Origin of the sequence: Acinetobacter sp. LUNF3 (assembly GCF_022699605.1) — a bacterium.
GTDB lineage: Bacteria > Pseudomonadota > Gammaproteobacteria > Pseudomonadales > Moraxellaceae > Acinetobacter > Acinetobacter johnsonii.
Genome location: NZ_CP093968.1, coordinates 922213 through 1152898 on the forward strand (window position 1 = coordinate 922213; position 230686 = coordinate 1152898).

At 41.4% G+C, this 230686-nt stretch carries 202 protein-coding genes, 13 tRNA genes, 1 other RNA gene and 8 pseudogenes (2 of these 224 running past the window's edge); 124 read left to right on the plus strand and 100 right to left on the minus strand.

The features are described from left to right. A protein-coding gene (locus MN200_RS04480; RefSeq protein WP_242760146.1) for a wax ester/triacylglycerol synthase family O-acyltransferase crosses the window boundary here: on the minus strand, positions 1-1288 show its 5' portion. The gene continues 92 nt to the left of window position 1, outside the view; 1288 of the gene's 1380 nt are visible here — the first part of the coding sequence; the start codon lies at positions 1286-1288; its stop codon lies off the left edge, out of view. Between the two features lie 163 nt (positions 1289-1451). Beyond that, entirely contained in the window at positions 1452-2186 is a 735-nt protein-coding gene (locus MN200_RS04485) for a phosphoadenylyl-sulfate reductase (protein WP_242760147.1), read from the minus strand. 202 nt (positions 2187-2388) lie between these two features. Between MN200_RS04485 and thrH the strand changes: the two genes are divergently transcribed. Further along, a complete protein-coding gene (thrH, locus tag MN200_RS04490; protein ID WP_062034400.1) occupies positions 2389-3006 on the plus strand; it encodes a bifunctional phosphoserine phosphatase/homoserine phosphotransferase ThrH in 618 nt (205 codons plus the stop codon). 78 nt (positions 3007-3084) lie between these two features. Here thrH and MN200_RS04495 read toward each other — a convergent pair whose 3' ends face one another. Both MN200_RS04495 and MN200_RS04500 read right to left on the minus strand, forming a co-directional pair. Beyond that, entirely contained in the window at positions 3085-4266 is a 1182-nt protein-coding gene (locus MN200_RS04495) for an outer membrane protein transport protein (protein ID WP_242760148.1), read from the minus strand. A 288-nt stretch (positions 4267-4554) separates the two neighbouring features. After that, positions 4555-5850 carry an outer membrane protein transport protein gene (locus tag MN200_RS04500; RefSeq protein WP_205666997.1) on the minus strand — a complete coding sequence of 432 codons (1296 nt, stop codon included), beginning with the start codon at positions 5848-5850 and terminating at the stop codon, positions 4555-4557. Between the two features lie 750 nt (positions 5851-6600). On the opposite strand from MN200_RS04500, the pseudogene MN200_RS04505 reads away from it, so the two are divergent. Continuing rightward, positions 6601-6717, plus strand: a pseudogene (locus MN200_RS04505) (IS5/IS1182 family transposase); the annotation flags it as partial. A 30-nt stretch (positions 6718-6747) separates the two neighbouring features. On the opposite strand, the gene MN200_RS04510 reads toward MN200_RS04505, so the two are convergent. Then, positions 6748-7767, minus strand: coding sequence for an AraC family transcriptional regulator (locus MN200_RS04510; protein WP_242760149.1), 1020 nt, complete (start codon positions 7765-7767; stop codon positions 6748-6750). Between the two features lie 153 nt (positions 7768-7920). On the opposite strand from MN200_RS04510, the gene MN200_RS04515 reads away from it, so the two are divergent. The 8 genes and pseudogenes from MN200_RS04515 to MN200_RS04550 all read left to right on the plus strand — a co-directional run bounded on the left by MN200_RS04515 (position 7921) and on the right by MN200_RS04550 (position 15955). Beyond that, entirely contained in the window at positions 7921-9366 is a 1446-nt protein-coding gene (locus tag MN200_RS04515; RefSeq protein WP_242760150.1) for a coniferyl aldehyde dehydrogenase, read from the plus strand. A 114-nt stretch (positions 9367-9480) separates the two neighbouring features. Next, positions 9481-11199: a GMC family oxidoreductase gene (locus MN200_RS04520; protein ID WP_242760152.1), complete on the plus strand. Its 1719-nt coding sequence runs from the start codon at positions 9481-9483 to the stop codon at positions 11197-11199. A gap of 480 nt (positions 11200-11679) precedes the next feature. After that, positions 11680-12114, plus strand: coding sequence for an arsenate reductase (glutaredoxin) (arsC, locus tag MN200_RS04525; RefSeq protein ID WP_242760154.1), 435 nt, complete (start codon positions 11680-11682; stop codon positions 12112-12114). Positions 12115-12171: 57 nt separating this feature from the next. Continuing rightward, entirely contained in the window at positions 12172-12492 is a 321-nt protein-coding gene (locus MN200_RS04530; protein WP_004981310.1) for a metalloregulator ArsR/SmtB family transcription factor, read from the plus strand. A gap of 6 nt (positions 12493-12498) precedes the next feature. Beyond that, positions 12499-12972: an arsenate reductase ArsC gene (locus MN200_RS04535; RefSeq protein ID WP_242760156.1), complete on the plus strand. Its 474-nt coding sequence runs from the start codon at positions 12499-12501 to the stop codon at positions 12970-12972. Positions 12973-12979: 7 nt separating this feature from the next. Continuing rightward, positions 12980-14023, plus strand: coding sequence for an ACR3 family arsenite efflux transporter (gene arsB / locus MN200_RS04540; protein WP_242760158.1), 1044 nt, complete (start codon positions 12980-12982; stop codon positions 14021-14023). A 5-nt stretch (positions 14024-14028) separates the two neighbouring features. Next, positions 14029-14733, plus strand: a complete 705-nt coding sequence (arsH, locus tag MN200_RS04545) for an arsenical resistance protein ArsH (RefSeq protein ID WP_242760159.1) — start codon at positions 14029-14031, stop codon at positions 14731-14733. Between the two features lie 154 nt (positions 14734-14887). Next, positions 14888-15955 (plus strand): annotated as a pseudogene (locus MN200_RS04550) (ArsO family NAD(P)H-dependent flavin-containing monooxygenase). A 273-nt stretch (positions 15956-16228) separates the two neighbouring features. Here MN200_RS04550 and MN200_RS04555 read toward each other — a convergent pair. The 3 genes from MN200_RS04555 to fahA are packed head-to-tail and all read right to left on the minus strand — an operon-like array spanning position 16229 to position 18769. Continuing rightward, entirely contained in the window at positions 16229-16804 is a 576-nt protein-coding gene (locus MN200_RS04555) for a VOC family protein (protein ID WP_005005954.1), read from the minus strand. A 21-nt stretch (positions 16805-16825) separates the two neighbouring features. Beyond that, entirely contained in the window at positions 16826-17464 is a 639-nt protein-coding gene (gene maiA / locus MN200_RS04560) for a maleylacetoacetate isomerase (RefSeq protein WP_242760160.1), read from the minus strand. Positions 17465-17485: 21 nt separating this feature from the next. Beyond that, complete coding sequence (fahA, locus tag MN200_RS04565) at positions 17486-18769, minus strand: fumarylacetoacetase (protein ID WP_242760161.1); 1284 nt, start codon at positions 18767-18769, stop codon at positions 17486-17488. 217 nt (positions 18770-18986) lie between these two features. Here fahA and MN200_RS04570 point away from each other — a divergent pair, with 217 nt between their 5' ends. Further along, positions 18987-19775 carry an IclR family transcriptional regulator gene (locus MN200_RS04570; protein ID WP_168158404.1) on the plus strand — a complete coding sequence of 263 codons (789 nt, stop codon included), beginning with the start codon at positions 18987-18989 and terminating at the stop codon, positions 19773-19775. Positions 19776-20027: 252 nt separating this feature from the next. Here MN200_RS04570 and MN200_RS04575 read toward each other — a convergent pair whose 3' ends face one another. The 5 genes from MN200_RS04575 to MN200_RS04595 form a co-directional block, all read right to left on the minus strand. Continuing rightward, the gene (locus MN200_RS04575; RefSeq protein WP_168158403.1) at positions 20028-21254 is read right to left on the minus strand and encodes an amino acid aminotransferase; all 1227 of its coding nucleotides are present in this window, start codon (positions 21252-21254) and stop codon (positions 20028-20030) included. A 29-nt stretch (positions 21255-21283) separates the two neighbouring features. Further along, the gene (locus tag MN200_RS04580) at positions 21284-22684 is read right to left on the minus strand and encodes an amino acid permease (RefSeq protein ID WP_004981288.1); all 1401 of its coding nucleotides are present in this window, start codon (positions 22682-22684) and stop codon (positions 21284-21286) included. 164 nt (positions 22685-22848) lie between these two features. Then, positions 22849-23910 (minus strand): 4-hydroxyphenylpyruvate dioxygenase, encoded by a 1062-nt coding sequence (gene hppD, locus MN200_RS04585; protein WP_058952181.1) that lies wholly within the window; start codon positions 23908-23910, stop codon positions 22849-22851. A gap of 681 nt (positions 23911-24591) precedes the next feature. Continuing rightward, positions 24592-24667, minus strand: a tRNA-Arg gene (locus MN200_RS04590). A 79-nt stretch (positions 24668-24746) separates the two neighbouring features. Next, positions 24747-26099, minus strand: a complete 1353-nt coding sequence (locus MN200_RS04595) for an amino acid permease (protein ID WP_004694612.1) — start codon at positions 26097-26099, stop codon at positions 24747-24749. A 342-nt stretch (positions 26100-26441) separates the two neighbouring features. Here MN200_RS04595 and prpF point away from each other — a divergent pair, with 342 nt between their 5' ends. Together prpF and MN200_RS04605 are read left to right on the plus strand one after the other, a co-directional pair. Beyond that, positions 26442-27632 carry a 2-methylaconitate cis-trans isomerase PrpF gene (prpF, locus tag MN200_RS04600; RefSeq protein ID WP_195729017.1) on the plus strand — a complete coding sequence of 397 codons (1191 nt, stop codon included), beginning with the start codon at positions 26442-26444 and terminating at the stop codon, positions 27630-27632. Positions 27633-27948: 316 nt separating this feature from the next. Then, the gene (locus MN200_RS04605) at positions 27949-28860 is read left to right on the plus strand and encodes a farnesyl diphosphate synthase (RefSeq protein WP_242760162.1); all 912 of its coding nucleotides are present in this window, start codon (positions 27949-27951) and stop codon (positions 28858-28860) included. A 140-nt stretch (positions 28861-29000) separates the two neighbouring features. Here MN200_RS04605 and MN200_RS04610 read toward each other — a convergent pair whose 3' ends face one another. The 4 genes and pseudogenes from MN200_RS04610 to MN200_RS04625 form a co-directional block, all read right to left on the minus strand. Then, the gene (locus tag MN200_RS04610) at positions 29001-29858 is read right to left on the minus strand and encodes an SPFH domain-containing protein (protein ID WP_058869115.1); all 858 of its coding nucleotides are present in this window, start codon (positions 29856-29858) and stop codon (positions 29001-29003) included. Between the two features lie 14 nt (positions 29859-29872). Beyond that, positions 29873-30346: an NfeD family protein gene (locus tag MN200_RS04615; RefSeq protein WP_004694603.1), complete on the minus strand. Its 474-nt coding sequence runs from the start codon at positions 30344-30346 to the stop codon at positions 29873-29875. Positions 30347-30443: 97 nt separating this feature from the next. Then, a complete protein-coding gene (locus tag MN200_RS04620; RefSeq protein WP_242760163.1) occupies positions 30444-31361 on the minus strand; it encodes a patatin-like phospholipase family protein in 918 nt (305 codons plus the stop codon). A gap of 65 nt (positions 31362-31426) precedes the next feature. Beyond that, a pseudogene (locus MN200_RS04625) lies at positions 31427-32057 on the minus strand (1-acyl-sn-glycerol-3-phosphate acyltransferase). A 136-nt stretch (positions 32058-32193) separates the two neighbouring features. Here MN200_RS04625 and MN200_RS04630 point away from each other — a divergent pair. From MN200_RS04630 to MN200_RS04650, 5 genes are all read left to right on the plus strand, one after another. Continuing rightward, a complete protein-coding gene (locus MN200_RS04630; RefSeq protein WP_242760164.1) occupies positions 32194-33450 on the plus strand; it encodes an MFS transporter in 1257 nt (418 codons plus the stop codon). 141 nt (positions 33451-33591) lie between these two features. Continuing rightward, positions 33592-34716: a porin gene (locus tag MN200_RS04635; RefSeq protein WP_242760165.1), complete on the plus strand. Its 1125-nt coding sequence runs from the start codon at positions 33592-33594 to the stop codon at positions 34714-34716. 420 nt (positions 34717-35136) lie between these two features. After that, positions 35137-36795, plus strand: a complete 1659-nt coding sequence (locus tag MN200_RS04640; protein WP_178905305.1) for a phosphoethanolamine--lipid A transferase — start codon at positions 35137-35139, stop codon at positions 36793-36795. Between the two features lie 3 nt (positions 36796-36798). Then, on the plus strand, positions 36799-37479 hold the full coding sequence (locus MN200_RS04645; protein WP_004694591.1) for a response regulator transcription factor: 681 nt from the start codon (positions 36799-36801) through the stop codon (positions 37477-37479). 1 nt (position 37480) lies between these two features. Then, positions 37481-38797 carry an ATP-binding protein gene (locus tag MN200_RS04650; RefSeq protein WP_151836509.1) on the plus strand — a complete coding sequence of 439 codons (1317 nt, stop codon included), beginning with the start codon at positions 37481-37483 and terminating at the stop codon, positions 38795-38797. On the opposite strand, the gene MN200_RS04655 is transcribed toward MN200_RS04650, so the two are convergent. After that, positions 38787-39497, minus strand: a complete 711-nt coding sequence (locus MN200_RS04655) for a phosphatase PAP2 family protein (protein ID WP_151836508.1) — start codon at positions 39495-39497, stop codon at positions 38787-38789. The two genes, MN200_RS04650 and MN200_RS04655, sit on opposite strands and share 11 nt — an antisense overlap. A gap of 164 nt (positions 39498-39661) precedes the next feature. On the opposite strand from MN200_RS04655, the gene MN200_RS04660 reads away from it, so the two are divergent. After that, positions 39662-40354, plus strand: a complete 693-nt coding sequence (locus MN200_RS04660; protein WP_242760166.1) for an HAD family hydrolase — start codon at positions 39662-39664, stop codon at positions 40352-40354. A 71-nt stretch (positions 40355-40425) separates the two neighbouring features. Here MN200_RS04660 and MN200_RS04665 read toward each other — a convergent pair whose 3' ends face one another. Further along, positions 40426-41613 (minus strand): ammonium transporter, encoded by a 1188-nt coding sequence (locus tag MN200_RS04665; protein ID WP_242760167.1) that lies wholly within the window; start codon positions 41611-41613, stop codon positions 40426-40428. Positions 41614-42338: 725 nt separating this feature from the next. Here MN200_RS04665 and MN200_RS04670 point away from each other — a divergent pair. Further along, positions 42339-43061 carry a carbonic anhydrase family protein gene (locus tag MN200_RS04670; protein ID WP_242760509.1) on the plus strand — a complete coding sequence of 241 codons (723 nt, stop codon included), beginning with the start codon at positions 42339-42341 and terminating at the stop codon, positions 43059-43061. A 62-nt stretch (positions 43062-43123) separates the two neighbouring features. On the opposite strand, the gene MN200_RS04675 is transcribed toward MN200_RS04670, so the two are convergent. From MN200_RS04675 to MN200_RS04695, 5 genes are all read right to left on the minus strand, one after another. Then, a complete protein-coding gene (locus MN200_RS04675) occupies positions 43124-43849 on the minus strand; it encodes an amino acid ABC transporter ATP-binding protein (protein WP_010326224.1) in 726 nt (241 codons plus the stop codon). A 14-nt stretch (positions 43850-43863) separates the two neighbouring features. Then, positions 43864-44547 carry an ABC transporter permease subunit gene (locus MN200_RS04680; RefSeq protein ID WP_176537323.1) on the minus strand — a complete coding sequence of 228 codons (684 nt, stop codon included), beginning with the start codon at positions 44545-44547 and terminating at the stop codon, positions 43864-43866. Continuing rightward, entirely contained in the window at positions 44547-45290 is a 744-nt protein-coding gene (locus MN200_RS04685) for an amino acid ABC transporter permease (RefSeq protein ID WP_005399958.1), read from the minus strand. Before MN200_RS04685 ends, MN200_RS04680 begins: the two co-directional genes overlap by 1 nt. A gap of 68 nt (positions 45291-45358) precedes the next feature. Next, positions 45359-46303 carry a transporter substrate-binding domain-containing protein gene (locus MN200_RS04690; RefSeq protein ID WP_242760169.1) on the minus strand — a complete coding sequence of 315 codons (945 nt, stop codon included), beginning with the start codon at positions 46301-46303 and terminating at the stop codon, positions 45359-45361. Between the two features lie 568 nt (positions 46304-46871). After that, entirely contained in the window at positions 46872-47294 is a 423-nt protein-coding gene (locus MN200_RS04695) for a hypothetical protein (protein ID WP_004694572.1), read from the minus strand. A gap of 287 nt (positions 47295-47581) precedes the next feature. Between MN200_RS04695 and MN200_RS04700 the strand changes: the two genes are divergently transcribed. The 4 genes from MN200_RS04700 (at position 47582) to MN200_RS04715 (ending at position 50301) form a co-directional block, all read left to right on the plus strand. Next, complete coding sequence (locus MN200_RS04700; RefSeq protein WP_005399956.1) at positions 47582-47860, plus strand: hypothetical protein; 279 nt, start codon at positions 47582-47584, stop codon at positions 47858-47860. Between the two features lie 163 nt (positions 47861-48023). Further along, a complete protein-coding gene (locus tag MN200_RS04705) occupies positions 48024-49730 on the plus strand; it encodes a mechanosensitive ion channel (protein WP_242760171.1) in 1707 nt (568 codons plus the stop codon). A gap of 60 nt (positions 49731-49790) precedes the next feature. Beyond that, positions 49791-49982 carry a hypothetical protein gene (locus MN200_RS04710; RefSeq protein ID WP_148826515.1) on the plus strand — a complete coding sequence of 64 codons (192 nt, stop codon included), beginning with the start codon at positions 49791-49793 and terminating at the stop codon, positions 49980-49982. 166 nt (positions 49983-50148) lie between these two features. Beyond that, positions 50149-50301, plus strand: a complete 153-nt coding sequence (locus MN200_RS04715; RefSeq protein WP_004981224.1) for a hypothetical protein — start codon at positions 50149-50151, stop codon at positions 50299-50301. Between the two features lie 22 nt (positions 50302-50323). On the opposite strand, the gene MN200_RS04720 is transcribed toward MN200_RS04715, so the two are convergent. From MN200_RS04720 to MN200_RS04740, 5 genes are all read right to left on the minus strand, one after another. Beyond that, entirely contained in the window at positions 50324-51523 is a 1200-nt protein-coding gene (locus MN200_RS04720; protein WP_125273989.1) for an NAD(P)/FAD-dependent oxidoreductase, read from the minus strand. A 64-nt stretch (positions 51524-51587) separates the two neighbouring features. Continuing rightward, positions 51588-52457 (minus strand): pyridoxal-phosphate dependent enzyme, encoded by an 870-nt coding sequence (locus MN200_RS04725; protein ID WP_242760173.1) that lies wholly within the window; start codon positions 52455-52457, stop codon positions 51588-51590. Positions 52458-52521: 64 nt separating this feature from the next. Further along, positions 52522-53679: an HlyD family secretion protein gene (locus tag MN200_RS04730; RefSeq protein WP_058952161.1), complete on the minus strand. Its 1158-nt coding sequence runs from the start codon at positions 53677-53679 to the stop codon at positions 52522-52524. Positions 53680-53711: 32 nt separating this feature from the next. Next, positions 53712-55361, minus strand: coding sequence for an MFS transporter (locus MN200_RS04735; RefSeq protein ID WP_242760175.1), 1650 nt, complete (start codon positions 55359-55361; stop codon positions 53712-53714). A gap of 12 nt (positions 55362-55373) precedes the next feature. Further along, a complete protein-coding gene (locus tag MN200_RS04740) occupies positions 55374-55922 on the minus strand; it encodes a TetR/AcrR family transcriptional regulator (protein WP_160362361.1) in 549 nt (182 codons plus the stop codon). A 277-nt stretch (positions 55923-56199) separates the two neighbouring features. Here MN200_RS04740 and MN200_RS04745 point away from each other — a divergent pair, with 277 nt between their 5' ends. After that, positions 56200-56403, plus strand: coding sequence for an NF038215 family lipoprotein (locus tag MN200_RS04745; RefSeq protein WP_160362364.1), 204 nt, complete (start codon positions 56200-56202; stop codon positions 56401-56403). Between the two features lie 207 nt (positions 56404-56610). On the opposite strand, the gene MN200_RS04750 is transcribed toward MN200_RS04745, so the two are convergent. Both MN200_RS04750 and MN200_RS04755 read right to left on the minus strand, forming a co-directional pair. Then, the gene (locus tag MN200_RS04750) at positions 56611-57066 is read right to left on the minus strand and encodes a DIP1984 family protein (RefSeq protein WP_242760177.1); all 456 of its coding nucleotides are present in this window, start codon (positions 57064-57066) and stop codon (positions 56611-56613) included. Positions 57067-57537: 471 nt separating this feature from the next. Next, a complete protein-coding gene (locus MN200_RS04755; RefSeq protein ID WP_178928816.1) occupies positions 57538-59157 on the minus strand; it encodes an oleate hydratase in 1620 nt (539 codons plus the stop codon). 439 nt (positions 59158-59596) lie between these two features. Between MN200_RS04755 and MN200_RS04760 the strand changes: the two genes are divergently transcribed. From MN200_RS04760 to MN200_RS04775, 4 genes are all read left to right on the plus strand, one after another. Further along, on the plus strand, positions 59597-60220 hold the full coding sequence (locus MN200_RS04760; RefSeq protein ID WP_125273983.1) for a LysE family translocator: 624 nt from the start codon (positions 59597-59599) through the stop codon (positions 60218-60220). Between the two features lie 110 nt (positions 60221-60330). Further along, positions 60331-61002, plus strand: coding sequence for a CsgG/HfaB family protein (locus tag MN200_RS04765; RefSeq protein ID WP_242760179.1), 672 nt, complete (start codon positions 60331-60333; stop codon positions 61000-61002). A 13-nt stretch (positions 61003-61015) separates the two neighbouring features. After that, entirely contained in the window at positions 61016-61393 is a 378-nt protein-coding gene (locus tag MN200_RS04770) for a DUF4810 domain-containing protein (protein ID WP_078388388.1), read from the plus strand. Then, the gene (locus MN200_RS04775; protein WP_125273981.1) at positions 61390-62070 is read left to right on the plus strand and encodes a GNA1162 family protein; all 681 of its coding nucleotides are present in this window, start codon (positions 61390-61392) and stop codon (positions 62068-62070) included. Before MN200_RS04770 ends, MN200_RS04775 begins: the two co-directional genes overlap by 4 nt. Before the next feature lie 104 nt (positions 62071-62174). Here MN200_RS04775 and MN200_RS04780 read toward each other — a convergent pair whose 3' ends face one another. Beyond that, entirely contained in the window at positions 62175-63143 is a 969-nt protein-coding gene (locus MN200_RS04780; protein ID WP_242760180.1) for an MBL fold metallo-hydrolase, read from the minus strand. Between the two features lie 477 nt (positions 63144-63620). On the opposite strand from MN200_RS04780, the gene MN200_RS04785 reads away from it, so the two are divergent. Next, on the plus strand, positions 63621-64142 hold the full coding sequence (locus tag MN200_RS04785; protein WP_242760182.1) for a hypothetical protein: 522 nt from the start codon (positions 63621-63623) through the stop codon (positions 64140-64142). Between the two features lie 128 nt (positions 64143-64270). On the opposite strand, the gene metG is transcribed toward MN200_RS04785, so the two are convergent. After that, the gene (gene metG / locus MN200_RS04790) at positions 64271-66331 is read right to left on the minus strand and encodes a methionine--tRNA ligase (protein WP_242760184.1); all 2061 of its coding nucleotides are present in this window, start codon (positions 66329-66331) and stop codon (positions 64271-64273) included. A 220-nt stretch (positions 66332-66551) separates the two neighbouring features. Between metG and MN200_RS04795 the strand changes: the two genes are divergently transcribed. The 3 genes from MN200_RS04795 (at position 66552) to MN200_RS04805 (ending at position 68357) form a co-directional block, all read left to right on the plus strand. After that, positions 66552-66857, plus strand: a complete 306-nt coding sequence (locus MN200_RS04795) for an HNH endonuclease (protein WP_205666967.1) — start codon at positions 66552-66554, stop codon at positions 66855-66857. A gap of 85 nt (positions 66858-66942) precedes the next feature. Beyond that, the gene (locus MN200_RS04800) at positions 66943-67743 is read left to right on the plus strand and encodes a hypothetical protein (protein ID WP_178928994.1); all 801 of its coding nucleotides are present in this window, start codon (positions 66943-66945) and stop codon (positions 67741-67743) included. Between the two features lie 149 nt (positions 67744-67892). Further along, on the plus strand, positions 67893-68357 hold the full coding sequence (locus tag MN200_RS04805) for a hypothetical protein (RefSeq protein ID WP_004981189.1): 465 nt from the start codon (positions 67893-67895) through the stop codon (positions 68355-68357). Positions 68358-68401: 44 nt separating this feature from the next. On the opposite strand, the gene MN200_RS04810 is transcribed toward MN200_RS04805, so the two are convergent. After that, positions 68402-68731 carry a hypothetical protein gene (locus tag MN200_RS04810; protein ID WP_004694526.1) on the minus strand — a complete coding sequence of 110 codons (330 nt, stop codon included), beginning with the start codon at positions 68729-68731 and terminating at the stop codon, positions 68402-68404. A 97-nt stretch (positions 68732-68828) separates the two neighbouring features. Between MN200_RS04810 and MN200_RS04815 the strand changes: the two genes are divergently transcribed. From MN200_RS04815 to apbC, 3 genes and pseudogenes are all read left to right on the plus strand, one after another. Beyond that, the gene (locus tag MN200_RS04815) at positions 68829-69176 is read left to right on the plus strand and encodes an IS630 transposase-related protein (RefSeq protein ID WP_039890557.1); all 348 of its coding nucleotides are present in this window, start codon (positions 68829-68831) and stop codon (positions 69174-69176) included. Between the two features lie 17 nt (positions 69177-69193). After that, a pseudogene (locus MN200_RS04820) lies at positions 69194-69667 on the plus strand (IS630 family transposase); the annotation flags it as partial. A 268-nt stretch (positions 69668-69935) separates the two neighbouring features. After that, positions 69936-71213: an iron-sulfur cluster carrier protein ApbC gene (apbC, locus tag MN200_RS04825; protein ID WP_234303915.1), complete on the plus strand. Its 1278-nt coding sequence runs from the start codon at positions 69936-69938 to the stop codon at positions 71211-71213. A 55-nt stretch (positions 71214-71268) separates the two neighbouring features. On the opposite strand, the gene MN200_RS04830 is transcribed toward apbC, so the two are convergent. The 3 genes from MN200_RS04830 to MN200_RS04840 are packed head-to-tail and all read right to left on the minus strand — an operon-like array spanning position 71269 to position 74758. Next, positions 71269-73281: a TRAP transporter permease gene (locus MN200_RS04830; protein ID WP_242760186.1), complete on the minus strand. Its 2013-nt coding sequence runs from the start codon at positions 73279-73281 to the stop codon at positions 71269-71271. Beyond that, positions 73278-73751 carry a DUF1850 domain-containing protein gene (locus MN200_RS04835; protein ID WP_242760188.1) on the minus strand — a complete coding sequence of 158 codons (474 nt, stop codon included), beginning with the start codon at positions 73749-73751 and terminating at the stop codon, positions 73278-73280. Before MN200_RS04835 ends, MN200_RS04830 begins: the two co-directional genes overlap by 4 nt. Next, positions 73748-74758, minus strand: coding sequence for a TAXI family TRAP transporter solute-binding subunit (locus MN200_RS04840; protein ID WP_058869152.1), 1011 nt, complete (start codon positions 74756-74758; stop codon positions 73748-73750). The genes MN200_RS04835 and MN200_RS04840 overlap by 4 nt, the downstream gene beginning before the upstream one ends. Positions 74759-75119: 361 nt before the next feature. Here MN200_RS04840 and MN200_RS04845 point away from each other — a divergent pair, with 361 nt between their 5' ends. The 6 genes and pseudogenes from MN200_RS04845 (at position 75120) to MN200_RS04870 (ending at position 82440) form a co-directional block, all read left to right on the plus strand. Then, the gene (locus MN200_RS04845; RefSeq protein ID WP_004694517.1) at positions 75120-75713 is read left to right on the plus strand and encodes a LysE family translocator; all 594 of its coding nucleotides are present in this window, start codon (positions 75120-75122) and stop codon (positions 75711-75713) included. A gap of 114 nt (positions 75714-75827) precedes the next feature. Beyond that, a complete protein-coding gene (gene dcd / locus MN200_RS04850) occupies positions 75828-76397 on the plus strand; it encodes a dCTP deaminase (RefSeq protein WP_004694514.1) in 570 nt (189 codons plus the stop codon). Between the two features lie 237 nt (positions 76398-76634). Next, positions 76635-78077, plus strand: a complete 1443-nt coding sequence (locus tag MN200_RS04855) for a hypothetical protein (protein ID WP_205666961.1) — start codon at positions 76635-76637, stop codon at positions 78075-78077. Between the two features lie 9 nt (positions 78078-78086). Beyond that, entirely contained in the window at positions 78087-78770 is a 684-nt protein-coding gene (locus tag MN200_RS04860; RefSeq protein WP_058869154.1) for a hypothetical protein, read from the plus strand. Between the two features lie 26 nt (positions 78771-78796). Beyond that, positions 78797-81081, plus strand: a pseudogene (locus tag MN200_RS04865) (DUF6160 family protein). Between the two features lie 24 nt (positions 81082-81105). Next, positions 81106-82440 (plus strand): hypothetical protein, encoded by a 1335-nt coding sequence (locus MN200_RS04870; RefSeq protein ID WP_242760190.1) that lies wholly within the window; start codon positions 81106-81108, stop codon positions 82438-82440. A gap of 57 nt (positions 82441-82497) precedes the next feature. On the opposite strand, the gene MN200_RS04875 is transcribed toward MN200_RS04870, so the two are convergent. The 4 genes from MN200_RS04875 to MN200_RS04890 form a co-directional block, all read right to left on the minus strand. Continuing rightward, on the minus strand, positions 82498-84216 hold the full coding sequence (locus tag MN200_RS04875; RefSeq protein ID WP_242760192.1) for a proline--tRNA ligase: 1719 nt from the start codon (positions 84214-84216) through the stop codon (positions 82498-82500). 95 nt (positions 84217-84311) lie between these two features. Then, on the minus strand, positions 84312-87416 hold the full coding sequence (locus MN200_RS04880) for an efflux RND transporter permease subunit (protein WP_242760194.1): 3105 nt from the start codon (positions 87414-87416) through the stop codon (positions 84312-84314). Between the two features lie 20 nt (positions 87417-87436). Next, positions 87437-88564: an efflux RND transporter periplasmic adaptor subunit gene (locus MN200_RS04885; RefSeq protein WP_242760196.1), complete on the minus strand. Its 1128-nt coding sequence runs from the start codon at positions 88562-88564 to the stop codon at positions 87437-87439. A gap of 57 nt (positions 88565-88621) precedes the next feature. After that, complete coding sequence (locus MN200_RS04890; protein ID WP_087010454.1) at positions 88622-89260, minus strand: hypothetical protein; 639 nt, start codon at positions 89258-89260, stop codon at positions 88622-88624. Between the two features lie 280 nt (positions 89261-89540). Here MN200_RS04890 and pilG point away from each other — a divergent pair, with 280 nt between their 5' ends. The 6 genes from pilG (at position 89541) to MN200_RS04920 (ending at position 98116) form a co-directional block, all read left to right on the plus strand. Further along, positions 89541-89924, plus strand: coding sequence for a twitching motility response regulator PilG (gene pilG, locus MN200_RS04895; RefSeq protein WP_004694493.1), 384 nt, complete (start codon positions 89541-89543; stop codon positions 89922-89924). Between the two features lie 28 nt (positions 89925-89952). Further along, on the plus strand, positions 89953-90321 hold the full coding sequence (locus MN200_RS04900) for a response regulator (RefSeq protein WP_004694491.1): 369 nt from the start codon (positions 89953-89955) through the stop codon (positions 90319-90321). Between the two features lie 5 nt (positions 90322-90326). Continuing rightward, positions 90327-90863 carry a chemotaxis protein CheW gene (locus MN200_RS04905; protein WP_004694490.1) on the plus strand — a complete coding sequence of 179 codons (537 nt, stop codon included), beginning with the start codon at positions 90327-90329 and terminating at the stop codon, positions 90861-90863. A gap of 50 nt (positions 90864-90913) precedes the next feature. Continuing rightward, positions 90914-92986, plus strand: a complete 2073-nt coding sequence (locus MN200_RS04910) for a methyl-accepting chemotaxis protein (protein WP_005399922.1) — start codon at positions 90914-90916, stop codon at positions 92984-92986. Positions 92987-93150: 164 nt separating this feature from the next. Beyond that, positions 93151-97650: an Hpt domain-containing protein gene (locus MN200_RS04915; protein ID WP_242760198.1), complete on the plus strand. Its 4500-nt coding sequence runs from the start codon at positions 93151-93153 to the stop codon at positions 97648-97650. 4 nt (positions 97651-97654) lie between these two features. Continuing rightward, a complete protein-coding gene (locus tag MN200_RS04920) occupies positions 97655-98116 on the plus strand; it encodes a hypothetical protein (RefSeq protein ID WP_236769778.1) in 462 nt (153 codons plus the stop codon). Positions 98117-98176: 60 nt separating this feature from the next. Here the strand turns inward: MN200_RS04920 and dapE are convergent, their stop codons facing one another. The 3 genes from dapE to MN200_RS04935 all read right to left on the minus strand — a co-directional run bounded on the left by dapE (position 98177) and on the right by MN200_RS04935 (position 100609). Then, positions 98177-99310, minus strand: coding sequence for a succinyl-diaminopimelate desuccinylase (gene dapE, locus MN200_RS04925; RefSeq protein ID WP_242760200.1), 1134 nt, complete (start codon positions 99308-99310; stop codon positions 98177-98179). Between the two features lie 116 nt (positions 99311-99426). Then, on the minus strand, positions 99427-99573 hold the full coding sequence (locus MN200_RS04930) for an entericidin A/B family lipoprotein (RefSeq protein WP_242760202.1): 147 nt from the start codon (positions 99571-99573) through the stop codon (positions 99427-99429). Positions 99574-99730: 157 nt separating this feature from the next. Next, on the minus strand, positions 99731-100609 hold the full coding sequence (locus MN200_RS04935) for a DUF1853 family protein (RefSeq protein ID WP_242760204.1): 879 nt from the start codon (positions 100607-100609) through the stop codon (positions 99731-99733). 97 nt (positions 100610-100706) lie between these two features. On the opposite strand from MN200_RS04935, the gene MN200_RS04940 reads away from it, so the two are divergent. The 13 genes from MN200_RS04940 to MN200_RS05000 all read left to right on the plus strand — a co-directional run bounded on the left by MN200_RS04940 (position 100707) and on the right by MN200_RS05000 (position 103609). Beyond that, positions 100707-101099, plus strand: a complete 393-nt coding sequence (locus tag MN200_RS04940) for a YbaN family protein (RefSeq protein ID WP_004981141.1) — start codon at positions 100707-100709, stop codon at positions 101097-101099. After that, positions 101099-101602 (plus strand): cell wall-recycling L,D-carboxypeptidase ElsL, encoded by a 504-nt coding sequence (gene elsL / locus MN200_RS04945; RefSeq protein ID WP_242760205.1) that lies wholly within the window; start codon positions 101099-101101, stop codon positions 101600-101602. Before MN200_RS04940 ends, elsL begins: the two co-directional genes overlap by 1 nt. A gap of 306 nt (positions 101603-101908) precedes the next feature. Beyond that, a tRNA-Val gene (locus MN200_RS04950) sits at positions 101909-101984 on the plus strand. Positions 101985-102009: 25 nt separating this feature from the next. Next, positions 102010-102086: transfer RNA gene (locus MN200_RS04955), tRNA-Asp, on the plus strand. A gap of 49 nt (positions 102087-102135) precedes the next feature. Then, positions 102136-102212: transfer RNA gene (locus MN200_RS04960), tRNA-Asp, on the plus strand. Between the two features lie 21 nt (positions 102213-102233). Further along, positions 102234-102309: transfer RNA gene (locus MN200_RS04965), tRNA-Val, on the plus strand. 13 nt (positions 102310-102322) lie between these two features. Next, a tRNA-Asp gene (locus tag MN200_RS04970) sits at positions 102323-102399 on the plus strand. A gap of 68 nt (positions 102400-102467) precedes the next feature. Beyond that, positions 102468-102543, plus strand: a tRNA-Val gene (locus MN200_RS04975). Between the two features lie 11 nt (positions 102544-102554). Beyond that, positions 102555-102631, plus strand: a tRNA-Asp gene (locus MN200_RS04980). 64 nt (positions 102632-102695) lie between these two features. Continuing rightward, positions 102696-102771, plus strand: a tRNA-Val gene (locus MN200_RS04985). Between the two features lie 50 nt (positions 102772-102821). Beyond that, a tRNA-Asp gene (locus MN200_RS04990) sits at positions 102822-102898 on the plus strand. A gap of 88 nt (positions 102899-102986) precedes the next feature. Beyond that, positions 102987-103062 (plus strand) — tRNA-Val (locus MN200_RS04995). An 85-nt stretch (positions 103063-103147) separates the two neighbouring features. Then, positions 103148-103609 (plus strand): DUF2750 domain-containing protein, encoded by a 462-nt coding sequence (locus tag MN200_RS05000; protein WP_004694470.1) that lies wholly within the window; start codon positions 103148-103150, stop codon positions 103607-103609. Positions 103610-103626: 17 nt separating this feature from the next. Here MN200_RS05000 and MN200_RS05005 read toward each other — a convergent pair whose 3' ends face one another. The 4 genes from MN200_RS05005 to yccS form a co-directional block, all read right to left on the minus strand. Beyond that, positions 103627-104406: a YdcF family protein gene (locus MN200_RS05005; RefSeq protein ID WP_242760510.1), complete on the minus strand. Its 780-nt coding sequence runs from the start codon at positions 104404-104406 to the stop codon at positions 103627-103629. A gap of 95 nt (positions 104407-104501) precedes the next feature. Continuing rightward, entirely contained in the window at positions 104502-107165 is a 2664-nt protein-coding gene (locus tag MN200_RS05010; protein ID WP_242760206.1) for a sulfite reductase flavoprotein subunit alpha, read from the minus strand. 172 nt (positions 107166-107337) lie between these two features. Continuing rightward, on the minus strand, positions 107338-107898 hold the full coding sequence (locus MN200_RS05015) for a hypothetical protein (RefSeq protein ID WP_242760207.1): 561 nt from the start codon (positions 107896-107898) through the stop codon (positions 107338-107340). Between the two features lie 85 nt (positions 107899-107983). Beyond that, entirely contained in the window at positions 107984-110158 is a 2175-nt protein-coding gene (gene yccS, locus MN200_RS05020) for a YccS family putative transporter (protein WP_242760208.1), read from the minus strand. 141 nt (positions 110159-110299) lie between these two features. On the opposite strand from yccS, the gene MN200_RS05025 reads away from it, so the two are divergent. Then, positions 110300-111499 (plus strand): multidrug effflux MFS transporter, encoded by a 1200-nt coding sequence (locus MN200_RS05025; protein ID WP_242760209.1) that lies wholly within the window; start codon positions 110300-110302, stop codon positions 111497-111499. A gap of 145 nt (positions 111500-111644) precedes the next feature. Here MN200_RS05025 and MN200_RS05030 read toward each other — a convergent pair whose 3' ends face one another. Next, complete coding sequence (locus tag MN200_RS05030; protein ID WP_242760210.1) at positions 111645-111809, minus strand: nitroreductase family protein; 165 nt, start codon at positions 111807-111809, stop codon at positions 111645-111647. Positions 111810-112612: 803 nt separating this feature from the next. Between MN200_RS05030 and MN200_RS05035 the strand changes: the two genes are divergently transcribed. The 3 genes from MN200_RS05035 (at position 112613) to MN200_RS05045 (ending at position 117218) form a co-directional block, all read left to right on the plus strand. Beyond that, positions 112613-113920, plus strand: coding sequence for a DcaP family trimeric outer membrane transporter (locus MN200_RS05035; protein ID WP_242760212.1), 1308 nt, complete (start codon positions 112613-112615; stop codon positions 113918-113920). 506 nt (positions 113921-114426) lie between these two features. Next, positions 114427-115668: a sodium/glutamate symporter gene (gene gltS, locus MN200_RS05040; RefSeq protein WP_004981109.1), complete on the plus strand. Its 1242-nt coding sequence runs from the start codon at positions 114427-114429 to the stop codon at positions 115666-115668. 74 nt (positions 115669-115742) lie between these two features. Further along, positions 115743-117218 (plus strand): alanine/glycine:cation symporter family protein, encoded by a 1476-nt coding sequence (locus MN200_RS05045; RefSeq protein ID WP_151835857.1) that lies wholly within the window; start codon positions 115743-115745, stop codon positions 117216-117218. Positions 117219-117272: 54 nt separating this feature from the next. On the opposite strand, the gene chrA is transcribed toward MN200_RS05045, so the two are convergent. Beyond that, positions 117273-118460 (minus strand): chromate efflux transporter, encoded by a 1188-nt coding sequence (gene chrA, locus MN200_RS05050; protein WP_242760213.1) that lies wholly within the window; start codon positions 118458-118460, stop codon positions 117273-117275. A 138-nt stretch (positions 118461-118598) separates the two neighbouring features. Between chrA and MN200_RS05055 the strand changes: the two genes are divergently transcribed. Then, complete coding sequence (locus MN200_RS05055; RefSeq protein ID WP_242760214.1) at positions 118599-119597, plus strand: patatin-like phospholipase family protein; 999 nt, start codon at positions 118599-118601, stop codon at positions 119595-119597. Positions 119598-119901: 304 nt separating this feature from the next. Beyond that, on the plus strand, positions 119902-120423 hold the full coding sequence (locus MN200_RS05060) for an acyl-CoA thioesterase (protein WP_078425410.1): 522 nt from the start codon (positions 119902-119904) through the stop codon (positions 120421-120423). A gap of 245 nt (positions 120424-120668) precedes the next feature. Here MN200_RS05060 and MN200_RS05065 read toward each other — a convergent pair whose 3' ends face one another. Further along, positions 120669-120872: a hypothetical protein gene (locus tag MN200_RS05065; protein WP_242760215.1), complete on the minus strand. Its 204-nt coding sequence runs from the start codon at positions 120870-120872 to the stop codon at positions 120669-120671. Between the two features lie 475 nt (positions 120873-121347). Between MN200_RS05065 and MN200_RS05070 the strand changes: the two genes are divergently transcribed. The 4 genes from MN200_RS05070 (at position 121348) to MN200_RS05085 (ending at position 125344) form a co-directional block, all read left to right on the plus strand. Next, complete coding sequence (locus MN200_RS05070) at positions 121348-122352, plus strand: GTP-binding protein (RefSeq protein ID WP_216076704.1); 1005 nt, start codon at positions 121348-121350, stop codon at positions 122350-122352. 68 nt (positions 122353-122420) lie between these two features. After that, positions 122421-122951, plus strand: a complete 531-nt coding sequence (locus MN200_RS05075; RefSeq protein WP_242760216.1) for a YaeQ family protein — start codon at positions 122421-122423, stop codon at positions 122949-122951. Positions 122952-122999: 48 nt separating this feature from the next. Continuing rightward, positions 123000-123338, plus strand: a complete 339-nt coding sequence (locus MN200_RS05080) for an FKBP-type peptidyl-prolyl cis-trans isomerase (protein WP_004981094.1) — start codon at positions 123000-123002, stop codon at positions 123336-123338. A 131-nt stretch (positions 123339-123469) separates the two neighbouring features. Then, the gene (locus MN200_RS05085; protein WP_242760217.1) at positions 123470-125344 is read left to right on the plus strand and encodes a diguanylate cyclase; all 1875 of its coding nucleotides are present in this window, start codon (positions 123470-123472) and stop codon (positions 125342-125344) included. 32 nt (positions 125345-125376) lie between these two features. Here the strand turns inward: MN200_RS05085 and MN200_RS05090 are convergent, their stop codons facing one another. Next, the gene (locus MN200_RS05090) at positions 125377-125823 is read right to left on the minus strand and encodes a GNAT family N-acetyltransferase (RefSeq protein WP_125274064.1); all 447 of its coding nucleotides are present in this window, start codon (positions 125821-125823) and stop codon (positions 125377-125379) included. Between the two features lie 295 nt (positions 125824-126118). On the opposite strand from MN200_RS05090, the pseudogene MN200_RS05095 reads away from it, so the two are divergent. Continuing rightward, positions 126119-126636 (plus strand): annotated as a pseudogene (locus tag MN200_RS05095) (hypothetical protein). Positions 126637-126645: 9 nt separating this feature from the next. On the opposite strand, the gene MN200_RS05100 reads toward MN200_RS05095, so the two are convergent. From MN200_RS05100 to MN200_RS05110, 3 genes are read right to left on the minus strand one after another with little or no spacing between them, the layout of a single operon-like run. Further along, on the minus strand, positions 126646-127230 hold the full coding sequence (locus MN200_RS05100) for a TetR/AcrR family transcriptional regulator (RefSeq protein ID WP_125274062.1): 585 nt from the start codon (positions 127228-127230) through the stop codon (positions 126646-126648). A 6-nt stretch (positions 127231-127236) separates the two neighbouring features. Beyond that, positions 127237-128145, minus strand: coding sequence for an alpha/beta fold hydrolase (locus MN200_RS05105; RefSeq protein ID WP_058869226.1), 909 nt, complete (start codon positions 128143-128145; stop codon positions 127237-127239). A 52-nt stretch (positions 128146-128197) separates the two neighbouring features. Beyond that, positions 128198-128995 carry a crotonase/enoyl-CoA hydratase family protein gene (locus MN200_RS05110; RefSeq protein WP_242760221.1) on the minus strand — a complete coding sequence of 266 codons (798 nt, stop codon included), beginning with the start codon at positions 128993-128995 and terminating at the stop codon, positions 128198-128200. A 199-nt stretch (positions 128996-129194) separates the two neighbouring features. On the opposite strand from MN200_RS05110, the gene pnuC reads away from it, so the two are divergent. The 3 genes from pnuC (at position 129195) to MN200_RS05125 (ending at position 130692) form a co-directional block, all read left to right on the plus strand. Beyond that, complete coding sequence (pnuC, locus tag MN200_RS05115; protein ID WP_125274060.1) at positions 129195-129770, plus strand: nicotinamide riboside transporter PnuC; 576 nt, start codon at positions 129195-129197, stop codon at positions 129768-129770. Between the two features lie 8 nt (positions 129771-129778). After that, complete coding sequence (locus MN200_RS05120; RefSeq protein ID WP_125274059.1) at positions 129779-130048, plus strand: hypothetical protein; 270 nt, start codon at positions 129779-129781, stop codon at positions 130046-130048. Between the two features lie 134 nt (positions 130049-130182). Further along, on the plus strand, positions 130183-130692 hold the full coding sequence (locus tag MN200_RS05125) for a DUF2505 family protein (RefSeq protein ID WP_062034314.1): 510 nt from the start codon (positions 130183-130185) through the stop codon (positions 130690-130692). A 70-nt stretch (positions 130693-130762) separates the two neighbouring features. On the opposite strand, the gene MN200_RS05130 is transcribed toward MN200_RS05125, so the two are convergent. Then, positions 130763-132040 carry an MFS transporter gene (locus MN200_RS05130; protein WP_242760223.1) on the minus strand — a complete coding sequence of 426 codons (1278 nt, stop codon included), beginning with the start codon at positions 132038-132040 and terminating at the stop codon, positions 130763-130765. Positions 132041-132254: 214 nt separating this feature from the next. Here MN200_RS05130 and def point away from each other — a divergent pair, with 214 nt between their 5' ends. Then, on the plus strand, positions 132255-132740 hold the full coding sequence (gene def, locus MN200_RS05135) for a peptide deformylase (RefSeq protein ID WP_125274057.1): 486 nt from the start codon (positions 132255-132257) through the stop codon (positions 132738-132740). A 14-nt stretch (positions 132741-132754) separates the two neighbouring features. Here the strand turns inward: def and MN200_RS05140 are convergent, their stop codons facing one another. Beyond that, on the minus strand, positions 132755-133537 hold the full coding sequence (locus tag MN200_RS05140) for a helix-turn-helix transcriptional regulator (protein WP_125274056.1): 783 nt from the start codon (positions 133535-133537) through the stop codon (positions 132755-132757). A gap of 106 nt (positions 133538-133643) precedes the next feature. On the opposite strand from MN200_RS05140, the gene MN200_RS05145 reads away from it, so the two are divergent. Then, positions 133644-134864: an MFS transporter gene (locus tag MN200_RS05145; protein ID WP_242760225.1), complete on the plus strand. Its 1221-nt coding sequence runs from the start codon at positions 133644-133646 to the stop codon at positions 134862-134864. 136 nt (positions 134865-135000) lie between these two features. Next, on the plus strand, positions 135001-135450 hold the full coding sequence (locus tag MN200_RS05150; RefSeq protein WP_125274054.1) for a hypothetical protein: 450 nt from the start codon (positions 135001-135003) through the stop codon (positions 135448-135450). 12 nt (positions 135451-135462) lie between these two features. On the opposite strand, the gene MN200_RS05155 is transcribed toward MN200_RS05150, so the two are convergent. Then, positions 135463-135666 carry an amino acid transport protein gene (locus MN200_RS05155; protein ID WP_125274053.1) on the minus strand — a complete coding sequence of 68 codons (204 nt, stop codon included), beginning with the start codon at positions 135664-135666 and terminating at the stop codon, positions 135463-135465. Positions 135667-135748: 82 nt separating this feature from the next. Between MN200_RS05155 and MN200_RS05160 the strand changes: the two genes are divergently transcribed. Then, positions 135749-136129, plus strand: coding sequence for an endonuclease domain-containing protein (locus MN200_RS05160; protein ID WP_125274076.1), 381 nt, complete (start codon positions 135749-135751; stop codon positions 136127-136129). Between the two features lie 93 nt (positions 136130-136222). Here the strand turns inward: MN200_RS05160 and MN200_RS05165 are convergent, their stop codons facing one another. After that, positions 136223-137053 carry a TIGR02391 family protein gene (locus MN200_RS05165; protein ID WP_125274052.1) on the minus strand — a complete coding sequence of 277 codons (831 nt, stop codon included), beginning with the start codon at positions 137051-137053 and terminating at the stop codon, positions 136223-136225. Positions 137054-137310: 257 nt separating this feature from the next. Then, the gene (metH, locus tag MN200_RS05170; protein ID WP_125274051.1) at positions 137311-140997 is read right to left on the minus strand and encodes a methionine synthase; all 3687 of its coding nucleotides are present in this window, start codon (positions 140995-140997) and stop codon (positions 137311-137313) included. A gap of 427 nt (positions 140998-141424) precedes the next feature. Here metH and MN200_RS05175 point away from each other — a divergent pair, with 427 nt between their 5' ends. Then, a complete protein-coding gene (locus tag MN200_RS05175) occupies positions 141425-143044 on the plus strand; it encodes an inorganic phosphate transporter (RefSeq protein ID WP_242760226.1) in 1620 nt (539 codons plus the stop codon). A gap of 87 nt (positions 143045-143131) precedes the next feature. Here the strand turns inward: MN200_RS05175 and MN200_RS05180 are convergent, their stop codons facing one another. From MN200_RS05180 to MN200_RS05190, 3 genes are all read right to left on the minus strand, one after another. Beyond that, positions 143132-144679, minus strand: a complete 1548-nt coding sequence (locus MN200_RS05180) for a hypothetical protein (protein WP_242760227.1) — start codon at positions 144677-144679, stop codon at positions 143132-143134. Positions 144680-144823: 144 nt separating this feature from the next. Further along, positions 144824-144991 carry a hypothetical protein gene (locus MN200_RS05185; protein WP_004694400.1) on the minus strand — a complete coding sequence of 56 codons (168 nt, stop codon included), beginning with the start codon at positions 144989-144991 and terminating at the stop codon, positions 144824-144826. A gap of 129 nt (positions 144992-145120) precedes the next feature. After that, positions 145121-145738 carry a rhomboid family intramembrane serine protease gene (locus MN200_RS05190; RefSeq protein WP_062034421.1) on the minus strand — a complete coding sequence of 206 codons (618 nt, stop codon included), beginning with the start codon at positions 145736-145738 and terminating at the stop codon, positions 145121-145123. Between the two features lie 160 nt (positions 145739-145898). Here MN200_RS05190 and nfuA point away from each other — a divergent pair, with 160 nt between their 5' ends. Next, positions 145899-146537, plus strand: a complete 639-nt coding sequence (gene nfuA / locus MN200_RS05195; protein WP_004981041.1) for a Fe-S biogenesis protein NfuA — start codon at positions 145899-145901, stop codon at positions 146535-146537. Between the two features lie 174 nt (positions 146538-146711). After that, complete coding sequence (locus MN200_RS05200; RefSeq protein WP_242760228.1) at positions 146712-148772, plus strand: TonB-dependent receptor; 2061 nt, start codon at positions 146712-146714, stop codon at positions 148770-148772. 49 nt (positions 148773-148821) lie between these two features. On the opposite strand, the gene MN200_RS05205 is transcribed toward MN200_RS05200, so the two are convergent. Together MN200_RS05205 and MN200_RS05210 are read right to left on the minus strand one after the other, a co-directional pair. After that, positions 148822-149823, minus strand: coding sequence for a hypothetical protein (locus MN200_RS05205; RefSeq protein WP_242760229.1), 1002 nt, complete (start codon positions 149821-149823; stop codon positions 148822-148824). Positions 149824-149838: 15 nt separating this feature from the next. Then, positions 149839-150870, minus strand: coding sequence for an alpha/beta hydrolase (locus MN200_RS05210; protein WP_242760230.1), 1032 nt, complete (start codon positions 150868-150870; stop codon positions 149839-149841). Positions 150871-151180: 310 nt separating this feature from the next. On the opposite strand from MN200_RS05210, the gene MN200_RS05215 reads away from it, so the two are divergent. Continuing rightward, entirely contained in the window at positions 151181-151795 is a 615-nt protein-coding gene (locus MN200_RS05215) for a carbonic anhydrase (protein WP_004981036.1), read from the plus strand. A gap of 30 nt (positions 151796-151825) precedes the next feature. Here MN200_RS05215 and MN200_RS05220 read toward each other — a convergent pair whose 3' ends face one another. Beyond that, positions 151826-152467, minus strand: a complete 642-nt coding sequence (locus MN200_RS05220; protein WP_058952098.1) for an arylesterase — start codon at positions 152465-152467, stop codon at positions 151826-151828. A gap of 11 nt (positions 152468-152478) precedes the next feature. On the opposite strand from MN200_RS05220, the gene MN200_RS05225 reads away from it, so the two are divergent. Both MN200_RS05225 and MN200_RS05230 read left to right on the plus strand, forming a co-directional pair. Beyond that, complete coding sequence (locus tag MN200_RS05225) at positions 152479-153207, plus strand: ABC transporter ATP-binding protein (RefSeq protein WP_125274045.1); 729 nt, start codon at positions 152479-152481, stop codon at positions 153205-153207. A 1-nt stretch (position 153208) separates the two neighbouring features. Next, on the plus strand, positions 153209-155698 hold the full coding sequence (locus MN200_RS05230) for an FtsX-like permease family protein (protein ID WP_242760231.1): 2490 nt from the start codon (positions 153209-153211) through the stop codon (positions 155696-155698). 30 nt (positions 155699-155728) lie between these two features. Here MN200_RS05230 and MN200_RS05235 read toward each other — a convergent pair whose 3' ends face one another. Beyond that, on the minus strand, positions 155729-156544 hold the full coding sequence (locus MN200_RS05235) for a rhomboid family intramembrane serine protease (protein ID WP_242760232.1): 816 nt from the start codon (positions 156542-156544) through the stop codon (positions 155729-155731). A 77-nt stretch (positions 156545-156621) separates the two neighbouring features. Between MN200_RS05235 and mtgA the strand changes: the two genes are divergently transcribed. After that, entirely contained in the window at positions 156622-157296 is a 675-nt protein-coding gene (gene mtgA / locus MN200_RS05240; RefSeq protein ID WP_058869205.1) for a monofunctional biosynthetic peptidoglycan transglycosylase, read from the plus strand. A gap of 110 nt (positions 157297-157406) precedes the next feature. Then, complete coding sequence (gene ppk1 / locus MN200_RS05245) at positions 157407-159491, plus strand: polyphosphate kinase 1 (protein ID WP_242760233.1); 2085 nt, start codon at positions 157407-157409, stop codon at positions 159489-159491. An 84-nt stretch (positions 159492-159575) separates the two neighbouring features. Here the strand turns inward: ppk1 and oxyR are convergent, their stop codons facing one another. From oxyR to rubA, 4 genes are all read right to left on the minus strand, one after another. Beyond that, positions 159576-160478, minus strand: coding sequence for a LysR family transcriptional regulator OxyR (gene oxyR / locus MN200_RS05250; protein WP_058869206.1), 903 nt, complete (start codon positions 160476-160478; stop codon positions 159576-159578). A gap of 13 nt (positions 160479-160491) precedes the next feature. Beyond that, positions 160492-161430: an alpha/beta hydrolase gene (locus MN200_RS05255; protein ID WP_004694383.1), complete on the minus strand. Its 939-nt coding sequence runs from the start codon at positions 161428-161430 to the stop codon at positions 160492-160494. Between the two features lie 57 nt (positions 161431-161487). Beyond that, positions 161488-162666, minus strand: a complete 1179-nt coding sequence (locus MN200_RS05260) for an FAD-dependent oxidoreductase (RefSeq protein ID WP_242760234.1) — start codon at positions 162664-162666, stop codon at positions 161488-161490. Positions 162667-162734: 68 nt separating this feature from the next. After that, a complete protein-coding gene (rubA, locus tag MN200_RS05265; RefSeq protein ID WP_004694381.1) occupies positions 162735-162899 on the minus strand; it encodes a rubredoxin RubA in 165 nt (54 codons plus the stop codon). 514 nt (positions 162900-163413) lie between these two features. Between rubA and MN200_RS05270 the strand changes: the two genes are divergently transcribed. Further along, positions 163414-163956, plus strand: coding sequence for an adenine phosphoribosyltransferase (locus MN200_RS05270; RefSeq protein WP_184118625.1), 543 nt, complete (start codon positions 163414-163416; stop codon positions 163954-163956). A 37-nt stretch (positions 163957-163993) separates the two neighbouring features. Here MN200_RS05270 and MN200_RS05275 read toward each other — a convergent pair whose 3' ends face one another. Beyond that, on the minus strand, positions 163994-164500 hold the full coding sequence (locus MN200_RS05275; RefSeq protein ID WP_183173999.1) for a YqiA/YcfP family alpha/beta fold hydrolase: 507 nt from the start codon (positions 164498-164500) through the stop codon (positions 163994-163996). Positions 164501-164778: 278 nt separating this feature from the next. On the opposite strand from MN200_RS05275, the gene lysS reads away from it, so the two are divergent. The 4 genes from lysS to MN200_RS05295 all read left to right on the plus strand — a co-directional run bounded on the left by lysS (position 164779) and on the right by MN200_RS05295 (position 169904). Further along, positions 164779-166305, plus strand: coding sequence for a lysine--tRNA ligase (gene lysS / locus MN200_RS05280; RefSeq protein ID WP_062034107.1), 1527 nt, complete (start codon positions 164779-164781; stop codon positions 166303-166305). A gap of 487 nt (positions 166306-166792) precedes the next feature. Continuing rightward, positions 166793-167707: a sulfate adenylyltransferase subunit CysD gene (gene cysD / locus MN200_RS05285; RefSeq protein ID WP_125274039.1), complete on the plus strand. Its 915-nt coding sequence runs from the start codon at positions 166793-166795 to the stop codon at positions 167705-167707. A gap of 165 nt (positions 167708-167872) precedes the next feature. Then, on the plus strand, positions 167873-169489 hold the full coding sequence (cysN, locus tag MN200_RS05290) for a sulfate adenylyltransferase subunit CysN (protein ID WP_125274038.1): 1617 nt from the start codon (positions 167873-167875) through the stop codon (positions 169487-169489). A 142-nt stretch (positions 169490-169631) separates the two neighbouring features. Beyond that, a complete protein-coding gene (locus tag MN200_RS05295; protein WP_125274037.1) occupies positions 169632-169904 on the plus strand; it encodes a hypothetical protein in 273 nt (90 codons plus the stop codon). Positions 169905-170023: 119 nt separating this feature from the next. Here MN200_RS05295 and MN200_RS05300 read toward each other — a convergent pair whose 3' ends face one another. Continuing rightward, positions 170024-171187 carry a sterol desaturase family protein gene (locus tag MN200_RS05300; protein ID WP_125274036.1) on the minus strand — a complete coding sequence of 388 codons (1164 nt, stop codon included), beginning with the start codon at positions 171185-171187 and terminating at the stop codon, positions 170024-170026. 243 nt (positions 171188-171430) lie between these two features. Between MN200_RS05300 and MN200_RS05305 the strand changes: the two genes are divergently transcribed. From MN200_RS05305 to MN200_RS05330, 6 genes are all read left to right on the plus strand, one after another. After that, a complete protein-coding gene (locus MN200_RS05305) occupies positions 171431-171952 on the plus strand; it encodes a PadR family transcriptional regulator (protein ID WP_125274035.1) in 522 nt (173 codons plus the stop codon). 9 nt (positions 171953-171961) lie between these two features. After that, positions 171962-172270 (plus strand): DUF3861 domain-containing protein, encoded by a 309-nt coding sequence (locus MN200_RS05310; RefSeq protein ID WP_178928869.1) that lies wholly within the window; start codon positions 171962-171964, stop codon positions 172268-172270. 22 nt (positions 172271-172292) lie between these two features. Further along, positions 172293-172553 (plus strand): DUF2798 domain-containing protein, encoded by a 261-nt coding sequence (locus tag MN200_RS05315; RefSeq protein ID WP_004694355.1) that lies wholly within the window; start codon positions 172293-172295, stop codon positions 172551-172553. 220 nt (positions 172554-172773) lie between these two features. Continuing rightward, a complete protein-coding gene (locus MN200_RS05320; RefSeq protein ID WP_148826441.1) occupies positions 172774-173766 on the plus strand; it encodes an NAD(P)H-quinone oxidoreductase in 993 nt (330 codons plus the stop codon). A gap of 232 nt (positions 173767-173998) precedes the next feature. After that, positions 173999-174199, plus strand: coding sequence for a hypothetical protein (locus MN200_RS05325; RefSeq protein WP_004980994.1), 201 nt, complete (start codon positions 173999-174001; stop codon positions 174197-174199). Between the two features lie 146 nt (positions 174200-174345). After that, positions 174346-175251, plus strand: coding sequence for a WYL domain-containing protein (locus MN200_RS05330; protein ID WP_242760235.1), 906 nt, complete (start codon positions 174346-174348; stop codon positions 175249-175251). Between the two features lie 141 nt (positions 175252-175392). Here MN200_RS05330 and MN200_RS05335 read toward each other — a convergent pair. Further along, positions 175393-175478, minus strand: a tRNA-Leu gene (locus MN200_RS05335). 10 nt (positions 175479-175488) lie between these two features. After that, positions 175489-175562 (minus strand) — tRNA-Cys (locus MN200_RS05340). A gap of 152 nt (positions 175563-175714) precedes the next feature. Between MN200_RS05340 and folD the strand changes: the two genes are divergently transcribed. Then, complete coding sequence (folD, locus tag MN200_RS05345) at positions 175715-176563, plus strand: bifunctional methylenetetrahydrofolate dehydrogenase/methenyltetrahydrofolate cyclohydrolase FolD (protein WP_234303866.1); 849 nt, start codon at positions 175715-175717, stop codon at positions 176561-176563. 250 nt (positions 176564-176813) lie between these two features. Beyond that, positions 176814-177500 (plus strand): 50S ribosomal protein L11 methyltransferase, encoded by a 687-nt coding sequence (locus tag MN200_RS05350; protein ID WP_242760236.1) that lies wholly within the window; start codon positions 176814-176816, stop codon positions 177498-177500. Between the two features lie 25 nt (positions 177501-177525). Here MN200_RS05350 and MN200_RS05355 read toward each other — a convergent pair whose 3' ends face one another. Next, the gene (locus MN200_RS05355; protein ID WP_242760237.1) at positions 177526-177954 is read right to left on the minus strand and encodes a hypothetical protein; all 429 of its coding nucleotides are present in this window, start codon (positions 177952-177954) and stop codon (positions 177526-177528) included. Positions 177955-178126: 172 nt separating this feature from the next. Next, complete coding sequence (locus MN200_RS05360; protein ID WP_242760238.1) at positions 178127-179446, minus strand: MFS transporter; 1320 nt, start codon at positions 179444-179446, stop codon at positions 178127-178129. Between the two features lie 537 nt (positions 179447-179983). Between MN200_RS05360 and glpD the strand changes: the two genes are divergently transcribed. Then, positions 179984-181501, plus strand: a complete 1518-nt coding sequence (gene glpD / locus MN200_RS05365) for a glycerol-3-phosphate dehydrogenase (protein WP_242760240.1) — start codon at positions 179984-179986, stop codon at positions 181499-181501. A 70-nt stretch (positions 181502-181571) separates the two neighbouring features. On the opposite strand, the gene MN200_RS05370 is transcribed toward glpD, so the two are convergent. Next, entirely contained in the window at positions 181572-181940 is a 369-nt protein-coding gene (locus MN200_RS05370) for a hypothetical protein (RefSeq protein ID WP_183173992.1), read from the minus strand. Positions 181941-182043: 103 nt separating this feature from the next. Beyond that, positions 182044-183876, minus strand: coding sequence for a phosphoenolpyruvate carboxykinase (GTP) (locus MN200_RS05375; RefSeq protein WP_242760242.1), 1833 nt, complete (start codon positions 183874-183876; stop codon positions 182044-182046). Between the two features lie 415 nt (positions 183877-184291). Between MN200_RS05375 and MN200_RS05380 the strand changes: the two genes are divergently transcribed. The 6 genes from MN200_RS05380 to MN200_RS05405 all read left to right on the plus strand — a co-directional run bounded on the left by MN200_RS05380 (position 184292) and on the right by MN200_RS05405 (position 191911). Continuing rightward, entirely contained in the window at positions 184292-185215 is a 924-nt protein-coding gene (locus tag MN200_RS05380) for a diacylglycerol kinase family protein (RefSeq protein ID WP_242760243.1), read from the plus strand. Then, positions 185212-185988, plus strand: a complete 777-nt coding sequence (locus tag MN200_RS05385; protein WP_078425453.1) for a metallophosphoesterase — start codon at positions 185212-185214, stop codon at positions 185986-185988. The genes MN200_RS05380 and MN200_RS05385 overlap by 4 nt, the downstream gene beginning before the upstream one ends. A 194-nt stretch (positions 185989-186182) precedes the next feature. Beyond that, positions 186183-186473 (plus strand): co-chaperone GroES, encoded by a 291-nt coding sequence (locus MN200_RS05390; protein ID WP_010326285.1) that lies wholly within the window; start codon positions 186183-186185, stop codon positions 186471-186473. 67 nt (positions 186474-186540) lie between these two features. Continuing rightward, positions 186541-188175, plus strand: coding sequence for a chaperonin GroEL (gene groL / locus MN200_RS05395; RefSeq protein WP_004694331.1), 1635 nt, complete (start codon positions 186541-186543; stop codon positions 188173-188175). Between the two features lie 778 nt (positions 188176-188953). Further along, a complete protein-coding gene (locus tag MN200_RS05400) occupies positions 188954-190210 on the plus strand; it encodes an anaerobic sulfatase maturase (RefSeq protein WP_242760245.1) in 1257 nt (418 codons plus the stop codon). A gap of 150 nt (positions 190211-190360) precedes the next feature. Next, positions 190361-191911, plus strand: coding sequence for an arylsulfatase (locus MN200_RS05405; RefSeq protein WP_242760247.1), 1551 nt, complete (start codon positions 190361-190363; stop codon positions 191909-191911). A 110-nt stretch (positions 191912-192021) separates the two neighbouring features. On the opposite strand, the gene MN200_RS05410 is transcribed toward MN200_RS05405, so the two are convergent. Further along, positions 192022-192498, minus strand: a complete 477-nt coding sequence (locus MN200_RS05410) for a copper resistance protein NlpE (RefSeq protein ID WP_234303858.1) — start codon at positions 192496-192498, stop codon at positions 192022-192024. A 277-nt stretch (positions 192499-192775) separates the two neighbouring features. Between MN200_RS05410 and MN200_RS05415 the strand changes: the two genes are divergently transcribed. Next, positions 192776-193372: a 1-acyl-sn-glycerol-3-phosphate acyltransferase gene (locus MN200_RS05415; RefSeq protein ID WP_242760249.1), complete on the plus strand. Its 597-nt coding sequence runs from the start codon at positions 192776-192778 to the stop codon at positions 193370-193372. Positions 193373-193441: 69 nt separating this feature from the next. On the opposite strand, the gene MN200_RS05420 is transcribed toward MN200_RS05415, so the two are convergent. The 4 genes from MN200_RS05420 to mrdA all read right to left on the minus strand — a co-directional run bounded on the left by MN200_RS05420 (position 193442) and on the right by mrdA (position 197500). After that, a complete protein-coding gene (locus MN200_RS05420; protein WP_234303856.1) occupies positions 193442-193777 on the minus strand; it encodes a hypothetical protein in 336 nt (111 codons plus the stop codon). A 164-nt stretch (positions 193778-193941) separates the two neighbouring features. After that, entirely contained in the window at positions 193942-194676 is a 735-nt protein-coding gene (locus MN200_RS05425) for a sulfite exporter TauE/SafE family protein (protein ID WP_234303855.1), read from the minus strand. A 206-nt stretch (positions 194677-194882) separates the two neighbouring features. After that, positions 194883-195449 carry a 16S rRNA (guanine(966)-N(2))-methyltransferase RsmD gene (gene rsmD, locus MN200_RS05430; RefSeq protein ID WP_242760251.1) on the minus strand — a complete coding sequence of 189 codons (567 nt, stop codon included), beginning with the start codon at positions 195447-195449 and terminating at the stop codon, positions 194883-194885. Positions 195450-195451: 2 nt separating this feature from the next. Then, on the minus strand, positions 195452-197500 hold the full coding sequence (mrdA, locus tag MN200_RS05435) for a penicillin-binding protein 2 (RefSeq protein WP_234303853.1): 2049 nt from the start codon (positions 197498-197500) through the stop codon (positions 195452-195454). Positions 197501-197741: 241 nt separating this feature from the next. Between mrdA and MN200_RS05440 the strand changes: the two genes are divergently transcribed. The 4 genes from MN200_RS05440 (at position 197742) to MN200_RS05455 (ending at position 200657) form a co-directional block, all read left to right on the plus strand. Then, entirely contained in the window at positions 197742-198260 is a 519-nt protein-coding gene (locus MN200_RS05440) for a hypothetical protein (protein WP_004980918.1), read from the plus strand. Positions 198261-198323: 63 nt separating this feature from the next. Continuing rightward, complete coding sequence (locus MN200_RS05445) at positions 198324-199640, plus strand: hypothetical protein (RefSeq protein ID WP_004694304.1); 1317 nt, start codon at positions 198324-198326, stop codon at positions 199638-199640. Between the two features lie 77 nt (positions 199641-199717). Continuing rightward, positions 199718-200377, plus strand: coding sequence for an adenylate kinase (gene adk, locus MN200_RS05450; RefSeq protein WP_004980915.1), 660 nt, complete (start codon positions 199718-199720; stop codon positions 200375-200377). 82 nt (positions 200378-200459) lie between these two features. Beyond that, positions 200460-200657 carry a hypothetical protein gene (locus tag MN200_RS05455; protein ID WP_078389901.1) on the plus strand — a complete coding sequence of 66 codons (198 nt, stop codon included), beginning with the start codon at positions 200460-200462 and terminating at the stop codon, positions 200655-200657. 12 nt (positions 200658-200669) lie between these two features. Here MN200_RS05455 and nth read toward each other — a convergent pair whose 3' ends face one another. Then, positions 200670-201380: an endonuclease III gene (nth, locus tag MN200_RS05460; protein ID WP_234303852.1), complete on the minus strand. Its 711-nt coding sequence runs from the start codon at positions 201378-201380 to the stop codon at positions 200670-200672. Between the two features lie 2 nt (positions 201381-201382). Beyond that, the gene (locus MN200_RS05465; RefSeq protein WP_242760253.1) at positions 201383-202177 is read right to left on the minus strand and encodes an RnfABCDGE type electron transport complex subunit B; all 795 of its coding nucleotides are present in this window, start codon (positions 202175-202177) and stop codon (positions 201383-201385) included. A 346-nt stretch (positions 202178-202523) separates the two neighbouring features. Here MN200_RS05465 and gdhA point away from each other — a divergent pair, with 346 nt between their 5' ends. Continuing rightward, on the plus strand, positions 202524-203867 hold the full coding sequence (gene gdhA, locus MN200_RS05470) for an NADP-specific glutamate dehydrogenase (protein WP_004980905.1): 1344 nt from the start codon (positions 202524-202526) through the stop codon (positions 203865-203867). Positions 203868-203943: 76 nt separating this feature from the next. Here gdhA and MN200_RS05475 read toward each other — a convergent pair whose 3' ends face one another. The 3 genes from MN200_RS05475 to rlmH form a co-directional block, all read right to left on the minus strand. Next, the gene (locus MN200_RS05475; protein ID WP_234303851.1) at positions 203944-204726 is read right to left on the minus strand and encodes an META and DUF4377 domain-containing protein; all 783 of its coding nucleotides are present in this window, start codon (positions 204724-204726) and stop codon (positions 203944-203946) included. A gap of 141 nt (positions 204727-204867) precedes the next feature. Beyond that, on the minus strand, positions 204868-205644 hold the full coding sequence (locus MN200_RS05480; protein ID WP_234303850.1) for a class III extradiol ring-cleavage dioxygenase: 777 nt from the start codon (positions 205642-205644) through the stop codon (positions 204868-204870). A 108-nt stretch (positions 205645-205752) separates the two neighbouring features. Further along, complete coding sequence (gene rlmH / locus MN200_RS05485) at positions 205753-206235, minus strand: 23S rRNA (pseudouridine(1915)-N(3))-methyltransferase RlmH (protein ID WP_004980899.1); 483 nt, start codon at positions 206233-206235, stop codon at positions 205753-205755. Between the two features lie 146 nt (positions 206236-206381). Between rlmH and MN200_RS05490 the strand changes: the two genes are divergently transcribed. Then, positions 206382-207323 carry a M20/M25/M40 family metallo-hydrolase gene (locus tag MN200_RS05490; RefSeq protein WP_242760255.1) on the plus strand — a complete coding sequence of 314 codons (942 nt, stop codon included), beginning with the start codon at positions 206382-206384 and terminating at the stop codon, positions 207321-207323. A 237-nt stretch (positions 207324-207560) separates the two neighbouring features. Here MN200_RS05490 and MN200_RS05495 read toward each other — a convergent pair whose 3' ends face one another. The 4 genes from MN200_RS05495 to MN200_RS05510 form a co-directional block, all read right to left on the minus strand. After that, complete coding sequence (locus MN200_RS05495) at positions 207561-207941, minus strand: VOC family protein (protein WP_242760256.1); 381 nt, start codon at positions 207939-207941, stop codon at positions 207561-207563. Between the two features lie 130 nt (positions 207942-208071). Next, complete coding sequence (lon, locus tag MN200_RS05500; RefSeq protein WP_242760258.1) at positions 208072-210501, minus strand: endopeptidase La; 2430 nt, start codon at positions 210499-210501, stop codon at positions 208072-208074. Between the two features lie 148 nt (positions 210502-210649). Next, positions 210650-211240: a 5-formyltetrahydrofolate cyclo-ligase gene (locus tag MN200_RS05505; protein ID WP_086208418.1), complete on the minus strand. Its 591-nt coding sequence runs from the start codon at positions 211238-211240 to the stop codon at positions 210650-210652. A 72-nt stretch (positions 211241-211312) separates the two neighbouring features. Continuing rightward, positions 211313-211708: a MerR family transcriptional regulator gene (locus MN200_RS05510; protein WP_242760260.1), complete on the minus strand. Its 396-nt coding sequence runs from the start codon at positions 211706-211708 to the stop codon at positions 211313-211315. A gap of 82 nt (positions 211709-211790) precedes the next feature. Here MN200_RS05510 and MN200_RS05515 point away from each other — a divergent pair, with 82 nt between their 5' ends. The 7 genes and pseudogenes from MN200_RS05515 to MN200_RS05545 all read left to right on the plus strand — a co-directional run bounded on the left by MN200_RS05515 (position 211791) and on the right by MN200_RS05545 (position 222558). Then, positions 211791-214748, plus strand: coding sequence for a heavy metal translocating P-type ATPase (locus MN200_RS05515; protein ID WP_242760262.1), 2958 nt, complete (start codon positions 211791-211793; stop codon positions 214746-214748). A gap of 342 nt (positions 214749-215090) precedes the next feature. Beyond that, the gene (gene mumR / locus MN200_RS05520) at positions 215091-216002 is read left to right on the plus strand and encodes a LysR family transcriptional regulator MumR (protein WP_004694273.1); all 912 of its coding nucleotides are present in this window, start codon (positions 215091-215093) and stop codon (positions 216000-216002) included. Between the two features lie 345 nt (positions 216003-216347). Then, a pseudogene (locus MN200_RS05525) lies at positions 216348-217602 on the plus strand (NRAMP family divalent metal transporter). 35 nt (positions 217603-217637) lie between these two features. Beyond that, positions 217638-218420 (plus strand): 5-oxoprolinase subunit PxpA, encoded by a 783-nt coding sequence (locus MN200_RS05530; RefSeq protein WP_125274562.1) that lies wholly within the window; start codon positions 217638-217640, stop codon positions 218418-218420. Further along, complete coding sequence (locus tag MN200_RS05535; RefSeq protein WP_125274561.1) at positions 218413-219219, plus strand: putative hydro-lyase; 807 nt, start codon at positions 218413-218415, stop codon at positions 219217-219219. Before MN200_RS05530 ends, MN200_RS05535 begins: the two co-directional genes overlap by 8 nt. Before the next feature lie 34 nt (positions 219220-219253). Then, entirely contained in the window at positions 219254-220837 is a 1584-nt protein-coding gene (locus MN200_RS05540) for an urea amidolyase family protein (RefSeq protein WP_125274560.1), read from the plus strand. Further along, a complete protein-coding gene (locus tag MN200_RS05545; RefSeq protein WP_178928727.1) occupies positions 220837-222558 on the plus strand; it encodes a biotin carboxylase N-terminal domain-containing protein in 1722 nt (573 codons plus the stop codon). Before MN200_RS05540 ends, MN200_RS05545 begins: the two co-directional genes overlap by 1 nt. A gap of 324 nt (positions 222559-222882) precedes the next feature. Here the strand turns inward: MN200_RS05545 and MN200_RS05550 are convergent. The 7 genes and pseudogenes from MN200_RS05550 to MN200_RS05580 all read right to left on the minus strand — a co-directional run bounded on the left by MN200_RS05550 (position 222883) and on the right by MN200_RS05580 (position 228132). Next, a pseudogene (locus MN200_RS05550) lies at positions 222883-223815 on the minus strand (IS5 family transposase). Positions 223816-224171: 356 nt separating this feature from the next. Next, positions 224172-224903, minus strand: a complete 732-nt coding sequence (locus tag MN200_RS05555) for a Fic family protein (protein ID WP_125274661.1) — start codon at positions 224901-224903, stop codon at positions 224172-224174. A 599-nt stretch (positions 224904-225502) separates the two neighbouring features. Continuing rightward, positions 225503-226051: a tyrosine-type recombinase/integrase gene (locus tag MN200_RS05560; RefSeq protein WP_242760264.1), complete on the minus strand. Its 549-nt coding sequence runs from the start codon at positions 226049-226051 to the stop codon at positions 225503-225505. Between the two features lie 104 nt (positions 226052-226155). Then, entirely contained in the window at positions 226156-226872 is a 717-nt protein-coding gene (locus tag MN200_RS05565) for an integrase arm-type DNA-binding domain-containing protein (protein ID WP_242760266.1), read from the minus strand. Between the two features lie 140 nt (positions 226873-227012). After that, positions 227013-227194, minus strand: a non-coding RNA gene (gene ssrS, locus MN200_RS05570) — 6S RNA. 99 nt (positions 227195-227293) lie between these two features. After that, a complete protein-coding gene (locus tag MN200_RS05575) occupies positions 227294-227578 on the minus strand; it encodes a cell division protein ZapA (RefSeq protein WP_004694243.1) in 285 nt (94 codons plus the stop codon). Positions 227579-227580: 2 nt separating this feature from the next. After that, positions 227581-228132 (minus strand): hypothetical protein, encoded by a 552-nt coding sequence (locus tag MN200_RS05580; protein ID WP_125274663.1) that lies wholly within the window; start codon positions 228130-228132, stop codon positions 227581-227583. Between the two features lie 64 nt (positions 228133-228196). Between MN200_RS05580 and MN200_RS05585 the strand changes: the two genes are divergently transcribed. From MN200_RS05585 to MN200_RS05595, 3 genes are all read left to right on the plus strand, one after another. Then, a complete protein-coding gene (locus MN200_RS05585) occupies positions 228197-228829 on the plus strand; it encodes a UPF0149 family protein (RefSeq protein WP_004980864.1) in 633 nt (210 codons plus the stop codon). 80 nt (positions 228830-228909) lie between these two features. Continuing rightward, on the plus strand, positions 228910-230232 hold the full coding sequence (pepP, locus tag MN200_RS05590; RefSeq protein ID WP_242760267.1) for a Xaa-Pro aminopeptidase: 1323 nt from the start codon (positions 228910-228912) through the stop codon (positions 230230-230232). Positions 230233-230379: 147 nt separating this feature from the next. Then, positions 230380-230686 carry the 5' portion of an aminoglycoside phosphotransferase family protein gene (locus tag MN200_RS05595; protein ID WP_242760268.1) on the plus strand. 620 nt of this gene lie beyond the right edge of the window, so 307 of the gene's 927 nt are visible here — the first part of the coding sequence; it begins with the start codon at positions 230380-230382; its stop codon lies beyond the right edge, outside the window.

The following is a 230686-nucleotide window of genomic DNA, read 5'->3' on the forward strand; positions in this document are numbered from 1 at the left end:
TTTTGGGTAAGGCTTGACGACAAGCGGTTAAACCAACTTCAAGTTTATCTAAATAACTGGTCATGGTGATGTTGAGTGCCTGACCATCTAAAATGATTGAGGCAGGGTATAGCGCATCGAGTCGTGCCCCGTTCCAATACAATGGTTCACGTGGGCCAGGAACATTTGAAATTACCAGATTAAATGCTTGGCGCTTAGGCAGTAAGCCTGAGGCAATGTTGAGACCAGCCGCGCTATAAACAAACGCACTATAGTTTAGAATTTGGTTTGAGTTCATGCGTTTGAACTTTTCTTTGGCATTTTGCACACTACGACGAACAATTGCGAGGCGCTCTAGTGGATCTTCTTTATGCGTGCCTAAATTTGCCAGAATCATGGTGATACGATTCGACATAGATGAATCATCATCGCGAACAGATGCAGGTACCATGGCAATTAAAGGCTTTTTAGGAAGTGCGTCTTGGGATAAAAGATATTCACGCAAGGCACCTGAACAAATCGCCAGTACGATGTCATTAATCGTGACTCCCAAACTTTTAGAAATATGACGTAAACGGTCAAACTCAAAAGACTGTGCTGCAAAACGGCGGGAGGAGCTAACCCGCTGGTTCAGAATAGAGCTGGGTGCTTGGAAGCTTGAAACATAATCAGGATTACGTCCCATATCTTTCATGATTGTTTGTGACAACTCATACATGACACGTGGTGTTGACTCAAGCTGGCCCATTACGCCATTCATTATTTTCTTAAAGCGACTAACATTCGGTTCTTTTAAACGCTTCGCACGAGGGCCTTCAACACACCATGGTGGCACAATACTCTTTGCGTTTGGATCTTGTGATAATGATTTTTCCACCAAACGCATACCCGCGATACCATCCACCATCGCATGGTGAATTTTGAAGTACATCGCAAAACGATTCCCTTCAATCCCTTCAATGATATGACACGTCCATAACGGTTTAGCACGGTCAATTAAACTACTGTGTTCTTGTGAAATATAGGTGAGCAGTTCAAGAATACGCCCCGGTTGTGGGAGTGCGATATGACGAAAATGGTGATCAAGATCAAACTCTTCATCTTTATCCCAAAATAAACCGTTGAGTTTGTTGTTAAATGGAGGAATAGGAATGGATTTGGAGTTACGAATATCTGCAACTAAATTTTGAATGAAGCTGGCAGGTGCATTTTCAGGAATTTGGAATAAGAATAATCCACCGACATGCATGGGTTGCTGGCGTTTTTCAAGTGATAAAAAAATAAAGTCAATCGGATGTAATGGACGCATAGTCTGGATTGCCTCCCTGCAATATCTGACCGCTCCTATATGAGCAATCTTGTTAGAATTATAGAACTTAAAGCTAGTATATCGATTTTTTTTTAACAATGGGAGCGCTTTGTGTGTATCCATTGGTTGCGAAAAAACCACTGCTTTGCAGTGGTTTTGATCTTTACTTTTTCAAATTACCTGCATGTAGGCCACATTCTTTGTGTGTCGCTTCCTCCCACCACCAACGTCCTTCACGTTCATGTTGGTTTGGTAACACTGGACGCGTACATGGTTCACAGCCAATAGAAATAAAACCGCGCTCATGCAATGGATTATAAGGCACTTCCATCATGCGAATGTAGCTCCACACATCGGCACTGGACCAGTTGGCAAGAGGATTGTATTTAATCAATTGTTTGCCTTCGCCTGAAAAGCCTGCATCTGCTTGAATAACTGAAATCTCAGTTCGTGTGCCTGGGCTTTGGTCTTTACGTTGACCCGTAATCCAACCATCTAAAGTCGCTAATTTTTTACGTAAAGGCTGAACTTTACGGATACCACAACACTCTTTATGATCATCTTGATAAAAGCTGAATAAACCTTTTTCATTGATCAGTTGTTGAACGGCATCTGCTTCTGGGAAGCAAATTTCGATATTAATGTTGTAGTGTTTACGCACAGTTTCGATAAATTGATAGGTTTCTGCATGTAAACGTCCTGTGTCTAAGCTAAAGACACGAAAAGGTTTACCTAAGTTAGCAGCCATATCAATAAGTACGACATCTTCTGCACCTGAAAACGAGATGGCAATTTCACCCGTTTGATTCAGTGCAAGTGCTAAAATTTCACTTGGTGATTTGTCTGCATATTCAGCTGCGAGAGCATCAACAAGATCAATAGTTGGAATGGTTGTCATGAGTATCCTGGCAATAGGCTTGGAATCTAACAAGACCTATATTACGTTATTTGCTGTGTATTTTAATAGAGTTGAAATAAGCCACTTATCACTAAAAAATAAATGCTTATGAAAAAAATAGATTTAAAAAACAGCAATGCATTAGACAAATATTAAGCTATGATAGTTCAAAATTTTTCCACGTAAATAAAAGGGAGTATTCATGGAAGTTGTTTGCCTTGATCTAGAAGGGGTGTTAGTTCCAGAGATTTGGATTAACTTTGCTAAAAAAACAGGCATTAAAGCGCTTGAAGCAACCACACGTGATATTCCTGATTATGATGTGCTCATGACGCAGCGTTTGAATATATTAAAAGAACATGGTTTAGGTTTAAATGATATTCAAGAAGTCATTGCTGAGATGGGCCCATTTCCAGGCGCAAAAGAATTTGTTGAATGGTTACGTACACATTTTCAGCTGATTATTTTGTCAGACACTTTCTATGAGTTTGCGCACCCATTAATGAAACAGCTGGGCTGGCCAACGATTTTTTGTCATAAGTTAGAGACTGATGAAAAGGGTATGATTACAACCTATAAGCTGCGCCAACCTGACCAAAAACGTGAAGCAGTTAAAGCATTGCATGGACTAAATTACCGTGTGATTGCCGCAGGTGATTCTTATAATGACACCACTATGCTGGGTGAAGCGGATAAAGGTTTTTTGTTTGATGCACCAGAAAACGTGATTAAAGAATTCCCACAATTCCCTGCAATTCATGGTTATGAAGCTTTAAAAGAGGCAATTCGTAATGCCTCAGTTCGTGATATTCCGGCTTAAAACAAACAGCTATATCTACGAAAACAAAAAGGCGCATCTCAATAGATGCGCCTTTTTTGTTGGATATAGTGCTACGGTTTAGAATTTATAACCAAATTTTAAACCATAAGCGATAGCATCATTATCGCTGAAGTCGCCAACAACTGTACCGCCAGTTTGAGCTTTTGCATCACCCAACCAGAAGTATTTTACACCTGCTTGTACGAAATAGTTTTCAGCTGGGCTGTATTGACCACCTAAACCTACGCTCCAGAAGCCTTCAACAGGGCCTAAAGTGGTTACAGGGTTACCTGCGCCAGAATCCCAACCTACAGATGCAGAACCAGACCATTTGCTAGTAAATTTATGACCTACACCAACGGTTGCAGAAATTTGATCATCTGAGTAGTCAATTAAGTTCTGAGCCTTACCTTTAGCGAGTTTACTGGCACTTGCTAAAGCTGCTGGGCTTACTGCAAACTGATCCCAATGTACCCAACGTACATTAGCAAAAGCTAAAGTATCTTTTGCAATACCTGTTTGAAAATCAAGATTAACCGATTGAGGTGTTACTACCTCAGTTTGGCTACTAATAGAGCGTAAATCGATTCCGCTTGGTAATGTTGGTAAATAGTTTGGTGGAATATAAACATTTGAAGTTTCTGTAGTATCTAATTCATGTTTAATTTCAGAGCGATACGTGATCGCTGCTTTTAGTGCAATTTCAGGGATTTGGTAAGCTGCACCAGCTAACCAACCAAATGCATCGTCTTCTTTTAGGTCAATGTTGTAGCCAGAAAGTAATGAGTAGGCTGTACCGCGTAAAGATACATTACCTTTAACTGTTTGGTAAACAGGACCTGCGTAGATGTTCCAGTTTTCGGTTGGTTGGTAACCTACAATTAATGAAAGATTATTGGTGCGTACTTTTACACTTGTTCCTTCAGTACTATCACCAAAAGCGCCTAGATCTGATGAATATTGTGAGTCAGCACCATAAGGTTGGTCATAAAGTAAACCGAAAGAAAAATGGTCGGTTGCTTGAACTTTAAGTGCAGCAGATGGGAAATAATAGTCATCTGCCATATCGCTCACTGAATTGCCACTTAAATCTTTACCTTTAACAGTTGGATCCAAAACAGAAATACCTGCTTCTGCATAATTGCCTGATTGTAAAAATGCAGAAATTGACTGACCAGAACGATCTAAGCCTGCTGCCAATACAAGACTGGTTGGAAGAGTGGAGAGTAATATAGCTGTGCTAATAAATGATAATTTCATGAATATTCGATCCCTGAAAGCCAAAATGGCAAAAAAAAAGTGTGTGAAAAATAACATAATAAAAAAAGAGTAAATACTCAGTTTTTTGTTGGGAACTATAATGTGACTATAATTTGTTTGCTTTATAGGCTATATGTTTTCTATGTTAATGATTTAAAAATGAATTATAAGAATGAAGAATTTATGAGTTTTAAACGACTGTTTGTTTTATAATTATACAAATAATTTACACTTGTATAGAAAATAAAAAAGACTGCATGTGCAGTCTTTTTTATTTTATGGCTTATTTTAGAATTTATAACCCATTTTTAAGCCGTACGCGATTGCATCATTGTTTTTAAAGTCAGCCACATAACCTGGTGTGTTGAACTGAGAGCCTGACTGGCCTTTTGCATCACCTAACCAGAAATATTTCACTCCACCCGCGATGAACGTTGCTGGGGTAGGGCTGTATTGAACACCCAGGCCAAGGTTCCAGTAACCTTCCGTTGGACCAAATGTGGTCACAGGATTACCTGCACCAGAGTCCCAGCCTACAGAGACATTACCCGCCCATTGATCATTTAACTTACGTCCAACACCTACTGTTGCAGAAATTTGGTCGTCAGTATATGCAACAAGATCAAATTCAGACTTTCCTGTTTGTGCTTGTATAGCTGCACTTTTACTTGCTAAGCCAAATTTATAAGGTTGAATAGAGAAGCTTGACCAATCAACCCAACGAACATTAGCAAAAGCAACAGTATTTGCCATGATGCCTGTCTGGAAGTCTAGGTTTACAGATTGTGGGGTCGTGATATCTGTATTTAGTGAAGGTGCTGCATTTAACCCCGCTAATAGACCAGCTGAATTAAAACTTTCTTTAACATTTACAGAGTGTTCAATTTCAGAGCGATAAGTCACAGATGCTTTTAATGCAATATCAGGAATTTGAAAAGCCGCTCCAGCTAACCAACCAATATCACCAGTTTCTTTAATGCTGGCATTATAGCCACCAAAAGTAGCATTGCCACCGTATGCTAAACCACGAAGTTGAACATCACCTTTAATTGTTTGATAAACAGGACCTGCATAAAAATTAAAATTTTCAGTTGGTTGGTAGCCAAAAAGCATTGAAATACTTTGTGATTTAACCTCTGCAGAAGTACCTTCTGTGCCATTGTGAAAAGCACCTTGATTACCTAACGGAGCTAATGGGCCTGGTAAGGCAGTAGTTTTTTGAGTACCAGTACTATACTCAACCTCGGCACCAAATGGTTGGTCGTAAATTAAACCAAAAGAGAAGTTATCTGTAACTTGTAGTTTTAGTGCGGCGCTAGGGAAGTAGTAGTCCCCTGTCATTTCTCCTACGCTAGTATTTTGTAATCCAGCTGAACTAGCAGGAAGGGCAGCATTTGGAGTATACCCATTACGTACCTTACCAGAAACGTTTGGATCTAATACAGAAATACCTGCTTCAAAATAGTTACCAGGTTGCAAGAATGCAGAGATTGACTGACCTGAACGATCTAGAGCAGCGGCAAATGCCCCGGTCATTGGTACAGTTGCTAAAATCATTGCTGTCGTTAATGTCTTTAATTTCATTCTACGTCTTTCCTTGAGGTGCAAATGCAAATGTTTGTTGCTCATTTTGTGTTTATGTTTTTTGGCTTTTGGAGAAGTCGGTTAACCGAAATCATTTGTTACTCCATGTGACAAAAATAGCACAATTAAAATAAGAGTAAATACTCTAGATATAACTAATCAGTTCAAAAAGTAATCACAATAGAGTTTTTATACTAAAAATATACATTTATACAACCTAAGTTAATGAAAAATATAAATATATAATTTGAAATATAAAATTTATTTTTTGGTTAAAAATTACTCAATTAAGTGTGGTAATAAATCTTTTTTGTGATGCTTATCACGGTTTTTTTTACTGCTTTATAATACAAAATTATATTTTGTAGATCATTTATCGATTATTTTTATTTAGAAGATCGAGCTATTGTTTTTACATGATTAATATGGTCTACAGCAGCAATGATAATTGTTGCGGATATATTGCGTTGTGTTATAAAAAAACATATAAATTTGAATCAAATGTTAATAACAAAAATCTTTAGTTTTAAATATAGATGAATGAAGATAGGTGGTCATTAAGCGGTGCAATCAGCACTCTATCTTGGCTTAAATAAGTTATCGTTTTGTTATACTGTTAAAAGCATAATTTATTAAAAAATTTAGAGTTTTAGTTTGCTATCGCTCTACTGTGAACCATAAATGATTAGAAGGATGGGCTTTGTTGTACAAACCTATTCTTAAAGCCATCTTTAGCAATATAATTTCCGAATGAAGAAGCCAGCACCTAAAATTGACCGTACAAGCAATTGCTCCTCATATAACCGAGTTCTCATTAATCGTGGAAATATTGCCATTTGGTTTGATCTTGAAACTCAGAGGTATGCTCATTATTGAACAAAGTAGCAAAACCAGAAGTCATACAATATGGCTTCGACTTTTGTCTCTTAACTCGGTTGGAGGAACGCCAAACCAGCTTTTAAAGTTGCGACTGAAAATAGATAACTCTGCATAGCCCAACTGTAGAGCAATATCTGTCAAATTCACATTGCCTGCATCAAGCATACGAAGCGCTTCTTTTTTTCGGACATTTTCAAGTATATCTCGATAGGTTGTTCCTTGCATTTTTAAAGCGCGCTGAAGCTTTTTCGGATGCATGCCCATACACAGCGCGATATTTTCAATGCTGCAGTCTCCTGTCGCCATCAGCATGCGGACTGAACTCTCTATGAGTGCGGTATTGTCTTCAGTTTTGGTGCTGCTTTGTGTTTCAAGCTGCTGTACGATCAGCTGATTGATGGCATCTTCATTAAAATTATAGGGTTTATAGCTTAAAAAGCTTGCAGGAAAATAAAGTGCATCTTCATCGGTTTCAAACTCTACCTGACATGAAAAATGTGCTTGGAAAGTTTGAGCACCTTTTTGTGGTGCTTTTTGCTTGAAGCAAATTTTTTCTGCATGCCACTGCGGGCCAATCAAATCTTTTAAAATATTCGCGACAAGGCAAATGGCCAGTTGTGATTTTTGTGGTACATCGGTGTTGTATTCACTTAAACGCACAAAGTTCAGCTTACAGAGCAGAGCATTATGTTGCGAGACGTGGAAGACAATGCCTTCAGCATGTAAATAGACATATTTTTGCGCCACGCTTAAGGCTTCAAGTATGGTCGTTTGTCGGGACATATAGACGCCAATCAAACCGATTGTGCTAATATTTTGGAGTGCACCGAGTTTTAAACCGAAGCAATCATTCTGACAAGCTAAGGCCGCTTTTTCCAATAAATTTAAATAATGATCATAATGAATAAATGAATCTGGATCACGGAGTAAAGCAGGTAAAATCCCGATCTCTTTCAAGATTTCTATAGGGTTTACGCCATAACTACGGACTAAGTCTTCAAAACCGCCGAGGCTGGCTGCACGAATATAACTTCCCATTACAACATTCCGTGTTGTCCTAAAAGATCAATTTAGTGTCCTAAAAAGTCAAGCATAATTCAAGTCATTTGTTAAAGTAGGATAAGAGATTATCTCAACCAACATAGAAAAGAAGTATTGAATCACCATTTTTAGCCGTGAAAGGAAAAGCATATGCAACTTACGGTTCAGTCTCATATCGAGCAAACAGTGATAGAACAGACATTACAGGATTGTTTTCAATTACAGCGCAAAAGCTTTCATCAACAAGGCATTGAAACGATTGCGCAACGTAAGCAACATTTACTGAATTTAAAAGCATTGATTAACGATCACCGTGAAGCAATTATTGACGCCTTGAATCGTGATTATGGCAATCGTTCACGCCATGAAACCTTATTGGCAGAAATTATTACTGTCACGGATGACATTAACGGCAGCATCAAACACTTGAAACAGTGGACTAAAGTACAAAAAAGACATGTCGATCATAGCTTGTATTTTGGTGCGAAGAACCGCGTAATTCCTCAGCCACTGGGGGTGATTGGAATTATTGTGCCGTGGAATTTTCCCATCAATTTGATGTTTTCACAGTTGTCGGCCGTGTTTGCTGCGGGAAATACGGCTATGGTTAAAATGTCTGAAAATTCAAGACATTTGGCTGAATTGCTGATGGAGTTAAGCCCCAAATATTTTAAAGCGGAAAAATTACAGATTTTCGATGAGACTGGTGAAGTAGGCATCGCATTTTCAAAATTGCCGTTTGACCACCTGATGTTTACTGGCTCTGGTGCGACAGGGCGTAAAGTCATGGCTGCTGCTGCACCAAACTTGACGCCAGTGACTTTGGAGCTGGGTGGTAAATCTCCTGCAGTGATTGACCCTGAATACCCGATTGAGAAAGCTGTAGAACGCATTATGTTTGTGAAACAGTTTAATGCGGGGCAAATTTGTACCAATGTCGATTATTTATTTGTACATGAGTCGAAGTTACAAGCGTTTATTCAAGCCGCGGCAGCGTGGGTTCAGGAACATGTGCCTGATATTCATAGCAAAGATTATACTTCTGTGATTGATGAGCGCGCATTTCAGCGCTTAGTGCATAGCTTGGCAGATGCTGAAGCCAAAGGGGCCAGTTTGATTAATTTAAATCAGCAAGAGCCAGATGCTGCGACACGAAAATTCCCACTGACTTTGGTGCTAAACAGCAATGATGAGATGGAAATTGATACGCGTGAAACCTTTGGCCCGATCTTGATGGTCAAAACCTACCAGAAGCCTGAAGAGGTAGTGGACTATATTGTGCAGCGTGATCGTCCCTTGGCCTTTTATCCATTTAGCAATAATAAAAGCTTAGTCGAATTTTATATCAGCAGAGTTATGTCGGGCGGGGTTTCGGTCAATGATGCCTTATTTCATGTCGGGCAGCATGACTTGCCATTTGGTGGGGTCGGCGCCAGCGGGATGGGGCACTATCATGGCTATGAAGGCTTTTTGACTTTTTCTAAAATGCGCCCTGTATTTTATCAGGCGGGTTTTTCGAGTTTGAAGTTTCTCGCGCCACCGTATGGAAAATTTGCTAATTGGCTGTTGAATTTATTGATTCGCATGAAGTCATAAGCGCTTAAATTTTAAAACCTCAAAATCACTTTTCACTTCAAGATGGGTATTTTGAAGTGAAGGGGTTGGTGTGTTTAAAAACAGAAAAATAAAACTATTAAAGGAGTTAATAGGATGAAGAATAAAGATTTTGATTTTGATCAAATCGTGATTGGCTCAGGCTTTGGTGGATCGGTCAGTGCTTTACGCCTCAGTGAAAAAGGCTATAAAGTCCTGATTTTGGAGAAAGGCTTACGCCGTGAAGACAAGGATTTTCCAACCACCAATTTAGACACCAAAAACTATTTGTGGCGACCTGAACTGGGATTCAGAGGTACGATGCAATTTACTTTCACCAGTAAAACCACCATTTTGCACGGGGTAGGCGTTGGTGGGGGCTCACAAATTTATGCCAATGTACATTTAATTCCACCTGATGCTGTTTTTGAGTCTGAGGCGTGGACCAAGATTCGTAAAGACTGGAAAGAAACCTTAAAGCCGTTTTATGGTCTCGCTCAACGTATGTTGGGTACAGCGAATAATACTTATACCAATATTGCAGATGACACGTTAAAAGAAGTTGCGAGTGAAATTGGATATGCAGACTCTTTTAAAACGGTCAACACAGGGGTATTCTTTTCGCAAGCAGCTGGTCAGGAAGGTCAATTAGCGAAAGACCCGTATTTTAATGGAGAGGGGCCAGATCGTAACTCCTGTATTTATTGTGGCGCTTGTATGTTGGGGTGTCGCAGTAATGCCAAAAATACCCTTATGAAAAATTACTTGTATTTTGCTGAACGTAATGGCGTTGAAATTCGTCCAAGTTCTGAAGTGGTGAAAATTACACCACTGAATGAAGATGGTAGCGCAGGTTACGAAGTAATAGTCAAAGAAACCCTTGGGAAACAAGTTCGTCAGTATAGTTTACGCAGTCGTGGGGTAGTGTTATCTGCGGGGGTAATGGGCACAGTACCATTGCTATTAAAAATGCGTGATCAGCATAAGACTTTACCCAATATTTCTTCTTTGCTGGGACAGGAAGTTCGGACGAATTCGGAAACCCTGACCACAGTGAACAACACTGGAAAAAAACTGGATGATGGGGTGGCAATCAGCTCTTTTATTTCAGTCGATGCAGATACCAATATCGAGGTCACACGGTTCCCTGAAGGCGCAGATGCTTCATGGATTTATATTCCATATGTGCCGATGGTGACTGGTCAGGGCTTTATGCGCTTTATGAAGTTTGTGTTCAACACTTTAATACATCCCTTAAAAACCTTTAAAGTACTAAGTTATAAGGGTAAAGCCAAAGATTCGATCATTTTATTGGTAATGCAAAAGTCTGAAGCATTCATTCATTTTGAATGGCGTAGAAAGTGGTATCGACTGTTCCAGAATAGTATTACTGCCGTGCAAAAAGAAGGGGATACGCCACTCACAGTTTCATTCCCTGCGGCTGAAGAAGCCACTAAAATGATTGCACAAAAGTTGGGTGGAGAGCCAGGTTCTGCACTTACTGAAATTCTACTGGGAACGCCAACGACAGCACATATTATGAGTGGTGTCGCGATGGGTAATGACAAGTCGAATGGCGTTGTGGACTTCACTGGTCAAGTCTTTGGTTATCAAAATTTACGCGTATTAGATGGTTCGATTGTACCTGGAAATTTAGGTGTGAATCCCTCACTGACCATTACCGCACTGTCTGAATTTGCGATGAGTCAAATCCCAGTGTTCTCCGCAGAGCGGGCAGCAAAGATTCAGCGTATTGAATTTAGTCAGCCTTTGGAGGGACAGGTGTCTGACTTGAAGGGCAGTGGGGATTTAGCCAGTGCATTAAGCAATGCTTAAAAAAAGTGGATATGGTTTGGGCTGGTGATGGTGCCTAATACGGCAAATTAGACAGCCCAAGCAATACAATCTTGAGATCATTATCCTTCTAACGCTGTATGACAGCGTTAGAGGGCGTTACTGATTTGATAGGCTATGATTCAAAAATTCCTAAGCTAAGAAGAGAGCGAAAAGCTGTCTTACCTTGTTACCGATTAATTGGGCGGGCATTACTGAGTCTATTCATAGACCCAAAAGCCATGGTTTATTTTTTCTTGTTATAAAATATGACAAGTAAAATCAAAATAATAACTAAGATCAAAGTAATCATGACTGTTTCCATAGCTTGACCTCTAAATCTTGGATTTTATCTAATTTTAACACGCTCATTCGATCATTATATATTCAAAAAAGATCATTTTATATTCTTTAAATATGGAGTTGCATATATATGATTATTCATATATAAGTATATATAAAGATTCAATTGAGTTTGAGCAAATGTCTGCTACTCCAAAAGTTAAGATTTATCACAACCCTGAATGTGGTACATCACGCAATACATTGGCGTTAATTCGTAATGCCAATATTGAACCTGAAATCATTGAATATCTTGTCAATCCTCCATCTACAAGTGAGCTCATTCAGCTGATTGCGGATGCAGGTTTAACGGTGAGAGAAGCGATTCGTAAGAATGTTGATGCTTATCATGATCTAGAGCTAGAACGTGATGATTGGATGGATGAACAGCTTTTAGATTTTATGCTTCAGCATCCAATTTTGATTAACCGTCCATTCGTGGTGACTGAATTAGGAACTCGTTTAAGTCGTCCGTCAGAACTAGTTTTAGAAATTTTACCACTCCCACAAAAGGGTGCTTTCACTAAAGAAGACGGTGAACAAGTACTTGATGCAAATGGGCAGCGATTGAAATAAAAATTTCATGGATATATGTGAATATTGATATATCCATATGTCAGAGTGAGTGAAAGTATGGATCAAATCAATTTCTTTAAATGTTTGGCTGATGAAACGCGATTCAACATCGTCATGTTGGTTCTTGGAAATAATGAACAGTGTGTTTGTGATTTGACTGAAAAACTACAACTCAGCCAACCCAAGATTTCACGGCATTTAGCCTTATTACGCTCTTCTGGTCTTTTACAAGATCGACGTCAAGGACAATGGGTCTATTACAGTCTCAATCCCAATTTACCTACTTGGTGTATAGACGTACTTAATACCCTTAAAAATGCTGATTTACAGCCAAAAGTTGCTCCATCATTTCAACAAATCAATAGTTATTGCGAGTAGAACAATATGAAATTCCTTTTTTTGTGTACTGGAAATAGTTGCCGTAGCATCCTGTCAGAAGTGCTGTTTAATAGTCGTGCCCCAGAGGGTTGGAAAGCATACAGTGCAGGTAGTAAGCCATCAGGGCAAGTACATCCACTGACCATAGAAACTTTAGAAAATCTAGGTCTTTCAACAGATGGTTTGTGGAGTAAAACCATTGATGATTGTGAACAATTCCAACCTGATGTGGTGATTACGGTTTGTGATTCAGCCGCTCAGGAAGCATGTCCGCTCTATTTAGGTGGTGCGATTAAAGCACATTGGGGTTTAGTAGATCCATCACACTTGGATTTACCCAAAGAAGAAAAACTCAAAGCATTCCAAGTTACCGTTGATCATATCAACCGTCGCTTAGATGCATTGTTGGCACTCGATACAGCGCATATGTCTCGTCCTGAGTTGATAGCCGCGATCAATCAAATTTCGCATATTGAATGAGATCATCATGGCTCAACAAAGATTATCCTTTCTAGATCGTAACCTCACGCTTTGGATTTTTATTGCCATGGCGTTAGGCATTGCGATCGGTGTGTTCTTTCCACAAGCCTCAGTGGCTTTGGACAAAATGAGTGTGGATTCAGTCAATATTCCGATTGCGATCGGTTTGATTCTGATGATGTATCCACCTTTGGCAAAAGTGGACTATGCTGCTTTGCCACAGGTGTTTAAAGATAAGAAAACGCTGACACTCTCCTTAGTACAAAACTGGCTTATTGCACCTGTTTTGATGTTTGCCTTAGCCATTATTTTTCTACATAGCTATCCAGAGTATATGACAGGCTTAATCCTGATAGGACTGGCTCGTTGTATTGCGATGGTCTTGGTGTGGAACGGTTTGGCCTGTGGGGATAACCAATATGTTGCTGCATTGGTGGCCTTTAACAGTATCTTCCAAATTTTATTTTTCAGTACCTATGCTTGGTTGTTCTTGACCTTCTTACCACCTTATTTTGGTGTTGCAGGGCAAGTGATCAATGTCGATTTCTGGACGATTACCCATGCGGTACTGGTGTATTTGGGAATTCCATTTTTCCTTGGCTTTATGACGCGATTCACTCTAGTGAAAGCTAAAGGTTTGGATTGGTATCAACATGTCTTTTTACCGAAGATCGGTCCGCTGAGTCTGTTGGCTTTATTATTCACGATTGTGGCGATGTTTAGCCTGAAAGGAAACGATGTGGTGAGCTTGCCACTCGATGTCTTGCGTATTGCCATTCCATTGACCATTTACTTTATCGTGATGTTCTTCATCAGCTTCTTCATGAGCAAATGGATGGGGAACGATTATCCTAAAACCACAGCCATTTCTTTTACTGCTGCGGGAAATAATTTTGAATTGGCGCTGGCTGTAGCCATTGCAACTTTTGGTTTAGCTTCACCTGTGGCGTTTACTACTGTAATTGGTCCACTGGTTGAAGTACCAGTGTTGATTGCTTTAGTCAGTGTGTCTTTGTGGCTTAGAAAAAAGTTTTTTAAAGCAGAGGTGTAATTTCTATGACTCTCCAAAATGTAGATATGAATCTTCTCGATCAGCCGACTTTAGAAAAAGTACAGGCCAAAGCGCTAGATCATCCACCCCGTATTTTGCTGCTGTATGGTTCAAACCGTGAGCGTTCATACAGCCGTTTGGCTGTAATGGAAGCAGGACGTATCTTGGAGCAGTTTGGTGCCGAAGTAAAAATCTTTCATCCTAAAGGGCTGCCTTTACCTGAAGATGCGGACACTGAGCATCCCAAAGTTAAAGAGTTGCATGATCTACTCGCATGGGCAGAAGGGATGGTATGGTGTTCGCCGGAACGTCATGGCTCCATGAGTTCAATTTTTAAATCACAAATTGATTGGATTCCACTGGCAGGTGGTGCGATTCGTGCAACCCAAGGCAAGACTTTGGCGCTCATGCAAGTCAGTGGTGGTTCGCAGTCTTTTAATAGCTTAAACCAGATGCGTATTTTAGGCCGCTGGATGCGCATGATCACCATTCCAAACCAATCGTCTATTCCCAAAGCTTTTTTAGAGTTTGAAGAAGATGGACGAATGAAACCTTCAGCCTTTTATGATCGAATTGTCGATGTTATGGAGGAGCTGTATAAATTCACGCTACTGACGCGTGGGCAAAGTCAGTACCTTACAGACCGCTATTCAGAGCGAAAAGAGTCGGCAGAAGAATTATCTAAGCGTGTCAATCAACGGAGTTTATAAACTCTAGATGATCAAAGATGTTGAAAAGTAGCTTGTGTAATTGAAAAGTCCAATTACAGATTTGATCAGTTTTTAAAAGTCACTTAGTTTGTTGAATAGACTGGGCTTTTTTAATTATGAATATGGCTTCACTATAATCAAGAGGAGAGATGCTTTGGCACAACTACAAGCACAAGTCGATGTGGTTATTATTGGTGGTGGTCAGTCGGCACTTGCTACAGCTTATTTTCTCAAACGTAAAAAAGTTCCATTTGTGATTTTAGATGATCAATCGCAGGCGGGCGGTGCATGGCTGCATGCTTGGCAGTCGCTACATCTTTTTTCACCGCATACATGGAGTTCGTTGTCGGGTTGGATGATGCCAACGACTGAACACACCTACCCAACGCGAAATGAAGTGATCGAGTATTTGTTGGCATACGAGCAACGCTATCAATTTCCGACCATTCGGCCAGTCCATGTCGATCATATTGAACAAAACGATGGCTATTTAGATGTGTATGCTGGCGAACAATATTGGCGAGCTAAAGCGGTGGTCAGTGCAACAGGTACATGGAGCCAGCCTCATATTCCTAATGATATTGGACGTGAAAAATTTAAAGGAATACAGCTTCATTCAGCGGACTATGTCAATGCAACACCTTTTAAGAATAAGAAAATCATCGTTGTCGGTGGTGGAAACTCAGGCGCGCAAATTCTTGCCGAAGTTTCAAAAGTGGCAGAAACGACTTGGGTCACGACGACAGCACCAGCATTTTTATCAGATGATGTTGATGGGTGAGTCTTGTTTCTTCGTGCAACGGAGCGTTTAAAAGCACAACAGGAAGGTCGGAGTTTGGAACAGCTCGCAGGTGGGTTGGGAGATATTGTCATGATTGACAGTGTCAAAGAGGCAAGAACACGAGGAGTTTTGCACAGTCGAGAGCCTTTTGTAGCATTTGCTGAGCATTCGGTTATTTGGGCTGATGGTTCAACACAAGTGGTAGATGCTGTCATTTGGTGTACAGGATTTAACCCTGCACTTAATCATTTAAGAGGTCTTAGTGTGGTAGAGCCTGATCAAACGGTTGCTGTTCATAATGGGCGTTCAATGAAACTAAATAATTTATGGTTGGTTGGCTATGGTGAATGGACAGGCATGGCATCGGCGACTTTAATTGGAGTGTCCAGAACAGCAAGAGCTGCGGCTGATGAAATTGCTGCCTACTTGACTGGTGCTTAAACCTATAAGTTTAAAGGGATGCATAGACAGGTTTCATGCATGAACGATTCGATTTGATTCGATACGGAGGAGGACGGAAATAGAATTCGCCGTGAAGCAAATGGAAAGCAATTATTGATGATTGATAGGAGATTTAAGGTGCTCTAAATAGCTAATTAAAATAAGAAAACCTATCTATTTAAATCAGAAAAGCAGCCGAAGCTGCTTTGCGTTTTTTTATCATCGTTGAAGTTGCCTCTAAGGCATTCACCATCAGCACAACTTCCGCCAGACTTAAGCGTCTACTTTGGCGGTACGAGAGTTATGGCTTAATTCATCTGCATGTAGGAAATGCGTATGCTGCGGCGCGCGTTTGGTTTTGCTCCATTCTTCCAGCATGTCATATTTCATTTGTTCAGTAATCATGGCAATTTTTTGTGGCGCTTTTTCATCGTCATAGGCCAGTTCCAAACGATGGCCATTTGGATCAAAGAAATAAATTGAGTGGAAAATACCATGATTGGTAATGCCCAAGACCTCTATGCCATTGGCTTCTAGATGTTCTTTCGCATCAATCAGTGCCTGACGGTCTTTGACTTTGAGTGCAATGTGCTGCACCCATTTTGGGGTGTTTTCATCGCGGCCCATTTCAGGCTGGGTTGGCAGCTCAAAGAAAGCCAGCACATTGCCGTTTCCTGCATCTAGGAAGAGGTGCATATAGGGATCAAAGGCTTTGGTTGAAGGGACATGGTCTTCAGCAAAAGCGAGAATGAAATCCATATTTAGATTTTTTTTGTACCATTCCACCGTTTCTTTGGCATCTTTACAACGATAGGCCACGTGGTGAATTTTTTCAATTTGAATGGTCATTTTTATATCCTTATAAAAAACTTAAGCGGCTTCAGGTTGCATTTCAGGTGCAGCGTGTTGAAATTCTTCTAAAGTGTTGCAATGGGTGTAGATCGAACAAATTTTTGGATAGTCCGATAAATCAAGATTAAAACGTAGCGCGTTATAGACTTGTGGAATCAGGCAGCAATCCGCTAGGGTCGGCTGACTGCCGAAACAGAATTTGCCATTTGACTGTTCCAGTTGTGCTTCAAGGGCTTTAAAGCCCGTTAAAACCCAGTGTTTATACCAAGCTGTTTTCTGCTCATCACTTATTTCCAATGTACCCGTCAGATACTGAAGTACCCGTAGGTTGTTGAGTGGGTGGATGTCGCAGGCGATACTTAAACTAAATGCACGGATCAAAGCACGCTGCTGCAAGTCTTGAGGGAGCAGGGCCGTATCTGGGAATTTTTCTTCTAAATATTCAAGAATACTTAGCGATTGGGTCAGAACAAACTCCTGCTCTGCCCATGTGGGCACCAGCTCACTTGCATTGAGCTCACGGTAGCTTTCACTATGCTGTTCACCGCCATTATTGACTAAGTGGACAGGTACATGTTCAGCAGTCAGACCTTTTAAATTCAGGCCAATACGAACTCGGTAAGCCGCAGAACTACGAAAATAGGTATACAGTTTCATCAGCAACATCCTAGTCTGCAATTATTGGGTAAAACCAAAATCCACTGCTGGCAGAATTTTGCCACTGACTTCACCAAAGCCAATCCGTAAATCATCTTTTTCGCAATAGCCTTTTATAATGACGGTATCGCCGTCTTGAATGAAGTTACGCTGTTCGCCATTTGATAGCATTAAAGGTTTGGTGGCATTCCATGTGATTTCGAGCAATGAACCATAAGAATCTGGAGTTGGTCCTGAAATGGTCCCTGAACCCATCAAATCACCGACCTGCAAGTTACAGCCCGAAATCGTATGATGTGTGAGCTGCTGAGCCATGGACCAGTACATATATTTAAAGTTGGTTTTGCAGATCACATCACTTTTGTCGTCATTCTCAGGCTGAATTTCTACCGAAAGATGAATGTCATAGCTGTTGCTGCTGTTGTCTTCACGTAGATAAGCCAAAGGTTTCGGCTCTTGTTCAGGAGAACTGGTTTTAAATGGCTCAAGTGCTTCCAGCGTCACAATCCAAGGTGAAATGGACGACGCAAAAGTTTTGGCATTAAATGGGCCAAGTGGCACGTATTCCCATTGTTGCAAGTCACGTGCAGACCAGTCATTAAACAGCACCATACCGAAAATATGATCCCAAGCGTTTTCAATTGAAACAGGTTGACCCAGTTGACTTGATTTGCCTACGATAAAACCAGTTTCCAGTTCAAAGTCGAGTTTACGACAAGCAGAAAATACAGGACGTTCTGAATCTGGCAGCTTGATTTGTCCTGATGGACGGACAATATCTGTACCACTCACAATGACCGAACTGGCACGACCGTTATAACCAACAGGGAGTTCTGACCAGTTGGGCAGCAGCGCATTTTTCGGGTCACGGAACATGCAACCGACATTGGTGGCATGTTCTTTAGACGAATAGAAATCGGTATAGCCTGAGATGTGTACAGGCATATGCATTTTAACGTCTGATTGTTTGAAGAAAACCTGATCACGCAGGGCCTGATTGTCACGAAGTTCAGGATTATCTGCGGACAACAAAACTTGTAATTCAGCGCGGACCTTAGACCAATTGGCTTGACCTGATTCAATAAACAAATTCAGTGTCGGCTGATTAAAGAGCAGTTTGCCATCTGCCACTTTGCAATAACCATGCGCTTCCAGTACCGCCAGATCAATTACCCATTCTCCCAGTGCTACGCCAGCACGGGCCTGCGAATTGTGTTTTTCACTAAAAATGCCATAAGGCAGGTTTTCTAGCGGGAAATCTGAATGTGCAGCAATTTCAACAAATGACTTCAAGCGTTTGCTCATGGATATTGATCCTTTCCGTGGAAAATTTAAGTTCTAGATAGAATCATACTTATATTTTAAAATTACGCAATAAATAATTTATTTATTAATAGTGTAAATTGTTGAGCTATACTCCTCTGAATGAGAGAGTCAGGTTTAGATGGCTCACATTTTTGATTTAAGTAGTACAATTCACCAATGGAGTTATGACAACTAATGCAGCTAGCAGGGTAAAGCGATGAGTGTTGAGGAAGAAAAAATACAGGGAGGGGTTCAGTCTCTGGAAGTTGGATTAACCGTATTAGATGCATTAACTGCACATAATGCACCGATGATGTTAAAAGAGCTGTCCGAAGTTTTATCCATGCATCCAGCCAAAGTACACCGTTATGTGGTGAGTTTGATTCGTAAAGGCTATGCTCAGCAATTAACGGATGGGCGTTATAGTCTAGGTGAGCGCGCACATGCTTTTGGGGTGAATGCACTCAAACGAACAGATATGTTGGAATTAAGCCAGCGTTATATTCAGGACATTCAGCAACATCTGAATTGCAGTATTCATGTCAGTAAATGGTTTGCCGATGGCGCGGTCGTGGTTCAGTCTCTAGAATCTAACCATGTCTTTAATATTATTACCCGAGTCGGTTCACGCATGCCGCTGCTGAAATCTGCGACAGGGCGCTTGCATGCCTGCTATCAGTCTGAGCACATCATCAAGCCATTATTGGAAAAAGAATGGGAAAGTAGCGTTAAGTCAGAGCAGTATCCTGCAAATTGGGAAGATTTTTTAGAGCTGAAAGCGAAAATCCTGAGTCAAGGTTATGCTTCAGTCACAGGAGATATGATGGCTGGGATCAATGCGATTAGTATTCCAGTCTTTAATTTCACGCAGCAACTGGATCATGTCATTACTTGTATTGGCACAGAAGATCAGTTACCCGAAGGACAAATGCAGCAAGCAACTGATTATGTACTTGGCGTACAGCGTCAGATCGATGCTTTATTTCATCCCGCCGCTGCCATATAAAAGCGTCGATGACATTGAAAAGATGAATTAAGTTTTAAATCCACCCTTTGGTGGATTTTTTTATTGGGCTGTGGAGCTTGGTAGTCGAAATATTTGATTTTTTTTGCCGCACTGTTTAAAAGAAACGGGGTATGAAATAGATAGCTAAGCTGAAACCCGTAGACTTAGGTTGCCTTGATTCAAGTTCTGAAAAATAACGATAAAAAAGGCTTCTGACCCTAGAGTGAGAAGCCTAAGTAAACATGATATATCTTAAGCAAGCATAGACTCAGCGGAGCTTGCCGCTTTAAGCACAGTCGCCATCGACTCAGCCACATAATCAATATTGTTTAAATTCAGGCCAGCAGTACACATACGGCCGCTGCGGACTAAATAAATACCATAATCGTGTTTCAGCAAATCGACCTGTTCTGCACTTAAGCCTGTATAACTAAACATGCCTTGTTGCTGGGTCAGATAGCTAAAGTCCATATCTGGTAGCGCTTGACTAAGTTTGTCTTCAAGTAAGCGACGCATCAGTAGAATGCGCTGACGCATTTCTTCTAATTCAGACTGCCATAGCTGAGACAACGCTGCGTCATTTAATACCTGACTCACCAATAACGCACCGTTAGCTGCTGGGCTAGAATAAATGCGACGGACTGTCGCTTTAAGCTGACCCAATACATTTTGGGCAATGTTTGCGTCATCACAGACAAAGCTTAAGCTACCAACGCGCTCGCCATATAAGGAAAAGATCTTGGAAAAAGAATGGCTGACAATAAAGTTCATACCAGACCGATCTAGCGCATGGATCGCATAAGCATCTTGTTCCAAGCCTTGACCAAAACCTTGATAGGCCATGTCCAAGAAAGGAATCAAGTCATTTGCTTTTAGAACCTCAATTACTTGATCCCATTCATGAGGTGCTAAATCTGCACCTGTCGGGTTATGACAGCAAGGATGCAGTAGTACGATACTTTGAGCAGGTAGCTGCCTTAAGGTATCTAGCATCGCCGTTAGATTTACGGCATGGGTGTCCGCATCATAATAAGGGTAGAAATGGGTTTGAACACCAGCGCCATTAAAGATCGCGATATGGTTTTCCCACGTCGGCTGACTGACCCAGATTTCGGAGTGCGGAAAGTATTTGTTCAAGAAGTCTGCACCCACTTTGAGAGCACCAGAACCACCCAAAGTCTGAATGGTGACGACGCGTCCTTGCTGACGGGCAGGGCTAGCCTGACCGAAAATGAGTTCTTGTGCAGCCTGATTAAAGCTCTTGAGCCCATCCATCGGCAAATAGACTCGGACTTTGTCATAGTCAGGAATTAAATGTGTATAGGCTTTTTGAACCGACTGTAGCTGCGGCACGATATTATCTTCATTATAATAAAGTCCGATACTGAGATTGACCTTATTCTGGCGTGCATCTTTGCTGAATTCCTCCATCAGAGAAAGAATCGGGTCACCTGCATAGGCATCAATATGTTGAAACATGAATACATCCTAATATGATAAATACGATATTACGCTTCTGGTAAGGAAGTGATTTTACTTTTTTCAAGCAACGCAACATGATCTTCTTGCTTCCGTTTAAAGAGGTAAGCCGTCAGTAAAATCGCGATCCAGACAGGAATCATGAGAACTGCAATTTGCATATCTGGGCTACGACTCATAATGAGCAGAATACTCGCCATGAAGGCAATACATAAATAATTGGTAAATGGATAGGCCACACTTGGAAAGTGAGTTTTTACCTGCATGCGATTCATGGCTTTTTTAAACTTTAAATGTGTATAAGAAATCACGACCCAGTTAATCACAATAGCCGCTACGACCAGCATCATGAGTAAGTTAAATGCTTTTTCAGGAAATAAATAGTTAATCAGAACACATATTAAAGTAAAGAAAGCTGAAACCATAATGGCATTTACAGGAATACCACGCGGATTAATTTTGCTTAAAAATTTTGGGGCATTACCTTGTTGTGCTAGTCCAAGCAGCATTCGGCTGGTACAGTAATTGGTGCTGTTATAGACAGAAACAGCCGCAGTCAAAACCACAAAATTCAAAACAGCGGCCACGGTCTGGCTGCCTAAAGAGTCGAAAATCAATACAAAAGGACTACCGCCTTCAGCCATCATATTCCATGGATAAAGTGACAAAATTACGACTAGGCTCAAGATATAAAACAACAAGACGCGGTAAACAATTTGATTGACGGCTTTTGGGAGGGTTTTTTGAGGGTTATCTGTCTCTGCTGCTGCAATACCTACCAGTTCAATTCCACCGAAAGCAAACATAATCATGGCCATAGCCATCACTAAACCTGTAATACCATTGGGGAAGAAGCCACCAAGCTGCCATAAATTTTGTAAGCTAGACTGGCTATGACCACTACCGCTAGCCAACAAGTAACTACCAAAAGCAATCATGGCAATAATTGCCACGACCTTAATGATGGCTAGCCAAAACTCCATTTCACCAAATAATTTCACGTGCAGTAAATTAATGACATTAATGAAAATAAAGAAACCCAAAGCAGAAACCCACGTTGGAATATCAGGCCACCAGTAATGGATATAGAGGCCGACAGCACTGAGTTCAGCCATACACACTAAAATATTGAGTACCCAATAATTCCAGCCAGACATAAAGCCCGCAAATTTGCCCCAGTATTTATAAGCAAAATGACTAAAAGAACCACTCACGGGTTCATGCACAATCATTTCACCGAGTTGGCGCATCATGAGAAAGGCAATTAGGCCTGCGATGGCATAGCCTAAAATAACAGAAGGTCCTGCGAGTTTGATGGTTTGTGAAATACCGAGGAATAGCCCCGTGCCGATAGAACCACCGAGGGCGATGAGCTGAATATGACGATTACTTAAACCTTTTTTCAGGTTTCCTTGTTCAATATGCTGCATTTTTATTCTTCATCCATGTGAGATAAAGCCCTGAACCATGATGATGTTTAGTTATTTTTATATTGTCATCGGAGCAGACTTTAATTTTACGAGTATAGTTCTTGCGCAAAAGTTAAATTTCCCTGTACATAAAACTATATGTACAGGGAAATTCTAGAAATCGTTTAAGCTTTAGATACATCTAAAACGCCACGTTTAATTTGGTCGCGTTCAATCGACTCAAATAGCGCTTTAAAGTTGCCTTCACCAAAACCGTCGTCATCTTTACGCTGAATAAATTCAAAGAAGACAGGGCCTAACATATTTTGAGAGAAAATTTGCAAGAGGAGACGTTTATTACCGTCTTTAGTATTGCCATCCAGCAAAATGCCACGTTTTTGTAGCTCATCAGCAGGTTCGCCATGGTTAGGCAAACGTTCATCTAGCATTTCATAATAGGTATTGGGTGGAGGTGTCATGAATTTGGCACCTAAAGCTTTGAGTTTGTCCCAAGTGCTGATTAGATCATCACAAATGAAGGCAATATGCTGAATACCTTCACCGTTAAATTCATTGAGGAATTCAGCAATCTGACCATTTCCTTTATCCGAATCTTCATTCAGCGGAATACGGATTTTGCCATCTGGCGCCGTGAGTGCCTTGGACGTCAGGCCAGTATATTCACCTTTAATATCGAAGTAGCGAATTTCTTGGAAGTTGAAAATCTTTTCATAGAAATCAGCCCAATACTGCATACGGCCTTTATACACATTATGGGTCAAATGGTCGATTTCATATAAACCTGTGCCGACAGGATTGGATGCTACATCATCAAAGAAGATGAAGTCATTTTGGTAAATGTCACAATCGACAAGGAAAATAGGAGAGCCGCCAATCCCTTTAATTGCTGGGATATTCAGCTCCATCGGACCAACTTGGTTGTAAATTGGTTCTGCACCAATTTCTATCGCCTTTTTAAATGCCTTTGCCGCATTCTTGGTGCGGAAACCCATTGCACAGGCAGAAGGGCCATGTTCTTTATAGAAATAAGCTGCATACGATTCAGGCTGATAATTTAGAATGATATTAATCTTGCCCTGACGCCATAAATACGCATTTTTCGACTTATGCTTTGCCACTTTGCTGAACCCAATGGTTTCAAAGACCGCATCTAGCTGACCATCTTCAGAAACAAATTCAATAAATTCGAATCCACACAGTTCTAATGGGTTGGCTAATTCATTCATACAACGTCCTCATTTCTTTTTTAAGCAATCCTATTGCTTATCTTTTTAACGATTCCTTTCAGAGCCAACGGACTGGTCGCTACAATTTTAGAGCGAGAGAGACAAATCCGTTTGTCTGACATGGGCACCTGTTCTGCAGCATTCTCAATGTTGAGTGAACAAGTGTAGAAGTTTTAATTCATCATACTTGATCCAGATTATTATTCAATACGTAATTTAATTACGTAATAAATAAAATTGGTAAATGATTGACATATAAATTAAATTAATATTATTCATAAAAATATTTTTTAAAATAGGGCGCTTTGTTATACCAAGATTTCAGGATGAAATCTGTGCTATAGGACTAAAATAGAAGGGAAAAATTGTGTATGAAATTTGGCTCATTCAGTGCATCTATTGAGAACAGCTATTTGAAAATGAAACAGCCAAGCAACTGATTTGATAACGAAAATTAATTGTAAAAGATCAAGAACAGTTTGACTTACTAAAACCTGATTTGAAAACCCAGATGTAGGTGTCGCCGCGAGCGAGTTTGATTACGCTGAATTTTTTGCATCAGCTTGAGCGGCTGTTGAATCAGCGTCCAAGTTTGAGAGGGGATTATTAGTATCTGGGCGCGGTGAATCGAATTTTTAGTGTTTATGATTAGGCTTAGAGAGATTGAAAACAACCATAAAATGGTGCGCTCTGCGGGACTCGAACCCACGTCGGTCGCTTAGGAGGCAACTGCTCTATCCAGTTAAGCTAAGAGCGCAAAAGTGGGGTTAATGTAGCTGATTTTACTCAAAAAAAATAGTTATTGCCGAAACAATAACTATTTAAAAATGAATATTTTATGCTTTTCTATACAGAATTTTGTATAGAACGAACATTAATACGATCCAGATTGGAATCATGATCACAGCGCCGCTTAAACCTTGAGTCCACATGATGTAAAGCACTACAGCAATAAATCCAAGCACAAGGTAGTTACTGAAAGGCGACCAAAGTGCAGGAAATAATGGTTTTTTTGCTTCGCTTTTCATGGCCTTCATAAATTGAAGATGAGTTAAGCTGATCATGGCCCAGTTCAATACCAAAGCACCAACAACAATATAAATTAAGTTGCTGAGAGCATCTTCTGGCGCAAAATAATTCAATAGTACACAACCGAAAATCAGTAAAGCAGAGAACAAGACTGCTGGAATTGGCACACCTTGTTTATTGGTTTTACTGAATATTTTAGGTGCATTGCCTTGCTGTGCTAAACCAAACAACATGCGGCTGTTAGCATACATACCACTGTTATATACAGAAAGTGCTGCAGTCAAGATAATAAAGTTAAGCAAATGCGCAGCCCAACCAATACCTAATTGACTGAAGATCATTACAAATGGGCTCTTATCTAAGCCGCCAAGTTGCAATTCATTCCAAGGTACAAGCGATAACAAAATGGTCAATGAACCCACATAGAAAATGAGGATACGGAATACCACTTGGTTGATTGCTTTCGGAATTGATTTTTGTGGGTTATCAGCTTCTGCTGCAGCCATACCAATCAATTCAATACCGCCAAAGGCAAACATGAGGAAGGCAAGCATATAGAAGAGGCCTTCAACGCCATGCGGGAAGAAACCGCCATGTGACCAAAGATTGCTAAATGAAGCCGTGGAATCTGCGCCTGCCGTAGCCAAAAGATAAAGACCAAATACAATCATAGCGACGACGGCCGTGACTTTGATAATAGCTAGCCAGAACTCTGATTCACCGTAAAACTTCACATTACCTAAATTGACTAAGGTAATGATAACAAAGAAGGTTAAAACAGATGCCCATGCAGGAATATGAGGCCACCAGTAGTTGATATACTTCGCAACAGCGGTCAGCTCGGTCATGGCTACTAGAACATATAGAATCCAGTAGTTCCAGCCTGCAAGAAAGCCTGCAAATTTGCCCCAGTATTTGTTTGCAAAATGACTAAAAGAACCTGCAACAGGTTCTTCAACGATCATTTCCCCGAGTTGACGCATGATTAGAAACGCAATTAAACCGCCAATTGCATAACCCAAAATAATGGATGGGCCAGCAGATTCAATCACATGTGCGGAACCTAAAAATAAGCCAGTACCAATTGCGCCGCCCATGGCAATCAATTGAATATGACGGTTCTTTAAGCCACGCTGAAGTTGAGACGACTCTTTATTCAAGTTATTTCAGCCCGACAATGGATAAGTGTTTCCGATTGTAATAGATCGCGAAGAAATCGCATAGTAGCTCAAAATTCATGAAAAAAAGTTATTATTCATATGAAAAATAATATGTAATAAGTTGTAAATAAAAAACATACGAATCAATATATTAATTTTATTTAAATTATAAAATCGGGAATTTTATTTGGAAACCGGACGTTCACAAATGGTTTTTTTTTATACTTGCTTAGACTAAAGTCCTGTACGTTACGCATGGATATTGAAAAAAGGTATGATGAACCAAAGTTAAATCAGCATGCTTGACTTAACACAATGATAAATATGAAGGATTCAATAAAAATGAGTTTTGCACCGCAAATAAAAATTCCAGCAACGTATATGCGTGGAGGGACCAGTAAGGGCGTATTCTTTAAATTAGATGACCTCCCAGAAGCTGCGCAACAGGCTGGACGCGTTCGAGATCAGTTATTGCTCCGTGTAATTGGTAGCCCTGATCCTTATGCAAAGCAGATTGATGGCATGGGTGGTGCAACATCGAGTACCAGTAAAACGGTGATTTTAGCGAAGAGCCAACAGCCCGAACATGATGTCGATTATTTGTTTGGACAAGTGTCGATTGATCAGCCTTTTGTCGACTGGAGCGGAAACTGTGGCAATTTAACTGCGGCAGTAGGTTCATTTGCGATTTCAAATGGTTTGGTCGATGCTGCACGTATTCCAGAAAATGGCATCTGCACAGTCCGCATTTGGCAGGTGAATATTCAAAAAACCATTATTGCACACGTACCTATTACGCAGGGCCAAGTTCAAGAAACAGGTGATTTTGAACTTGATGGCGTGACGTTCCCAGCTGCAGAAGTGCAAATTGAATTTTTAGATCCAGCCGATGATGGTGAAGATGGTGGTGCCATGTTCCCAACAGGGAATTTGGTTGACACTTTAGAGGTTCCAGAGATTGGTCGCTTTCAAGCAACGTTTATCAATGCAGGTATTCCGACCATTTTCTTAAATGCAGAAGACATTGGCTACACGGGGAGTGAATTACAAGACGCAATTAATGGCGATGCCAAAGCTTTAGCGCGCTTTGAAACCATTCGTGCCCATGGTGCAAAACAGATGGGGCTGATTCAAGATATTTCTGAAGCTGCCAGTCGTCAACACACGCCTAAAATTGCTTTTGTTTCTAAGCCAAAACAATATGTCTCGTCGAGTGGTAAAACCATTACAGAGAAAGACACCGATTTATTGGTTCGTGCCCTTTCTATGGGTAAATTACACCATGCGATGATGGGGACTGCTGCTGTTGCTATTGGTACAGCTGCAGCCATACCGGGAACCTTGGTCAATTTGGCTGCGGGAGGTGGAGCACGTGAAGCCGTTCGTTTTGGTCATCCTTCAGGGACCTTACGTGTGGGAGCGCAAGCGATACAAGAAAAGGGTCAGTGGGTAGTGAAAAAAGCTGTCATGAGTCGTAGTGCTCGCGTGTTGATGGAAGGTTGGGTGCGTATTCCAGCGGAAAGCTTGGAGTAGTGCTATGTAAAAGCCTCTCTCTGTGGAGGCTTTTTTTATGTCAACTCTAGGTCTGTGATAAGAAGGCTAAAAATAACTAAGAGCATGAGCAGTGAATTTTAGAGCTTGATTGCTTGTGTAATGGTTGCTTGAAATAGTAGAAAAGTCATTCTTATCACCTCGTCTGCAAAAATTAATAGAATACTGTGCCTTGTTTGTGCTTTCGGCATAGAGAAAGCGGGCAGAAAGCAGTATCATGCCAACAGATCATTTCAAATGATCAGCTCAGGCAAACTGAGCACCAGATTAATTTATCCTATTGTTATTCGAGGCGAATGTGTCAGCACTAACCGACGTATCAGCAAATGCACTCCAACAGGCTCAACAACGTATTCACGATGATTTATTGACTGCACTTGATGCTTTTTCAATTCCGGAACCGTTAAAGAGTGCTGTGCATCATGCGGTCATGTTAGGTGGAAAACGTGTGCGTCCTGCGCTGTGCTATGCCACGGCACATTTAAATCCAAACAATAATGCAGCTGCCGTGCGCCGCGCCGCTGTAGCTGTGGAACTGATTCATTGTTATTCCTTGGCACATGATGATTTGCCGTGTATGGACAATGATCTTTTGCGTCGTGGTCAGCCGACCTGTCACGTGGCTTATGGTGAAGATACAGCGTTGCTTGCGGGCGATATCTTACAGTCCATGGCATTTGAAATTTTAGGTAGTCGACTGTTTGATGCTGGCCCAGTGGTTGATCAGGGTATTGTACTGAAGCAGATGCAAATTTTAGCGACAGCGAGCTCTAAAATGGTGTGTGGGCAAGTCCTTGACCTACAAGCCGAAGGTAAACGTGTCGATCAGGCTGCACTTGAAAATATCCACCGAAATAAAACGGGTGCATTGATTTCTGCTGCGGTGATGATGGCCGCGGTGACTGTATTTGACGGTTGCGATCAAGCGATTCCTAAGTTACGCGAATATGCACAGGCAATTGGTTTGGCTTTTCAGGTGCAAGACGATATTTTAGATATCATTTCAAATACAGATGTACTGGGTAAAACCGCAGGGAAGGATGAGCAAGTCGAAAAATCGACTTATCCAGCCTTAATGGGACTTGAGGCTGCACAAGACTATGCCAAGACTTTGCATGATCAAGCCTTTGCTGCTTTGGCTTATTTCCCAACGGATGCGGCAGCAGAACTGAATCAGATTTCACAGTTTTTATTGGTTCGCCAAAGCTAAGTTTCAGTGTTTAGATTAAAAAAGAGGACATAGCGTGTCCTCTTTTTTAATGCTTGTTCCTTAGAGGCTTGAGTTTTTTCACAATGCCAATAAAAAAGACAGCTCGAAAGCTGTCCTCATTCAATCAAACCAAGCATCAGTTAGATGTCTTTACGTCCCATAACACCGCGGATGGTACTTAAAATATCGGCTGGTAACACCACTGTTTTAGCATTGTTCGATTTAGACATGTCTTGCATCGCTTTGACATATTGTTCACCCAACAAGTAAGCCACAGGAATTTCCTTGTCGCCCACAGCAGAAGTGACCATTTCAATGGCACGCTGAGAAGACTCTGCTAAGACCACTTGCGCTTCTGCGTCACGGCGAGACGCTTCTAAACGGCCGTCAGCCTCTAAAATCGCGGCTTGTTTTTCACCGTCTGCTTTGGTCACGGTCGCACGACGTTGACGCTCAGCCGCCGCTTGAGCTTCCATTGCGGCTTGCATGGTTGAAGATGGTTGAATGTCTTGAATTTCAACGGTTTTTAAGGTGATGCCCCAGTCTGAAATATCATCCGAAATGGCTGCTTTAAGTTTGGCTTTAATGTGATCACGAGACGAGAGCGCATCATCAAGATCCATTTCACCAACGATTGAACGCAGTGACGTTTGCACTAAGTTTTGAATGGCCCATGTATAGTTTTCAATTCCATAAACGGCATTTACAGGCGTGGTGATGTTGATGTAGGCCACTGCATTCATGAGCAAAACGGCATTATCGCGGGTAATCACTTCTTGAGAGGGAATGTCTAATACAATGTCTTTGGTCGTCACTTTATAAGCCACTTCATCGACATAAGGAATCACAAAGTTGAGACCTGGACTCAACGTGGTATGGTATTTACCCAGACGTTGCACGATCCATTTATAACCTTGTGGAACAATACGGACACCTTTAAAAATGGTGACAGCGGCAAAAGCCAAAATTGCTAAAACGACAATAAATCCACCAGACATATGTTAACTCACTTTTATCTATTTTCGTTGGTTGAGAGATGTGCTTTGACCATTAAATCATTACCCAGTATTTCAACGACACGAACTCGGTCGCCGACGTGGACTTTATCTAAAGTACGACAGTTCCATTCATCTGAACCGAGTACTGGAATGGGGAAACGAACGCGAATGTGTTCACTTTCAGGACTCGCTTGAATCACCATGCCAATTTGACCGATGGTTGCTTCGCGAGACAGTCCTGCTTTGGTTTTGTCAGTCGAAAGCGGTTTAATAAATTTAAACCAAAGTAAAGTGCATAAAATCGACAAAATAATCCACGTCACAAACTGCGTGGTAACACCCATCATGGGGAACATCCAGTACAAAATACCGACCATAATGGCCGCAATACCGAACCACAATGCGGCAAAAGCAGGCAGAATCAGCTCTGATAACATTAACAGAACGCCCAATACAAACCAGTGCCAAGGTTCAAAAGCAAATTCCATACATCTACTCATATATTCGTTATAGGGATATAGATGCAGAAGCATCTATATCAATTTAGCAGATGAATAAGTCTTTGAATATTAAAAATCAAATTTTTTAGAATTTGGCTTTGGGCGCAGGTTTAAAAGCAGCTGGGGTCTTTTTAAAATCGCCTATGGCTTTTTCGATCGATTTAATTTTGAGCTGCGCGGCTTTTTCACCTTCTAAAATAGATTGATTGCTAGCTTTTAAGTCTAAAGTACCTAGGTGGCCAACTTTGGGTTGAATCACTACAGTTGCTTGGCTTAGCTCTTCATTGATGCTTTGCTGCCCCATAATATTAATGGTCTGATCGAGCAAACCCCACATATTCAGTGGCTTGTTTCCAACGGGACGGGCTGAAATATCAACCGCAATTACAATATCCGCGCCCATGTCCTTGGCTGTTTTGACTGGAATTGGGCTAACAAGGCCACCATCGACATATTTGGTTCCACCAATCACCGCAGGGACAAAAACGTTCGGAATACTACAGGATGCTCGAACAGCTTGGCCCGCATTGCCTTTAATAAAGTCGGCTTTTCGTCCTGTATCCAGACGGGTAGCGACTGCAGCGAAGCGGATAGGGAACTGTTGAATCGGTTTGTTGCCGACGTGTTTGTTGACATAGTCTTGTAGCTTTTGGCCTTGAACAAACCCTTGGGAGTTGAGGGTTAAGTCTCGAATGTCCGATTCTTTTAAGGTCAAGGCAATTTGCTGAAGTTGGAAAGGCGTTTTACCACTGGCATAGATACTGCCCACAAAACTTCCCGCACTGGTTCCCGTGACAATTTTAGGTTTAATACCATGAGACTCTAAAACTTTAAGCACCCCAATGTGTGCAAAACCTTTGGCACCGCCACCGCCGAGTGCAATCGCAATCACAGGTTCACGAGCTTGAATGGGAGTAGTTGTTGGTGTTTTCTTTGATGCAAGATCACATCCTGCCATAGTCAGTGTGAGTGCACCAATCAGAGATAAACGAGCAAAATTCATGGTCAAAAATACTAAAACGCAAAACAAATAATGGTGCACATCTCAGCAGATTCGACCTTGATTTACTAGCTATTTTTTAAGCGTTTTTGTAAAGGCTTGGCCAACCATTTTGGGTTCTTGGCTGAAAATTTGCCGATATACAGATCTAAAATATGTTCTAGGTCTTGCTCAAAATGCCCTGTGGGATGAAAACACGCCCAAGCAGTGGATAGTTTTTTGCGCATAGTCAAAGGAAAACATCACAATTGGAATCTGTGCACCATACGCAATGCGATAAAAGCCACTACGGATGGCTTCGGCTTGCTTACGTGTGCCTTCAGGCGCCATACCGACCCAAATTTTTTCTTTGCTGTGAATAATATCGATAATATTTTGGGTTAACCCTTGAGCATGGGTACGATTGACTGGAATGACGCCAATCCACTCAAGTAACGGTTTCAGTGGGGTATGAAACAAACTGTTCTTGCCAAAAATGGTGATTTGCAGGCCTAAGCCCAATAGAGCCGTAAAGCCATGCCATGCATCGATATTTGAGGTATGCGGTGAAATAATTGCTACCGCTTTAGGTAGATTGGGAAATTTGCCAACAAAGCGCCAACCTTGCGCCAAATAAAGCTGCTTAAAAATAGCGCGAGTGAATGCAGATGAGTTACGACTTGGAACTTGATCTGGTAGCTCTGGAAAATATTGGTTCATTGTTATTATACTCAATCGACCAAGATGTATATGATCTCATCATAAGCACTGATCGGCTTGAATTCATTGGCAAAAAAAGTGAAGGGATAGCGATCTAAGATGAACATTTTGACCAATCCATGTATATAGGAACAGCATGCTACAGACTCGAAATGTATATATTTTGCTGTTTTCATTGTATTGGGCGCAGGGCTTACCTGTTGGGTTTATGACCCATGCCTTGCCTGTCATTTTAAGAGCACAGGGTGTGTCATTGGCACAGATTGGGGGCTTCGGACTGCTGATGTTGCCGTGGTCGATCAAAGTGTTTTGGGCACCTGTACTGGATCGTTTTGGGATCACTCGTTTCGGCCACTATCGGAGTTGGATCATCCCATTGCAGTTTCTTACGGTGCTGGTGCTGATCGGACTGGCTTTCCTCCCGATTGATGGATTAAATCAACCTATTTATTTATGGGCTTTCTTTGTGGGCCTCCTGAGTATGAATTTGCTCGGGGCAACACAAGATATTGCAACCGATGGATTGGCGGTCAATATTTTAAAAGGGGAGCAACAGCACTGGGGCAATACCTTTCAGGTGATTGGATCGCGTCTTGGTTTTATTGTCGGTGGTGGTGCAATCTTGTGGGCATTAGATTGGCTGAATTGGCAGAGCACTTTTTTGGTGCTGGCTGCAATGGTCTTTATAAACACGCTGCCGATTTTAATTTATCCAGAGCCAAAACATCGAGAAGTTTCAGCAGCTCAGCCTACACCTTTCAACCTCCAACAGATCAAAAACTATTTGGCTTATTTTGTCCAGAGTCCTTTGCTTGCAGCATGGTTAGCAGTGCTATTGAGCTTTAAAATAGCGGATGGTTTAGCAGGGCCACTTTTGAAGCCTTTAATGGTCGATTTGGGTCTGAGTTTTTCTCAGATAGGGCTCTATGTCACCATATTAGGTGCATGTGCTGCCTTAATGGGTGCAGGACTTGCGGGCTATAGTTTGAAGTTGATTCGCCGTGCCACGGCTTTAGTACTGTATTCGGTGCTTAAAATATTCAGTCTGGCGGCTTATACATGGTTAGCCTTTCAATATGAAAACCAGCACAGTATTCAACCGTGGTTGATTTATCTGATCAATGCCTTTGAAGATATGACTTCATCGATGCTGTTGGTGGTTATGCTCACCCTAGTAATGCAATACAGTCGTAAACATCTGGCAGGCACGGACTTTACTTTTCAAGTGGCGCTGATGGCCACTGTCAGTGGCGGTTTGTATAGTGTGAGCGGTCTATTGGGAGATTGGCTCGGCTATTTTAATTATCTGTGTATGATTGTAGTCATTGCGATGTTGAGCCTGTGGTTTATCTTCAAATGGCGTGGCATTGTGATGCATTCAGACCTTTCATAATTTATTCATAAATAAATCATAAAAAGTGCTAAATAGTGATGTAAACAATTAAAAAATATAACTAAATAATTTTTTAATTGTTCTGTCATATATGTCTGAACGGTAATATTTGTAACAAATTTACCGTAGGATATTTTGATAATGAAAACACAAATTGCAGCCGCAATCGCTTTAAGTTTAGTGGCAGGGGTAACATTCGCAGCACCTAGTTTTTATGGTGAAATTGATGTCACGGCCGATTATTTACCTGAAGACAATGCTTCGCCAAATAAAGACCGCGATGTGGTCGAGTTGAATTCTAACAACTCCTTTTTGGGGTTAAAAGGCGAAGAGAAGCTGACAGATCGCTTAAATGCACTATACCAAGCTGAATTTACCTTTTATGTAGACAATGGCGGTAGCACCGATACTTTCGTTCCGCGTAATTTACTCGTTGGCTTACAAGACCAGAAATTGGGTACATTGAAAGTCGGTAAAATTGATACCCCTGTTAAACAACTGTCTTCAGTGGTAGATACCTTTAATAACTATGTGGCCAACAAAGCTGATGTGGCAGGGATTTTCACTGGTGAAAACCGTATAGATAATGTTGTGGTCTATGAAGCGCCTACTTGGGGACTCGGCACAGGAAAACTAAAAGCTGCTGCACTGTTAGCCACTGGTGAAGCCGGCGGTATTGAAAAATCCAAAGGCGGAGCAAAAGTTGCAGGACGTGGTCTGGGCGATGCATGGTCAGCGTCAGTGGTGTATGACAGTAAAAATTTTGTTGCCGGGATTGGTTATGATAAGGCTATTCCATCAACCTTTGCAGGACGGGGAATTTTGAATGCTTCTGCGCCTGAGGTGACTGGTGGTGTGGCAGGCAGTGCCTTTGCAGCAGCAGACACTTTGCGTGCCATTGGTCGAGTAAATCTGAATAATGGTTTGGCTTTGAAGGCCTTATATCAAACTTCTGAAGTGGCGGATGTACAAGGCAATGATGCTGCCGCGGCTGCCATAGACGACGCACAAGGCTGGTTAGTTGGGGCTGAATATAACTTACCGACTGCCAAAGCTTGGACAGTGAAAGCGCAGTACAGTCAAAACTCAACCAGCTTTAAAACATCTAAAGATGACTTTGATGCACAGCAGTTCATTGTAGGTGTTGACTATGCATTTACCAAGCAAGTCAAAGCTTATGGTTATGCAGGGATTTTGACGCTTGAACAAGCATCATTTGAAACCAAACAACCTGTAGTAGGCACAGGGATTGAATACAAATTTTAATGTTTAAGTGATAGAAAGGGCAAAGTCTCTAAAGATTAATGCTGATCAGTTAAGGAGTTTTATAGAAGCTCCTTAATTTTTTGTCGTTTACGATGCAATTTTCGTATTTTAAAATTCAATATTTGGAGCTCGTCCGTTCTTTTGCGTAGCCAATAGAACAAAAAGCATTTGTCATCCGCAAAATCTTTTGCTTTTCTGCATTTAAATGATCATTTTGCAAAAACATTCCTTTTAAATGGACATACAGGTTGCGGATGACGCTTCCGTATATCAAAAATATTGTGGGCTCAAAAAGGGTATCTGATTGCTTAACTGATCGGTATGACTTTATATATTCGGCCACAGCGCCTTTTTTATTTAAGCGAGTTTTAAGTTTAGAAAACTACATTGGGGCATCCGCTCAGCAAGACATGATTTAAAATGTTCAATTTGCAGTCTATATTTAAAGAAGTTTCACTTTCGCGCTTTAACATCTATTTGGCGCTGTGGTTAGCCGTGGTTTTAAACGTGATGTTCTATAAGCAAGTTCAGTTGCTTACACCGTATCACGGTTTCAAAGCTTATGCCTTTATCGGCGCTACCATTTTGGTGGTGTTGGCTTTTTATCATTTGGTTTTTCAGCTGCTACAGTGGCGACCGATGGCTAAAGGGTTGGCTGCGCTATTGATCGTCATTGGTGGAATGAGTGCCTATTTTGTTAACAGCTTAGGCGTTTCGATCACACCAGATCAGATCCAAAACATGATGCAAACCGATGGCAATGAAGTGCGCGACTTGTTGTCATGGCGTCTTGTGCTGTGGATTGGGGCGATGGTAGTACTACCTTTAGTCGTTTTATTTAAGGTTAAAATCCGCCGTGATCCTTTTAAAACCGTGTTATTGCACAAGCTGTTCGGTAGTGCAGTTTCTATCTTGCTGATTGCAGGCATGTTGTTTATTTTCTTTGTCGATTATGCCGCGATTTTCCGTGAGCATCGTGATCTCAAAGGGATGATTTCACCGCAAAATGCGATTAGTTCAACTCTGTCATATTATAAAAAAAATCGACCACAGCAGCATTTACCGTTGGTGACTTATGGTGAAGATGCCCATTTGGTGAAGCAAGTCGGACAGCAAAACTTGCCGAAATTGATGGTTTTGGTGGTCGGTGAAACGGCACGTGCAGAAAGTTTTTCTTTAAATGGCTATGCGAAAAAGACCAACCCTGAGCTGGAAAAACTCAATGTCATCAACTTTAATCAAGTCAGTTCTTGCGGGACAGCCACTGCGGTTTCAGTGCCTTGTATGTTTTCAGGCATGCCTCGTGAAAACTACGATGCACAGTTAGCGCACCACCGTGAAGGTTTATTAGATCTTGCACAGCGTGCTGGTTACAAAGTGACATGGATTGACAATAACTCTGGCTGTAAAGGTGTTTGTGATCGGGTTGAGCAGTATAAAATTTCTGAACCGATACAGAAAAAATGGTGTTCAGCCGATGGTGAATGTAGCGATGAAATTTTGGTGGATAGCTTAAAAGCCTATATGGCTGGTATTGCGGCTGATGATAAAACGCCACGTTTAATTGTGTTACACCAAATGGGCAGTCATGGACCAGCTTACTATAAGCGTTCAACGCCTAAGTTTCAGCCTTTCCAACCGATGTGTGAAACCAATGCCATTCAAGCCTGCACACCTGAACAGCTGAAAAATAGTTATGACAACTCTATTGTTTATACCGACCATGTGTTGAGTCAACTGATTGGTGTATTGAAACAAAACTCAAACTTTGAAACAGGTTTTTGGTATTTATCTGACCATGGTGAGTCGACTGGTGAGCACGGGCTGTATTTACATGGTTCACCTTATGCCATTGCACCGAGCCAACAGACCCACGTGCCGATGCTGATGTGGTTTTCAGAAACATGGCAAAAGCGGAATCCGCAACAAATCGCTTGCTTAGGGCAACAAAAAAGCCAAGAATTAAGCCAAGATCATTTGTTCCCAAGCTTACTGAGTTTACTTGGGGTAAAAAGTACGGTGATTGATTCAAAAAATAATATGTTAGAACACTGTACCGCGACCAAAGCGAGCGCTTAGACCATGTCAAAAATATTGATTATTGAAGATGATTTTATGATTGCTGAGTCCACACAAACGCTGCTGCGTTATCAGCAGTTTGATGTGGTGTGGGTCAATAATGGTTTTGATGGTTTAAAGCAATTACAACAATATCCATTTGATGTGGTGTTGCTGGATTTGGGCCTACCGATGATGGATGGGATGCAGGTTCTAAAAAATATCCGTTCGCTTTATCCGACTTTGCCTGTGTTGATTATTTCGGCACGAGATCAATTACAAAACCGAGTCGATGGTTTAAACCATGGTGCGGATGATTACTTAATTAAGCCTTATGAGTTTGATGAGTTGCTGGCACGTATTCATGCACTATTACGTCGTAGTGGCGCGTTAAAACAGCAAAAGCAAAGCCAGACTTTGAGTTATGCAGGTCTAGAGTTAGATGAAGATTTGCACTTAGCCAAGTACAAAGGGCAGACCATTGATTTGTCGAACCGAGAATGGGCTATTTTAATTCCTCTGGTCAGTCATCCCAATAAAATTTTTTCCAAAACCAATTTGGAAGAAAAGCTCTATGACCTTGATTCGGAAATTAACAGCAATACCATTGAAGTTTATATTCACCATTTGCGTGCCAAACTTGGCAAAGACTTTATCCGTACCATTCGAGGTTTAGGCTATCGTTTGGGGCAGGTTGAAGCATAAAATGGCGAAGTCGACTCCTGTTTCCTTAAAGCGTCAACTGATTACCTATACCTCTTTATTTAGTATTGTGATGGGGTGTTTGTTGGTGATTGCAGCATATCGCATTGCACTTGAAGAGACCAATGAGATCCTCGATGCACAAATGCGTAATTTGGCAGAGCGTGTTGCAGCGCATGATCCCGCTCCAATTAAGAGTGAATTTGAGGCGGACAGACACTATCACGAAGAAGATTTATTTGTAGATGTTTGGTCGTATGGACTGCCTGAACAACGGCAACATGAGTTTGATTTATTAATACAACCCGTTAAAAAAGCTGGATTTTATACCCATCACACGGCACAAGGCTTATGGAATACCTATGTGCTGCCAACAGAAAAGTACCAGATTCAAGTCAGTCAGCAGCGCAGTGTAAGACAAAAGCTGGCTTTAGAGCTGGCGGCCAATATGTTGATTCCATATTTACTGTTTATGCCTTTGGCTTTATGGGGGCTGAGTTGGATTATTGGACGTAGTCTAAAACCCTTAGATGAGTTTAAAGCGGAACTTGCACAGCGTGAACCATATGAACTGAGTGAGATTCGTCCAGACGGTTATCCACTGGAAATTCTTCCGACCATTAATGAAATGAACCGTTTATTTGAACGAATTTCGCTGTCGCAACAAGAACAAAAGCAATTCATTGCCGACGCAGCGCATGAGCTCAGAACCCCCATTACCGCACTGAATTTGCAAATGAAAATTTTGCTGCATGAATTTCCAGAACACCAAGCGTTAAAAAACCTAAGTTTAGGCTTAATTCGGACTCAACATTTGGTATCACAATTGCTCAATTTGGCAAAACAGGATGCTTCTGTACCAAGTTTAGAACCGACACAAAGACTAGGGCTAAGTGATGTGGCGGTTGAATGTATGGAGCAACTGATGGAGCTGGCGCTAGCCAAAAACATCGATTTAGGCTTGGAACAGCGTGAAGCACTGTGGTTAGAAACTCAAAGTTCAGCCTTACATTCCATTGTCTATAATCTCTTGGATAATGCAATTAAATATACGCCTGAACAGGGTGTGATTAATGTCTCTATTTATCAGCAAGATCAGCAAGCTATTGTTCAAATTGAAGACAGTGGGCCGGGCATTGCGCCAGAACTTTATGATCATATTTTAAAGCGTTTCTATCGCGTACATCACCATCTGGAAGTCGGCAGTGGATTGGGTTTATCCATTGTCGATAAAGCCGCGGAAAAAATTGGCGCCAAACTGCACTTTGGACAAAGTACAGGATTGGGCGGCTTACAAGTTCAAGTGATCTTTAAGCTGTAGTTTCGGCTTGAGTTGGGCTGGACAGTGTAAACTGCTTATAACACAGCGCATATGCCAGTACATTGACCAACCAAATCACCCATGCCGTCCATAAATTGTGACTAAGGAAATGCGCACCCCGCATCATTTGCGCCCAACCCATAACAAATCCTAGAATTAGGGCAGCAAGCAAATAAAACCACGCACGTTTGGGTTCATTTAGACGGTATACGAAATATCCCACAAAGAGTGCAAAACCTGTTGCGGCATGTCCTCCAGGGAAGCAATGTCCTGCGCTGGCTGATAAGTCCCAAAAGAAATCATGTGCTGTGGCCAGTGTCATGTCCCATGGGCAGGCATGCGCAGATTGTGATTTTAAAATCCCAATGAGGCTGGTACTGATGAGGACTAAGCCAATGAAATAACCATTTTGCCAACGCTGGGGCTTGAACGTAGCCCATTTATACGAAGCGAGCCATTTCAGTAAATAAATCACATACACCGCGATGATGATGTCTTTGACATAACGATGATTCAGTTCTGCTAAGGCCCAGTCGCGCTTTAGTGGAAAATGACCAGTTTGATCCATAAAGGGGTGAATCAGTTGTAAGTCGATGGTGCCCGCCACAGGGAAGAGCAGCCACAATATGGCAAAACCCAGCGTCAAAATAAAAAACTGAAGGATGAAAAAACGTTGCTGATCCGACACAAGTGAGGCCATGTTCTGAAAATAAGCGCTATTCCAACAGCGTCAGCTTAAACGAGGCTTAACATAAACGCTGTTTCATCGGCTTTAGCATGATCTGTACTTTGGTTATCGCTTTAAGGCGAATACAAAGTGTCGGTTCAGTGTTACATTTGCTCTCAAACACATGAGGTTTAAACATGTCGATACTTGCTGTTCTATTTGATTTGGATAATACCTTGACGCATCGTGGGCGAAGTGTTGCGGCTTTTAGTCAAGATCTTGCCGATACTTATCAAAGCCAACTTAACTGCGTTGATGTGGAGCAGATTGAGTCGATTGTGAATCGGATTGATAATGGTGGTTATCCCTTAAAAGAGTATTTAACTCATCCCAGCATCGGTGCTTCAGTGGCTTATGCTTTGCTACAGGAGTTAAACTGGCAGGTGCCTCCACATTTAGAAGAGTTAAGCAATTTTTGGTTTGCACAGTTTGGTCGTAGTGCTGTGGCGATGCCTGAGGCTGAGCAAACGCTGACCCGTCTAAAGCAAGCGGGATATAAACTCGCCATTATTTCAAATGGCGGTCATGCCACACGGCTGTCTATATTAAATGGCTTGGGTTTTCAGCATTATTTTGATGTGATCAATAGCTCTGGACAGTTTGGTCAAGCCAAACCCCAAGCCGATATTTTTATAGATACCGCACAGCAGTTGGCTGTTGAGGTGGAGCAGTGCTTATTTATCGGTGATCATCCTATTAATGATGTACAAGGTGCACAGCAGGCAGGAATGCAAGCGCTGTGGCTATCAGGCTTTCATGTTCCTTCAGTACAGATGACTGCACCGAGTATCGCGGCATTGTCTGAGATTTTTGATTATTTAGAACGCTAAAAGGCTCTTATAATGTTCAATACGAATAAAAAAAAGCGGCCCATGTGAGCCGTATTAAAATGGAAATGTGCTTAGAACATACTGTCATCTGAGTTGGCAGAGATTTTATGAATGGATAAATCGGCACCGCGGAATTCATCTTCTTGGCTTAAACGGATGCCCATCGTGGCTTTTAAAGCGCCATAGACCACCAATCCACCACTAACAGCAATACCAATAGCTAAGAGCGTACCAATCAGCTGTGACATCATCGCAACACCGCCTAAACCACCGAGCCATTTTTGACCAAAGATCCCGACTGCAAGCCCACCAAAGGCACCACATACGCCGTGCAAAGGCCATACACCGAGTACATCATCGATTTTTAGCTTGTTTTGGGTGTAGGTGAAAAGTTTGACAAAAATCAGTCCAGCAATGGCGCCAATCACCAATGCCCCAATCGGGTGTACGACATCTGAACCTGCACAAATTGCCACGAGACCCGCTAAAGGGCCATTGTGTAAGAAGCCAGGGTCATTTTTTCCTGCGAAGTTGGCTGCTAAAGTTCCGCCAACCATGGCCATAAGTGAGTTAATCGCCACCAGTCCTGAAATAGCATCCAAACGCTGTGCACTCATCACATTAAAGCCAAACCAACCCACGATCAAAATCCATGAACCTAAAGCCAAGAACGGAATGGACGAAGGAGGATGCGCACTGACACGACCATCTTTTTTGTAGCGACCATCACGTGCACCGAGTAGAACCACAGCAGCCAGAGCTATCCAACCTCCCATAGCATGTACCACCACTGAACCTGCGAAGTCATGGAAACTTGCACCGAAAGTATCTTGTAGCCACTGTTGTAAACCAAAGTTGCCATTCCATGCGATTCCTTCAAAAAAAGGATAAACTAAGGCCACCAATAACACGGTTGCAATCGCTTGTGAGCGCATTTTGGCACGCTCGGCAATACCGCCTGAAATAATGGCTGGAATTGCGGCCGCAAAAGTTAGAAGGAAGAAACAGCGCATCAGGTTATAACCATGATCAGCTGCTAAGGTATCCCCGATATGGAAAAAATGGTGTCCATAGGAAATGTAATAACCTACAAAGAAGTAGGCAATTGCGGAAAGTGAAAAGTCCGTTAAAATTTTGCTTAAAGCGTTGACTTGATTTTTATGACGAACTGTCCCTAGTTCTAAAAAAGCAAAGCCCGCATGCATGGCAAGGACTAAAACCGCACCAAGAAGAAGAAAAAGTAAGTCAATATTTTGCATGTTTAGGTTCCATTTGAGTGCAAAATTTTGCAAAAAGAAACCCAGTATACTGATGCTTGTAATTTCGTGAAGATTTCAGCAAAAAGGAAATATTGATTAAGTTTTGCTTAAAAATAACAAGACTCGATATAAAGCAAAAGTGTGCACCATGATGGTGTTTGTGCATTGCAGTGGTGCATGGGTTAAAATATAAATTAATATTAAGTTTATGAATATATTATGTTTATCTAATTTTCTTTATTTTAAATATACAGGTGTATATTTTATCTTTTGAGTGAAACTCAAAAAGTAGCAACACAAAAAAATGATAAAAAAATTCGGTTAGCAGCTATTGTGAGCTGAGTCTCCGTTGCTCTGTTCTCTTTTGGAACGCTCATGCCATGAAATGTGCGTGCTGATTGTGCATCAGTGAAAGTTTTTAAACATGATTGTATTTTCTCATTCTTATTTTAATTTATCACAGATAAAACATGAATAATCACATAACTATATGTAATTAATTGTAATTATTGTCATATATGATCAGTCCTATTTCATCGTTTTACATCTAAAACGAGACAAAATAGTCGGGCAATATTGGCTTTTTGCTGAAAAGTTATGATTACAGAGTTTGCACAAAAAACAAAGACAAGCAGGCAGAATTGGCATTTTAGGTTTTGCTGCTTGAGCGTGATTTCTTAGAGGATATTGGAGCGTTTTAAACTGATATTTTTTGATGAATTATGATGAAGAAAAAAGTAATAGCAACATTGTTTGCTCTCCCATGTGTGATGGCTTGGGCCAGTAGTGAAGTAACTTCGGATTGGGGTTATCAAGCACAAACAGCACCGCAGTATTGGAGCCAGCTCAATAGCAAATACCAAACTTGTGCGGGGCATAATCAATCGCCCATTAATATTGAGCATGTGATTTCAGCAGACCTTGCGGCACTTGATTTTGATTATAAAACGGCTGCAACGAGTATCGTGAAGCTCCCTCATACTTTACAAGCCAATTTTCATCAAGGCAGTTATTTAAGTTTAGAGGGAGAACGATTTCAATTATTGCAAATGCATTTACATAGCCCTTCTGAAAATACGATTCACGGCAAAAGTTTTCCGATGGAATTACATTTAGTCCATGCTTCTGAAAAAGGAGAGCTGGCTGTGGTTGCGGTGATGTATGAACAAGGGAAAAAGAATCAAGCACTTGATGGACTATGGCAGCAGTACAGGTCCCCCCAGAAAGTACTCACTTTAAACGCAGATCAATTTCTGCCGAAACATCGCGAGTACTACCGCTTTAATGGTTCGCTCACGACACCGCCGTGTACTGAAGGTGTACGTTGGGTGGTCTTAAAAGATATTCAGCAGGCATCAGCACAGCAAATCGCAAACTTCGCTGCACTGATGGGGTATCCGAATAATCGTCCTGTTCAAGCCACCAATGCGCGCTTGGTTTTAGACTAGAGCGTGAATTAAAAAAGCAGATCGTGTGATCTGCTTTTTTAATGTGGGATAACCCGTCTGTGCTAGTGCAAGATCTTGTCTAAGAACTGTTGAGCACGATCACCACGTTTGGTGTTAAAGAAATCATCTTTGCTACAGTCTTCGACAATTTTACCTTGATCCATAAACAACACACGGTTAGCCACTTGGCGGGCAAAGCCCATTTCATGGGTGACACACATCATGGTCATGCCTTCATGTGCCAACTCGACCATCACATCAAGAACTTCATTAATCATTTCAGGGTCAAGTGCCGATGTAGGCTCATCAAACAACATGGCAATCGGATCCATACTTAAGGCGCGGGCAATTGCGACACGTTGCTGTTGTCCACCCGAAAGTTGTGCTGGAAATTTATGTGCATGTGCACTTAGCCCAACACGCTCTAAATAGCCTAAGCCTTTCTTTTTCGCTTCAGCTTCAGAGCGTCCCAATACTTTAATTTGGGCAATGGTTAAATTCTCGGTAATGCTGAGATGCGGAAACAACTCGAAGTGCTGAAACACCATACCTACACGGCTGCGTAATTTGGTCAAATCTGTTTTCGGGTCTTTGATGGGTATTCCATCGACGGTGATTTGACCTTGTTGGAAGGCTTCCAGTCCATTCACTGTTTTAATCAGGGTCGATTTGCCTGAGCCGGATGGACCACAGACCACCACCACTTCACCTTGGCAAATTTGTGTGGTGCAATCGGTTAAGACTTGAAAATCGCCATACCATTTACTGACATTTTGGAGGTCAATCATTACTTTTTGGTCGCTCATACGCTTAACCTCCTTTGTAATCGTTTTACTGCATATGTGGCTAGCATACTGATGGTGAAATACACTAGGCCTGCAAATAAAATATATTGCGTTAATAGAGACATCAAATCGCCCCGCACGTAGTTGGTGCGGAAGAAGTCGAGTAGACCAATGGCGTACACCATGGTTGAGTCTTGGAACAAGATGATGGTTTGCTGTAACAGCAGCGGTGTCATTTTACGAAAGGCTTGCGGCAAAATGATTAAGCGCATGGACTGACCATAGGTCATGCCTAGTGCATAAGCCGCGGCAGACTGTCCTTTAGGAATCGATTGAATTCCTGCACGTACAATTTCCGAGAAATAAGCCGCTTCAAACAACATGAAGGCCACAATACTTGAGACCAAAGCGGTATCAATGGTCAGGTAATTTCCCGTGACTGTGGTGTAGATGAACGGTACAGCAAAGTAGAACCACATCAATACCAATAGTAGAGGAATCGAGCGGAATAAATTGACATAGCTTTGGGCAATTAAATTCAAGATGCGAATTGAAGACAAACGCATCAGTGCCAACAGCGTGCCAATGAAAATACCACCAATGGTGGCAATGATGACCACTTTCAAAGTGATACTTAAACCATGCCATAGGGCAGGTGCAGATAACTGCAAATCATGGGTAAATGCGGTGAGCCATTCCATTATTTAGCTCCTGCAATTAAACCTGGGACACGCAAACGTTTTTCAAGCAGCGTCATTAAGGTAATTAAGCATACGTTGATAACGATGAAAATAATCGTGACATAGGTATAGATTTCGATGGTGTTCTGCGTATATTCGCTGATGGTTTTCATCTGAGAAATAATCTCGGATACCCCAACTAAAGAGGCTACAGAAGTATTTTTGACGCAGTTGGTCAGCTCGGAGCTCAGAGGCGGCAAAATCGTACGGAAGGACTGCGGTAAAATGACATAGCGGTATAGTTGTGCGGTACTAAACCCCATGGCATAACCTGCATTGACCTGTCCTGTAGGTAAGGCTTCAATGCCTGTACGGACTTGTTCGCAGACACGTGCTGCGGTAAACAGTCCAAGACCGATACTGGCTGAAATCAGCGCTGTTGTTCCTGCACTTAAATCGTTAATCCACCATGACTTAATCGGACCAGGTAAGAAATTCGGCACCACATAAAACCAAATAAATAATTGGATCAGTAGCGGTACATTACGAAAAATGGTGACGTAGCCAGTGCCGATAGAACGTGCGGTTTTATTGGGAAGCGTGCGCATAATGCCGAGAATACTTCCGAGCACCATTGCAATGCTCCAAGCCACAATGGCAATAACAAACAGCCAGCCTAAACCAATCAAAATCCAACTGAGATAGGTGCTATCTCCGACGCCTGTGGATTGCCAAAGGACGCCCCAGTTCCAGGTATAATTCATGACAATCCCCTAAAATAGGTCAGGCAAAGAAACTTTGCCTGAGTGAACATTAATCTTTCCCTTATCGTTTACTGATCACGGTCATGTGGGTTTGTAATTAAGGCTTTAAGTTGGTCTGACATAGCAAAGTTCAGGTTAATGTTTTTCGGTGGAATTGGTTGTTCAAACCATTTGTTGTACATCTTGTTAATTTCACCTGAGCTATAAGTGGCTTTAATTGCATCATCAACCACTTGCTTAAAGCCTGTGTCACCTTTACGCAACATACAGCCATAAACTTCTTGAATTGGTGCTGTACCGACAATGTGCCACTTGTTTGGATCTTTGGCTTTCGATTTTTCTCCAGCAAGTAAAATGTCATCCATCATAAACGCAGCAGCACGACCACTTTGGAGCATCAAGAATGATTCAGCATGGTCTTTGGCAGAAATCACTTCACCAATCCCGAGTTCTTTTTCATGCTGACGGATATAGCGTTCAGAAGTTGTTCCTGCTGTCGTTACTAATTTTTTGCCTTTTAAGTCAGCAAAATCCTTCACACCTGAATCTGTTGCAGTAAGTAAACGTGAACCCACTTCAAAGAAGCCCACAGAAAAATCAACTTGTTGCTGGCGTTCTTTGTTGTTTGTAGTTGAACCACATTCAAGATCGACTGTGCCATTTGAAACCAATGGAATACGGTTTTGGCTGGTGACTAAGTTATAGCGAACTTTCAAATCAGGCATATTCAGCTTTTGTTTAACAGCTTCAACCACTTTGAGCTGTAAATCATGTGCATAACCGACAGGTTGATTTGGGTTGTCTGCGATATAGGAGAATGGAATAGAGGAGTCACGGTAACCTAAAACAATGGTTCCTGATTTTTTAATCTTATCTAAAGTGCCTGACTGTGAAGCATCTGCGCCAGTGCTAGCTGCATCCGTTGCAGGTGCTTTGTTGTCGCTACATGCACTGAGGCTCAGCGCAAGTGCACTTGCACAAAATAAGGCAGAAAGATTACGTTGCATGGTCATGTACAAATTCCTTTTGTTTGCAGCATCAATTGCATTGTTTTTATCAAAAACGTCAGAATTGGGTTAAAGCTTTATTCTGTGCAAAAGATGTTCTTTTTATGGTATTTTTTTACAGCTTAGTTTGCATCTTAATCGAGATTGCTTTTGCTGCTCAAGAGGGATTTTTAATATTTTGTTAATAATGCTTTAAATAAGTGCATCGCTATATTCCTCTGATATTAAAAAGAAAATTATGCATAATGCGTGCCATTTCAAGTTTTCTAATTCATTTTATTAGGCTAATGTCTAATGCCACAGGGTTGGCTATGCGTTTCGTTATGGATGCATGACAGAATGGATTTTTTTTCGTGTAGAACATGCTAAAACTGCAATAGCAAAGAAAAGTGCTTTATTTTGAAGATGATCCGTTTTATGACGCAGTATATAAAGGTCAGTTAGATTCGGTTTACTGTCCTACACTTTCCGCAGGGGATTAAAAACTAAAAAATAAAAGCGACTGTACGTTATGAACAAATGATAGGGCACAATCGCAATGAGAGGATATGAGCAGATGTGTATCAAGAAGTGCTTAGTGCACAAACATATCCATATATTCACGGATTTCAGAAATAGCCGTTTCAATATCAGTCGTCAGCCATGTTGGCTCAAACAGTCCAATATAGTGATCTAAACGGTCTTGAGGTACAACTAAACGCACAGGACATTCTTCTTCCAGTAAGCGCCAAGGAATGATGGGTGTTTCATTATCTAAAAAGGCTTGCACATTTCGAATGTCAATAATCATGGCATTGACACATTCAGGAAAAGGCATCACTGAAAACTCTTCAGTACGACGACGGAAAAACTCCAGATCACCCCATTTTAAAATATAACTAGGCTTAGAAAATTCAATAATACCAATAAGATGTTGGTCTCGCGTGTAGTGCAAATGACATTGGTGCGTAACATCAGTGTCTAAATCAAGCGTTACACTTTGTTGACGATATGCCATAAAGTCCAAAAACAGCTAAAACAAGGTGCATAATTATAGCGCAAATTCATTTAAAGAACGCTGTTCGCCAGACTCTTTTTGTCTATGTGTATATGAAATACTTTTTATATGACTTTTAACACTGAATTGACAGAAGAGTGACTGTTTTTAAAAATATAAAAAATAATAACTTAGCTTAAAATAAAGCGTTTGTTTACTATCTCACTATGCTTTGAAACACAATGCTACACAAGCAGTTGTTAGTATGAGAATTCGACAACTTGATAATAGACAATTGAGGGGGAGCTATGACACATGATTTCAATAAACCGTCCCATGTACAAACGCCAGAGGAGCGGCAGAAGAAAAAACGCGTGCCCTTGTATATATTGGCATTGGTCGGAATTTTCTTAATCGCATTATTATTTTATATGTTTGCAGATACCAAGCCAAATCCGAATGAGGCGCCTCCAGGACATCCGAATCCGAGTGCAGAGCCTGCAACACCAAATAACAGTACCACTGCAACAGCAGGTGACGAAGCGACAGCCAACGATAGCAATACGGCGACTGCAACTGACCGCTAAATGTGACTAAAGCCCTTGTAATGTACAGGGGTTTTTTCTTTAGCAGTCATCAAAAGGTATTCCATTTCTCATTCATACCTCATGGCAGACAATCACTTCAAAACTAAAATCTGTAGTTGAGCAAAGGTCGCTGTGATGTAGACACAACAAGAGGGAGAACAAAATGAATGATTATGTAGGGCATCAGGGTCGATTTGATGCGATGTATTATTGGGACCAGTTTCACCCAATCCTGTCCGCAATCGCCATCCTGATCATTGGTTGGATTATTGCATTATTGATTGCAGGTGCTGTGAAAAAGGTTTTAACCAAACTCGGGACCAACCAAAAACTTTCCAGTGCTACTGGCCATCGCTCGAATATTGAAAATATTATTTCTCGAGTTGTGTTTTGGCTCATCTTGATTATTGCGGTGATCGGTGCACTCAATGTTCTCAATCTCACCAGTGTAAGTGGGCCATTTAGTAATATGGTTCAACAGTTCTTGTTGTTTATACCACAATTGTTGGCTGCTGTTGCTGTGGGCTTTATTGGCTGGATTGTGGCAAAGCTGGTCAAAGTGGGTTTACAAAAAGGATTGGATCGAACTCAGTTAGATGAAAAACTCAGTCAGGATGTCGGAGTCAGTACGCTGAGTCAAAACATTAGTGAAATTGTCTATTGGTTGATTTTATTACTATTCTTACCCATTGTTTTGTCGATACTCGGTCTGACTGGGCTGCTCTTTCCGATCCAAAATATGGTCAATGAAGCCGTACTGTATCTACCAAATATCTTTATTGCGGGTGTAATTGTTTTTGCAGGTTATATTCTAGCCAAAATTGTACGGGGCATTATTGAGGGCTTATTGAGAAGCCTAGATGTACAAAAACAGGTTGAAAAAGTAGGACTGTTTAAAAACTCAGATTTGGCTAAAGTGCTCGGATCTTTTGTTTTTGCAATCGTTATTATCACAGCGCTGATTATTGCGTTTGAAGCTTTAGGCATTGATGCAATTTCTCAACCAGCGACGGCCATGCTGTATGAAATCATGAATGCGATTCCACACATCATTGCGGCGGCATTGATTTTAATTTTGGCCTATGTAGTGTCACGTTTTGTTGCAAGCCTTGTGGTTGAAGTCTTGTCGGGAACAGGTGTAGATGACATTCCAAACAAAGTTGGCTTGCAACGTTTCTTAGGAAACACCAAAGCGTCTTGCGTTGTGGGTTATTTTATTGTGTTCTTTACCATGCTATTTGCGGTCTCTGAAGCAGCAAATCGACTCGGCTTTGAACAGATCAGTGGTTTGATTGCGATGTTTATCCAGTTTGGTGCAAACATCCTATTGGGTGCAGTCATTCTGGGCGTGGGCTTCTGGCTGGCGAACTTGGTTGCTCAGGTGATTGAGCGTGGTGAATACAACAGCTCTCGTTGGGTGGCGAACATTGTACGTGTCTTGATCATTGGCTTAGTGTTGGCGATGGGCTTGCGTGCAATGGGTATCGCAGATTCGATTGTGAATTTGGCCTTTGGCTTAACGCTTGGTGCGGTTGCTATTGCTTTTGCACTGGCTTTTGGTCTCGGTGGGCGTCAACCTGCGGAACGGGTTTTGACCGATTTGTTAGATAAAGCCAAAAAAGAAGGTACGCAACCGAATCCACTTTATCAGGCCAAAGCTGAAAGCACACAATCCGCACAAGGCAAAGAAGAGCATGCCTCACTGAAAGAGCAAATGGATACACCAACGGTTGCAGAGGAATATCAACATGCAGATGATATTCCAACTACAGCAGAGGTTGATCCTGCGCATAAACCTTTAAATAAACCTTTTGGTTCAACGGGTGAAGCTGAGCAAGATATTGATGTTCATCCCAAAGATCCAGACTAAATTAATCACACTAAACACCGACCGCTGATGGCGGTTGGTGTTTTTTATTGGAGTAAACTGATGTCAAAAAAAGCCCCAAATAAATATTTTGCCCCAATCATCATTGCGGGTATTACGGTTGGATTTTTTGTGAGTGCTTATAAATTTGTCTTTGCAAAACCGAAGATCGATACAACAACACACGCTAATGCTGAAAGAATACCCACTGCGGCAACTGAGGGACGTGATGCGGTTGAATCTGATGAAAAATAATACAAAAGTCTATAGTGTTGAATGAACTTTAATTTGGTATGTTTAATGCATATGGAATATGGATATTTCATAAATTAGAAATACTTAAATGCCTATACTTTTATTATAGCTGCATGGATATTTCACGATTTATTTTTATAAATTGCAGTTTAAAAAGGAAAAACAGATGATGCAAATATTAAAAAAAACATTGATGACGAAACGTTCAGTGATCCAGCCGAGCCATGTCCATATTGCCATTGCGAAAATGGACTTAGCGCTTGCCCGTCAACAGAAGCAAAAGCAGTGCGTACTGCTACGCACGGACTATTTAGAATAATTTACAGTTTTAAGCACATGGCTTAAACATATTCTGATGCGGCATGCGCAGATGACCATGCCCATTGGAAGTTAAAACCGCCCAAATGTCCTGTCACATCCAATATTTCACCGACAAAGTACAAGCCTTTTTGCTTTTTACTTTCCATGGTTTTCGATGAAACTTCAGTGGTGTCTACGCCACCTAAAGTGACCTCAGCAGTACGGTAGCCTTCGGTTCCTGATGGTTTAACTTCAAACGCATGCAAGCGCGTTGCAATGTGCTCCAGTTTTTCATCCGACAACTGAACAATCGCTGTTTCAGCCAGTTCTGGCCAAATGAGGTTTTGCAGTTCAACTACCACACTTTTAGGGAAATGTTCGCCCAGTAAAGTACGCAGCAGGGCTTTGGGTTGACTGTGCTTCTTGGCTTTTAAGTAGTCGTGCAAATCCACACTTGGCAAGAAGTCAATTTTGAAGCTTTGTCCTACATCCCAATAATTCGACAGTTGTAGCGAGCTTGGCCCACTGAGCCCACGATGCGTAAATAAAAGGGCTTCGGTGAAAGCGTTTAAGTCATTCGATAAAGTTGCATCGACCGCGTTGCCACTTAAGCGTGTGGTCACTTCTTTAAAGCTATCTGAAAAGGTAAAAGGCACCAAACCTGCGCGAGTTGGATATACATGGTGACCAAATTGCTTGGCAATTTCATAGCCAATCCCTGAGCCGCCTAAGGTCGGAATAGATAAACCACCCGACGCAATGACCACAGATTCGGCTTCAAAATAACCCAGTGTCGTGGCAATTTGAAAACCCTGCTCATCGAGTGCGGTGATTGCTTTCACTTCACAGTTGGTTTTAATGTCGACCAAACCTGTTTTTTCACACTCGCTCAACAGCATAGCTAAAATTTCTTTGGCACCTTTTAGGGTGAACAGCTGTCCGTGTTTACGCTCTTCATATTCAATACCATACTCACAAACCATCCCAATAAAGTCCCAATTGGTATAGCGAGTCAGAGCTGAAATCACAAAGTGTGGATTATGTGAAATAAAGTTGCTTGGTTCGACATAGAGGTTGGTGAAGTTACATTTACCCCCACCCGACATGAGAATTTTTTTGCCGACTTTATTGGCTTTTTCTACCACCACCACTTTACGTCCGCGTTGAGCTGCCATATAGGCTGTCATTAAGCCAGATGCACCTGCACCTAAAACTAAGACATCATATTGATTTGCGGACATGACACACTCACGGGAGAATAAAGCAGGGCATTATAGACCATCTTTTTTGCTTTTTCAGGACTATCTAAAGCGCGGCTAAACGACCTTGCAACCCACCTGAATGAATCACTAAAATACGATGATCTTTGGGGAATGTACCTTGTTGAATTAAATCGGTTAAACCCAACAGCATTTTACCTGTGTAGATCTGTTCTAGTGGAATCTGATGTTGATGTTCAAACGTACGGATAAATTGTAAGAGTTCTGGCGTAGTTTTGGCATAACCCCCACAGCAATATTGGTCGGTGATTTTCCAGTTGGTTTTATGGGTGAGCTGTTGTATTTCTCTGGCAAGGAAATCTCCTTTCAAGGCCGAGAATCCCAAAACTTGTTGTTGCGGATGACTGGCTTCAATTAAGCCTGTGATGGTGCCGCCAGTCCCGACCGCACAACAGATTAGATCAAAATTTTCACAATCCTGCTTATTCAGAATTTCTTGGCAGCCCTGTATCGCGAGGGAATTAGTGCCACCCTCAGGAATCACATAATAATCGGGATAATCTTGTTGCAACTGAGCTAAGTATCCTAGGCTTTGCTTTTGCCGATAGGCTTCTCGTGTCACAAACTGCAATTGCATACCAAATTGCTGTGCTGTATTTAAGGTTGTATTCAAAGCTTTACTGGCTAGTTCTTCGCCTCGAATAATGCCTAAACTTTCAAATCCAAATAACTGCGCTGCATAAGCCGTCGCGGCAATATGATTGGAATAGGCACCGCCAAAAGTCAGCAGTTTTTTATAGTCTTGTTTCTGTGCCGTCAACAGGTTGTATTTGAGTTTAAAAAATTTATTGCCTGAAATGTATGGATGGACCAAGTCTAAACGTTTGATGCTGATATTGATCCCGCCAACACTGATGTGCTGATAGGGAATGGACTGCGCAATCTGTTCAAACATAGGACTTTTATCAATCAGGTTGAGTGCTTAGTGTAAGTGAAAAATGGCGGTTTTTTTCACAGGATTAATCCTTTGCTGCATGTGTATCGACCGAGCTAATCACGGACATGCCTGGGCGTAAATTTTCAATGCCCGTTTGATTCGGATCAATTGCAATCCGTACCGCAATGCGTTGTACCACTTTGGTAAAGTTACCTGTCGCATTATCAGCTTTAAGCACACTGAACTCTGAGCCTGCAGCTGGGGAAATTTGCTCGACATGGCCTGTAAATTTCTGATGATTGAGGGCATCCACCGTGAACCATGCTTTTTGTCCAATTTTCATGTTGGCAATTTGAGTTTCTTTAAAGTTTGCAGTGACCCACGTCTGCTGCGGAATCAGATAGAGCAACTGTGTGCCTGCTGCCACATATTGTCCCACGCGTGGATTGACTTCACCCAGTTGTCCATCCATCGGGGCGATAATGCTGCTGTAGTTTTTGGTGGTTTTGGCCTGATCCAGCTGTGCAGCGGCATTGGTCACTTGTGCTTTGAGTCCTGTTTCAGCCACTTGTGCGGTTTTGAGCGCTTCTTTCGCCACCAATACATTGGCCTGTGCTTGTTGCAGTAAGGCTAAATTATTTTGGGTATCGGCAAAGGCTTTGTCTTGCTCTGATTTAGACGCTGCGCCAGAGTCGCCTAACTGTTGATAGCGCTGCTGTTGTGCCAACGAGAGTTGATAGGCTGCTCGAGCTTGTTCGACCTTGGCTTCTGCCGCCACAATATCGGCTTTACGCTGTGCAATATTTTGGCTTTGGTTAGATAGGTTATTTTGCGCTTGATCCACCCCAGCTTCAGCCTGCGTGACTTTTTGGTCATAAGTAGTGGCATCAATATGCATCAACACCTGTCCTTTTTTGACGTGATCAAAATCACTGACCAACACATCTTTGACATAGCCATTAATTTGCGAAGAAAGCACCGTGGTTTTGCCTTTGACATAGCTGTTGTCAGTGGACTCAACGGCACTGTCAAATGGTCCAATTTTCCACGCCCACAAGATGATGCCAATACCGATGATCAGTACTAAAAACATCAAAATCAAGGTACGTTTCGCTGTTGGAATTAGTTTGCTGGGTGGAGGAGTAACGGGTGCTGTTGCCGTTGGCTGTTCAGCCTCAGGCGTATTTTCAGAAGTTACATTTGTTTCAGCAGGTGCTACTGGTTTTTGATCTTCAGACATAACAATTTCTCAATAAATAGGGAGCAGTGGCATTAGGCAGGACCAATTTTCGCTTGTTGCCGCAGTTGATATTGATTTCGTGCAATCAGGAATGTCCCCCACAACAACAGCAGCATGGCCACGATGCCATTGAAGCTAATCACATCGTTATAGGCACGCACTTGAGCTTCTCGAGTCACCACTTGATTTAAATTTTTTAAGGCTTGTTGTTGCTCTAACTGCTGATCGAGCGTGTAACTATGCGAACTTTGTTGATACGCTAAAAGACGCTGTGCAATCAACGGATTGGTTTCGGGGAGTTGTTGAATCATTTCAGCACGATAGTTTTGGGTTCGGACTTGTTGATAGGTGGAGTAAAACGATGAACCGACTAAGCCACCAAATGTTTGAGTCGCTGAAAATAAAACAATAAACGTGACAATATGGGTGGGGCCTTTTTGCATGGCACTTAAGATACCCGTGATTAAGAGTGGACCAATAAACACACCACTGGCAAAGCCCACCAAAAACTGACTGCCGTAGAAGTTAGAAGGACGAACATCGCTAGTGAGATGGAAATCCAGTCCGCAAGCAATTAATACCAAAGCTTCTGCTAACAGTAGGTGCCAAATAATCCGTTCACGTGAAAAAGTGATGGCACTAAATAAGGTTCCAGACACAATGCCTAAAAAGATCACCACATAGAGCGGGACAAATTGATCGGGGCCCATACCCATCGTTTTGAGAAAACTCACGGCAGCATAACTTTGCTCCGACATTAAGAAGCGAATTGCAAAGGCACCGATGATAAAACGAAGCGTAGATGATGTCCCCAGCCAACGCGTCATAATCAGTGGATTGACCCGATAATGTTCGTAGACCAAACCAATCACAATCAGACTGAACCCTGCAATTAAAAGGTATGCCAACCATTTCACTTCAAACCACCACAAGATTGGCCCTTGGGTCAGTACAATACACAAAAAGGCAAAACCAGGCGCAAGCAAGGCAAAGGTGAAAAAGTCCTGCTTTTCAAAAACAGCAATTCTTAAACTGCGGGGTAATTTAAGCGACACCACCATTGCAAAACAGCACAGGGCTAAACCAATTTCAAAGGTATATAGGACATTCCAGTTATTGACATCAATAAGGTACGGAGAAATGATCCATGCTAAGGGAATACCAAGCTGTTGGAAGCCTAAAGCCAAATAGATACTGCGACCAAAATTTTCTCGCTTAAAAGCCTGCATAATGTAATACATGCCTAAAGAGCTGAGCGGTGCTGCAACCATGCCACTAATAAAACGCACCAGTACAGCCATTTCAAAGGTATGTACAAAGACGTGTAAAACTAAAACTACAATAAAAATCAGTAGGCCTATTTCAGAAAATAGACGCAGACCGTATTGTTGGCGGGCTTTAAACAAAATCAGATTCGCACTGACATTGGCCATGACATAAGCTGCAGGAATCCATGCCACCTCAGAGGGTGTGAGTCCATATTCACTCTGAATTAAGGGTAAATTCGCGGTAATAAAACCGTTACTGAGACTTGCAGACAGTGCGACAAATAAACCAATAAAAAAATATATGAAGCGCTTAGGCGTGGAGTGTGCGATCACGGCAGGAGAGCCAGGCAGGGTTGGCTTTTCTTCGGCTGTCCAGTTTGGTGCAGGTTCGAGTAAACGCGGTGGCTGTGTCATGAGTGGTGACCTTTATGCCCGAATACCATTGAGTAAGAGTTCAATTGCACGTTGTGCAAGTTGTTGTTGCTCTAGATCGGTTAGCCCTTGAAATGAAGTCCTTAAAATCGCTGTAATCATGGCGTAATCTTGGGTAGTCAAATCGGGGCGGCATACGCCGTGCTGTATGGCTTGATCAATTAACGGTTGTAAAATCGCATTGCGGCGCGCGTAGATATCGACCATGACGGGATCATCACGCTCAATCACCCGCCAATATTCCATCAGTGCGGTTAAATAGGGCAAGTTATAAACATGGTTTTCAATTAAACGAATAAAACCATCTTCATACTGAGAAAACGCTGCCGCACGAACAGCGAGACGTTCCAAAGCTTGTTCCATGAGTGCAATCACCAAGGCACGACGGTCATCAAAATTACGATAAAACGTCGCCCGCCCGACATTGGCTGTATCAATGATTATTTGTAAGGGGGCATTGATTCCGTGTGTACGAAAAACCTGAACTGCAGCTTCCAGCAATTCCTCACGGTTTTGTGCAGCACGCTGTTGACGACTGGTCATGGTGATTATTTCATTTAATTTGGAAGTGCTATTATTTAACGGACAAAAGTGTCCGTTGTAAATATTCAATCCTGTAAGATTTTGTAAATTACTTTGTATTTTTCTAATCTAAATCATTCATGTTATTGTTTTATTTATGAATGATTGATATTTATTTTATAAAGAAAATTCACAGAGAACCCTCATGTAGATGGATAAGAGTTGTAACAAAGTCGATAGGATTGGAAAAATAAAAGTGCTATGCTGAAAGCACAATAATGATAAATGAGGGGCTATGATGAAAACCTTATCTACCCTAGTATTGGTTTTATTGCTCACTCAACTGACCGCGTGTGATGCAAAAAAGGATTTGAATCAGCCTAGAACTGGGGCTCGTACCATGATTATTGGTGGTGTTCCTGTGCATGATCGTGACTATAAACTTCCATCACAAGAAATGGCTTTTAATCAGAAAACGCCTACACAGGCTGATACGTACTAATAGGTGAAAATAGGGAGGCATATTGTCAGTACATGGTGGTGCAAGGTGCGATGTACAGTATAAAAGATGCATTGTGCTACGTCAGATTTGTAAAAATGTGAAGTAGACGTCTTACTTCCTGCAAATGTTTGTTGAATTAAAGCCTTACAAACGTATAAAAGGCCTTGTACTCGCCCAATATGCCCAAACTGTTATGGCTCAACTTGGCTAGATCAGTTCGATTTGCCAATTTGAAGCTTGAATCTCTAAGTTATTTTGCCTGAGTTGCTGGCTAATTGCATCGGCTTGTTTTTGCAAGTCTGCAACCCTAATGGTTTTAACCCAGCGAATTTCACTGGAACTATAACGACCATTTTCACGTCGTGAACTGTCGATGGCCTGTTGAATAATACGATGCTGTTGTGTGAGTAAATCACGTGTGTTTAAAACACTGAGCATGGATTGACCCGTACTGGTTTTAGCTTGAGCATTGGTCGCATGAATTTTTTCAATCAGATGATGTAATTCTGTATTCACACTAAAGGCCTCACCCATCAGCGCATTGGGGTCTTCACTCAGTTCATCGCCTTCTTGGATTAGCACATTATTGTTGATGCGTTGTTGTAAAGAGGTGAGTTTGGTTTGTAAATCACTACGCAATAAAAGTGCTTCTGCTAGTTTCATAGATTTGTTTTTAAAGTTTTAGATGAGTCTTATGCTGCATCTGTACAGTCAAAGCTTCAAGTGAGTTTTGTAATTTTTATGAAATCTAAAATCATGAGAAAACGATAGAAAAGCACTTAGTCAGTTTCGGTATTTTATTTAAAACGTGGAGGTGTTTTTCCTATGTTGATTAGTCAATTTATTTACTAATGAGGTATAAAGTTTTATCTAATTTTTCTTTTTATCCAATTTAAAATTAGGTGCGTACACGGCCTCAACATTTCAATAAAGTACAAAAGGTGTTTGCGTAGGCAATAACCTTACTTTTGATAGGCCAAAAGTAAGCAAAAGCCTTTGTTACCCATACATAACATCCCTGTTATGATGGATAACGTGTGGCATCCCTGCCACACTCGCGTATCCAAACGTTGCTTAAATTAAACTATGTAATAGTAGCGACATAAAGGTGCTCTTATCACTATTATTAAAAGCTTAGTGGAACACGGTTTCCAAAGCTTTCAAACCGACCTTTGGATCAAGCAGACCATTGTAAATTTCAGGGATTTCACGTTCGACCCCAAAGAATTCATAAATGGCAAGCATCGCTCCACGAACTGAATATTCCACAGTAAAGACCACGTCATCTTCAATTTCCACAAACTGTCCAAGGAAGGCAAAGTTTTGTGAGCCTTGTGGAATTACCTGTGGACGATCCCCCGGCTTACGGCAGGCGAATAGGGCAGAGGCATATGGCATCATGGCAGTGGTTACATTGGTGGTTGCCAAAACATGATCTAAAATGTCGTCAAAACCGAGCTGTTTAATCAGTTCTATCAGGATTTCTTGCCCAGTGGCTTCGGACATTGGTTTCTTGATGTAATCGCCCATATGATCAATTTGGAAACCGTAGCCCCATAAGGTATACAGGCCTTCAGGTAAGTCGGCAAAGTGTGGCTGTGCAGGAACCACGATGGATAAATGCCAACCCGACTCATACCAAGTCATCAGTGCGCCTGTACCTGGCTCATTGCCTGTATAGTCAATAATACGTTTAAGCAGCACGTCATCTTTCATGGTCAGGGTGAAAGACTCCCACTTATGTTCATCGATATTGCCATAAAAAGTCATTGGACGGCCAAAGTCTGGGGCTTTTTGTGCTAGCGTTTCCCAAAGTGTCCAGCCATGATCTTCTCGATTACGAACGAGGGCAGGCACGTCATGATTGCCACCATAACGTGAGTCTGCGGTAATAGAGCCTAAAGTGAAAATGGCTAAATCATTGGCTTTCAGATTAATTTGCTCTGAGCCTTCAGGCAATTGTACATATAGTCGCGAGGTATGGCGTTCTTGGGTTTCAGCATTGGTAATGAAATCCGCATCTGTGACATAGTGTCCAAAACGCACATCGACGCCTTGTGCGACTAGCCAACGCTGTAGGGGCAGAATCATCGAATCATATTGGTTGTACTTGGTCCGTTTGACACCCGCTAAGGTATGAATGCGTGGCAATTCTTGAATAAAACGCAAGAAATAGCGTCTTAACTCTGCTGCACTGTGCCATTTTTGAAAAGCGAAAGTCGTGCGCCACATGCGCCAGAAATTGGTTTCAAAAAAGGCTTCATCAAAAAACTCATCAATGCGGCGACTGCCAATTTTTTCTTCTTTTGAAGCCAATAGGCGCAGCATCTGCGCACGATGTAGTGTATTCAGACCAAGCTTTGCCGCATCCGCAATGACATGTTCGGCATCAATCAAACGTGCATTGGCGTGGGTTTTCACTTGTTCATTAAACTCACGACATTCTTCACGTACCGAAACGTTTGGATTTTCCAAAGATGGAATACTGGAAAATAAATCCCATAGGCACAAATAAGTTTCATCGGTCAGCATTCGCCCACCACGTGTTACCCAAGCTTGCGCGGCATGCGGTGTATGTCCACCATCCATCGAACCACCTGAAATATCGAGTTCTTCTAAAATATGGATATTTTTGGCAGGGACTTTGGCATCACGGATTGCAAATGCAGCAGCAGCCATACCTGCGATACCACCACCAATAATCCAAAGATGGGACTGTTGCGCGTCTAATGGGGTGCGCTTCTTATTTTGCATGGTTCACCTTTAATTATGATGTTAAAAATTATGAAGTAAAAAAATTGGTTTAGAAAAACCTTAAAAATAGTATGTCTTTTTATATATGAAAAATGTATGAAATGGGAAGCAATCCCCTCATTATATTTTGTAATCAAAAATAGATGTATGATGGCTATTTTTAATACACATTTGTCTTTTTATTAAAATTGAATATGATCTAAATAACTGATGTTAATGTTTATTGTTGAGTAATTGCTCTATTGTTGTTTTCACTATGGCTATGCCGAATTTCTTTAAAAATAGGCTTTTTATTTATCATTAAAAAATATAATGGACGTATATGCTGTGGCTTGAGCACGATATAAATGTGAAAAATAACTGATAAAGTGAATATCGTAAAAACTTTGTTTAGCGTAAAATCGCAGCTGATCAAATTCTCTCAATTTAGAGGTCACTCTTGGAATCATTTTGGATTTTGGGCTCGATTGCCTTTGCATTAATGTTAGGCGCAATGAGCCCTGGACCGACGTCGATTTATGTAGCAAAAAATTCGATTGCGATTTCTCGAAAGCATGGCCTATTTACCGCACTGGGGACTGGAACAGGCGCAGCTGTTTTTGGTCTGTTGGCTGTACTCGGCTTACAAGCCTTTTTGTTGGCAGTGCCGTCAGCGTATTTGGCCTTAAAAATTTGTGGTGGGATCTATTTGCTTTGGCTCGCGTTTAAAATTATTAAACACGCCAAAGAGCCAATTGAGGCAGATCATTCCAGCTCGAAAGCAATGACTTTACGCCGTGCCTTTATGACTGGTTTAATTACCCAGCTCTCCAACCCTAAAATTGCGATTGTTCTAGCCAGTATTTTTACTGCACTTTTACCCAAAGAAATCCCAACTTATTACTATTTTGTACTACCTATCCTGTGTTTCTTTATTGATGCGGGTTGGTGTTCGTTGGTTGCAGTGGCGTTGTCTGCTGAAAAGCCGCGCCGTGTGTATTTGAAGTTTAAAGCCGTATTTGACCGCGCAGCAGGGACGGTGATGACGGTGTTGGGTTTAAAACTGATTTTTGGAATGAAGTGATCGGTCTGACAACAACAAAGCTGGATTTTGTATAGGTAACTAAAAGCTAAATGGTTATAATCCCTTTGATTTTTTAATGATTTTTAAATTAAAGATTTGAGGGATAAATTTTGAATAAATCTATATTTTTGGCCGTTTTGAGTGGCTTAGCATTATCTGCATGTTCAACAACAGAAACGTCAAAAACAATTCAATCACCGCAAGTAACAGCGGCAGTGGCGACTGTCAAATATAGTGGTACTAAAACGCCTGTTTCTGTAGGAAAATTTGACAACCGCTCAAGCTACATGCGTGGTATTTTTTCAGACAATGTTGACCGCTTAGGTGGTCAGGCGAAAACTATTTTAGAAACGCATTTACAGCAATCGGGCTATTTCTCTGTCCTAAACCGTGACAACCTTGCTGAATTACAACAAGAAGCAGGTTTCACCAAATCATCTCAATCCATTAAAGGCGCACGTTATGTATTAACGGGCGATGTGTCTGAATTTGGCCGTAAAGAAGTCGGTGATCACCAGCTATTTGGCATATTGGGCCGTGGTAAAACCCAAATTGCTTATGCCAAAGTGAACTTAAATATTGTCGATGTAAAAACAGCAGAAATTGTTCACTCTGTGCAAGGCGCAGGCGAGTACGCACTCAGTGAACGTGAAATTTTAGGTTTTGGTTCTACCGCTTCTTATGATTCAACTTTAAACGGTAAAGTTTTAGATTTGGCTGTGCGTGAAGCGGTTAATAATTTGGTGTTGGATATTCAAACCAATAAGTGGTCTGCGCAGTAATTGGTTTGAATCAATGAAAAAAATCGTATTGGTTTTAGGTGCAATCTGCACCATGACTTTAGTGGGCTGTGTTTCAGCGCCAAAATCGTTATACAGCTGGGGCGAATATCCACAGCAAACTTATCTGATGTTGAGTTTGCCAGAAAAGACTTCTCCACAAGAACAGATTGGCAAACTTGAAAAAGATATTGAAAAAGCCAAAGCCAAAAATGCAGCAGTGCCTCCGGGCTTATATGCACATTTGGGTTTGTTGAATTTAAATATCAATAATGGGCCACGTGCCGTTCAGTATTTTGAACTTGAACGCCAAACTTACCCAGAGTCGACAGTATTAATGGATCGTCTTTTGAAAAAAATGACGGCTCAGTCTGCGGCAGGGAGTGTGAAGTGAAACATTTCAAAAAACTATGTGTACTTGGCCTTGCTGTGACACTCTTCACAGGTTGTGCTACGACACCAAAAAGCAATCGTGACTTATCTGCATATCATGCCAATATGCCAAAATCCATTTTGGTGTTGCCGCCTGTGAATGAGTCACCCGATACACGCGCAACCTATGGGTATTGGTCTACCGTGACTTTACCTGTAGCAGAAGCGGGCTATTATGTGTTCCCCATTTCTGTGGTCGATACGCTATTTAAAGAAAACGGCGTAACCAACGGCTATGATGCGCAGCAAATTCCAATTCAGAAACTCAATGAAATTTTTGGAGCGGATGCTGCGCTGTATGTCAAAGTTAAAGAATATGGTTCTAAGTATCAGGTGATTCAATCCGTTTCGACCGTCGCGGTCGAGGCGAAATTGGTGGATTTAAAAACTGGAGCATTATTATGGGAAGGTCAGGAAAAAATCCAACAAGCCAATAATAATAGCAACGCGGGTCTGGTCGGGATGTTGGTGGGTGCCTTGATTGACCAAATTTCCAATCACCTATCGGACAAAGCCTATATGCTGTCTAACAGTGTGAGTACCCAGTTATATGCTCCGCAGTTGATGCAGCAAAAAGGGTTGCTATATGGACCTCGCTCTCCGCATTTTGTACAAAATTCGATGAGTCCACAGCAGTAAAAAAATCCCCTCAAATGAGGGGATTTTTATGATTTAACAAACTTCTATTTGGTTTGAAGTGACTTTTAACTCTCAGTCAAAAGAAGAGACGATTATCGTATAAATTAATCCTTAAAATGCACAGGAATCCATTGATAGCTTTTCCCATCTGCCGAATAGATATGTCCAATCGCAGGAAATGGTAAGTGTGGTGCTGCAATGGTTTGCCCGCCTTTTGTATATTCCGCAAATTGCTTTAAGCGGGTTTGCACTGCTTTTTTCGGATCGATATCATAATCGATTGCGGTTTCTGGCTTGTCGAATTGCACAGTATGAGAGTGGACAATGTCACCAATAAAGACCACCGTTTCATCTTTGGTTTTCAGCTCATAGCTAAAATGTCCGGGTGTATGCCCCGCGGTATTAATCACTTTAAAGCCCTGAACTTGATCACCCAACTGATACGTTTTGAAGCGTTGTTTGGCTTGATAAGGCGCAATAGCTTGTTTAATTTTTTCAACAGTTCCTAAGTAGCCTGCTTGTTTTTCTTTCGGGAGCTTTTCGACCTGTTTCGGGTTTAGCCAATAGTTCGCTTCATCGCTCGAGACATAAACCGTTGCATTTGGAAAGTTTGCCACGCCATTTTGGCTAATACCACACACATGGTCTGGGTGTAGGTGCGTCAGCAAGATGGTATCGACTTGTTGTGGTTGATAGCCTGATGCTTTTAAATTGCTTAACACTGAACCCAAATGTGCGCCAAAACAGCTCGCAGCGCCGCTATCCACTAAAACCAGCGAATGGCCTGTATTCACGAGGAAGGCATTGACTGAGGTTTGTACGCCCTTGGCTTGGTCAGCAGCATATTTCTTTAAAATTTCATGCACTTCTTTTTCTGGAATGTTTTGAAAGAGTTTAGGTGACATGAAGTTCGTGCCATCGAGCAGGGCAGTGATTTGTACATCACCCGCTTGGTATTGGTAATAACCTGAAACTTGTTTTTGTTGGGGGATTGGGGCGGGCGGGGAAAGGGCGAAGGCTGAAACACTGCTGATACTAGAGATAATTAAAGCGGAAGCAAGTAATTTATTCATTTATAAAGTTTCACAAAATTTGTTGAATTGTCTATTTTTTAGCATGTGGGGTGATTTTTTTCATCTAATTTTTGCGGGTGGAAATAAATATAAAGCATACGATGCCAAATTAATATCTTCAGATAAGATGAGCATTTATTGATACTATTGTGGATGCCTAAGATAGTCGGTTGTTATTGTGTTTTAAGACTAAATAATACTTTGAGGTTGGTGGAACGAGAGAGATACCAAACAAAAATGAGCGCAATTTCAGAAATTCGGAGTTACAAACTTCTAATTTTTAGATGATATTTTTTATAACTTGTTTAAATTTATGAAAAATATGAATAACACAGAATAATTGAGTACTATCGAGTATAAGGACTAGAATTGTGAGCTTGGTGTGGTAAGTCAACTGACGACTCTAGCTCACCTCTTTTTGAAATATATTGTTTATCCGTAATTCGGGTTAATTACAATCAAAACAGAATTAATGAAATGAATAGTGACATGATACCTATTTTAGCTGTTTTAATTACAGCAACTTCAACTTTAGTAGCAGTTTTTATTACTAATTATTTTAATATGAAATCTTTAGAAAAAAATCTGAAATTTCAATTACAATTAAAAAATAATGAGGTTAGATTGAATAAGTTGGAAAATGTCTATGAATTATTTGAAAAATGGAATACATATTTTGCTATTAATTATTTAAACTATTTGCACTTTCATAATAAAAAAATTACGCAATCTGATTTGTTTGAATTAATAAGAGATCCGAAGGTGTATAACTCAGGTGACTTTCAAAAACTTATTACTTTATTGAATATATATTTTCCCGAACTAAATGATGAATATGAAAGAGTTAACAAAGCAAGAAGTGAGGTAGTGAAATATATGAATGTGGACAAAGAAATTAATGTTAAAGATTTTGTCAAAGTGCAGGAAAGCTTTGAGAACGTAGCTATGAACTTTAAAAAAGAGATTTCTGAATTAGCAAAAAATATGAAAAATGAATAATATTGAATGATATATGAGAAGATTTTTTGATGATATTACGGCTTAAATTCTATTAGTGAAAAACTTAGTTTATATGATTTAAAAAAGCCCTACTCAATATAGCAGGGCTTTTTATAAGTTTCTAAACCTTAAGACACTTTATCACCCGGCTTAGCGCCAGATTCAGGTGAAATCACCCAAACACCTTCGCCATTACCTGCAGCTAAAACCATACCGTTTGAAATACCAAAACGCATTTTACGCGGTGCAAGGTTAGCGACCATCACCACCAATTTACCTTTGAGGTCTTCTGGTTGATAGAACTCACGAATACCACTGAATACATTACGCGGTTCAGCTTCGCCGACATTTAAAGTTAGTTGAAGAAGTTTGTCCGAACCTTCAACCGTTGCCGCTTCTAAAACTTCAGCGACACGTAGGTCAACTTTCATAAAGTCTTCAATGCCAATGATCTCTGCTTCACCTACTTTAAGTTCAACTTTCGCAGGTGCAGTTTTTTTCTCTTTCTTTTTCTCAACTTTTACAGGTTCAGCCGCAGCCGCTAAAGAGTCTTTAGATGCATCGACCATTGCCGCAACTGCTTTCGGGTCTACACGTTGCATTAACGGTTGGAACAATGCAATTTCATGATCAACCAATGCCGTTTGAGCAGAAGCAAAGTCAAAGCGGTCTAGCTTTAAGAACTCTTGCACTTGAGCCGCTAAGGTTGGAAGTACAGGCGCAAGGTACACAGCCAATTGACGGAATAGGTTAATCCCCACCGAACAAACGTCATGCACTTGTTGTTCTTCGCCCTCAACTTTCGCTAAAGCCCAAGGTTTTTTCTCATCAATATATTGATTGGCTTTATCTGCAAGTGCCATGATTTCACGAATCGCAGCAGAGAACTCACGTGCTTCATAGGCTTTGGCAATTGAATCGCCCGCATCAATAAAGCTTTGTACCAATTCAGGCTCTGCACAAGTGGCTGATAATTTATTATCAAACTTGGTGTTGATGAATTTTGCACAACGGCTGGCAATGTTGACCACTTTACCAACCAAATCTGAGTTTACTTTCTGAACGAAATCATCCAAGTTTAGATCAGAGTCTTCAACTTTATCAGACAGTTTAGACGCGAAGTAGTAACGTAAATATTCAGGGTTTAAGTGCTCTAAATAGGTTTCAGCTTTGATGAATGTACCGCGAGACTTCGACATCTTCTGACCATTCACCGTCAAGAAACCGTTGACGAATAAACCTGATGGCGTACGGTAGTTTGCACCTTCAAGCATTGCAGGCCAGAACAGCGCGTGGAAGTAAACGATGTCTTTACCAATGAAGTGATAGACTTCTTTGTCAGAGTCTTTTTTCCAAAAGTCGTCAAAACTTAAATCAGGACGTTTAGCTTTGATGTAGTTTTCAAAACTCGACATATAACCAATCGGTGCGTCTACCCAAACATAGAAATACTTGTTTGGCGCGTCTGGAATTTCAAAACCGAAATACGGCGCATCACGTGAAATATCCCAGTCTGATAAACCCGCTTCAAACCATTCATCCAGTTTGTTGGCAATTGAGACAGGTAAGCGACCTTGGTCACGTGTCCATTTTTGTAAATATTCTGAGAAATTCGGTAGTTTAAAGAAGTAATGATCTGAAGATTTCTCTACAGGCGTGGCACCACTTAAAGTCGATTTTGGATTTAACAGTTCAGTTGCGTTGTAAGTTGTCCCGCAGACTTCACACGCATCGCCATATTGATCTTCCGACTTACATTTCGGGCATGTGCCTTTAATGAAGCGATCCGATAAGAACATGCCTTTTTCAGGGTCAAAAAGCTGGTTGACAGGACGGATGGCAATATTACCAGCTTCACGGTTTTTCACATAAATTTCAGATGCGCGAACACGGTTTTCATCACTATGAGTTGAATCATAATGGTCGAAATGCACACCAAAACCGTCAAAATCACGGATGTGTTCTTTTTGCACATTGGCGATTTGATCTTCAGGTGAAATACCATTCGCTTCGGCACGGAGCATGATCGCTGTGCCGTGAGCATCATCCGCACATACATAAGTCACATCGTGTCCCATTGCACGCATGGCACGAACCCAAATATCTGCTTGGATATAACCGAGTAAGTGTCCCATATGGATGGGGCCATTGGCGTATGGTAGGGCGTTAGTGACTAAAATATTACGCACGGATATGACTCTCTCATTCGTATTTTATATAAGGTCAACAATTTTACCTTAGATAGCCGCGACTTGCACAAGTGAATCGGTGAAAAGTTTTCAAATGAGACTAAAGCCCATAGGAATTGATCGGCCCGAAGATGGATCTATTGCCAAATATTCATGAGCCAATAGTGCAAAGATCGAAAATATCGCTTTTAATATCTTAAAAAAGAAGGTGTACATCATTTTGTCTAACTCATGGGGAATACCCAAAAATATTGAAGAACTAGTTTTAGAACGTGATCAGTGTTGTGTTTATTGTGGCTGTGAATTTGGCACTGAAAGAGCTAAAAAGAAATCATGGGAGCACATCATTAATGATATCAATATTAAAACATTAGAGAATATTGCCTTATGTTGTGTTGGTTGTAATGCTTCCAAAGGCAATAAAGAATTAATCAGTTGGTTTTATTCTGGACATGCTCGAAAGAGAGGTATTAATTCCGAAACTATTGCTGATGTTATTAAAATAGCACTAAACCTTAAAAGCTAATGATGAAGTAATCTGCCTTCAATTTTAAGCACTGCTATATAATAGTGTTATTCAGTACATTCAGCCTATTTAGAGTATACCGTCCATGATCGATGATGATTTTGATTTCGACCAACCCGTGACCCGAATTCCGCAAAATCCACAAGCGACCAAACTACTGGGCAATCGACTTTTACAACAAGCTGAACAATATCTTGCTTCAATGGGTAGTCAAGCTCATGCACAATTGGTCGAGTCGCTCCGTCAGCTAGAGTTGGAAGATTCGTACTTTGCAGTAATGGCCGATCAGCTTGAGTATGAAAGTGATGAACCAATGGCCAATGACGTGCTCAATCTGTTGTTTTTCTGGCAAATGGCCAATGAAAAAGAAGCGGATATGACTAAGTTTCAGTTGCCTAATTTAATCCAAACAGACTATTTCCAAACAACTTTGCTTGACGCTTACGACGCGATGGATTTGGGGGCATTCCAAGCCCAGCGCCGCAGCGTGATTGAAGAAACCTTAAAACTGTATCAACAGCAGTGTTATGCAGGGTGCATTACAGTTCTTTATGGTCAAATAGAAGGGATTTTGACAGATGCGCTGATTGAACATGGCTATTTACAGCAAAATCAAACCAAGTTTGTCGATGTGTATAAAATCGTACCGGGTTTGAAAGGCCATGAAGTCAAAAGCCTATGGCATAAAGTCAAAATTGCCAGTGAAATCAATCCGTATTTTCTGAGCCTTGAAGCATTGAAAATGGATGCGAGTTCTAGTGTCACCGCCACTCGTCATAATATGGTACACGGTGCGGACGTGATCCATTTCACGCAAGCACGCAGTTTCATTTTGTTTATTTGGCTGTTTGCAGTTATCAGTTTTATCAGTACGTTAAAGCGTTAGTCACTGCCGTTGAGTGGTACAGGATGGTGTTTAAATTGATGCATCCTGTACAGCTATTGTTTCCAAATGATGCAAATGACGTCAGCACTTAAAAAGCAAGGTATAACTCTTAGTTAAGCAAAATTTTAAATACGAAAGAGGGCTGTGACATGACGAATGACAATAAACTCGATGATTTAAAAACCAAAGCGACTGAGTTGGGCGAAGACTTGAAGTTGAAAGCTCAAGCGGCAAAACTTGAAGGCGAGAAAGTGCTTGAAGATGTCAAACATCAGGCTACTGAAGCCAAGCTTGATGCTGAAAAGCAGCTGACTGACTTAAAGCAGAACGCAGCAGAAAGTAAAGCCGAAGGCGATGCAGCTTTTGAGCAAAAGTTGGAGTCTGCACAAGCCAAAGCCGAGCATGCGAAACAAGTCGCACAGGAGAAATTGGATCACTTTAAAGTTGAAGCAGGGCATAAACTGGATGAGGCAAAACTTAAAGCTACTGAGTTAAAGCATGAGGCTGAAATTAAACTGGAAGAATTTAAGGTGCAAGCCACTGAAAAGTTTGACGAGTTGAAAAAGAAAGCCACAGAAACACTGCAAAAGTTTAAAAAAGACGACCAAGCTTAATCCGTCTGAAACGGCGAATGTCGATCTTTCCGAATTTGCGAATACTATGGCGTAGACTGTGTACTGAGTGCAGGGTCTGCGTCTAAATTAAACCACATGATGCTCTGAATTTGATTGTTCACGGTACGAATGGTGTAGCGATAGTTTGCAATTTCATATACATATACCGTCTCAAGTGGGCTATTCGGTGCACTGCTGATTGGGGTAGAGGACATAGAAATTGGCGATAAATCAATTTTTTTCTGCATGTCTTGAACTTGATCACCGATAGTCACCGTTTGACCCGCAGGGGTTTTAAATGAATTGGTTGATGTATCTGCAAAACTAAAGCTAGATATGGTGCAAGCCAAAACAACCACGGCCCAAAGTTTCATTTTTTTCTCCCCAAATCGCGTCAAGATAGAACAATAGAATATAGATATTTTGCTATGCAATATAGTCCGCACGCCAAAAAACCAATACAATACCGATATGAGTTATCCAATACATTTTAGAAAGAAAATATTAGCCAAGCTTGAAGAAGGTCAATCTATCCGAGCGGTTGCTCAGCACTTCGAAATTAATAAAAATACAATTGTCGAATGGAAAAAGCGAATCGAAATAAAAAGAACTCGACCAAGAAAACCATCTAAAGTTGATGATGATGCCTTACGTGCAGATGTTGAGCAATATCCCGATGATTATCAATATGAACGCGCTGCTCGTTTTGGTTGTGCTACTTCTACAATTGGAGATGCGCTCAAGCGTCTAAATATTACAGTTAAAAAAAGACCTTACGGCACCCGAAAGCAAAAACAGAACTCAGAGAGCAGTATTTAAAAGATTTAAACCGATTAAGGTATCAACACCCGATCATCTATCTTGATGAAAGTGGATTTAAATCTCATGAACATAGACCTCATGGTTATTCAAAACAGGGAACTCCTTGTTATGGAACATATAATTGGCAATTAAAAAATCAAACCAATGCAATAGGAGCAATCCATGAGGGTAAGTTATTTGCAGTGGGTTTATTTGATAGCAAAGTAAATTCGGATGTATTTTATTTTTGGGTAGATCAGTTTTTATTACCAGAACTACCCTCGAATAGTGTAATTGTCATGGACAATGCAGCCTTCCATAAACGACCAGATATACAAGATCTATTAAGCCAACATGGGCATCAAATACTTTGGTTACCACCTTATAGTCCTGACCTTAATCCTATTGAAAAAATGTGGGCATGGGTGAAAGCAAAAAGGAAAAAATGGTTGGTTAACTCAATAGATAAGCTTTTTAGTCGTTTCTTTAACGAGTGTATGGGTAATTAAGCGGTTTGACTATAACATCACCTTAAATGGGGAGATTGGATTGTACTTACAATTCTTTACGTTCAAATTTGATGTAATTCACCGATTTTATTTTTTCAGTTAGCTTAAGTGACTAAGCTTCGCCCTTTGATATTCAGTGTATAAAACCAACTAAAAAGCTAGGAATACTAAATTTCATGGCATAATCCATAAATACTGAACTTAAACTAAGTTCGTTTTGTGGTTAAACTATAGCATTCAGCTGAATACTCGAATTTGGAGTACATATATGTCGTGGCTTTCTTCTCTTAAATCAGTTTTTTCTCCTGCGCAGGAGGTAAAGGAAGAAGAAATCCAAACAGTACTGCAAAACTATATCTTGCCCAATTCAAACCATGCGTTGAAAGACCGCATTACTCAAGTGAATGTGCAGGGCAATATTCTGCAAATTACCATCAATACTTTTCCTGCCGAAGCAGATGATTTACAACAGATTCATGATGATTTGGCGGTTGCGCTTGAAGCATGCGGTATCAAAGAATTAAACATGCATGTGATTCAACAAAAAACGGGACATAAAGAAAAGTCAGGTGGCTGTGGACATCAGCATGCTGAAGGTGAGAGCTGTTCAAGCCAAGCAAAAGAGGCTGCACCGAAAAGCAATTTACCCCCAGTGATTGATGCTTCAGGCTCAGCAGCCCAAGCTGCTGCACAACCCGTTGAAACTGATCCAAACAATCCACCCATTCAAAAAGCAGCACCACAACAACGTGATGTGCCGAAGCATCCGCGTATTCAAAATGTGATTTTGGTGTCCTCGGGCAAGGGGGGCGTGGGCAAATCCACCACCACGGTAAACCTTGCACTTGCTTTGCAAAAGCTAGGCTTAAAAGTTGGGGTCTTAGATGCGGACATTTATGGTCCAAGTATTCCGACCATGTTGGGCAATGCGGGCAAAACGCCGATGATTGAAGCGGAAAATTTTGTACCCTTAGATGCCTATGGTTTGGCCGTGTTATCGATTGGGCATTTAACAGGTGATCATAATACTCCTGTGGCTTGGCGTGGGCCGAAAGCGACAGGGGCGTTGATGCAACTGTTCAATCAAACCTTATGGCCTGACTTAGATGTCTTGATGATTGATATGCCACCGGGTACAGGTGATATTCAGTTGACGCTTGCGCAGCGTATTCCTGTGACAGGTGCAGTAATTGTAACTACACCGCAAAACGTGGCACTTATGGATGCGACCAAAGGCATTGAGTTATTTAACCGCGTACATATTCCAGTTATGGGTGTTGTGGAAAATATGTCGACCCATATTTGCTCAAATTGTGGATTTGAAGAGCAAATTTTTGGTACGGGCGGTGGAGATCAACTGTCGGAGCAATATGCTATTCCGCTGTTGGGGCGTTTGCCTTTAAATGTACAAATTCGTGAAAATGCGGATGCGGGTAAGCCTTCTGTTTTAGTGGAAGACAGTGCAGCAGACAGCTATATGCAGATTGCTGAAAAAATTGCAGCCGCACTGCCTCAGGCTGAGAAAGATCAGACTCGTATTTTTTAAATCAGCCATAAATGAAAAAAAGCCCAATCTGTTGAGTTGGGCTTTTTTTTCTTTTTTAGGAGAGTGAATAGGACTGATTTTGTTTTTTGGCTTGCATTATATTAATGCTGATCGCAATCACCACCATCACAATCCCGATAATATCAGTGACAGTTTCAGGGATAATCATACATAAAGCACCTGCACCTAAGAAAATTCGCCAGAACCAGTTCAAACCAATTTTAAAGTAACCTTCAACTGCTGCACCCAGCGCCAAAATACCGACTACTGAGGTAAACACAATACTCACAATAGTTGTCCATACAGGAAAGGCAAACTCACGTGCATTGACTGCGACGTTGGCCGTATCAATCATCAGCATGGCAGGGTTATAGACGAACAGGAACGGGACAATGAAACCAGCCAAAGAGAGTTTCAAGGCTTGGAAACCTGTGCGCATTGGGTCGCCCCCTGCGATTCCCGCACCTGCAAAGGCGGCTAAGGCGACAGGGGGAGTAATATTGGCAAACAGACCAAAGTAGAACACAAACATATGTGCCACCAGTGTGGGAATATCAAAGTTTGCCAAAGCGGGTGCAGCCATAGTCGCGGTAATGATATAGGCTGGAATCGAAGGAAGTCCCATACCTAAAATCATCGATGCAATCATGGTAAAGAACAGCGTTAAAAATAGGCTGCCTGCACCGATGCTCATAATCGAGGAGGTCATGACAGAGCCAAAGCTGGTCAGGCTCACCACACCAATAATAATCCCCACCACAGCACAGGCTGCCATGACCGAAAGGGATTGTTTTGCACCATCGGAGAGCGCTTCTAATATTTCTTTGAAGCCCATACGGGTCGATTTGCGGAAACTCGCCACAATCACAGTTAAGACAATGGTGTAGACCGCGGCATAACTGACAGGGATGGATTGAAATAGGAAAAATACCAAAGCCACAATTGGAATAAGTAAGTGCCCTCGCTCTTTTAGGACATCTTTAACCCGTGGCAAATCCGCTTTCGGTACGCCTTTTAAATTGTCTTTACCAGCACGGAAATGGACTTGCGCCATCACACCTAAATAGTAGAGTAAAGCCGGAAGAGTGGCTGCAAGGGCAATGGTGCCATAACTGACACCCGTGGTTTCAGCCATAATGAAGGCACTGGCTCCCATCACTGGGGGTAAAATTTGTCCACCTACAGAGGCACTGGCTTCAACAGCACCTGCAAAATTTTTGTGGTAGCCAATTTTTTTCATCAGGGGAATGGTAAATGAACCTGTACCCACGACATTAGCCACCGCTGTGCCATTAATACTGCCCATAAATCCACTGGAAATGACGGCAACTTTTGCAGGACCACCTTGTTTATGGCCTGCCAGTGCCATCGCAAGATCATTAAACAGTTTTCCCATGCCTGATTTCGCCAGAAAAGCACCAAACAAAATAAACAGGAAAATAAAAGTGACTGAAGCACCGATTGCGGAAGAATAAAGTCCTTCAGTTTTTAAATACATTTGCCCGAAAATATCACTAATACTATATGGGCGCGTCAATAAACGATCAGGGACCCAGTCATAGTGGCTAAAAAACGGGTAAGACAGAAAGACTAAACCTAAAATAGGTAGCATCCACCCCATAACCCGCCGTGCACCTTCAACCACCAGCACCACGGCTAAAATGGCAAAAACAATATCTAAAGTGTTTGGAATACCACCACGTGTGGTCATAATGGCTTGATATTCTTTCCAAAGGTATAAAAAGGTTGCTAAAGAGGCTAAGGCAAGTAACCAATCCAACCAAGGGATGCTTTGTCGTGAACTGGACTGACGCGCAGGATAAAGTAGAAAGATCAAAACCAAACCAATAGCGACATGGGCGGAACGTTGAATCAGTTCGGGTAGTGGGTTAAAGGTAATAAATAAATGAAATAAGGAATAGAAAATAGCAATCGCCGCTATGAACCATGCCACAGATTTGTTGCTTGGGGAACGAGTCACTGACTCACGATCAAATTTTTCTAAAATGGCTTGTTGTTGTTGCTCATCTAATTGTTCAGGGGCAACTTTGTCTTCATTTTGAGTCATCGGCATTCTCCGATCTGCCATGCTTTCCACAAGGGCTGTTGTTGTGCTGTAATTTCCACCAAGGTGTAATCTGGATATTGTTGAAAAATAGGCCAGACGCTCTGGTGAATGATGATACTGCCTTGCATATTCTTGGAAATGATCCAGTTGATTTGATCAATTCGCCGATTAACTTTCATTCTGACTATACCGTCTTTTTGAAAGATGATGGGATAGTCATTCGGTGTGCCTGCACCGAAAGAAATCAGGTCGGTATAGCGCAATATAAAGTGTTGTTGCTCTCGTTGATAGTTTTCAATCCAACGGGTTTTTTCAACTGAATGTTTCCACTGCAAACTAAATTGTGCTGTTGAAATTCGGCACTGCATTTGAGCAACAGTTACTTCGCTATAGCGAACAGGTAAGAACAACAGCCCGAATAAACCGAGTAGAAAAAGTGCAGTAATCACTGCACCTTTTTTCAGCTTCATTTTTTCGCTGCGAGTTCGTCGTAATAACGCTTAGCCCCAGGGTGTAGCGGAGCAACCACGCCTTTTTGAGCTGTTTCCAGATTAATTTCTGTCGCTGCCTGATGTGAGTTGGCCAATTGTCCTAAACTATCAAAGAAGGTTTTGGTCAGTTTATAGACATCATCTTCAGAAAGATCGGAACGGACCACTAAAGCATTCATAATGGCCGCAGTTGGAATATCTTCTGCATTACCATAAGTGCCTTTCGGAATATTCAGAGATAGGAAATAAGTTTGGTTTTTGGCGATTTGTTTCACTTTCTCAGGATCGATCCCGACCAGTTGTAAATCGAAACCTTGTTGCAGTTCCATCAAGGATGAGTTGGGGATACCACTGGTTAAGAATGCAGCATCAATTTTTCCACCCTTTAAAGCATCCGCGGCTTCAGCATAGCCTAGATAGTCGACCTTCACGTCATTGTAAGTAATACCAAAACCATTTAAGAGGGTGCGCGCATTAACTTCAACCCCTGAGTTTTGGGCACCGACGGCAATACGCTTACCTTTTAAGTCTTCAAGCTTTTTAATGCCTGATTTTTTTGATGCCACAATTTGCACATAGTTGGGGTAAAGTGCCGCCACTTGTTGGATATTATCAATTTTCCCACTGGCAAAACTACCTGTGCCATTCAGTGCTTCGGTTAAGCTGTCACTCATGACAAAAGCCATTTCAACTTTTTTCTGTTTGAGTAAGTTAAGATTTTCTACCGATGCGCCTGTGGTTTGGGTTTTTGAATTTACACCGTAGGTTTTATTATAAATTTCAGCCAAACTGGTGCCAATCACGTTATACGGCCCAGATGCACCACCTGTCGCTATGTTGACAAATTTACTTTGGAGTTTGTCGGATGCTTGTGCACTGGTTTCAGTTTGAGCATCGCCTGAAGTTGCGGTTTTATTGTCACTTGAGCATGCTCCTAGACCCGCAAGTGCAATTGAAAGTAGCGTGAGTTGAGTCCATTTTTTCATATACTTTTCCTCGTTTTATTATCTTCAAAGCCATTCACTTGGCTCTTTTATCCTTGACTTTGCGTGATCAGATTGATGAATAAAAATACGCATGTTTTAAAAAGTAACTGATTAAAAATCATTTGAATAGTTTTTTTTCATTAGTTATGTCTATTTGATTTATAAAATCATTGATTTGAAAAAAGAATAAAGCATATGGCGTCATTTTTATGAATGCTAGATTGGGTAAGGGTCTTATACGTTATTTATGTTAAGTATTGAATGAAAATTAAAAAAACTGTTATCACGGTTCACTAAATTTGATTGCTTTCAGCATGGCAAGTCATTACGCTTATAGTTATATATATGTGGGTCTGTGAATATGGTCACTTGGTTTTTTATTGGTTTAGTGATAACCATTCTTTTAACTCCAGGACCAACCAATACCTTACTTGCCTCTTCGGGTATTCAAGTCGGTATTCGTAAATCATTGCGTCTCATTCCTGCAGAAGCTTTTGGCTATCTCATTTCAATCACGGCATGGGGCTTCCTCATTGGAAAAGTGTCTGTGCACTTGCCTTTATTGCCGACCATTTTAAAATTGTTCAGCGCAAGCTATATCATTTATTTGGCCATCAAATTATGGCGTACAGCCGATGCTGAAGTGAGTTTTAATCAACCGACTATTCGGGCGCGTGAACTGTTTTTGGCAACATTATTGAACCCTAAAGCATTATTGTTTGCTTCAGCCATTTTCCCAACCATTGCGTGGACAAAACTAGATTATTATCTGTCACATATGTCGCTGTTTTTGGTTTTGATTGTTCCAATTGCTTTCTTTTGGACTTTTATCGGGTCAATTTTAGCGAGCAATAAAATTCGTTGGCTGAACCAATCTAACCTGCAAAAAACAGCATCACTGGTTTTGATGAGTTTTTCGATTCCGCTGAGCTATTCTGCGATTTTAAGCTTTTAATTTAGTAATTAAAGACAGAAATTTTGCGAACTTAAACGCGCTTATTTTCATTGAAAGCGATTTCAGTTAAAGTACAACGCAATTATTGAAATTAAGCTTTTTTGGAAAGAATAAATGGCTATTAAGTCCGATCGTTGGATTCGCGAAATGAGCGAAAAACACGGCATGATCGAACCGTATGCAGAAAACCAAGTTCGTTTAGATGAAAATGGTCAAAAACTCATTTCTTATGGCGTGTCGAGCTATGGTTATGACGTTCGTTGTGCACGTGAGTTTAAAGTTTTTACCAATGTTCACTCGGCAATTGTAGATCCAAAAAACTTTGATGATAAAAGTTTTATCGACATTGAAGCTGATGTTTGTATTATTCCGCCAAACTCATTTGCTTTAGCACGTACCGTTGAATATTTCCGTATTCCACGTAATGTGTTGACTGTGTGTTTGGGTAAATCGACCTATGCACGTTGCGGTATTATCGTAAACGTCACACCACTTGAGCCTGAGTGGGAAGGTCATGTTACTTTAGAGTTCTCGAACACAACCAATCTTCCTGCACGTATTTATGCAGGTGAGGGTGTTGCACAAATGTTGTTCTTCGAATCTGACGAAGTGTGTGAAACATCGTATAAAGACCGTGGTGGTAAGTACCAAGGTCAAACAGGTGTAACTTTACCGAAGACCTAAGTTTTTGGTATTAAAAAAAGCGGATCATTGATCCGCTTTTTTTGTGTCAATTCATTCATCGGAAAATAAATATTATCGGACAGTTGGTTTTGCATTTGTGTTGAGTTTCAGCATAATCAATTGTGAAATAGAGTGCTTTGGTTGATGCAAATAAAAATTATAGTGCGCAGAGTAAAATGCCAAGCAAAGGATGTAGTACATAAAGATGCGGAGCATCGAATAATAAGGATGGTCGAGATGACGAATCGTATATATCCCGCAGGATTGAAAAAATCCTGTTTAGCTAGTCTTGTCGGACTCATGCTTGCACAGTCTACATTTGCGCTCGAGTCACTTTCCGATGAATATCTAGCGGATACTACGGGTGAAGGCATTGCGTTACTTCCTGAAAACTTCAAGATGGTGTTCCAAGGGGCCAATGATCTCTCCACTGCTTCTAGCTACAACCGTGGCGTGGCCAATCCACAACAATACGACACGGGTTTCATTCGTATTATTCCTGTGGGTGAGAACTACTCCAAATATACCGATGCTGATGATCTGAGTGCGAAACGAACCAAAGCGGACATCTTTATTTATGGTTTAGCGCTTTCGCGGTCTGATAATGATGCCAATAGCCGTTTCAGTAATCAGGGCTTCACATGGGGAAGCGATGTTAATCCTTGGTTATTTCACGCTGGCACAGCCACGGGGATTAAACAGTTTCATCAGTCGAATGCAAGTTCAGATGTAAGTTTTCTAGGGCTGGAAGCGCCTTTAGCAGCGGCTGTAGCGAGTGACACAGATAATAATATTAAATTAGGTCTATGGTGGGATGCTTTTTCACGTAGCTGGAACTCCCAGAATAAAGTGGACCCTATCACTGGTGCACCGACAACAACCAACGCGGCTGCGGATCCTGATTTAAGTTTAAATCAAAGAATACGTTTACAGGCGGTTGCCAATGGATTGAGTTTAAATGGCTCACAGGTGCGTATGTTTCAAACTCAAGCATCTACCTTAGACCAGCAAAATAAAACCTTTGGGATGGCAGCCTTACTTCGGATCAATACCAATGATGATCCATCTGGATTGGTCTATACCAACGATGACGCAAATAAAGCGCTATTGAATGCCAAAGTCCTTCGACTCAGCACAGCCGCGACTAATGATGGCACGGCAGTCACACCCGCATTAGATCGTTCATTGGCTCCAATCTTTGATGCCAGTGAAGGACTTTATTTATACAGCCCAAATATTAATTTGGTCTTGGGCAATATGTATCAGCCTTTTGTTGTAGGTTCGGAAGGACGCAATATTATTCTTGAAGTCACGCGTATTCCGAATGTGCCTGAGATTTATAAGCAGATTTATACCTACTACCCAGATGTACAGGGTGGAAGCAACGCTGACTATAAAGGATCAACTTGTAATGTGGCCTATTGCGGTTCGAATTTTGTTCAAACTGGGGCAGGGACTAGCGCGGTTCAATACCAAGGAAATAACGCAACACATAGCAGTATTTCGATTGGTAGCGTGACACGAGATCCGACCACCAATACGCTCAAAGCCAATACAGCCAATAATTCTACGGGAGTGGTATTTCGTGGGACTGGAACGGCAGTTCCTGTGAATTTGGGTTCGGTTGCTATAGATGGTGTACTGATCCAACACTTAAAAATTAAGACCACAGGCCTATAGGACGCTGACATGATGAAAAAATTATGTGTACCCCTGTTGATGTCGCTATCCATGTTGTCTCAAGCGGGTTTGGTGGATTTGGATAATACTGAACTGGTCGGTGTGACTGGGCAGGGCGGCGCAGATCTGAGCTTAACCCTATCGATCAATCACCAATATGCCAATGATATGAGTTTAAATACGATCTCTAGGACCAATGGTGTCGATGCGAATGGTCGAGCTATTGTCACTGAAGCGTATTATCAAATGCGCGCAAATCAAGACTGCGCTTTATTAGAATTGTGTCGTATCGCTATTTCCCCAAATAATCATAAGGAAAATGGGCAACGAAAATGGCTGGTGTTTAAGCAGTTCCAAGGCACCATGCAAATTGATAAATTTTCGCTAGAAGGCACCACAATTCTGAATAAAGAAGGCAGACCACAAACTGCAATGATGTTAAAGTTTTTCGATGATAAACCCCTCAAAATTCGTAACTTGGGCTTTGCTAGCCTTTCAGTGGAAAGTGGTGAAAATGGGTATTTCAATACCTCAACGTATAACAGTTATGGTATGAGTAAAACTGTACCAACTTTTGACAAAGGTCAGGAACAAGGCTTTATGGGCTTAAATGTTCACGGAAACTTACATCTAGATGGAAATCTAAAAATCTTTAGCTATAACTGCTCGGGCACTGCGGGTAGCCGCTGTTAGACATATAGTTTCAAAAGGATATTGAAATGCATAAAATAATAAAACTAAACCTTCTGACACTATGTATCTGTGCAGCCAATCAAAGTTATGCATTACAAGCTTTGAATGATCAGATTTTAAGTGATGTGACGGGTCAAGATGGTATTTCAATTACCCATGAAGCTTCAAAAGTTGACATTAAACAGCTGAATTGGGTCGATCCTGCGGAAGTCGGAAAAACACCGATTAAACTGGGTTTACATAATATTGAAGTGAAAACGGCGACTGGTTATAACAACATAAAACCAAACTCGATTTTGATGTGGGAACAACACAATTAGCCAATGGTACGCAAGGGGTTGGTATTCAGCTCTCTGCCAGTGTGTCACCTTTTACCGCAACGGCTGCCCAAATTATGCTGATGTGTTCACCAAATTGTGCAACGGGTGAAACGGATCAAAATTTAGGAAGTTTTAAGCTTTCGACTATTTCACCTTTTGAAGTGTACTTGGCAACGACGAATGGGCTATTTAACCGCGACTCAAAGGTGCATTTAGATTTTAAATTGCAGAATGCCAGTATTAGTTATGGACAGAATAATCAAGATTTAACCTTAAAGGATTTCAACTTCAATTTATCTGCAGATGGATATCTTTATATCGATGAAACGGAAGGTGTAGTTCTCACCTCAAAGGGCAGTGTTGGCGATAATATTGTTGTTTTAGGTCGAGTGGAAGATAAAACTGATGTACATGACAGCCGTGTAGGCAATGCCACAAATCCCGGGTTAAACGTCGATTTACGTTATGGCTCAGTAAACTCGACTCACCGGAACTTAATTAGGATAGGGGCATCGGGTGCATTAACCAATGGCAAGATCGCGTTGAATGCTGACCAAACTGGTGTTGCTAAGTTTAATACGGTCAACCGTGTTAACGGTAATGTTCAAGAAAATGAGGTGGTTGCATCTGCAGGTTATGGTTTTAAGAATGCGGGCGGCTTACATTTAAATGTATCGGCTGACTTTACCCGTGCAGGGAATAGTTTGCTCGGCGCTGCGACACCGACAACGTTTGAATTAGGGCATACTGGTACAGGCAGTTATGCCATCGAATTTTCAAACTTATCACCGCTGAATGTACGTTCTTCTACTGACCCTAATTCAGCAATAAACAGTCAAAATGCCTATATTGATTTTGGCCAGATTTACATCAATAACATTCGCACCAACTCAATGGGTTTTGTGGTCAATGACCAAATTAAGACGATATTGGGTGCGCAAAACTATGAACTGATTTATAACCCATCGCCAACGGGCAATGCTTCAAATATGGCTTTTATTGCTGTGCGTGGGCTCGATTTTCAAGCCATTGCACGTAAAGCCCGCTTTATTTCAGATAATTCGATTGCGGTAAACAATACTAACGAAGGGACATGGGGCTTAGGTATTCCGATTTATAACCTCAATGCCAATGCTGCATTTTTTGCCAAGAAATACACCAATACCGCTGGAACGGTGAAGGATGGCTTGGGCTATGACATTGCAGTATCAACCGATGGTTATGGGGAAGATAGTCAAGGTAACCCTAAAACAACGTCTATTATTGTCATTGATGGTGCGATGAGTAAGCATGGCGAAGAAGTTAACTACTATACAGGCTTACGTAATATTGACTCATATTTTAAAGCCAATGGGGTGATTGGTTTTAATGAAAATGAAATCTATATCAAAGCCGATAGTTTATTGTTTGCTGCCAATGCGGAAATTGCAATCGGGCAGCTTCCAGGTGCACTGTATAACTGCCCAGAAGGGGTGAATAGTTGTGCCAAAGAAGTCGTACCGATTAATAATTTTGCCAAAAAAGATGATGTTCTCGCATCGATTGCTTTTATGTTAGATGGTAAAGGCGAACTCTTTATTATTCCTGGGCTTGAGGCTGTAGGTGGGACACCACAAAGCAACTATTTGTCATTTAAATCTAATTTTGAGTTTAATACATTGAGTAGCACAGACCTGAGTAATGAAAGTAAAAAAGGAAGTTTTATTAGTTTAAGTAATACCGACAGTAATGGAACAGCAACAAAAACCTCAAGTTTTAACTTAAACAAAATGCAAGGTCACTTAGGTTTGAATGGAAAAATTCATATGCAAAAGGACTCAGTTGTCATAGACAATCAAGTGCAATTTAACCATAAGGCATTAGCAGGTGGACAAGGAACTGCCTTTAGAACGGAGGTTGCATTGTCTCCAACAGGTACCATGCAGAAGGTTGCAGATATTGCCATTACGGGTGGGGCTATGCGTAGCACATTAGGGATTACGCCGCGCTAAAAAGGATGACAAGGAATAAATAAAATGAATAAGTCTTTAATTTCAATTCTAATCACAGCAACATTAGGCTTGAGTCAAAGTTATGCGATGACCGCTTTAAATGACGAGGAGTTGTCAGAAGTTGAAGGTCAATCTTTGATGAATCTAGAGTTTCAGCAGGGGACGAATACAACCGATGCACAAGGGAAAACATATAATCAATCAAATATTGGGTTTTATAAGTTGGCTCTAAGTGCAGAATTGGAGCTGAATGCCAATATTAAGAAGCTTCAGTTGGGGTGCGGTGGCGACAACAATTCCATTCGAGCCAACAGTTGTGATATTGATATCGATCATATTGGTTTAAGTGGACTACCTGATGATCCAAACTATACATCAGATCAGCGTGCAGCAACTTCGGCATTAATCACAAATCCATTTATTCAGTTTGCCATTAAAAATCCGACTTCAGCCGCAACACGTGAAGTACTCGGTTTTCGTGTCAGTGCTGAAAAGATTAAAGGTTTAATGACGCTTGGTACAGAGAATACTTCGACGCCAAATGGTATTAATACCTTTAGTGGTTATATGAAAACTAAAACAGCTTCAGGTACTGCTGTAACAGAAGCTCGTAGCATGACCTTTGCAGATACAGGATTAACTATGAATGGTATTGTGCAAGGACGATTACTCGGAAGTAGTTCTGGGACAACTTGTGTCAGTGGTTTTTTAGACCCTTGTTATGATATTTCATATACGTCTGATACTTATAATTTAAACCTATCTTCGACTACAGCGCCTTTTACGATTAATTCGACAGTTGTGTCTGGGACTCGAATGAAGGATGTAACTTTAAAAGGGAGGGGTACTGTTGGGCAAATTGATTTTAGTGGACAATTAACAGCTAAAGTACTCGGTTTCTTAAACTTAGATAAACAAGTGTCCGGCAATATTACTGGGCTTAAAACAGATATCACTGTGAACCAAAGTTTAGGCTTAATTCACGCATTGTATTTAAACAACCCAGCATCATTATCCTTGCAGTCCCAAGATATTCTATGGACGGGTGCTGCGGTTGGTGCGAATAAAGGTTGGTGGCTGGCAATGGAAGATGAAGTCGAACTGGGTAGCTTAAGCCCAACGACCAAAGTGGCAATTACCAATGAAGTCTTAAAACAAACCATTGCGGGTATTAATAAAGATCTAACGGACAATCCTCGAAATTGCGGTAATCTTTTAACAGGATGTGTCGGTGGTTCTGCCTTAGTTGTTGGGAATGTTCCAATGAATACGACGACTTTGGATTTTCCACTGACTAATTTAAGCTTACAAGGGCAAAACTTTAGATCGAACTGCTATGGTGGTTTAAAATTCTGCTAATTAAATTTTCATAAAAAATCCCGCGATATACGCGGGATTTTTTATTCTAAAAATGAATTATTTTGCAATTTTCGCCAACAACTCGTCTTTAGAAATGTTTACAGATTCAGCATCACGACGGCCTTTATATTCAAAAGTACCTGCATCCAAGCCTTTCTCACCAATCACAATACGGTGAGGAATACCTGTAAGCTCAAGATCGGAGAATTTTACGCCTGGACGTTCGTTACGGTCATCCAGTAAAACATCATAACCTGCTGCCGTAAGTTCAGCGTATAGTGCTTCAGCTGCTTCTAAAGTACGTGGAGACTTATGCGCATTCATAGGCACAATGGCAACTTCAAATGGTGCAATTGCCGTAGGCCAAATAATACCTTTTTCGTCAAAGTTTTGCTCAATTGCTGAAGCAACTACACGTGTTACACCAATACCGTAACAACCCATGGTTACCGTAAATGGTTTGCCATCTTCACCTAGAACTTTACAGCCCAAAGCTTCTGAGTACTTTTGACCGAGTTGGAAAATATGCCCCACTTCGATACCACGTTTAATTTGCAGCGTACCTTTACCGTCTGGAGACGGATCACCCTCAACTACATTACGTAAGTCATAAACTTCGGTGAACTGTGCATCACGTTCCCAGTTTAGACCAGTCACGTGTTTATCAACCTCATTTGCACCCGCAATAAAGTCAGAAAGTACCGATGCAGCACGGTCAACAATAACTGTTAAGCCTTTTTCTACCAAGCCTTGTGGTCCACAGAAACCAGCGGTTAAACCTAGTGCAGCAAGTTGTTCTTCTGTTGCAAAAGTTAATGGTGATGCAATGCGTGGATGCTTCTCGGCTTTAATTTCATTTAGCTCATGATCGCCACGTAAGAACAATGCCACTACCGGTGTTGCTTGGCCTTCTTCGGCTGCAATACCTTGCACTAACAAGGCTTTGACAGAGTGTGCAGGATCAGATTTCAAGAAGTTTGATACATCTGCAATAGTTTTTTGATTTGGTGTATCAACCACTTCCAAAGTTTTGGTTGGCGCTGCACGTTCACCGACTAAAACGGCCTCTGCCATTTCAATATTTGCCGCATAGTCAGATTCAGTCGAGAAGGCGATATCATCTTCACCACTTGATGCTAACACGTGGAATTCATGTGAGCCTGAACCCCCAATTGAACCTGTATCGGCTTGTACTGGACGGAAATCTAAACCTAAACGGCTAAAGATTTTGCAGTACGCGCCATACATGATGTCATAGGTTTCTTGCAGTGATTCTTGGTTTGCGTGGAAAGAATAAGCATCTTTCATGATGAATTCACGTGAACGCATTACACCAAAACGTGGACGAATTTCATCACGGAATTTGGTTTGTACTTGATAGAAGTTTGCAGGCAATTGTTTATAGCTTTTGAGTTCATTGCGCGCAAGATCGGTAATAACTTCTTCGTGTGTAGGACCAAGTACGAAAGGGTTGCCATGGCGGTCTTTGAAACGAAGCAGTTCAGGGCCATATTGGACGTATCGACCAGATTCTTCCCATAAAGACGCTGGCTGAGTTACGGGCATCAGGACTTCGAGTGAACCCGCATTTTTCATTTCTTCATGAACGATCGCTGCAACTTTATTTAATACGCGAACGCCCATCGGCAGCCAAGTGTATAAACCTGAAGCCAATTTACGAATCATCCCAGCACGTAGCATTAGTTGATGTGAAATCACTTCTGCGTCATTTGGGGTTTCTCTTAACGTTGCAAATAAAAAGCGACTCGCGCGCATGGAAACTGTCCTAAAATTTTAAACTTTGAAAGTCAAAGATTATACGATAAAAAATGAGGAGGCATGTCGACACCACCTCAGAAAAATGTCGATTATTATGACATGATTTTACGTGCTTGACGCAGCATAAAGTTCTTAAAGTCATCTAAATAGGTGAAGATCACAGGAACCACCACTAAGGTCAGCAGTGTCGATGTAATGACACCGCCGATCACTGCATGTGCCATCGGTGCACTTTGTTCACCTCCTTCACCTAGCCCTAAAGCCAGAGGCACCATGCCCATCACCATAGCACTAGTAGTCATCAAAATAGGGCGTAAACGTGTTTTACCCGCATCAATAATCGCTTGATAACGATCAACGCCGTGATCCATGGCTTTTTTAATGAAATCGATCAATAGAATTGCATTCTTGGTCACCAAGCCCATCAACATGATAATACCGATAATAGAAAACAAGTTCATGGTGGAGTTAAATAAGAAGAGCGCTAAAAATACCCCAATCAATGATAGTGGCAGGGAAGCCATAATCGCCGCAGGGTGAATAAAACTATTGAACTGCGAACCTAGCACAATATAAATAAACACGATTGATAAGGTGATTGCGGTCATGGCATAACCTGCAGATTCAGCCATGTCTTTGTTTGAACCTTGCGTGTCAAAGCTATAACCTGCTGGAAGGTCAAAGTTGTCTTCAATTTGTTTAATATCTGCACCAATATCGCCTGCAGGGCGACCTGCGGTGTTGGCTTCGACTAAAACCTCCCGTGCTAGATCGCGACGATTAATCTGCGATGCCCCCAGACTTTGCTCTAAATGCGCAACGCTAGAAAGGGGAATCAATAAAGCTTGGCCATTGGCATCCGTTTTTTGCGATGTGAGGTAAAGGTTTTGTACATCACTAGGTAAGCTACGTGCAGTTTCAGTTAGGCGTAGGTTAACGTCATAAGTTTCGCCTTTGTTGTCTTGCCATGTGGTGACATCATCGCCTGCAATTAGTGGGCGAATGACATTGGCAATTTGGTTGACCGATAGTCCTAAATCGCTGGCTAAGACCCGATTAATATGCACGCCTAAAGTCGGTTTAGGGGCTTTAAGTGAGCTTTCTAAGTCGACAATGCCTTTGACTTGCGCAATTTCAGCCATAAAGCGGTCTGATATCTTCTGGAGTTCAGCTAAGTCAGGACCTTTGATGGAAATCATTACGGGCTTTTGTCCGCCCGATACCGTTTCATCTGCCGAGGCAATTGAGGTCACAGTAATGCCACCTACTTGTTGTAGGCGTTGGCGGAACTCATTGTTTAAGTCGGTTAAGCTTTTTTTGCGCTCTGTACGTGGTGTAACGGTTACGCGAATACTGACATGGTTTTTACCACGATCCGTAACACCATTAATCACGGCATAGGTTGCTCGAACGTCAGGGTGCTGCTGAATAATTTTATCGACTTGCAGCAGTTTGGCTTGTGAATATTCCAAAGATGCATCGACAGGTGTTTCAAACTTAATCCGAATCTCACCTTTATCTGGAACAGGGACAAACTCTGTTCCAATCAGTTTAGATAAGCCTAATGCGCCGAATAGCGAAGCCACAGCAATCATGAGGGTGATGAATCGGAAGCGCAGAGCAAGCTTGAGTAATTTCTCATAGCCATGGCTGAGATTATCTAGTTTGCCAGAAATCCAATTGAAGAAACGTTTGACTCGATTGGGTGGTTTATGTGGATTATGCTGTTCAGCCCAGTGTGCAGATAGCATTGGATCTAAAGTAAAGCTGACAAACATGGAGATCAGCACAGCAGTACTTACGGTTACGCCAAACTGATAGAAAAAGCGACCGATAATACCGCCCATAAATGCCACAGGTAAGAACACCGCAACAATGGTTAAGGTGGTGGCTAAAACAGCGAGTCCAATTTCTTTGGTCCCATCAATGGCTGCTGTGACATGGTCTTTGCCCATGTCTGCATGTCGCACAATATTTTCACGGACCACAATCGCATCATCAATCAGTAGACCAATACTGAGTGATAGTGCCAGTAAGGTCATCATATTGATGCTAAAGCCAAAGATCCAAATAAACGTCAGAGTGCCAAGTAGGGCAATCGGCAAGGTCATGCCTGTAATGGCAGTGGAACGGAATGAGCCTAAAAACAGCAAGACAATCAAAACGGCAAGTGCTGCACCTTCAATAATGGTACGTGCAACATCGGTGATGCTATTACGAATGCCTTTGGATGAATCTACCACGACTTTTGCTGTGGTGCCTTCAGGCAACTGTTTTTGGATATCCGCTAAGGTCTCATAAGCACCGTCGACCACGTCAATTACATTTGAATCGGAACTGCGTAAAATATCAATCGCAACCGCGGTTTTACCGTCTAAATAGGCACTCGACTCAAGTTCGGCTTGGCTGTCTGAAATGCTTGCAACTTGGCGCAAATAAATCGGTACACCATTTTTATTGGCAATCACCAAATCGCCGAAGGCTAAAGGATGAATCACTTTAGACTTAATTTCGACCACAAGTTCACTGTTACCATGTTTCAACGTTCCACCCGGAACCTCGACATTTTCAGCTTTTACCGTGTTGATGATCTGATCAATACCAATCCCAAAACTTTGTAATTTGTGGGGTTCAATCTGTATGCGAATTTGTCGTTTGGCATCACCCAACAAGTTGACTGTCCCAACACCAGAAACGGTTCTAAACTGTAGAACGATGCGTTGATCCAAATAAGAACTGAGCTCTTTCAGTGACATGTTTTGTGATTCAAATACAATTGACATCACGGCATTGGCAGAAGGATCGTAACGTTCAACAATCGGGTCTTGAATTTCGTCTCGAAATTGAGCGGTGACAGGTGCAATTTTATCGCGGACATCTTGCGCGGCTATAGCAGAAGAAACATCGAGATCAAACTCAGCAATAATGGTCGACAAGCCTTCGCTAGACTGAGAAATGACCTGTTTTAAACCTGAAATGGTATTGATTTGATCTTCCATTTTCTTGGTGATTTCAGACTCAACTGTTTCAGGCGATGCCCCTGGATAGGTGGTATACACCACCACGAAGGGGAAATCGACATCAGGGAACTCCTCAACCCCCATTCTTTGCCAAGAGGCTAAGCCTAAAACCATCAGACAGAACATCATCATGATGGTAAAAACAGGATATTTCACACTAATACGGGTTAACCACATAGCAACAACCTTTTCTTATTTTATGGATTGATTGTCACCATTTGATGCAAATCTTTTTCATTAAACTTTATACGACTGATGCGGTCGCCGGTTTGTAGTCCCTGTACTACAGAGCTGTTATTGCTATAGCGTTGTTCCAAGACTTTTATGTGAATACGCTCAATTTTATTGTGGCGAATCACCCAAACATAAGGCGAATTTTGTATATCTTGAATGGTATCGAGCGGGATAATTTGGCCTGTGATGGACTGTGAATCAAGTATGTCTCCCTCTACAAAGGTCCCAATACTCAATGAATTAATACTTTCAATTGGCTGAGCAAAAAACTCAATTTGACGGCTTGTGGGATCTGCAATCGGGGAAATACGAGTAAGCTTGGCTGTCAGTTTTTGGGGATTGCCTTGCAGCCGATATTCAATTTTTTCTCCCAAACTTAAAGCGGCTTGTAGATCACTTGGAATTTTGGCCTGTATTTCTAAATGACTCGGGTCAATGATTTCAAAAAGGGTTTGTCCTGCGGATACTGTTTGTCCAGGTTCCACCTGACGTTGAGTAATAACCCCTGAAATCGGGCTTAAAATAGTGCCATCGCGATCCGCTTTTTCGGCAATATCAACATTGGCTTGTTGCGCACGTACATTTTCTAATTGAGCTTGATAGTCTACAAGGCTTTGTTCATATTCCACTTTAGAAATAAAGCCCTGATCGAGTAAACGTTTTTTTCTTTGAACCATGCTTTTTGCAAGATTGGCTTGGGCTTGGGTTGAAGCAAGATTGGCTTGAGCCTGAGCGAGACGTGCAGCATTATCTTGATTGTTCAACCGAACCAGTACTTGCCCTTTTTGAACGGCTTGTCCAACTTGAGCGGAGACGGCGGTGGCTGTCGCTGTCACTTGAGCCTGAATGGAACTTTGATTGACGGCTCGAATGGTACCAGTAAAGGCGGTACGTTGGATAGAAGGCCCTTCTTGGAACTGGACCAAGTCTTCTGCGATCAGCTCGATTTTAGCTGTAGATGAAGTCGGAGATGTGGCCTCGTCTTGTTTTTGGCAGGCAGAGAGGAGTAAGCACAAACACAGCGGACTGAGTTTAAAAATAGGGAGCACTTGGCGGCTTAATTTAGTTTTTATACATGGTGCAGCCTGCATTGAGTCAAATCCTTTGGTCTAGCGGCGAAAGTCAGCACACTGTAAATAAAGCGCAGATTATTCAAGTGTTTTTAAGCGAGCAATAATTCTGTCGTATTCAGCCTTGGTATTACGATAGTGACTTTGTAACGATTGTATTTGCTCTTTTTTCATCACAATGTTTTTAGAATTATAATCAATCATATCTTGGAGTGGTTTCGGATTGCTTTTGCCTTTACGCATGTTCTCTTTTTCTTGGCGTAAGAATCCAATACGGTCATTCTGTAATTGTTTTAATTCATCTTGCTGGAACTTAATCTGTTTTAAGATATAGGAAAGGGCAGTATTGCGTTTTTGAGTGGCGACTTGGCTGTTGGTATAAGCACGTTTTAATTTAAGATCTGACTCGCGTTGCTTGGCTGCTGCTGCACGTTGTGGCGCATATTGCGCATCTTTTTCTGCGTTGTATGGACGTGCCCGTTGAATCACTTGCATGTTGCTATCGAGTGCTTCATAACCATAACGAATATGGTTGGGGGTGACACTGCTACTGACGTTTGCGATGCCTTTACTGTCGTAATATCGATACCAGACCGCTTTAGGTGGATCGGCCATAATTGAGATGGTCTGCAAACTTAGCAAAGCCAGCAAAATGACTTTCGCAGTCATCCTTTTTTTCACGATCAAAGCAAGTTTGTGATTAAACTCCCTAAGCATCGATACCCCCAGTTTAAAGTTGACTAAATTACTTATTTACAAGCAATAAATAGTGCTATATTAGTCCTAAATTTAGGAATAAAAAATATAATCAGTCAAAAAAAAATCGACGGGTATAGGAAAGTGTGAAGCCGTTCTTAAAAAGAAGATGAAGTGTGGTTTTATGCGGAAACTGTTCGTTGAAAATATAAGTAAATATATGTTAAAAGTGTACGTAACTTGTAAAGCGTCTACGAATCTGTTTCTACAAACATTCTAAAAATGGGAAGGGTCATATTAAATGGACGATAAATTCCAGAATCTAAAAGTAATGGTCATTGATGATTCAAAAACCATTCGTCGCACAGCTGAAACATTATTGCAACGCGAAGGTTGTGAGGTTGTGACTGCAGTCGATGGTTTTGACGCATTGTCAAAAATTGCTCAAGCCAATCCTGATATCGTATTTGTCGACATTATGATGCCACGACTAGATGGTTATCAAACGTGTGCATTAATCAAAAATTCACAAAATTATCAAAATATTCCTGTCGTGATGCTCTCTAGCAAAGATGGTCTATTTGACCAAGCCAAAGGGCGTGTTGTTGGTTCAGATGAATATTTAACAAAGCCGTTTAGTAAAGATGAATTATTAAATGCGATTCGTAATCACGTTTCAGCATAAATAATATAAGTGTAATTGAGGGAAAATTATGGCGCGTATTTTAATTGTGGATGACTCACCTACAGAGACATTCCGCTTTAAAGAAATTTTGGGGAAACACGGTTTTGAAGTGATTGAAGCGTCGAATGGTGCCGATGGTGTAACCATGGCTCAAGCTGAACTTCCTGATCTTGTGTTGATGGATGTGGTGATGCCAGGCGTTAATGGCTTCCAAGCAACCCGTCAAATTGCGCGTGGCGCAACAACAAAACACATTCCCGTAGTGATCGTCAGTACTAAAGATCAGGCTACAGACCGTGTATGGGGTAAGCGTCAAGGTGCATGTGATTATTTAACTAAGCCTGTTGATGAAAACCAACTGATTGATGTGATTAAGCAACACCTGAACGCAGGATAAGCTCTATGGCAGCAAATGGATTTATCGAATTACTTCGACTTGCTAAACGTGGTAATAAAAACTACGTTTCAAACGAAAATGAGGTAAACCGCTGGTCGGGCATTGCATTTGAGATGATGGGGCAATATTTTGTTGCGCCATTAGGTGAAGTTGCAGAGGTGATTTATCCTCCGAAATATACCTTAGTGCCAAATACTCAACCTTGGGTTGTGGGTTTGGCCAATATTCGAGGACGTTTACTTTCTGTTGCTGATTTAGCGCACTATGTATCAGGGCATCGCAGTGCGTATTCACCGACTCAAAAAGTACTCTGTATTAGTCACAATGACCACTATGTCGGTTTAGTTGTAGATCAAGTTCTGGGGATTCAGCACTTTAATAAGAAAAGTTTCTTTTCTAAACACGAAGATTTAGATCGAAATTTAAAAGAATATTGCCAAGGGTATTTTCACCAACACAACCAACAATGGCATGTTTTCTTATTCAGTCGCTTATTAGACAATCCAAAGTATATGAACGCATCTATAAAATTTATAAATTAATATCATTGTCGCGCGCGAAATTATAAGGGCGTAAATCGGGGAGAAGCTGCATGGGCTTTAAACTTAAAAAGAAAAATACGGATGGAAGCAGTAACCGCTCAGGTGGAAATGCTTTAGTAGCAAAACTTCAATCACAGACGGAACAGTTTTCACGTGTATTTGGTGATAGTGAAAAGTCCAAGCCATTAATTTTGGGTGCGGCATTTTGTATCGTACTGGCAATTTTCTTACTGTTGTACCTATTTTATAGCGTACCTCGAAATAACGAATTCACCCGTAGCTTGGGTGATTTACGTCTTTTATCGCAAACGATTTCGCGTCAGGCAACTGAAGCAACAGCATCAGGTACACCTGAAGCTATTAAAAAACTGACAGAATCACAAAAGTCTTTTGCTGAAAACTTAGAAACAGTAAAAGATATTCACGCGAGTACAGATGCACTGCGTGAAGTCGATGCACAGTGGAAAAAAGTTTCTGAAAATATTGATTTAATTGCATCGCAACAAAAAATCATTAACCAACTCTACGATACCAACATTGCGATTAGTGAAAGTATTCCGGGGATTCAGGCCGAATACAACTTAATGGTTGACCAAATGGCACGTCAAAATGTGCCAGCTAACCAAGTCGTAATTGCAAAAAACCAAGTATTCATTGCGGAACGTATTTTACGTTCAATTGGTTCGGTATTAACCGGTTCAGACAACTCGCGTGAATCTGCGGATGACTTTAGCTCAGATACAGAAACCTTCGCGTCATACTTAAACGCACAGTTAAATGGCAGTGCGGATTTAGGTGTAGAGCGTATTAATGACCCTGAAATGCGTGACTCTTTAACCAGTATTCAATCTGAATATGATGATGTACTGAAGTCAGCAGCAGCAACCGTTTTAAAGAACTCATCACAAATCGTTAAAGTACGCCAAGCATCATCATCGATTTTTGAACAGTCAGATGCTTTGTTAAGCAATTTAAATAAATTATCTGGCGGTACAGGTTTAGCGATTGCAATTCCTGCCTTGGGTCTAATTCTAGCCCTGATTGCCTTCTTGTTCTGTGTATTTAAATTACTCGTACTTCGTGGTGAATCAGATAAAAAACGTGTATCTCGTCTACAAGATGAATATGACCGTAACCAAAACGCGATTTTACGTTTACTGGATGAAATTGCCGATCTTGCAGATGGTGATTTACGTTCATATGCAACGGTATCTGAAGACTTCACGGGTGCAATTGCCGACTCGATTAACTTCGCAATTGACCAATTACGTGACCTTGTATCGCGTATTACTGAAACCTCTCAAGAGGTTGCACAATATACGGCAAGTACGCAGGGGATTACCAACCAGTTAGCCGAAGCATCTGAACACCAAGCGCAAGAAATTGCGGGTGCATCTGCCGCGATTAACGAAATGGCAATGTCAATTGACCAAGTATCTTCAAACGCTGAAGAATCAGCGGTAGTAGCAGAACGTTCAGTAAAAATTGCTGCAAATGGCGCGAACGTTGTAAACCGTTCAATTGAAGGTATGGATATCATTCGTGAGCAGATTCAAGAAACCTCTAAACGTATTAAACGTTTGGGTGAATCTTCGCAAGAGATTGGTAACATCGTTGCCTTGATTAACGATATTGCCGACCAAACGAACATCTTGGCTTTAAACGCAGCGATCCAAGCATCGATGGCAGGTGAAGCAGGTCGTGGTTTCGCCGTGGTTGCAGATGAAGTACAGCGCCTTGCAGAGCGTTCAGCTTCAGCAACCAAGCAGATTGAAACACTGGTAAAAACCATTCAGACCGACACCAACGAAGCTGTAATTTCGATGGAACAAACCACGTCTGAGGTTGTACGTGGTGCGAACTTATCTAAGGATGCGGGTGTTGCACTGGATGAGATTCAAAACGTATCGGGTAATTTGGCGAAATTGATTGCAAACATTTCTGATGCAGCAAAGCTACAATCCGCATCTGCAGGTCATATTGCAACTACGATGAATGTCGTACAAGAAATTACCTCACAAACCACCACTGCGACTTTCGATACAGCCCGTTCAGTCTCTGAACTTGCGAACATGGCGGAAGCGTTACGTGAGTCTGTAACAGACTTTAAACTGCCTGATTAAGCACTTGCTTTGGGGAGGGTATGCTGCTCATCGCTTGAGTGGCATACCAGAATCAGGATACACATCAACCCAATTAGCTTGAGCAAAAAGACTGGTTTGGGATGATGGTTATAATGAAGTTTATGCACCTTTTTGGGTAGCTGACAACGCAAGAAGCCTTAGCTATGAAAGAAATATTAAAACATTTAGTTGAAACGACAACGCTTCCGGAAGATAGTTATCTAGATCAAGATGCAGAAATTCTTGAAATTTTTGTTGAAGAAATTGAAGAAATCTTCGTTGAGTTAGATCCATTATTTGAAAAGTGGTACGCTGAACCGACACATCAAGAAAATTTGTTGAGCATACGCCGTCACTTCCATACCTTAAAAGGTTCTGGTCGTATGGTGGGGGCAAAGTCAGCAGGTGAAACGGCGTGGGCAGTTGAAGACACCTTAAACCGTGTGATTTCAGGGGCTGTACCGCTTACAGCAACGGTTCAAAAATTTGCTAAAACAGTATTCAAACTGTTTCAATTTAAACTGTATCCGATATTCAAAGCGGTACAGAAGATTGATCTTGACCTTCGACCACTGGTTTTAATTGGACAACAATTACAACAAAATCAAAGTTTAGAACCTGCACTAGAAGATTTGCTACAACTGTCTAATCATCTAAATAGTGATAATGATGCTACAGGATTAGAGCTGAGTGATATTGAAGTGGCTGAATCTGAGCCACAAGTTGAAGCTGCTTCTGAGCAGGATAATCAAGTGCATGATGTCCTTGAAGAAACTTTAGCGATCTTCATTGAAGAAGCGGAAGACCATTTAGCGACTATCGATCAGTTCTTAAATACAGATGAAACCAAAGTACAAGATTACAATGGTTTAATCCGCGCTTTACATACATTGCGCGGTAGTTCGTCTATGGCGCAAATTGAGCATGTCTTTAATGCCAGCTCAAAAGTCGAAAATCTATTTAAAACCTTGGTACAAGAAGAGATTGTTTCCACCTCGAAGGAAATCTCTTTACTCACCCAATATGCTGAATTTGTACGTGACTATTTACACGTGCTTGGGCGAGGTACGAACGAACAGCTTGACGTGATTTACGCCACGTTCACTACGGCTTGGGATAATTATGGTTTCAGTATTGAAGACGTAGATAATGAGCTAAACCCACAAGGTATGGTTTCTAAGCTGATTGAGTTAAATATTGATCTGTTGCTTGATGCTGAGTTTGAGTTTGATCAGCGGGCTAAAGTTGAATATCCAGACTATATTCAGCACTTAGGTGAACAAGCAAAACAATTGTTAGAATTCACCAATAACCGTGCTGCTCAAGGAATTCATGACTTTACTTCTGAGCTATATGCTGGTTATCAAGCCTTACTGGAAAAGCCAGAATTACTCAATGTAGATTATGCATACGAGTTATTTGGTCAGGCACATCAAGAATTTATCCATTTATTTGACACTTTAGCTGCGGGTCAGCGCGTCATTCTGACTGCAGATGTACATAAAGTTCTGAATGAATTAATGGCCTTCGTACAGCAAGATGTTGAATCGACTTCGACGACGGTAATTGAACCGGTTGCTGAGGCTGTTATTTCTGGAAATACTTCACAACCAAGCCTTGATCTTGTGCAGATTTCGCAGCAAATTGCATCGGATCATCAGTACAAGCAATCGAATACGGCCAATACCGATTTTGATGATGATTTGCTCGATATTTTCTTGGAAGAAGCTGAGGAATTATTGATGGGGATGGATCAGGATCTTAATACTTGGTCTAAAAATGGCAATGATCCAGCAGCACTCAACAATTTAATGCGTTATTTGCACACCTTAAAAGGTGGTGCCAATATGATTTCTGCACCTTTTATTGGTTCAATTGCACACGAATTAGAGTCTATTTATGAGCGTGTGATTCGTCAGCAAATAGCCACAACGCCACAGTTGATCAGCATCATTCGCTTAGTACAGGACGACGTCGCAGACCGAATTCAGGTCATTCGTACCGAGAAGGTTGATTATCCAGCAACAGCGATGATCAATGTACTGCATAGCATTCAGAGCTTAGTTGAGGGTACGACTGTTACAACTACAGCATCTGAGCCTTTGGTTGAGGCGGTTGTCGCAGCAATTGAAGAGACTCAACCTCTAGTTCAAGAACCTTTATCTAATATAGATAGAACGATTGAAGCTGAGGCCGCTGCGGTTGAGTCAGCATCTGCGATTGAAGAGCCGAGTATAGTTGATAACACTGACGTTACTGTCGTTGAACAGCTGGATACTCCGTCACTTGTCCAAGAAGAAGCAGTCAGCGCTGTTGAAGAAGCAGCTAGTCTTTTATCAATTGTTGAAGAAACCTTCTTGGAAGAAGCTGAAGAAATTTTAGCGACTACGGATGGCTTACTGAAACAGTGGACTGAACAACGTAGTGACCGTAGTGTGTTACTACAATTGCAACGTGCTGCGCACAGCTTAAAAGGCGGCGCGCGTATGGCGGAGAATGAACCCGTTGGTGCGATTGCTTATGAACTAGAAACTACATTTGAGCAATTTGCTGTACATAATTTCAGTTCAAACGTATATGACCCATTATTGCAAACTGCATTTGAATGGTTAAAACAAGCCATCTTCAAACGTGATTTTAGTAATTATGATGGTTTGAAAAACAGCTTAGCATCTATTGATTATGTGGATGTGATTGCGCAATTACCGACGCGTGTAACTCAAATTGATTTACTCAATGCGGTACCAAGTTTTGAGTTTGTGCAGGGTGATGGTACTGAGCCGCCAGCAATGCTGGGTGAGTGGAAAGAAACGACTCACTTGGATGGTGGTAATGAAATGATTCGTATCTCAGCTGATTTGGTTGAGAAAATGATCGACCTGTCCGGTGAAAATGCAATTAACCGTTCGCGTATCGAGATGGACTTAGGTCAGCTCGGCAATACGTTGAACGAGATGGAGCTTGCAATTAAGCGTTTGGCGGATCAGTTGCGTCGAATGGAAGGTGAGCTTGAGAGTCAAATTATTGCGAAGCACGGTTCTGAAAACTCGCGCTACGCAGACTTTGACCCTTTGGAAATGGACCAATATTCATCGTTGAATCAATTGTCCAAATCCTTAGCCGAATCAGCTTCGGATTTGGTCGATTTTAAGAGCACTTTGGCTGAGAAAATTCGTGATGCGGAAGGCTTGTTATTACAACAATCCCGTATTCAAGCGGAGATTCAAGAAAGCTTAATGCGGACACGTTTGGTACCGTTTTCACGTATGTTGCCTCGTTTGCAGCGTATTGTGCGTCAGACCGCATCAACCTTAAACCGCCCAACGGAATTAGTCGTTCATAACACCGAAGGTGAGTTGGATCGTACGATTCTTGAACGTTTGGTTACGCCGTTTGAGCATATGCTACGTAACGCAATCGACCACGGTATTGAAGATGCGGAACAACGTAGCGCTGCGAAAAAATCAGCGACAGGCCAAATTGAACTAAACATTAGCCGTCAAGGTACAGACGTTATCGTCAGCTTTAAAGATGATGGTAAAGGTATTGATGAAAGCACGATTAAAGCGAAAGCGCTAAACTTAGGTTTAATTAAAGCCGATCAAGTGTTGGATAAACAGGAAATCTTACAGTTTATTTTCCATCCGGGTTTCAGTACAGCCAAAGAAGTGACGCAAATTTCTGGACGTGGTGTCGGTCTTGATGTGGTGCAAAGTGAAATTAAAGCACTGGGTGGACATGTCACAGTTGAATCGGAAATTGGATTCGGCACAACCTTCATTATTCGCGTACCGACTACGGTAGCGGTGAGTGATGCCTTGATGGTGAAAGCCGGTGATCAACAATATGCGATTCCATTGGCGCAGATTGATCGTATTGTGCGTATTGCTCCAACAGCACTGGATCACTATTTCCACAGCAAGGATGACCAATTCAAAATTGATGGCGTGAGTTATAAGCTGCGCTATTTATCTGAGTTTTTATCCAATCAGCCGATTCCGCGTTTGAGTAATATTGGACATTCATTGCCAGTGTTATTGATTAAAGGCAATAGTGGACAAACCATTGCATTGTTGGTCGATCAGCTGATTGGTTCACGTGCGCAAATTGTTGTGAAGCCGGTTGGACAACAGTTCGCCAGCATTGGTGCAATTGCGGGCGCAACGATCTTGGGTGATGGTCATGTGTGTTTGATTTTAGATGGTCAGAATATTGCACGTCAGATTTTAAGTACCAAGCGTGTAACGCATGCCGCCGATCACCGTGACTTTGGTCGTCATCAGGATACACGTCGTTTAGTGATGATTGTGGATGACTCGGTCACGGTTCGTAAGGTCACATCGCGCTTATTAGAGCGTCAAGGTTTTGATATTGTGACTGCAAAAGACGGTGTCGATGCGATGGAGCAGCTGGAAAGCGTTAAACCGGACTTGATGTTGCTGGATATTGAAATGCCACGTATGGATGGTTTTGAAGTAACGAACTTGGTTCGTCACCACGAAATTCACCAGAACTTGCCGATTATTATGATTACATCGCGTACGGGTGAAAAACACCGTGAACGTGCTTTCAGCTTGGGCGTGACACACTACATGGGCAAACCATTCCAAGAGGCAGAATTACTTGCCAACATTCAGCAGTTATTGGCTGAAAAGCAGGGGTAAATAAATGAATGCAAATGTTTCAAAGAGCATGAATGAGCAAATCAGTCAGCAAGAATTGCAATATCTGATTACAGTATCGACTGGTTTTATTGATGCTTATATCATTGAATGTCATGGTAAAAACCCCATGCTCTTGCCGCAAAATATTGTACTTTCAGCGCTCGATAGTGATACGCAAGTAAAAACGGTGGAATGGCATGATCTACATTTGCCTGTTTATGCCATCAACCGTCCAGACCAAACGGAAGGCGTGGCGCTGGTGATTGAAGGGGATGATGCTTCTCAGCGCTTTGCTTTGATGTGTAATGAAATGCCGAAGTCAATTCGTTTGCGTATTTCTGAAATTGTTGATGACGAAAGTCCTGTGAATGATCCCACCATTTTCCAGCTAGTGCGTATGGGGGATGAGACTTACCACATACCGAATTTAAATAAAATTCAGGCGAGTTTAGGTCTTTCTACTTAAGTTTGAATGCAATAAAAAAGGAACTCAATTGAGTTCCTTTTTTTATATGGGTTTGTACGCTTATGCCAAAAGGCCTTCTAAAATTTGTTCGTAAATTTCAGCAAGCGGTTCAAGATCAGCAACATTCACATGTTCATCAATTTGATGGATGCTGGCATTGAGAACACCAAGTTCAAGTACTTGAGCACCTGTAGGAGCAATAAAGCGACCATCAGATGTTCCGCCTGAGGTTGAAAGCTCAGTTTCTACACCAGTCACATTACGAATAGCATTTTTAGCCGCATTCACCAACTCACCCACTGGCGTCAGGAATGGCAAGCCTGAATGTGTCCATTTAATGTCGTAGACTAAACCATGACGATCCAAAATTTCTAAAACACGTGCTTTTAATTCTTCAGCGGTCAATTCAGTTGAATAACGGAAATTGAAAGTCACGGTCATGGTACCTGGGACGACATTGGTTGCCCCTGTACCAGCTTGAATATTGGACACTTGGAACGACGTCGCAGGGAAGTATTCGTTGCCTTGATCCCAAACTGTATCACAAAGTTCAGCAACGGCTTTAGACGCCATGTGAATCGGGTTAATAGCCAAATGTGGATAAGCCACGTGACCTTGTTTTCCTTTCACTGTCAGTACTGCATTGAGTGAACCACGACGACCATTTTTAACAATATCACCCAATTGATGGGTACTTGAAGGTTCACCTACCAAACACCACTTCATTTTTTCATTACGGGCTTCGAGTGTTTCGATCACTTTGACTGTGCCATTGATCGATGGACCTTCTTCATCTGAGGTGATGAGGAAGGCGATTGAGCCTTTATGATTTGGGTGTTTTGCAACAAAGCGCTCAGAAGCAACCACCATTGCAGCCAAGGCAGTTTTCATGTCTGCACTGCCACGACCATAAAGCTTACCATCACGAATTTCAGGGGCAAATGGGTCTGAGTTCCAAGCATCTAAATTACCTGTAGGAACGACATCGGTATGACCCGCAAAGCAGAATACAGGTGCTTCAGTGCCTTTTCGTGCCCACAGATTGTCAACATCATCAAAGCGCATAGATTCAATGTTGAAACCAATTTTTTCTAAGCGTTCAGCCATAATATTTTGACAGTTGTGATCCACAGGTGTAACCGATGGCTGACGTAACAGTTGGAGGCTTAAATCAAGAGTAGCAGAAGAGGTCATGCGCATTTCAAAGTCAATAAAACAGTCGGCACTATAATAGGCGATTAATCTATGGAATGCGAAACATAGCAATAAAAAAACCTTATCAATTGATAAGGTTTTGATGCAAATATTAACTACTTGCGGATTTCATCTTGGGTTTTTTCAGCGGTATTTGATACAGCATTACCAGCTGAAGAGACATCTTTACCAATACCTTTGACGGTATTACAGCCTGTTAAAACAAAAAGCATCACTAGTGAACCTAAAACAATTTTTTTCATCGCTGTCTCCAAAATTTTTAGTGTATTCATCAAATGATTTTGTTCTGATGTTGTTTAAGATTAAAAAATAAACACTTTAAAAAATAGCATGGTTTTACAGGAGATAAGTAAGCGTATGTTGCATTATGTATTTTTGTATAAAGGAACCTCTGCAAAATCAAGTTAAAATCAAATTTGGATTTCGGTACATATAAAACTGATTGTTTTGATTTTGTAAGTACAGACCATTGGTCCACCAATGTGCATTTGGGCTACTGATTTCAGCATTTGGGCAAATCCACTCCTGACGTTGTAGGCGATAGTAATTCAAGTCGGCCTTTGGAATGATGTTACCCCAAGTACCTAGTCGACGGTCTGGATTGAGCCAATCGGGAAGGCAGTACTGATTTAAAGCATCAACTGCCGTGAAACCATTTGTTAGAGGGAGAAAGAGTTGCCCTTTTAAAATGGCAAAGCGCGTCTGAATGTCTGTGTCTAAAGCTTGCTGGAATTGAAACTGTTTATGGGTAAAGTGTTTTAATTTTCGGTTTAAAGTATCAGTACGATTCAACCCATACCATGTGGTTAAGCTCAGATCTGTTTCACCTAAATAATATTTCAACGCAACTTCCCAATGCTCGATTTGATTGGTTTCGGTATTTTTAATTAAGAAGTCCAGCTCACCCGTAGTCCGCGCACCATCAATGATTTGAATACTATGACCCAATAATTCATAGGCATGATAGAGATGATCCAATAACCAAAACCACATGAACATTTCAAAGTGCAGACCCAGGCGGGTACTTTTCAGTTGAGCCATAAAATCTTCAAGTTCTTTCGGGTCTTGATCGAGCTGTTTAAGGCGAGGTAAATAGGTTTGAAAGTGCTGTTGCCAGATTTGTGAGGGATGAAAATGAAAAGCATGTTGTATATCGAGCTCTAACGGCAACGCAGATAAAATGTTTGGACTTGCTACAGCAAAAGCCAATTGGCGAACCAATGGATGTTTGAATTGGAGCCAGGGTTCGAACAACTGATGTTGTGAAATAAGGTGCATGCGAGTGCCTTAAAAAAGAAGCTAAATATGCAGAAGGACAACGGATAAACTTAAAAAACACTTTATACTACCGCAATTCGGTGTTCAGGAAAGTGGTATGAAAACGTTGTTTTGGCGTTGTTTAGTGGTGATCTTTGTCATCCTAGGCTTTATCGGTGCACTGTTGCCGGGTATGCCAACAACTGTTTTTCTGATCTTGGCAGCTTGGGCTGCATCTAAAGGTTGGCCGCAAATGGATGCTTGGTTGCTCAACCATCCTAAATATGGTGCAACGTTAAGAGCATGGCGTGCCAATGGCACTGTACCACGTAAAGCGAAATGGTTTGCCAGTATCATGATGTTGATCAGTGGGCTGATCATGCTACTGACCAATGCACCATTCTTTGTGAAATTATTTACTAATACCACCATGCTGCTTGTCGCAATATGGTTATGGTTACGCCCAGAACCCAGTACGGTAATAGATAAAAAACAAATAGAGGACAACTGATGTCTTATGTAATTGCTGATGCGGATGTCTTGATTGATTTGGCTGAACAGACTTTAACACTGCCTAAAAAGAATAAATTTTATCTGATCTCGTCAGGAAAAAATGGTATTGGCGAAACTGAAAATAGTGGTAAAACCCCACGAGGTTGGCATCTCATTGCTGAGAAGCATGGTGCTGAGCAACCGCAAAATGCCGTTTTTATTGCTCGAAAGCCTACTGGGGAAGTATACGATACCGATTTAGCCAACCAGTTTCCTGAACGGGACTGGATTTTGTCTCGGATTTTATGGCTGAGTGGTTTAGAAGAGGGCTTCAATCGCGGGGAAGGCTGCGATACCTATCAACGTTATATCTATATTCATGGAACACCAGATAGCGAACCAATGGGGATGCCGATGTCACATGGCTGTATTCGTATGCGTAATACGGATGTCATGGAGTTATTTGAACTAATTGATTGCAATGCGCTGGTTTATATTTCCGAACATAAACTTGAAATCTAAAAATAGCTGTTAAAAAATGTGCAAGCTTATTTTATTGAGTATTCACCGCTGTAATTTAAAATATGAATATTTAATAGAAGAAGAGGATTAATTATAGAAAATCTGTATTTTGAGGAAAAGAAATTTAGCGAATAATCATTTTAATTTTCGCAAATATGTTAAATAACATACAGAAAATACTTGTTTTTATACCGTTTGACCTATTTTTTAATCACTCGATTGCAAAAAAGCGAAAACAAGCCGAAAAGCGTTTGACAGCCTGTAAAGATTCTCTATAATGCACCTCACAAACGATAAAGACGTTAAGGGCGCTTAGCTCAGTTGGTAGAGCGTCTGCCTTACAAGCAGAATGTCGGCGGTTCGATCCCGTCAGCGCCCACCAAGCCTTTACGTTAAAGATCTTACGTGCAGCGGTAGTTCAGTTGGTTAGAATACCGGCCTGTCACGCCGGGGGTCGCGGGTTCGAGCCCCGTCCGCTGCGCCACTTAAGATTTTTAATATTGTTTGTGCCACATTAGTGACTTTGTGTAAGTGCAGCGGTAGTTCAGTTGGTTAGAATACCGGCCTGTCACGCCGGGGGTCGCGGGTTCGAGCCCCGTCCGCTGCGCCATTTATACAGAATCCTTAATGAGGGCGCTTAGCTCAGTTGGTAGAGCGTCTGCCTTACAAGCAGAATGTCGGCGGTTCGATCCCGTCAGCGCCCACCAGATTTTTTGCGATGCAGCGGTAGTTCAGTTGGTTAGAATACCGGCCTGTCACGCCGGGGGTCGCGGGTTCGAGCCCCGTCCGCTGCGCCATTCAAAGAATCGATTAAATTTAAGTTCCTGAGCTTAAGTTTAAAAACTAAGACTGACAATCTTAATCAGGGCGCTTAGCTCAGTTGGTAGAGCGTCTGCCTTACAAGCAGAATGTCGGCGGTTCGATCCCGTCAGCGCCCACCATATTTTACGACGCAGCGGTAGTTCAGTTGGTTAGAATACCGGCCTGTCACGCCGGGGGTCGCGGGTTCGAGCCCCGTCCGCTGCGCCATTTAAAATATAAATTTAAGTCCCTGAGCTTAAATTTGAACACTAAGACTGACAATCTTAAATCAGGGCGCTTAGCTCAGTTGGTAGAGCGTCTGCCTTACAAGCAGAATGTCGGCGGTTCGATCCCGTCAGCGCCCACCATATTCAAGCTGTAAAGCTTAATGAGCCTAATTGCATTCGCAATTACCGTTGCAGCGGTAGTTCAGTTGGTTAGAATACCGGCCTGTCACGCCGGGGGTCGCGGGTTCGAGCCCCGTCCGCTGCGCCATTTTCTAGATCCCTTGTGCTAGTAAATGGAATCAAGCAAGATTTGTTTCTTGCATCATAAAAATAGCGACGCTATTTTTATTTCTCAAGGGCGCTTAGCTCAGTTGGTAGAGCGTCTGCCTTACAAGCAGAATGTCGGCGGTTCGATCCCGTCAGCGCCCACCATATTCCCTTATCGTAAAAACCTTGCTTATCTCAAGCTGTTTTCATACACTTCTGTGCAATAATAATTTTAAAATATGACAGATTTATGAGAAACCCATATCAACGCAAAGCTGCGTCTAAAAACCAAAATACTGCTTATGATCCTCTTGAAATCTATCGTCTTTTTATCGAAACTATCGTGCATCAAGGCCATGTTATTGCCTTATATCAAGATGGCTGGGCTTTATGTGCTACGCCAACCGGTCAACGTTCCTTTGCGATGTGGCAGAGTAAAGGTTTAGCGCAGCTTTTGGTAAAAGATAATTGGGCAGGCTATGAAATCCAGAGTATTGGTCTTAGCGATTTAGTCGAAAAAGTGATTCCATTCTTACGTTCAGAAAAAACCACGGTCTCTATGAACTTAAGCCCCGAAGGGCAAAATGTCTTGGTTGCACCAGAAAAATTATTATTAGATATCAAAAACTATTTATATCAATTTTCAATGCAGAAGCCTGAATTATTTAAACAATTACAATTACCATCACCACGGACAATTCGCCTCCATTAATTCAAGATGATCCCATTTTAGTATTCATTGAGTAGCCAACCACTCCAATATGCAAAATACTCACGTAACCATGCATTATAGCGAGTGGCAAGAGGTGTCTGAGCGCTGATCATGATAGGCATTTGATAACCCTGACGTATGGCTATAGCACGACTACGGGGGATATGAAAATCACTGGTCACAATAGCAATCGGTTGCTGGAGAGAAATATGCTGCTTGGCTAAAATCTTTTTACTATTGATCAGATTTAACTCAGTACTGGTGCTTTGATCTTCGGTGTAAATACGCTGTGCTGGGATATGGTGTACATCAATCAGATACTGCCGCATTGCTTCAGCTTCACTATTTTTTTGCTGAAAAGATAGGCCACCACTGACGACCATAATGCTGTTGGGATGTAGCTTGGCATAGTTTGCCGCTTGATCTAAACGGCTGGCCAATGTTGGACTCGGTTTGCCATGCTTCAGACCACTCCCAAGAACTACAATAGCGGGTGCAGCGACATGAGGGGTATTTTGTTGATTTGAAAACCCTAAAAAGGCGAAGAAAATGACTAAGCTAAAAATCCAAACAAAGAAAATAGCCCAAGCCCAACGCCATATTGATTGTCTGATTGTATTAGTTTGAATATAGGCGATAAGCTTAGGATAAGCGTGTGCATAAGTGATTAGACCTAGTCCAATCAATAAGGGCAAGAGGGCGCCAAAATTAAAGCGTAGTTGTAAAACAAAATACAGGCCGTCTGCGAACAGTAATGACCCGATAATAAAACTAATGACTCTTTTTGATTTTTGCATATAGGCTTGTGGGTTATCGTTTGCATGGATTCTAGCAAATTTACGCATGAAAAAACCGAGCGCTGTGGCTCGGTTTTTTCATTTAGACTTAGTGTTTAGTAAACATCGCGACGGTAACGACCTTCTTGACGCAATTGATCTAATTTTTCTTCGCCTAAGATTTCAATTAGGGCAGCATCGACATCGCTCGCCATACCATTAATGCTACCGCAGACATAAATTACGGCACCATTTTCAACCCATGTTTTAAGCTCAGTGGCTTGTTCACGTAGTTTATGGTGTACATAGACTTTCTCTGCTTGATCTCGCGAGAACGCTAAATCTAATCGTTGTAGCATGCCTGTGGTTTGCCACGCTTCAATCGTACTTTGATAGAAGAAATCATGTTCACGTTGACGCTCACCAAAGATCAACCAGTTTTGCGTATAGTCTAGGCGGGTACGTGCATGGAGTAGACTCATTAAACCAGCGATACCTGTACCGTTCCCAATACAAATGATAGGACGGTTGTCATTGATCAAATGGAATGATTCATTAGTACGAATACGTAGTGCGATAGGTTGCTGAAGCTCGGCATGTTGGGTTAACCAACCAGAACCTAAGCCCAGTTCACCTGCTGAATCTTGCTGTTGGCGCACGACCAAACGTAACACTTGTTGAGTCGGTACACTTGCAATCGAGTATTCACGTGTAGGTAAAGGGCTCAACTGTTCCAGTAAATGTTCCAAATTGGCAAAAGGCTCAATCTCTGTGTTGAGGTTCTTATCCCAAAGCGCTTGCTCAATCGAAATGGCTAAAGACTCAACGATGCTTTGTGCTGCAATGTGATGCTTTTGCATAAAGGCTTGGATACGTGCTGTGCTGTTACCTGGTTGAACTTCAGCAATGTCACCCGCTTGCCATGTTGCATCAAAGTTGGTTTTGAGCTCAATATTATAAGCATGTGCTCCGACACTGTTTGGATTGAGTACTTCACGTTGTGCCAAATTCCATTGATCAAAGGTTTTGTCAATATTCATGGCTTGAAGCTCAAGTTTGGTTGCAGAGGCAAGAGCACTGTTCCAACGTTGAATATCATTGTTATCTGCGTTGTTGACTTCAATCGTTTCAAACAAAGCATGCGCTCCATTGGCTTTTAACCAACCATCAATGCGATGCCCAAAACTACAATAGGAATCAGGATATTCTTGAGAGCCTAGAGCCAACACGGCATAGTGAAGGTGTGACAAATCCAAAGTTGTATTTAAAAATTTCTTTTCAAAACTACTGGCTAAGTCAGGTGCTTCACCTGTGCCATAAGTACTTGCAACAAAAAGCACTTGTTCAGCAGTTTTTAAGTCATCTTGCGTTAAGTGTTGCACAGCTTTAACGCTTACAGGTTGTCTTGCTTCTTGTAAGCTGGTTGCAGTACGCCAAGCGATTTGCTCAGAAACACCCGTTTGTGTTGCATAAGCAATGAGCCATGGTTTCGCATGTGGATCGACCGGAACATTCAATGCTCCACCACGGGCTTGCTGGGTGAGTTTCTTCTGCTTACGACGTTTTAGATATAGCATCCAACCGGTTACAAAGAACAGTGGCATCATCAGTGATGCAAACATGGCAAAGAATTGATAAATTGGGCCAAAGAAGCTACCACGGTGCACAGGAAGCATACTGCTCATGATTTTTTCATTCAGCTTCTTCTGCTCATACAACTCCATTTTTTCAATTTGTGAAGTTTGATAATTGAAGACTGCTGAATTTCGCGCCCGCTCATGTTGTGGAATTGCATCTACAAATGAAAGCTCAAGTGTACCATCGGGCTTTTTCGGAATATTTAGGGTCAGGGTTGAATAGTCTCGACCAACTTGTGCATTAAATCCTGTCCACGTTTGGGTTAAAGCAATTTGTACTTGTTCTGGAGATAAGCCTTTACGCTCACCATGTTGTTCGCCTTGGCCTCGTTCACCACGTGCAGTGTGCTCACCTTGTGGGCCGCCACGACCTTGCTCACGTGATTCGCCACCACGAGCATCCGCCTGTTCGCCACGTGGGCCTTGAGCACCAGCATTTGGACGGGGTCCTTCTTGCATTTGTGCTTGTGGGCGTTCAACGCCGAGGACTTTAAACATGCTATCGCGCCACCAATCATAAGACCAGTACAGTCCTGTACAGGCCAAGATCAGATAAAAAATCACCACCCAAGTACCAACAACAGCATGTAAATCCCAAATGAAGTTGCGTCCTTTCAATTTAGGTTTAATAAAAAACCATTGTTTGATGGAATGACGTTTGGGCCAACGTAAGTACAGGCCACTCAATACAAAGAAAATAAGCATGAGGGTACAAGCGCCAGTAATTTGTTTACCGACAGGACCGACAGTTAAATTACGGTGCAACTGTTGAATAAAGTTAAAAAACTCACGGCCTTTAACTTCGGGTAAGACTTCAGCAGTATATGGGTTCACCATCATGTTATAACCACGACGTGCGCCTTCTTTCTCGATATTGACTGTACTTGAAGTGGTTGGCTCTTGAGCAATCGTAATACTATTGATTTTGATGGCAGGATCTTGTTTTTGGAAATGTAGATACAGCTCAGCAGGGGTTAATTTATTGTTTTGTATTGCTTGAACGGTATAGCTATCTGGGTTCATCCATTTTAAGATTTGTTGTTCATAAGAATAGATGGCCCCTGTGACGCCCATAAGCGACAGGATAAGACCCGCAGTGATTCCCAAAAACCAATGCACTTGGAAAAATGTTTTTTTAAACATGGCGATACTTAATGGTGAGCGATTTGTTGTGCGCAAATTATACCTGAAGATTGAGAAGATAATATGGATTTAGAAATTAATATTTATTCTCATTATCATTTGTATTCGAGGGTTTGGGATATAAAAAAACCTCCAAAAGTTGGAGGTTTTTTACAGAAGAGAAAGGCAGGACTTAAAGTGCCTGCGCTTCACCGACTGTTTCTTTTAAATGTGTACGAATCGTATTAAACGAGAAGTTTTTGCTATCCATGCGTTTTGGCAGAATGTAAGCTCCTTCTTGGCCTTTCACTTTGAATTTAATCAACAAAAACTCAGGTGTGTTATACCATTCGTAGATATCTTTCCAACCGATTGCACCGACACCTTCTTGCATACCCATTTGCTGGCGCATAATTAGACCGTGAGGTTGTACACCTAAACGAATACCTTTAATTTCCTGTACTGGAAATTCATTCATTTTGCGTTTCACATACCATTCTAAGCCGAACTTACGGACTAAAAGGTAAGTTAGGACGCAGGCGAGAGCAACCCAACAAAAAATGGTTGAATAATTTTTTAACAAAATTAAGCCAAGAATCGAAAGGGCTGTAACCACAGCCATGATAATCCAAGCTTTCATGCTAATTTTGTTTGTGCTACGCCAAATTTTTAATTGAGCATCGCGTTGTTCAGCCTCGGTGATTTCATAGGTCACAGGCTGTAAAGTATAAGCGTATAAATTTTTCGCGGTCATAGTGAAAGTAACAGATCTAAAACTGCAAAAAGTTTAGCATCATTTAGAGCATTTCAGTGAGTATATTGTTCCAAAATCACCCAAATTATAATGAAGCCAATTCTGTGGCCTCATGATCCCGTTCATGACTCAAACTTTGCTTTAAACGACTGAACTGATTCAAGATGCTAAACATCAAGGAAAGCTGTTGTAAAATAATCAGTGCCTTTTGATCTTCCTCATTATTTTGGCTTAAACGCTGACGTATGGTCTGTAGCATATTTTGCGCCGTTAAATCAGGCATTTCATCACGCAGTAGCGCACCTTGGATATTGTCAAAAGCGCGATCCATCAATTCTAAAATTTGTGGGTCGTCAATTTTTTCACGATGAGCTCCCAACGCTGCAATATAGCTAATAAAGGTATGATTGAGGCACAAGAACTCAAACGCCAAGCTCTTTTGCGTTGGGTCAAAGTCGGGTTCGGTGGCTAAAGTTGAAATGAGTGAAGCAACTTCGGCATCGGTATTATGTGCGGCACGACGGACCACACGATAATTCAGGCCATTGTTGCGTCCAGACTTATACTGTTCAATCACCTCAGCCAAATAATCACATTGAGCGGAAAGCGAGCGGTAAATTGTGCGGGGTAGGCGACGGAACTTCCAGTCAGGGAAAATGAAACTTACACCTAACCATGCCAGTCCACAGCCAATTAAGGTATCCATCATGCGCGGAAGGGCAGCTTCATATCCCATACCATCTAAGTTGAAATTAATCAGCGCCAAGATGGTGATGAAAGCGGTGGCTTGAGCGTATTGTTTACTGCGAAGCTCAAAGAAAAGTACCCCGCTGATGACCAATACGAGAAGTTGTCCTTCAATCGAAGGTACAAAGTACAATACGGCATACCCTAAAATGATTCCGACCAACGTCCCTACGATACGTAAACGTAAACGACGTTTGGTTGCGTTGAAGTTGGGCTGACTGACAAAGAGTGCTGTCAGTAGAATCCAGTACCCATATTCAATGTTAGTGACTTGAACAAAGATATATCCAACCAATAGCACGATAGACAGACGAATCGCGTGTCTAAATAACACCGACTCTGGGGTGAGATGCTGTTTAATCCGAACCTTAATGTCATCCCAGCCTTTCAGGTCATCATCTTTGAGCTGGCTTTCGATATGCTTAGCTTTATCGAGTTTAATATTGCGTTCAGTTTCTAAGTTACGTAGCTGTGCATCAATCGACTTTAAGTTTTGATACAGTGAAAACAGAGCATTGACCCAAATTTGGTCATATTGTTGTTCATCTCTGAGCTTTTCTAATGATAAACGTAGGTTTTCAAAAGCATGTTTAAAGCGTTTATTATGGGTGTAGGTTTGACGGTTTAAAATGCTGCTGCTTAAGTCCTTACAGGCTTTGGCTTGTATAGATAAAATTCGTTGAAAGCGGAATAAGATATCGCTGTGTTGAAAAATTTTCGCCAGTTTTTGATAGTCAATATGTGCTGAATCTGCACGCTCGTGAATATCTTGTGCCACAAAATAATATTGCAGACTGCGACGTGTATCCCGTTGTCCACGGTCACCTTTTAAACGGGTGAGTAAGGCGGTTTTCATGTCGTTGAAAATTGCAATTAATTTGCCATTTTCCAACGACAGTTCAATCATGCTTTGTTGATAGCTATTAGCGGTCATATCGACATCAAACAGGTTGGATTTGGCAAACAGAAAATCGGCGAGTGAGGAATAGCACTTCGATAGATTGTCCTGCACCTGACGAACGGGAAAGAGCAGAAAGCTAATGGTTGAAATAACGCTATACCAAATTGCTCCAATCACTAGCAGAGAAGGTTGTGTATACCAGTTGTCAAAAAGTCCGACACCGAGCATGGAGTAAACGGAAACTACTAAACAGCCATAAGAAATAGTGGCATAACGACGCCCCAATGAGCCCAGTAAAATCAGGCCAATACACGAAACTATCAGTCCCAGTGCAAATAAAATTGGGTGCGGAAATAAAAAGTAAATAGACGTTGCCGTAATGAAAAAGCCAATATAGGTAAAAATTAAATTCATGATCCGCACGGAAAAGCGGTCATCAATATCACTTAAACCCGCAGCAACTGCACCAAGTGTCAGCGGAATAGTTGCCAGTTGAAAACCCATAAAATATGGAACAAAAGCAGTCCCTGCAAAAGTAATGACCATGCGGAGGTTATACATGAATGTTGTATTATAAGTAGCCTGTTTTAGACTGGTCAGCCATGCTTTCAAAGGGCACCTTTGTTTGTCGCTAAGGGTTGGACAATTTTCAAATATGAGAATATGTGAAATTTCACCTGCTCTGGTATAAATCATACTATGGAGCGTGTAAACTTGTCTGCAAACTCTCCTTCCAAAACATAAATTAATCCTATGCCGACTACACAGGAAAAAGCGGTCTATTCCAACGCTTGGATTCTCTTACTTGCTTCACTGACTGCACTCGGTCCACTATCGATTGATATGTATTTACCCGCTTTGCCACAAATGGCAGATGACTTCGGGGTAAGCACACAAATGGTGGCCAACAGCTTACCTGCGTACTTCTTAGGCTTGGCTATTGGACAACTAATTTATGGACCTGTAAGTGACCGAATTGGGCGGAAAAAACCGCTGTATTTTGGCATGAGTCTCTACATTATTGCCAGTTTACTGTGTGTGTTTGCAAACAGTGAGTGGAGTCTCATTGCCGCTCGGGTTTTACAAGCCTTAGGCGGTTGTGTGGGCGTGGTGATTGCCCGTGCTGCGATTCGTGACCGTTTAGATATGCAAGCCTCAGCCCAAGCATTTGCCAGTATGATGATCGTGACCACCATCGCGCCGATTATTGCACCGAGTTTAGGCGCGCTGGTACTGAGTTTCAGTAGTTGGCATAGTATTTTCGCCTTTTTGATGGTCGTTGGCTTGGGAAGCCTGTGCTGCGTACATTTTTTCTTTGAGGAAACTCTAGATCCGAAGCGCCGTTTAAAGCTTAACTTTAATCAAGTTTTAAACCTTTATGGCGCGATTTTGCAAGATTCGAGCTTTAGACGTCCGATGTTTGTTGGATGCTTTGCTGGGGCTGTACTCTTTTGCTATATCAGTGCTTCTGCTGCCATTCTGATGGATGGTTATGGCTTAAGTCAGCAAATTTTTGCCTATGCCTTTGGTGCCAATGCAGTTGGGATTATGCTGTTCTCGACTTTAAATAAACGTCTGGCACAAAAGTTAAGTGTTTTTCAGCGCTTAAGATTAGGCAGTTTTTTGCAACTGGCTGGTGTGGGGCTGCTGTTGGTAGCGGGTAGCATGACGCATGCACCGTTATATATCGTTTGCGCAGGGATGTTTCTCGCTGTCGCAGCAATCGGTTTTACAGGGCCAAATGCCATGGCGATTGCAATGTCTGAGCAGGGTGCACGGGCAGGAACGGCCAGTGCGATTATGGGCAGTATGCAATTTGGTTGTGGTCTACTTTGTGGTGTGATTCTTAATTTTCTACTCTGGTCGGCACTTTTGAATATGGCCATTGTCATGGCTATTTTTGTGGCTTTGGCTTTGTATTATGTGTTTAAGCTTGAGCACGAAAAAGCCTAAAAATTGAAGTCGTGACTATATAAAAAAAAGAGACTTATTTTAGTCTCTTTTGTTATTTAAATGAATGCTTTAAATCTCACTCATTGTTTAAGAATACTGCAAAATCTTCAACTGGTACGCCAGATGTTATAAAGCGATTGACGATCTACTCTGAATCTGCATAACCCAGTGCCATGCCGCAGACCAACTCTTCAAATTGTGCAGCACCAAGTATATTCAGCACGAGAGCATGAAGATGATTCCATGCGGCTTGTGGGCAAGTGTCTAAGCCCCGTACTTTGGCTGCAATCATGACATTTTTCATCATCATTACAAATTCATTTCGCGCCGATGCTCATAGCTTGATTAACTATTAAGAATAGCCCAACAGGTGTATCAAAAAATTGGTCATTACATGATTGCAGCTGTGCGATTTTCGCTTTTTCAGCTTTTTGAATATTAAGCAAGCCATACGAGCCCTAACCATTTTCGCTGCGGTGCTCAATAAAAGGCGAAATCCATTTTTCTGGATAATATGCAAAAGTTTCTTATTATTAGATGTTTTTTCAGGATGTTCAGACGGTCTAAATTGAGTTTGACGAGTTTGCTCAAACATTTTGTTAGGAGTTTTCCTATGAGCACATCTATTTGCCATAACCGTGTATTCGTGCTTGCGGATATTTTAGTTATCATGCTCAATAATCGTCTGAATAGTTAGGCTTTTTTGGTGCAAAGACGTAATTTTGACCCATCACTGAGCATAGGTGGTTATCGATTAGACTAAGACTTTAGTTATAAGAAAAAAGTATAGATATCAAATAAAACTCAGTCTATATTTAAGAAAATATGAAGAATTGTTACTTAATTATTGCAAAAGTCTGTCTAAATTGTAATTTGATGCTTCAAAGCCAATCGCGAACAACATCAATTATCGTTCAAAATTACGTGCATTAGACTTTAGTGGCAAGAGTAATAAAAGGTCATATCTTAAAACATCGAAATGTGCGATTTTTCATCTTTATAAGATTACTTTGCATATGAAAAGACCAAAACGGAGTGGTCTTTTGTGCAAAAAATTTTACTGAAATGGAATTTTTGATTCACTATTAACAATGTAATAAAGGAAGTTTGTGTATGCGTTTAGCCCTCAATAAAAAGCCATTTATCGCTCAAAGCCTAGCACTTAGTGTGGCTGCTCTGATGATGACAACAACTCATGCTGCAACCAAAGAACAACAAGAACTCGCGCAATTACGCGCTGAAGTTGCAGAGCTAAAAGCATTAATGCAACAACAGCAACAAGTTCAACAACAACAAGCCGTTCAGATTCAACAAGTCAAAGCACAGCCAGCTCCTGTAAAAGCTGAATCTCCACTGTCTTCGTTCAAATCTAAGTCTGGCGCAGACATTAACTTCTATGGTTATGTTCGTGGCGATGCAAACTATATTATTGAAGGTGCGGATGACGACTTCAACAAAGTTTCAAGCTCAAATGGTCAAACTAAAGATAAACTTCGTGCAACAGCAAAAACTACGCGTTTAGGTTTTGATTTCAATACCAATGTGGCTGGTGATAACAAATTGGGTGGTAAAGTAGAAGTTGACTTTGCAAGTACCGATAACGATAAAAGTGAAAACCTTCGTATCCGTCATGCATATTTAACGTATAACAACTGGTTATTTGGTCAAACTACATCTAACTTCCTGTCTAACCATGCACCAGAAATGATTGACTTCGGGACTAACGTGGGTGGTGGTACAGCGCGTCTTCCTCAAGTACGTTATGGCTTTAATTTATCACCTGCAACGAAATTATTTATTGCTGCGGAAGAAGGTAATAGTTCTGCTACAGAGCGTAATGCAGCTAATACTGCAAACGTTGCTTCAGATGTGAAATATAGCTTACCTGTATTAACTGCGAAATTAACGCAAGGTTTTGCTGATGGCAAAGGCTCTGTATCTGCTCGTGCTTTAGTTGAAAATTATAAATCGGCTGATGACTCTGATACAGCTTGGGGTGTAGCGGCAGGTGTAAATTATCAAGTAATGGACCCATTAAAATTAAGTGCTGATGTGTCTTATGTGGATGGTAACAGCAACTACTTATATGGCAGTAATTCTGCATATGTGGTTAATGCTGCAAATGGCAAGATCGCACAAAATGAAGCGTTTGGTGTACAAGTCGGTGGTACGTATAAATTCAACGAGAAATTACGTTCGACTTTAGCCTATGGCGCACTCTTTGCGGATGACAGCACAGATTATGCAACTTCAAACCCAACAGCAAACGAAGAAGTTTATCAAGCATGGATTAACTTCATCTATTCACCAGTTAAGCCATTGGACTTAGGTGTTGAATATATCAATGGTAAACGTGATACCTTTGCTGGCGATAGCTACAAAGACAACCGTGTTGGCTTAATGGCGAAATACAGCTTCTAATCATGTGATGAAATAGTTGCGGTTTAAAAAACAGGAGCTTTAGGCTCCTGTTTTGTTTGAGTAGGGAAATTTATACAGACTAAATACATTTTGAATATAGACTTAAGTATTAAGTCAGAAAAGAATAAGAGAAATAGTTGGAAATTATTGTAAAAAAATAAAGATTATCTATAAAAAATCTGCATAATGTCGGTCTTTCGCCCATATTGTACTTTTGTTGGTTGTTTTTGAGCCAATATGGGGCGGTTTTGTGATTTTTTTCAAAAAACCGTATCTGTGTCCAAACATTATTGGGCATTACGTTATTTCAGTTTACTCATCGTGTAGAACTGAACATGTTATGCATCAGATCGCTTAGTTTGTTACCAATTTACCCGTTGCCTGAATTTCCATACGCAAGACTGAGTTTGTCTCAGATTTACGAAATATCTCTTGAAGTATCAATGGATTCGGTGGCTTATTAGCCAGATAACAAAATCTAAGCATCCGCTTTATGGACAATTGTCATGGAATTTACTTTTAACGCTTTTTATACCTTGATTGCTGCTGTCATCGTTTTGTTACTTGGCCGCTTCTTGGTAAATAAAATTGGTTTCTTGAAACGCTACAACATTCCTGAGCCTGTCGCAGGTGGTTTAGTTGCAGCGATTATCTCCTTGGTTGTGCATAGTCTTTGGGGCTATAGCATCACGACCAGTAGCGAATTGCAAACAAGCTTTATGCTGATTTTCTTCGCCTCAATTGGTTTAAGTGCAAACTTTGCCAAATTGCGTGAGGGCGGGATCGGTCTGATTATTTTCTTGATGGCTGTCGCTTCATTTATTGTGGTGCAAAACTTTGTCGGCATTAGCCTTGCAACTTTATTGGGTATTGACCCACTTATTGGTTTGATTGCAGGTTCAATTACCTTAACTGGTGGTCATGGTACTGCGGGTGCTTGGGGTGAAATTTTAGAAGTTAAACATGGTATCCAAGGTGCATTAGCTTTGGGTATGGCGAGTGCGACATTTGGTTTGATTATTGGTGGTTTGATTGGTGGTCCTCTAGCGAAGTTACTCATTAACCGCTATCAATTGGCGACGCCACGTACCAATGAACAAATTGAAAAGAGTGATAACACGCCACTGACTGATATTAATTCAACAGAATATGTACCGTTTGAATATCCACATCGTGTGCGTTTAATCACTGCGGATAATGCCATTACCACATTAGGTTTGTTTGCAGGCTGTTTGGCTTTTGCTGACTTTATGACCGGCCATATGAAAGGCACAATGCTTGAGTTACCGACTTTTGTTTGGGCGCTTGCAGGTGGTGTGATTTTACGTAATGTGTTGGAAGGTATTTTCAAAGTTCAAATCTTTGACCGTGCGATTGATGTATTTGGTAATGCATCATTGTCGTTGTACCTTGCGATGGCGCTACTTTCGTTGAAATTATGGCAATTGGCTGACCTTGCAGGTCCGCTTGTGGTGATTTTAGGTGCACAAACGATTACGATGGGCTTATATGCTGCATTTGTGACATTCCGTGTAATGGGTAAAAACTACGATGCTGCGGTGCTATCTGCGGGTCACTGTGGATTTGGTATGGGTGCAACACCGACTGCGGTTGCAAACATGCAGGCGATTACCAACATGTATGGTCCTTCGCACAAGGCATTCTTAATTGTGCCTTTATGTGGCGCATTCTTTGTAGACTTGATTAACGTGGCTGTCATTCAGTCTATTTTGCAATATTTTAACTAATTGGAAATGCAATTTGCCCTAGGAAACTAGGGCTTTTTTGCTTTCAGGTCTCTCACAATAATTAGGATATCGAGATGAATGATCAATTAAATGAAACATTACTCGGGTGGGTGAATACACTGAATGGACCTCTGTGGGACTTTTTGGTGATTTTCCTTGTTGCGGTCGGTTTGTTTTACACGATAATTACGGGTGCAGTACAGGTTCGCTTATTTTTGCACAGCATCAAGGTCATGAAATCAAGCCGTAAGGAATGTGATGATGATCATGGCATTACACCTTTTCAGGCTTTTGTCACTGGGCTTGCAAGTCGTGTAGGTGTAGGTAATGTTGCGGGTGTTGCGATCGCAATTGCGATTGGTGGACCGGGTGCAGTATTTTGGATGTGGGTCACTGCATTTTTAGGTATGAGTTCGGCTTTTGTTGAGTCATCTCTCGCGCAGTTGTTCAAGGTGCGTGACCAAGAAAATAAACAGTTCCGTGGTGGACCTGCCTACTATATTACCCAAGGCCTGAAACAAAAATGGTTGGGTGTAGTCTTTGCTGTTGCGCTTATTTCAACCTATGGTTTTGTGTTTAACGCAGTACAAGCCAATGCAATTACAGGTGCAACAGCACATGCATGGGGATGGGATAAAGCCAATCTAGCATTTGAGCTCGGTGGCATTCATATTGTGGTGTCTTGGGTTGGACTAGGTCTAGTCTTGCTGACCGCAATGATTATCTTTGGTGGGATCAAACGTATTGCCAAAGTGGCAGAAAGTTTTGTGCCATTGATGGCCTTGTTGTATTTGGCTGTTGCTTTATATATCGCCGTAATTAATTACGCTATTTTACCTGATATCTTCCAGCTCATTTTCTCTAAAGCTTTTGAGTTTGAAGCTGCTGCTGGTGGTTTCTTTGGTGCGATGGTTTCTATGGCAATGATGATGGGGATTAAACGTGGTTTATTTTCTAATGAAGCAGGTATGGGGTCGGCACCGAATGCGGCAGCTGCATCGGATGTAAAGCACCCTGTAAACCAAGGTTTGGTACAAATGCTCGGTGTATTTGTGGATACCTTCGTGGTGTGTTCATGTACAGCGATTATTATTTTGGCCTCAGGACTTTATCATGATGCGGGCTTTGAAGGCGTAGCGCTCACCCAAATGGCTTTAGAGAGCCAAATTGGTTCTTGGGGTGATGACTTCCTTGCAACGATTTTGTTCATGTTTGCCTTTTCATCAGTCATTGGTAACTATGCCTATGCTGAAGGGAATGTGCAATTTATCAATAACAATGCCAAGGTGATGTTCGTCTTCCGTATCTTTGTTTTGATTATGGTATATCTCGGTTCAGTGATGAGCGTGCCTCTCATTTGGAACACTGCGGATTTGTTCATGGGTATCATGGCCACCATTAACTTATTTGCTATTTTGCTGTTAACACCATTCTTGTTGATGCTGTTAAAAGACTATTTGGCACAGCTGAAACAAGGTGTGAAAGAGCCAGTATTTAAATTGGATAACCATCCTAAATTTAAAGACAAAGTTAAATCAGATATTTGGTAATCTTTTAGCAGATTAAAAAAGCCTCTACATTGATAGGGGCTTTTTTATGGCTATTTAGCCGCTAACGTAAAAGAACAGCTGATAGAGTGCAAAACTTAAAATCAGGCTTAGCCAAATCGGGAGTTTGGTTCGAAGCAGTAGAATAACAGCGATTACAAAAACTAAGTCAGTCCAATGCTTGAAATAACTTTGTCCCATTTGTATCACTAAACACAGCAATAAACTTACCACTGCCGCATTGATCCCAATCACGGCTTTGCGTATTGCAGCTTGCTGCATAAGCCAAGACCAATAGGGCAAGGTGGCAAAGATTAAAAAGAATGAGGGCAGAAAGATTGCTAAAGTGGCTAGAACCACATTCAGCCAAACAAAGGGCGTTAAAGGCAGTAAAGCACCTAAGTAACTGGCGAAACTAAATAAAGGGCCGGGCATGATTTGAGCCAGCGCATAACCCAAGTCAAATTGTTCGGCAGATAAAATATGGCTGACGACGAAGTCCTGATGTAAAAGTGGCAAAATAATATGCCCGCCGCCAAAAACCAAAGATGCGGCTTGATAAAAACTAAACAGGCTCTGTGAGAAGAGTGAAGAAGATGGATGCCACAATATAAAAACTACAAAAGGCAAAACAAATGCAATCAGCCAAAGATAAGCCTGCTTTGCATGGACTTTTGCTTTTAAGCCGCTGTCTTGGAGCTTTGATGTCGAATCTGATGCGAAATAAATACCGACGAGAGCAGCAACTAAGATGATGATAACTTGGCTGAACGACCATGGTACAAAGTAAAGAAACAAGGTGCTAAGTAACATCAGCACATATTGCCAAATAGTTTTGCAGAAACTTGTCAACATTTGCCAAAAGGCCCAGACCACTACAGCAAAAACGATTAACTGAATGCTATGTAGTGCCATCGCACTGAGTTGGTTGAAGTACTGCTGACCTAGTACTGCGAAACATGCCATGAGGAGCATAGATGGTAAAGTAAAGCCGAGCCAAGCCGCACACGCACCGCGGTAGCCTTGCAGTTGATATCCAATCGCAATACCCACTTGGCTGCTGGTCGGCCCTGGGAGCAATTGAGCGAGAGCAACCAATTGGGCATATTCAGCATCACTCAACCATCGAAGTTGCTCTACAAAATGACGGTGAAAAAACACCAAATGAGCAGCAGGCCCACCAAAAGACAAGCAGCCTAATTTTAAAAAGTGCAGAAAAATTTGAGTGATATGCTGAGTGCACATGTTGAATTATGCTGACAAATTGAATCAGATTATAATGCTGGAATATGACGCTTTTACGAAAAACAACAGTACTTGGACTGCTGATTTTCATACACTATGCTGTTGGAAAATTTCGTTCTATCTCAACTTCGGTGAATCATGTTAAACATTAAACTTAGCCTTATGTCGTTTACATTGCTCGCTTTAGCTGGCTGTCAAAGCATGCCCAAAGTTGCTCAAGAAACGCCAAATCAGGCGTTTTTAGCCGAAACTGAGTCAGGGGAAGCTCAAGAGCGACTCAACCAGATCAATTTTAAACAGCTCAAAAAAGAACAGAACCGTCCAATTATTGCCTTGGTGTTGGGGAGTGGTGGTGCACGTGGTTATGCGCATATTGGCGCAATTCAAGTTTTAGAGCAGTCGGGGATTCGTCCCGACTTTATCGTGGGAACCAGTGCTGGCAGTATCGTCGGATCGCTGTATGCAAGCGGTAAAAATGCCAATCAAATTCGTGATATTGCGCTGAATATGAAAGCCAGTGATGTGCGCGATATTCGTTTGGATATGAAAGGTTTCTTTGATGGTCAAAAAGTTGAAGACTATGTCAATGAACAAGTGAGCGATATGCCACTTCAAAGCTTACCTATCCCAATGTATGTAGTGGCGACGCAATTAAAAGAAGGTAAAAAAGTTGTCTTTAACTATGGCAATACTGGGCAAGCGGTTCGGGCATCGGTATCGATCCCGAGTATGTTTATTCCAACTAAGATTGGTACTGATGAATATGTAGATGGTGGTTTAGTCAGCCCCGTACCTGTTGATGTGGCACGCAAGTTAGGGGCAGATATTATTATTGCGGTCGATATCTTGGCACAGCCGATGTATACCGAAACCTCAAATGTCTGGGGACTGTTCAACCAAAATATCAATATCATGCAAAAGAACCTTGCACAAATTGAGCTGAAAAATGCTGATATTGTGATTCAGCCAGACCTGCGCGAGAAAGTACATATTTTTGATGTCAGCGGCCGTGAGTTGACCATGCAAGCTGGGGTCGATGCAACCGTTGCGCAGTTAGGACAGATTCAAAAAGTTTTTGCGCAGAAAAATTATAAGCAAAAATTGAATATTCAAAGTATACAAGTAAGAACGCATTGATCACGCGTGATTTCGACATAAAAGCCTGAATGGGCTTTTATACATCTCTATAACTCGAAATACAGTCAATCAGGCTAAAAAGCCATTTATATGCTGTGAAAATATCACAGCGACAATGTTTTTGAATAAATTAAAATTTAAAGAAGGCTTATAGATTCAAAAGCTTAGTCTTCTTTATATATATTTTTTTGAATGATAGTCAAATCACTATAAATAATAATGATGGTTTTGTTACCAAATTTAGCGTTCAAAACCGATATAATAAATGTCACATATCCTATTATCTTACCAATTAGAGAACGCGATGTCCCCATTAGATCAAATTGCTGCGGCTGCGGATGACCAGTCTGAACTCACTATGTCGGTCTTAATGACACCTGATATGGCGAATTTTTCAGGAAATGTGCATGGTGGCACCATTTTGAAACTGTTAGACCAAGTGGCATATGCGTGTGCAAGTCGTTTTTCAGGAAGTTATGTGGTGACCTTATCGGTTGATAAAGTTAATTTTAAAGAGCCGATTCATGTCGGCGAGTTAGTGACTTTCTTGGCAAGTGTGAACCATGTCGGTCGTACTTCAATGGAAATTGGTATTCGTGTTGAAGCACAAAATATTCAAAAGCGTACAATACGCCATACCAATAGCTGTTACTTCACCATGGTTGCGGTAGATGAAAATGGTAAGCCAAAACAAATTCCTGCATTGAATTTGGACAATGACTGGAAGCGTTGTCGTTTTGAAGCGGCAGAACAACGTAAAGTCGCGCGCTTACAAGAAAACCACCATCCTTCGTGCAGTATTTATAAAAAAGCATCGCATAGTTAAGTTTTAAAAAACGATCTCCTGTATAGGGGATCTTTTTTTATGTCTGACGTTGATGTTTTGAATAGAAGCTTATATGGGAAAACTACGCAAATTTGGCTTTTTGCACCTGTTGATCTCGAACTGCTATAGTCCATGCGCATAAATAAAAAGAAACCAAGACAGGATATATCTTGGTTTCAAGTGACGCTAAAAAGTTGTTGCGATCCAGCAGGAGAGTAAAGCCACTGGATCTCTCAATATTTCAATTATTTAGCGGCTTTTTCTTGATTCGGTTGTTCTGCTGATGCTTCCGAAGCAGGTGCATTTGCACTTAAGTCTGTAGTTTCAGCTGTTTCTTGGGTTGATACCACAACTTTGTCTTCTTGAGCTGGCGCTTGTTGAGGTGCAGCAAAAGTTGCAAAGCTCGCAGCTGTTAAAGATGTTGCAATAATTAAGTGAGAAATTTTCATGGTTTTGGCATCCTTATATTTTATAGATAAAAATAGTTCAGACTGATCATCACATCAATTTGAACTGAGCTTCATGCTATCGCCTGAATATCTGCGGTTCAATCGAAGCAACAATGTGAAAAGTGCACATTACCTAAAACTACAGATGATGAAAAAATAGTGAGCTTTAAGTAACAAGTAGAAGTTTTTTGTGAATAGATTGAGAGGGAACGAAGAATTAATGATCAATATGGATGTTTGAAAACTCACATAAACTGTACAAAGCATGCGAATTAAGTGCGAAAGCCTAATTTCAGTATTGAGTAAAATGTAAGGAAGTTTGTCCAATAGGGGTATAAATGAATGAAATGTCAGCCAACTGAATGCTGAGTGTTCGATGCCATGGATTTGAGATGAGAAAATTGGTGATTTAAAATAAGATAAAGGCTTATTTTATTATGCTGTTTTTATCATATTCCATGCTAGGTATAAATTTTTGAAACTGATGTCGATGCCGCAGGCGGTTCCTACGCATATTATTTCGGGCTTTCTTGGTGCAGGTAAAACCACTTTGCTCATGCATTTGTTAGGTCAGAAACCGGAACATGAAGTTTGGGCGGTACTGATGAATGAGTTTGGGCAAATTGGCGTAGATCAACAGCTCATGCCACAAACGGAAGGCTATGCGGTAAAAGAATTACTCGGTGGTTGTTTATGTTGTAGCAGCCAACTACCGATGCAAATAGCACTGTCTCGTTTGCTCTCAGAACAAAAGCCTGATCGGCTGTTTATTGAACCCACAGGCTTGGGACATCCAGCACAGTTACTGGAGCAACTGACCGAGCCACATTGGCACTCGACCCTGCACATGCGTGCGCCGATCACGGTGCTGGATGGTTCGCGTTTACATGATCATGCATGGACAGCACAAAATCTGTATCAGGATCAATTGAAAGCGGCGCAGATTGTGGTGGTTTCGCATCAAGCTCAAATGCAAAAAACAGATCAAGATGCTCTTGAAAAACTGCAAAGTGAATATCAGCCTTATGCTCAGCAGTGGTTGATGGCGGAGCAGGGCAAGATTGAGCTTACGCAAATCGATTTTGAGTACATCGGAACAAAACGATTCAAGCAGCCTTTACTGAACGTTCAGCAACAGTTGAAAGCGACTCAACAAGATTTTCCCGAGATTAAACAGTTGCCGTATCACTATGTAGAAACAGCACAAGGTTATAGTGTTGCAGGTTGGAAAATGCCGAAGCGTTGGGTTTTTAACTTTTACGATTTACTCGATTTACTTTGTGAACAGCAAGATTGGCGACGGATTAAAGGAATTTTCCATACCAATCAGGGGTGGAAGGCATTTAATTTCAATCCTGAACAATTTAACTATCAAGATGTCGAAGAAGGGATTGATAATCGAGTTGAATTGATTGTTCAAAACGAAAGAGATTGGATGGACTTTGAAAGCGCACTTTTTGAATGTCGCATAGAGCAATGACTTAAATTGTTTTAAGCAAAAAAAGCCGAAATCTTATATGCTAGTCGGCAAATTTGAGGATGGTATGTATGGCGCTTAAAGCTACAATTTATAAGGCAGATTTGAATATTGCCAATATGGATGTCCACCAATATGGGGACTATCAACTGACTTTGGCATTGCATCCTTCAGAAACCATTGAGCGTTTGATGGTGCGTTTGTTGGCATTTGCACGTTTTGCGGATGAAGCTTTAGAGTCTACCAAAGATTTATTTGAAACCAATGAGCCTGCGCTGTGGGAAAAAGACCTAACGGGTCAGTTGGTAAAATGGATTGAAGTGGGCAGCCCAGACGAAGATAAAGTGAAAAAAGCCAGTGCACGTTGTAAGCAAGTGGCTATTGTTACTTATGGCACAGCGGTCGATGAATGGTATAAGCGCAACAGTAAGTTGAAGACATTGAACAATGTTGAAATTTGGCAGTTGTCGACTGCAAGTACTGAAGCGGTTCAAGCCCTGTGTGAGCGGACCATGCAACTTCAGTTAAATGTAATGGATGGTGAGTGGACCTTAATTGGTGACAATGCTCAAGCCATTATTGAGTGGACGCAATTGCAATAAACAAGCAGTTTAACTAGATTTATTGATTGAACAGGTTGGAGCGAGAACATGAGCGCAGAATTAGAAATTATTGATTTGGTTGTCGGTGAAGGCAAAGAAGCAGTCAAAGGTGCTTTAATCACTACGCATTATACGGGCTGGTTAGAAGATGGAACCAAATTTGACTCATCTTTAGACCGCGGGAACTACTTTGAAACTGTGATTGGGACAGGCCGTGTCATTAAAGGTTGGGACCAAGGGATTATGGGCATGAAAGTGGGTGGTAAACGTAAACTCATCGTGCCATCACATTTGGCTTATGGTGAGCGTAAAATGGGTAATATTATTCCTGCCAATTCAAATTTGATTTTTGAAATTGAGTTGTATGATGTAAAAACACGTGATTAATCAAAAATATTGATAAATAAAAGAGTCAATTACAAGGATGTATTTGATTCATTTGTAAAAACACTTGGTTTTTAAGAAAAACATTTGTAGATTAATTATTAGGCAGAGCGTATTTAAGGGAAGAGTCGCTTTTGTATAGCTCATTGAGCAAACGGTCTTTGTTTGGGTTTGTTTTAAGCTGTTTGCTGGTTTTAAGTTTGATACCTTCGACGTGGGCACAATATGAAGCTGAGCCCACGCAGTATTATTTGCATCAAAAAAATGTCAATGACATTCAATTCACCGAACAAACCACCAGTTATTTAAAAGGTACATGGTCTTATTATGACCAAGAGCTGATTTCTCAGCCTAATCGTAAACTCCCTTCTAAAACTACCGAATTGCCAATTTCGTTTCAAGAACTTACAGGCAGTAATACGGGTTATGGGACTTTTGTCGGTCATTTCAAAATTCCGCATGAATTTATTGGTCGAAGGCTAGCCATTCATATCCCCAATCAAAATTGTGCTTATCGGGTTTATCTCAATGGCGATTTTTTAGTTCGTTTAGGGGATGTCGCGGATAATGCGGGAGCACAGCAAACAGAAAATGCACCGCGGATTGCTTATTTTGTCCCTGACAGCCCCTATTTTACTTTAAGTATACAAGCCTCAAACTTTAACAATTTACGCGGCGGCCTTGAAAGCCCCATGCATATTGGCATTGCTAAAACGATTAATCGACATTATCAGCAACTGATGATGAGTATCGCCATGATCTGTGGCGTGGTGTTTGGTGTAGGAATGTTCACCACCATGTTCTCGATGTTCCGTGGTTCAGATGAACGGAATAGTAAAAGTATTTTTGTTTTTGGTATTTTTATTTTATTTCTTGCCTTACATAATCTTTTTACTGCGCCATATGCTTATACGACCTTCCTAGATATCAACTGGTTGTGGGGCATACGTTTAGAATATTTATTTATCTATTTAGCGGTCATGTTTTTTTTGAGCTATATGTATTTGCTCAATCAGTACTATTTACAGCGTTGGATTTATACCGTTTCCATTTTAGTTTTGACCTTGAATATCGTCATTACCTTGTTATCCGAGCAAGTTGTTTTTGAGCAGCTGGCTTTTTATAGCGCATTTTTCAGTATTGTTATTTTGCTTAATTTTGCCTATGGTTTTTACCTTACTTTAAAGACCAAACAAAAATATTCGAAAATCAATTTATACGCCGTGGTATTGCTGTGTATATCGGTCATTCATGACTTTTTACTAACGCTACATGTGATTGATTCTATTCATCTATCTTTTATCTCTACCAGTCTGTATGCACTTTTGGTGATGTTCCGACAATCACGTAACTATGCTTATCAGACTTACCATACCGAACGTTTAAATAATAATTTAATTGAATTGAATGATTCTTTAGAGCAAAAAGTGCAACAGCGCACCTCTCAATTACATGACTTAAATGAAAAACTCGAATATCAAATTCAAATTGATGCCTTAACAGGTGCCTATAATCGGCGTGCATTGAATCAAGAAATTCAGCAGCGCTTTATTGAAACACAACAAAATAGTCATGCAACTTTGGTTTTTGCCATGATGGATGTCGATTATTTCAAAAATTATAATGATTTCTATGGGCACCTAAAGGGCGATGAAGTCCTGCAAAATCTGGTCAAAGTGATTGGTGCAGTACTGCCACATAATGCCTACTTAGCACGCTATGGTGGGGAAGAGTTTGCCATTGTTTTATATAATGTCCCAATTGCGATTATTAGTCAGATTATGCAAACCGTCTTAGATGCAGTGCGTAGTGCGCGCTTTGAGCATCATAACCGCCTAGATGGCAAAGATTATGTGACTTTGAGTATGGGGGTGTCGTGGATGGATCATGAAACGATTTATGCCAATATTCATGACCTTATGAAAGCGGCCGATTTAAAGCTTTATCAAGCCAAAGAAGCGGGCCGTGATCAGATGAAAATGCCCAATGAATCCTATGAAAATGAGTGAATTTAGTTGAGTCATACCTCTGTTAATAAACCTTAGGATAAGAGTTTAACCATGGTCACCATTTTGGGATTTGGAATGTCTTGGACATGGATTTGAAAGCCATGTTTTTGATAAAAAGAGCATGCTGTTTGGGTGCTTTCTAAACTAATTTGGTGAATTTCTTTACGTTTAAGATGTTCAATAACGGTTTCTAATAAGGCTTTCCCAATACCGCGCTGTTGTTCAGCGGATGAAATATAATTGAGTAAAATACGACCTTGATCACTGACCATAATAAAACCTACTACGTGCTGATTGAGTACATAAACCCAGCTGTCGTTATAGTGCATCCACATAATCAGGTTGGATTGGGTTTTATTTTCTAGCCAAATTTGAATCGTACTTTCATGGCGATGGTGGTCTTTGATACATGATCGAATACTGTCGTGCACGACATCTAAAATTTCAGGAATGTCCTGAAGTTGGGCTGCCCGTATCATCTTTTCTTCTTAGAGCTATAGAAACAGCTATTTCATGCTAGCGACTGTATTTATTAAATTGAATTACTGTTAGTACGGATGTAACTTTGTTGTTCAATCGCACTAAGTTAATTATTTTTTATAGTGATTTTGTGAGTGAAAAATCACATTTTGTGATGCCTTTCACGTTTGTGCGAATATGTGTTGAATCACTTGAATTGGTCTGAGAATCAACACCCAATTATAAGTCATCGAATTGAGCATTTGCGTTTATACGTAGTCTGCTTTAATTAATTTGGTGTTTATTTGAGCGATAATGTTGTATTTTAAAAGGGAATATTTGTTACGAGAGCAGAGCATGGTGACATTTTTAATGATGATTTGCATACTCATTGCTTTGGTTGCGACATCTATTATTGGAATCAAAATTCAAAAAAGCACCGCTTTCTGAAGCGACAAAAAAAAGCGGTTGAATCGGAAGCAGCATCTTCTCAAATGGCAACGCATACCAATAGAGCACCTCAGATTGAGCGTGTTATTGAAGTTGATGCTTATGAACAAAAGCTGTTCGATGACGTGGCGACTCTATTTCTAGATCAAGCGATATTACTCACGGCTGAAGAAGATGCAACGTTGATGCAAAGCACCTTATTGGTCAAAATGCCTGCGAAAACCCAGACGCAAATTCGCAAAATGGATTTAAATGAATGGTCTATTTTTTGGAGCTTCTATGATCAGTCGCTTGAATACTATGTAAGTCGTTATGGCATGTTTTATACGCATATCGACCGCAGTGGACGCGAGCATAAAAAAAGCCATCGTACTCGTGATTGATCTCCTCGCTTAAGCCTCCGCAGCTTCCATCACAGCCATGGATAACTGTTTAAGAATTCGTTCTGCAACATGAGTTAGATAGAAGTCATCCTGTTTTAAGCGTGTCATTAAAATTGCGCCTTCATAATCGGCAACACTGATTTTAGCCAGTGCCTCAGCTTGAGCAATAGGCATGACCTGCTGAAAGTAGTGGAACAACGCCAACTCCCAATCTTGGAATATAGACTGAATTTTGAGATGAATTTGTTCAGATAAATGCGGGATTTCCAATGACAGCATCCCGACTAAGCAGCCTTGAACACCAACACTAAAAAAGCTGACAGATTGCTGGTGCAAGTGTTCAAAGCGAACGCAATACTCTAAGTGCGTATCATTCAAAATACTGAACAATTTATGGTTTAAGTATTGCTGGCTGATTTGCAAAATATCTAAAACCAAAGCTTCTTTATTGGGATAATAATAATAAAATGCTGCTTTACTGAGCCCACAAGACTTTGCCAGTAAATCCATACTGGTGCCTGCATAACCATGGGTTTTAAAGGTTTGCATGCAATGCAACTGGATTTGTTCTTTACTCAGTTTTTGTGGGCGCATAGAGTTTTAACGTTCCGTAATGGTTGGTAATGATAAATAGCCATTGAAAGTGTTCAGCATATCTTCCCAGATGGCTTCGGCCCCTTGGCGGAAATATCCCATGTGCCCAATTTCTTTCAAGCCATAGTCATTGGCTTCAATATTGAGATAATGCATGTTCGCATGCCGATAATGCTGCATAAATGCATGCCTTGAGTTCGGTAAAGCCCAGTCATCATCCAGTGCTGAAACAGCATAGATTGGAGTTTTGACCTGTGCATATTGTTCCAGTAAGTGTTGTTGCTCGGGATCTGCAAAAAAGTAGGTCGGATTTTTACACCATTTTCGCCACTGTGTGTAGACATCCACAGGTAAATCGGTACCCATTTTAAGCAGGCTCCAAGGCAGATAGCCCTTTAGTGCAACCATCGGGGGGAAAATAATATTCCACATGACATGTACTTTCATTTTCTCCCGAAACGGCATATAGCCATGCCAACCCGCACCTGTGCCAAAGCAGTACATCGCAGTGACTTGGTCATGGTTGCGGGTTAAACCGAGTGCTTGGCCTCCATAAGAGTGTCCAACCACAAAAATAGGTTTGTCATCTTTGCGGATAGAGTCAATGGCAGCCGACAAGTCTAGCTGCCCCCAGTCCAAATAGGACATGCTAAAACCTTTGAGTTGCTTCGGTGCAGAAAGCCCTACACCACGATAATCAAAAGTTAGGACTTGATAACCTAGAGCTACTGCATACTCGGCAAAGCGACGATAGAACTGCTGTGGTACACCTGTTGCACTGGCAACAATGATGTTGGCTTTGATCGGCTCAGAAGAGCGATAACGTGTACCAACGAGTACATAACCATCGGTTGCTGAAAATTTTACAGTTTGTTTTTGAATTTGGGGCGAATCTAAATGGGCTGTGGCTTGCATCATCGTTTCTTCTTTTTGTTAAATACTAAAGTCGGTTCCAGACTTTTGGGCTTTACTGTCCTTTAAACTGAGCAGGTCGGCGTTGTAGCATCGCCATCACACCTTCTTGGACATCTTGGGTTTTGAGTAGCGGGCTGAGGTGCTCTTGTAAATGTGCAAAGGCATAGTCTGTGCCGTGTTGTACTGCTTGTTGTGCAGAAGCCAGTGTGGCTTGAACGGCCAGTGGTGCAGCTTGCGCAATTGATTCTGCAAGGCTCAATGCTCGCTCTAATGCAGCATTTGGCGTGGATGTTTCTACGACCTCGGTAATTAAGTTCAGATCGAGAGCTACTTGTGCATTGAAGCTGTCACCTGTGAGTAGATAGCGCATAGCCTTGTTCCAACCCGCCGCTTGTACAAAGCGAACCGTTGCACAGCCAAAGGGTAAAATGCCGCGCTGTACTTCCATTTGGGCAAATTGTGTATTGGCATCCGCAATTACCACATCTGCATTGAGCATGAGTTCAATTCCCGCGGTAAAGCAAAAGCCTTGGACTGCCACAACCACGGGTTTGGTGCGGGGTCTGGAACTGGTGCCCCAAGGGTTAATTTGTGACGCAGGAAAGTCGAAAACGCCTGCAGTGAGTTTGGGTTGCAACTCAACCAAATCAAGCCCAGCAGTAAAGTGTTCTCCGTGCGCAAAAATTACAGCACAGCGCAGTGAAGGATCATCCTCATATTCGCTAAGGGCCAGTGATAAGTCATGAATCATATGACTATCAAAAGCATTACGCTTGGCTGCGCGGTCTAAACCAATTAAAAATAACGAACCGCGAACTTCGCGACTGACACGACCTTGTTGTTCTGACATTTTGATTATTCCTGCATCGTTTTATAAGTTTTTAAACGATTGTTAGAAAACTGTCAAAACTTATGCGTATACATTCTGTGACTCGATAGTTTGCTTAGATTCCCCGAAAAAAAATCCATGTTTAGATTGAGTGGAATTGTCTTGCCTTTATTGAGTTTTTTTTCATAATAGCAGCACTTCTTTGAATACCAGTTGAACCATGTCTAGCCTTGAAATATTTGCAGTCATCATTAGCTTAATTGGGGTGACGTTGACCATTAAGCGCAATATGTGGTGTTGGTGGTTTAACTTCGCTGCTTTCTTGTTATATGCCTATTTGTTTTATACCTATAAGTTGTATGGCGAAACCATTTTGCAGTTTTTCTTTGTAGTGGTGAACTTTTACGGTTTTTATCACTGGCTCAAAGGTAAACAACAAGATCATGATATTCGGATTGAACCGATTACAGCTCGGCAAGTGATTTTGCAAATGCTACTTGCCGCTGCGGCTGGTGCAGTATTTGGTTTGAGCTTAAAGTATTTGACCGATGCTGCTGTACCGCTATTGGATGCGCAGCTCGCAGCGTTTAGTCTGTTGGCGACTTATTGGACCAGTCGTAAACATATTGCGACATGGGTGCTGTGGGTATTTGTCGATATTGTTTATGTCGGTATGTTTATCTATAAAGATTTGTTCCTAACCGCGGCTTTATATGCAGGCTTTGTTGGCTTGGCGGCTTATGGATGGTGGCAATGGACACAGGTACGCCATAAACAACAGCTGAAAAGTGTTTAGGCTAGGCAGTGTTGATTGACTTTAAACAAATACAATTGGCTCAATTTGAGTCGGTCATTGAACGGTTAAAGGGAAGTCCACAGCAATATTTGGACTTTGCTTCGGTTGCGGATTTTTATCAGGCCACTTGGCTGGATGACTTACCCAGCAGTGCAAGTTGGGCGGTTACAGGACTGGATGATGGGGCCGAGCATTTTGATATTCGCTTGGCCTGTTTTGAGCGCGTGGTTTTTATTCATATTGCAGATGATATTGTCATACAGAATGGTGCACATTGATATTTAGATCACGGTATAGTCGGTGCTGGATCATCGTCTATATTTGACTCTTCTACAGGATGACGAGATCCAGTTTTTCAGTCCTGATCAGGGCATGGATGTTTACAAAAACAAAAAATAAAGGATTTAATGTTATGGCACATCAGTTTGTAGTCAATGCCACCATCAACGGTGTTTCGTTGGATGACTTCCGTCGACTCGCAGCCAATATCAGCTTACATGAAAATGTTTGTCGTCGTATTCCTGGGGAGAAGTTGGAAATTTTGGAGTCGAATAAAGTTGGCGATATTTATACCCTTAAGCGCGCGTATAATTTGGATGTCAATATTCCCGATATTGCGAAGAAATTTCTAAAAGATGCATTTCGTTTACAACGTACCGACGTCAGCAATTTAGTTGTGCTCAGCTCGGAAGTCCGTTTAGACCCTAACCTACCTTTAGAAGCTGTGTGCCAACGTAGTGTATCGGGTAATGATAAGCAGATTCACTTTCAACTGGAATGGAAGGTAAAAGTGAAAGTGCCATTAATTGGCGGTATGTTAGAAAAACATGCTGAAGGCGAAATTCGTAAGTTTAGCCAAATCGAGCTTGATATTGTGGAAGATGAACTGCGCCAAAATCTGCATGCAGAAACCTTAAGCTAAAGGCTTTGACCTCATGTTTTCAAAGTAGCTTGCATAAAAAGAAACCCTTCGATTGAAGGGTTTTATCATTTTAGTGCTTCGTCTCGAACCGAGTTCGATAAACCAAAGCTGTGAAGAAGCAAACCAAACAGACCAGCCAAATATAATACATCGCGCCAATGTTGCTATAGAGACTGAGCCATTGAACCAAAGGCAGTGTGATGCCTCCTGCAATAGCATAGGCGACATTGTAGGAAAACGAAATGCCCGAAAAGCGGATTGGAGCAGGGAACATTTTGACCATGCTATAGGACACAAGCCCTACCGTGCCTGAAAAGAATCCCAAAAGCATATACAGTGCAAACACCGTAGTTGGACTGACCGCACCTAAACTGTGATAGAAAATGGTTGCGATAGCGGCGACACCGAGCGAGCCAAAAATCAAGACCTTGGCTGCACCAAAATGATCGGCCAATGTCCCAGCGAGTATGCATCCCAGCATTTGCATGATGATCGCAGCACTTTGCATTTGAAAAGCATCGCTACGTTCAAAGCCAAAGGCACCCGTCAGTACGTTTGGCATGGATAAAATCAGGACCACTACACAAGCAGTTAAGAACCAAGTCAAGAGCATGCCAATCACTACGGCGGTTTTATGGCTGGCGAAGACTTGTTTCACCGGCATTTCTTTAGACAGCTCTTTACGTGCTTGCATGGCTTTGAATACGGGTGTTTCTTTCAAATAACTACGTAAATACAAGGCCACTAAGGCAAAAATACCACCCACAATAAAGGGAATACGCCAAGCCCAATCATGTATAGCTGCTTCACTAAATTGAAGAGAAATGAATAGTGACATTAAAGCACCGAGCAAGATGCCGAGTGACAAACCAGCCGTAAGTAAGCCATTGGCAAAACCAATTTTTTCAGATGGAACATGCTCAGAAACAAAGGTCCAAGCCGCTGGAATTTCTCCACCAATCGCGATGCCTTGTACCACCCGCATAAGGAGTAAGAGCAGCGGTGCAGCATAACCAATTGTTTCAAAGGTCGGCATAACCCCGATCATGAGGGTGGGTAAAGCCATGAGCAAAATAGATAAGCTAAATAGACGCTTGCGCCCGAGGAGGTCACCAAAGTGGGCCATGATTACACCGCCAAGTGGACGGAAGAAGTAACCTGCGGCAAAAATACCGTAAGTATTTAGCATGGCCCAAAATGGGCTGAGCCCTGCGGGAAAGAACAACTCTGAAATAATTTTGGCGTAAAAAACATAAATAACAAAGTCATAGAACTCAAGTGCACCACCGAGTGATGACAGCCCAAGGGTACGTTTGTCTTCTCTGGTCAAACGTGGTGTTGCATCCATGCGTATATTTCCAAAGCTAAATAAAGGTTTATATTTGATTTTAAAGAAGTCTTTTTTGAATGAATAATCAATCTTTCTTTACTGGGTTTGAACTAAAAATTATACATGAATCAACATCGTTGATTTGATGGTCAACGTAAATATATAACGCAGGCGAGATAAAAGGCTTATGATATAAAAAGAATAAATAGGTATAAAAATTTAGGATTTGTGTATGAGTGTCATTTTACCTGTTGCACAACGTGGTGAAGATATTTTAAGACTCAAAGCTGCTTGCGTCGCAGATGCAGAATTTAATAGCGACTGGCTCATGCAGTTGGCCTCGGCCATGATTGCGACCATGTTAGAGCGGAGCGGTGTGGGCATTGCTGCACCACAAGTCTATATTTCAAAGCGGGTCATTATTGTGGCTTCACGGCCAAATTTACGCTATCCCGATGCGCCTGAAATGGACGCCGTGGTGATGGTCAATCCTGAAATTTTAGAGTTTTCTCAGGCAACGACCTTAGGTGAAGAAGGCTGTTTAAGCGTACCGAATGAGCGTGGTCAGGTAAAGCGTGCGCAAAGCATTAAGGTGCTGTATCACACTTTGACTGGTGAGGTAATGGAAAGTACTTTTGAAGGTTTTCCTGCACGCATTGTGCAACATGAAATCGATCATCTCAATGGTATTTTATTTGTCGATCGCCTGAGTGCTTAGTCGCGAGTGTCATTTTATTCATCTTTATATTTAAACTGTTGTGGGGTCTGCCCCAAATGACGTTTAAACATGGCACTAAATGCACTCGGATTGCTATAGCCAAGAGATCTTGCACTCTGCGCGACAGATTCACCACTGGCAATTTTACTTAAGGCATGGGCAATATGCATTTGCTGAACCCATGCGCGATAAGACAGCCCCGTTTCCTTTTGAAACATGCGCATCAAGGTTCTGGAGCTGGTGCCAATTTCATCTGCCCATGTGCTTAAATCTTTTAACTGATCGGGCGTACTTAATAGTGCTTGGCAAATATTCATTAAGCGTTTGTCTTGTGGCCACGGAATTTGAATGGGCAACAGATTGGCTTTATGAATTTCATCAAAAATTAAAATCTGTAAAGATCGTGACAGTTCATCAGAGCTGATCAGTTCGGAGGGTGGAATATGTTCAATCGCATTGAGCCGGATGAGCAGTTCATGCAATAACTTACTGACCCGAATAATAAAACAATGTTGCCCCAGCAGTGCAGCTGCATCTGCTTGAACCAATGCGGTATTGAGTTTAACTCGACTTAATGAAATCACACTGTGCTCAACATGGGTCGGAATCCATAGTGCGCACATCGGCGGCACGATCCAAACGTGGTTTGGGGTGAACACTTGAATCATCCCTGTCGAAGCATACAGAAACTGCGCCCGCGAATGGGTATGCGCAGGGGTAATCTCTCGATAGGTATGCTCAGAAGAAAGCCCAATCACCAATTCGGACATTTCGGTTTGAATCAGAGAATTTGGCATGTGTGTGTCTTTAAATTGTCAGTTATACAATGATTATTGGAAGATAGTCTTATGAATGACATTTTACAATCAATGCCTGATGAAAAATACATGGAGTTTGCGAGGGATGTCGTCTTCAATTCAAATGAAAGAGGGTATGGGCGAAGCTACAATCAATGAACAACCGCAAGGCATGATTATAAAAGTAGTGGGAGCGGTAGCGGTAGCGCATCTGCTCAATGACTTGATTCAAGCTGTTTTGCCAGCCATTTACCCAATGCTGAAAACCAATTTTTCCTTAAGCTTTGCGCAAGTCGGACTGATTTCATTGGTTTATCAAATTACGGCATCGCTACTGCAACCTTGGATTGGACTGTATACCGATAAACATCCGAAACCTTATCTGCTTCCACTCGGTATGGTAGTGACTTTTAGCGGCATTTTGCTGTTGGCATTTTCACCAAATTTTATTGTACTGCTCATGGCTTCGGCATTGATTGGTGTCGGGTCTTCAACCTTTCATCCTGAAGCCTCACGTGTGGCGCGAATGGCTTCGGGGGGGCACTTTGGTACAGCACAATCGACCTTTCAGGTCGGTGGCAATACAGGTACAGCCATTGGGCCTTTATTGGTCGCGCTGATTATTGTGCCTTTCGGACAGCACGCCGTGGCATGGTTGATTGTATTTGCCTTACTGGCGATTTGGGTGCTGTTCGGTGTCAGCCGTTGGAGCATCAGTCACAGTAAAAAACAATTGGCTGCCAAAGCGCATCAAGTGCAAAGCAAACTGCATGGGCGTCAACTCGTCATCGCGCTGTCGACCATTTGCGTGTTGATGTTTGCTAAATTTACTTACATCGCCAGCATCAGTAACTATTTCACTTTTTATTTAATGCACAAGTTTCACCTCAGTTTACAGAGTGCGCAGTTACATCTCTTTGCCTTTTTGGCTGCGGTGGCTCTGGGTACATTTGCTGGTGGGCCGATTGGAGATCGAATTGGGCGTAAAGCGGTGATTTGGGTGTCTTTTGTCGGCATGGCGCCGTTTGCGTTGATGATGCCGCATGCCAATCTATTTTGGACGACTGTACTGTCGATTATAACAGGTTTAGTACTTTCCTCTGCCTTTGCCGCAATGGTGGTTTATGCACAAGAAGCCGTTCCGGGACGAGTTGGCATGATTGCAGGTTTAATGTTTGGTTTAATGTTTGGGGTGAGTGGCATCGCCGCAGCAGGCTTAGGATATTTGGCTGACGTCAAAGGCATTGAATGGGTGTCTGGTGTGTGTTCGTTATTGCCTTTGCTCGGTTTGGCAACTTTCTTTTTACCGAAGACTCAAGCAAACTAACGGAATACGGCTGACCTTCAGTCTTAATCGCGTTATCTTATCAAACGAAGATGGCGCGATTGTATTTGGGCCTGATGATTATTGTTATGTATAAATGCACTAGGGTTGTGTGTTTTGATTTTAGAGGATTGATGTAATGACTGATCCGAATGGTGTACTCAAATTTTCATTAGGACTAGACCAACTTTCATTTGAAATGGATGGACAGCGTATCCTGCTAGATCAAGGTTTAAGCTTTATACAGTCAAACAGTATGCGTCATGAGGTGTTGGATGAGCTTGCGATTGAGTCGATGATTTATGTAATTGAAGAAATATTAGAGTCGGTTCCAATTCATTATGGTCAGCCCAAAAATGCAATCAGTGCTGATGATTTATTTCAGCAAGTTCTGACTTTATTTTTCCAGAATCAGCACAGTATAGACCGAGTACAGCTTGAAAGTGGCTTTAACGCATTTATTGAGCGTAGGGAATACTATGTGTCTAAAGTGGCTGATGACGGTCTTTCTAGTTTGGTTTACTTTATTGTACTGCGGGAGATGATGCATCACTGGAATGTGGTGGAGATTCAATTAGAACAGTTTTGATTTTTAGTGGAACTAAAAGCGTAAAAAATACGGAACAATAGACAAAAGTAAGCCGATACCACTTAGTAATGCGTTACTTTCAATAAAATAAGGAAAAATCATTAAAACTAGACCTACAGTTAAAGGTATGGTCATTTTTTGCTTTTTGCCATACAGAAAATAGCCTAAGCCAATTGAGCTAAAGATCACACCGAGGAAAAGTTGAGTTGAGTTCATGGTGATGTTTCGTGCATTGTTATTCTCTGGCAGTATTATGCCAAGGTTATTATAAGAAGATATGAAAATTAAGAGTGCCGTGATGCAACCGTATAATAAAAAATTAAAACAGCCATCTCGTGATTTACGTAATAATATGACTGATGCTGAACAACTATTATGGCAGAGATTAAGACGTAAACAGATTTTAGGGCTACAGTTTTATAGACAGAAGCCGATTCTTAATTTTATCGTCGATTTTTATTGTCCTGCTGCAAATTTGGTGATTGAGTGCGATGGTGGGCAGCATTACACAGCAGAAGGGTTGGAGGCTGATCGGGCGAGGGATCAAGCTTTGGCGCAGTTGGGGTTGAACGTGCTGAGGTTTGATAATAGGCAGATTTTGACTGAAACTGATGCAGTCGTGGAGCAGATTTATTGGAGTGCGAAACAGAGATTGGAATCCGCCTCTTGCGAAACGTAGCTTCTCACTTTAATAAAGGGGGACTTTACGAGAATTTAATGATGGTATTGAATTCTTGGTACTCCCTCCTTTTTAAAGGAGGGTTGGGCAGGATTATAATTTTCCTTCGTACATTTTTTTAGCTTCTATAGTTTTATCTAATTTTCTATGAATAAGTGAAATCGTTGATAAAATATCTAAAGCATCTTGTTCATCAATATTCCAAGTGATTTTAGGCACATGAGCTGTTGTATTTCTGAAAGTTCCAAAGATTCCAATCAATAAATTTGAAAAACCTCTTTGTTCACTCTTTTCACTTTCAGTTTGTAATGAATTTAAAGCAAGATAAGGCACTTTGTCTTTAAAGGAAAAAGCGTGTGTTACAAGATCACCTCCATCGTTCGTTAAGCCTGTTTTAACTCTAATTTTTTCAGCAATGCTTTTAGTTGCTTCAAAGACTGCATGAAAATAGTTGTCGACTAATAATTCAGCTTTGCAAAATGTAAGGATATCTGGGTGTATATTTCGCTCTATAAGAATTCTTTTAAGTTGGGATGCTCGTTCTTCGGCTTCTGAAAAAGTTTTTACTGAACTTACATATTTGATCGAGCCACTATCAGTAATTTCGTAACCTTCAAATGAAAGAACATAATTTAATTTTGTTCTTGTCTGCTCAAACCAGTCTTGATTATCAACATGGCGCGATGGCTTCATTACATGCTGAATAAAGTTAATTATATTATTTGAACATCTATCCTGATTTTGTTTAAGTTCAAGAGCATCATACAGTTTTTTGCGCTTAGTAGAATTTAGTTGAGGGTCATAAATATCACATTCGGATAAATATTTAGATATTTGATTACCTGTTAAACCATTATCTGTATCTCCTAAAATTTTACAGATAGATTCTAAGCTTGCTAATTCAAATTTTTTAATTATTGCCATTTGATCATTTTCTAAAAATATTTAATTCGTAAATTATATATTTTTTATTTAAAGATCAATTCAATCCCTCCCAACCTCCCTTTGAAAAAGGGAGGGGATGTCACGTAATTCATTTACTCACATGACATCCCCCCTCTCTTTTAAAAGAGGGGTTAGGGGAGATTAAAATCAAAAAAGAATCCCCTCAATTTGAGGGGATTCTTTTATTTGATACGAATTGATTTTCTTCCCCTTTGTTAAAGGGGATCGAGGGGGATTTAAACAATCGAATCATCTAAATTCGGTGCTAACCAACGCTTCGCTACATCCAGTGACCAGCCTTTACGTTTCGCATAATCCTCAAGCTGATCTTGAGAAATCTTGCCTACGTTAAAGTATTCACTTTCAGGGTGTGAGTAATAGAAACCACTTACAGAAGAAGGTGGCATCATTGCAAAGTGTTCAGTCAACTTAGTCCCAATCTTCGCTTCAGAACCCAACCAGTCGAACAATGCCGCTTTTTCAGAATGTTCAGGGCAAGCAGGGTAGCCAGGTGCAGGACGGATACCGACATATTTCTCTTTAATCAGCTCTTCATTGTTCAGCGTTTCATCAGCTTTATAGCCCCAGAACTCTTTACGAATACGCTCGTGTAAGTGCTCGGCAAAAGCTTCAGCAAAACGGTCTGCCAATGACTGCACTAAAATCGCAGAGTAGTCATCACCTTTGGCTTTATATTCGTTTGCCAACTCTTCCGCACCGAAAATCGATACAGTGAAGCCGCCCAAATAATCTTGCTGAGTCGTTGACGGCTTAATGTAGTCCGCCAATGACAAGTTTGGTTTGCCTGTTACTTTGTCAGACTGCTGACGTAGGTGCTCAAAAGTATGAGTAACGGTTTGACCTGCTTCATCAAACACACTCACGCTATCTGCACCTGTACGTTGTGCAGGGTATAAACCAAACACTGCACGCGCATCGAAACGATTACTCTCGATAATGTCTTTCAACATGATTTGCGCTTGATTGTACAAATCAGTCGCTGCTTCCCCCACCACTTCATCTTCTAAGATTTTCGGGAATTTACCCGCCAAGCTCCAAGAGATAAAGAACGGTGTCCAGTCAAAATATTCAACCAGCGTTGCCAAAGGATAGTTGGTGATGACTTGCGTACCCAAAGCATTTGGCTTTGGTGGCACATAGTTGTCATCAATCTTAAAGCCATTTTCAACAGATTCCGCATAGCCTAGCTTCGCTGCTTTCGGTTGCTTGTTGGCTAAACGCTCACGGATTTTGGCATATTCAGCACGATGCTCGGCAATAAAGTTGCCACGCATTTCTTTAGACAGCAGGGTGGTTGCCACACCGACAGCACGTGAAGCATCAGCCACATAAATCACGGCATCATTTGAATATTGCGGATCAATTTTAACTGCAGTATGCGCTTTAGAAGTGGTCGCACCACCAATCAACAATGGAATGTTGAAGCCTTTGCGTTGCATTTCTTTGGCAACAAATACCATTTCATCTAAAGATGGGGTAATCAAACCCGATAAACCAATGATGTCACATTTCTCATCAATCGCGGTTTGTAGGATCTTCTCGGCAGGCACCATCACACCAAGGTCAACAATGTCGTAACCATTACAACCCAAGACCACGCCCACGATATTCTTACCAATATCATGTACATCGCCTTTTACCGTTGCCATTAACACACGACCTTTGGATTGTGCATTGCCTTTTTCAGCTTCAATGTACGGGTTCAGCCATGCCACGGCTTGTTTCATTACACGCGCAGATTTCACCACTTGTGGTAGAAACATTTTACCCGAACCGAATAAATCACCGACCACGTTCATACCATCCATCAATGCGCCTTCAATCACATCGAGTGGACGGTTGGCTTTTAAACGCGCTTCTTCAGTATCTTCATCAATATACGTAGTGATACCTTTAACTAAGGCATATTCAAGACGTTTTTCTACAGACTCATTGCGCCATTCAAGGTTTTCGGCTTCGCGTTGCGCGCCACTATGACCACGGAACTTTTCCGCGACTTCAAGCAGTTTTTCTGTAGCGTTTTGACCTGATTCACCTTGGTTTTGATTCAGAATAACGTCTTCAACCGCATCTTTTAGTTCTTTTGGAATATCATCATAAATTGCCATTTGACCAGCGTTCACGATGCCCATGGTCATGCCTTGTTTGATGGCATGATAAAGGAATACCGAGTGAATCGCTTCACGCACAGGCTCATTACCACGGAAAGAGAACGAAACGTTAGAGACACCGCCTGAAATCATGGCATGTGGTAAGTTCTGTTTAATCCAACCTGTGGCTTCAATAAAGTCTACGCCGTAGTTATTGTGTTCTTCGATACCTGTAGCAACCGCAAACACGTTCGGGTCAAAAATAATATCTTCAGCAGGGAAGCCAACATCATTGACCAAAACATCATAAGAACGTTTACAGATTTCACGTTTGCGTGCAGCAGTATCAGCCTGACCTGTTTCATCAAAGGCCATGACAATGATCGCAGCACCGTACTGACGGCATAAACGCGCTTTTTCGACAAACTCGTCATAACCTTCTTTTAAGGAAATCGAGTTGACGACTGGCTTACCTTGTACGCATTTCAAACCAGCTTCAATGATTTCCCATTTTGATGAGTCAATCATGATTGGCACACGAGAAATATCAGGCTCAGATGCAACCAGATTCAGGAAATGCACCATCGCATTTTGCGAATCGAGCATCCCTTCATCCATGTTAATGTCGATGATTTGTGCACCAGCTTCAACTTGTTGTTGTGCAACTTCTAAAGCTTCAGCAAACTTTTCTTCACGGATGAGACGTAGGAATTTTTTTGAGCCTGTGACGTTGGTACGTTCACCGACGTTCACGAATAGCGAATCATCATAAATGTTAAACGGTTCTAAACCACTTAAACGGCAGGCAGGTTTGGTTTCTGGCACCTGACGTGGCTGAATGTCTTTCACTGCATTGTAAATTGCACGGATATGATCAGGCGTTGTACCACAGCAACCACCGGTAATATTGATCAAACCACTTTCTGCAAATTCTTTAATGAAGGCTGCGGTTTGCTCTGGAGTTTCATCATACTCACCGAAGGCATTCGGCAAACCAGCGTTTGGATGTGCAGAGACAAAAGTATCAGCGACATCAGCAATGGTTTTTACATGTGGGCGCATCGCGTCTGCACCCAAGGCACAGTTAAAACCGATTGAGAGTAAATCACCATGACGTACTGAGTTCCAGAACGCTTCAGCAGTTTGGCCTGTTAAGGTACGACCTGAAGCATCGGTAATGGTGCCTGAAATCATCAACGGCAGTTCATGACCGATTTGTTTGAATACTTCTTTGACTGCAAAGATCGCGGCTTTACAGTTCAAGGTATCAAACACAGTTTCGATCAAAAGAATGTCTGCACCACCTTCAATCAAGGCGTGGGCAGCTTCAATATAATTTTCTTTTAATTCATCAAATGTAATATTACGGAATGCAGGGTCGTTAACATTCGGTGAAATCGAACAGGTACGTGAGGTAGGGCCAAGTACGCCTGCAACAAAACGCGGTTTCTCTGGGGTTGAATATTTGTCACATGCCGCACGTGCTAGACGAGCTGCTTCACGGTTAATCTCGGGAACAAGGTCTTCCATGTGATAGTCTGACATTGAAACACGTGTGCCGTTAAAGCTGTTGGTTTCAATAATGTCTGCACCTGCATCAAGGTAGGCTTCATGGATGCCTTGAATAATTTGCGGCTGAGTCAGTACCAATAGGTCATTGTTACCTTTGAGGTCAGAAGCCCAATCTACAAAGCGTTCGCCACGATAATCTTCTTCTTCGAGCTTGTGACGCTGAATCATGGTACCCATCGCACCATCGATAATAAGGATGCGCTCGGCAAGAAGTGCTTTTAAGGTGGCAAGTGTAGACATTCAAAACTCACAAACAGGTTTTCAAAACGTGCAATATTTTAGCAGAAAAGCAGGTTGATTGATGCCTAATTCAAGTGGTATTGGCTATATGGCAAATAAAAAAGGCTGATTTAGCTTTAGTTTTCACGAAAGTGAAATATAGACCCGCTATGTTAATAGATCAGAATAAATAGAGATGAAAAAATATTGATTAGAGCAGATTGTTACAGACAGCACAGCCAAATGTAAGAAAATAATTCAGCGTAATCCGCACCGAAAAATTAAATTTTGAGCCGGCACAGTGCGTTCAAGGCCTATAGGTGATTTACTGCTGATCTAAAATAAGCCAATTATGAAAAAATTGGCTTCATGTGACACGCATTTGTCATATAATTGTCACAATTAAATTGAACAATAGGGGATATTGATATCCTCTTTAGCCGTCTGCATGAATTCTAATATTCCTCCCGTCCAAGATCAGGTGCACGTGACACAGGTCAAGTCGACGAATGTGCACGTACCTACACCGAAATTTTTTATGCCGGTGTTTTTAACGGTCATTATTTCAACGCTAATTTATATTGGCTTTCAGCTTTCTGCTGACTTATCGCATGTTCCTGCACTGAATCTTTACTCTTTAATCCTTTTAGCAACGGCATTGTTCATTGCTTTGGGTTTTGAGTTTGTAAATGGCTTTCACGATACTGCCAATGCGGTTGCAACGGTCATTTATACCAATGCACTGTCTGCGCCTGTTGCGGTGATGTGGGCAGGTTTCTGTAACTTTCTTGGGGTTATGGTCGCAAGTGGTGCAGTGGCTTACGGTATTATTGCGTTGCTGCCCGTTGAGTTGATTATGAATGTCAGCTCAGGCGCAGGTTTTGCCATGGTGTTTGCCATGTTGATTGCTGCGATTTTGTGGAATTTGGGTACATGGTTCTTGGGTATTCCAGCATCGAGTTCACACACTTTGATCGGTTCGATCTTGGGTGTGGGCATCATGAACTACTTGATGCATTCAGGCAGTGGTGCTTCAGGTGTTGATATGGATCAGGTGATTAAAGTCGGTAAAGCTTTACTGTTTTCACCCATGATCGGTTTTGCTTTTGCAGCAGTGTTATTCTTATTGGTGAAAAAAATCTTTAAGAAACAACTGGAACTGTTCCAACCACCTGAAGGCAACAAACCACCACCTCCACTGATTCGTGCCATTTTGATTTTTACTTGCACAGGTGTAAGTTTTGCTCACGGTTCAAATGATGGTCAAAAAGGTATGGGTCTAATCATGCTGATTTTGATTGGTATCGTGCCTTTGGCTTATTCTTTAAATAAGAATTTAGATTCACAGCATATTCAGTCATTTGCTCAACTTTCAGGTCAAACTGCGGCTGTGATTTATTCGAATCATAACGATATTGCAGATGAAAAAGCCCGTACGGTGATCACGCAATATATTCAAACGAAAGAAATGACCCCAGAAGTCGTACCTGCTTTAGCAAGTTTGACAGATCATTTGGGTGAGCGTGTTGGCCATTATGGAGATCTTAAAGATATTCCTGAAGCTGAAGTTTCTGCACTACGTAATGACATGTACTTAAGCACGACAGCATTCAAACGTTTGGATAAAGCGGATCAATTGCCAGCGATGTCGGAAGCGGGCAAAAAGACAGTAAAAGAATATCGTAGTAACCTTGATTCATTCTTACAGTACATCCCAACATGGGTGAAAGTGGCTGTAGCATTGGCTTTAGGTCTAGGTACGATGGTCGGTTGGAAGCGTATTGTCGTGACTGTAGGTGAGCGTATTGGTAAAAACCATATGACCTATGGCCAAGGCATGTCAGCAGAATTGGTGGCGATGACCACGATTGCAGCCGCTGATGGCTTTGGTATGCCCGTATCGACCACACACGTCTTGAACTCTGCGGTAGCAGGGACCATGGTGGCAAACAAGTCTGGTCTGAACTTTGCAACAGTAAGAACCATTCTTTCGGCTTGGATCTTTACCTTGCCAGCAACGATCTGTTTATCTGGTGGTTTGTTCTGGTTGTTTCTACAGTTCGTTTAATCAGATGTGTAAAAACCAATGATAAAAAACGCTACCTTATGTAGCGTTTTTTTAGCTCTGTATTTTATGAACGATGCTGTTCATATTTTACTTTTTGAACTTTGCCCAGACTTTGTCTAAAGGTAGTTTATCTGCGGCAAAGCCATAAAGTGCTGCAAAGGGCAGTGCAGTACGTGCTAAATAAGCTACACGCCATAAGCCACCGTGGTTTGCACCATGCATCATCAGCTCTAGAGGATGTTCAAGATTGACCTCTGGGTTAGCTACAGACTCAGGATTACGGAGATCATGGATCCATAAGGCCGCCATAATGGCATTGGTGGTTGCTGGCTTAAAGGCTTCTACATCAAACAAACTCGCCCCATTAAATGCGGCTTTGAGTAGTGGGTTTTTGGTGACAGAATGCGTGGTGGTTGATGGTGCAATATTGATGCTGACACGTTGACCTTCTGATCGAGCAAGCGTTGCACGCCACTGTTGAATACGCTTAGCCAATGCGTAGTTCGGTCCTTGCTCAATCACTAAACAGTCGGTGATGCCATAAGACTTCGTATTATCCGACTCGACGAGGTCATGTAGGTTTTTCTTAAAGAACAGTTGCCCACTGAGGGTTGAAATACTTTTACTGATCATCTGCTGAGTTTTAGAACGACCACTGAACTTTTGCTCAGATGCTGTAATGACTTCTTCTGGGACTGCATAGACATCGGTAGGTGTGCACATATACATCAAACTGGTGTCTGCTTTTTGTGCACTGACATATTGCATGATCGCATCCATTGCAACAGAAACACGGACATGCTTTTCACCATCCAAATAAGCAATCGCTGCCAAATCTAACTGATGTGGGTTTTGTACCAACCATTGTGCAATTTCAGGGACTTGTGTCAGTAGGTTTGCGCCGAGTTTTTCTTTTAAAACAGCTATAGGTGTTTCTGCACTCAATGCTTCAACAGATGGGGCATATAACGTGGCATTGCCGTGTTGAATGGTGTCTAAAATTTTGCCCCATACACGGCTATTGGGTAAATCAACCGCCACAATATTGGCTTTCCATTGGGCTAACCATGTGAGTGGACCAGCTTCAGATGCCGCACCGAACAAAACCATAGTGCGGTCAGATAAATCAAACCATTCAGGATGTTCCACACAGGCAATCAGTGCTTCAGCATGACTGGGTTCAATCACACCTGCATCTAACCACGTTTGGATTTGTGCAAGTAAAGCACCTCCTTTGAGTTGTTGGCCTTTATAAGGCACTGACCACTCAGGTGCAGCATCACTTTCACCTTTGAGTTTGATGGTGTGTAGCGGTGTCGTTTTAAGTGACATTACATCTTTGAGGAGATGCTTTTGGCCATCGCGATAAAACTCAAACACATTCTGTGCTTTGTTGAGCCCATCTTGTGCCATTTGAATCGGTGCAATTTGATTACGAATCCCAAATTCAACTAAGGATTTAAAATAGCGTGGATATTGTTTACGCCAGTTCTTTTCTGTAAGTGCAGTAACAGAGCTTTGGTGATCAACATTGGCTAAGGCCTCTGCAATAATCTCTTTCCCTGTACGTGAGGTGCTAACTTTTTGTGTTTTCGAGTAAATTGGAAATTGAAGACCATCTAAGGGATTGGACATGCAAGAAATCTCACTGGCATTTGCTATTTATATACAGTTGTAAACATTATCTATGCCAAATCAAATTCCTGCTTGGCATTTCATGCCAAATTTATGTAAAAATATATGTAATAAAAAGCCTTCTCATAGAGAAGGCTTTTAAGTTTAGCAGCGACCTTTTTTGGCCTGTCCGGGTGGACAGAAATCGCCTTGGCCATGAGGATAATAAGAACGATCAGGATCGACGATGATACTCCCTTCAGGGGTGTGTACCGCACAGGCTGTAAAACTGAGGCTGATCATCAAGGCTGCAAATATAGACATTATTTTCATCGCAATTTCCTTGGTTTATAGTTGTCCTGATGTTTATTGTAAAAATCAGGATCACCCGTTGCTGTGAAAAAATGTTACTAAGCCTATATGCGTATGGATGCAATCCATTTGCAATCTAGGGGTTCGGCTTTAAATAGGTAACTGGGTTAATTTGCTCAGAAAGTGTGGGATAAGACGCGGCTCTAAAATTAAGGTCATGATGACTCCATAAGCAGCTCCCCAAAGATGGGCGCTATGATTGATGTTGGAGTTGCCTTTTTTACCTGACCAGATGCTATATGCCACGTACAACACTGCAAAAATAATCGCAGGTACGGGAATAAAAAACACAAAAATCAGCTTCCAAGGTTCAAACAACACATAAGCGAACAATACCGCAGAGACCGCACCAGAAGCACCAAGGCTTGCCCAGCGCACATCATTTTTATGTTTTAAATAACTAGGTAAAATGGCAAAAATTAAACCACCCAGATAAAACAAAATAAAACCTAACTCATAGAAGTATTGACGGTAAAAACTTTCAATAATGCTGCCAAAGAAAAATAGGGTGAACATATTGAACAGGAGATGCATACCATCGGCATGAATAAAGCCATGTGTAATAAAACGATCGTATTGCCCACGTTGCATCGCAGGAGGCCAGAAAATCAGACGGTTCATCACGTTCTGATTTGAAAATGCCACCATAGAAATAATGACCGTAATAATAATGATCGTAACTGTATGATTAAAAGGTAAATCCAACATTTCTGAGATGTTCTGCATATAACTATCTTGTGGTCATAATGCCATTAAATTGAGCGAAAAGATGAACTTTCACAATAAATCCGACAATTTTGGTTGATTTTTTTTAATTACCCCGCATCTTCAGTTAAAATAGCAACTTCAGCTTGAGGAAATGATTGTTATGTCGACTGAGAACAGCAGCACTGCAGTTGCAGAGGAAATTCCAAACTTATTGATTACTCCGACTGCACAAGAGTATTTACGTGATTTATTAGAAAAACAAAATACACCGGGCATTGCTGTACGTGTATTTGTTGAAAATCCGGGTACACCACGTGCTGAATGTTGTATGGCATATAGTGCGCCTGAAGAAGTGATCCCAACAGATTACCGCCAAGATTATCCAGACTTTCCTGCGTATATCGACACACCGTCTATTCCATATTTATTAGATGCGGTGATTGATTACAACAAAGACCGTTTTGGTGGGCAGTTAACTTTCCGTGCACCAAACTCGAAAGTGCCACGCGTAGGTCCTGATGCATCGATTGAAGAGCGTATTACATATATTCTTCAGTCTGAAATTAACCCAGGCCTAGCAGGGCATGGTGGTAACTGTGCATTGGTTGAAGTTGTTGAAGATGAAGAACATGGTTTAACGGCTGTACTGAAATTCGGTGGTGGTTGCCAAGGTTGTTCAGCAATTGATGTCACCTTAAAACAGGGTGTTGAGACGACTCTGCAACAACACATTCCTGAGTTACGTCGTGTGATTGACCAGACGGATCATACGCAGGCAGAAGGCGCATACTTCAAATAATTTTTAAGCCATTTTTACTAAATAACCTCCTTCAATTAGGGGGTTATATTTTATCTAAAGCTAAAATGTAATTGAGAATAATTATCAATATTTATTGCAATATGTTTATCGTTTGTTAAAATGCCCTACGAAATTTACACAATCTCTCCTTTTTTGTATTTGGGTGTATGCGTTATGGGTAAAAATCTGACGAGATCAACTTTAGCTTTGGCTGTTGTAGGGGCAATGAGTTCATTTGCGATGGCAAATGACGTTGTAGAAACCACAAAAGAGAAAGAAGCAACACAATTACAGACGATTGTTGTGTCGGCAACGGGTTATGAGCAGGATGTTTCAAAAGCACCAGCATCAATTACTGTGATTAGCCGTGAAGAATTAGATAAACGTGAATATAACGATATTACAGATGTTTTGAGAAGTGTTCCGGGTGTTGTTATTACGGGTGAAAATGCAAGTCAAACAGTTAGTATTCGAGGAATGTCTTCGAATTACACCTTGTTCTTAGTCGATGGAAAGCGTCAATATTCTAAAGACGTTAACCCAAATGGCGATGACTACGGTATGGAGAAAAATATTCTTCCTCCAGTTGCATCTATCGAACGCATTGAAATTATCCGTGGTCCAGCATCTACATTGTATGGTTCTGATGCAATGGGTGGCGTGATTAATATTATTACTAAAAAAGTGACGGATGTTTGGACTGGGAATGTTGAGTTAGGCACAACTATTCAGGATAAAAATAATTCTGGAGACATTCGTAATGGTTCTGTTTATTTAGCAGGGCCGATTATTCAAGATAAAGTTGGCTTGCAGTTAGGTCTAAATCGTTTAGAGAGAAAAGAAGACTCTTATATAGGTGGTTTTACAGGCCATATAACGGAAAGTTTAAATTCACGTTTAACTTATGTGCTTAATGATCAACACGACTTAGCTGTAGAGGCAAATTTCTTCACGCAAGAGTCTGAGGCTACGGCAGGTAAAACGGTTGCGACAACAGGTACTGACTCTGCAAGTCGAAATATACGTAGTGTTTATGCCTTAACGCATAATGGGCGATATACCGATAATTTGGATAGTAAATCTTATATTCAATATGAAAATTCTAAAAACCCAGATCGTGAAAATACAGTCGTGGGAACGAAGGGAATTGATTTACAAACATGGACTGCAAATACACAGTGGAATTGGTTGTTAGGTAATCATACACTGGCTTTTGGTGGGTATTATAAAGATGAAAGTTTGTTAGATCGAGCAACAAACCGAAATCCGTTGGTTCCAGAGTTTGATGAATTGACACGCTGGTCAGCAGCTGCATTCTTAGAAGACACATGGAGTTTAACCGATCGCTTTAATTTAACGCTTGGGGCCCGTTATGACCATGATGAACTATATCAAGGTAATATTTCTCCGCGAATTTATGGTGTTTATAACTTTACTGACCAATTTACCGTGAAGGGTGGGGTTTCTACAGGATATAAACAACCAGATATTCGTTCTGTGACTGACGGCTTCTATAGTGTGACAGGAGGAAGTGGTTCTCCAACAACAACGGGTCGAGGAATTATTAAAGCAAATCCAGACCTAGAACCAGAATCAACTGTTACTTCAGAATTAGGTTTTTACTGGAACAATGATTACGTTAATACCTCTATTACAGGTTATGTAACTCAGTTTAAAGATCGAATTGAAGAAATTCGTGAATGTGATTCAACTGGTAATGCTGACTATAACCGTAATGATGTTACAACGTGGAAGTGTTCTGAAAACGGTATTCCATTTGCATTTATCAGCACACGTGAAAACATTGGTAAAGCTGAGTTACGTGGTGTAGAGGTGACATTTGATGCCAAATTAGCTGAATATACAACCTTAACTGCAAATTATACGTTCACAGATACAGAAATTAAATCAGGTCAATTTAAAGGGCAGCCTTTAAATGGCATGCCTGAACATGTATTTAATGTAACAGTAGATCATGACTTAACCGATGCTTTGAATATTTGGAGCCGATTACATGTGCGCGGAGAAACTACGCCATATTTAGGTCGTTCAAGTATGTCTGACCCAATTCCTGGATATAACTTCCTCGATGTTGGTTTTAACTATAAATTTGCACCAAACTTGAAAGGTAAATTTGGTGTTTATAATGTGTTAGATGAAACTGCACAGAATGCTGATGGCGAGCAAACTTTAGATGGTCGTCGCTATGGTGTAAGTTTTGTTGCTAATTTCTAATTCATAGAAATTAGAATTAGAGACCCGTTTACTCAACGGGTCTTTTTATTTATGGGATTAAAATACTCTGTGCTTGGTCAGAATAATAAAACTGTTCTAAATAATAGCGTGCTCGATCACGTAAGTAATCAGAACGAATGAGCTCTTGAATAATAGGATTCAACAAATTTTGAAGTTGATTTTGGACTAAGGCTTCGTCGATATTTAAGTCGCGTAGTAGTAAATCAAAAGGCCGTTCTTGGTTGCGAATGTACCAAGCGTAAACACCATCATGCACCTGTTGCTGCAGATAGTCTGTTTGACGCATATGCTCCCAAATTTCGTGACCCATAGCGACGGTTTGAGGCAAGTCCTGTACTTCAATATAATTTTTCAAAACTGATAAAGGCATATCTTTGATTTTGTGCCAGAGGTTGGCTTGAAAGTGATATAGCTTTTCATCATTAAAGTTTTGATTTAACACTTGTTCACTCATTTGACTGAGTTTTAAGATGTTCTTTTGTAAATAATGCCCAATAGTGTCATTTAGGTTTGAGTCTGTGACGGTTTCAAGTACCGACTTGCCCATTTTCATAAAACTAGAAACACCCGGCACACGTTTAGTCATCACTGAGTTGTTCAAATAGTCTTGAATCGAGTGCTGAATCAGCTGGGTAATCATGGCTGAAAAAGCTGGGTTATTTACTACAGTTTTAATTAGACGCTGACGATGCCCACTTTTACTCGCGACATACTGCGCAATTTTATCGATGGTGAGTACAGGAATCACATCGGCAATTTTTGTTGATGCATTGATGGGATGTATTAAAGCAAACTTGATGTGCTCAGCAATTTGTGAGATTAGATGATCGGTTGCAGGTGTGGCTAGGATTTGTTTTTGCAAAAGCGCATTGATGTCTTCAAAGCTCCACAGTTGCTGCAAAGTTTGTTTTCTAAACCAGTGATAAAATAGGATGAATTCATTTTGTACGGTACTTGCTTGCGAAAACTCATGATCTAAAAAATTAAGATGAGCTTCAATGAGCTGCTCAATCATCGGGTGTTTCTGCATACGTACTCAACAAAATTAATTTAGTGGAATCAGTTTATCAGCCAATGGATTTTTTAACTTTTGTGTTTCTGCAAGAAAAGGCAGGTAGTGCTGTGCAACTGCTTGTTCTGCCTCCAAAAGTGGCATATGACCAACATTGTTAAGGATGACAGGAGCTTCAGCACGTTTCAATAAAGATTTGAGCTCATTCGCCACTTCGACATTGATAATTTTGTCCTGCTTACCCCATAAAATGAGGGTGGGTGCTTCAATGTTACGGGTCACTCGGGCAAAGGAGTCAGTGGTATAAATTCGGTTCAAGGTCACCAATTGATCAATCACTTTACTGTTTTTTTTAGCTTGAGTAATTAACTGTTTTTCTTGGGCGCGTTTTAAATAATAGGGTATTTTGATTGGGGTTTGCATGACACGTTGCATTACATCATCTAAATCGCCCGGCTTGCTCACAATCAAGTGCTTTAAATATTGCGGGTCTTTGGCATAGTTGGTGTTGGCGTTTTTATAAATGCCTGCACTGTTCAATAAAAACAAACTTTGTGTGTCAAAAGGGTATTGCGCGGCATATAGGGTTGCAATAGAACCACCGATAGAATGTCCTGCAACATTCAGCTTATCTTGTATATGAATGGCTTCAACAAAACGACGGAGTCGCTCTGTGACATTTGGCATAGAGAGATCAAAATCATCAGGGACTTTGGTGTCGCCGTTGGTTGGAAGGTCAGGGATGACTACGTGGTAATAGGGGGTTAGAAACTGTGCCACACGGTTCCAATTGTCTCGATTTCCAGCAAAACCATGAATCAGCAAAATCGTTGGCTTATCAACTGCACCGCCTTCGTTATAGCTCCAAACGATATCATCCACTTTAAGTGTTTTGGTTTTTAAGCCGGCGGTGACTCGCTCTTGTAGAAGGTAGCTTTGTAAACTAAGTTTGTCTTTGATGATGGTATTTTCGACCGCATGGCTGGCGAAAGAAAATGACAAAGCTAAGGCGAATAGACTGGCCTTTAGACTTTGTTTCAAGACGGATTTTGAGCGTATCATCATGGTTCATCCTTAAACGGAGATGAATGAAAAAACTGACCGAATAAGATAAAAATGCTCTGATTTTGAATAGTTTTTATGTTTATTTACAGGTCTGTTTGATTCTAATCGCTTTCATGTAAATGTCATTAATTATTTATTTGAAAGGATATGCGGCATTTTGATAAAGTGTGAACTGTGTAATGGTTTTATTGATATAAAATGCAACTTCAAAATTAAGCAAAAAAATAAGACACTATGTTTTTTGCAAGTGACAATCAATTTCGCTGGGATTAAACTAGTCCAACTTAATAACAACCGAGTGGGAAAGGGAATGCTAACAGCTCAAGAAGCTTTAAGCCGTCTAAAACAAGGTAACCAACGTTTTGTAGCGGGTGAGACAACCCACCATAAGCAATTGTCTCACCAAGCACGAGCAGAGATGGCGGAAGACCAAAATCCATTTGCCATTGTACTCGGATGTTCTGATTCTCGTGTGCCTGCAGAAATGGTCTTTGACCAAGGTTTGGGTGATCTGTTTGTTATTCGTGTTGCAGGAAATGTGGTTGCACCTTCGCAAGTTGGCAGTGTTGAATTTGCGGCTGAGCGTTATGACTGTGCAGTAGTTGTGGTACTTGGTCATAGCCATTGCGGTGCGATTCAAGCCACCATTGACACCCTGATGAACCCAGATAGCCCACCGTCTGCAAACCTGATGTCGATTGTAAACCGTGTCCGTCCTTCAGTTGAAACCTTGATGCAAACTGAACTGAAACATGATTTATGCAAACTGTCTAAACACGCGGTGCGTTCAAATGTATTTGCTTCTGTAAATCAGTTACGTCATGGCTCAGCTGTGCTTGAAAGTTTAATTGCCAAAGGCAAGTTACAAGTGGTTGGCGCTGAGTACTCACTTGAAAGTGGTGAAGTGGTTTTTTTTGACTTCTGATCCTATGTGCTGATCAGAGTAAAAGGCGCTTTATAAAGCGCCTTTTATATAGGGATAAGCTAAATTTAATAAAATAGGCTGTGCTTTGCCATTTGGATGAACTAAATCTTTTTGCATCAAGCTTTTATTTCCTGCTACACCTTCCAAAAAGAAGGGCAGCAATTTAACTTTGTATTGTTGACTGACCATTTTGTAATTACTTTCAAATGCCTTGCTATAGGCTGTGCCATAGTTTGGTGGCATTTTCATTCCCAACACAACCACAGTGGCATTGGCTTTTTGACTTTGTTGAATCAGTTGCGCTAAATTTTTTTGAATCATCTGAGGTGGTTGACCCCGCAGTCCATCATTCCCGCCAAGCTCAATCACCACCACATTTGGCTTATGCGTTTGCAACAGTTTGGGTAAACGAGCCAAAGCGCCACTGGTGGTTTCACCACTCACACTGGCATTGACCACTTTATGCTGTTTCGGATACTGTTGGTTTAACCGTTTTTGCAGTAAATTTACCCATGCTTGCTGTGGTTCTATGCCATAACCTGCACTAATGCTATCTCCTAAAACCATCACGGTTTTTGCAAAAACCCAAGTGGGGCTTAGGCACAGTGCAAGCAAAACCAAGTATGAACTGATACGTTTTTTAAATTTGCGATTTTGCACGAATATTTGCATATAGGGATGTTATGACCCAAGTTCATAGTGATGTAAGCATCATGCCACAAGTGATTATTTCTGCCCAGCAACTGACACAAAAGATTAAACTTCCGCAAAAAGAACTGACCATTTTCTCAGATTTGAGTCTGAGCATATTAGCAGGTGAACAAGTCGCAATTACAGGACGTTCAGGTTCAGGAAAATCTACCTTACTGGGTATTTTGGCGACTTTAGATCAGGCTAGCGGTGGTGAGTTAATCGTTTGTGGTGAAAGTATTGGCAAGCTCAATGAAGAACAGCGTGCACAGGTGCGTTTAAAGCATATTGGCTTTGTGTTTCAGTCCTTTCAACTGCTACCACACCTGACTGCTGTTGAAAATGTGATGCTGCCGTTACGGCTTCATGCATCATTTAACTTCGCTGAAGCGGAGCAACGCGCTTTGAGTTTGTTGCAAAAAGTTGGATTGGAACGACAGGCCACCCAAACACCGAAGGTACTTTCGGGTGGGGAGCAGCAGCGCGTCGCAATTGCCCGTGCGCTGATTGCTGAGCCAAAAATTATCTTTGCCGATGAACCAACAGGAAACTTAGACAGTCAAACTGCGCGAGAAATTGAGCAATTATTGTTTCAATTGAACCGTGAGTTGGGTACGACCCTCATTTTAGTGACGCATGACCATACGCTTGCAGAACAGTGCCAGCGTCATTTTGAATTACTCGATGGTCAGTTGATCGAACATCCTCGAACGGGAGGATAAAATGAATTCTCTATTTCAGCCATTGCTGAAGCAAAGTTTTAAAAGTAGCGGTGTGTATTTATTGATTATTGCGTTGATTCTAGCGATCAGTGCAACAACCGCGCTGAAGTTTAGTAATGAGCAAATTCAAAATGCTGTAGCACTGCAAGCCGCTGAGATGCTAGCAGGGGATTTGGTTTTAACGGACAGCCAAAAACTCGACCCGAAATGGAAAGCGCAAGCGACAGCTCTCGATTTAAAACAATCCGAAGTCACTGTCTTTAGTTCAATGGCATATACCGATGATCAGTTTGTTATGGTCAATGTCAAAGCGATTGATCAAGCTTTTCCTCTACGTGGAGAGCTACGCATTCAGCCAATTGCGAAGCACATTGCTTCAGGTGAAGCTTGGTTGAGCCGGCGTGCTATGGATTTGCTACAGGTTAAACTGGGCGATCAACTGAATATTGCAGATGGTACTTTCAAGGTGGCAGGCTTGATTGAGCATGACTCCAATCAAGAGTTGGGCTTTTCTGGGTTCTCACCGACGGTGATTATTTCTGAAGCGGATATTGCCAAGACCAATGCCATACAAGTCGGTAGTCGCATTGACTATCGTCTACTGATGGCAGGTACAGCACAAAATACTCAGAAGTTTGAAGCAAATTTTAAGAAGCAAAATGCAGCACCTATGGATGTAGATGCGGCAGCTCAAAGTGTCAATGCTGAAGAACCACAAAACAGCTTACGCCTACGCAATGCCAGTGAGGGCAATACCCGCTTAATGAAACCAATTGCAAATTTGGACACTTTTTTGCAGTTGGCGAATATTTTAACGATTTTGCTGTGTGGAATTGCGATTGCTCTGACCAGTCAGCGCTTTGTACAACAAAACCAAGACCACATTGCGCTATTGCGTTGTATGGGGGCTGCGAAGTCACAAATTCTCTGGGCTTACCTCAGCTTGTTAGGTGTGGTGTTTTTGCTTGCCATGTTGGTCGGGAGTGCAGTGGGGGTAGGGCTGGGCTATGGCCTGTTACAGCTGATGTTACAACTGATCCCACACTTAAGTATTGCGTTTTCAGCGTGGGATATGCTGCTCGGGCCGATTCCGATTGCTATGTTGACCAGTGCCGTAGTGCTTCTGGGTTTTGTCTTGCCGAGTTTTTGGGAACTGTTAAATACGCCACCGATCCGAGTCATTCGCAGTCAAGAAAAATCGGTTTCGTCTATGTTTTGGATGTTGCTCGCAGGAACGGCAAGTCTGGTGCTGTTTAGTATCGTTCTGACTGAAAACATTGTACTGACAGCCATGGTGATTGGGGCAATTATCATTCTATGTGCAGTGTTATACGCTGTAGTCTGGCTGAGTTTGAAGTTTCTGCGTGGCTTGAAAAATGCGGTTTCTGCTTATGTTCGCACACCTTATCAGACTGCATTTCAGATTACCGCTTTGGCTTTGGGACTTAGTTTAATTACGGTCTTAGCCGTGCTACGCACTGATTTATTAGAGCGTTGGCAGCAGCAAATTCCTGAGGGAACCCCGAATCAGTTTGTATATGGTTTACCGCCTTTTGACATGCCTAAGTTAAAAGCACAAATTGAGCAGAACCAATGGAACAGTACACCGCTCTATCCCAATATTCGGGGCAGGCTGATTGCCAAAAATGGACAGCCCTTTGCTGCGGATTTGGTCAAGCAAAATAATTCCTTACGCCGCGAATTAAATTTAACCCAAGCAGACCGTTATCCTAAAGACAATGTGATTGTCTCTGGCGCATCAAAACTCACAGCAAAAGGACAAGTTTCGGTAGAAGCCAATACCGCAACAGAGCTTGGGATAAAAGTGGGGGATCAACTGACCTTTAGCTTACCAGAGGGTGTCATTCACGCCAAAGTGGCAAACTTACGAACTGTAGAATGGGAAAGTTTTAGCCCAAACTTCTTCTTTATTTTTGCGCCACAGACCATGGATGAAAATGCGGGCAGTTATTTAGGGAGTTTTTATGTACCTGAGTCTGACAAAGCGAAATTGGTCAGTATCATTCAACAATTTTCCAACACCGTCTTTATTGATGTCAGTTTAATTTTAGATGAAATTAAGCGCATCGTGACGGTGTTGGTGCAGATTGTCACGATCCTTGCAGTTTTAGTGAGTATTTCAGGTATTCTGGTTTTAATTGCTTGCCTGAACTTACTTATGGATGAGCGCAAACGTGAAGTGGCGCTATTACGTTCATTCGGGGGTTCCAAGCAAAAACTCAGAACCATGCTCAGTCTAGAAATTGGCTTTATTGGTTTTATGGCAGGTGTGGTTTCTTGTTTATTTGCTGAAGCAATAAGTGCGGTCGCATGTTATCGCATGGGATTAGCCATTCAGCCACACTGGGAAATCTGGCTCATTTTACCACTGTTCATGACCTTACTCTGCGCGCTGATTGGGCGTTATCGCTTAAGTTATCTCAGTGATATTCCACCTTTACAAAGTTTGAGAGAGATCAATCAATCGTGATTGATCTCTTAATACGTTAAGTGTTGAATCTTAGAAATTGAGCTGTTGACGCATCATCATTAACACTTCTGACCATAAGGGTTGAATATAGACCACAAGGTTTTGGCAGTGTAAGTAAAACCAATACGAACCGCAGGCTGCCAAAACAAGGCTCAGCGGCATAATCCAACGCTGCTGCGCCTTCTGGGAGAGATACCAAAGTGCCGCCAAAACAGCACCCATCAACATGCCGCCAATATGTGCGGCATTATTAATACCTGAAATCATAAAGCCCATGGCTAAGTTGATTCCCATCACGATGAGTAAAGTCTTTTTATCTAAAATAAAACGTTGCTGTGGGAGCATCGGCAGTAGCGATAGAACCGTCAGTGCTGCCCCCAGTCCCATGACGGCACCTGAAGCCCCTGCACCGACACGAGGCAAGAGTTCAGGGTTTGCTAACCCAATACGAATCAGTTCATAACTGTCTTGAATGGCGATATAACCACTGAGCAAGCTACCCATGAGACCAGCAAGAAAATATAGCGCAAGAAAATAGACACGTCCAAACATTTGCTCCAGCACACTGCCAAAAATATACAGCGCCCACATGTTCAACATGAGGTGAACCAAGCCAAAATGAAAGAACATACTGCTGAATAAACGCATCGGTTCAGCCAAGAAGGTAAGTGGTGCATAGTCTGCTCCCCAGCGTATGGCATCAGCCGTACTTGGATTGCTGACATCCATGCCATGCAGGACTTGCCAAAAAAACAGTCCAACATTCACGGCAATAATGACGGCGGTAATCCACCATAAATGTACGTCAAATTTTGTTTTGATTTGCGGAGGTGTAAGCTCGGTCATGCTATTCTTGCTAAAATTTTGCTATATTTGCCCAAGCTTAGCATGAATAAAAATGATTTTTGGAGTAAGCCACTGGCATGAAAGCTTTTATTGTTCGTAGTTTGTTAGTCGTTGTCAGCTTCGTGCTTTTGGTACAGTTGTGGATTTTTGCAAGCCTAGCGTGGTGGCGTTACAAGCCAGTGGAAACCACCATGTTTATGCGAATTGATTATTGGTCTGAGCCATCTAAACCCATTCAACACGAATGGCGTGATTATGACGAGATCAGTGAGTACATGAAAAAAGCCATTGTTGCGGCTGAAGATGGTAAATTTATGCAACATCATGGTTTTGACTGGGATGGCATTCAAGCGGCGCTTGAACGTAATAATGACACGGGCAAAGTGGTTGCGGGCGGTTCGACGATTTCTCAGCAATTGGCCAAAAACTTATTTTTATATAACAAGCGTTCATTCATTCGTAAAGGTCAGGAAGCTATTGCAACTTGGATGATGGAACGGATGTGGAGCAAAGAACGCATCTTAGAGGTATATCTGAACTCGGTGGAGTTTGGCGATAATATCTATGGCGTCGAAGCTGCAACCCAACACTACTTTGGTAAAAGTTCACGTAGCTTAAGCCGAGAGCAGGCGGTCTTTTTAGCGGCCATTTTACCCAATCCGAAATACTACCAAGACCATCAAAATGACCGTAAGTTGCAAAACCGCGAGCGCATGATTCGAAAGTATATGCGCTATAGCGATATCCCTTAATTTGATTGATCTGAAAAAGCCCAAATTTATGGGCTTTTTTTTATGAAATTGTCACAAAATTGAAGCATACTTATCATGATAAAACGCATTCAAATAATCAAAGGTTAGCTATGAATACGGCAGCAAGCACATCTCCGATACCACAACCTGAATACGCGTATAACGATCGCTATATTAACCGTGAGTTATCGATATTAGATTTCCATTTACGTGTATTGGAACAAGCCGTAGATCCTTTACATCCGTTGTTAGAACGGATGAATTTCTTACTGATTTTTTCACGTAACTTAGATGAGTTCTTTGAAATTCGTGTTGCAGGCGTCATGGAACAGTTGGATCTGGGTAATGAAAGTCGTAGCCCCGATGGCTTAACCCCACGCCAAGTTCTTGACCAAATTTCGCAGACTGCACATGCAGCGATAGAACGTCAGTACCGCATTCTGAATGAAGAAATTTTGCCAAAACTGCGTGAGGAAGACATTTGCTTCCTACGCCGTGGGGAACTGACACCTGCACAGTCTTCATGGGTGAAGAAATATTTCCAAGAACAGGTTGCACCTGTCTTAACACCGATTAGCCTTGACCCTGCGCATCCATTTCCGCGTTTAGTGAATAAAAGTCTCAACTTTATCGTGACTTTGGAAGGGAAAGACGCATTTGGTCGTCAGATTGATTTGGCCGTTGTTCCTGCACCGCGTTCATTGCCACGTGTGGTTCGTCTACCTGATGAACTCACAGGTGGAAAAGAACATCATGTGATGCTTTCAGCTATTATCCATGAGCATGTTTCTGACTTGTTCCCAGGGATGACAGCAACAGGCTGTTATCAGTTCCGTGTCACACGGAATGCTGATTTGGCGCTCAATGAAGATGTGGAAGACTTAGCCAAAGCACTGAAAGGTGAGTTAAGTTCACGTCGTTTTGGACGAGCAGTACGTTTGGAAGTTACACAAAACTGTCCAGAACATATTTATAACTACTTGCTAGATGAATTTGATCTGCATCAGGAGCAGTTGTATAAAGTCGAAGGACCTGTGAACTTGGCGCGTTTATTGTCCAATTTTAAACGTCCACATCTACGGTATGACGCACATATTCCTGTTATTCCTAAAGTGTTGAAAAAGTCGGAAAGCATGTTCTCTGCAATGCAGAAGCAGGATATTTTACTACATCATCCGTTTGAGTCTTTCGCACCTGTGATTAACTTGTTGCGTGAAGCTGCACGTGACCCACAAGTGTTGGCGATTAAGCAAACCCTCTATCGCAGTGGGGCAGACTCTGAAATTGTACAAGTCCTAGCAGAAGCGGCGCGTAATGGTAAAGAAGTTACCGCGGTGATTGAGCTGCGTGCGCGTTTTGATGAAGAGTCAAATATTGAAGTGGCGAATGTACTACAAGAGGCGGGTGCAGTGGTTGTTTACGGCATTGTGGGCTATAAAACTCATGCCAAAATGATTCTTGTGGTACGCCGTGAAAATAATAAACTCGTTCGTTATGTGCACTTGGGAACGGGTAACTACCATGCGGGTAATGCACGTATTTATACCGACTATGGTTTGCTCACGACCGATAAAGAGTTGTGTGAAGATGTACACCGTATTTTCCAAGAATTGACAGGTATGGGGAAAATGGCGAAGCTGAAAAAGCTACTTCATGCGCCGTTTACGCTCCATGCACAACTGATCAATTTTATTGATGATGAAATTGCCAATGCGAAAGCGGGCAAGAAAGCGCAGATTATTGTGAAAGTAAATGCACTAACTGAAGTGCAACTGATCAATAAGCTGTATGAGGCATCGCAGGCGGGTGTACAAATTGATCTCATTATTCGTTCAATTTGTTGTCTACGCCCAGGCTTGCCAGGGCTTTCGGAAAACATTCGTGTGCGTTCGATCGTGGGGCGTTTCTTAGAACATACGCGTGTTTTTTATTTTAGTAATAATGGCGATGCGCGTATTTATGGTTCGAGTGCCGATTGGATGGATCGGAATCTATTTAATCGTGTTGAGGCCTGTTTCCCAATTGAAGATCCAGCTTTGAAAAAACGTATTTATCAGCAAGGTTTGTTGACCTATTTGCAGGATAATCAACAAGCTTGGTTACTACAGGGTGATGGAACTTGGCTTCGTGCGACGCCAGCTGAAGGCGAAACCGAGCATAATGCGCAGCGTTATTTGCTAGATGTGATTAAATAATTTTAGGGGTGCTTGGGTCTAAAAAAGATTCAGGCACAAAAAAAGGAGTCATGTTTGACTCCTTTTTTATGCACTAAAATAAGCTTAGTGCAGATTTTGAGTAATTTTTTGCAGGATTTGTAATAGCACATCAAATTCGCTTTGTAGCGGGGTGCTTTTACGTGTCACCAAAGCTAAGATACGGCTTGGAGCAGCTTCAATTTGTTTGACCATCAAATCTGGATTCGCTTTAATCATATTGGTATGAATTGCGATTTCAGGTAATAAGGTAAAACCAAGATCAGCCGATACCATTTCTACAAGGGTCGGTAAAGAACTCGCTTTTAAACGATGGTCATTCTTACGTTCACCAATAGGGCAGGCACTTAGAGTGTGGTCACGTAAGCAGTGGCCTTCTTCAAGCAACATTAAACGCGAAAGGTCTAAGTCATCTAGCGATTTGGCTTGGCTTGCGATATCTGATTTATTACAGACCAAAAACAAACTTTCTTTTGCGACTTCAGCAACTTTTAAGCCACGTGTATCAAAAGGTAGAGCCAAAACGACCATGTCTAAATTACCATGTTCGAGTTTTTCTACAATTTTCTCACTTTGCGCTTCGTGTAAATGTAGTTGAATTTTAGGGAGTTGCTTATGCACTTCATCTAACAATTGCGCCAAAATAAATGGCGCAATGGTTGGAATAACACCTAGATGTAAATCACCAGTTAAAGGCTCGCTCATTTCTCGGCTTAAACGCATCAGGTCTTGAGCATCTGCCAGTAGAACACGAGCACGAGCAACGACTTGCTCGCCTAGAGGAGTTAAGCGCACATTTTGGCGATCACGCTCTACAAGTACGCCACCGAGTAGGCGTTCAAGCTCCATAATCCCGCCCGACAAAGTCGATTGGGTTACAAATGAACGTCGTGCAGCTTCAGTAAAATGCAGCGTTTCTGACAGTGTAACGAGATATGACAGCTGTCTTAAGGATGGTAATGCAGCCATAGTGTCCTAATGATTATGATTTAAAGTGTTGTGCAAATAATTCGCTAAGATTTGGAATGAAGTGCGGTGGGATATCATGCCCCATTCCATCAATTAATTCAAATTTAGCGCCCATAATTGCCTTTGCAACGGCCTTTCCGTGACTAGGCGGGAGTAAACGGTCTCGCGAACCGTGTACCACAAGGGTCGGTTGTTGAATCTGTTTGTCCAGTTGCAATAAAGAACCTGTACATAATATTGCTAAAAACTGTTGAAGTACACCCGCAGGGTAATAACTTCGGCGATATAATTTGCGAGAAGTCTGAATTGACTCGATTGGATTGTGATAATCAGGCGAGCCAATGATCTTAAACACTTTCAAAGAGTGGCTCACAATTCCTTCTTCATCGGTCGATTCAGGTCGACCAATTAGACTAAAGAGTTGCTTTGGAAAAGGCGGCGGCAGTAAAGGTTGGTTGTTACTGGTGAACATTAGGCCGAGCTTTTTGACCTTCTGTGGATGACGCGCTGCTAGAATTTGCCCAATCATACCACCCATGGATGCACCAATCACATAACTTTCATCTAAACCTAAACGGTCTAAAAGCAGTGCTACATCGTCAGCCATGTCGTATAAGTCATAAGGTGCACCACGGTTATCTAAACCTAAAGCAAAACGCCCCATCAGTTTGAGGGTGTTTAAGCGTGGACCTTGATGTTTAATTTTTGAAGATAAACCAATATCGCGGTTATCAAAGCGAATGATACGAAAACCTTGATCAATCAGAGATTTACAGAAGAAATCAGGCCAAAATAACAGCTGTGCTCCTAAGCCCATGATCAAAACAATGGTCGGATGATGGTCTTCGCCACCGATTTCGACATGGAGTTCAATACCATTGCCTAAGTCGACTTTGGTTTCGCGCATAAAAGAGGTATAGGGTGAAAGATTATATTGGAGTGCGCTATTCATTATTGTAATCCTCACATAAAGGACATCTATTGTTATAAATGTCCTTTTATTTAAACTCTAAACCTGTGCTGGAATCAAGTCTGGAACCAGTTTTGTTAATGCTAAACGTTGTTTCGCTGCGGTTGCTCCAAGCAGTACGAAGCCGCGAAGTGTGCCTTGACTGTCTAGGGCTTTGGCAATCATGCCATCATCTAACTCTTCAGTTTCCCAGTTCACCTCTGCATCAATTGGTGCAGGTAAAACAGTGAGCGGCGCAGCAGGTGTTTTAACTGCTACAGGCATAGCAGGGTAATGCACCGCAGTGGTCTCGCCATTTAAGGTTTTCGCTAAAGCGCGTGCTTGCTGCATGATCGGCATGACATAAGGCAGCAAGAGTCCATTGACTTCAGCACAATCTCCTACGGCGTAGATATGCGGTTGATTCGTCTCAAGTTGTGCATTGGTCAAAATGCCACGACTGGTTTGAATACCTGCTTCTTTTGCAAGGGAAATGTTTGGTTGTAGACCAATCGCAGATAAGACTACATCTGCGACCAAAGACTGACCATTGGCTAAGGTCACAACATAGTCACCATTTTCAATTTTAGACACTTTTTCAACTGTGGTGCCAAGGACAAAATGAATACCTGTTGCCTCAAGGCTTTCTTTAAAGGCACTTGAAACATGCGCTGGCAATAAACGGCCCAAAGGCTGGTTTGCCAAGTCGATAACGGTAGCTTGATGACCTGTATGTTGTAAATCATTGGCAAATTCGCAACCGATAAGACCTGCACCTAAAATGACTACACGTTTGTCTGCACGCTTTTCAAGTTTTGCACGAAAGGTTTTATAGTCTTCTAGATTGTTTACAACTTGTATGTCAGTACTCCCATCGCCCGCAATGGCTAAGCGAATTGGGTTTGCACCTAGGGCTAAAACCAATTGAGAGTAGGGCTGTGTAGATTCAGTGCCATCTTTAATAACGGTTAACTGCTGCTGTTCAGCATGAATCTCTTTCACCCAAGTACGCGTGGCAATTTGCATTTTTAGTTGTGTTGCCATTTTCTCTGCATCACCCAAAGCAATCTGTTCAGGCGCTTTGTTGGCAACAAAGGCATTGGACAACGTTGGTTTGGCATAATTAGTCGCATCATCTGCACATAGCATAAGCAGCTCTTGTTCAGGGTTCAGCTTGCGAAATTCACGTGCTACAGCATAGCCTGCCATACCTGAGCCAATGATGACGATGGGATGCATAAGGTTCTCCAGAGATTATTTTAAAGACGTAAAAAAAGACCATGCTGCATGGTCTTTAACACTATGAATTAGATTTCAACCATTTCAAAATCGATTTTTGACACGCCACAATCTGGGCAAGTCCAATCGTCAGGGATATCGTCCCATTTCGTTCCCGCCACGATGCCATCTTGTGGCCAACCTTCTGCTTCGTCATAAATCCATCCACAAACGATGCATTGATACTTCTTCATTTGACTCTCCAAAACGCTGAACAAGAAAGGGTTCAGCAAAATAATCCATTACGCAAGCTGCTATTCATCTGAGTGGTTAGCATACTTCGCTAATCTAAATTTTTACGCAGTTCTAATACGAATGTAAAGTAAATATCGGAGTTTAATGATTGAATCTATCTTCTAAAAGCTATGATCAGGACAAAACGTATCATTTAAAACCAGATCGTATTTGGCAAAAGTGTGAAAGATATAGATGATTGCATGTCAAAAAGATGTGTTTCTTCAATCAGCTGGTCTTTTAAAATCGTTAAAATATAGACTAAGGTCGTGATGTAAATGTAGAATTAAATTGCTATTTTAACATTGAGTACATCTATATCTAATATTTATTAAATAAATGACTTAATTAAAAACAATAGCTTACATAAATATTTGGGTTATTCAGCCGGCTGTATGGCAAGTGCTTGACTATTTTTTTGACAGATAACGCTGTAAAATTCATCTATTCCTTTTCAAATTTTATTGATCTCCTATGAACAACTTGTCTACAACGCTGTGGTCGCACATTCGTACGGTCCAAGATTTTCCAAAACCTGGGATTTGTTTCTTCGATTTAACACCATTGTTTATGAGCAATATTGAGCCTTTAACCGACGCGTTAATTGCAAGTATTCCTGCTGAACAGTTGGCTGAAGTAGACAGTTTTGTTGCTGTAGAAGCGCGTGGCTTTGTACTTGCGAGCTTATTGGCACAGCGTTTAGGTAAAGGTTTATTGTTGGTGCGTAAAGCAGGCAAGCTGCCACCACCTGTGGTGGGTGTGGGTTATAGTTTGGAATATGGTTTAGACCGTTTAGAAATGGCAGCCAATACGCCATCGCAAAAAGTGATTATTGTAGATGACGTTTTAGCGACAGGCGGGACATTAAAAGCGGTTAAACAGTTGGTGGCAAAATGTAATCATGAAGTGCTCGGCGCCAGTATTTTTCTTGATTTGCCTGATTTGCATACTGACTTAGGTTTAAAGATTTGGTCAGTGTTAGATGACAAATCAAAACCAGAATCTGTTGCTGCATAAGCACATTAAAAAGCCTTGGGACATGCCAAGGCTTTTTTTATTTATATAAATATTGTTGTTCTAGATGTTCAATCAGTTGATTAATATTTTCAGGTTTAAGTAGTCGGTGATGCCCACCTTCAACCGCTTGAATCAACATATAATTTTCTAAAATTTCCTGTGCTGCATACATATCAATTAATTCATCTCCCAGCTCTAAATAGGCCACTTGTGGTACATTGTGGTCTAAGTCAGTATCATTAATGCTTGGGTAATCATCGCGAAAATCAGGCGCTAAGCGGGGGTTGGCAATCACACACGGAATTTGATGTAGCAGCGACATTTTCAATGCCCAATACGCGCCAATACAATGCCCAACAATAATCTCAGGTTTTATTTTTTCAATAATATCGTCGTAGAAACTAGCTACGGTAGAAAAATTGAGATAGCGATAATCGACATCAATACAAAATTTCTGCTTTGCATCAATGGCATGGAACTTGGTGGACTCACGTGAGGAGTCTAATCCATGCAAAAACAAAATTTTAGATTCGCATCTGCTCATGATTTATCATTCAATTAAAAAACTAAATTATTTTATGAGTGGAGAAAAGTTTACTTTTCCACGATTTATAGTGTCCATTGTAGAGGGATTAACATTGAAATGAAGTTAGCTTTTGGTCTAAGAAATAGGCAGACCTTTTATACGGTGGGCGTTTTAGCCCTGAAAAAAAACAGGATGTATACTTTTTTATAAACCGCGTGGTTTTTGATGATGCTCATTCGTCTGGAATTCTGCTATGCTATGCAACTTCCGTTTTTTAATACATATACGAGGCAGAGATGACGCAACAAAACGCTCAATCGACTTCTGAACAAGCCATTTCCGAAAACGATTTAATTGCGCAGCGTCATGCCAAGTTAAAGCAGATTGAAGATCAAGCCAAACAAACGGGCACTAGCCCATGGCCAAACACGTTTAAACGTGAACATTATGCGCAAGACTTACAAGATCAATTTGCAGACAAAAGCAAAGAAGAAATTGAAGCAGCAGAGCATGTTTATGTGTCTGTAGCGGGTCGTGTGATGTTAAACCGCGGTTCATTCATCGTGATTCAAGATATGACGGGTCGTATCCAGTTATATGTGGCACGTAAAGAATTAGCACCAGAAACTTTAGAAACCATTAAGAGCTTAGATCTTGGTGATATTATCGCGGTGAAAGGTTATATCGGTCGCTCAGGTAAGGGTGACCTTTATGTACATATCGAACACTTTGAGCTTTTAACCAAGTCGCTTCGTCCACTTCCAGATAAATTTCATGGTCTAAACGATACTGAAGTTAAATATCGTAAGCGTTATCTTGACCTGATTGTGAACGAAGAAACACGTAAGACTTTTGAAATTCGTGCCAAAGTGGTTTCAGGCATTCGTGCGTTCTTAACTGAACAGCGCTTCATGGAAGTAGAAACACCGATGATGCATGTGATTCCAGGTGGAGCATCAGCGCGTCCATTTGAAACGCATCATAATGCTTTGGATATGCCACTTTTCTTACGTATCGCGCCTGAGCTTTACTTAAAGCGTTTGGTTGTTGGTGGTTTTGAGCGTGTGTTTGAAATTAACCGTAACTTCCGTAACGAAGGTGTTTCGACGCGTCACAACCCAGAATTCACTATGATTGAATTCTATCAAGCTTATGCAGACTATAAAGACTTGATGGAACTTACCGAAAATATGCTTGAACGCTTAGCGCTCGATATCTTAGGTTCAACTGATGTGCCTTATGGTGAAGAAGTTTATAGCTTCAAAGGTCCATTCAAGAAAATTTCGATGTTTGATGCCATTCTTGCGCACAATCCACAGTTCACGCCTGAAAATGTTAATGACCGTGAATTCTTGGCAAAATTTGTGCAAGAAGAGCTGAAAGAACAGGTAAAACCAGGTTTTGGTTTGGGTAAACTTCAAACCATCGTATTTGAAGAAACTGTTGAAACTCAGCTACGTCAGCCGACTTTCATTACAGAATATCCAGCTGAAACATCGCCATTGGCACGCCGTAATGATCATAACCCACACATTACGGACCGTTTTGAGTTCTTTATTGGTGGCCGTGAACTTGCGAATGGTTTCTCCGAGTTGAATGATCCGATTGACCAAGCTGAACGTTTCCAAGCTCAGGTTTCAGAAAAAGACGCAGGTGATGATGAAGCAATGCACTACGATGCAGACTTTGTTGAAGCACTTGAGTACGGCTTACCGCCTACAGCGGGTGAGGGTATTGGTATTGACCGTTTAGTCATGTTATTCGCTAATGCAGCAAGTATTCGTGATGTGATCCTGTTCCCACACATGCGTCATAAAAACTAAGTTTGATCTGAACATAAAAAGCCCGCATTATTGCGGGTTTTTTATGTTTTACTGATTAATCCCAAAGTAATTGGAATCCAAATTTTTTGTCTATAATGTTGATATATAAATCAACAATGTAGTCTGTGTCGAATGTGATTTTTAGTCTTCTAGGTTGCGAGTTTGGTAAGTCATATACATAGAACCTAAATGAAACCGACTTTAGGTATTTGTAAATGTATTGCTTAGCAGAAACTTAGAGGAAAATCGAAGGGTGAGCTGGTAGATAGACTGAATGCTTTGAATGAAGTTGATGTAATATTTGAGTTTATTTAGGGATTTATGATTATTGAATAAAACTTATAGAGCTTATCAATTTTGTTTTATATGAGGTTTTTGCATATAAATATAATAAAACAAGCAATAGTGTGTATAACTAAATCTTTATAATGCATATATATTTTTACATGTGTAATAAGTACACGATTTTTGTGAGTTGGTGCTGTCAATGTCATTAAATGAGGAAAGACTTACTCATCTTAAACAGCTTGAAGCTGAGAGTATTCATATTATCCGCGAAGTAGCTGCTGAGTTTGAAAACCCAGTGATGCTTTATTCTATTGGTAAAGATTCAGCAGTGATGCTGCATCTGGCGCTTAAAGCGTTCTATCCTGCCAAGCTTCCATTTCCGCTTCTGCATGTAGATACGGGCTGGAAATTTAAAGACATGATTGCTTTCCGCGACAAGATGGCAAAAACCCATGGTTTTGATTTGATCGTACATCAAAACAAAGAAGGGAAAGATGCGGGCATTAACCCATTTGATCATGGTAGCTCAAAATATACCGATATCATGAAAACTCAAGGCTTAAAACAAGCACTTGATAAATACGGTTTTGATGCGGCGTTTGGTGGTGCACGTCGTGATGAAGAAAAATCACGAGCGAAAGAACGTGTCTACTCATTCCGTGACTCGAAACACCGTTGGGACCCAAAAAACCAACGTCCTGAACTTTGGAATCTTTACAACGGTAAAGTGAACAAAGGTGAAAGTATTCGTGTATTCCCACTATCAAACTGGACTGAGCTTGATATTTGGCAATACATCTACTTGGAAAGCATTCCATTGGTTCCACTTTATTTAGCTGCAGAACGTCCTGTGGTTGAGCGTAGTGGTACTTTGATTATGGTTGATGATGAACGTATGCCTTTAAAAGAAGGCGAAGTTCCACAAATGAAATCGGTACGCTTCCGTACACTTGGTTGTTACCCACTTACGGGTGCAGTGGAGTCAACGGCGAATACCTTACCTGAAATCATCCAAGAAATGTTGCTTGCAACCAGCTCTGAACGTCAAGGTCGTATGATTGACCATGATGAAGCGGGCTCGATGGAGAAGAAAAAGCAAGAAGGTTATTTCTAACTGTTGATAAATCTCTCCCCTTGCGCAGCAGTGCTGCTCATCTTTTTCTAAGAGAGGAGAAAAGCCCTTCTTTTGTAAAGGGGAAGTCTCCCTTAACAAAGGGAGATTTAGAGGGATTAAAGAGATTAAAAACCGATTTCTAAAGAATATGTGGAGTTTTGAGCAATGTCTCATCAATCAGAACTGATTAGCCAAGATATCTTGGGCTATCTAAAACAACATGAAAATAAAGACTTATTGCGTTTTCTGACTTGCGGTAACGTCGATGATGGTAAGTCAACTTTAATTGGCCGTTTGCTTTACGATTCAAAATTGATTTATGAAGATCAATTGCAAGCAGTAACTCGTGACTCTAAAAAAGTCGGTACGACAGGCGATGCACCTGACTTAGCACTCCTTGTCGATGGTCTACAAGCTGAACGAGAGCAGGGTATTACCATTGATGTAGCTTATCGTTATTTCTCAACTGAAAAACGTAAGTTCATCATTGCTGACACACCGGGACATGAGCAATACACGCGTAACATGGCAACGGGTGCGTCGACTTGTGACCTTGCGATTATCTTGATTGATGCGCGTTATGGTGTACAAACTCAGACACGTCGTCATACTTATATTGCAAGCTTACTGGGCATTAAGAACATTATTGTTGCGATTAACAAAATGGACTTGGTTGAATTTTCTGAAGCGCGCTTCAATGAAATTCAGACAGAGTATGCAGGTTTTGTTGCACAACTCGGTGACCGTAAGCCAAACAACATTATCTTTACGCCTATTTCAGCATTGAATGGTGATAACGTTGTTAATAAATCACCAAATACGCCATGGTATACAGGCGAAACTTTGATGGGTACGCTTGAGTCTGTGGAAATTAACCGCAGTTCAGTGACCAACGATTTCCGTTTCCCTGTGCAATATGTCAATCGTCCAAACCTCGACTTCCGTGGTTTCTGCGGTACGGTTGCGCTGGGTGATGTATCAGTAGGTGATAAAATCGTGGCTTTACCATCGGGTAAGTCGTCGACGGTTAAAGAAATTGTCACTTATGATGGTAACTTAGAGCGTGCAATTGCAGGTCAAGCTATAACATTGACGCTGAATGACGAAATTGATATTTCGCGTGGTAACGTAATTGTGCGTGCGGATCAAGCGGCGCCAGAAATTTCGCGTTCGGTCAATGCCACTGTGGTTTGGATGGCAGATCAACCGCTGGTGATTGGTAAGTTGTATAACTTAAAAGTGGGTACGCAAACTGTTCCTGCAAAAGTCACTGCAATTAACTACCGTACCAATGTCAATACATTGGAAAAGGTACAAGTCGATAGCCTTGAGCTGAATGCCATTGCTAATGTCACCGTTGAGTTTGATGCGCCTGTCGTATTTGATCGCTACCAAGACAGTCGTTATACAGGTTCGTTTATCTTCATCGACCGTTTAAACAACGTGACGATTGGTGCGGGTATGGTGGAAGAGTCTGTGGAATGGTCTGCGCATAGCAACCCTGTCACAGCGGAAGACCGTGCTGCACGTTTAGGTCAAAAACCTGCTGCGGTAACTGTCTCTGCGAAAGCTCTAGAAAATGCACAAGCACTTGAAAACTTGTTGATTCAACAAGGTGTAGTTGCGATTGCGAAAGCGGGTCTAACTGCTGATCAGGTTGCACTAGTACGTGAAACAGGTGTGGTTGTGGTGACTGACCTTGTCGACGGCACAGATGTCGCATTCACTCAAGATGCGGTTGAAGAGCTAGCTGATAAAATTGTTGAATTGGTTCGTCTATAAGAGATTGAGCTGATTTGAAGGAACCCACCGTAAGGTGGGTTTTTTATTTCTATTTTAGATGGATAAATATTATTCAAATAAATAATATGATATTTCAATAAAAATTCAGTGCTATAGAATGCCTCTTTTGTAGAGGGGTATTATGAAAAAAATATTATTATTTATTGGTTTAACTTTAACTTTTGCTGCTGATGCTAAACAGCCCACGCAAAGTGATGAAGCGATTAAGAAGGAAATTATTCAACAATCGATACAAGCGTATTCGGGAAATTGTCCTTGTCCTTACAATACTGCAAGAAATGGAAGTCGGTGTGGTAAACGTAGTGCTTACAATCGAGTCGGTGGTGCTGCGCCACTGTGTTATCCAGAGGACGTGAGTGATCGTATGGTAAAAGAATTTAAAGGGCGAGCATAATTTAAGTTCGATTTACAAGGCTTGGAAAATGAAAGAAAACCTGCGGAGATACAGGTTTTCGATTTTGGTGAGGGATTAGACAAGCTTTAATTATTGAGATTGTTAATCGATTGGTTTTGTTAGGAAGTCTCATTATCTTTATTTAAGCGCTTTTTCAGTTTATTCACATAACGTTTAAATGGCCACGTAAACTGCTTCACAAAACTGTTTGGAATTTTATAGCCGACTGTGCCATATACACTGGCCAAATGATTAGGCATATAAATCGATTTAAAAATCACGTCATAAAGTGGAATAAAGGCTGCATAATTTTTATCAATCGCAGGCTTTTCGGAAGAATGATGCCAGTGGTGAAACTCAGGTGTTGCGATCAGCCAGCGCAGATAGGGAAAGCGAAAACGCACGTTGGAGTGAATAAAAATGGCATGGAAAGAAATAAAGACTAAATAAGCAAAGACCGCAGACGTATGAAAACCTAACAAGAAAATTGGTAAGGTTGCGATAAAACGGGTCATTAACACTTCAACGATGTGTAAGCGTGAAGAGGCTAGCCAGTCCATTTGTTCCGTTGAATGGTGAATGGCATGAAAGCGCCATAAAAAATTCACTTCATGCATCGCACGGTGTAACCAATAGGTGGTGAAGTCCACCACGATCAATAGCTCAATAAACTGTAACCAAATTGGCTGTGCCTGCACATAAGGCACAATCGGGTTGTCGGGAATGTGCGTGATCCAATACTGAATAGGCATGACCGTTAAAAACGAAAAAAGCTGAATGCCAATATGGCTAAACATGAAATATTTCATGTCTGTGACCCAGCCAACGCGCAGAATTTTCTGTTCAGTGTTCTTTGCAAAGAATCCTTCAAGTGGGATAAAAACCAAAGCAAGGATGATTAAGGTAATAACGAAATAATCAAAACCTGCATAAAAGGGTAGGGCTGGCAATGTCGGTGCTTTGATCAGTCCACAGCCTAAAATAGCTGCTAAAATGGTGATACACAAACCATAAAAACCATATTTATTCTGTTTAATGATCGCACTATAGGTACCAAAACCAGCACTAACGACGATACCGAACAGTAGGGTGTAGTAGAAAACATCATAGTGTTTGCTATATAGCGGGCGTAGTTTTGGTGTGGTGAGCACAGTGGGGAATAAAAAACATAAAGCAGCAAAAATACCCAAAAAGCCTAAGGAAACAGAAAGAAATGCACTGATCTTGCCTTGCCCAGCATTGAGTTGTAGGTTTTCAAATTTTTTTCTAAGTTGATCTGTCATTTTAATTTAATTCTGAATTTTAGGAGTTTTGTCAGAGTTCACTTGAGGGGGGTGAACGTGAAAACAGAGGTTAAATTTTAGCGGTATTGCAACTGTTCAGCAATCTTATCTAAAAATATCAAGTAATCCTTCACGGTTACCTATTTGATCTTAAATTTTGATGTTCTAGTTCAGGATTTGAGGTTGCAATCGTTAAAAAACAAATTAAGATATATCTTAATAATTTAAAGATGTATCTTACTTATGTCTAAAGCACAAAAAGTTGAACCCTTTGCTCATTTGGAAATAGCGCCAGTGTTACGTAAACAGCGCCTATTTGAAGCGGGTCAGATGAAACTTCTAGCCTTACATCTCATTTCATTCGCACCTAAATATGGCTATGACCTTATTAAAGAAGTGGGTGAAATTGTGGGTGGGGGCTATTGCCCAAGTGCAGGAACGATCTATCCAACCTTGAATTATTTGGAAGAGCAGCAGTTTGTTCAGGTCGCGTTAGATGATGCTGAGCGCAAGCAATACCGTATAACGGCCTTGGGTTTGAAGCATCTTGAGGTTGAGCAAGCAAATGTGGAAAAGATTTTATCTCGTTTCGATACGCGTAAAAAAATTCAAAATAATGAACAATATCTTGACATTAAACGTGCGATGGAAAACCTCAAAGCTTCCTTAAAGCTCAAGATACAACACAGTGCGCTGAGCGCTGAACAAATTCGTGTTATTGCAGAACAAATCGATCAAGCAGCGGTGAATATTGCACGTCTCTAGGAAAACAGAATGAAACAACATGCTTATGAAGTCACACTTAAACACATTGCGGATGCTCAAGGCAACCCATCGACCTATACCGATATTTTGAGTTTTAACAGCTATAACCACGACGATATTTTTAACGTGTTACAGGTGATTCAAAACAGTCAAATGCTGGATGATGAAGCAGCGAAATCATTTGCTGTTGGTTTAAAGCTCTTTAGTGAGGTGATGCTAGAGCATAAAAACCTTCCGCTCTTTAAAGATTTTATGCCACATTTTGGGCAGTTTATGAAAGCTTTAAAACAAACCGTTAAAACGCCAAGCCAAAGCTAATTTTTATTTACTCAGGTCGATTATGTTCAACACACTCCCTAAAATTCATATCAAACACTTAAATTGGTTAATGCCTTTATTGCTTTCAGGTCTCATGAGTGGTTCTATTTCTGGTTTTAACTTACTGTTAAATAAAGGCCTAGTGCATAATTTCTTCCATCTTTGGCTCAAAAGCTGGAGCTTATCTTGGTTGATTGCATTTCCTCTGATTATGGTATTTTTACCTTTGGTTCGTAAATTTCTAATGCAGTTTGTATCTTTGCCTGATCAGCCACGCAACTGACATACCTGTGCTTTTCATTTGGCCCGAATCGTTCTAAGTAATGTTTGAGAGGGATGTCGAGAGCGGTCCCAGCTTGCTTTTTTTATCAATGATCAGCGCTATCACGCAGCAAAATAGTCTTCAGACTATACATAAGTACGGTGTTATTCATTTCAATTTATTTCTATGATCAAATAGGTCTATGAAACTTGAAAAATATTGCAAGAGTTAGGAATAAATCATGTCACAAACAACGATGCAACAGGTCATTATTACAGAGCCGGGGGGTGTGGATAAGCTGGCATATGAAACAGTGACGATCCCTGAAGCAAAAGCAGATGAGGTTCTGGTTAAGGTCCATGCGTTTGGTATTAACCGTCCAGATATTTTACAGCGTCAAGGTTTATATCCAATGCCGCCTGGGGTAACACAAGTGCCGGGGCTTGAGGTTGCAGGTGAGGTCGTTGCAATTGGAGCTGAAGTTACCCAGTTTAAATTAGGCGATAAAGTTTGTGGTTTGACCAATGGTGGTGGTTATGCAGAGTATTGTGTGGTTCCACAAAGCCAAACTTTACATATTCCAGAAAATGTAAGCTTTGTGGAAGCGGCGGCTATTCCTGAAACTTTTTTTACGGTCTGGGCGAATGTGTTCCAAATGGGTAAAGCCAAAGCAGGGGAAGTGGTGTTGGTACATGGTGGAACCAGTGGTATTGGCACCACGGCACTCATGCTATGTAAAGCATTGGGCATTAAAACCTTTGCAACCGTCGGCAGCGATGAAAAAGTACAAGCTATTGCGAATTTGACAGATGCCATCAATTATAAAACCCAAGACTTTGAACACGAGATCAATGAGAAAACGGATAATGCGGGTGTTGATGTTATTTTAGATATGGTGGGTGCACCGTATTTAGAAAAGAATTTGAACTTGCTCCGCCGCGATGGACGTTTGGTTTATATTGCCTTTTTAGGTGGTGCAAAAGCCAAAGAGGTTAAGTTGGGGCAAATTATGATGAAGCGCTTAACCATCACGGGTTCGACCATGCGTGCACGAAATACGGCTGAGAAGGCTGAGATTGCACAAGGTTTACAAGATCATGTAGCACCACTATGGGCCAAAGGCCAGTGCTTGCCAATGATTTATCAAACTTTTGAGTTCGATCAGATTCAAGCAGCGCATGCGTGCATGGATACGGGTGAGCACGTGGGTAAAGTTGTGGTAAAAATTCTGTAATATTTCTATAGTATAAAAAGTAGAGCTGACCTAGTGTCAGCTTTTCTTTTGTCTAAAATTTTCCAAAAAATAAAAATAATGTACTGAAAACAGAAAATAATTTCACAAAGATTAAAAAATGATAACTGTTCGACACAACCTGTCAAAACCGTGGTGTAAATTTGCAACTAAATTTAAACCTAACAAATTTACGTGGTTTTAAATGAAAAATAAAACAGAAAAGAGGGTTGTCATGAAAATTTTATCGACATCATATACACATGCACATGGTTTCCGTGCGCTCAAGCGCTTGCATAAGGCGGTTATCTATAATAGTGTTTTACCTGATGAGTTACACAAGTTGTATAAAGCCTTAATTCATTTTGAGCGCTATATAGAGCGATTAGCGCATCAGCAAACCGCTGTAAAGAAGAAGAAATCTAACAAACATTGATCACTTTTGTTGACAAAAACATGACATAGCTTGAAAGCTAATCGTTTGTCTTTTACTTAATATTATTCAGTGACTTATATTGAATATAATGCTTAGGCATTTAACTATAAATAAAGACACAACATTGATTGTGCAGCGAGGGCAATATGAAGCGTAAAGCTTCAACACATGAACGCCTTGCGGAGCGTTTAGCAAATATTTTGACTAAATTAAATACTGGGTATCAATTGGGGGTTGCAGAACTAGCACATGAATTTCAGGTGAGTACTCGGACAATAGAGCGAGATTTTGACCGTCTCAATACATATTTGCCTTTACTTCAAGATGAATATACCAAGAAATACTTTTTAGATCCTGTTTATCTTGGGCGCTTTAAGCTACAAGACATTCAGAACTTTGCGCATCTTTCTGGGATCAGTGAGCTCTATCCATCTCTAGATATGTCTTTTCTACGTGGCCTGCTTGATGAGCGTGCGAATCAAGTGTTCTCTGCCAAAGGTTATTATTATGAAAATGCACAGCAATTTGCTGAACATTTTCAGGTTTTTGCGGGCGCGATTCATAAGCGTCAAAAAATCAGTTTTATTTATAATGATCGTTTGCGCCATGTTGACCCGTATCGTTTAATTCATCATCAGGGAAGTTGGTATTTGGCTGCAGCTGTAGCTGATGAATTACGTGCTTATCGTTTAAGTAAAATAGATCAGGTGGTTGTACATGAGTCGGAGCTTTTCGAGCACCATTTAGAAGTTTTGATCCAATTAGAGCTCAGTGAGGGGATTTGGTTTGCAAAGCATAAGCAAACGGTGAAAATATCGGTTCGACCTGAAGTTGCTTTATATTTTAAGCAACGTCTGTTATTGCCAGAGCAACAAATCGTACTAGAAGATGCATCAGGTGGTTTATTAATTGATTGTCAAATTTGCCATGAAATGCAACTTTTACCTTTGGTGCGTTATTGGATTCCATACATTAAAATTATTGAGCCAGCTCATTTTCAAGAAAAATTAGAACAAGATCTGCAACATTACTTATTACCACCCTTATCGTGATAAACAAATGAGATATTACTTTTAAGAGAGTCAATGTGCTCTCTTTTTTTTGTGCATTGTATTGTGACACTTTTCTGTAGGCATAAAAAAACCAGCTTAACGCTGGGTTCTTTATATGCACCATACTTAGAAGTATAAGAATGGTGCCCGAGGCCAGACTCGAACTGGCACGCTTTGTGGGCGGGGGATTTTAAATCCCCTGTGTCTACCGATTTCACCACTCGGGCTTTAACAAGATGGAGGCGGAGGTCGGAATCGAACCGGCGTCCACGGAGTTGCAGTCCGCTGCATGACCACTCTGCCACCCCGCCGCGTCTTGTTGATGCGTATATTAGCAAGCTCTGAAAAAAAAACAATAGTGCTTTCATTCGTATGCGCATAAAAACAGCATATAGCGAAAAATATTTAAAATTATCATGTATTATGTGCAAAATTGATTCATATCAACACTTGGAGATGTGCCGTGGCATTAGTTTTAGATGGTCGTGCATTGGCAAAACAAATTGAAGCTGACTTGTTAACTCGCGTTGAAGCGCTCAAAGCAAAATCAGGTCGTACCCCAATTCTTGCGACTATTTTGGTGGGTGACGATGGCGCATCTGCAACTTATGTACGTATGAAAGGAAATGCCTGTCGTCGTGTTGGTATGGACTCACTTAAAGTTGAACTGCCAAAAGAGACCACCACTGAACAATTGTTGGCTGAAATTGAAAAACTGAATGCAAATCCTGATGTTCACGGTATTTTACTTCAGCATCCAGTGCCAGAACAAATTGATGAGCGTGCATGTTTTGATGCCATCTCTCTTGCAAAAGATGTGGATGGTGTAACGTGTCTTGGTTTTGGTCGTATGGCTATGGGTGAGGCAGCATATGGTTCTGCGACGCCTGCAGGTATTATGACTATTTTGCAAGAAAACAATATCGAAATTGCTGGAAAGCATGCTGTTGTTGTAGGACGTTCTGCAATTTTGGGTAAGCCAATGGCTGCGATGTTACTTCAAGCCAATGCGACCGTAACGATCTGCCACTCACGTACTCAGAACTTAGCTGACTTTGTGAAACAAGCCGATATTATCGTGGGCGCGGTTGGTAAGGCGGAATTGATTCAAAAAGATTGGATCAAACAAGGTGCAGTGGTTGTTGATGCTGGTTTCCATCCACGTGATGTTGGTGGTGTAGGCGACATTCAATTGGTCGGTATTGAAGAAGTGGCTTCTGCGTACACACCAGTTCCAGGTGGCGTGGGCCCAATGACGATTACGGCACTAATTCGTCAAACGGTTGAAGCGGCTGAGAAAGCTTTAGGTTAATTTGATTGATATGAGTCACGACGGAGTCTTTTCGTTGTAACTATTGATGTAAGTAGCTCGTATGTTACTTTTGTTTCGGCAAAAGTAACCAAAACCATTGCCATCTACAGAACTCGACATATTTAATCGTTGATTTAATATGTCGCAGAAACATTAATTATTTAATGATGGTCTGCCTCGAACAGCTGTAGATGGCATATCGTGTATCAAATTATCGTTGTAAATTCTAATAAGTTTTAAAGGCTTATCTATGAGCTGTACTTTCCAATTCCCTAAAGCCCCAGATCATTTACTTCAAGCCTTGCATGAAGTGATTCCACAGTGTGAATTGCTTGCGCAACAGCTTCCTGAAACATCTATTTCGCTGTGGCTCATTCCTCCTGTATTTCCAACCGATAAACTGGATGATGAAATCATTCGCCGTATTTGGAATGAAACGCCATATTGGATCTTTTGTTGGGCTTCAGGCCTAGCCATGGCGCAGTGGTTACTGGCGGAGCCTCATCATGTCAAAGATAAGGTAGTATTGGATTTTGGCGCAGGTTCAGGTGTGGTGGCGATTGCAGCCAAAATGGCGGGCGCAAAACGAGTGATTTGTTGCGATATTGATGCAGTTAGTCTCGATGCTTGCCGTGCCAATGCGGAACTCAATAAAGTAGAGCTAGAGTATTTGGATGACTTGTATCAATCTGAACAGGTCGATGTTCTATTGGCTGCCGATGTTTTATATGACCGATGTAATCGTTTCTTTTTAGATGAGTTTTTAAAGTTTGCACCTGAGGTTTGGGTGGCAGATAGTCGGATTAAAAATTTTAGTCATCCGCAATACATAAAGCTCGATGAGCGTAGTGCCACAACTTGGCCAGATCTAGATGAGTCACCAGAGTTTCGCAATGTGAGTTTTTATCGAACTTTGAATGTTCAAAAAGGGCACTAAGCCCTTTTTTATATATCAGAAGGTCTTAAGAGCAGGTATAGCGTACAACATGGAGTGTGCTTGGTCGTGCTTCAAGTGACTCGCGTGTTGCAAAGTTTTCACCTTGGTGTAAGTCGGGTGTATTGCTTAATCCAAAAGTGGCACGGCTTTGACCAATTTGGCGGCCATATTCGGGAACATCCGCTGCGGTGTTTGGTATTTCATTAATACTTAAAATCGCCAATTTATAATTTTTTTGTGAACCTAAAACTTTTTGGCAAGCACGTTGTAATTTGTTTTCATCGAGTTGCTGGTTCTTACGAGCAGCAAGCGTATAAGCAAGGGTAGCGCTCGACGCTGATTGATGTTCAATTTGATAACCAACATTGCCATTGTATTGGCGAGGCGTGCTTTGACATGCAGATACTGCTAAAACGATACAGCTTAAGCCTAAAAGTTTATACGTATTTTTCATATAAAAAGTTCCTAACATTATTCTTGTTCTTAGTATGCCATACACAGGTGTAATTCACGATAATTCAATCGATCAAGTTTTGGTAAAAAAATTGATCAAACATAAAAAATGCCTTCATTCGAGAAGGCATTTTTTATGTTTAACTTCTTAACTTACATGCTTACTTTAAGCATCAATGATCGGTAATCATGCTGTGCTTTTTGGTGTCTTTCATAAAGATGTAGGTCAGTAGAGATAAACCAATCATGAAGGTGATGTAGTAAAAGAAGTAGTTTTCATGTCCTGCATTTTTAAAGCTCAACGCCACAAGCTCTGCTGTGCCACCAAAGATGGTATTTGCAATCGCATAAGGTAGGGCAACCCCTAGTGCACGAATATGTGCTGGAAAGAGCTCTGCTTTGACTACGGCATTAATTGCGGTATAACCTGTCACAATCACCATACCGCTCATACATAACATGAATGCGGTTGTTGGGCTGTTGGTTGAACCAAGACCGTTGAAAATTGGAATCGTGAACAGTACACCCAATACGCCAAAAGTGATCATAATTGGTTTACGACCAATTTTATCAGACAGCGCACCCACCACAGGTTGTAATAGCATGAAGACAAATATTGCTGCTGTGGTGATCTCTGTTGCTGCAGTTTTCTCAAAACCTGAGGTGTTAACCAAGTATTTTTGTAAATACGTGGTAAAGGTATTGAATGCCAGCGTTCCACCCGCAGTCAGCATAATCACAGTGAACGCTTGCTTTGGATATTTGGTAAATAAAGCAAGTGCACTAGATTTTGGGCCACCATTTTTAGCCTGTTCTTGTGCATCTTTTGAAGATTGGGTTTCAACCAAACCACGACGAATCCAGAACACCACAATGGCAAGTACAGCCCCAATGAAGAATGGAATACGCCAGCCCCATTCAGATAACTGTGCTTCGCTCATGGTGCGTTGTAAAATGATCAGCACACACAGTGCCAAGAGCTGACCTGAAATGAGAGTCACATACTGAAAACTAGAGAAGAAACCACGATGGTTTTTTCCAGCCATTTCCGTTAAATAGGTTGCGCTTGAACCGTACTCTCCACCAACACTTAAACCTTGCAATAAACGGGCAAAGAGTAATAAGGCAGGTGCGAGCATACCCACACTGGCATAGGTAGGTGCACAGGCAATAATCAAAGATCCCACACACATTAAAGATACAGACAGGGTAAGACCTGATTTACGTCCTTTACGGTCTGCATAAATACCCATGATCCACGCGCCAATAGGGCGCATCAGGAAGCCCAGTGCAAAGACGGCAGCAGCTTGTAAAAGTTTTACCGTGTCATCCCCTTCAGGGAAAAACTGTGGCGCGAAATATAAGGTAAATGCGGCATAGACATACCAGTCATACCATTCAACTAAGTTGCCAGCTGAACCACCGAGAATCGATTTTAAACGGGTCTTTTTATCGATGCTTACTGGAGCAGTTTGGGGAGATAGATCAGTCACAAAAATTTCCCAAAGAGAAGTTCGGAAAATACATCTTTTAACTGTTTAAGTAGAAAAAGTTAAAACAATATATTTTAAGATTAAACAAAAAATTCTGTTTCGTTATACGCCCCTTATCCTTGGACTTCATTCGACTTTAGTCTAAATGTTGTTATGATTTATATGCTGTTAAGTTTTTCTAATGAATATCTTTATTTTAATGGAAAATTATCATTTTACTTATCTAAAACAAACTCTTGTGATTTTTTAATGTGTGAATAGTCAATTAAAATACAAGTGGTTATGGTGCTTTTTTATTTTATAGTGAATGTTGATTTTTAGAAAAGAAAGTGTTTTTTAGCTTGGAAATTAGTCGATTTTTCACTGAATAGTCAAAATTAAAAATTAAATTGTAAAAATAGATGCGGTTATTAATTTATTTAGAGTAACGAATTTTCTCTGATTTGACTGGCTTTGGAATATGACAAGGTTGGATTTTGATGTTAAGTTTAGCGTGAAGAACAAAAATAACACAATAACTCAACGAGAGAGGTGAATATGCAAGACACAGATGCCATTTATGATATTGCCGTTGTGGGCGCGGGCATCAATGGGGTGGGCATTGCAAACGATGCTGTAGGGCGTGGTTTAAGTGTTTTTGTCTGTGAAAAAGATGATTTAGCCAGTCATACGTCTTCAGCCAGTAGCAAGCTCATTCATGGTGGATTGCGTTATCTCGAACAGAAAGAATTTCGTTTGGTGCGTGAAGCGTTATTAGAGCGTGAAGTACTGTTAAAAAAAGCCCCACATTTGATCCATCCTATGCGTTTTATTATGCCGCATTTACCTTATTTACGTCCGGCGTGGCTGATTCGTTCAGGCTTATTTATCTATGACTATTTGGCAAAACGAGAAACATTAGAGGGTTCAGAGCTTGTTCATTTTAATGTCGATAGCCCGCTAAAAGATACGATTAAACGTGGTTTCGAATATTCAGACTGTACTGTAGATGATGCGCGTTTGGTGGTGGTTAATGCAATCCAAGCACATGAGCTGGGGGCTCAAATTCGAACACAAACGCGATGCGTTTCTGCGGTTCAGCAGGAGGGTGTGTGGTGTCTAACCTTAGAGCATCAAAAACAACACTATCAAATTAAAGCTCGAAGCTTAGTCAATGCAACGGGTGCATGGGTCACAGATTTTATTCAACAACAACTGTTCCAGACACCAAAGGCGGGTATTCGATTGGTTCAGGGCAGTCATATCATTGTGAAGCGTTTATACCCGGAACCGCATGCGTTTATTCTACAAAATGACGATCAACGCATTGTGTTTGTGATTCCTTATTTAGATGAATACAGCCTGATTGGTACCACGGACGTAGAGTTTGAGGGGGATGCAAATCATGTCCATATCACCGAGCAGGAAACGGCTTATTTGATTGATGTGATTAATGACCATTTCAAGCTTCAATTACAGCAAGAAGATGTAATCTCAAGCTTTGCAGGTGTAAGGGCATTGTATGATGATGCAAGTACACAAGCCTCTAAAGTGACACGTGATTATGTACTAGCAATGTCTAAACCTGTTGCGGATGAAGCACCATTATTATCTGTTTATGGTGGAAAGTTAACGACTTATCGAAAGTTGGCGGAAGCAGCTTTGCTACAGCTAAAACGTTATTTTCCACACATGAAGGCGGAATGGACGGCTGGGGCAAAACTCCCGGGTGCGGAAGGTTTTAGTTCAGTCGAAGTTTTATGTGCAGAGCTACTACATGAAATTAAAGGACTGGATTTTCAAACAGCGCATCGTTGGGCAAACAGTTATGGTAGTCGAGTGTGGCATATGCTCAGTGAGAACAAAGATGTACAAACTTTAGGGCAGTGTTTTGGCCATGGTTTGTATCAGCAAGAAGTGGATTATGTGGTGAAACGTGAGTGGGCCATCAGCAGTGAAGATATTTTAAAACGACGGACTAAACTGTATTTAAAATTTGATGCACTAGAAACTCAAGCTTTAGACATCTATTTGCAGGATTTACACCTGCGTCGTATGCAGGGGGATGCTGCATAATGTTAAGCATGTGTAATGGATACAGTTGATTTCGTTCAATTAAAAAGCCGCCATCGCGGCTTTTTTAGATTTAAATTTCGATACCGCCGAGCTGTTTACAGTCTACAGGTGTCTTCCATTTTACAGCCGTTCCCCAAACGACAGGGCGAACAATACGCCAAGGCCAAAAGCCAAATCGTTGGCTGGCATTGTAGTTAATGACGACGTTACCACCGACTTGATGTGCACGTTCAGCAAAACGCGGATAGAGTTCAACCACACTGCCATAAGTGCCTTTAGCGACTTTGATGCGCTTTTTGATTTCAAATTGAGTTGAATCAGGTGTGCCTTTGATTGCGCAAACATGCAGTGCTGGCTGAGTTGTTGCTACTTCTGTTTGAGCCATAACTAGGCTTGATAGACCCATTAGACCAATTGTGAGTATGAGTTTTTTAAGCATGAATTACCCCTTGATAAATTTTTGTTGAGTTATAAAGTTTTAAAATTATAAATAGATTAAAAAAAGACCGCTTACGCGGTCTTTTTTTGGCTTAATTTAAAGATTAAGCAGATTGCTTAACAGCATCTAAAAGTTCGTTTTGACGAGCTTTAAGTGCTGCTGGTAGGCGTTCACCAAGTTTGTCGAATAGCTCAGTATGGCTTTCAAGCTCTTTGATCCATTGATCTTTGTCTTGAGAAGTCACAAGGTCAAATTGGGCTTTAGTGAAGTCAGAACCTGTCCAGTTCAACTGTTCATAAGTTGGAACTAAACCAATTGGTGTTTCAACTGCATCAGCACGGCCTTCACAACGGTCAATAATCCACTCAAGAACACGCATGTTTTGACCGAAACCAGGCCATACGAAGTTGCCTTCAGCATCACGACGGAACCAGTTCACGTTGTAGATGCCTGGAAGTTTGTTGCCCGCAGCTTTAGCTTTCGCTGCAACTTCTTCACCAAGCTCTAACCAGTGAGAGAAGTAATCCGCCATGTTGTAACCCGCAAATGGAAGCATTGCGAATGGGTCACGACGAACAATACCTTGTTGGCCAACGGCAGCTGCAGTTGTTTCAGAGCCCATAGTTGCAGCTTTGTAAACACCATCTACCCAGTCAAATGCTTCTGAAATTAGAGGCACTGTGTCCGCACGGCGACCACCAAAGATGAACGCTGAAATTGGAACACCGGCTGGATTTTCCCAGTCAGCATCAATAGAAGGACATTGACCAGCTGAAACAGTGAAGCGCGCATTTGGATGAGCCGCTTTTTCTGCGCCAGTGTGAGGTTGACCTTTCCAGTTGGTCAGGTTAGCAGGTGCTTCTTTAGTTAGACCTTCCCACCATACTTCACCATTGTCAGTTACCGCAACGTTGGTATAGATGACATCTTTAGTCAATGTTGCCATGCAGTTCGGGTTGGTCTTGGTATTTGTACCAGGCGCTACACCGAAGAAGCCTGCTTCTGGGTTGATTGCGTATAAGCGACCGTCTTCACCTGGTTTGATCCAAGCAATATCGTCACCAACAGTTTCAATTTTCCAACCTTCGTAGCCTGCTGGTGGAATCAACATTGCGAAGTTTGTTTTACCACAAGCAGAAGGGAATGCTGCTGCGATGTAGTGTTTTTCACCTTGAGGATTAGTCACACCAAGAATCAGCATATGTTCTGCTAACCAACCTTGTTGACGACCCATAGAAGACGCAATACGTAAAGCTAAGCATTTTTTACCTAACAATGCGTTACCGCCGTAACCAGAACCGTAAGACCAGATTTCACGTGTTTCTGGGTAATGCACGATGTATTTTTCATGGTTGCAAGGCCATGCAACATCTTTTTCGCCATCAGCAAGCGGCGCACCAACAGTATGTACGCAAGGAATAAATTCACCATCTGTACCAAGAACGTCATAAACAGCTTTACCCATGCGAGCCATTTTAGACATGCTAACTGCTACATAATGAGAGTCAGTTAATTCGATACCAATGTGCGCAATATGAGAACCTAATGGACCCATAGAGAACGGTACTACATATAAAGTACGACCTGCCATTGAACCGTCAAACAAACCATTTAGGCGAGCACGCATTTCAGCAGGCTCTTCCCAGTTGTTTGTTGCACCAGCATCTTCTTGTTTTTCAGAGCAGATGTAAGTACGACCTTCAACACGAGCAACGTCAGAAGGATCAGAATTAGCAAGATAAGAACCAGGATGCGTTTCTTGGTTAAGCGCTTGCATTGTGCCGTTAGCGATCATCAAGTTGATATAACGTTGATATTCTTCTTCGCTGCCGTCACACCATTCAATTTTCGCTGGTTTTGTTAATTTTGCAATTTCTTCCACCCACGCAATAAGCTTAGGGTGACGAACGAATTCTGGTGCGTTCACTTGGGTCATGGTGAGGCCTATCTCAAATATGTACACGTTTGTACAAAGTACAATCTCAGCAATAAAATTTACTGCAGAGATGAAAAGATGAAAAAAAAGTGGCTGTATTAAAGCATAATTTGATAAAAAAAATAAGACCAAAGGCGTATCTAAATTATGAACAGTTCGATGGGGTTGCTTCATTTTAACTATTAAAAAACAATAGTTTGGTTTGATTTTTTGCTTTTATTTTGTGTATTTATTATATTTATGAGGATTATTCATTTAAGATATTAGTATTAAAATCATGTATTTGCATTTATTTTGTGATTGAGATTTATTATTGATTAAATAAATGGTAGTCATTTGAATTTTACATAACAAAACTGTTAAGTGTTGAATATTTGGATAAAAATAGAGCAATTACTTCAAGTTTAGGTGCAAAATGTCAGAGCAACTCAAACCTTTATCACTTATTTATAATAAAAAATCAGGTTTTCATGCCGCAAATAAAGATGAAGTATATGAACAGTTGGTAGCAGATCTGAGTACCGCGGGTTTTGAAATACAGTCATTTGAGTTAAGTGAGTGCATGAACTTTGATCAGATGATGCAAGAGATTTTACTACGCCATCGTCAAGCGGAAAATGTAGGGGTCGTGGTTGCTGCAGGTGGGGATGGTACTTTAAATGCAGTTGCATCTAAATTGATGGGAACGGATATTCCCATGGGGATTTTGCCTCTAGGTACCTTTAACTATGTTGCGCGAGTGTTGAATATTCCGTTGGATTTATTAGAAGCGGCCAAAGCCATTAGTGAAGGGCAGCCACGTTCTGTACATGTGGCACAGTTCAATCAACATATATATCTGAACAATGCCAGTTTAGGGCTTTATCCTTTATTTATTCAAAAAAGAGAACAGTTTAATAAGCATTTTGGACGTTTTCCATTGCATGCGTATACCTCGGCATTGGATGTTCTCATCCGCGACCGTAAAGAGTTAAAACTTGAAATGGAAGTCGATGGACAACGCTATCCAGTGAAAACGTCATTGATTTTCTTTGGCAATAACCAACTTCAACTTGCTGAAATGAAACTACGTATTGCCGAGGCGGCGGAAGCAGGCAAAGTGGCGGGCGTGGTAGTAGCAAAAAGTGATAAGCGGACTTTGTTCAAGACCTTATGGCAGTTGATTAAAGGCAATTTGGATCAGGCTTCCGATGTCTATAGCTTTGCAGCAGATGAAGTGATTGTTCATTCGAAGCGTAATAAGCTCACGGTTGCGGTAGATGGAGAAATTGTCACGATGACACCACCGCTGAAAATTACAGTACGTAAGCATGCGCTGAATATCATGGTTCCCGCATGATTTTACATTTGTCAGATTTACACTTTGGGACCGAACGCGAAGCCTGTTTGCAGGCCATTCGTCAGTTATGTGAGGAACATCCTTTTGAAGCCGTAGTGGTCAGTGGGGACTTGACCCAACGTGCGCGGTTTATTCAGTTTTATGCTTGTCGGCAGTTTTTAGACAGTTTAAAGCTGCCGTATTTGGTGGTGCCGGGGAATCATGATATTCCGCTGTACCATGTGTGGAATCGGTTTTTCAGCCCTTTTGCACGTTATCAACTGTTTTTTGGGGGGATGGAAAACACCTTAGAAACTGAACATTTTTATGTCATTGGAGTGAATAGTATTCGTCGGCGCTACCATACACGAGGGCACATTTCACTGAGCCAAATTCAAGAGATTGACCTGAAGTTGCAGCAAGCACCTGCACACAAAATTAAACTGATCGCCGCGCATCAGCCTTTTTATACTCCACCAGACCATAGTCATGGTGTGAAAGACTGTCCAATGCTTGGTCGTATTGCGTTGGAGCAATGGAGCCAGCATGGTTTAAATGGACTCTTACATGGGCATTTACACCACGCTGCCGTTTATGATTTGAATCAGATTTATCAACTTGGGGTATCGCATCCGGTGCTGGATATTCATGCAGGAACGGCAACGTCTTATCGTTTACATGCGGGCTTGCCCAATAGCTTGAATATTATTTTACCGAATGCCGATGTACAACATTTGAGCTTTAACGCTGCAACCAATCGCTTCGAGTTGATGCAGCAAAATACCTCAGATTGAATCGAGTGTCTAAACTTTGATGAGGTTTGCTTAAAAAGAGCGCAAAAATATAAAAATATTTTGTGTTTGCCCTTGAAGCGTTTTATTCCATCCCCACAAAAGTGTCATATCAAAATTTTGTTGATGACCTAGGAATAAGAAGTCATCTTCACATCGTAAACAACGGCATTTTGAAAATGTCTATGGAGCAAGAAATGAGCAAAATTCGTCCTTTACATGACAACGTTGTGATTCGCCGCGTAGAAAAGGAAACTAAAACTGCAGGTGGTTTAATTTTGAGTACTTCTGCTGCTGAACAGCCAGCTCAAGGTGAAATCATTGCAGTAGGTAATGGCAAAATTACAGACAATGGCGTTCGTGCTTTAGACGTAAAAGTGGGCGACAATGTACTGTTTGGTGCATATGCAGGCACTAAAGTTAAAGTTGAAGGCGAAGAACTTCTTGTGATGAAAGAGTCTGATATTTTAGCGGTTCTTGAAGGTTAATTCAGAACGTTCATTTGCTGTTTAAGCAATACAATTGATTAAAATTTAAGAATATTTGGAGTTTAGTATGTCAGCTAAAGACGTAAAATTTGGTGATTCAGCTCGTTCTAAAATGATTGCAGGCGTAAACGTGCTTGCAGATGCTGTAAAAGTAACTTTAGGTCCTAAAGGCCGTAACGTTGTGATCGACCGTTCTTTCGGTGCGCCGCACATCACTAAAGATGGTGTAACGGTTGCGAAAGAAATTTCTCTAAAAGACAAATTTGAGAACATGGGCGCTCAATTGGTTCGTGAAGTATCTTCTAAAACCAATGACATCGCGGGTGACGGTACAACAACTGCAACTGTACTAGCTCAAGCAATTTTAAATGAAGGCATCAAGTCTGTAACAGCGGGCATGAACCCAATGGACTTGAAACGCGGTATTGACCTGGCTGTTAAAGCATTGGTTGCTGAAATTAAAGCAACAGCAAAACCGGCTTCTGATACTAAAGCGATTGAACAAGTGGGTTCAATCTCTGCAAACTCTGACGAAACAGTAGGTAAACTCATTGCACAAGCAATGGAACGCGTAGGTAAAGAAGGCGTGATTACCGTTGAAGAAGGTTCAGGCTTTGAAGATGCTTTGGACGTTGTTGAAGGTATGCAGTTTGACCGTGGTTATATCAGCCCATACTTTGCAAACAAACAAGACACATTAACGGCTGAACTTGAAAATCCGTTCATCTTGCTTGTTGACAAAAAAATCAGCAACATCCGTGAATTAATTACTGTACTTGAAGCTGTAGCTAAAACAGGTAAACCACTTTTAATCATCGCTGAAGATGTTGAAGGTGAGGCCTTAGCTACACTTGTTGTTAACAACATGCGCGGAATTATCAAAGTATGTGCGGTTAAAGCACCTGGTTTTGGTGACCGTCGTAAAGCAATGTTACAAGACATCGCGATCTTGACGGGCGCGACTGTGATTTCTGAAGAAGTTGGCATGACTTTAGAGCAAGCTTCTCTTCAAGATTTAGGTACAGCGCACAAAATTACGGTATCTAAAGAAAACACTGTGATTGTTGACGGTGCTGGTGATGCAGCTCAAATTGCTGAACGTGTGACTCAAATCCGCGCGCAAATTGAAGAATCATCTTCAGAATACGACAAAGAAAAACTTCAAGAACGTGTTGCTAAATTGGCAGGCGGTGTAGCTGTAATCAAAATTGGTGCAGCGACTGAAGTTGAAATGAAAGAGAAGAAAGACCGTGTAGACGATGCGCTTCATGCAACACGTGCTGCGGTTGAAGAAGGTGTGGTTGCTGGTGGTGGTGTTGCACTGGTACGTGCTGCAGCTGCGCTTGATGGCGTAAATGGTGCGAATGACGATCAAAATGTAGGTATTAACATTTTACGTCGTGCGATTGAAGCACCACTTCGTCAAATCGTTGCCAATGCGGGTGATGAGCCTTCAGTTGTCATCAACGCTGTGAAAAATGGCGAAGGTAACTTCGGTTATAACGCTGCGACTTCTGAGTATGGCGATATGCTAGAAATGGGTATTCTTGACCCTGCGAAAGTAACGCGTTCCGCACTTGAACACGCTGCATCTGTAGCAGGTTTAATGTTGACAACTGAATGTATGATTACTGATGTTCCAGAAGACAAGCCAGCGATGCCTGATATGGGCGGCATGGGTGGTATGGGCGGAATGATGTAATTCTACCCCTAATTAAATAAGTGTTTGTAATTTATTCATAGTTACTCACATATATTTGAAAAAGAAAAAGGTCGCTCAATGAGCGGCCTTTTTTATTGTACTTTTTGATGTTTCTGACTGTGTCAAAAAACAAAAGATAAGACGGAGACGAGTCAGTGCATTAGGTATGAATGGAGCATTTAAAAATTCATTACTCAGCTTCGCTATTTATTAAAGTAGTCTATGTTGAAATTCTAAAAGTGAAGCTTCACTTTTTATAAAATACGTCTGGTTTAGGTTTAACTGAATGGTGTTTAGATTCGAACGATGACGTAGTTCAAGTATATAACGACCATAAAAAATGCAATTACCATTCTTTTGAGTGGTTTTTCTATTTTCAAAGTTTGATAACGTGCTCTACCAAGCAATGCAACTGTGTGAGATGGGTCAGTATTTTTCAGTATGCCAAAATTGGAATTGGCTGTTGATTTTTACTCTTACACAGTGGTTTTGCTGATGAAAATTAAGCTTAGGGATAAGAAGAGAATGAATTATAAAACATTGAAATTATCAAAAGATTTGCAAGGTCATCATATAGCAGCCTTCCTGTTGCATGTTTAACGGCAACGGTCACTCTGGTTAATCCATTCAAAAGAAAAAATGGCTTGGGTCTTTAGCTGACTTCATGCAGTGAATGGAATGAAACTACCAGATCTCTTTTCGCAAAATAACTTGTGTACATGGTTTTGTACAGTTGTGAATTTGTGCCTGAACGCTGAAAAAAATGAGGACTCTAAAAATGCGAATGATACCTATACAAGCTGAATCTCCGCCTTTAAGAAGCCTGCAAGTGCAGGGACAAACCTATCGCTATCACGTGATGATCAAACCCACTGGGGCACAGTGCAACTTAGATTGTAGTTATTGCTTCTATTTGCATAAACAAGACATGTTACAGCAACCCAAAGTTCCGCGTATGTCTGAGTCGATGCTTGAGTTACATATTAAGCAATATATCGAAGCGCAAACGGGCAATGAAGTGGTTTTCAGTTGGCAGGGTGGTGAGCCGACGCTTATGGGGTTAGAGTTTTTCCAGCAGGTGGTTGAACTGCAAAAAAAATATGCCAAACCTCATCAGCGTATTGAAAATGATTTACAAACCAATGGCACGTTACTAGATGAGGATTGGTGCGCATTTTTAAAAAAGCATGATTTTTTGGTGGGTTTATCTATAGATGGGCCTGCCGAGTTACATGATATCCATCGCTATAACAAAGGTGGAAAACCGACGCATGCCAAAGTCATGCAGGCTGCTGCGTTATTGCGCCAGTATCAAGTCCCCTTTAATGCCTTATGTGTGGTGAATCGTGATAATGCGAAACGACCGTTAGAGGTTTATCGTTTTATCCGCGATCAGGTGCAACCGTGTATGATTCAACTGATTCCAGGAATGGAAAGTGCTCAGTTTCAGCAGACAGCACCAGGCCATTGGAATCCTCAAGATTTACCTAAATTGGGCAGTTCAGCAGCGCAGCCGGGCAGCTCAGACTCTGTGGTGACAGACTGGTCGATTGCTGCCGATGATTGGGGCATATTCCTTTCAACTGTGTGGAAAGAATGGTTGCAGAAAGACTTTGGGCAGGTCTTTATCGACCAGTTTGAAAACATGGTTTCCATGATGTTTGGCTATGGGGCGCAGAAATGTGTGTCGGGTCAAATTTGTGGGAAATCATTGGCGGTCGAACACAATGGCGACCTCTTCTCTTGTGATCATTTTGTTTATCCCGAATATAAATTGGGCAACATTCACGAGATTCACCAAGGCGATTTAGTTTTTTCTGAGCGACAAAAGAAATTTGCATATGCCAAATCGAAGTCGCTGCCAGAATACTGCCAAAAATGTCCATATCTTCAATATTGCTGGGGCGATTGTCCAAAAGATCGGTTCCTCAAAACCCCAGATGGAGAGGCCGGTTTGCATTATCTTTGCTCAGGTTTAAAACGTTTTTTTCATACTGCACTTTTATCTAAAAATGAAATTGCTAAGCGGATATGACCGCATTAGGAAACTGTTGTCATTGGTATTTAGAAAAGCATTTTTATAAAAATTAAATGTGTAAGGAACTGATATTTTTTTTTTAGTGCTAATAGGGTTTGAAACAAGGATGAAAATTCGTTGTATACGAATGTGTTTAAGGAAAATACCATGCAAAAAAACTTAATTTCTCGCTCTTTAGCCTTGGTAAGTGGAGCATTACTTTCAACAGCACTCATGGCGAAACCACCCAATATTTTGGTTATTATGTCCGATGATGTAGGCTGGCAGAACGTCAGTGCTTATAGTCATGGTGTTATGGGCTATGACACGCCGAATATTGATCGTATTGCCAAAGAAGGCGTGATGTTTACCGATCACTATGCACAGCCAAGTTCAACCGCTGGACGTGCAGCATTTATTACAGGTCAGTATCCGATTCGTTCAGGTATGACCACAGTTGGGCGCCCAGGTTCACCTTTAGGGATTAAAGCTGCAACACCGACTTTGGCAGAAGTACTCAAACCGTTAGGTTATATGAGCGGTCAGTTTGGTAAAAATCATTTGGGTGATCGAAATGATAGCTTACCGACAGTACATGGTTTTGATGAATTTTTTGGTAATTTATATCATTTAAATACTGAAGAATTTCCTGAACAGTATGATTATTCAAAAGATCCTGAATTTGTGAATCAGTATGGAACGCGTGGTGTATTACACTGTTATTCGTCCAACGATAATGATGGAACTATCGATCCTCGTTTTGGTGTGATGGGTAAACAAAAGTGTAAAGACTCAGGCCCTTTAACCCGTAAACGTATGGAAACGGTGGATGATGAGTTCATTGCTGCCAGTGTAGACTTCATGAAGCGCAGTAAAAAATCGGACAAGCCGTTTTTTGTGTGGCTGAATCCAAGTCGTATGCATATGTTTACCCATTTACGCCCTGAGCACCGTTACTTAGCTGCCAAAGCCACCTCTGAAGATGATTTATACGGCAGTGGTATGGTTGAACACGATATGCAAGTCGGTCAACTCTTGGATGATATGAAGAAGATGGGGGTGTTGGATAACACCATCATTGTTTATACCACCGATAACGGCCCTGAGCACAGTGCAAAAAATCATGGTGGAACCACACCGTTCCGTGGTGAAAAAATGACGACCTATGAAGGGGGAGTCCGTGTTCCAATGATGGTGCGATGGCCGGGACATATTCCTGCGGGACAAGTGAAACACGGCATTCAGTCGCATATGGATTTGTTTACAACTTTGGCGAATGTCGCAGGGAATAAAAATGTGGTCGAGGAGATGAAAACCAATCGTAAGCAAATTATTGATGGTGTAAACAATATCGACTATTGGACCGGCAAATCAAAAGAGAGTATGCGAGATAATTTTCTGTACTATCATGCATTGATTTTACGTGCAGTTCGTATTAATCAATGGAAAGTTCATTTTGAAACCAGTAAAAATTATTACGACCCATATCAAAAGCAAAAATTTCCAGTGATGTACAACCTTCGCCAAGACCCATTTGAGACTTTTGATAGTATCAGGGATCGTTCAGACATTATTCAAACCAAGCAATGGATTTCTGAACCCTTACAGGCATTACTGGGTTCACACATTAAATCTTTGATGGATTATCCACCTGTACAAAAAGCTGCAACACTTGATTTTAGTGAGTTAATTAAAAATTTGCAGACCCAAAAGCAGTAAACTCTGATAAAGGTGGCCGAAGTAATTCAGCCACCTTTTTGATGTTTTGGTGAAATTTATGCTGTGATATATAAAGAAGCAATTTAAATCATTCAGAATGTTGCGAGTGTCTATTCTAAGGATTTGGTGAGTTTAAAGTTGGACTCAGGTTGATCCAGTACTTGGCCTTTATCGCCACGCATTTCAATGAATTGCGCACCAATATAATAAATACGGCTATCACCAGATGAGTCGAGCTGTATCAGTTGATCAGAGCCATTCACAAATTGAAATGAGCCTTTCACTTCATTCACATAATTATTATTCGATTTGCCTAAAAATTTTTGTTTCAGCACAAAATGATGATCTAAGGTCAGTTCAAGTTCAGTGTCGATCCCGGAACAATCATGACAGGGTAGAACCCCTTGATATGTGCCTACCCAATCAAAGGCATTTGCTGTGTCTGGTGTATCCATCACGGTTGCGCTAGCACTGTCGTCCAGAGATGCGGTGACATTGTGATCTGGTGGAGGATCGTTCTCATTTGGCTTTGAGCATGCAGTTAACATGGTGAAAGATAGGCATAGTGCTAAAACAGTCTTTTGCATATACAGCACCCGATATTATTCATTGTTTAGTTTTACCTTACAGTAGTGCAAGAAATGAATCTGTGAAGATCTGTGAGTGCTTCTGTATCTTCAATAAAGAATACTATTCACGTATTTTTACCTTTAATCTCAAAGACCCTGTTTTTTCTTGAAATATTTGGAATTAAATAAAATATACGTTTATAGATTAATTGTTGTTTTATTGAGCGTCTCGCCGTGTATTTGATCAGCAGCATTGCTAGAATCGGCGCGGATTTTCAGTAATGTGGTATTTTTTGTGTTCGAAAAGCTTGCAGAACAAAGTTTAGCCTTAATGGGGTGGCAGATTGATAATCATTGGGATTTGAATATCGATCAATGTGTGATGATTGCAGCGCCACATACCAGCAATTGGGATGCGCTGTACGCTCGTTTGGCATTAAAGGCCTTAGGTGTGCATGTCCGTATCACTATTAAAGACAGCTATATGAAACTACCATTTGGGCCATTTGTTCGTGCAATGGGCGGGATAGGTATTGACCGTCGTCCGAAGCATGAAGGTGAACCACGTCCAAGTATGGTGCAACTCATGAGTGATCTTTTTAAAGAACACCCTAAGTTGGTCATGTTGGTCACCCCTGAAGGGACACGTGCCAGGCAGGAACAATGGAAAACAGGTTTTTATCATGTTGCAGTCAGTGCAGGTGTTCCAATTGCGTTAGCCTATATGGACTATGCGAAGAAAAAAACTGGAGTGGGTAAAATTATTTATCCTACGGGTGACTATGAAAAAGATATGGCTGAAATTATGGCATTTTATGCGCAAATTTCTGCTAAATTTCCTCAAGATTTCAGTGTCGATACTCGTTATCACAACGACTCAACTGTGTCTTAACTTCAAATTTAAGTCATATGAAATAAAAAAGACAGTTTTCGAGCTGTCTTTTTTATTGCTAATCGTATTTTAAGGACTTTGCTGGGGATTGGGTAAAACCCCACCTAGTGACTGGCATGCGGCCGTATAACTTTGTAGCTGTGTTTCAATCACTTCGGGCAGTGGCAGGTCAAAAATTTGATCGCCATGTTGATAGCTTTCTACATAGGATTGGGCTTTTTGTTTGCTGCTGGCAAGCACTTGTTCATGATAACTGGTCATACTGCTGTGGTCTGCCTGATCGTGCTCTATATTTTGACAGTTAAAAGATTGGAGAAGTTTTTCAGCTTGTTTTATTTCTTTGGATGAGCTTATGGAGCAAGCACTGATAAAGCAAAAACTCAGTAGTGCAAGAGGCAGTTTCATATATGGTGAGCGATGGGTTGGAAGGTGCGCCAATTGTATAAAGATTTTTGGAGTTGGAGAAAGCCCAGTAGAGCTAAGTTGTTTAAAGATGAGCCTATATTGACACAAAATACACAATTGCTGACCCAAGCCATTGCCAAAGTGCAGAGTCAGGTTTTATAGCACTACAGAAAGCGATAGCTGATACATAGAAAACAGCCTGAACTAAACAATAAACCCAGTACCGTATGTTTGAACTGCCGCTCAGAAATTTTATAAAACAATTGCGCGCCGAGCATGGCCGGTAGACTCACACTCAAAAGTAAGATGCCCATATAGGGCAAATGTTGCAAGTTTAAATTTCCGCGGAGCAGATAGGTGAGTAAGGTGAATAGCTGAATGGCGAAATTAAAATGCCTTAAAATTGAGCGCTGTTGCTCTTTAGGAAGGTTTTTTAACATGACCCAAGCTGAAGGCAGTGAGCCACAAAAGCCTCCCAACCCACCCAATACACCCCCAAGAAAACCAATACTGCTATCGGCGTATTTTCCAGAGTTTTGAATGAAGCGAATCTGGGGATTAAGTAGCATCAATGGACACCAAAGAATCAAAAAAATTCCTAGTATCAGTTTAAAGGTCTGTGCTTGAATGATGTCTAATAGATAGGTTCCCAATGGAACGCCAATCAGACCTGCAAGGATATAAGGTGCAACGAGGCTTTTATCAAGTTGAAAGGCAGATTCTGACTTTAAGGAAATCAGGTGACTCCAGACTGAGGCGAACACCACCAGAGGCGCTGCGAGCTGAGGTGCCAAGATCCAGATCCAAAATGACATGGCGATTAAGGCAAATGCAAAGCCTGTGAGTCCCTGTACAAAACCCGCCACCATTGCACCTAAGATAAAGATCAACCAAGTCATATGCGATATATTTAAAATTTTAGCGAGTGTACGGTTTTTTGATCGGTCTACATAGTTTTAGACATGTAAAATGACTGAAACCTTAGCTTGATTTTGAATATGTATATTGATCTTCATACATAGCGTAGCTCAGAACCACACTAATATTCGCTAAGACCACTTTCTTTCGTGATGGCGTAAATCAAAAGGGCATAAAAGTGTCTAGATTATGGACAAACCGCCACTTTCTTTTGATATAAGCCTGCGCGAACAGTCCCAGCTTTGGTGCTCTTTATTTGCACCCACGACGTTGGGAGTTTTAATAGATTTAAATCTCGATCGGCTTCCACATAAATATAGCCATTATTTTGAATCATCGGATCCGCCAAGAGGGCCAGTTCTTCCCATAGCTCTAGGCTATACGGCGGGTCTAAAAAGACCAAATCAAACTGTTCTTTTAAAGTGGGTAATGTTTGCTGTGCAGTCGATACTTTTAACTGGGCACGAGACTTAGGTACTTTAAGGAGTTCCAAGTTTTGTGTTAAAAACTGTGCTTGACTGCGGTCAGGTTCAATCATCACTACCTTTGATGCACCACGTGATAAGGCTTCAAATGCCAACGCACCCGAACCTGCACAAATATCCAAAACATTGGTATTTTGCACATCCCACATGAGCCAATTAAACAAAGTCTCACGTACGCGATCAGGCGTAGGACGTAAACCTTCAATACTGGCAAAAGGCAGTTGACGACGTTTCCAGTCCCCTCCAATGATGCGGAGTTGGTTTTTCATAATTAGTCTGACTCCACAGGTGCAGAAGGTGGTGTAGCTGAACGGCTGATATTTGCTGGCGTTGATGCGGGTGCTGCATTGGAAGTACTGGTTGGTGTAGCTGTACTTCTTGTCCCAGTTGTGGTTGCTGGTGGAGTGCTACCACTTGGTAATTCACCCGGTTTAATCCCCGCTGTCATTAGACCACCGCTAATTTGATGGTTTTGAGGACGAATTGGATTTTTATGACGAGTGAGCAACCAGTAATCTAAGATCGGACGAGCCAGCTGTGCCGCAGAACCACCATGACGACCATTTTCCCACACCACTGCAATCGCAATTTCAGGGTTTTCCGCAGGTGCAAAGCCAACAAATAAACCGTGGTCGAGCTGACGTTCTGTTAAAAGTGCTTCGTTATAGCGTTTGCCTTGGGCAATACTTTTGACTTGTGCCGTACCAGTTTTACCTGCAATTTTATACATTGGTGTACGAATACCACGTCCTGTACCCGTTTCGATGACATCGACCATAGCATCACGCATTTTTATCCAGTCTTCATCTGTACCATTGAACTGAATTCGACCATCAGGTGCATTGAGGTTTTTATGTGGTTTTGCGCCTTTACTGGTTTGTAAAACATGTGGAATTACATGCGAACCATGATTCGCAGTAATGGCAGTTGCCATGGCTAATTGTAGGGGGGTTGCGGTAAAAGCACCTTGTCCAATACTGACAGAAATGGTTTCACCTTTAAGCCATTTGGCATCGCGAGTACGCATTTTCCATTCAGGGTTTGGATACAGACCTTTGCTTTCACTCGGTAAATCAACACCCGTTTTCTCACCAAAACCAAACTGACGCATCCATGTGTTCATTTTTTCAATGCCCATGCGGAAAGACAGAATGTAATAAAAGGTATCGCAAGAAACAACTTGAGCTTTATGTAAATTGACTACACCATGTCCTGACTTTTTCCAGTCACGGAATTTATGCGAATCGCCCGGAAGGGTAAAATAGCCATGATCGGAAATAGCAGTACCCCAATCAATTAAGCCATAATGAATACCACCTAAACCAAACATCGGTTTAATGGTTGAGCCGGGTGGGTAAGCGCCTTGTACAGCACGGTTATATAGCGGTTGATCGAGGTTATCGCGTAAACCGCTATAGTCGGTATGACTAATCCCCGTGACAAACAGGTTAGGGTTAAAACTTGGACTTGAGACCAAGGCCAGAATTTCACCTGTACGTGGATCCATCGCCACGATTGCACCACGACGACCTGCAAGCTGCTCTGAGGCAACCGTCTGCAAGCCATAATCGAGTGAAAGATATAAGTCATTACCACGAACGGGTTCTTTGCGACCTAAATGGCGCAACACGTTACCGTGCGCATCGGCTTCGATCGACTCATTTCCTGGTACACCATGCAGCAAATCTTCATAGGAGTTTTCTACCCCAATTTTACCAATCAGGTTAGTGCCCGCATACAAATCTTTATTGATACTTTTTAATTCTTTATCGTTAATTCGACCTACATAACCAATCACATGGGCAAATAGCTCACCATGTGGATAGTAGCGCGTCATCTGGGTTTCGATATTAACCCCAGGGAATTGATACTTAACTTCGCTAAAGCGAGCGATATCATTTTCATTGAGATTAAGTTTAATGGAAACGCGTTCAGTTTTACGTGAGGCTTTAATACGACTGTTAAAGCGCTCAATATCATCTGGTGTGAGTTCTAAGATTGGCGTTAAACGTTCAATTGTGGCATCAATATCCGTCACATCCGCTCGACTCATCGTCGCGGTAAAGACTGGATAGTTGTCCGCCAACAGCACGCCATTGCGGTCATAAATATAACCACGCGCAGGGGCTAAAGGTTGTAGGCGGATACGGTTTTGATCGGATGCAGTTGAAAACTCGTCAAATTGAACCAGCTGCAAATAGGCATAGCGAGTGACTAAAATCAGCAAGAAAAAGACCACAATACCCATGGAAATAAAGGTACGATTTCGAAAAATGCGCTTTTCTTGTTGGACATTTTTTAAAGGAAAGTGCTGTTTCATACCAAATCGACTTAAACACATGGATAAAGAGGAAAATACCTGCGCGCTATTCTAACGCATGTCACACTGTTTTGATATTTGTTATCGCTGCTTCTGCTTTTCATTTTTGCCTAAATTTTGACTTTATAGACATCAAAAATATAAATTGCTGTATATAAGTGTTTTATAAATTCTGCTACAGTCAAAATCCTGTAAAAAGGGACCAATTACTAAAATAACATTACGGATAATGGTGACAATAATGACAAGAATTTATCCAGTGTTGGCACTTGTTGCCTGTGCAAACGTAGCCTACGCTCAAGATAATTCCTTTTTGCCAGATGCAAAAATTCCTGCTGGCAGTGCTCAAACGTGGAATGTAGGGGCTGGTGTAACGCAGAAATTACTGCACACCAATTTGGAATGGGTGAATCCTTATGGCATTGCATACGCAAAAGCTGGGGTATTTATCAATGATGATTACCCTGTCGGTGGTCAGTTGGGGTTTAGATTTCCAGTTCATTTTACTGGTAAAGATAAAAATGGCTATTATCTCGGTGTTTACGCAGGGCATATTGACAGCAAGAAAGTAGATGGCGAGTACGAATCTCGCCTTGGTGGTGGTGTAGATCTTGCTTATGTGTTACTTAGTCCTGAACGAATCAGCACTTTCAGTGTAGGGATTGGTGCAGGGGAAAAACTTGAAGCCAAATCGGGCTATGTGGTTGCAGAAACTGAACCGAGACTACAATTTTCCTATACTCTAAGTTTCGGTTTATAGACACAATATCTTTTTTAAAACGCTATATAATTCAGTTAATAAAATTAAATATGGAAGTTATGCATGCTTGAGTACGTCAATCAGTTGTGGCAAACCTTTTTGAATCGACCCGATTTTTGGGCTGTACTCAGCATTATTCCTGTGACTGCTTTTGTGACTTGGGCGCACGTTTGGATGGCCCTGAAAATGGTCTTTTACCCGATTACATTTTGGGGTTTTCATATTGGACCTTTGCCTGTGGGTTGGCAGGGCATTGTGCCTAGAAAAGCGGGACGTATTTCAGGCATCATTACCGATAACACCTTATCTAAGCTTGGTTCTTTGCGTGAATTTTTAGACGCCATGGATCCTGAGGATATGGCACGGATCATTGGTGAGCAAGTTGGTTTTGAACTTGAGCACCTGATTGATGAAGTCATGATTGACCGTAATGCCGTACTTTGGGAAAACTTACCTTATTCGATTAAGCGTCGAATTTATGCGCAGGCACACAAACAGCTTCCGGCTGTGCTCAGAGAATTAGTGACCGAACTGACCATGAACGTCGAGTCACTTGTAGATATGCGCGATATGGTGGTCAGCCAAATGGAAGGTGACCGCAGACTAATGGTGCGTATGTTCTTGAAAGTGGGTCAGAAAGAAATCAACTTTATTTGGCATATTAGTGCACTCATCGGGATGTTCTTTGGTATCTTCCAAATGATTGTTTGGTTTGTGGTGCCATGGCATTGGACGGTCCCATTTTGGGCGGCAGTATGGGGCTTCTTAACCAACTGGATTGCGATTTGGATGGTGTTTAATCCAATTGAGCCACACTATGTTCGATACTTGCAACTGACTGAATTAACAAAAGATCGTAAGTTTCCCTGGATTAAACCTGTGATTCCGCGCATTGGGACTTATAATGTACAAGGCGCTTTCATGAAGCGCCAAGAAGAAGTGTCTGATGTGTTTGCAAGTGTAGTCACAGAAGACCTGATTACGTTAAAATCTATCATGACTGAAATGATGTATGGCAATAAAAAAGACAAGACCCGTCGTATTGTCAAGCGTCATATTAATGAAATCATGGAAACACCATTGGTGAGAACATCTTTGCAGCTGTCTTTGGGGCCACGTGAATACGCAAAACTCAAGACGGACTTGATTGATCGTTCAATTGAAATTACGATGGTGCCTGTATGCGACCCAGCGTTCAATGCGAGCCGTGCACAGAAAATCTATCAAATGTTTAGAGACCGTATTCGGGAGCTAACGCCGAAAGAATTTCAAAACTTATTACGTCCTGCATTTCAGGAAGACGAATGGATTTTGATTCTATTGGGTGGGGTAACAGGCTTCATTGCGGGTACAATACATTTGTTTGTAGCTTTCTTATAATTAGATGCTAAAAATATGTCGAATTTTTCGATATGTACAAAGTGTCAAATACATTGTTTAAATGAGGATGTTTTTTTATGCGCATTATCTTACTCGGACCACCTGGAGCAGGTAAAGGTACACAAGCTCAGTTGATCTGTAAGCGCTACAATGTCCCACAAATTTCAACCGGTGATATGCTCCGTGCTGCAATTCGTGAAGGAACTGAACTCGGTCTACAAGCTAAAAGCGTGATGGACAATGGTGGTCTTGTATCTGATGAACTGATCATTGGTTTAGTGAAAGAACGTATTGCACAACCTGACTGTGTAAATGGCTGTATCTTTGATGGTTTCCCACGTACCATTCCTCAAGCCGAAGCGCTTGAAAATGAAGGCATCAACATTGATCACGTGATTGAAATTGATGTTCCTGACGAAGAAATCGTACAACGTCTTTCTGGTCGCCGTCAGCACCCTGCATCGGGCCGTGTTTATCACATCGTTTACAACCCACCTAAAGTGGAAGGTAAGGACGACGAAACTGGTGAAGAGCTGGTACAGCGTCCAGATGACCAAGAAGCAACGATTCGTAAGCGTTTGGGTTCATACCACACTGAAACTGAACAGTTAGTTGGTTTCTACCAAGGTCGCGCAGCGTCTGGTGAAAATGCACCAACCTATGACAAGCTGAATGGCTTACGTCCAATTGACGAAGTACAAGCAGATTTGTTTGCGATTCTTGATCAAGACAAATAATTGCATGGTTTAAACATGGCAATGTTTTGACATTGAAAGAGCTCTAAGTCATATTAGGGCTCTTTTTCTTGATCCTCTAAAAATGGAGTTGCGTGTGGCACAAGTTGGAATCATTGTTTTAATTATTGTTGCTGCGGCGGTATTGGTGGGTTTGTTTTACATTAGCGTAAAAATGCTACGCGATGTCAGTAAACAAGAAAAAATGTCGAAGAAGCAGCCAGAACGTCAGTTACATCCGAAGTTGCAGCAAGACTTAAAAGATAAATCAAATCAACAATAAAAAAACTGAACTTTAATGTTCAGCTTCTATCGTCGTTGTGGCAATACGTGCTGCACCAAATTCAAAACGATCTGGCCAGTTACACACATCTGAAACAATACACTCATGACATTTCGGTTTGCGTGCGATACAGCAGTATCGACCATGTAAAATCAGCCAATGGTGTGAATCGACAATAAATTCTTTCGGTATGACTTTCACTAAACGGTGTTCGACTTCAAGCACATTTTTGCCGACTGCTAATCCCGTACGATTGCCTAAACGAAAAATATGCGTATCGACCGCCATGGTCGGTTGTCCAAAAGCAGTATTTAACACCACATTGGCTGTTTTTCGTCCTACACCGGGCAAAGCTTCTAAATCGGCACGGTTGTTTGGCACGATGCTGTTATGTTTTTCAATCAGTATCTTACAGGCTTTAATGATATTCTCAGCCTTTGCATTATATAAGCCTATGGTTTTAATGTAGGTTTTTAAACCATCGACCCCTAAGGCATAAATCGTTTCAGGTGTATTGGCGACTGGAAAGAGTTTATCTGTAGCTTTGTTGACACTCACATCCGTCGCCTGAGCAGACAAGGTCACAGCCACCAACAGCTCAAAAGGACTCGAATAATTCAATTCAGTTTTGGGATTTGGACGTTGCGCGCGTAAACGTTCAAAAAAGATTTGGATTTGCTTTTTGGTCATGCTTTTTACGGGTTTTCCGCTTGTAGTGAGCATGCTTAAGCTCCCTGTAACTGATGAAGCTGTTGGGTTAAGTCATCTAATAACAGACGTTTTTTCGTATCTTCACGCACGCTGAGCTGCTTTTCTAGTTTTTTGATTTGTACACGTAATTTCGCCAGCTCAATGGTGGCTTTTGCATCGAGCTTTGCTGCCATTTCTGGCTCTTTGTCGAGGATTTGAATATCAGGTACAGCATCGTTCTGTGCTGAAAACTGGGCAAATAACGCCGTATCAATTTCTGCACGAACTACTGGACCTTTACGGTGTAGACGCTGTTTTTCTTCACGCTGAATGTGCGCGTAATAGCGTTGTCTTAAATCATCTTGCTCAGCTTTGCGCAAGATTTCCGTCGGTATACCGTTTACATCTGGAATAAGGTCAATACAGTCAACAGGACAAGGCGGAATACACAGTTCACAGCCTGTACACAGGTCAGTCAAAATACTGTGCATGAGTTTACCCGAGCCAACAATGGCGTCTACAGGACAGGCACTAATACATTTGGTACAACCAATGCATTCATCTTCACGAATGATTGCTTTCATTCTCTGTGGGCGGCCATCGGCTTGAATAGGCCAAACACTTTCCTCTGCAATTAATGCTGGTCGGTTTAGCAACTGAGCCAATGCGTCGGCTACAGGCTGCCCGCCGGGTACACATTTATTGGCTGCTTCACCTTCGCTGATGGCTTGGGCATAAGGCAGACATCCATCACGATGTCCGCAGAGTCCACATTGGGTTTGGGGAAGGAGAGCATCGATATTTTGGATCAGGGAAATGTGCGAATTCATGCGTAAACCAATCCTGCAGATGAATTTGCAGAGATATTAGAAGAAATAGGTAGATCACTGAATTTTACCATGTTTTTTTGATTAATCCTGTGTTCTAAAATGGTTCATTGATTGCATCATTTTTGAGCAAAAAAAGATTTTAAACCTGTGTTTTCATTGGTGTTTTTTTTATAAAAAATTCTAGGTATATTTTATATAAATAATTGTTATATAAATGATAAATATGTTTTTTGACAGAAATGTGTTGTGAATTGTTGGTAAAAGATATTTAATTGTTTGCGCCAAAATTTAACATTGTTTATAAAATTTGACCAATTTTGATCCATTTTCTACTGAGGATTAAGCGTTGAAATATAACAGCCTTAATGAGTTTTTAGATTACGTGAAAACACGTGATGAACATCAACCCGAGTTTCTACAAGCGGTAGAGGAAGTCATGACTAGCCTTTGGCCGTTCATTGAAAAAAATCCTCGTTATGCAGATCACGGTTTGCTCGAGCGTTTGGTTGAGCCAGAGCGTGCGATTCAATTCCGTGTATCATGGGTGGATGATCAAGGTCAAACCCATGTAAACCGTGCTTTCCGTGTTCAATACAACTCGGCAATTGGTCCATTTAAAGGCGGTATGCGTTTTCACCCATCGGTGAATTTATCGATCCTAAAATTTTTAGGCTTTGAGCAAACCTTTAAAAATGCGTTAACGACACTACCAATGGGTGGTGGTAAAGGCGGTTCAGACTTCGATCCTAAGGGGAAGTCTGAAGGCGAAATTATGCGTTTCTGCCAAGCGCTAATGATTGAGCTGTACCGTCACCTAGGTTCAAATACGGATATCCCTGCGGGTGATATTGGTGTGGGTGGCCGTGAAGTGGGCTATATGGCTGGCATGATGAAGAAGCTGAGCAATGACACTTCATCTGTGTTTACGGGTAAAGGTTTGACCTTTGGTGGTTCTTTGGCACGTCCTGAAGCAACCGGCTACGGCACAGTGTATTTTGCTGAAGAAATGCTGAAAACCCGTGGCGACTGCTTCCAAGGCAAAACAGTCACGATTTCTGGTTCGGGTAACGTAGCGCAGTACGCTGCTGAAAAAGCAATGTATCTAGGTGCAAAAGTCGTTTCATTGTCTGACTCTGCGGGTACGGTATATGTAAAAGCAGGCTTTACCGATGCTTTACTTGCTGAAGTGATGGAACTGAAAAATGTGAAGCGCGGTCGTATTTCTGAGTTTGCGTCTAAGCATGGTTTTGAATACTTAGAAGGGCAGCGTCCATGGTCTATTCCATGTGATATCGCATTGCCATGTGCAACTCAAAATGAGTTAGATCAGGCGGATGCTGAAGTACTCCTTGCAAATGGAGTGATTTGTGTCGCTGAAGGGGCAAACATGCCTTCTACCTTAGATGCAGTCGAAAAATTCGTTGAAGCGAAAATTTTATACGCACCAGGTAAAGCATCCAACGCGGGTGGTGTTGCGACCTCTGGCCTAGAAATGTCACAAAATGCTTTACGTTTGGGTTGGACTTTTGAAGAAGTCGATGAGCGCTTACATGCGATCATGAAAGAAATTCACCGTAACTGTGTGAAATACGGTACACAAGCAGATGGTACTGTGAACTATGTAAATGGTGCCAACATTGCAGGCTTTGTAAAAGTTGCAGATGCAATGCTTGCTCAAGGCGTATTCTAAGTTTATATACACTTAGAAAAATCCCAATAAAAAACCGAGGCTTGAGGCCTCGGTTTTTTTCTAGGTCATTGAACGATTACAATGAACCTTTTACTGCTTCACGTTCAATAATCATGTCTTGAACATAAGCATATTTTGATTGGTCAGCCGCAGGGTTGGCAATTTCAAAACGTTTAACACGCACGATTTGACGCTCTTTAGGGTTATGAGTGAAGCCATCGATATGGTTATAGAATAACGTCCAGTCTTTATCGACCTGTGTTTTTACGCCATTTTCAGCATATTTAACTTCACGAACTTGTAGGCATTCCATACGGGCAACACCTGCAGAACATGTTTTAGTTTCAGGTGAAATTTCTAAGAAAACAGTTTCACCTTGGCTTTGATATTTCGATTCAGCAGTTTGCTTACCCGTGAATACAATTTTTTCACCCTTTGCCGATACCACGGTCAGTGTTGGTGCATCAGGATCATTTAGGTTTAAAACAAACGGTGCCTTACGGTTGTCAAATAAATCTGCTGCAACGCCTTCTTGAGCCATGGCTTTTGGTTCACATGCCATTTGAGTCGCCATCAGGTTACCCGTGACGATTTGATTATTCTCAACTTTCCAACTGGTACCCATACCGTTACAACTGGTTGCAATGCCTAAACGACCTGCTTGTTTGTCAAAGTTTAAAACCAAAGGTTTAGGCGCATCCAAGGTGTTCGCACTCCAATGGTAGTTTGCGAGTGTTTGATCTGCATTTTGTTGTTGTAGTACAGACACAGCCAAATCTCCTACTTTTTGAATATCAGATGATTGGCAAGCAGCCAGTGCGAGAGGGAAAAGGGCAATCGCTAAATATTTTAATTTCATGGGTTACAAGTTCTTGATTTAAAATAACAAGATACATGATGTCCGATGTTGTTTTTAAAAGAATGGATACATTCGGTTCTTTTGGGTTTTAAAATGTATCCATAAATATTTTTTTGTTAATATATAAGTAAAATTTATACATTAATCAAAACGATAAATGTCCATGCCCAGTGCACCCATGGTAAAGCTACTATGCACAATATTAAAACGATGACCTGTACCCATTGCAAAAAATATTGGGGCAAAGTGTTCTAACGTTGGGTGGTTACGACGGACAAAAGGAATCGATTCCCAGTCTAAAATGGCGTCAAAGTCCTGATGGCTAAGTTTCGCGACGACATGATTACGAAACGTCGATGTCCACTCAGGTACCGCTTGTGACTGACCATGCCAAGACAACTCGGCTAAGTTATGGGTAATACTCCCTGAGCCAATGAGCAAGACCTGCTGCTCGCGTAGTGGCGCAAGGGTTTGTCCAATTTTATAAATCTCCTCTGCCGACAGATTCATCGGGAGTGAAATTTCCACCACAGGGATGTCTGCATCTGGATACATATGGAGTAAAGGCATCCAAACGCCATGATCACGCGGACGGGTACTGTTTGCATGAGCTGAAAAACCCGCTTCTGCCAGTAAATGTAGAATTTCTTCGGCTAAAACAGGCTGACCGGGTGCTGGGTAGCGAATGTCATAAAGCTCAGCAGGAAAGCCTCGAAAGTCATGCCATGTCTCTGGACGGACTGCAGTACTTACTTCAAGTGAGTTACTTTCCCAGTGAGCAGACATAATCACAATTGCTTGTGGTGTCGGTAAGTTTAGACCCAAACGATGCAACGCAGGCCCAACTTGCTCTGGATTCAACGCAAGCATGGGTGAGCCATGAGAAATGAATAAGCCGGGTAGCGTTTGTAAGTTCATTGTGAAAGCCTAATAGGAGAAGATGAAAAGAATTTTGTCAGATTCTTATCATCTGTGTAATGGGGGAAATATCAACGTATTGTTCCAAAAAAAGAACAATACTTGAGCTTAACCTGCACGATGATAAGGATGATTATGGTTGATGCTCATCGCACGATATAGCTGTTCAATCAGCATTACGCGAACCATGGGGTGGGGCAAAGTGAGTTTAGATAATGACCAATGCCAAGCAGCCGCTTTACGTACTGCTTCAGAATGGCCATCAGGTCCGCCAATAGCAAGTACAATATCATTACCCTCAAGCATCCATCCTTTCATGGTTTCAGCCAGTTTTTCGGTACTAAACTCGCGTCCTCCAACCTCTAAAGCAATCAAGACTTCATTGCCTTTCATGGCATTCAAGATGCTATCACCTTCAATTTGGCGATACTTCAAAATATCTGCTTCCGAGTCATTTTTGCCACGCTTTGCCATTGGCAGTTCAATAATTTGTGTCTGAACAAAAGGCTGAATACGTTTAAAATAATCTTCAAAACCAGTGAGCACCCACGCTGGCATTTTTTGACCAATGGTCAGAATACGGATTTTCATAATGAAGTATGTATATGGAGACGATTTATTATAACGGTGAAAGTATGGCTTTGCAGTGAGACGAAACAAAATGCAATTGAATTCATTGAGCCAATGTTGCTTAATTCAACAAATGAGTGGAATAAGAAATACTTGGAATAATAACAATGTGGCTCAAAATTTTAAAAAAACAGGCTTTTTTGTTGATTGTTGTACTGGGTACTTTCACAGGGCAGGTATTCGCAAGCAACGTCAAAATGGCTGATGAACAAAACTTACAGGTCTATTTGGAGCAGGTGATTGGTCAGGGCAAAGCACGTAATTATAAAAATCTCGACGAGCTGAATCGTGTCTCTGCATGGATTAAAGAACAGATGCGCTTGTTGGGTGTTCCGTGTCACTATCAAAACTTTACGGCCAATCAGCAAATCTACCGAAATGTAGTGTGTAGTTTAAACGTCGGACGTGCAGACCGCGTGATTGTTGGGGCGCATTATGACGTCTTTGGTGAGCAAGATGGCGCCGATGACAATGCCTCTGGTGTTGCTGGTGTGATTGAAACTGCACGGATTTTGGCAGAGCAAAAGTCTAAACTACCTAATAATGTAGAGTTCGTTTTTTATAGTCTGGAAGAGTCTCCATTTTCTAAAACTCAGCAAATGGGGAGTTATGTCCACGCGAAGTCAGTCCAAGCTCACAAAGAGAAGATTAAAGGGGTGTATATTTTAGACATGATTGGTTTCTTTAGCGAGCAGCCGATTCAGAACTATCCAGTGGGTTTAAAATGGATTTATCCAACCCATGGTAATTTTATTGCAACCGTGAGTAATGTCAGTTCACGTGATTTAGGTACAGGCTACTGTGCTGCGATGCAGGAGTTGAATCAACTGGAATGTCAGCGTTTGGTTGCACCAAGCTTTGCCAATGCTTTCGATTTTTCAGATCATTTGAATTATTGGGAGTTTGATATTCCAGCAGTGATGATTACGGATACTGCTTTTTATCGAAATGCTCATTATCACGCCAAAACAGATCGTTTAGCCACATTAAATTTAACTAAAATGACCAATGTGATTGACGGGCTGGTGCAGCATTTATTGAAACCTTAATGGATCATTAAACAATAAAAAACGCAGTTCCCAAGTAGTGAGAACTGCGATAAAAGGTCATCCGTCTGGAGAATCAGATGACCATACGATTTTAAAAATCGAATAAAGAGAAAACATACAGCACATACATATTCCTACTATTTATATCGGGATTTTTACAAAATTTTCAAGTATAAATTAGCTTAAAAAGTTTATAAAAAAAGCATGTACACGTGAGGCTAGAATTTTAAGTTTATTTTATTGCATAGAATGCAAACCAATCATATTTCCTTCGCTATCGAAAGCAATCACAACATAACCATATTCGCCAATAGAAATCTTCGCTTCATGGATTTTTCCACCAAATTCCATAATACGGCTGGCTTCGTTCGCACAATCTTCACATGAAAAATAGATTAGGGTACTGTTCGCGCCTGCAACAACACCAGGCATTTTGACCAGTGCTCCAGAAGCACCGTAGGCTTGCATATCTGATGGAAATGCCCACATTTGCAGTGAATTACCATCTGAAGGTGGTGTAAGTTCAGTCAGCTGAACCTTAAAAACGGATTGGTAAAATTGTTTGGCACGAGATAAGTCATCTACATAAATTTCAAACCATCCAATTGGATTTTTCATTTTATTTGTCCTACATCTATCCTTTGATTGAATTATTGTAGTTGCTCAATGTACGACGGTATGTGGAGTTCTCTACGCTGATTTGTAATAAAAAAAGAGAGCCGAAGCTCTCTCTTTTCATCATACAGAATCAGTGGCGTGCAGCTTTTTTGCCTTCATCGACTGCTTTCACAATCGGTGCCTTAACCAATGGTTCAGGCATAGATGTTAATGCTAACGGTAAAATCTCATCAATTGATTTTACTGCTTTAATCTCTAAACCCTCTTTGACATTGTCAGGGATTTCAGATAAATCACGGACGTTATCTTGAGGAATGAAGACCAGCTTAATTCCACCACGGTGTGCTGCGAGTAGTTTCTCTTTCAAGCCACCAATACGCATTGCACGGCCCCCTAGACTGGTTTCACCTGTCATCGCGATATCAGGACGAATTGGAATACCAGTGAAGGCAGAAACCAATGCTGTCGTTAACGCGAGACCTGCAGAAGGGCCGTCTTTGGGTGTTGCACCTTCAGGTAAGTGAACGTGTACATCTGTTTCATCAAAGCGAGATGCATCAATACCGAGTTCATCTGCACGGGTACGTACCACGGTCATAGCAGCAGTAATGGATTCTTTCATCACGTCACCGAGTGAACCTGTGGTGATGAATTTGCCTTTACCTTTGACCGCTGCAACTTCAATGGTCAATAACTCACCACCGACAGAAGTCCATGCTAAACCGTTGACGCGACCGACTTGAGCTTCATCTTCCGCCATACCAAAGTCAAACTTATGTGGACCTAAATAGTCTGGAAGGTTAGCCGAAGTCACATCGACTTGCAGATTTTTCGCCTTTTTACTGACCGCTTCTTTTACCACTTTACGGGCAATTTTAGAGACTTCACGCTCTAAGCTACGCACACCAGCTTCACGTGTATAACGTTGTACGATGTCACGAATCGCTTCTTCATGAACAGTCAATTCTTTTGCACGTAGACCATTGTTCTTGATTGCTTTAGGAACAAGGTAACGCTCAGCAATGTTGACTTTTTCATCTTCGGTATAACCCGGTAGACGAATCACTTCCATACGATCCAGCAAAGCTTCTGGAATATTCATGCTGTTGGCCGTACAGATGAACATCACTTCAGACAGGTCCAGATCAAGATCTAAGTAGTGATCGTTAAACTTGCTGTTCTGTGATGGATCGAGTACTTCAAGCAACGCAGAAGCAGGGTCGCCACGGTAGTCTTGTGCCATCTTGTCGATTTCGTCGAGCAAGAACAATGGGTTTTTCACGCCGACTTTCGTCAACGACTGCACAATTTTACCTGGCATCGCACCGATATAGGTACGACGGTGACCACGGATTTCAGCTTCATCACGTACACCACCAAGTGCCATACGAACAAACTCACGACCTGTTGCTTTGGCAACCGATTCGCCAAGTGAAGTTTTTCCTACACCCGGAGGACCAACTAAGCAAAGGATTGGGCCTTTGAGTTTTTTCACGCGTGATTGAACCGCGAGATATTCCACAATACGATCTTTCACGTCATCTAAGCCGTAATGATCGGTATCTAAAATTTCTTGCGCTTTGCTTAAGTTAATGCTGACTTTGCTGGCTTTATTCCAAGGCGTATCTAAGATAGCCTCGATATAATTGCGCACCACAGCCGCTTCACTTGATGCAGGTTGCATTGCTTTGAGTTTACGGAATTCGCTTTCAGCTTTTTTGCGCACGTATTCAGGCAAATCAGCTTCAGCAAGACGTTTTTCAATTTCAGCAACGTCATCTTCCGCACCGCCATTCATGTCAGAAAGTTCACGCTGAATCACCTTCATCTTTTCATTGAGGAAGTATTCGCGTTGATTTTTCTCCATTTGGCGCTTCACTGAGTCATGTAAAGTTTGCTCAATCTGTTGTTCTTCAGATTGCTGCAATAAATATGTCATCAGTTCTTGTAGATGGGCTTCAAACTCATCGTGTTCGAGGAATTTTTGCTTCACATCAATATTCAGTGGAACACGGGTCGCTACGAAGAATAACAATTGCAGTAAATCATCAATCTTGTTCGCTGCAGCAATGAGTTCACGTGCATTACGTAGTTTTGCTTCAGCGTATTGAGCAAACAGGGCACGTAACTCTTGTACACGTGTTTCTTGCGTTGTTTCATCAATGTGGACTGACATTGGGCTAAGCGCATGTTCTGCTGTGAGATAATCATTTTCATCAATGATTTTTTCTAGCTTTGAACGATGTAAGCCTTCAATTAATACTTTTATACAGTTTTCATCATTTTCATGATTCACAACTTGCACAATCTTCGCGACAGTACCGTATTGATATAAGTTGTCGTGATCAATTTCTTCTGAAAGAGAATCTTTCTGAGCAACTACAAATACTAGATTGTCACTGTTACGAGCCACATCAACTGCATTGATCGATTTTTCACGACCTACAAATAGCGCGATTTGCATGTGTGGATACACCACGACATCACGTAACGCTAAAAGTGGTAATACACTTGGAACCTGAGGCTCTAAGGTTTCTTGATTCATAATAATTTCAGACATGGGCACTCCTAATGAGTGACAACGGTGTTGCCATGTTTTTTATAGTGATGGGTATTTTAAAAAATACAAGGGCAGGTCAAAATAAATTGTATAAAAAATGACTAAACATGTGATTTTTAAGTATTCTCAACAGTCAAAAATGTCAATTTTAGCGCTTGAAGCGTAAATGTTGTTGAGGGGTCAGCAGTCCATCTAAAGGCTGATCCCATGTTTCTCGAATCAAGCGCTGTGGCACTAACTGGAAGTGATGGGCCAAACCAAGGCGAAACGGACGGTGATAGGGCGCAGAAGCCAAGGTTTTATCGTAAAAACCACCGCCCATGCCAATACGTGTGCCATAAGGATCACAAGCCAATAAGGGCATGAGCAGGAGGTCTAAATGTGAAACGTGTTGCCCACGTGTTGCCATAGGCTCTTGCATACCGAGCGGATGATGCGAAAAGCGTTTATTTTGAAATTGGTTGTGTGAAACTTTGACCCACACCAAGCGCTGGTTCATATTGCAAATCATTGGTAAATACACTGCTTTTTTCTGATGAAAACAATATTCAATGATTTTACGGGTCTGAATTTCCCCAAAAGCATGTAGATAAATACCGACATGCTTGGCCTGTTTGAATTCGGGCACGCGTTTTAAGCGCTGTAAAATTTGCTGTTCGGACTGCTGCTGTTGGTAGGAGGAAACTTGTCTGCGTTGTTTGCGAAGCTGTTTTCTGAGTTGGGCAAGTTCAATCGACATGGTGAACGCAGTCCTGAGTATCGAAAAGATAAGTGTGAAAGTGATCGCCAAGTCAAAAAAGACGGCAATTGTTTATGGTGCAATCGTTGAACCTTTTTTCAGTTCTTGCAAAATAGGGCAACAGCTATCTGTCGTGGTTTTACATTCATCCACCCAAGTTGAAAGGCGTTGTTTCAAAGCATTCAGCTCTTGAATCCGTTGATCAATTTTTTCCAGCCGTTGCTGAATCACATCACGGACTTTTTCTCGATCATCCAGTTGCAAATGCAATAGATCTTGAATTTCACTGAGCTGTAAGCCCGCATCTTTGCCTTTTTGTATAAAGCTCAACGTTTCAATATCTTGCTGACTATAGTAGCGATAGTTTTGCGTGGTTTCAGGAATGCGCATCAGACCAATCCGTTGATAATAACGAATGGTTTCCACATTCACCTGACAGTGTTTTGCCAGTTTGCCGATAGTGAGCATAAAATAATCTCCAAAAGGCTTGACTCAGTACCTAGGTACAGACTTTATGCTAACACAATCAAAAAATAAAAGGTGAGTCAGAATGAGTGAGCAACACAAAACGTCTTGCTGTTCCAAACAGAAATTAGCGCCGATGGTGGTGAATATCGATCCTGTCTGTGGGATGACGGTCGCAGAGGACTCTCCTCATGTGTATGAGCATCAATCAGTTCGTTATTTGTTTTGTTGCTCAGGCTGTTTAAAGAAATTTTCGGCCAATCCAGAGGCTTACTTAACATCAGAAAGAGCGCCCAGTGTTTGTTGTAGTCAATCCAAAACAGATATAAGCGATGCTTCATCTCAGGCGAAAGAGGAAAGTGCTGTAGTTACTTCCAAAGGTTGTGGTTGCGGATCAAAACCTGTGTCAGATGCAGAGAAGACCACATTTACTGACCCTGTGTGTGGCATGACCGTAACTGATTTAACTAAACCGCATACCGAGTGGCAGGGGCAGAACTACTATTTTTGTAGTGAAAAATGTTTGCAAAAGTTTATTGCAACCCCAGAGGCTTATGTAAAAACTGAAGATGCAGTATCGGTGTCTACTTCTACTGCGGGCTGTTGTGGTTCAACTCCGAAAGAGGCAGAGAAAAAAGCATCCTGTTGTGAGCCTAAGCCTCAAACAGAACCAGACACCAAAGCCAGTTGCTGTGTACCCAAGCCGAAAGTAGAAGCTGCAAAAAGTAGCTGCTGTGGTGGAGGAAAGCATGAACATAGTGCTCCGTCTGGATCAGCTGAGTTTATTGACCCCGTATGTGGCATGTCAGTCGATCCGAATACAGAGTTAAAAACGGATTATCAGCAACAGACCTATTATTTCTGCAATCCTTCTTGCTTAGATAAGTTTAAGGCTGATCCTGAGTTTTATCTGATTCCACCCGATCAGCGTCCTGTACCTGAAGGGGCTGCGGATATGGACTATACCTGTCCGATGGACCCTGAAATTGTGCAGAAAGGTCCGGGTACCTGTCCAATTTGTGGTATGGCACTCGAGCCGATGCAACCGACTTTAGATGATGCACCCAACCCAGAGTTGGTGGACTTTAGCCATCGCTTTTGGATGACCTTGCCACTGACGTTGATCGTGTTTGTACTGGCGATGGGTTCACATATTCACAGTTTCATTTCACCGCATATTCAGCCGTGGATTGAGCTGGTCCTCGCGACCCCAGTGGTGTTGTGGGCAGGTAAACCCTTTATTGAACGTTGCTGGACTTCGTATAAAACCCGCAACTTAAATATGTGGAGCCTGATTGGTGTTGGGGTGTTAGCGGCCTATATTTATAGTGTGGTGGCAACGATTTTCCCAAGTGTGATTCCAATGGAAGCCAAAACTGGGCATGGCGTTGCAGTGTACTTTGAAGCAGCCTGTATGATCGTGTCTTTAAGTTTGCTCGGTCAAATCATGGAGTTAAAGGCGCGTGCTAAGACCGCAGACTCACTCAAAGCCTTACTCAAACTGCAAGCCAACACAGCCAAGTTGGTTCAAAATGATCAAGTGGTTGAAGTTGATATTGGTATGGTCAAACAAGGCGATATTTTACAAATTTCCTCGGGCGAGCAGATCCCACTGGATGGTGTGGTGGTTGAAGGCAAAACCTATGTCGATGAAGCCATGATGACCGGTGAACCTGTGCCTGTGAAAAAGCAAGTGCATGACACGGTGATCGGCGGGACGGTCAATCAACAAGGCAGTATTCGTATTCAAACTACGGCGGTCGGGGCGAATACCACTTTGGCGAAAATGATTCAAACGGTAGCAGAAGCACAGCGTTCTAAAGCACCGTTACAACGTTTGGCCGATGTGTTTGCCAAGTACTTTGTCATCATTGTGCTATTGATTAGTGTGTTGACCTTTGTCGCTTGGATGGTGTTTGGTGGTGCCCAGTTTGATTTGGCATTGATGTGTGCGGTGGCGGTACTAATTATCGCCTGTCCATGTGCGCTGGGTTTAGCCACGCCGATGTCGGTCATGGCCACGACAGGGCGCGCGGCACAAAAAGGGGTACTGTTTAAAGATGCAGAGGCGATTGAAGCTTTAAGTAAGGTCAATACGCTGATTGTCGATAAAACAGGGACTCTGACGGAAGGTAAACCAAGCCTTAAAGAAATTCAGTTGCTCAGCCCAAATGTGGAACAAGCGCAAGTGGAACAGTGGATTGCCTCGATTGAGCAGTATTCTAGTCATCCGATTGCCCAGACTTTGACACAGTTGGTCCCAGCGCAGCAATTGCTTAAAGTGGCAGACTTTGAGGATGTGACTGGTTTTGGCGTCAAAGGGCAAATTGGCGAGCAAACCCTCTATATTGGTAGCCAAAAGCTGCTTGAGCAACTCGGCATTACTTTGGATGATACTTTGCAAAGCCAGTTGAACCAGCAGCGTACGACAGGCAATGTGATCAGTTTCTTAAGCAATAGCCAAGAAGTGCTGGCTTATATTTCTATTCACGATGCGATTAAGGCCAATGCGCAGCAAGTCATTCAACAGCTGATTGATGATGGTATTGAAGTGGTCATGGCAACAGGTGACCATGAACAAAATGCCCAGTTGGTGGCTAAGGAATTGGGTATTCAACAAGTCTATGGCAACTGTACGCCAACTGAAAAACTGGATATTGTAAAGAAATATCAGGCTCAAGGTAAAATTGTGGCGATGGCAGGAGATGGCATTAACGATGCACCAGCCTTGGCACAAGCCAATGTCGGAATTGCCATGGGGAACGGAACCGATATTGCTAAACAAACCGCACAAGTGACTTTGGTTAAAGGTGATATTCGTGGTGCAGCTGATGCGCTACATATGGCGAAACTGGGTGTGCGGAATATGAAACAAAACCTTGCTTTTTCCTTTGTGTATAACGGTTTAGGTGTTCCTGTCGCAGCAGGAATTTTCTATCCATTAACAGGGTTATTACTCACCCCAATGTTCGCTGCGGTGGCCATGTCACTGAGCTCACTGTCCGTGGTCTTAAATGCTTTACGTTTACAGAAGAGTAAATAAGCGCTTTTAGATTTTTACGGTCTCTTTTTAAGTTGAGTTTTTAAAAAAGCATCTTTTTAACAAAGGTGCTTTTTTTATGATGATTCGTGATGGAATAAAGCGCAGCGCGAATAAAGATTGCTTTTTACAAGCGTCTTTTTTGATTCAACTTAATTTAAAGGGCCTTGATCAGGTTAGACCGAGTAAGGTTGTAATAGATACAAAATAGATGTATTTGGGTAAGAGGTAGAGTTTTAATGAGCGTCATCTTGTGAGTCATTTTGAAATTATATAAAACAGGAACTTAAAAAATAGTAGTAACTGCCGTACTATAAGCGGGATGGAGTAAAGGCAGGGTTCAGGGTGAATTTAAAAAATCTAGAAGCATTTTATTGGGTTGTGACTTTAAATAGTTTCAATAAGGCTGCCACAAAATTACAAACGACTCAGCCTGCTGTTTCACAAAAAATCACCTCTCTTGAAAATGATTTAGGTTTTAAAGTTCTCGATCGCAGCTTTCGACAGCTTAAACCCACCCATAAAGGCATGACCCTGTTTAAATATGCTGAAAAGTTTATGCGTTTGGAAACCGATTTGGTGGCTGAGCTGACTGAAAACCAGCATCTAACAGGAACAATTCGTTTAGGTGTTTCCGAGACCATCGTTTATACGTGGTTGGTTGAATATATCGAAAAAGTACAAAAAGAGTTTCCTAAAGTTTCTGTGGAAATTGTGGTGGATTTAACCCCAAATTTGCAAGAAGGTGTACGTACCGGGGATTTGGACATGGCTTTTTTGCTGGGGCCGACTTTGGCTTTCGAGTGTGTAGAGCAGGCGCTGTGTGACTTTGAACTGAGCTTCTTGGCAGCTCCATCTTTTAAAGGTGGTGTGGGTCAAATGTCGTTTAAGGCATTGATGTCTCACACCATTTTAACCTATCCGAAAATTACCTATCCCTATAAAGAGCTCAAGGCCAAAATGAAAGAGCAGGCACTAGACGAGCCGCTTTCAATTACCAGTTATTCGCTTGCGACCTTATTGCGTCTTGCGGAGCAAGGTTTGGGGATCGCCGTTGTGCCGACCTTAACGGCCTTAAAGGAAATTACCGATGGTCGCTTGGAAATTTTAAATACCCCGATCCAACTCAAAACCTTTCATTTCACCTCGATTTATATGCAAGGAAATGATGCAGCCTTGAAAGAGAAATTAACCGATGTCGCAGTCACTGTTTCTGAAAGCGCAATGAAAAGATTGCTTGAGAAAATTAAAAAATAATTGAGGCGTATGTAGCTTTTTGACAAGCGTTGTTTTTTTATCTCAAAACGTAATTTGTTTGAAAAACTATAAAAGCAGCTTATCGTGCATGATAAGTAAAATTTATCATTAGACTTTTAATAAATAAAAAATAATAAAATACAGTTATTTAGTTTTAATAATGGATGTAAAAAGTCGTATTGTTCATCGCGCTTGCCTATGTTCTTATTTCAAATAGAAGATTTGATCCACCATGGCTTTGGTTGGGTAACAGGGAATCTTTGTCAGTTAAAGGGATTTAAGAACAGAATTTGCAAACAAAATGATGTTCTTGGTTCAACTTGAAAATAGCGTTATTAAGCTCAAATGGACGAGGAACGCATTAAATATGTCTTTATTAAAATCTTCTTTTTTATCAGATCGCCAATGGGCCATTGTTGCTTCAATCTTCATGATGGCAACCTCCGCCATGGGACCTGGTTTTCTCACTCAAACCGCGGTCTTTACTGTGAAATTGGGTGCGGCGTTTGGCTTTGCCATTCTCGTGTCTATTTTGATTGATTATGTGGTTCAACAAAACATTTGGCGTGTCGTGACGCTGACGCAAATGCGTGCCTCGGATATTGCCAATAAAGCCTTGCCGGGCAGTGGTTATTTACTGGCTTTTCTGGTCATTTTGGGTGGCTTTTTCTTCAGTATTGGTAATATTGCAGGTGCGGCTTTAGGTCTCAATGCCTTATTTGGGTTAGACACCAAATGGGGCGGCATTTTAAGTGGTGCTTTAGCCATTTTAATTTTTGCTTCAAGAAAAGCCACGCTGGCGATGGATAAAAGCATGATCGTTTTGGGGTTGCTCAAAATCATCTTGATTATCATTGTTGCTGTCATTGTGATGCCACCTGTAGGCCAAGCTGTTCATCAAACGTTTGCACCCGACCAGATTGATTTTGCCATTATCACCACGATTGTCGGTGGAACGGTCGGCGGCTATATCTGCTATGCAGGCGCCCATCGTTTACTCGATAAAGGCGCGGTTGGCCCTGAAAATATTGATGAAGTCGCAAGAGCTGCAACCAAAGGTATTGTGGTTGTAGGCATCATGCGTTATGTGCTTTTTTTAGCTTTCTTGGGTGTAGTGGTGAGTGGTGCAAGCATTGACTTAGCCAGCCATGATGCCAATCCAGCAGCACAAGCTTTTCAATATGCCGCAGGGACTTTTGGTTATAAATTATTTGGTCTGATTTTCTGGGCAGCAGGGATCAGTAGTACCATTGGCGCTGCTTATACTTCGGTTTCATTCTTTACTGCATTTAAGAAAAACCTCAGTCCAAAACAAACCAACTACACCACCATTACATTTATCTCTTTAGCTTTATTGCTGTATGTCGTACTGGGCGCAACTCCTGCTGGACTGTTGATTTTTGTTGGTGGTTTTAATGGTTTGGTATTGCCAATCGGTTTAACGATTTTTGTTTATGTAGCTGCTTGCCGTAAAGATATGATGGGGAATTATAACTATCCAAAATGGTTACTTATTTTGGGTGTACTCACATGTATGTTGACATGGTGGATGGGCTATATGTCCTTTACCACAGTCTTTAATTATTTAACCAAACTTTAAGCCAGTAGACGGTGAAGTGATAAAGGAATTAAGCCATGTTTGTAGATTTAAATAGTGACTTAGGTGAAAGTTTTGGTTCGTGGAAAATGGGTAATGATGACCAAATTCTACCCGTAGTGACAAGTGCCAACATTGCATGTGGCTTTCATGCAGGAGATCCGCTGGGGATTTTAAAGACACTGCGTAAAGCTGTTGAATTAAACGTCGCGATTGGCGCGCATGTATCTTATCCAGACCTCGTCGGTTTTGGTCGCCGTAATATGGATGTGTCGCGTGATGAACTGATTGCCGATGTGCTGTATCAAATTTCGGCACTGGATGGTTTAGCTAAAGTGGCTGGTTCTTATGTTCAATATGTGAAACCTCATGGTGCACTGTATAACACCATTGCACACGATCATGCTCAGGCTGCTGCTGTGATTGATGCCATCAAGATGTATAACCCAGAACTGGTTTTGGTGGCACTGGCAGGTTCCAACTTGGTTGATCAAGCACGTGCAGCAGGCTTAAAGGTTGTATCTGAGGCTTTTGCAGACCGTGCTTATAACAGTGATGGTTCATTGGTTTCACGACGTTTGGACGGGGCTGTTTTACATGACTCAGCCTTTGTGGCACGCCGTGTGGTGTCTATGTTGAAAAATGGCGGCGTTGAGTCGATTGATGGTGTATTTACCCCTATTCAAGCGGACACGATTTGCTTACATGGTGACACTGCGGGTGCTTTAGAGATGTCGGCTGCGATTAAAGCTGAATTGTTAAATCATCATATTGAAATTCGTCCCTTTGTCTTAAAGCATGAGGAACTACGCAATGTATAAGGATATCCGAGTCGATTCAGCGCAGCTTGAAGCCGCTTTAGCCGCACGTTTAAAAATCCGTGCAGGCTTTGACAAACCAACGGCGGGTATGGCTGCGGGCATGACGCAGGTCAATATGATTTCGGTGCCTAAAGATTGGGCTTATGATTTTCTGCTGTATGCACATCGCAATCCGCAAAGCTGTCCTGTTTTAGACGTGTTAGAAGAAGGTGTTTATGCTACAAGACTGGCAGAAAACTCAGATATACGCACCGACTTTCCACGTTATCGCATCTGGAAAGAGGGTGAAATGGTCGATGAAGTCACGGATGCGAGTGACATTTATCATGCGCATCCTGACTTGGTAACGTTTCTAATTGGCTGTAGTTTTTCTTTTGAAACTGCATTGCAAGAAGCCGGTATTGAAGTTCGTCATATCCATGATCAGACCAATGTACCGATGTATTTGAGTAATATTCAATGTCAGCCTGCGGGTCGTATTTCGGGCAATATGGTGGTGTCTATGCGCCCAATTCCATCCCATCAAATCGCGGATGTCGTTAAAATTACAGCACGGATGCCAAGTGTGCATGGTGCGCCTGTACATATTGGACATCCTGAAGGTTTAGGCATTCGTGATGTGAATCAGCCAGACTTTGGTGATGCTTCACGTATTGAGGCTGGGGAAATTCCAGTATTTTGGGCTTGTGGTGTCACCCCGCAAGCAGCGGTGATGAACTCAAAAATTCCTTTTGCCATAAGCCATGCACCCGGTCATATGTTCATTACCGACATTCCTGATCGTGCATGGATAGGTTAAGCGGCACTAAAGAACAATTAAAAAGGATAGGCACATGCGTTTTTTATCGGTAAACGCGGATTGTTTTCTCATAGAGCTTGCCAGCTTAGAGGAAACATTGGCGTTGTACAATAAATTGCACACGATGCAATTGAATGGAATTAAAGACTTAGTCCCTGCTGCAAAAACGATTTTGGTTTTTTTTAATGAAATCGAGACCACCTTTAAAACACTGATTGCTTCGATTCAGACTGTAAAAATTGGTTCAGGCGTTGAGCGTAATGTCCAAGAGCTGATTATTCCTATCTGCTATACGGGCGAAGATCTTGCTCAGGTTGCAGAGTTACAAGGGCTTTCAATTGCTAATGTGATTTTGAAGCATCGTCAAAGTGTTTGGAATGTGGCTTTTATCGGTTTTGCACCGGGCTTTGCTTATATGAGCAGTCCCGATCGACCTTTTACAGATATTCCTCGCTTAGCTGTGCCACGTAAAAAAATACCGTCGGGTTCTTTGGGACTGGCAGGACAATATTCTGGGATTTACCCGAAAGACAGTCCGGGGGGCTGGCAGTTGATCGGTACGACTGCTGAAAAAATGTGGGATCTAGAGCGTAAAAATCCAGCGCTATTGTTACCGGGGATGACGGTACATTTTGAAGATGTCACACATCAACCGACCACGGTTAGGGTAGCACAACAAGTCACTCGTACAGTTGAGCCCAAACAATCCATGCCTTTGTTTACGGTAACAGCACCGAGCCTACAGATGCTGATTCAAGATGAAGGGCGTTTTAACCAAACCAAGATTGGGGTTGGTGTTGCAGGGGCGATGGATGTATCGGCGATGCACAGTGCAAATCGAATTGTCGGTAACCCAACTCCGACGCCTGTGATTGAAATTTTAAATGGTGGTTTGAAAGCCAAAATGCATCAGTCCGCAGTCATTTCGGTTACGGGAGCAATTTCAAACATCCACGTGAAATTTAGTGATGGCCAAAAGACTGACTTTGAAAGTTATCAGGCGATTGCCCTTGATGAAGGTGATGAATTTCAGATTCAAGCACCGACGGCAGGGCTGAGAAATTATCTGGCGATTCGTGGTGGTATCGATGTGCAGTCTGTGCTGAATAGTGCCTCATTTGATAGTTTGGCTATATTAGGACCAGAACCTCTAAAAATGGGGGATACGGTTTATCAAGGACAGGTTGAAGTTTCAAATATCAGTGTCACCGAAGTTGCGAAGTTGAACTTGCCCGAAATAGGCGATGTGGTTGAGCTCGACATTGTGATGGGACCGCGAACGGATTGGTTCGAAGCAGAGAGCATTGAGCGCTTATGTCAGCAAGCTTGGCTTGTGACCAATGAAAGCAATCGGGTTGGACTGAGACTTTCAGGTGAGCAGCCGTTGCAGCGCAAAATTACCCATGAGTTGGAAAGTGAGGGAACTTGTATTGGTGCCTTACAGATTCCACCCAGTGGTCAGCCTGTACTGTTTATGAATGACCATCCTTTAACTGGTGGCTACCCCGTCATTGCGGCTGTGGCAAAGCACCATTGGGATTTGGTGGCACAGATTCCAGCAGGTTGCCAAATCAAATTTAAAAAAATGACCGAATGTACAGATTTTGAGAATGAATGATGACTACTGAAAAATTATTAATTGCAAACCGTGGTGAAATTGCCGTTCGTATTATTCATGCTTGCCGCGATATGGGTATTCGCTCAGTTGCGTTATATGCCGATGACGATATGGACAGTATGCATGTCGAACTGGCGGATGAAGCATGGGGTTTAGCGGGTGCAACTGCACGTGAAACTTATTTGAATATTCCAGCCATTCTTGAGGTTGCTAAAAAATCCAAGGCGACCATGGTGCATCCAGGTTATGGTTTTTTATCTGAACGTGCTGAATTTGCACAGGCCGTAATTGATGCAGGCTTAAAGTGGGTCGGGCCATCGCCAAGCGCCATTGAAAAATTGGGTGATAAAATTGAAGCACGTAAGATAGCTGCTTCAGTGGGTGCACCTTTAGTTCAAGGTACACAAGACCCCTTAAATAATGCTGATGAAGCACTCGAGTTTGCAAAGCAGTTTGGTTTACCTATTGCGATTAAAGCCGCATTTGGCGGTGGTGGTCGCGGTTTAAAAGTTGTTTGGAAACTGGAAGATGTAAAAGAGCTGTATGATTCGGCTGTACGTGAAGCGCAAGCCGCTTTTGGTCGCGGTGAGTGTTTTGTTGAGCAGTACTTAGATCAACCACGCCATGTCGAAGCGCAAGTGATTGCCGATCAACATGGCAATGTAGTGGTTTTAGGTACACGAGACTGTTCGCTACAACGTCGTAATCAGAAGCTGGTTGAAGAAGCCCCAGCGCCTTTTATCAGCGATGCAATTTATAAAGAAATTTTAACTTCAGCCAAAAATATCTGTCAGGCAGCCAACTATGTCGGTGCGGGTACTGTTGAATATTTGCTGAGCCGTGATGGAAAGCTTTCATTTTTAGAGGTTAATACCCGCTTGCAGGTGGAACATCCTGTTACTGAAGAAACGGCCAAAGTCGATTTGGTGGTTGAGCAAATTCGCGTGGCTCAAGGCCATGAACTTTCAATCAAAGAAACCCCGAAAGCGCAGGGGCATGCCATTGAGTTTCGTATCAATGCTGAAGACCCCGCTCGTGGCTTCATTCCTGCTTTTGGTGTATTGAGTTTATTTGAAGCACCATTTGGTCAGGGGGTACGTGTAGACACAGGTGTTCGTACTGGTTCTTTGGTGTCGAGTCATTTTGATTCGCTTATGGCAAAACTGATTATCACAGGCCCAACCCGTGAAATTGCGATCGCTCGCGCTAAACGTGCGCTGAAGCAATTTAAAATTGAAGGGGTTGCGTCGGTTTTAGACTTTCACCGTGCAGTATTAAATGAAACTGATTTTACCGCCACATTTAATGTTCATACTCGTTGGATTGAAAATGATTTTAAACAGGACTTAAAGCCAACGAAACGCAGTATTCCGAATCATCAACAGCCGATGTTACTCAGTTATATTGAAATTGATGGGAAATTACATCGTTTAGGCTTACCTGCGGGTATGTTTGCACAAAACCCTACAATGACGTCTCAAGACCAACCAGCTACAGAAACAGCAGTGAGTGCTGAACACTTACTTGCACCAATCAATGGCGTAATTAGCGCTTGGAAGGTAGAAAACGGGGAGCAGGTCGCAGAGGGGCAGGTGGTGGCGATTATGGAAGCCATGAAAATGGAAGTCCCTGTACTTGCACATCAAAGTGGAGTGATTCAATTGATGGTTCAGCAAGGGGTGACCTGTCACGCAGAGCATATTATTGGATCGATTTGCTAAAAAAATAAATCATGTGAATGCACCTGATGCAGCATTTAGCTAAGTCAGGTTTTTGTTTGAAAACTCTTAAAAGTTGAGGGCTGGTTAGCTTTGTTTTATGGACAAATGAAGTGGAAAAATGGTTCGATTAAGATTTAATAGTCCAATAAAAGCGTTATTTAAAGAGATATTCAATAATCATTTTGTTCTGTAGCTCGGAGACAAGATGAAAGCGATAACCTTGAAAAATAAAAATTAAAGAATATTAGCGATGTATGTAATTATTATTTTAAGGCTTTGTTGCACAAAGATTTGAAATGCAAAGCGCCCCTAATTGAGCCAAATTTAAGGCGTAACTTGGGTAAGTGGTCGACCTAATTCCGTAAATCTGTTAAGGACTGCTACACGTGCATGGATCTCATTCACTTGGCTATCATAACTCCTTGCACTGAGTTTATCTCCTAATAATTTGATGCAATGCATCTTAGTTTCAACCAAACTTCGCCGATGATAGCCTGACCATTTTTTCCATAGTGTCCTGCCTAAACGTTTAATTGTTCGAAGTAATTCATTTCGCTCTAGCGAGCTACTCTTTGTATCTTACCATTGTTTCGCATTTTTTCTAGGTGGAATCACCGCATGCCCTTGCCGATCTGCAATGACCTGACGGCATTGCTTGGTGTCATAAGCTCCATCGGTATAAACAGAGTCAATCCGCTCATCTTGTGGAATCTGATTAAGTAAATCACCAAGCACCTGTGAATCACTGACATTATTGGTTGTAAGCTGAACTGCTCGTATTTGCAGGGTTTTAGCATCTATACCAATATGAAGTTTACGCCATTGGCGACGAAATTCAGGTCCATGTTTCTTGCGTTTCCATTCGCCCTCACCTAGAAACTTCATGCCTGTAGAGTCCATGAGTAGATGCAGCCCATCGCTACTTTTTTGGTAGCTGATTGCAATATCAATATGCTTTTGTCTTCTACAAATGGTGGAATAATCTGGTGCTGTCCAATTTAATCCGCAAAGTTTAATCAGACTTTGCACAAAGCCAGTGACCATACGTAAAGACAGACGGAATAAGGATTTAATCATTAAGCAGCATTGGATGGCTGCGTCGGAGTAGGTTTGATTTCGCCCTTGTTTGCCTTTTGATGGCGCATACAATTGCGTAGCAGGATCAAACCAAATGGCAATATTTCCGCGACTCATAAGTGCTCGGTTATATGCGGGCCAATTGGTTGTGCGGTAGATTTTGTGTGTAGGCTTCTTCATTTGAAAATTATATCGCTAAAAAAGCCTTTACAGATAGGTTTGTGCAACAAAGCCGTTAAATAATAAAACTTGTGTTTGTTGTAAAACATTAACGGGATTTTATAACTATATTGCCAAACCAACTCCAGTATTGGATTCTACAGGTAAATATAAAGGTAGAAAAACTGGCTTTAGACTTTGCTATGAATTAAAAGATTAAAGCTATTAAATATGGGCAAGTAAGTAACTTGCCCATATTGTTATTAAGTCGTCAAAGGCTAAGTTTTTCAGTTGCTGAAGGAGCTATCGAACTCGGTGGCTATTCAGGCTTGCCTACACCCAAAATTTGATATTTTTTGTGTACAAGCTGAGCTTCTTTAAAGACCTAAAATAACTTGATACGGTTTAAATCCTTCTAATACAGCATCGGAAACTAGTTTGATAAAAGATTCTGTTTTTCCGTAAGCCATCCATTGATCCAATGCCTCATAATATGCCAATCGATTTTCAACTGTGATGACACAGGGTGGATAACCAGCTTTAAGCAATTCGAGGTTCATCAATAGACGTGATGTACGCCCATTGCCATCAATGAAGGGGTAGATGCTTACAAAATCTGCATGTACTTTAGCTGCACGCTCAATGGGATGAAGCTTATATGCCTGAGAGTTGTACCAATCGACTAACTGAGCCATTTTATCATTTAGCAATGTATAGTCTGGTAGGATGATTGTAGCACCTGAAATCAATACGTTTTGTTGACGATAACGTCCTGTATTTTCATCATCGATATTTTTTAGAATAAGTTGATGTATATTTCGAATCTGCCACTCTGAAAAAGGTTCTTCTTTACGAATTATGTCTTCGACATAGTAAATTGCATTTCTATGGTTGATTGCTTCGAAATGTTCTCGTAATGCTTTTCCACCAACAGTTATGCCTTCTAAAACGACTTTGGTCTCTAGTAATGTAAGTGTATTACCTTCAATTGCATTTGAGTGATATGTCCAACGGACAATAAGATCTTCTTGTAAATTTTTTACAATTGCAGGAGAAAGAGGACGATGTTGATCTAATTTTTTCTTTAAATCATCAATACTTTCAAACATGCCCTGAACCCTGAATCTTAATTAATGATACATGAAAAACGGAGTATCTAAAAACGTAATGATATAACGTATTATAGATGAGAGATTGAATATGATACAATAATGAGATAGATCTAAATCATGTATGTGGGAAATAAAATCATTAGGCATTTGATGTCATACATCTGATTAGAGTTTTTACGGTATTTAATACGGTAAATAAAATCTTTAAGTATGAAAAGTTAAATACTATCAATAGCCTACTGATGGTTTCTGGTGCGCGCTGAGGGAATAGTATCTTATGTTACTATGTCTGCACGCGGAAGATATCTTGTTACATATAAAAAGAGGGAAAAACTCCGAGTTCAAATCTCAATTTCAAGAAAAATATTTTTACTCAGTTTATATATCAAGTATCTGAATTGCCCTTGCTGAATACCGGAAATGCATTTTTTTCTGCGACATATTTTAGTGACTATAATTAACTAGCAAAGAGAAATAACCAAAAATAGGGAAATTTATATGCTTGTGTTATATAGGTTTTGATGAAGTTGAACTTTGATAAGTTCAACTCATGCCGTTTTTGAATTTCTCTTCACAACTTTTATTATTTCAGTTGGCTATATATGTATTCTATTTGGTTTTTTAACCACATACTTTCGAGTCAAAATCCTACTTTTAACTTCTTCCGAAAGAATATGATTTTCAATTTTATTCATAGCATCTCTCAAATCTCTAGCATCTATTTGAGTATAGTCAGCCGTTATATCTGAATCTTCTTGATAGGAGTGGTTAATCAAAGCTTTAACAGTATACATTCCAATTCCACAACGATTGGCAATAGAAGTAAAAGTTCGTCTCAAATCATGAAATGTGAAGGGAATTCCTGTAGTTTCAGAAATCTTATTGCGAACATGTCTCCGATCTTTTACATGAGTTTGATTATTTGATGCTGGGAAAACATATTTACAGCCATTGGAATACTTTTTTCGCTGGTTGAATATATGAAGTAATATATTTCCTAAAGGTAAAAGTAAATCATTGCCATTTTTAGGATTAATAATTTTTAAAGTTCCAAATTTTAGGTCAACATTAGCCCAAACGAGTTGCTCAATTTCGCTACGTCTCAATCCAGTGAGTACGAAAGTCAAAAGAAAATCTTGGTTCAAATAACCATACTCATTAGCATATATTTGACCACGCCATTTGCTGTCAACAATCGCTTTAATCCAGTCGGTTTGTTGTTCACTATTAATATAGGTTTTTCTTGGTTTTAGCTTATTAAAAGATCATTTCTATACAGAATCGCAACTGGGCTAAACTCTTTAATAATTGGTTGATCATTACAAATCAATCTTTTGCGATGATAATTATAAACAGCTGAAAATAATTTAAGCGTAATATTTGCATGAGATTTATTGGTTTTTGAAATTTCAGCATGCTTAACTATGACCATTTGCATCGTTACATCTGTAATTTTTAAATGATGCCAATCTTTTAAGTACAAGCTCATATCTCTGTCATACACAGCAACTGTATTTGGCTTTAGCTCTGTTCTAGCTTCTATGTAGTGTTTATAAGCATCTATCAAAGTTGGGATTTGCTGATAATTTAATCGTCCTTGGGAGGCTTTTTGGCGTAGTTGTTCTTTTTTGTCGTTTGGGTTTATTCCCTGGGACATTTCAAGGAGATATTCGGTTGCTTTCTGTCTAGCAGTTTCTGGTGTAAAAATACCATGATCTCCAATAGTGACACGGCAGGGAACACCATTTGGCATTTTCTTTTCAACAGTATATACAAGAGAGTGGCGAGTCGCTCTGATAGCAAATCCAATCAGTTTAAGATCACGAAAAAAAAGTTGTTTCCCACTTGGAATATCAAAACAGTATTGTTTGGAATCCTTAAGGGATTCATCTGCATAAGGATCACTTAGTTGTTTAATGAGACCTTTAACAAATGAAAGGGTAATATGTGTTTTTTTATTGGACATTTTCATTTCCTATCAGCAGTCGCTGAATAAGTGAATAGAACTTGGGTATACATGGAGTATACAAAGATCTAAAAAATGAAAATTCATTTGGTGGAGATTTGAAGAATTTTGTTCATGATCGTTATAAAACAATCATTTAGAAACACTCCGAAGATGCCGCTGCATGTCGTTACCCTGAACCCGATGAGTTCAAGGTGGACGCGACGTATACTTGCTGGGTTTCCCACATGAAAGTGGGCATACACTCTAAATATACAGAACACATCCATAAGTTTAAGTATCGGCAGGGGAATAGACCCGCTGGCGAACACCTCAGAGTTGCCTTAAGTATAACGAATCTCACGCTGATGGCAACTCATACACCGCTACGAACTGTAAACAACTGGAGTAAGTGTTGATACTTTATTCAATTAAGTCGAGTTTAAACAAGTTCCGCAACGTCATCGATAATATTTGCCAGTAATCGTTCTGCGTGCGCATACTCTTGTAGTGTTTTATTCATCGACAACACTTCTTGCATTAACTCTAGTGCCACCATAATGATAATTTTACTGGGTTCTACCCGTGGCGCTTTACGACGAAACTCATCATATTTATCATTTAAAAGCAGAGCTGCACGTTCAAGGTCGGCTTTTTCTTTTTCCGTTGTGACTAAACGAAAGCTATGACCTAAGACACGTAATTCAACGGTAATTGGTTCGCTCATGATTAAACTTCCTCGCCAGCTTCAGTAGGGTGGGCAAGTTGTTGAATTTCTTGCGCGTGATGATCTTGCTCTGTACCTAAAATAGCCAAACGTTGGATGATGGCTTCGACTTTAGCTTTGGCATGCTCATTTTTTTGTAACAATCTTTCACGTTCTTGCTGAAGTGCTTGGATTTCTTGCTGAGCTAGACGCTGATCATTGTTCATTTTTTCTTTAATTGCACGTAATTCATTACGTTCAGCCAAGATTTCCTGAAAGCGATTTTTTAAATCCGTACAACTTTTTTCCAAACGACTATACCGATCGGCCAAAGCAGTCGCATCAGTGTTCAAGTGTTGATATTGGGTCTGAGCGTTGCTTAATTGCTCAGTTAAATCGTCAATTTGTTCTTGCTTCTGGGTAATTAAGCCATTTTTTTGCACAACTTGAGAACGGTGCTGTTCTTCAGCATCCAGTTTAGCTGCATTTAAAGTGCTATTTTCACTTTCAAAATGAGCAAGTCGCGTTTTTAAAACGCCAATATGCGCCTGTAGACGCTGTAATTCTTCTAACATATCGTGGTCGCACAGTGTTGCAAACAAAGGTAATATATAAGAAGTATAGAGATTGGATAAACGAATGCAAGACGATATTTCAGGTTGGTCAGAATGGCAGCCAAATTTTTCTAAAATTGAAGAGATTTCTAGCCCAAGTGAGTTACATGGTTTACTCACAGGTATCATTTGTGTAACTCAGGCACCGAGCCGTGAAGAGTGGCAACACATCCTCACGACTTTGGAAATTCCTGAGTTAAGCGAAGAAGCTTTGGCTTTGTTAGCCGATGAAGCAGAAGATGTCGCACATGCACTTTCTGACGATGAGTTGGACTATTTACCGTTACTTCCCGATGACACCCATACGCTGGCAGACCGTGTACAAGCTTTGGCGGATTGGTGCGCAGGCGTAGTGCTGGGCTTTGGTTTGGCGTCGGGTCATATTCGCCCAGATGAAATGGAACTGATCGAACATTTACAAGATGTGGCGGCAGTTGAGTTTGAAGAAACCGATGATGATGAAGAGGGTGAAGAGAGCTATCAAGAGTTATACGAGTTCGTACGTTTAATTCCTGTGAGCTTATCTGTAGGCCGCAAAAAGATTGCAGTTGAGGAAAGTTCTCTGCTTAAACACTTTCATAACAAGCAACAAATTGATCGTTCTGTAACAGAAGCGAACAATGTTGTAGAAATGTTTACGCCGCATCGCCCAAGCTGATTGGCATAAGATTTGCTGCGCGTACATGATAGGGTGCGCGTGGCACTTATATTCTCTGGTATAAAAAAGACAGATCAAACATGAAACTAACGCAAGTGGATTTTCAGGAACGCCGTGATCGTTTGGCTGAACAAATGGGGCCGAACAGTATTGCCATTATCGCAACCAGTCCAGTGGCGATGCGTAATCGTGATGCAGACTATAAATACCGTACCGATAGCAGCTTCTTTTATCTGACTGGCTTTGCTGAGCCCGAAGCCGTAGCGGTTATTGAAACCTTTGCCGAAGACGATGAAGACGGGTACAGCTACAGTTTGTTCTGCCGTGAACGTGACCGCGAGATGGAAATCTGGAATGGTTACCGCGCAGGTGTGGATGGTGCGGTAGACGACTATGAAGCTGACGAAGCGTATGCGATAGATTTGTTAGATGAAGAAATCATTGAAAAACTCTTAAGCAAAGAAAAATTATTCTATCGTATTGGGCAACAGCCCGAATTTGATGCGCGCGTAGCAAAATGGATCACGACGGCCAATGGTGAGTCACGTCGTGGGACTGCTGCACCTGCGCAAGTGATACAGCTCGATCGTATTTTAGATGAAATGCGTTTGTTTAAATCAGCACAAGAAATTGAATTGATGCAAACGGCTTCTAATATCTCTGCACAAGCTCATACTCGTGCCATGCAAACTGTTAAGCCGGGTATGATGGAATATGCTCTAGAAGCTGAGCTGAATTATGTGTTTGGTCAAAATGGCTGCGTACCGTCGTATAACAGCATTGTCGGTGGTGGTGAAAACGCTTGCATTTTGCACTATGTAGAGAACAATAAAGAGCTAAAAGATGGCGATTTGGTGCTGATCGATGCAGCGTGTGAATATGAATATTATGCTTCAGACATCACCCGTACTTTTCCCGTCAACGGAAAGTTCAGCCCTGAGCAAAAAGCTCTTTATAATGTAATTCTCGATGCACAACTTGCTGCAATTGACGCAGTGCGTGTAGGCAACTCGTATAAAGAACCACATAATGTTGCTGTGCGCATTCTAGTCCAAGGTCTACTTGATCTGGGGATTATGCAAGGTGATATTGAAGAGATTATCCAAAAGGAAAGTTTCCGTCAGTTTTATATGCATGGTACAGGACATTGGCTCGGTATGGATGTGCATGATGTTGGTTCATATAAGCAAGAAGGTGTGTGGCGTGCCTATGAAGAAGGCATGGTGGTGACGGTTGAACCGGGCTTGTACATTGCACTTGATGATGAAACGGTTGATGCGAAATGGCGTGGCATTGGTATTCGTATTGAAGATGACATCGTAGCAACCCAAAACGGTCCACTGAATTTGACTGCGAAAGTGGTGAAGTCGGTAGAAGAGATTGAAGCGTTAATGGCGCGATAAATATAATTTACTGTATAAAAGCCGATCATGAGATCGGCTTTTATTTTTTATAAGGTGTTTATGTTAAATAGAGGCCTACAATATTTTATAAATAAAAAATTTTAGTTATTTCATCATCATTTTTATTCACATCAGAAATTAGGCAGCATGAAAGATTTATCTGATTTAAAGCATAGGATTCAGGTAAAGACGTTAGATTTAGTTACACAGCGAAATGGGGCATCGGTGTATCAAGGGCAATCCTCTCAAGGAGAAGTCTTTATCAAAATAGCAAATATTCAAACGGCTAATGATCGTTACTGTGAAATCTTAGAAGCTCTCAAAGAATTTCCACTAACCCCAAATGTATTAAATAAGTTTGAATGGGAAGGTTCTTCTATCCTTGTCATGAGTGCCATAGAAGGTAGGCAAGTCGATCAAGTATTAAAAAATTGTACGCGGGTACAGAAAATCT

What these genes read in the sequence shown, in the direction of transcription:
- MN200_RS04735 (WP_242760175.1), bottom strand. Translation starts at nt 55,361, where the DNA reads ATGACACAGCCACCGCGTTTACTCGAACCTGCACCAAACTGGACAGCC.
- nfuA (WP_004981041.1), top strand. Translation starts at nt 145,899, where the DNA reads ATGTCGACTGAGAACAGCAGCACTGCAGTTGCAGAGGAAATTCCAAAC.
- MN200_RS05030 (WP_242760210.1), bottom strand. Translation starts at nt 111,809, where the DNA reads ATGATGATGAAAAATGTCATGATTGCAGCCAAAGTACGGGGCTTAGAC.
- MN200_RS04610 (WP_058869115.1), bottom strand. Translation starts at nt 29,858, where the DNA reads ATGTCTGGTGGATTTATTGTCGTTTTAGCAATTTTGGCTTTTGCCGCT.
- MN200_RS04720 (WP_125273989.1), bottom strand. Translation starts at nt 51,523, where the DNA reads ATGTCCGCAAATCAATATGATGTCTTAGTTTTAGGTGCAGGTGCATCT.
- MN200_RS05200 (WP_242760228.1), top strand. Translation starts at nt 146,712, where the DNA reads ATGGGTAAAAATCTGACGAGATCAACTTTAGCTTTGGCTGTTGTAGGG.
- MN200_RS04810 (WP_004694526.1), bottom strand. Translation starts at nt 68,731, where the DNA reads ATGAAACTTTGGGCCGTGGTTGTTTTGGCTTGCACCATATCTAGCTTT.
- arsB (WP_242760158.1), top strand. Translation starts at nt 12,980, where the DNA reads ATGGCTCAACAAAGATTATCCTTTCTAGATCGTAACCTCACGCTTTGG.
- lon (WP_242760258.1), bottom strand. Translation starts at nt 210,501, where the DNA reads ATGTCTGAAATTATTATGAATCAAGAAACCTTAGAGCCTCAGGTTCCA.
- MN200_RS04730 (WP_058952161.1), bottom strand. Translation starts at nt 53,679, where the DNA reads ATGTCTGAAGATCAAAAACCAGTAGCACCTGCTGAAACAAATGTAACT.
- def (WP_125274057.1), top strand. Translation starts at nt 132,255, where the DNA reads ATGAGTGTCATTTTACCTGTTGCACAACGTGGTGAAGATATTTTAAGA.
- MN200_RS05545 (WP_178928727.1), top strand. Translation starts at nt 220,837, where the DNA reads ATGACTACTGAAAAATTATTAATTGCAAACCGTGGTGAAATTGCCGTT.
- MN200_RS05555 (WP_125274661.1), bottom strand. Translation starts at nt 224,903, where the DNA reads ATGTTTGAAAGTATTGATGATTTAAAGAAAAAATTAGATCAACATCGT.
- groL (WP_004694331.1), top strand. Translation starts at nt 186,541, where the DNA reads ATGTCAGCTAAAGACGTAAAATTTGGTGATTCAGCTCGTTCTAAAATG.
- MN200_RS05475 (WP_234303851.1), bottom strand. Translation starts at nt 204,726, where the DNA reads ATGAAATTAAAATATTTAGCGATTGCCCTTTTCCCTCTCGCACTGGCT.
- arsH (WP_242760159.1), top strand. Translation starts at nt 14,029, where the DNA reads ATGACTCTCCAAAATGTAGATATGAATCTTCTCGATCAGCCGACTTTA.
- MN200_RS05260 (WP_242760234.1), bottom strand. Translation starts at nt 162,666, where the DNA reads ATGCATCCCATCGTCATCATTGGCTCAGGTATGGCAGGCTATGCTGTA.
- MN200_RS05160 (WP_125274076.1), top strand. Translation starts at nt 135,749, where the DNA reads ATGCAACCGTATAATAAAAAATTAAAACAGCCATCTCGTGATTTACGT.
- MN200_RS04855 (WP_205666961.1), top strand. Translation starts at nt 76,635, where the DNA reads ATGACGAATCGTATATATCCCGCAGGATTGAAAAAATCCTGTTTAGCT.
- MN200_RS04695 (WP_004694572.1), bottom strand. Translation starts at nt 47,294, where the DNA reads ATGGCATATCGTCAACAAAGTGTAACGCTTGATTTAGACACTGATGTT.
- MN200_RS04750 (WP_242760177.1), bottom strand. Translation starts at nt 57,066, where the DNA reads ATGAAACTAGCAGAAGCACTTTTATTGCGTAGTGATTTACAAACCAAA.
- MN200_RS04930 (WP_242760202.1), bottom strand. Translation starts at nt 99,573, where the DNA reads ATGAAAAAAATTGTTTTAGGTTCACTAGTGATGCTTTTTGTTTTAACA.
- MN200_RS05585 (WP_004980864.1), top strand. Translation starts at nt 228,197, where the DNA reads ATGCAAGACGATATTTCAGGTTGGTCAGAATGGCAGCCAAATTTTTCT.
- MN200_RS04780 (WP_242760180.1), bottom strand. Translation starts at nt 63,143, where the DNA reads ATGAATAAATTACTTGCTTCCGCTTTAATTATCTCTAGTATCAGCAGT.
- MN200_RS05530 (WP_125274562.1), top strand. Translation starts at nt 217,638, where the DNA reads ATGTTTGTAGATTTAAATAGTGACTTAGGTGAAAGTTTTGGTTCGTGG.
- MN200_RS04905 (WP_004694490.1), top strand. Translation starts at nt 90,327, where the DNA reads ATGGCAGCAAATGGATTTATCGAATTACTTCGACTTGCTAAACGTGGT.
- MN200_RS04520 (WP_242760152.1), top strand. Translation starts at nt 9,481, where the DNA reads ATGAAGAATAAAGATTTTGATTTTGATCAAATCGTGATTGGCTCAGGC.
- MN200_RS05385 (WP_078425453.1), top strand. Translation starts at nt 185,212, where the DNA reads ATGATTTTACATTTGTCAGATTTACACTTTGGGACCGAACGCGAAGCC.
- oxyR (WP_058869206.1), bottom strand. Translation starts at nt 160,478, where the DNA reads ATGGCTGCATTACCATCCTTAAGACAGCTGTCATATCTCGTTACACTG.
- MN200_RS04835 (WP_242760188.1), bottom strand. Translation starts at nt 73,751, where the DNA reads ATGAAGCTGAAAAAAGGTGCAGTGATTACTGCACTTTTTCTACTCGGT.
- MN200_RS05575 (WP_004694243.1), bottom strand. Translation starts at nt 227,578, where the DNA reads ATGAGCGAACCAATTACCGTTGAATTACGTGTCTTAGGTCATAGCTTT.
- MN200_RS05540 (WP_125274560.1), top strand. Translation starts at nt 219,254, where the DNA reads ATGCGTTTTTTATCGGTAAACGCGGATTGTTTTCTCATAGAGCTTGCC.
- MN200_RS05205 (WP_242760229.1), bottom strand. Translation starts at nt 149,823, where the DNA reads ATGCAGAAACACCCGATGATTGAGCAGCTCATTGAAGCTCATCTTAAT.
- fahA (WP_242760161.1), bottom strand. Translation starts at nt 18,769, where the DNA reads ATGAGCAAACGCTTGAAGTCATTTGTTGAAATTGCTGCACATTCAGAT.
- MN200_RS05490 (WP_242760255.1), top strand. Translation starts at nt 206,382, where the DNA reads ATGTGGCTCAAAATTTTAAAAAAACAGGCTTTTTTGTTGATTGTTGTA.
- MN200_RS04530 (WP_004981310.1), top strand. Translation starts at nt 12,172, where the DNA reads ATGGATCAAATCAATTTCTTTAAATGTTTGGCTGATGAAACGCGATTC.
- glpD (WP_242760240.1), top strand. Translation starts at nt 179,984, where the DNA reads ATGCAAGACACAGATGCCATTTATGATATTGCCGTTGTGGGCGCGGGC.
- MN200_RS05405 (WP_242760247.1), top strand. Translation starts at nt 190,361, where the DNA reads ATGCAAAAAAACTTAATTTCTCGCTCTTTAGCCTTGGTAAGTGGAGCA.
- rsmD (WP_242760251.1), bottom strand. Translation starts at nt 195,449, where the DNA reads ATGAAAAACCAACTCCGCATCATTGGAGGGGACTGGAAACGTCGTCAA.
- MN200_RS05455 (WP_078389901.1), top strand. Translation starts at nt 200,460, where the DNA reads ATGGAGTTGCGTGTGGCACAAGTTGGAATCATTGTTTTAATTATTGTT.
- MN200_RS05565 (WP_242760266.1), bottom strand. Translation starts at nt 226,872, where the DNA reads ATGTCCAATAAAAAAACACATATTACCCTTTCATTTGTTAAAGGTCTC.
- nth (WP_234303852.1), bottom strand. Translation starts at nt 201,380, where the DNA reads ATGCTCACTACAAGCGGAAAACCCGTAAAAAGCATGACCAAAAAGCAA.
- MN200_RS05320 (WP_148826441.1), top strand. Translation starts at nt 172,774, where the DNA reads ATGTCACAAACAACGATGCAACAGGTCATTATTACAGAGCCGGGGGGT.
- gltS (WP_004981109.1), top strand. Translation starts at nt 114,427, where the DNA reads ATGGAATTTACTTTTAACGCTTTTTATACCTTGATTGCTGCTGTCATC.
- MN200_RS04915 (WP_242760198.1), top strand. Translation starts at nt 93,151, where the DNA reads ATGAAAGAAATATTAAAACATTTAGTTGAAACGACAACGCTTCCGGAA.
- MN200_RS04840 (WP_058869152.1), bottom strand. Translation starts at nt 74,758, where the DNA reads ATGAAAAAATGGACTCAACTCACGCTACTTTCAATTGCACTTGCGGGT.
- MN200_RS04710 (WP_148826515.1), top strand. Translation starts at nt 49,791, where the DNA reads ATGTCAAAAAAAGCCCCAAATAAATATTTTGCCCCAATCATCATTGCG.
- MN200_RS04570 (WP_168158404.1), top strand. Translation starts at nt 18,987, where the DNA reads ATGAGTGTTGAGGAAGAAAAAATACAGGGAGGGGTTCAGTCTCTGGAA.
- MN200_RS05185 (WP_004694400.1), bottom strand. Translation starts at nt 144,991, where the DNA reads ATGAAAATAATGTCTATATTTGCAGCCTTGATGATCAGCCTCAGTTTT.
- MN200_RS04485 (WP_242760147.1), bottom strand. Translation starts at nt 2,186, where the DNA reads ATGACAACCATTCCAACTATTGATCTTGTTGATGCTCTCGCAGCTGAA.
- MN200_RS05305 (WP_125274035.1), top strand. Translation starts at nt 171,431, where the DNA reads ATGTCTAAAGCACAAAAAGTTGAACCCTTTGCTCATTTGGAAATAGCG.
- MN200_RS04700 (WP_005399956.1), top strand. Translation starts at nt 47,582, where the DNA reads ATGACACATGATTTCAATAAACCGTCCCATGTACAAACGCCAGAGGAG.
- cysD (WP_125274039.1), top strand. Translation starts at nt 166,793, where the DNA reads ATGTCATTAAATGAGGAAAGACTTACTCATCTTAAACAGCTTGAAGCT.
- MN200_RS05065 (WP_242760215.1), bottom strand. Translation starts at nt 120,872, where the DNA reads ATGAAAATTTCTCACTTAATTATTGCAACATCTTTAACAGCTGCGAGC.
- MN200_RS05125 (WP_062034314.1), top strand. Translation starts at nt 130,183, where the DNA reads ATGGCACATCAGTTTGTAGTCAATGCCACCATCAACGGTGTTTCGTTG.
- rlmH (WP_004980899.1), bottom strand. Translation starts at nt 206,235, where the DNA reads ATGAAAATCCGTATTCTGACCATTGGTCAAAAAATGCCAGCGTGGGTG.
- MN200_RS04680 (WP_176537323.1), bottom strand. Translation starts at nt 44,547, where the DNA reads ATGGAATGGCTCACCGCATTTACCCATGATTTGCAGTTATCTGCACCT.
- MN200_RS05175 (WP_242760226.1), top strand. Translation starts at nt 141,425, where the DNA reads ATGAATTCTAATATTCCTCCCGTCCAAGATCAGGTGCACGTGACACAG.
- MN200_RS04725 (WP_242760173.1), bottom strand. Translation starts at nt 52,457, where the DNA reads ATGTTTGAACAGATTGCGCAGTCCATTCCCTATCAGCACATCAGTGTT.
- MN200_RS05130 (WP_242760223.1), bottom strand. Translation starts at nt 132,040, where the DNA reads ATGGATGCAACACCACGTTTGACCAGAGAAGACAAACGTACCCTTGGG.
- MN200_RS05150 (WP_125274054.1), top strand. Translation starts at nt 135,001, where the DNA reads ATGACTGATCCGAATGGTGTACTCAAATTTTCATTAGGACTAGACCAA.
- apbC (WP_234303915.1), top strand. Translation starts at nt 69,936, where the DNA reads ATGTCGTGGCTTTCTTCTCTTAAATCAGTTTTTTCTCCTGCGCAGGAG.
- MN200_RS05165 (WP_125274052.1), bottom strand. Translation starts at nt 137,053, where the DNA reads ATGGCAATAATTAAAAAATTTGAATTAGCAAGCTTAGAATCTATCTGT.
- mtgA (WP_058869205.1), top strand. Translation starts at nt 156,622, where the DNA reads ATGAAAGCTTTTATTGTTCGTAGTTTGTTAGTCGTTGTCAGCTTCGTG.
- hppD (WP_058952181.1), bottom strand. Translation starts at nt 23,910, where the DNA reads ATGAATGAATTAGCCAACCCATTAGAACTGTGTGGATTCGAATTTATT.
- MN200_RS05425 (WP_234303855.1), bottom strand. Translation starts at nt 194,676, where the DNA reads ATGACTTGGTTGATCTTTATCTTAGGTGCAATGGTGGCGGGTTTTGTA.
- prpF (WP_195729017.1), top strand. Translation starts at nt 26,442, where the DNA reads ATGAGTTTTGCACCGCAAATAAAAATTCCAGCAACGTATATGCGTGGA.
- MN200_RS05515 (WP_242760262.1), top strand. Translation starts at nt 211,791, where the DNA reads ATGAGTGAGCAACACAAAACGTCTTGCTGTTCCAAACAGAAATTAGCG.
- MN200_RS05510 (WP_242760260.1), bottom strand. Translation starts at nt 211,708, where the DNA reads ATGCTCACTATCGGCAAACTGGCAAAACACTGTCAGGTGAATGTGGAA.
- MN200_RS05255 (WP_004694383.1), bottom strand. Translation starts at nt 161,430, where the DNA reads ATGAATAGCGCACTCCAATATAATCTTTCACCCTATACCTCTTTTATG.
- MN200_RS04875 (WP_242760192.1), bottom strand. Translation starts at nt 84,216, where the DNA reads ATGCGCGCGAGTCGCTTTTTATTTGCAACGTTAAGAGAAACCCCAAAT.
- MN200_RS05075 (WP_242760216.1), top strand. Translation starts at nt 122,421, where the DNA reads ATGGCGCTTAAAGCTACAATTTATAAGGCAGATTTGAATATTGCCAAT.
- MN200_RS04740 (WP_160362361.1), bottom strand. Translation starts at nt 55,922, where the DNA reads ATGACCAGTCGTCAACAGCGTGCTGCACAAAACCGTGAGGAATTGCTG.
- MN200_RS05230 (WP_242760231.1), top strand. Translation starts at nt 153,209, where the DNA reads ATGAATTCTCTATTTCAGCCATTGCTGAAGCAAAGTTTTAAAAGTAGC.
- MN200_RS04655 (WP_151836508.1), bottom strand. Translation starts at nt 39,497, where the DNA reads ATGGCCTCACTTGTGTCGGATCAGCAACGTTTTTTCATCCTTCAGTTT.
- MN200_RS05535 (WP_125274561.1), top strand. Translation starts at nt 218,413, where the DNA reads ATGTATAAGGATATCCGAGTCGATTCAGCGCAGCTTGAAGCCGCTTTA.
- MN200_RS04500 (WP_205666997.1), bottom strand. Translation starts at nt 5,850, where the DNA reads ATGAAATTAAAGACATTAACGACAGCAATGATTTTAGCAACTGTACCA.
- MN200_RS05235 (WP_242760232.1), bottom strand. Translation starts at nt 156,544, where the DNA reads ATGACCGAGCTTACACCTCCGCAAATCAAAACAAAATTTGACGTACAT.
- MN200_RS05325 (WP_004980994.1), top strand. Translation starts at nt 173,999, where the DNA reads ATGAAAATTTTATCGACATCATATACACATGCACATGGTTTCCGTGCG.
- pnuC (WP_125274060.1), top strand. Translation starts at nt 129,195, where the DNA reads ATGTCTAGCCTTGAAATATTTGCAGTCATCATTAGCTTAATTGGGGTG.
- MN200_RS05015 (WP_242760207.1), bottom strand. Translation starts at nt 107,898, where the DNA reads ATGACCGCGAAAAATTTATACGCTTATACTTTACAGCCTGTGACCTAT.
- MN200_RS04510 (WP_242760149.1), bottom strand. Translation starts at nt 7,767, where the DNA reads ATGGGAAGTTATATTCGTGCAGCCAGCCTCGGCGGTTTTGAAGACTTA.
- thrH (WP_062034400.1), top strand. Translation starts at nt 2,389, where the DNA reads ATGGAAGTTGTTTGCCTTGATCTAGAAGGGGTGTTAGTTCCAGAGATT.
- MN200_RS04805 (WP_004981189.1), top strand. Translation starts at nt 67,893, where the DNA reads ATGACGAATGACAATAAACTCGATGATTTAAAAACCAAAGCGACTGAG.
- MN200_RS05275 (WP_183173999.1), bottom strand. Translation starts at nt 164,500, where the DNA reads ATGAGCAGATGCGAATCTAAAATTTTGTTTTTGCATGGATTAGACTCC.
- adk (WP_004980915.1), top strand. Translation starts at nt 199,718, where the DNA reads ATGCGCATTATCTTACTCGGACCACCTGGAGCAGGTAAAGGTACACAA.
- MN200_RS05390 (WP_010326285.1), top strand. Translation starts at nt 186,183, where the DNA reads ATGAGCAAAATTCGTCCTTTACATGACAACGTTGTGATTCGCCGCGTA.
- MN200_RS04830 (WP_242760186.1), bottom strand. Translation starts at nt 73,281, where the DNA reads ATGACTCAAAATGAAGACAAAGTTGCCCCTGAACAATTAGATGAGCAA.
- MN200_RS04630 (WP_242760164.1), top strand. Translation starts at nt 32,194, where the DNA reads ATGCTACAGACTCGAAATGTATATATTTTGCTGTTTTCATTGTATTGG.
- MN200_RS04615 (WP_004694603.1), bottom strand. Translation starts at nt 30,346, where the DNA reads ATGGAATTTGCTTTTGAACCTTGGCACTGGTTTGTATTGGGCGTTCTG.
- MN200_RS04770 (WP_078388388.1), top strand. Translation starts at nt 61,016, where the DNA reads ATGAAAAAAATCGTATTGGTTTTAGGTGCAATCTGCACCATGACTTTA.
- MN200_RS04575 (WP_168158403.1), bottom strand. Translation starts at nt 21,254, where the DNA reads ATGTTTCAACATATTGATGCCTATGCAGGTGACCCGATTCTTTCTCTG.
- MN200_RS04675 (WP_010326224.1), bottom strand. Translation starts at nt 43,849, where the DNA reads ATGATTGACCTCCAAAATGTCAGTAAATGGTATGGCGATTTTCAAGTC.
- MN200_RS05465 (WP_242760253.1), bottom strand. Translation starts at nt 202,177, where the DNA reads ATGAATTCGCACATTTCCCTGATCCAAAATATCGATGCTCTCCTTCCC.
- MN200_RS05215 (WP_004981036.1), top strand. Translation starts at nt 151,181, where the DNA reads ATGCTAACAGCTCAAGAAGCTTTAAGCCGTCTAAAACAAGGTAACCAA.
- dcd (WP_004694514.1), top strand. Translation starts at nt 75,828, where the DNA reads ATGGCTATTAAGTCCGATCGTTGGATTCGCGAAATGAGCGAAAAACAC.
- MN200_RS04815 (WP_039890557.1), top strand. Translation starts at nt 68,829, where the DNA reads ATGAGTTATCCAATACATTTTAGAAAGAAAATATTAGCCAAGCTTGAA.
- chrA (WP_242760213.1), bottom strand. Translation starts at nt 118,460, where the DNA reads ATGTGCACTCAGCATATCACTCAAATTTTTCTGCACTTTTTAAAATTA.
- MN200_RS05225 (WP_125274045.1), top strand. Translation starts at nt 152,479, where the DNA reads ATGACCCAAGTTCATAGTGATGTAAGCATCATGCCACAAGTGATTATT.
- MN200_RS05090 (WP_125274064.1), bottom strand. Translation starts at nt 125,823, where the DNA reads ATGATACGGGCAGCCCAACTTCAGGACATTCCTGAAATTTTAGATGTC.
- pilG (WP_004694493.1), top strand. Translation starts at nt 89,541, where the DNA reads ATGGACGATAAATTCCAGAATCTAAAAGTAATGGTCATTGATGATTCA.
- MN200_RS05155 (WP_125274053.1), bottom strand. Translation starts at nt 135,666, where the DNA reads ATGAACTCAACTCAACTTTTCCTCGGTGTGATCTTTAGCTCAATTGGC.
- MN200_RS04645 (WP_004694591.1), top strand. Translation starts at nt 36,799, where the DNA reads ATGTCAAAAATATTGATTATTGAAGATGATTTTATGATTGCTGAGTCC.
- MN200_RS04660 (WP_242760166.1), top strand. Translation starts at nt 39,662, where the DNA reads ATGTCGATACTTGCTGTTCTATTTGATTTGGATAATACCTTGACGCAT.
- MN200_RS04690 (WP_242760169.1), bottom strand. Translation starts at nt 46,303, where the DNA reads ATGACCATGCAACGTAATCTTTCTGCCTTATTTTGTGCAAGTGCACTT.
- metH (WP_125274051.1), bottom strand. Translation starts at nt 140,997, where the DNA reads ATGTCTACACTTGCCACCTTAAAAGCACTTCTTGCCGAGCGCATCCTT.
- MN200_RS05420 (WP_234303856.1), bottom strand. Translation starts at nt 193,777, where the DNA reads ATGAAACTGCCTCTTGCACTACTGAGTTTTTGCTTTATCAGTGCTTGC.
- MN200_RS04650 (WP_151836509.1), top strand. Translation starts at nt 37,481, where the DNA reads ATGGCGAAGTCGACTCCTGTTTCCTTAAAGCGTCAACTGATTACCTAT.
- MN200_RS05495 (WP_242760256.1), bottom strand. Translation starts at nt 207,941, where the DNA reads ATGAAAAATCCAATTGGATGGTTTGAAATTTATGTAGATGACTTATCT.
- MN200_RS04910 (WP_005399922.1), top strand. Translation starts at nt 90,914, where the DNA reads ATGGGCTTTAAACTTAAAAAGAAAAATACGGATGGAAGCAGTAACCGC.
- MN200_RS04800 (WP_178928994.1), top strand. Translation starts at nt 66,943, where the DNA reads ATGATCGATGATGATTTTGATTTCGACCAACCCGTGACCCGAATTCCG.
- MN200_RS04940 (WP_004981141.1), top strand. Translation starts at nt 100,707, where the DNA reads ATGAAAACGTTGTTTTGGCGTTGTTTAGTGGTGATCTTTGTCATCCTA.
- MN200_RS04665 (WP_242760167.1), bottom strand. Translation starts at nt 41,613, where the DNA reads ATGCAAAATATTGACTTACTTTTTCTTCTTCTTGGTGCGGTTTTAGTC.
- MN200_RS05400 (WP_242760245.1), top strand. Translation starts at nt 188,954, where the DNA reads ATGCGAATGATACCTATACAAGCTGAATCTCCGCCTTTAAGAAGCCTG.
- MN200_RS05025 (WP_242760209.1), top strand. Translation starts at nt 110,300, where the DNA reads ATGCCGACTACACAGGAAAAAGCGGTCTATTCCAACGCTTGGATTCTC.
- MN200_RS04880 (WP_242760194.1), bottom strand. Translation starts at nt 87,416, where the DNA reads ATGTGGTTAACCCGTATTAGTGTGAAATATCCTGTTTTTACCATCATG.
- MN200_RS04785 (WP_242760182.1), top strand. Translation starts at nt 63,621, where the DNA reads ATGAATAGTGACATGATACCTATTTTAGCTGTTTTAATTACAGCAACT.
- MN200_RS05190 (WP_062034421.1), bottom strand. Translation starts at nt 145,738, where the DNA reads ATGTTGGATTTACCTTTTAATCATACAGTTACGATCATTATTATTACG.
- MN200_RS04920 (WP_236769778.1), top strand. Translation starts at nt 97,655, where the DNA reads ATGAATGCAAATGTTTCAAAGAGCATGAATGAGCAAATCAGTCAGCAA.
- MN200_RS04495 (WP_242760148.1), bottom strand. Translation starts at nt 4,266, where the DNA reads ATGAAATTATCATTTATTAGCACAGCTATATTACTCTCCACTCTTCCA.
- MN200_RS04555 (WP_005005954.1), bottom strand. Translation starts at nt 16,804, where the DNA reads ATGACCATTCAAATTGAAAAAATTCACCACGTGGCCTATCGTTGTAAA.
- MN200_RS04890 (WP_087010454.1), bottom strand. Translation starts at nt 89,260, where the DNA reads ATGCTTAGGGAGTTTAATCACAAACTTGCTTTGATCGTGAAAAAAAGG.
- MN200_RS05380 (WP_242760243.1), top strand. Translation starts at nt 184,292, where the DNA reads ATGTCAGAGCAACTCAAACCTTTATCACTTATTTATAATAAAAAATCA.
- MN200_RS04900 (WP_004694491.1), top strand. Translation starts at nt 89,953, where the DNA reads ATGGCGCGTATTTTAATTGTGGATGACTCACCTACAGAGACATTCCGC.
- MN200_RS05295 (WP_125274037.1), top strand. Translation starts at nt 169,632, where the DNA reads ATGAAAAAAATATTATTATTTATTGGTTTAACTTTAACTTTTGCTGCT.
- MN200_RS05140 (WP_125274056.1), bottom strand. Translation starts at nt 133,537, where the DNA reads ATGCCAAATTCTCTGATTCAAACCGAAATGTCCGAATTGGTGATTGGG.
- MN200_RS05055 (WP_242760214.1), top strand. Translation starts at nt 118,599, where the DNA reads ATGTTAAACATTAAACTTAGCCTTATGTCGTTTACATTGCTCGCTTTA.
- MN200_RS04670 (WP_242760509.1), top strand. Translation starts at nt 42,339, where the DNA reads ATGAAGAAAAAAGTAATAGCAACATTGTTTGCTCTCCCATGTGTGATG.
- MN200_RS04935 (WP_242760204.1), bottom strand. Translation starts at nt 100,609, where the DNA reads ATGCACCTTATTTCACAACATCAGTTGTTCGAACCCTGGCTCCAATTC.
- MN200_RS04535 (WP_242760156.1), top strand. Translation starts at nt 12,499, where the DNA reads ATGAAATTCCTTTTTTTGTGTACTGGAAATAGTTGCCGTAGCATCCTG.
- MN200_RS05110 (WP_242760221.1), bottom strand. Translation starts at nt 128,995, where the DNA reads ATGTCAGAACAACAAGGTCGTGTCAGTCGCGAAGTTCGCGGTTCGTTA.
- dapE (WP_242760200.1), bottom strand. Translation starts at nt 99,310, where the DNA reads ATGACCTCTTCTGCTACTCTTGATTTAAGCCTCCAACTGTTACGTCAG.
- MN200_RS05480 (WP_234303850.1), bottom strand. Translation starts at nt 205,644, where the DNA reads ATGAACTTACAAACGCTACCCGGCTTATTCATTTCTCATGGCTCACCC.
- MN200_RS05355 (WP_242760237.1), bottom strand. Translation starts at nt 177,954, where the DNA reads ATGAAAAATACGTATAAACTTTTAGGCTTAAGCTGTATCGTTTTAGCA.
- MN200_RS05370 (WP_183173992.1), bottom strand. Translation starts at nt 181,940, where the DNA reads ATGCTTAAAAAACTCATACTCACAATTGGTCTAATGGGTCTATCAAGC.
- elsL (WP_242760205.1), top strand. Translation starts at nt 101,099, where the DNA reads ATGTCTTATGTAATTGCTGATGCGGATGTCTTGATTGATTTGGCTGAA.
- MN200_RS04715 (WP_004981224.1), top strand. Translation starts at nt 50,149, where the DNA reads ATGATGCAAATATTAAAAAAAACATTGATGACGAAACGTTCAGTGATC.
- MN200_RS04640 (WP_178905305.1), top strand. Translation starts at nt 35,137, where the DNA reads ATGTTCAATTTGCAGTCTATATTTAAAGAAGTTTCACTTTCGCGCTTT.
- MN200_RS04620 (WP_242760163.1), bottom strand. Translation starts at nt 31,361, where the DNA reads ATGAATTTTGCTCGTTTATCTCTGATTGGTGCACTCACACTGACTATG.
- MN200_RS04685 (WP_005399958.1), bottom strand. Translation starts at nt 45,290, where the DNA reads ATGAATTATACCTGGAACTGGGGCGTCCTTTGGCAATCCACAGGCGTC.
- rubA (WP_004694381.1), bottom strand. Translation starts at nt 162,899, where the DNA reads ATGAAGAAGTATCAATGCATCGTTTGTGGATGGATTTATGACGAAGCA.
- cysN (WP_125274038.1), top strand. Translation starts at nt 167,873, where the DNA reads ATGTCTCATCAATCAGAACTGATTAGCCAAGATATCTTGGGCTATCTA.
- MN200_RS04755 (WP_178928816.1), bottom strand. Translation starts at nt 59,157, where the DNA reads ATGCAAAATAAGAAGCGCACCCCATTAGACGCGCAACAGTCCCATCTT.
- MN200_RS05580 (WP_125274663.1), bottom strand. Translation starts at nt 228,132, where the DNA reads ATGTTAGAAGAATTACAGCGTCTACAGGCGCATATTGGCGTTTTAAAA.
- MN200_RS05045 (WP_151835857.1), top strand. Translation starts at nt 115,743, where the DNA reads ATGAATGATCAATTAAATGAAACATTACTCGGGTGGGTGAATACACTG.
- MN200_RS05060 (WP_078425410.1), top strand. Translation starts at nt 119,902, where the DNA reads ATGTCCCCATTAGATCAAATTGCTGCGGCTGCGGATGACCAGTCTGAA.
- MN200_RS05315 (WP_004694355.1), top strand. Translation starts at nt 172,293, where the DNA reads ATGTTCAACACACTCCCTAAAATTCATATCAAACACTTAAATTGGTTA.
- MN200_RS05330 (WP_242760235.1), top strand. Translation starts at nt 174,346, where the DNA reads ATGAAGCGTAAAGCTTCAACACATGAACGCCTTGCGGAGCGTTTAGCA.
- ppk1 (WP_242760233.1), top strand. Translation starts at nt 157,407, where the DNA reads ATGAATACGGCAGCAAGCACATCTCCGATACCACAACCTGAATACGCG.
- MN200_RS05180 (WP_242760227.1), bottom strand. Translation starts at nt 144,679, where the DNA reads ATGTCCAATCCCTTAGATGGTCTTCAATTTCCAATTTACTCGAAAACA.
- MN200_RS05445 (WP_004694304.1), top strand. Translation starts at nt 198,324, where the DNA reads ATGCTTGAGTACGTCAATCAGTTGTGGCAAACCTTTTTGAATCGACCC.
- MN200_RS04580 (WP_004981288.1), bottom strand. Translation starts at nt 22,684, where the DNA reads ATGCAGCATATTGAACAAGGAAACCTGAAAAAAGGTTTAAGTAATCGT.
- MN200_RS04885 (WP_242760196.1), bottom strand. Translation starts at nt 88,564, where the DNA reads ATGCAGGCTGCACCATGTATAAAAACTAAATTAAGCCGCCAAGTGCTC.
- MN200_RS05220 (WP_058952098.1), bottom strand. Translation starts at nt 152,467, where the DNA reads ATGCAAATATTCGTGCAAAATCGCAAATTTAAAAAACGTATCAGTTCA.
- MN200_RS05310 (WP_178928869.1), top strand. Translation starts at nt 171,962, where the DNA reads ATGAAACAACATGCTTATGAAGTCACACTTAAACACATTGCGGATGCT.
- MN200_RS05270 (WP_184118625.1), top strand. Translation starts at nt 163,414, where the DNA reads ATGAACAACTTGTCTACAACGCTGTGGTCGCACATTCGTACGGTCCAA.
- MN200_RS05440 (WP_004980918.1), top strand. Translation starts at nt 197,742, where the DNA reads ATGACAAGAATTTATCCAGTGTTGGCACTTGTTGCCTGTGCAAACGTA.
- mrdA (WP_234303853.1), bottom strand. Translation starts at nt 197,500, where the DNA reads ATGAAACAGCACTTTCCTTTAAAAAATGTCCAACAAGAAAAGCGCATT.
- MN200_RS05105 (WP_058869226.1), bottom strand. Translation starts at nt 128,145, where the DNA reads ATGCAAGCCACAGCCCATTTAGATTCGCCCCAAATTCAAAAACAAACT.
- MN200_RS04635 (WP_242760165.1), top strand. Translation starts at nt 33,592, where the DNA reads ATGAAAACACAAATTGCAGCCGCAATCGCTTTAAGTTTAGTGGCAGGG.
- MN200_RS05005 (WP_242760510.1), bottom strand. Translation starts at nt 104,406, where the DNA reads ATGCAAAAATCAAAAAGAGTCATTAGTTTTATTATCGGGTCATTACTG.
- MN200_RS05375 (WP_242760242.1), bottom strand. Translation starts at nt 183,876, where the DNA reads ATGACCCAAGTGAACGCACCAGAATTCGTTCGTCACCCTAAGCTTATT.
- MN200_RS05300 (WP_125274036.1), bottom strand. Translation starts at nt 171,187, where the DNA reads ATGACAGATCAACTTAGAAAAAAATTTGAAAACCTACAACTCAATGCT.
- MN200_RS04860 (WP_058869154.1), top strand. Translation starts at nt 78,087, where the DNA reads ATGATGAAAAAATTATGTGTACCCCTGTTGATGTCGCTATCCATGTTG.
- pepP (WP_242760267.1), top strand. Translation starts at nt 228,910, where the DNA reads ATGAAACTAACGCAAGTGGATTTTCAGGAACGCCGTGATCGTTTGGCT.
- MN200_RS04705 (WP_242760171.1), top strand. Translation starts at nt 48,024, where the DNA reads ATGAATGATTATGTAGGGCATCAGGGTCGATTTGATGCGATGTATTAT.
- MN200_RS05410 (WP_234303858.1), bottom strand. Translation starts at nt 192,498, where the DNA reads ATGCAAAAGACTGTTTTAGCACTATGCCTATCTTTCACCATGTTAACT.
- arsC (WP_242760154.1), top strand. Translation starts at nt 11,680, where the DNA reads ATGTCTGCTACTCCAAAAGTTAAGATTTATCACAACCCTGAATGTGGT.
- MN200_RS05100 (WP_125274062.1), bottom strand. Translation starts at nt 127,230, where the DNA reads ATGCGCCCACAAAAACTGAGTAAAGAACAAATCCAGTTGCATTGCATG.
- MN200_RS04515 (WP_242760150.1), top strand. Translation starts at nt 7,921, where the DNA reads ATGCAACTTACGGTTCAGTCTCATATCGAGCAAACAGTGATAGAACAG.
- MN200_RS04870 (WP_242760190.1), top strand. Translation starts at nt 81,106, where the DNA reads ATGAATAAGTCTTTAATTTCAATTCTAATCACAGCAACATTAGGCTTG.
- maiA (WP_242760160.1), bottom strand. Translation starts at nt 17,464, where the DNA reads ATGAAACTGTATACCTATTTTCGTAGTTCTGCGGCTTACCGAGTTCGT.
- MN200_RS05010 (WP_242760206.1), bottom strand. Translation starts at nt 107,165, where the DNA reads ATGTTTAAAAAAACATTTTTCCAAGTGCATTGGTTTTTGGGAATCACT.
- MN200_RS05210 (WP_242760230.1), bottom strand. Translation starts at nt 150,870, where the DNA reads ATGATGATACGCTCAAAATCCGTCTTGAAACAAAGTCTAAAGGCCAGT.
- MN200_RS05145 (WP_242760225.1), top strand. Translation starts at nt 133,644, where the DNA reads ATGTCGTCTTCAATTCAAATGAAAGAGGGTATGGGCGAAGCTACAATC.
- MN200_RS05000 (WP_004694470.1), top strand. Translation starts at nt 103,148, where the DNA reads ATGAGAAACCCATATCAACGCAAAGCTGCGTCTAAAAACCAAAATACT.
- lysS (WP_062034107.1), top strand. Translation starts at nt 164,779, where the DNA reads ATGACGCAACAAAACGCTCAATCGACTTCTGAACAAGCCATTTCCGAA.
- MN200_RS04845 (WP_004694517.1), top strand. Translation starts at nt 75,120, where the DNA reads ATGGTCACTTGGTTTTTTATTGGTTTAGTGATAACCATTCTTTTAACT.
- MN200_RS05505 (WP_086208418.1), bottom strand. Translation starts at nt 211,240, where the DNA reads ATGTCGATTGAACTTGCCCAACTCAGAAAACAGCTTCGCAAACAACGC.
- MN200_RS04745 (WP_160362364.1), top strand. Translation starts at nt 56,200, where the DNA reads ATGAAAACCTTATCTACCCTAGTATTGGTTTTATTGCTCACTCAACTG.
- MN200_RS05080 (WP_004981094.1), top strand. Translation starts at nt 123,000, where the DNA reads ATGAGCGCAGAATTAGAAATTATTGATTTGGTTGTCGGTGAAGGCAAA.
- MN200_RS05350 (WP_242760236.1), top strand. Translation starts at nt 176,814, where the DNA reads ATGAGCTGTACTTTCCAATTCCCTAAAGCCCCAGATCATTTACTTCAA.
- MN200_RS05035 (WP_242760212.1), top strand. Translation starts at nt 112,613, where the DNA reads ATGCGTTTAGCCCTCAATAAAAAGCCATTTATCGCTCAAAGCCTAGCA.